Origin of the sequence: Agromyces fucosus, assembly GCF_004134865.1 — a bacterium.
Taxonomy (GTDB): Bacteria; Actinomycetota; Actinomycetes; order Actinomycetales; family Microbacteriaceae; genus Agromyces; species Agromyces fucosus.
On record NZ_SDPO01000003.1, the window covers coordinates 55,285 to 282,505 of the forward strand.

Genomic DNA, 227,221 nt, shown 5'->3' on the forward strand with positions numbered 1-227,221 from the left:
CATTGCGCGCAGGGGTGTCGGATGACCCCTCGGGAGGGCCCTTCGGGGTTGGAGCGGGTGCTGCCACTGAGCGCCGCCGGTGCGGGCACGTGGCCGGAGGGCGCCGGATTCGACCGCGAGTCCGGTGCGGGTCCGGATGGCGCCGGGCAGCCGCCTCCCTAACGTGAGGGTTATTCAGTTACGAGTGGAAGGAACCAGATCATGAACACCACGAAGACGGGAACCGTCGCCATCGGAGCCGTCGCCCTCCTCGTCGCACTCACCGCATGCGCCGGCGTGCGCGGCACCGAACTCGAGCCCGGGAGCCGGCCGCAGTCGCAGCACGAGCTCCAGCAGTCGGCTCGCCAGGAGTCCGACGCGATGCGTGCCGAGCTCCATTCCCACGACGCCGTGGCATCCGTGCAGTCGGTCGCGACCCTCGAGGGGATCCGCACCGCGAAGCAGTCGGAGGCTCGAGCCGATGTCGGCCCGTCGCCGGCAGGGGCCCAAGGGGATCGCCTCGCGAAGTACGCCGCCGCGATGAGCGCGAGCGACGCTCAGCGCCGGCACCTCGAGCTCGAGCACGGCGCATCATCGGAGCGCCTCCGTTGAGGCGCGCGAACCCATCGGGCCCCGGTCGGACGCCGGGGCCCGATGTGTGCGCCCTGCCGAGTCGCCGCCGAGCGCTGTCACGGCGCGTCGCATGTCGCAACACGGGCAGCGCACACCATTGACATGGGTTCGCTGTCGCTGTCAAGATGCGGTTCGGCAAATCGTCGATTTCTACAGCAAGGAAACCTCACTCATGACCACTCCCGCTCCCGCCCCCGTGCCTGCACCGTCGGCGCCCGCCGAGAAGTGGAACGTCCTGTCGATCGTGGGCTTCGTGCTCTCGATCCTCGGGTTCAACATCGTGGCGATCGTGCTCGGCTTCATCGCCCTGAGCCAGGTGAAGAAGTCCGGTGAGCGCGGTCGCGGCCTCGCGATCGCCGCGATCATCATCGGCTTCGTCTACATCGTCATCGGGATCATCCTGACGATCGTGTTCATCGGGCTCGTCGCCGCGAACCCGAGCATCTCGACGACCTACTGAGTCGTCTCCCAGAAGTCCCCGCCCGGCGATGCCGGGCGGGGACTTCGTCGTTCGATGGGCGGTTCAGTGCGCGAGTCGGGGCGCCGGCTCCTCGTCGAGGATCGGGGCGGTCGCGGCATCCGGCGAGATCGACGGCACCGCTCGCCCGGCGGGCAGCAGCAGGGCAACGAGCGCCGAGACGAGCAGCACCGCGGCTCCGACGATGACCGCCGGCTGCGCGCCGATGACGTAGTCGACCGGCGTCAGCGCGCCGCCTGCGCCCGTGAACACCGCCGTCGAGACGGCGATGCCGAGCGCCACGCCGACCTCCCGCAGCATCGAGTTGGTGCCGCTCGCCTTCGCGTGGTCGTTCGGCTTCATCGTCGCGAGCACGGCGGTCGCCGACGGGGCGAAGACGAGGCCCATGCCGACGCCCGCGAGGATGAACGGAGCGACGAAGGTCGAGAACTCGGTGGCCGCGTCGAGCAGCTGCGCCAGCCAGAAGAGCGCGCCCGACAGGGCCGCGAGGCCCGCGACGATGAGCGCCCGGGTGCCGATGCGGCCGGCGAACGCCCCCGCGAGCGGGGCGACGATCATCGGCGCGAGCGTCCACGGCGAGGTCTGCAGCGCCGCCTCGAGCGGCGTCGCCCCCTGCACGACCTGCAGGAACTGGATGAGGATGAAGATCGATCCGAACGCGCCGAAGCTGAACCCGAAGCCCACGACGTTCGCCACGCTGAAGCTGCGGTCGCGGAAGAGCCGCAGCGGCAGGAGCGGCGCGGAGGCCCGCGACTCCCAGGCGATGAACGCGAGGAGCAGCACGCCGCCCGCGACGAGGCTCGCGAGCACCTCGAGGCTCGACCAGCCCGCGTCGTTGCCGCGCACGATGCCGTAGACGAGGCCGAGCAGGCCGGCGCCCGAGAGGACGAGGCCGAGGAGGTCGGCGCGGAGCCGCGCGCCGAAGCTGTTCGGCAGGGCGAGCAGCGCGAGCGCGATCGAGGCGACACCGATGGGCACGTTCACCCAGAAGATCGCCTGCCAGGCCCAGCCCTCGATGATCGCGCCGCCGATGAGCGGGCCAACGGCGACGCCGAGACCCGAGACGCCGCCCCAGATCCCGATCGCGAGCGGACGGCGCGCGATCGGCACCGAGCCGGCGAGCAGGGTCAGTGAGAGCGGCATGATCGCCGCGGCCCCGAAGCCCTGCGCCGCCCGCGCCGCGATGAGCTGGCTCGGATCGGTGGCGAGGGCGGCGAGGGCCGAGCTCAGGGTGAAGACGACGATGCCGATGATGAAGACGGTGCGCCGCCCGAACCGGTCGCCGAGCGCGACGGCCATGAGGATCGTGCTCGCGAAGGCGAGCGTGTAGGCGTTCATGAACCACTGCAGCTCTTCGACGGATGCCCCGAACTCCGAGTGCAGCACGGGCAGCGCGTTGGTCATGACGAGGTTGTCGAGCGTCGCCATGAACATCGGCAGCGCTGTGGCGATGAGGACGAGCCAGATCGGGCTCGGCCGGCGGACGCCGGGCGTGCGCGTCGACGGGCGAGCTGCGGCATCGAGAGTGGTGGACACGACGGCACTCCTTGTTGTTATCGGATGATTACTTCGAACTGTAGTAATCGACTGATAACATGTCAACCATGACGGTCGAATCGGTTCCCACAGCCCCGCGCATGAAGGCGGCCGACCGCCGCGAGCTCATCCTCGAGGCCGCGACGGCCGTGTTCGGGGCGAAGACCTACGTCGGCACGACGACCGACGAGGTCGCCCGCGCCGCCGGCGTCAGCCAGCCCTACGTCGTGCGGCTGTTCGGCACGAAGGAGAAGCTCTTCATCGAGGTCATCGACCGGGCCTACGACCGCCTGATCGAGGAGTTCCGTGCGGTGCTGCCCGGTGACCCGGAGGATCTCGGCCGGCGCATGGGCACGGCGTACACCGACCTCCTGGTCGAGCGCGGCATGCTGCCGGTCGTCGCGAACTCGACCGCCCTCGGCGGCGAACCCGAGATCGGGCGCGTCGCCCGAGCCGGCTTCAGCCGCATCTGGCGCTTCATCCGCGACGAGGCGGGATTCTCGCCCGAGCAGGCGCGGGAGTTCATCGCGACGGGCATGCTCATCAACACGATCGTGGGCCTCCGGCTCACGGGCGACTACGGCGACGAGGTGTCGGCAACCGAGGTGCTCGACGCGTGCTTCCCCGACGCCGTCGAGAAGGTGCGCTCCCTGCTCCCCGCCGCGGGCGAGCCCTGGTGAGCCAGTGATCGAGCGGATGCCGCGGCATCCGCTCGATCGTCAGAGCATCTTCTGCATGTGGATCGCCGCCGTCTCGTAGCCGAGTCCCTCGTAGAGGCGGATCGCGGGCGTGTTGTAGCCGAAGACGTTCAGACGCAGGTTCGCCGCCCCGTGCTCGCGCGCGACCTCCTCGGCGAGTTGCATGGCGCGGGCGCCGAGACCACGCCGACGGTGCGACTCGTGGATCGCGACGTCCCAGATGTACCAACTGGCAGGGTCGCTCTGCGGGCCGATCCAGAGCCAGCCGGCGTCGTCGCCGTCGGCCTCGACGGTGAAGAGCAGGTGCCCATCGATGAGTCGGCCGTCGGGGAAGTACTGGTCCTGCGATGCACGCCGGGCGACGGCAGCCTGCTCGGCGGTGTCGCCGGCACGCTGCCGGGCCAGCTCGTACGCCGCCATCGCGACGGGCAGCCACGCCGCGGTCTCTGCGTGGGTCTTCGGGCGGAGTCGAACGTCGTCGGTCATCCGCCCATGCTGCCACGGCAGTCGCCGGTACTGGAAGGCGGGCGCATTGCGGGCGGGCACCGTTCGCGGCCCGGTCTCGGTGCCGTGTGGCAGGCTTCGCTCATGACCGCCTCGCTCCGACCACTCGACCGTTCCCGCCTCCCGGAGTGGATCGAACGCAGTGCCGCCGAGTACGCCCGCGACCTCGTCGCGACGGGTCGGTCGGAGGAGTCGGCCCATCGATACGCCCTCGAGGGCATGCATGAATCGTTCCCGGGCGGGCTGCCGACTCCCCGTCACGAGGTCTTCGACGTCGTCGACGAGGCCGGTGCCGCGGTCGGCTATCTCTGGATCGGACCCGACACGAGCGGCGACGACGGCTCGTGGTGGATCTGGGACGTGCTGATCGAGCCCGAGCAGCGGGGCCGGGGCCTCGGGCGCGAGGCGATGCGCCTCGCCGAGGAGCACGCGCGAGCGCAGGGCGCCCACTCGATCGGCCTCAACGTCTTCGCGTTCAACGCCGCCGCTCGCGGACTGTACGAGTCGCTCGGCTACGAGACGGCCTCCATGCGGATGCGCAAGCGGCTCGACTGACCGCGCCGCTCGAGCTGCGGGGCGTGCTCACGCCCAGCGGCGAATGGCCCAGCGCTCGATGAGCGCGACCACCGAGTCGGTGAGCTTGCCGAGGAGGGCCAGCAGGATGATGGCGAGGAAGATGCGGTCGATGCGGCCGTTCTGGCCCGAGTCGAGCAGGAGGAATCCGAGGCCCATCGACGAGGCGATGAGCTCGGCCGCGACGAGGAACAGCCACGCCTGAGCGAGGGCCAGCCGGAGCGCCGAGAGCACCGACGGCACGACCGCGGGCAGCTGCACCGTCGCGAACAGTGCGAGCCCGTGCAGTCCGAACGCGCGACCGGCCTCGATGAGCTGGCGATCGACGTGCCGAAGGGCCGCCGAGACGATCGTGTAGACCGGGAAGAACGCGCCGATCGCGATCAGGATGACCTTCGAGTCCTCGCCGATGCCGAACCACAGGATGAGCAGCGGTACCCACGCGAGCGACGGCACTGCGCGGATGCCGCCGAGCGTCGGCGCGAGCAGCACGTCGGCGAGGCGCGACAGCCCGACGATCGCGCCGAGCGCCAGACCTGCGGCCGCGCCGAAGGCGAAGCCGATGAACACCCGCTGCGTCGAGATCGCGACGTAGAGCCCGAGCACACCGCGCTGCGCGAGGTCGACCGCGGCGAGCCAGACCATCTCGGGCGAGGGCAGTTGCGAGAGCGGCACGAGCCCCGAGGTCGACACCCACTGCCAGAGCGCGAGCAGCGCCAGCGGGATGAGCGCGCCGCCGAGGATGCGGAACCAGCGCCGGTCGACGAGGCGTCGCCGCTCGCCCGACGGCTCGGGCGGTACGGATGCCTCGCGTCCGGCCGCGATCGACGTCGTGCCGCTGTTCACGGCGACCCGTACGGCAGCGCCGTCGTGGATCGCTGCGCCCGTCGAGAGCGCCGCGTGCGAGGCATCCGTCATCGTGATCGCCTACTCGAAGTGGCCGGCGTCGGCCTTCGTGACGAAGGTGTCGTTGATGAGCGTCTCGAGCGCCTCGTCGACCTGGGCCTGCGTCGCGACGTCGCCGAGCTCGACGAAGATCGGTCCGATCTTCTCGAGCACCTCGACCTGTGCGTCGCCGGGAACCGGGTCGACGTCGAGGTTCGACCGTTCGGTGATGACCTTCGTGGCGACGGCGAGGTCGAGGCCGGCGACGTCCGCGAGGATCTGTGCCGTCTCCTCGGGGTTCTCGGCGGCCCAGGCCCGCGCCTGCTCGTAGGCGTCCACGACGGCCTGCGCGACGTCGGGCTTCTCGGCGATGAACGACTCGGTGGCGTTCAGGAAGCCGTAGCTGTTGAAGTCGACGTTGCGGTAAAAGAGGGTCGCGCCCTGCTCCTCGGCGCCGGCCATGATCGGGTCGAGACCCGCCCAGGCGTCGACCGAACCGTTCTGCAGCGCCGCCCAGCCGTCGGCGTGCTGCAGGTTCTGCACGACGATGTCGTCGGCGGAGAGGCCCTCGGCCTCGAGCGACTGCAGCAGGAAGAAGTAGGGGTCGGTGCCCTTGGTCGCCGCGACCTGCTTGCCCTTCAGGTCGTCGACCGAGGTGATCGGCGAACCGTCAGGCGCCACGAGGGCGGCCCACTCGGGCTGCGAGTAGATGTCGATGACCTGGATCGGCGAGCCGTTCGAACGCGCGAGCAGTGCGGCAGAGCCGGCGGTCGAGCCGACGTCGATCGCTCCGGCCCGCAGTGCCTCGTTCGCCTTGTTCGAACCCGCCGACTGCACCCAGGTGACCGTCAGGCCCGCGTCTTCGAGCCAGCCCTGGTCCTTGATGATGAGGCTCAGCGGGTTGTAGGTCGCGAAGTCGATGTTGAGCGTCTGGCCCTCGAGCGAGACGGCTTCGCCGGCCTCGGTGGGCTCGGGCTCGGCGGCCTGGCCTTCGCCGGCGACGCAGCCGGAGAGCAGCAGCGCCGCGGCGGCGGCTCCCGCAACGAGCGCGGAACGGAGGAACGGGGTTCGGGTCACGGGGAGACTCCTTCAGTGGTGGGGGCGTTCGTGTCGCGGCGTGGTTGGGGTGAGCGCGCCGGTCAGTACGGGTAGTGCGGGATGGTCGTGGTGGCCTCGATGCCGCGGGCGGCGCCGTGGCGGTCGATGCCGAGGCCGTCGAGCAGGCGCCCGCGCAGCTCGGCGAGCTCGGCCGAACCGCGGTCGCGCGGCCGGGAACCGGGCACGACGACGATCTGCCGGATGTCGGCGCCCGGCGCCTCGCCGTCGCTGCCGAGCAGCACGACCCGGTCGGCGAGCTGCAGGGCCTCGTCGACGTCGTGCGTGACGAGCAGCACGGTCGTGGGCGCTGCGGCGTGCACGTCGAGCAGGAGGTCCTGCATCTTGAGGCGCGTGAGGGCGTCGAGCGCGCCGAACGGCTCGTCGAGCAGCAGCACGCCGGGGTTCCGGGCGAGGGCGCGGGCGAGCGAGGTGCGCTGGGCCATGCCGCCCGAGATCTCGCGCGGGCGATGACCGGCGAAGTCGGCGAGCCCGACGAGTTCGATGAGCCGGGCGACCTTGTCACGGCCGGCGGTCTTCGAGGTACCGCGCGGCAGCCCGAGCGCGACGTTGCCGGCGACCGTGCGCCACGGCAGCAGTCGCGGCTCTTGGAAGCCGACCGCCGAGCGCGGGTCGAACGGCACGACGGCGGTGCCGTCGACCGAGACGACTCCCGCGCTCGCATGGTCGAGTCCGCCCGCGATGCGGAGGAGGGTCGACTTGCCGCACCCGCTCGGGCCGAGGATCGCGACGATCTCGCCCGCCGCGACCTCGAGGTCGACGTCGCGCAGCACCTGACGCCGGCCGGCGTTCGTGTCGAACGCGCGCCCGACGGCGCGGAACGAGACGGATGCCGCGGTCATGGCGCCTCCTCGACGGCTTGGTGGATGGGTCGTTCGACGCTATCCATCGCAGGGAGGACTGTCAGGCGGGCTCGACCCGCGGCGTAATACGAGGATTCCGCGGTCGCTGCAGGAAAGCTCGAACTTCCTGCGATCTTGCAGCAGTCGTCAGACCGCGTCGAGGTGCGCCCGAGCCGGTTCGCTCTCGATGATCGCGAAGCCGCGCCCCCTGAGGCGCCGACGTTCGTCCGAGAGGAACGCCAGGGTGCGTTCGGCCGTGCCGCGGGTGTGCGCGACGACGAGCGCCGCGGCGGCGTCGGCATCCCGGCGCTGCAGGGCCGCGACGATCGCGAGGTGCTCCTCCCTCGCGTGAGCGCGGGACTCCGGCGTGCGGACCTCGAGCCAGCGAGTGCGCAGCAGCCGCGTCATCACGCCGCGGATGGAGTCGGCCATGAACGGGTTGCCGGAGAGCTGGGCGAGCAGTGCGTGGAAGTCGTTGCCGGCACGGATGCCGGCCTCCGAGATGGCGAGGTCCGTCGCGTGCGCACTCGTCGGATCGCCGGACCACGTGTCGGCGTTCCCGGTCTCGTTCAGCGAATCGGCGAGTGCCGCCAGGTCGGAGTCGGACGCGCGAGCCGCCGCCAGGCGCGCGCACGCCGCCTCGACGGCTTCGCGGTACTCGGAGAGCGCGCGGATCTCGGTCAGGTCGATCGGCGTGACGCTCCACCCCCGGCCCTCTCGACGCACGAGTCCGTCGGCTTCGAGGCGGAGGAGCGCGGTGCGGATGGGAGTTCGCGACGCGTCGAGGTCCGACTCGAGTCCGCGCTCGGTCAGCTTCTCGCCGGGAACGTAGTCGAGCGACAGGATCGCGGTGCGCAGCCGGTCGTACAGGGGGGTTCCGACGGTGGATGCCACGACGAGCTCCTCGGGTTTGGGATACCAAAGCGGTACGCACTAACGTATCCCAAAAGTCGTTCCACCGACACTTGCAGAGGCGGGCACGTGCACACCATGACACTCCAGCGATCGCCGGCGATCCCGGCGCGCGCCATGCGCATGCTCGCGCTCGGCGTCGCCGCGCAGGCCGCGAGCACCGTCTTCGTCAGCACCCCGGCGTTCCTCATCCCCCTGCTTCACACCGAACGCGGCATCCCGCTCGTGCAGGCGGGACTCTTGGCGTCGGCGCCGACCGTCGGCATGGTGCTCACGCTCGTCGCGTGGGGCGCACTCGCCGATCGCGTGGGCGAGCGCCGGGTGATCTCGGCCGGGCTCGCCCTCACGGCGGCCGCGGCGATCGGGGCGACCCTCGCCGGCGACATCCTCTCGCTCTGCATCTTCTTCTTCCTCGGCGGAGCCGTGTCGGCGAGCACCAACGCGGCGAGCGGCCGGATCGTGGTCGGCTGGTTCCCACGGGAACGGCGCGGATTCGCAATGGGCATCCGCCAGATGTCGCAGCCGCTCGGCGTCACCGTCGCGGCGCTCGCCGTGCCCGGCCTGGCCTCGACCGTCGGACTCGGCGCCGCCGTCGGCCTGTCGGTGGCATTGAACGCCGTGATGGCCCTGCTCTGCGCCCTGGGTCTGGCGAACCCCGTGCGCACGCCGTCGGCGACCGCGCCGGAGGCGGGCGCGACCCCGGAACCGGATGCGAACCCGTATCGCGCGAGCTCGTTCCTCTGGCGCATCCACCTCGTCTCGGCGCTGCTCGTCGTGCCGCAGTTCGCCCTCTCGATCTTCGGCATCGTCTGGCTCGTCACCGAGATGCACTGGAACGCCGCCGCTGCCGGCCTCCTGATCGGCGTCGCGCAGTTCATCGGCGCGGTGGGGCGTATCGGGGTCGGCACCCTGAGCGATCGGGTCGGCAGCCGGGTGCGGGTGCTCCGCTGGGTCGCGGTGAGCGGATGCCTCGCCATGCTCGTCGTGGCGGCGAGCGACCTCGCCGGGTGGGGAGCCTTCGCGGCACCGGCCTTCGTCGTCGCGACCCTCATCAGCGTGGCTGACAACGGGCTCGCCTTCACCTCGGTCGCCGAAGCGGCGGGTGCGACGTGGGCGGGCAAGGCGTTCGGCATCCAGAACACGGGACAGTATGTCGTGGCAGCAGCGGTGGGCCCTCTCGTGGGAGGCCTCGTCACGCTCGTCGGATACCCGCTCGCGTTCATCGCGATCGCGATCGCGCCCGCGGCGGCACTTCCGTTGATTCCGGCGCGCGACGTGACACGAGAGGTGTCGGAGACGACCGATGTGCTCAGGCGGCCGACGTCGCTGCGACCCGGCGACGCGAGCGCGAGGCGTCCGTCGCACCGAGGCGCTCGATCTGATCCAGCCAGGCCGCGCGCTTCTCGGGCGTCGAGAAACGGACCGGGGTGAGTCGCGAGATGCCGAGCGTGCGCACGCCGCAGTAGCCGAGCGTCGCGCGTGCGAGCGAGGTCTCGGCGGCGTTGCGGTAGACGAAGCGGTTCCAGGCGATGGGCGAGTCCATGGTCATGACGATGCGGGCGGTCTTGCCCGCGAGCAGCCGCGTCGAGACCTGCCCGCGCCCGTATCGGAACGCGGTGCCCGAGAGGATCGCCCGGTCGAGGAACGCCTTCAGGACGGCCGGGTACGTGCCCCACCACTGCGGGAAGAAGAACACGAGGTGGTCGGCCCACGCGACGTCGTCGATGAAGGCGCGGATGCGCGGTTCGAGGTGCGTCGTGTCGCCGTCGGGAGCGCGGAGGTCGGCGCGTGCCGCGGGCATCAGATCGAACTCGCGCTCGGCGAGGTCGATGGTCCGCACCTCGGCGCCGTCGACGGACGCCGCGCGCATGCCGGTCGCGTATCGCTCGGCGAGGGCGTGGTTGAAGCTGCCGGAGTTGGGGTGGCCGATGATCACGAGGGTGTTCGTCACGAGGTCAGTGCTCCTTGGAGTCGAGGTGTCGGATGACGGTCTTGAGGTCTTCGTGCAGCGCGCCGACATCGACGCCGGCGAGGTCGTCGAACGTCTCGGTGAATGACGCATCGAGCACCGGCAGGGCCTCGGCGAGGAAGTGCGCGGCCTTCGGGGTGATCGAGAGCAGCACGCGGCGAGCATTGGCGGGGTCGGTGTGCGTCTGCACCCAGCCGGCCTCGACGAACGCCGGCACGCGCTTGCTCACGGCGGCCTTGCTGACGCCGAGGCAGTTCGCGAGCGTCGTGATGTCGGGCGGCGGCGCGAGGTCGGCGAGCACGGCGATGAACATGAACTGGCTGTAGCTGATTCCGAAGCGCTGCTGCAGCAGCCGGTCGGCGAACCGATCCATGCGATCGACGAGGTAGTGCAGGGTGACCGTGACGCGGTCGCCCAGGGGTCCGCCGGATTCGGGGCGTGTACTCGGCTCAGCGGTCATGTCAATGAGTAAACAGGTTGACACGTCTTTTGTCAACTGGTTTACACGTACACCCTGAGGCCGGCATCGAAGCGGGCTCACACAACAGGTGCCGCCCTGCAGGAGAATGGACGGATGACGAGAACGGTTCGCGGTGCCAGTGTGCTGATCACCGGGGCCGCCGGCGGCATGGGCCGCATGTACGCCGAACGAGCCGTGGCCGAGCACGCGGCATCCGTGACCCTCTGGGACCGCGACGCGGCCGCCCTCGCCCGCGCCGTCGACGAACTCGGCACGATCTCGCGCGGTCGCACGCGCATCCAGTCGTTCGTCGTCGACGTCGGCGACCTCGGTGCGATCGCGAAGACCGCGCAGCGGGTGCGGCGAGAGGTCGGCAATCCCGACGTGCTCATCAACAACGCCGGCATCGTGCGCGGCAACCGCTACTTCTGGAACACCGACAACGGCGACGACACCCGCGCGACGATGCAGGTCAATGCGCTCGCGCCGATGTACATCGCACGGGAGTTCCTGCCCGGCATGATCTCGAACGCGTATCGCGCGGCCCGCATCGTGAACGTCGCGAGCGCGGCAGGCACGCTCGCCAACCCGCGCATGGCGGTCTACGCCGCGTCGAAGGCGGCGCTCATCGGCTGGAGCGACTCGCTGCGCCTCGAGCTCGAGCAGTCCGATCACGGCAATGTGAAGGTGACCACGGTCACGCCGAGCTACATCTCGACAGGCATGTTCGCCGGAGTCCGCGGGCCCGTGCTCGCACCGGTGCTCGACCCCGAATACGTCGTCGACCGGGTGTGGAAGGCGATGCTCGACGGCCGCCCGCTGCTCGAGCTGCCGAGGAGCGTGCGCCTCTCGCGGGCGCTGCGCGGACTGCTGCCCACGCGCGTGTTCGACCGCATCGTGGGCGACGGCTTCGGCGTCTACCGCTCGATGGAGCGGTTCACCGGGCGGCGCTGACGCCCGCTCGTCTCACAGCCCGTGCCGCTCCAGCCAGTCGAGCAGCACGCGGGTGAACTCCTCGGGACGCTCGACACTCGGCAGGTGCGCCGTGTCGGCGAAGCGCACACCCGTCGCGTCCGGCAGGTGCGCGAGCAGGTGGTCGTACGCCGCGAGCTCCACGCTGAGGTCGTACTCGCCCACGGCGACGAGGGCGGGAACGCGGAGGTCGCCGAGCCGCTCGTACGCCGGAGGATCGAGCGGGAGCACGGTGCCGTCATCGCTCGCATGCGCGGCGTTCGGAGCGTTCAGCTCGCGTGCGCGGCGCACGAAGCCCTGGTCGACGGCCGCCGCGTCGCGGAGCGGCCCGACCGCCCAGAGTTCCGCTTCGAGGCGCATCTGCAGCGCGGCGTCGATCGCCGGGTCGATCGCCTCGATCTCGTCGAATCGGCGCTGCTCCTCGTCGGTGAGCGGCAGGTCGGGGAATCCGCCCGGCTCCGAACCGACGGTCACCACGCCGCGCACGCGGTCGGGGTGGGCGAGCGCAGTGTCGAGCGTGATGCGCCCGCCGCGGCTCGCGCCGATCACGGTCGCCTCTGCCACGGCGAGGTGGTCGAGCACCGCGATCGCGTCGGCATGGTTCGAGAACGGCACCGACTCGTCATGCGTGGTGCCGCCGAACCCGCGAGGGTCGAAACGGGCGACGAAGTGGTGCTCGGCGAGGGCGTCGAGCTGCTCGTCCCACATCCGGAGCGTCGCGACGCCGGCGGGTACGAGGAGCAGGGCAGGGGCGGAAGCGCGGCCCGCCGACTCGTAGTGGAGCTCGGCGCCGGGAACGGTGAGGGTGGGCATTCCACGAGCCTACGCATCCGCCGTCAGGTCGCGCGGTCGGGTCGCGGTCGCCCGCTCGGTCGCCCGCGGCGACTCAGTCGTCGTCGCCCTTGTCGTTCTTCTTGTCGTTGTCCTTGTTGCCGTTGTTGTTGCCGGGGCCGCGGTTGTCGTCGCCGTCCTCCTCCGACGGATCCGGCTCGGGCGTCGGTGTCACGGAGTCGGCGACCCGGGCGGCCTCGAGGTCGGCCTGCACCAGGGCGATCGCCTCGCGGATGTCGGCGGCCTGCTCCTCGCCGATGGCGCCGGAGTCGACTGCTGCGTTCACATCGTTCTCGAGCAGGGCGAGCGCGGCGATCGCTCCGAGGTAGTCGCCGCCAGCGGCCCGCTTGGCGACCTGCACGACCGATGAATGGAGATCGGCGCTCACCGCTTCGGGCGACTGGCCGCAGGCGGTCAGCCCGAACACGAGCGACGCGGTGAGCAGGCCTGCGCCCACGGCGGTGCGGAGTCGAGTACGCATCATCGCGTCACCGCCTCCTCGAGCTGCTCGAGATGCACGCCGAGTTCGCCGGGAAGGGTGGGCAGCGTCTCGGTGGGTGCCGTCTGCGGCTGCGTGAGGCTCGCGATCGCCGGAGGCACGATCAGAGCGATGCCGACCGCGATGACCGCCAGCAGCACGACCGCGATCGTGGGGCGGAGCCAGCGGCGCGACGGCTTCGGCGCCGGCTGGAACGCGGCGGCCACGGCCCGTTCGGCGATCGCGTCGTCGCTCGCCCGGGGAGCGGGATCGGTCGGCAGGATGAGCGTCGGAGCCTCGGACGCATCGAGCAGCGCGGTCGGGGCGCCATCCGGCGCGGTCGAACCGGTCGTCGTGTCGAGGTGGCCCGCCGCCATCGCGACGTCGAGTGCCGAGGGCCTGGCGGATGCCTCGCGGGCGGTCATGCCTCGGAGCAGCTCCACCCAGTCGCTGCCGAGTGCACCGGGGATCTCGGGGTCGCTGACGAGCCTCGCCGCCGTGGCCTCGGACGCCGTGCCGGGAAACGCCGGCCGACCCGTGCGGGCCTCGAGGAGCACGAGCCCGAGCGCGTAGATGTCGGCCGCAGTGCCGGGCGCATGACCGCCGACCTGCTCGGGGCTGAGGTAGCCGGGAGTGCCGACATAGACACCCGTGCGGGTGAGGCGGGCGTCGTCGATCAGCCGGGCGATGCCGAAGTCGGCGAGCTTCGCGTTCCAGCGGCGGGTGGGCAGGTGCGCCGGTGCGAGCAGCACGTTCGCCGGCTTCACGTCGCGGTGCACGATGCCGCGCCCGTGGATCACGTGCAGCGCCTCGGCGAGATCGGCGGCCAGCCACGCGGCATCCGCTGGGCCGACCGGGCCCTGCTGCAGGGTCTTGCGCAGATCCCGTCCGTCGACGAGCTCCATGACGAGGTATTCGCGATCGATCCCCTCGTCGTGCGCGGCATCGTAGAGCCGCACGAGCGCGCGGTGCTCGACGCTCGCGAGCAGGGCCGTCTCGGAGCGACGGCGTGCAGCATCGTCGATGCCCTCGGCCGCCTCGGAGAAGACCTTCACGGCCACCGGACGCCCGAGGCTCAGGTCTTCGCCGCGATACACGCTCGCCATGCCGCCCCGGCCGATGAGGCCGCCGAGGCGGTATCGGCCGCCGAGCGTCACGCCCGCGAAGGGGCCGTCGCCGGGTCGTTCGGGGGAACTGGTCACCATTCGAGGGTATCGCCGGCGGCTGGGAGTGCAGCCTCCGCGCCCGCCTCGCTCAGCAGCAGTGGCCGGTCTCCGACTCGGTCCCCGCCTCGGCCTCGCGCTCGCCGGTGAGCACCGAGACCGGCACCGTGCAGGCATCGCCGCGCCAGGCTTCGATGCCCTCGCGCACGGCGAAGGCGGCGATGACCAGCGCTGCGATGGAGTCGGCCCACGCCCACCCCAGCAGACTGTTGAGGAGGAGGCCCGCCAGCAGCGCGGCAGAGAGGTAGGCGCAGATCAGCGTCTGCTTCGAGTCGGCGACGGCGGAGGCCGAGCCGAGTTCGCGCCCGGTGCGGCGTTCGAGCCACGACAGCAGTGGCATGACGGCGAGGCTCACGGCGGCGAGCGCGATGCCGACGGGGGAGTGCTCGGGCTCCGTGGCGCCGAGCAGTGTTCGTGCTGCGTCGATCGAGACGAACAGGGCGAGGCCGAAGAACGAGACGGCGATGAGGCGGAGGGCGATGCGCTCGCGGCGGTGCGGATCGGGGGCGGCGAACTGCCAGGCGACCGCGGCGGCCGAGAGCACCTCGACGATCGAGTCGAGGCCGAAGCCGATCAGGGCGGCCGACGAGGCGACGGAGCCTGCCGCGAGGGCGATGATCGCCTCGATCACGTTGTAGGCGATGGTCGCCGCGACGATGAGCCGGATGCGTCGGACGAGCACGGCGCGTCGCTCGGGGGCGAGCGGGGCGAGCGGCGTGCGCGGCACGGCGGTCATGCGCACGTGCAGTCGTCGCCGGAGCAGCAGGCCGGGTCGACGACGAGCACGAGCCGCAGCAGGTCGCCGAGCGCGGGTGCGAGGTGCTCGCTCGCGAGGCGGTACGAGGTTCGACGCCCGTCGGGCACTGCCTCGACGAGTCCGCAGCCGCGCAGGCAGGCGAGCTGGTTCGACATGACCTGCCGGGAGACGCCGAGCGACGCGGCGAGGTCCGACGGGTATGCGGGGGCCTCGCGGAGCGAGAGCAGGACTCGTGCGCGGGTCTCGTCGGAGAGCGCGTGCCCGAGGCGCGCGAGCGCCGCGGTGTGGGTCAGGGTCGCCGTCTCGGTCGCGAGGTCGTCGGTCACGTCGACGACGATACAGCAGATCGTGTATTCACGAAAGCCTGTATCAAAGGGTTGATCCTCAGAAGATCATCGGTCGATCGAGGTCGTCGTCGCCGATCGCGAGGTCGACGAGCACGGGCACGTGGTCGCTGGGGGCGTCGCCCTTGCGCTCGTTGCGGTGGATCGAGGCATCCGTCACGGCCTCGGCGAAGGCCGCCGACCCGAGGATGAAGTCGATGCGCAGCCCCTCGTTGCGCGGGAACTTCAGCTGCTTGTAGTCCCAGTAGGTGTAGCCCTCGGGAATGCGCGGGCGCACGACATCCGTCACCCCTGCGTTCTCGAGGGTGAAGAAGGCTTGGCGTTCGGCCGGCGAGACGTGGGTCGTCACGCCCTCGATGACGGCCGGGTCGCCATTGTCTTCATCGAGCGGTGCGATGTTGAAGTCGCCCATGAGCGCGAACGGCACTTCGGGCCGAGCGGATGTCTCGGCGCGCGTGTACTCCGTGAGGGCCGCGAGCCAGTCGAGCTTGTACGTGTAGTGCGGGTCGCCGAGGGAACGGCCGTTGGGCACGTAGAGGCTCCACACCCGCACCCCGTCGACGGTCGCGCCGATCGCGCGCGCCTCCTGCGGCTGGTCGGGGCCCTCGAGTCCCTTGAGGAAGCCCGGCATGCCGGGGAACGCCGTCTCGACCTCGCCGATCGGCTTGCGGCTCGCGATCGCGACGCCGTTCCACTGGTTCAGCCCGTGGATCGCGACGTCGTAGCCGGCCGCCTCGAACGCCTCGATCGGGAACTGCTCGGGCTTGCACTTGATCTCCTGCATCGCGAGCACGTCGACGTCTTCGCGCACCATCCAGTCGACGGTGCGGCCCACGCGGGCGCGGATCGAGTTGACGTTCCAGGTGGCGATGCGCATGCCGTCAAGCCTATTCGGGAGCGGTGACAGGATCCTGCCGCGCTGCGCTCAGGACCGCCTGCCGGCGAGCCTCGGCACGACGATCCAGAGCAGCGCCGCGGCGACGAGCGCGATGCCCAGGGCGATGAAGCCCGCGATGCGACCGAGGGCGATCTCGAAGATGAACCCCGCGACGCCGACCGCGAGCAGCGTCGCCACGAGCAGGTGCGCCCGCAGGAGCCGGTCGCCGCGGCGCACGATCTGCTCCTTCCGCTGCTGTCCGAACAGCTGGCGATGCAGGATCACCGGAGCGAAGCCGAGCAGCGTCGCGGTGCATGCGAGGGCGACGAGCACGAGGTAGAGCCCGAGCTCGTAGCCGTCGAGATCGAGGAAGCGGGGCTGGAACGCCGCGGCGAGCAGGAAGCCCGTCATGATCTGCGTGCCGGTCTGCGTCGCGCGCAGTTCCTGCAGGATGTCGCTCCAGTTTCGGTCGAGGCGTTCGATGCGGGTCTCGTCGCGCCCGTCGGAGCGATCGTCGAGGTTGTCGACCGGGGAGCCGGTGCCGTCGGTGGCCATGCCGGGAGGATATCGCAGCGTCGCGTGGTCGGCAGTGTTCTGGCGGGCGGAGGCCCGAAGCTGCGAAGATCGGGATACGCGAGATCCGGGGGTGGTCGTGAAGTTCAGCATCGAAGGCATCGAGGGTCTGCCCGAGATCGCGAAGGGGGCCGACCTCGCCGCGCTCATCGCCGATGCGACCGACCTCGGCGACGGCGACATCCTCGTCATCACCTCGAAGATCGTCTCGAAGGCCGAGGGGCGCATCGTCGCGGCCGCCGACCGCGAGCAGGCGATCACCGACGAGACGGTGCGCGTCGTCGCGAGCCGCGCCTACGACGGCGGCGTGACCAGGATCGTCGAGAACCGCCAGGGCATCATCGGCGCCGCCGCCGGCGTCGACGCGTCGAACACGCCAGATGGCACGGTGCTGCTGCTTCCGGTCGACCCGGATGCCTCGGCGCGCGCGCTCGCCACCGGTATCCGTGCGCTCACGGGCGCCCGGGTCGGCGTCATCCTCTCCGACACCCTCGGCCGGCCGTGGCGCGAGGGCCAGACCGATCTCGCGATCGGCGCCGCCGGCGTGCACGTCTTCGACGACCTTCGCGGGTCGACGGATGCCTCGGGCAAGCCCCTCGCCGTCACCATGCCGTGCGTGGCCGACGAGCTCGCGGGCGCCGCCGAGCTCGTGAAGGGCAAGTCGTCGGGCGTGCCCGTCGCCGTCGTGCGGGGACTCGGGCACCTCGTGGGCGACCTCGACCTGCCCGGTGCCCGGTCGATCCAGCGGCCCGCCGAACGGGACCTCTTCCGCGTGGGCGCCGATGAGGCGTACAACGAGGGGTATCGCGACGGTTTCGACGAGTCGCAGTCCGAGGGGATGCTCCGCCGCTCGCCGGTCGAGTAGTAGGAGTCTCGATACGCTCTTTCGTCGCGACTCGACCGGCCGTCGAGGGAGGATGGAGTCGTGTCAGCACACATCGGCTACGCCGCCATGCTCGAGCGGTTCCCGCCTGCAGAGGCCGTCGCGCTCAGCGCGCTCGCCGAGTCGCACGGCTTCACGGGGGTGATGGCGAGCGATCACTTCCAGCCGTGGATCCCCGCCCAGGGCGAGTCCTCCTTCGTGTGGAGCGTGCTCGGCGCGATCGGCGAACGGACCCGCGGTGACTTCGGCCCCGGCGTCACCACACCGGGGTTCCGGATGCATCCTGCCGTCGTCGCCCAGGCGAGCGCGACGCTCGCGGCGATGCATCCTGGCCGGCACTGGCTCGGCCTCGGCTCGGGCGAGGCGCTCAACGAGCACGTCGTCGGCCCCTACTGGCCCGAGGCGCCCGAACGCATCAACCGCATGTTCGAGGCGGTCGACGTGATCAAGAAGCTCTTCGCCGGTTCGCTCGCGGGCCGCGACGTGCGCCACTCGGGTCAGCACTTCAAGCTCGAGGCGACCCGCCTCTGGACGATGCCGGCGGTCGCGCCCGAGATCCTCGTCGCGGCGTCGGGTCCGGTAACCGCGAAGCGCGCCGGCCGCACGGTCGACGGCATGATCACGATCGGGGCGCCCACCGAGAAGCTCGCCGCCCTGCTCACCCGGTTCCGCGAGGGCGCGCGCGAGGTCGGCCGCGATGCCGCGCGCATGCCGAAGGTGCTGCAGTTGCACCTCTCGTGGGCGCCCACCGACGAGCAGGCGATGCGCGACGCGCTCAGCGAGTGGCCGAACGGCGGGTTGCGCATCCCGCGCAGCGACATCCGCTCGCCCTTCGAGTTCGAGCAGCTCGCCCGCACCGTGCGACCCGAGGACTTCGCCGGGCGTATGGTCGTGTCGGCCGATCCCGACGTGCACCGGGCCGACATCCAGCGTCACCTCGACCTCGGCTTCGACCGCATCTACCTGCACAACGCAGGCCGCGACCAGGCCGCGTTCCTCGAGGTCTTCGGTCGCGACGTGCTGCCGGGGCTCCGGGCATGACGGCAGCGGATGCCGCGGGGCCGGTCGGGCTCTGGACCGTCGTGATCCCCGTGAAGGCGCCGGCCGGCGCGAAGACGCGGCTCGCCGCCGCGGTTCCACCGGTCGAGCGGGAGGCACTCGCCAGGGCGTTCGCGCTCGACACGATCGCCGCCGCACTCGCCGCCGGATCGGTCGCCCGCGTCGTCGTGGTCGGCGGCGATCCGACGCTCGTCGGAGCAGCCGAGTTCCTGGCCGAGCCCGTCGACGGGCCGCGTGGGCTGACATCGGCGATCGCATACGGCATCGCCCAGGTGAGAGCGGCCGACGACGAGGCCGAGCTTCGTCCGGTCGCGGTGATGCTCGGCGACCTGCCGGCCCTCGCACCCGAGGAGCTCGATGCTGCCCTCGACGCCGCGTCGCGGCACCCGCTCGCCTTCGTGCGCGACGCCGACGGCACCGGCACCACCCTCGCGACCGCGTCGGCCGGCGTGCTGCTCGTCCCGCAGTTCGGCGTCGACTCGGCAGCGCGTCATGCCGCGGCGGGGTTCGTCGAGCTCGAGGCATCCGCCGGGCTCAGGCGCGACGTCGACACGATCGACGCGCTCGCCGAAGCCCTCGCCCTCGGGGTCGGACCGCGCACGCGCGCGGCGGCCGCGCGCATCGACGCTGCGTCCTCCCTTCTCTGATCGACGGCGCCGAGCCGCGCGGGTCGTGCGAGGATCGGAGTATGACGCTCACCCTCGGATACAAGGCCTCAGCCGAGCAGTTCGCCCCGCGCGAGCTCGTCGAGATCGCGGTGGCGGCCGAAGCCAACGGCTTCGAGTCGGTGTTCACGAGCGACCACTTCCAGCCGTGGCGGCACGACGGCGGGCACGCCCCGTTCTCGCTCACCTGGATGGCCGCCGTGGGCGAACGCACGTCGACGATCAAGATCGGCACGAGCGTCATGACGCCGACGTTCCGCTACAACCCGGCGGTGCTCGCGCAGGCGTTCGCGAGCCTCGGCTGCCTGTACCCGGGGCGCATCATCGCGGGCTTCGGCACCGGCGAGGCGCTGAACGAGATCGCGACGGGGTTCCGCGGCGCGGGCGAGCAGGAGTGGCCCGAGTTCCGTGAGCGTTTCGCGCGGCTTCGCGAGTCGGTGCGGCTCATGCGCGCGCTCTGGACCGACGACGAGCAGGTCAGCTTCGAGGGCGAGTACTACTCGACGCACGACGCGTCGATCTACGACCGTCCGGATGTCCCGGTGCCCGTTTACATCGCCGCCGGCGGCCCGACCGTGGCCAAGTACGCGGGGCGCGCGGGCGACGGCTTCATCTGCACCTCGGGCAAGGGCATGGAGCTCTACACCGAGCAGCTCATCCCGGCCGTGAAGGAGGGCGTCGCAGCCGGCGGTCGCTCCTATGACGCGCTCGACCGCATGATCGAGATCAAGCTCTCGTACGACACCGACCGCACGGCCGCGCTCGAGAACACGCGGTTCTGGTCGCCGCTCTCACTCACCCCCGAGCAGAAGCACTCCATCACCGACCCCGTCGAGATGGAGCGGGCCGCCGACGCGCTGCCGATCGAGCAGATCGCCAAGCGCTGGATCGTCGGCAGCGACCCCGACGAGGTCGTCGCCGGCATCAAGCAGTACGTCGACTGGGGCTTTAACCACCTCGTCTTCCACGCGCCGGGTCACGACCAGGCTCGATTCCAGGAGCTCTTCGCGCGCGACCTCGTGCCGCGACTGCGCGCGCTCTGAGCGGCGGCTCGGGATATCGCGACGACCACTCACGGAGCCCGGTCGACCACCAGCCCGGTGCCGCCGCCTCGACGCACGGGTTCGGCCACGGCGGTCATGAGCCCGTCGGCGTCGACCTCGATGGCCGCGACCGCACCGATCTCCGCCGGTGACCCGAAGGTGTGACCGTACGGCGTGAGCGCGGCGGCGTAGGCGTCGAGGAACGCCTGCTCTGCCGAGACGTTGACGGTGTTGCGCTGCGACGCCCGCGGGGCTGCGACCGCCTCGGGCATGGTCATGCCGAGGTCGATGCGGTTCATGAGCACCTGCGCCACGGTCGTGATGATCGTGGACCCGCCCGGCGAGCCGACCACGTAGCGCACGTCGCCGCCGTCGAGCACGATCGTCGGCGACATCGACGAGCGCGGGCGCTTGCCGGGTTCGACGGTGTTCGGATCCGCGGGGTTCGGCACGAAGTTGAAGTCGGTGAGCTCGTTGTTCAGGAGGAATCCGCGCCCCGGCACGGTCATGCCCGAGCCGCCCGTCTGCTCGATCGTGAGCGTGTAGGCGACGGCGTTGCCCCACTGGTCGACCACCGAGAGGTGCGTCGTCGAGATGTTCTCGGTGTCGAGGGGGTCGGCCACGGCGGCGAGCTCGCATCCCGCCGCGTCGAGCGGTGCCGGCGCCACGGGCTTGACCGACGCGGCATCCGGATCGATCACGCAGGCGCGTGCGTCTGCGAAGTCCTGGCTCAACAGGGTCTCGGTCGGCACCTCGACGAAGGCCGGGTCGCCGACGTAGGCGTTGCGGTCGGCGAAGGCGTGCGCCGTGGCCTCGAGATAGAGGTGCAGAGCCTGCGGCACCGACTCGCCCGCGAGGTCGAAGTTCTCGAGGATGTTCAGCGATTCGCCGACCGTCGTGCCGCCCGACGATGACGGCGCCATGCCGTAGACGTCGAGTCCGCGGTAGGCCACGTGCGTGGGATCCTGCTCGAGCACCTCGTACGCGGCGATGTCCTCGGCGGTGAGGTAGCCGGGGTACGCAGGCAGGGACGCCGCGGGATCGGTCTGCGGGTCCTGCGCGATGGCGGCGATCTCGTCGGCGAGGGGGCCCTCGTAGAAGACGTCGGTGCCGTGCACGGCGATCTCCCGGAGCGTCTTCGCCAGGTCGGGGTTCTTGAAGGTCGACCCGACCACCGGCGGCGCGCCGTTCGGCAGGAACAGCTCGGCGGTCGCGGGGAACGCCGCGAACCGGGCAGCGTTGGCGGCCGTCTGCTGGGCGAAGGTCTCGTCGACCCGGAATCCACGGTTGGCGAGCAGGATCGAGGGCTTCAGCATCTCGTGCAGCGACTCGGTGCCGAACCGGTCGAGCGCGGCCTCCCAGGTCGCGAGCGTGCCCGGCACGCCGACCGAGAGCCCCGACGACACGGCGGCGGCGAAGGGGTAGGGCTGGCCGGTCGCGGGGTCGATGAACGCGTCGGTCGGCATCGTCGCGGGTGCGGTCTCGCGTCCGGCGATCGTGGTGACCTCGCCGGACTCGGCGTCGAAGTACACGAGGTACCCGCCGCCGCCGATGCCGGCGCTGTAGGGCTCGGTGACGCCGAGGGCGGCGGCGGTGGCCACGGCCGCGTCGACGGCGTTCCCGCCCTTGCGCAGCACTTCCAGGCCCGCGGCGCTCGCCTCGGAGTCGACGGATGACACGGCGCCGCCGTACCCCGTCGAGGTCGACGGCGCCGGTGGTGCCGGGCGCCCGGCGGCGAGCAGGCCCGCGGGCGCGAGCGCCGACGACGGCGCCGCAGAGGCCGGAGCGGCTGTGGCGAGAGCTCCGACCGCGAGCGTGGCGGCGAGTGCTGCGCTCACGCGGCGAAGGGCGGAGCGGCGGACGACGTTGACCATTTGGGACCCCCCGAATCGGGTACAACCTGCTGGATGACCTCACCGTAGACCTCCCCACCGCGGGCGGCAACGGGTTGAGGTGATCCGGGTCGCGCCCCGCCGGTCAGCGCAGCCCGGGTCGGTTCACGCTCGGCGGCAGCGCGCAGTAGTCGTAGAAGAACCGGCTCGGTGCCGCGTCGTCCGTGACGTCGACGATGACGGATGCCCCGGAGTGCGGCAGTTCGTCGCCGGCCATGAGCCACACCGAGAAGTGCCAGATTCCGCGCACGGCATCGTCGAGCAGTCCCGGCCCGTCGGCGACGAGCACCGAGTCGTCGGAAGCCCCGGGCATGGTGCCTGCGCGAAACGGCTCGATGATCTCGGCGCGCAGGGAGGCTTCGTCGACCGGGCCGACGGATGCACGTACCACCGTCTGTCCGCGTGCGGCCAGCGCGGACGCGAGGTCGTCGGCGAAGCCGGCGGCATCGGCCGTCGCCGCGGCGTCGACCGCGATGAGCCGGCGCCCCCGCGATGCATGGTGCAGGAACTCCTCGGCGATGCCGTCGAGCAGCTGGTCGCGGGGCTGCGCCTCGTACGCGGTTCGCGTCATCCCTTCAGGCTACGCGCCCGCGGAGGGGCGCTGGCCCGATCGTCTTCACGTGCGATCGGTTGCGAGTCGAGCCTGCTGAATGGGTGTGCCGCGGGGGGTGGATCGGCTTTCACGCCCAGAGCTGCCGTCGATCCCATCCGGACTCGGTTCGCTCGTACCGCAACCTCAGGTGGTTTCGGCTGGGATCGCCTTGCCAGAATTCGACGCTCGCGGGCCTGACACACCACACGGTCCACTCCGTCGTCGTGAGGCCGGGTTCCGACTCGAGTCGTGCGAGGTTGCCCGCGACGATGCGGTCTCGTTCCTCGAGGTCGAGGAGGGGTGCGCTCTGGCGGCCTGCCAGTGCGATCGCCTTCGCCGCCGGGTTGCGGGCGATGAAATCCGAGGCGGACTCGGCCGGGGTCGCCCGCTCGGCGAGACCTCGTACGCGAATGGATCGGGCCAGGGGCGACCAGTAGAACGTGAGCGCGACGTGCGGGTTGGCGTCGAGTTGCTTGCCTTTCGCCGAATCGTCTCCGGTGGCGATCTCGAAGGACCCGTCTGCGGTCACGTCTTTGAGCACGAGGACGCGCGCATCCGGTCGTCCTTCGCGGTCGACGGTCGACAGCGTGAGTGCGTGCGGCTCGGGGACCTCGGCAGCGAGCGCGGCGTCCAGCCAGTCGACGAACAGTTCCTGCGGTTCATCGGGCGCGGTCAGCGGATCGAAGCGCGGTGGCTGGCCCACGATGGATGGCGTGCTTCGCAGGCGGTCGCGGAGTGTCGTCATGGTCCCAGCTTCGCACTGGCCTGCGAGATGGCGGTCCATGCAGCGGTTCGCGTCCTTCTCCCGGCCTCTGCACGCCAGGGATCCAGGCTCCGGCGCGAGCAGGTGTGGTGGAGAGCCCTGGCACTTCGTGAAATGCGCCGTCGGCTCCGAGCCGACGTCGCAGGCCGATCGCGCCCTATGCTCACCGCATAGACTTCTTGCTGTGGGGCATCGCGCTGTGCGTCTTCTTCGGCGGTATCAGCGTCATCGGAGCGCTGCGCCGGATCGCGGACGCGACCGAGGAGATCGCACGCAACACGCGCGAGCGTGCAGAGGCCGACGCGCCGCAGTAGGTCCGCCGGCGCCCGGCATCCGGCTCGCCCGACATCCGACTCGCCCGGCATCCGGCTCGCCCGGTGCGTCAGGTTCGCGGGTCGAGCGCGACCTCGGGCGTGCGCGCCGACGAGACGCCCGAGTAGGCGATGATCGGCCGCCCCGTCGAGGGGTGCGCGAGCACCTCGGCCTCGACGCCCCAGACGTCGCGGATGAGCCCGGGCTCGAGTACCTCGGCCGGGTTTCCGGCTGCCACGACCCGGCCGCCGTCGAGCACGATCACGTGGTCCGCGTACGCGGCCGCGAGCCCGAGGTCGTGCAGCGCAGCGAGCACCGTGCGCCCCGACCCGGCAAGGGTGCGGAGCAGCTCGAGGCTCGTGAGCTGGGCGCGCACGTCGAGGTGGTTGGTCGGTTCGTCGAGGAGCAGCAGTTCGGGCTCCTGCGCGAGCGCCCTCGCGAGGTTCACCCGCTGGCGTTCGCCGCCCGAGAGCGTCGCGTACTCGCGCGCGGCGAGCGGTTCAAGGCCGAGCACCGCGAGCGATTCGGCGACGACGGCATGATCGCGGTCGCCGAGGCCCGACCACGGCCCGAGGTGCGGGGTGCGGCCGAGTGCGACGACCTCGTGCACGCGCAGCTCGGGGGCCTCGTGCGTCTCCTGCTCGGCGAGCGCGATGCGGCGCGCCAGGTCGCGGCGGCGCAGCGCGGCGAGGTCGTGTCCGGCGAAGGCGAGCGCACCGGCATCCGCTCGCTCGATGCCCGCGATGAGGTGCAGCAGGGTGGACTTGCCGGCGCCGTTCGGGCCGAGCAACGCGCCGAGGGCGCCTGCGGGCACGGTGACGTCGACCTCGTCGACGACGAGCCGGCCGGTGCGCGAGAAGCGCACGCGCGAGAGATCGAGGCCGTCGGTCATGAGACCCTCCGTCGCATCAGGAGCAGGGCGAACACCGGCCCGCCGACGAGCGCCGTGATGATGCCGACGGGCAGCTCGCGGGGGTCGAAGAGCGTGCGCGCGGCGGTGTCGGCCCAGACCAGGAACAGTGCGCCGGCGAGTGCCGAGAGCGGCAGCAGTGCGCGATGGCGCGAACCCACGAGCAGGCGCACGCCGTGCGGCAGGATCAGGCCGACGAACCCGATCGATCCGCTCACGGCGACGAGCGCGCCGGTGAGCAGGGCGGTTCCGCCGAGCAGCAGCAGCCGGCTGCGCCCCACGTGCACCCCGAGAGCGGATGCCGCGGCATCGCCGAACGCGAACGCGTCGAGGGTGCGCGCGCTCGCGATGAGCGGGATGCCGATCGCGACGAGCGCGCCGCCCGCGATCGCGACCGAGACCCAGTCGGTGCCGGCGAGCGAGCCGAGCAGCCAGTTGAGGATCTCGCGGTAGCTGTCGCCCGTGGCGCTCCAGAAGATGACGAGGCTCGTGACGGCGCCGAACATCGACGAGACGGCCAGGCCGGCCAGCACGGTGCGCGTGGGGGAGAGGCCGCCGCCCGAGCCGCGACCCGAGCCACGCCCCGCGGCGCCCGCGAGGGCGAGCGTTGCAACGAGGGCGACGAGCGCCCCGGCGAACGCGGCGAACGGCAGGAGCAGGCCGACGCCGAGCACGATCACGATGACGGCGCCGACCGACGCGCCCGACGAGAGGCCGAGCAGGTAGGGGTCGGCGAGCGGGTTGCGGGTCAGCGCCTGCATCACGGCACCGCAGAGCGCGAGACCGGCGCCGACCGCGGCGGCGGTGAGCACCCGGGGCATCCGGAGCTCCCACACGATGCCGTCGCGGAGCGGGCTGAGGGTCGGCTCGCCGATGCCGAGGTGCGCCAGCACGCTCGCGACGACATCCGTCGGGGCGAGGCCGGCCGGCCCGATCGTGACGGCCGCGATGACGGAGGCCGCGAGCGCGGCACCGAGTGCGACCGCCCAGACCCAGAAGCTCCCGCGACCGCCCGTCGGTCGACCCGCCGGTCGAGTAGGGCGCTCTGCGCCCGTATCGAGACCCCGTGGCCCGATGCGCGGAGCTGTGGTCTCGATACGCTCGCTGGCGCTCGCTACTCGACCGACGGGGGTGCTGGACATCAGCCGAGGGCTCCGAGCTGGTCGACGAGCGACGCGACGGCGCCGACGTTGCGCACGCCCGCCTCGGTCGCGGGGAAGTCGACGACGAGGTACCGCTTCGCCTGCACGGCCGGCAGAGCCGCGGTCGCGGCGTTCGCCTCGAGGTGCGCGATCTTCTGCTCGGCGGTGTTCCACGCGGCGTCGACGAGCACGATGACGTCGGGGTTCGCGGCGACGATCGCTTCCCAGCCCATCGAGGTCCAGGTGTCCTCGACGTCGGCCGCGATGTTCTCGAGACCGGCGGCCTGCATGATCATCTGCGGTGCTCCGATGCCGGCGCCGACGAACGGCGTCTCGTCGCCCGAGCTATACCAGAGGGCCGTGAGGCCATCGGCGTTCGGCTCGATCGCGTCGAGCTCGGCGCGCTGGGTAGAGACGAGGTCGGCCGCGGCATCCGGAACGCCGAAGATGTCTCCCGCCTCCTCGAACTCGCGGAAGACCTCGTCGAAGGTGAGCGGGTTCGGCATGTAGCCCTCGCCCTTGCACGCGGCAGGTGCGACGTACGTCGCGACGCCGAGCTTCGCGAGCGTCTCGCGATCGCCGGCGCCCTCGGCGGAGAGGTTGGACTCCCACCCGGCGAAGACGAGGTCGGGCTCGGCCGCGAGCGTCGCCTCCTGCGACGGCACCTTCTCGGAGAGCGCCTCGACGCCCGACGCGGCGCCGGTGTAGGCGTCGGGAACGGGGCCGTCGCTGAACGCCGAGCCGACGACGCGGTCTTCGAGCCCGAGGGCGAGCAGCAGTTCGAGCGTCGACGACTTGATCGTCACGACGCGCTCGGGCGCCGCCTCGAAGGTCACCTCGGTGCCGCAGTTGTCGATCGTGAGCGGGTATCCGGATGCCGCGGCGTCAGCGGTGGCGTCGGGCGTCGCGGGACCGGCGACGCTGCCGGTGGCACATCCGCCGAGGAGGAGGATCGCGGCGAACGGCGCGGCGATGAAGAGGGAACGGGACGCGGGCATCAGGCCTCCGGATGGCGTGCGAGTAGGGCACCGACGTTGTCGGGGACTCGCAGCCCAATGCCGGGCCGCACACGCCGATCAGATCCAGATCAGCGGGTCGGCACCATCCTAGACCGCGAGGTCGAGGGCCGCACCGGCGAGATCGGCCGAGGTGTCGAGGTCGCGCATCCAGAGGGGCACGGATGCCGCGGTGAGCCCGATCCCCTCGAGCGACGCGAGCGCCGGGGCATCCGCTTCGTCGACGAGCCAGCCGTCGAGCAGGCCGCCGGCCGACCGCGAGCCGTAGTGCCGGCCGACCGCTTCGGCGCTCGTCTCGACGCCGATGACGGGCAGGCACGCGTCGGCCATGCCGCGCACGACCTTGCCGCCGATGATCGGCGAGACGCCGACGACCGGCGCCGAGGTCTCGGCGAGCGCCTCGCGGATGCCGGGCACGGCGAGGATCGTGCCGATCGAGACGACCGGGTTCGACGGGGCGATGAGCACGACGTCGGCGCCGAGGATCGCCTCGACGACGCCCGGAGCCGGGCGGGCCGACGCGATGTTCCGCTGCCGGAAGGCGACCGCGGGCAGCGTGGCGCGGTATCGGGTCCACCACTCCTGGAAGTGCATCTCGCGCTCGCCGTCGAGTTGGTCGGGGTCGGCGACGAGCACGTCGGTGTCGACCTCGGTGTCGGTCGCCGGCAGCAGGTGCACGCCGAGCGGCCAGCGCTGCTGCAGGCGGTGCGCCACCTCGGACGGCGTCGCGCCCTCGCGGAGCCACGCCGTGCGTGCCAGGTGCGTGCCGAGGTCGAGGTCGCCGAGGGTGAACCACGGCCAGCCGACGCCCCACTCGCGGAGCTCCGCGGCGACGCGTTCGCTCTCGCCCGCCCGGCCCCAGCCGCGCTCGGTGTCGTTGACGCCGGCGAGCGAGTAGAGGAGCGAGTCGAAGTCGGGCATGAGGCGCACGCCCGCGAGCCAGATGTCGTCGCCCGTGTTGACGACCACGCTGACGGATGCCTCGGTGCCCCCGTCGCCATCGGGCCAGCGCCGGGCGCACTCCTCGCGCACGCCGCGCACGAAGCGCGAGCCTCCGACTCCGCCTGCGAGCACCGTGATCTGCACCGTCCAACCCTATGGCCGCCGGTCGGATCGTTCGGGACCACTCGTGTCGCGCGGGACCGTGGATATCCGTGGTCCCGCGCGAAACGAGTGGTCCGACGATCGCCACGGAGTGGACGACGCCGGTCAGGCGACGCCCGCGGCCTCCAGCACCGGGATCTCGTCGATCGAGCGGTACACCGGGATGCCCCTGGCCTCGGCGATGCGCACGTCCTGGTCGGCGCCCTGCGAAGCGCCCTCGAGGCGCAGCACGGCGTCGCAGTGCTGCAGCAGACGGTGGGCGGTCGCGTACATGACGTCGCCCTCGGCGGGCGGCATGCCATCAGCGGATGCCTCGGGGCCCGAGGCATCCGCCGCCACGCGCAGGATCGGCAGCGCGACCCATTCGCCGATCATCGGCACGTGTCCTCGTTCGTAGATGGGCCAGGAGGCCTCCTCGAGGCGTTCGAGGTTGCGGGCGATGCGGGCGGGGTCGCCGTCGGTGCCCGAGCGATAGGGGCCGGCGATGAGGATGAGCAGTGGTTTCGACATGTCGGCCACCATAACGTGCAAGAATGTGAAGAAACAAGGAGGAACGTGCATGCTGACCGCGCAACGCCGTGAACTGCTGCTCGAACTGCTGCAGCGCGACGGCCGCATCGTCGCCGCCGACGTCGCGGCCGACCTGGGCATCTCCGAGGACACCATCCGCCGCGACCTCCGTGAGCTCGCCGCCGCCGGGCTCTGCCAGCGGGTCTACGGGGGAGCGCTGCCGGCATCGCCCGCCACCTCGCCGTACGAGGCGCGCACCCGCATCGAGCCCGAGAGCAAGCACCGCATCGCCGTCGCCGCGGCGCGCCTCATCGAACCCGGCTCGACCGTGCTGCTCGACGGCGGCACGAGCACGCTCGCGCTCGTCGGGGCACTGCCGCGCTCGCTGCGCGCGACCGTCATCACGCACAGCCCGACCATCGCCGTGGCGCTCGCCGAGCACGACCACGTCGAACTGCAGCTCATCGGCGGCCGGGTGTATCGGCACTCCATGGTCACGTGCGGCGCGATCGCCGTCGAGGCCCTGCGCGAGGTGAGCGCCGACCTGTTCTTCCTCGGCGTCACCGGTGTTCACGCGGAGGCCGGCCTCACGACCGGCGATGCGGAGGAGGCGGCGATGAAGCGCGCGCTCGCACGATCGGCCGCCGAGACCTACGTGCTCGCGAGCACCGAGAAGATCGGCGCCGCCTCGACGTACCGGGTGCTGCCCCTCGACGGGGTGGCGGGCGTCGTCACCGATGCCGACGGCGCCTCGCCGGCGATGCGCGAGCTCGACGACGCGGGGGTCCGGCTCATCCCGGCGCACTGAGCCGAGCCGGGGCGTGGCGTTCGGGACCACTCATGTCGCACGAGACCACGGATATCGGTGGTCCCGTGCGAGACGAGTGGTCCGAGCTGGATCGAGACACGCTCAGTCGCGGCGCGCCCGCCGAACCGGGCCGCCCGAGGACTGGCGCTCGCGGCCGACCGGGTACACGATGGGACGGACAGCACCGCACCGGCGCGGGAGGCGAACATGAATCCGGCATCGACACCGACCCACCGCACCATCGCGCTCGTGGGCGGGGCGGGTTCCGGCAAGACGACACTGCTCGAAGCGCTGCTGCTGCGGGCCGGCGCGATCCCGAGGGCGGGCAGCGTCGAGCAGGGCTCGACGACCGGCGACCACGAGCCCGAAGAGATCGCCAGGGGCATGACCCTCGGGCTCTCGCTCGCCCACGTGGGCTGGGCGACACCCGACGGCGTCGAGCACGCCATGACCCTCGCCGACGCGCCGGGGCATCCCGATTTCGTCGGCGGGCTCGACACGGCCCTCGCGATCGCGGATGCCGCGTTGCTGACCGTCAGCGCGGTCGACGGCGTGACGGCGGGCACGCGAAATGCCTGGGCTGCGGTGCGGGCGGCTGCCGTGCCGCTCATCGTCGTCATCACGCAGGAGGACAAGGCGCGAGCCGACTTCCGCCGCGTGCTGGCGGAGCTGCGCGAGGCGTTCGGCGAACGTCTCGTGGCGCTCGAGCTGCCGCTCGGCGAGGAGCACGACTTCACCGCGCTCGCCGACGTGCTGAGCGAGCACGCCCTCGTCTACGACGAGGCGGGCCGTCATCACGACGAGCCGCTGCCGGCCGGGGCCGAGGCGGAGGAGCACCGACTGCACGTCGAGGTGACGGAGGAGATCGTCTCGCACGACGACGAGCTGCTCGAGGCGTACCTCGACGGGCGCGAGCCCGCGGCATCCGACCTCGAACGCACGCTCGCCCGCGAGGTGGCGACCGGCGCGGCGATCCCGGTGGTCGTGTGTTCCGCGCTGACCGGCGCCGGCGTCGACCGGATCGCCGACCTCGTGTGCGCACTCGCGCCGGCGGCGACCGCGCACGACAGCCGCATCGTCATGGGCGGCACCGAGGTCGCCGTCGCCCCGAACCCCGACGGCGAGACGGTGCTGCACGTCTTCCGCACCGTCGCCGACCCGTTCGTCGGGCAGGTGTCGATGTTCAAGGTGCTCTCGGGGGTCGTGCACCCGAGCGACCGGCTCGTCAACGCCACGACGGGCGCCGAGGAGCGCCTGCACGGGCTCTTCCGCCTGCGCGGGGCCGAGCACCTGCCCGCCGACGCGCTCCGCGCGGGCGAGGTCGGCGCGGTCGCGAAGCTCACGGGATCGCCCTCGGGCACGCTGCTGTGGTCGCGTGCCGGCGTGCGCGCCGAGCCGGCGCCGCTGCCGCACCGGGAGCCCGTGTTCGCGATGAGCCTCACCCCCGTGTCGCAGTCCGACGACGAGAAGCTCATGACGTCGCTCGGCCGCATCGTGGCAGAGGATCCGACGCTCGTGATCGACCGAACGGGCGGCGCGGCGATCCTCCGTGGGCTCGGCGACACGCACATCGCCGTCGCCGTCGAGCGGCTCGCCCGTGTGTTCGGCGTGCACGTCACGACCTCGCCCGCGCCGATCGCCTACCGCGAGACGATCGCCGGCCGGACCGAGGTCGAGGGTCGGCTCAAGAAGCAGTCGGGCGGGCACGGCCAGTTCGCCGTGGTGCAGCTGCGGGTCTCGCCGCTGCCGCTCGGCGGCGGTTTCGAGTTCGTCGACTCCGTCGTCGGCGGCGCCGTACCGCGCTCGTACATCCCGGCCGTCGAGAAGGGCGCACGTGACGCCCTCGCGGCGGGCGGGCCGCAGGGACATCCGGTGGTCGACGTGCGGGTCGAACTCGTCGACGGCAAGTCGCACTCGGTCGACTCGTCGGACATGGCGTTCCGAACGGCGGCGTCGATCGGCGTGAAGGCCGCGCTCGCGGAGGCGGGAACGGTGCTGCTGGAGCCGGTCTCGCTCGTGACCGTCGCGGTGCCGAGCGAACTGCAGGGCACGGTGCTGACCGACCTGTCGGGCCGTCGCGGCCGGGTCGTCGCCACCGATGTCGTCGGCGACGGTCGGGCCCGCATCGTCGCGAACGTGCCCGAGGCCGAGCTCGATCGCTACGTGCTCGACCTCCGCTCGATCACGGCGGGGCAGGCGGAGCTCATGATGAGCCCCGATCACTACGCCCGGGTGCCGAAGGGGTCGAACGCGACGGCGTGAACGGCGGCCGACTCACCCGAGCGCGCTGAGGATCTCGCGTCGGGAGAAGCTCGAGGTCGGCAGGGCGCTCGCGCGCTGTGCCAGCACGCGGCCGGAGGCGTCGACGACGAAGGTGCCGCTGTGCTGCAGCGCGAGGAACCGGCCGAGCCCGACATCGCGATGGCGCTCACCCGACGCGAACACGCGCAGCGTCGTGCGGCGGGCGACGGCGGCGGCCTCGACGGCTCCGCCCGGGGTGATGACGATCGCGCTCGCGCCCCGCAGCAGGCCGGCATCCGACATCCGCTGCAGTTCGCGCACGTGTGCGCGGCAGACCGGACAGGTGCTCGTCCGCATGAAGAAGACGACGCCGCCGTGGTCGCCGATGCCGTCCATCACTCGTGACGTGCCACCCGCAGCGTCGACCAGCGGGATGTTCGGGAGGGTGTCGCCGAGCGCGGGGAGCGTGATGGTGCCTGACATCGATGACCTCGGATCTGGGAGGATGGCCGGTAGGAAACCCGGTTGCGTTAATAGTCAACCCGGTTGCCTATCTTGTCAAGGAGGTTGCCTGATGCACGGTGACGCGTTGCGCGAGTTCGAAGTGGCCAGCCGGCACGATCTCACCCACACCGTCGGCGCGGTCTCCCGAGCGCTGACGGCCGCGATCTTCCGTCGCCTCGCCGAACGCGGCTACGGCGACGTGCACCAGTCACAGGTGGCGGTCTTCTCCGCCCTCGATCCCGAGGGGACCCGTGTCTCGACGCTCGCAGCGCGAGCCGGCATCAGCCGCCAGGCGATGAGCGCGCTCGTGCGCACGCTCACCGCGGCCGGGTACGTCACCGCGGAGTCAGACCCGACCGACCAGCGGGCCACGATCGTGCGGCTCGACCGGCGCGGCGCCGAGTTCTGCCGAGCGGCCGTCGTGGCGTCGGGCGAGGCGAACGCCGAGATCGAACGTGCACTCGGCCCTGCTCGGACCGCACAGCTTCGGGAGATCCTCCGACTCCTCGGCGGATAGCGGGCCGTCGCGCACCCCGGCAGCGCCGCAGCCTGCGCTCGCTGGTCCGCGCTCAGTCCGCGGCGGCGCCCGGGGCGGCATCGGCCACCAGGACGCGGAGCTCCGCCGTCGTCCGCTCGGACTGGGCGAGCAGCTCGGCGAGCCGGTCGCCGAGCGAGGCGTCCGCTGGCACCTCGACCGGCGCCGTGGTCGCCGCCACGACCGGCGCCACCGTCGGCGTGTCGCTCGCGTCCTCCGGCGTCGAGGTGCCCGGCCCGAGGAAGAGGTTCGCGAGGTATCCGGTGAAGGTTCCGAAGATGCCGACGCCGACGATGATGATGAGCGCGCCGAGGATCCGACCGGTGTTCGTCACCGGGAACTGATCGCCGTAGCCGACCGTCGAGATCGTGACGATCGTGTACCAGAGGGCGTCGGACGCCGAGGTGATGTTCGCACCTTCGGCGTGCCCCTCCACCGCGAGGATCGAGATGCTGCCGAACTGGAACACGAGCACGCCGAGCAGCAGCAGCGTCATGAGCGTGCTGTTCGCGCGGTCGTGGACGAGGGTGTTCCAGATCGTGCGGGGGCCGACGTCGCGCATGAGACGGTAGACGCGCAGCAAGCGGAAGATCCGCAGGACCTTCAGTTGCGGGAACGGCAGGCTCGCGAGGAGGTCCGCCCAGCCGTAGCCCGCGAGGAAGTAGTGACCGGCCGACGGTGCCGTCGCCATGCGGTAGACGAAGTCGCCGAGGAAGATCACGCTGAAGAGGGCGTTCATGACCGAGAGGATCTGCTGCAGCGCGCCGTCGCCGTGCATCGCGTAGACGAGCACGAGATTGACGATCGACAGGATCGACAGCACGCCGATGAAGATCTCGTAGGCGGTGTTCTTCAGTTCGCTGCGGGGCTTCACGCGGGTCGTGCGCACGGTGGTCTCCTCGACGTCGGGCGGCGCCTGCCGCGGCCACCATTGTGGCGCACGGGAGGGCGTTCGTCCCGAAGGCTCAGTACCCGCCCGACACGACGTGCTGTGCGGCGGTCGCGAGCGCATCGGCGACCTCGTCGACCTCGTCCCGCACCACGCCGACCGTGACCCGGACGAACTCTCCGCCGGGTCGCGAGCGCCCGTTTCCCGCGCCGGCCCCGGAGTTCGACGCCGCGAGGAACGGCGTGCCCGCCGCCACCCGCATTCCCGACGCCGCGAGCTGCACGAGCGCCGAGCGCTCGCTGAGCACCGGCATCCACAGGTTCACGCCGTCGGCCGGGGCGACCGGCACGCCGCGCGCCCGCAGCGCATCGCCCAGTGCGCGCTGCCGCGTGAAGTACTGCCGCCGCGCCTCGGCGACGGCGTCGAGCGAGGTGCCGTCGGTGAGCAGATCGAGCAGGATCGTCTGCAGCATCCGAGAGGTCCAGCCGGGGCCGAGCATGCGGCGCGCGGCGATGCGGTCGACGAGGTCACGGGGTCCGCCGACGGCCGCGATGCGCAGGTCGGGACCGTGCGACTTCGAGAAGCTGCGCACGTGCACGACCTGCTCGGGCAGCCACGTGCCGAGCGTCACGTCGCCGGCGGTCGAGATCATGCCCGAGTGGTCGTCTTCGATGACGACGACGTCGCCTGCGCGTTCGGCCGAGCGGATGACCCGCGCCAGCGCCTCGGCGCGGCCGACCGTCATCGACGCCCCGGTGGGGTTCTGGGCCCGAGGCTGCAACAGCACCGCGACGGGCTGGCGGCGCAGCGCAGCGGCGAGCCCGTCGGGCGTCATGCCCGCCTCGTCGACGGCGACCGGCACGGCCTCGGCGCCGAGCAGGTCGAGGAGGTCGAGGAACGGCGGGAAGCCCGGGCTCTCGACGACGACGCGGTCGCCGTACCGGACGACCTCGTCGAGGGTGCGCGAGATCGCGTCGAGGGCGCCGTCGACGACCATGATCGTCTCGGCTGCGGAGGGCCAGGAGTCGGCGAGCACCGCCGCGAGCCCCGGGATCACGGGCTCCGCCTGGTAGCTGCCGGTCTCGGCGCGCGCCGAGACCCGGGAGAGCGCCGGTCCGAGCGCCGGGAGCAGGAGCGGGTCGGGGGTGCCGCGGGAGAGGTCGAGGCGCACGGGATCGTTCGGGGCCGCCATGCCGCGCATGCGCGGTGCCAGCCAGCCCTGCGAGAGCGGTCGCACGAAGCTGCCGGCACGCCCGCGCGACTCGATGAGCCCGGTGCGCGAGAGGGCCTGCCAGGCCTGGCTGACCGTGGCCGGACTGACGCCGAGCTCGCTCGCGAGTTCGCGCACGGTCGGCAGGCGCGTGCCCGCGGCGAGCTCGCCCGAGTTCACGAGTCGTGCGATGACGCCCGCGATGCCGCGGGGGGTCGTCTCGCCGAACTCCGCGAGCGCGATGAGCTCGGCGCCCTCGAGTCGAACCGCAGCCATTCGAGATCCATTCACATGAATACCTGACACGACCATTGCCTCCTCACGACGTGAGGGACAAGATAAGTAACCACAACGTCACAGTGTGAAACACAAGAGAAATGTTCACGCCGAACAATAACAGAACGGGTCGCGCACTCGTTCGGGAGCTCCGGACACCGCAGTCCGCAGCACAGCCTCGGCGTCACAGCACCACCCGGTGAGCACCTCTGTTCCACGCCCATCGAGTGCATCCGCATTGACGCCGACCGACTCAGGAGGCAACATGACGATCGTCCGAGCGGCCATCACGCAGACGACCTGGACCGGCGACAAGGAGTCCATGCTCGACAAGCACGAGCAGTTCGCCCGTGACGCGAAGGCGCAGGGCGCCCAGGTCATCTGCTTCCAGGAGCTCTTCTACGGCCCGTACTTCGGCATCACCGAAGACGTGAAGTACTACGACTACGCCGAGCCCGCCGACGGCCCGATCGTGCAGCGCTTCGCCGCGCTCGCGAAGGAGCTCGGCATGGTGATGGTGCTGCCGATCTACGAGGAGGAGCAGCCCGGGGTGTACTACAACACCGCCGTGGTGGTCGACGCCGACGGCACGATCCTCGGCTCGTACCGCAAGCACCACATCCCGAACCTCGACAAGTTCTGGGAGAAGTTCTACTTCCGACCCGGCAACCTCGGCTACCCGGTCTTCGACACGGCCGTCGGTCCGATCGGCGTCTACATCTGTTACGACCGGCACTTCCCGGAAGGCTGGCGCGAGCTCGGCCTGAACGGCGCGCAGATCGTCTTCAACCCGAACGCGACGAAGCCGGGCCTCTCGAACCGCCTCTGGGAGATCGAGCAGCCCGCCGCCGCGGCCGCGAACGGCTACTTCGTGGCAGCGGCCAACCGCGTGGGCCTGGAAGACAACGAATACGGCGATCTCGCCGTGAACTTCTACGGCAAGAGCCAGTTCTGCGACCCGCAGGGCAACATCGTCGGCGGCTACGGCTCCGAGACCGACGAGGAGGTCGTCGTGCGCGACCTCGACATGGACATGATCCGGAACGTCCGCAACGCCTGGCAGTTCTACCGCGACCGCCGGCCCGACTCCTACACCTCGATCCCCAAGCCTTAACCCGACGAGCCACGCGAAGGAGCGAACATGACCACCACCCTCATCACCGGTGGCACCGTCGTGAGTGCCACGGGTCGCGCCGCCGCCGACGTGCTCGTCGACGGCGAGACCATCCGCGCCGTGCTCGAGCCCGGTGCCGCATTGCTGGGTACGGATGTCGCGGCATCCGTCGACCGGGTGATCGACGCCACCGGCAAGTACGTCATCCCCGGCGGCATCGACGCCCACACGCACATGCAGTTGCCCTTCGGCGGCACCGAGGCATCCGACACCTTCGAGACCGGCACTCGCGCAGCCGCGTGGGGCGGCACGACCTCCATCATCGACTTCGCCGTGCAGACCTACGGGCAGCGCATCGAAGACGGGCTCGCGGCGTGGCACGAGAAGGCCGCGGGCAACTGCGCGATCGACTACGGATTCCACCAGATCGTCGGCGACGTCAACGAGGCGTCGCTCGCGACGCTGCGCCGCCTGCCCGACGAGGGCATCACGAGCTTCAAGATGTTCATGGCCTACCCGGGCGTCTTCTACTCCGACGACGCGCAGATCCTGAAGGCCATGCAGGTCTCGCGCGACACGGGCATGCTCACGATGATGCACGCGGAGAACGGCCCGGCGATCGACGTGCTCGCAACCCAGCTCGTGGAGCAGGGCCGGACCGACCCGTTCTACCACGGGGTCGCGCGCGCCTGGGAGATGGAGGAGGAGGCGACGCACCGAGCGATCATGCTCGCGAAGCTCACCGCCGCCCCGCTCTACATCGTGCACGTGTCGGCGAAGCAGGCCGTCGAGCAGCTCGCCTGGGCGCGCGACAAGGGCCAGAACGTCTACGGCGAGACCTGCCCGCAGTACCTCTACCTGAGCCTCGAGGACCAGCTCGGCGCCAAGGGAGAGCAGTGGGGCTCGTTCGAGGGCGCGAAGTGGGTCTGCTCGACGCCGTTGCGCTCACGAGAAGAGGGGCATCAGGACTCCATGTGGCAGGCCCTTCGCACGAACGACCTGCAGATGGTCTCGACCGATCACTGCCCGTTCTGCATGAAGGACCAGAAGGAGCTCGGCCTCGGGGACTTCCGCAAGATCCCCAACGGCATCGGCTCGATCGAGCACCGCATGGACCTCATGTACCAGGGCGTCGTGACGGGCGAGATCACCCTCGAGCGCTGGGTCGAGCTCACGAGCACGACGCCGGCCCGCATGTTCGGCCTGTACGGCACGAAGGGCGTCATCCAGCCGGGCGCCGACGCCGACATCGTCGTCTACGACCCGAACGGCCACACCTCGATCGGGCTGGAGAAGACGCACCACATGAACATGGACTACTCCGCGTGGGAGGGCTACGAGATCGACGGCCACGTCGACACGGTCCTGAGTCGCGGCAAGGTCATCGTCGACGGCGACCAGTACCTCGGCGCCAAGGGCGACGGCCGGTTCCTGAAGCGCGGCCTGAGTCAGTACCTGATTTGAACGATCCGCCGGTCGCGTGGCGCGAAGCGCGTCGAGACCAGCGGATGTCGCACCGACACGACGAAAGGGAGCACGGATGGAATTCGGAGCGGTCCTGCAGACCAACCCCCCGGCATCGCGCACCATCCAGCTCGCGAAGCTCGCCGAGAACCACGGGTTCACCCACGTGTGGACCTTCGACTCGCACCTGCTGTGGCAGGAGCCATACGTCATCTACAGCCAGATCCTCGCCGAGACCCGCAAGGTCAAGGTGGGGCCGTTCGTCACCAACCCGGCGACGCGCGACTGGACGGTGACGGCGTCGATCTTCGCGACCCTCAACGAGATGTACGGCAACCGCACGATCTGCGGCATCGGCCGCGGCGACTCCGCGGTGCGCGTCACGAACGGCAAGCCGACGACGATCGCCGAGCTTCGCGAGGCGATCCACGTGATCCGGGAGCTCGCGAACTCGCGGTCCGTCGAGTACCACGGCTCGCAGCTCCAGTTCCCGTGGAGCCACGGCTCGGAGCTCGAGGTGTGGGTGGCCGCGTACGGCCCGATGGCGCTGAAGCTCACGGGCGAGGTGGGCGACGGATTCATCCTGCAGCTCGCCGACGTCGACATCGCCGCGTGGATGATCAAGCACGTGCGCGATGCCGCGGAGGCCGCGGGCCGCGACCCGATGTCGATCAAGTTCTGCGTCGCCGCGCCCATGTACATCGGCGACGACTGGGAGCACATGCGCGAGCAGTGCCGCTGGTTCGGCGGCATGGTCGGCAACCACGTCGCCGACATCGTCGCGAAGTACGGCGCGCATGGTGCCGTGCCCGACGCGCTCACGGAGTACATCAAGGCCCGCGAAGGCTACGACTACAACGAGCACGGGCGCGCGGGCAACACGCACACGAGCTTCGTGCCCGACGAGATCGTCGACCGGTTCTGCGTGCTCGGCACGGCCGAGCAGCACATCGAGAAGCTCGAGCAACTGAAGGCGCTCGGCGTCGACCAGTTCGCCGGCTACCTCCAGCACGACAACAAGGAGGAGACGCTGCGGGTCTACGGCGAGACCGTGATCCCCGCGCTCTCCGAGCACCTCACGGCGAAGGCATGACGACGACCGCACCCGCCACCAGACGGGCACGGCGCTGGCGCGCGGTGCTCTGGGGCGTGCTCGGCCTGGTCGCGCTCGCCGCCGTCTGGGAGCTGTACAAGCTCGTCGGCCCCGCCGACGGCTGGTTGATCGGTGCACAGGAGGGGGTCACCGGCAGCGGCATCCGGCTCCTGCCCCGTACGAGCGACCAGGCGATGCCGCACACCTGGGAGATGCTCGCGCGGGCGGCCTCGCCGGTGACCCGTGCCCCGGGCGCGCTCCCGCTCGGCGTCGTCGTGCTCCTCGCGGCACTCGTGAGCCTCGGCGTCGCCGCGCTCGGCTGGCTGGTGGGCGTCACGGTCGGGTTCGCACTCGCCCTGCTCATGCTCGGGTTCCGGATCGCGGAGCGTGCCGTGCTGCCGTTCGTCATCCTCAGCCAGACCGTTCCGCTCATCGCGTTGGCGCCGCTCATCCGGAACTGGGGCTCCCGGCTGTCCTTCGGCGACTTCTCCTGGCAGAGCTGGATGTCGGTCGTGATCATCGCCAGCTACCTCGCGTTCTTCCCCGTGGCGGTCGGCGCGCTACGGGGTCTGCAGAGCCCCGAGGCCGCACACCTCGATCTCATGCGGAGCTATTCGGCAGGGTGGTGGACCACCCTGGTGCGGCTGCGGCTCCCCGCGAGCGTTCCCTTCCTCATCCCCGCCCTGCGTCTCGCCGCGGCGAACGCCGTGGTCGGCACGGTCGTCGCCGAGATCTCGGTCGGCTTCAGCGGCGGCATCGGGCGGCTCATCCTCGAAACCGCCGTCGCCGCCTCGAGCGATCCCGCGAAGCCGTGGTCGCCGATCCTCGGCGCCGTGCTCCTCGGTCTCGTCGCCGCAGGGTTCGTCGCCCTCCTCGCCGCATTCCTCAGCCCGTTCCGCCGACAGGAGACCCTCGCATGAGCACGCCAGCGCCGACGGCCGCACCCGAGCCGACCCCGACCGCCGACGCGGCCGCCGCCGTCGTCGTCCGTGGCGTGGAGCGGGTCTTCCACGGCGCGAAGGGAGCATCGGTCACGGCCCTCACCGGCATCGAGCTCACGGTTCACGACGGCGAGTTCGTGTCGCTCATCGGCCCCTCGGGCTGCGGCAAGTCCACGCTGCTCCGACTCATCGCCGATCTCGACGAACCGTCGGCCGGCGACATCCGCGTCTTCGGCAGGACCGCCCGCCAGGCCCGGATCGACCAGGCGTACGGCATCGCCTTCCAACAGGCCGGCCTGCTGCCGTGGCGCTCGGTCGCGGCGAACATCGAGCTCCCCTTGCAGCTGCACGGCATGGGCTCCGCCGAGCGTCGGGCGAGGGTGGCTGAGCTCCTCGACCTCGTCGGGCTCACCGACTTCGCCCGGAGCTACCCCGACCAGCTCTCCGGCGGCATGCAGCAGCGCGTGGCGATCGCTCGTTCGCTCGCCGAGCAGCCACGGCTGCTGCTGATGGACGAACCGTTCGGCGCGCTCGACGAGATGACCCGTGAGCGCATGCAGACCGAACTCCTCCGGATCCGGGCAGAGACCGGGGCGGCGGTCGTGTTCGTGACCCACTCGATCCCCGAAGCGGTGTACCTGTCGGACCGCGTCGTCGTCATGTCGCCGCGTCCCGGCCGCATCACCGACGAGATCGACGTGCGGCTCGGCCGTGCCGCCGAGCGCGGCGAGGACCTGCGCGAGGAATCGGCCTTCTTCGAAGGTGTCACCGCGGTGCGCGAGGCCCTCCACGGACCGCAGTCGTCGACGCCGGGCACCGCGCGGGGGGTGGACGTGCGATGACGGGACTGCCCGACGCGGCGATCGCGACGCAGCTCGCTCCGCCGAGCGCGCACCGCCGACGCGCGCGCGGCGACAACCCGTTCCGCTGGTTCGTCCGGGTCGTCGTACCGCCGGTCGCGCTCTTCATCGTGCTCGTGCTGCTCGTCGAGCTCGTCGTCGTCGCCGCCGGCATCCCGCCGTTCGTGCTGGCCAGCCCGTCGGCGATCTGGGCGCAACTCGTGCAGTACGCGCCGCAGGTGCTGGCCGCCACGATCGCGACCGGGCTCAACGCGCTCATCGGGCTCGTCATCGGTGCCGTCATCGGCGTGCTCCTCGCGATCGTCGCGTCGCTCACCCGGGTGATCGACGGCATGCTCGTGCCGATCGTCGCCGCCGTGGCGGTCGTGCCCATCGTGGCGCTCGCACCAGTGCTGTACACGATGTTCGGGTCCACGTCGGAGGTGGCGCGCATCATCATCGCCTCGATCGCCGCGTTCGTCCCGGTGTTCCTCAACACCCTTCGGGGCTTCCGCCAGGTGCGGCCCGTGCACCGCGACCTCATGCGCGCGTATGCCGCGACACCCCGTCAGCAGACCTGGGCCGTGACCGTGCCGTCGGCGCTGCCCCACTTCTTCACGGGGCTGCGCATCGCCTCGTCGCTCGCCGTGATCTCCGCCCTCGTCGCCGAGTACTTCGGCGGGCCGCGACAGGGTCTCGGCTCGGCCATCACGACCGCCGCGGCATCCAGCGCCTACGCCCGCGCCTGGGCGTTCGTGATCGGAGCCATCCTGCTCGGCCTCGTGTTCTTCGCCCTCACCAGCCTGATCGAGAGGGTCTCCTCGCGCCACCGATGAACCGAACCACGCCGGGCAACGCCGCCCGGCACGACGCTTCCGGCACCCGTGCCGGTCGGATCCGCACCACCGAGCACCACCAAGAGAGGAACGCAGAGATGAAGCGAAACAGGATCGCAGCGTTCGCGGCCGCAGCAACCGCGACCGCGCTCGTACTCGCCGGCTGCTCCAGCGGGGGCACCGACACCGATGCCACGGATGGCGGCGGCGACGACCTCACGCCGGTCACCCTCCAGCTGCAGTGGCTCACGCAGGCCCAGTTCGGCGGGTACTACCTCGCGAAGGCGAACGGCTACTGGGAGGACCTCGGCCTCGACGTCGAGATCATCCCCGGTGCGGTCGACATCGTGCCGCAGGACGTGCTCGCCTCGGGTGACGTCGACTTCGCCGTCGCGTGGGTGCCCAAGGCGCTCGCGTCGATCGAGGCCGGCGCGAACATCACGAACATCGCGCAGATCTTCGAGCGCAGCGGCACCCTCCAGGTCTCCTGGGCCGACAGCGGCATCACGTCGCCGGCCGACCTGTCGGACAAGCAGGTCGGCAGCTGGGGGTTCGGCAACGAGTGGGAGCTCTTCGCGGGCCTCACCGAGGCGAATGCGTCGGGCTACACGATCGTGCAGCAGAACTTCGACATGAACGCGCTGCTGAACCACGAGATCGATGCCGCGCAGGCGATGACGTACAACGAGTACGCGCAGCTGCTCGAGGCGACCAATCCCGAGACTGGTGAGCTCTACCAGCCCGAGGACTTCTCGGTCATCGACTGGAACGAGGTCGGCACCTCGATGCTGCAGGACGCGATCTGGGCGAACGCCGAGCGGCTCGCCTCCGACGAGGAGTACGCCGACACCGCGGTCAAGCTCATCCAGGGCGCGATCCTCGGCTGGATCGACCAGCGCGACGACCCGCAGGCCGCCGCCGACGCCGTGACCGCCGCCGGCTCCACCCTCGGCACGAGCCACCAGCTGTGGATGGCCAACGAGATCAACAAGCTGATCTGGCCCTCCACCGACGGCATCGGGCACATCAACGAGATCGCGTGGGATGCCACGGTCGAGATGGCGCTGGACACCAAGAACCAGGACGGAGCCCAGGTCATCACCACCGATCCGCCCGACACGGCGTACACGAACGAGTACGTCGACAAGGCCCTCGACAACCTCGAGTCCGACGGGGTCGACATCCTCGGCACGGAGTACGAGCCGATCGACGTCACCCTCCAGGAGGGCGGCAACTAGCGAGCGGATGCCGCGCGGCTGGTGCACCCCGGCCGGCCGCGCGGCATCCATCCCATCACCAGGGGACAGACAGGAAAGGCACCGAAGCCATGACCGACACGAACACCGGAGGCGGCCTCACCGACGGCCTCGACGAACTCGCCCGCGAACTCGACCGCGAGCACGTCTTCCACTCGTGGTCGGCGCAGGCCAACCCCTCGACCCTCGTGATCGCGAGCGGCCGGGGCAGCCGGGTCTGGGACCATGCCGGCCACGAGTACCTCGACTTCTCGAGCCAGCTCGTGAACGTCAACATCGGCCACCAGCACCCCTCGGTCGTGCAGGCGATCCGGGAGCAGGCCGAACTCTTGACGACGATCGCCCCGTCGACGGTGAACCTCGCGCGCGGCGAGGCCGCCAAGCGCATCGTCGGGCATGCGCCATCCGGGTTCCGCAAGGTGTTCTTCACGAACGGGGGCGCCGACGCGAACGAGAACGCCATCCGCATGGCGCGCCTGCACACCGGCCGCGACAAGGTGCTCTCGACCTATCGCTCGTACCACGGCAACACGGGTGCGGCCATCGTCTCGACGGGCGACTGGCGCCGCATCCCCAACGAGTTCGCCAGAGGCCACGTGCACTTCTTCGGGCCCTACCTGTACCGCTCGGAGTTCTGGGCGACGACGCCCGAGCAGGAGTCCGAGCGGGCGCTGCAGCACCTGCGCCGGGTGATCGAGGCCGAGGGGCCGTCGTCGATCGCGGCGGTCCTGCTCGAGACGATCCCGGGCACCGCCGGCATCCTGATGCCGCCGCCCGGCTACCTCGCGGGGGTGCGCGAGCTCTGCGACCGCCACGGCATCCTCCTCATTCTCGACGAGGTCATGGCCGGATTCGGCCGCACCGGCCGCTGGTTCGCGTTCGACGGCTCCGGCGTGCGCCCCGACCTCATCACCTTCGCCAAGGGGGTCAACTCGGGCTATGTGCCGGTCGGCGGCGTGATCATCTCCGACCCGATCGCCGCGACGTTCGACGACCGGGTCTTCCCCGGCGGCCTCACCTATTCGGGACATCCGCTCGCGATGGCCTCGATCGTCGCCGCGCTCGACGCGATGGAGTCGGAGGGCATCGTCGAGAACGCCCGCGAGATCGGGGCGACGGTCATCGGGCCGGCGCTCGCCGAGCTCGCCGAGCGGCACGCCGCCATCGGCGAGGTGCGCGGCGAGGGCGTGTTCTGGGCGATCGAGCTGGTCGCCGACCCCGCGACCCGGGAGCCGCTGCCCGCTGCGGCGATGGGCCGACTCAAGTCCGCGCTCGTCGCGCGCGGGCTCCTGCCGTTCGTGCAGGACAACCGCATCCACGTCGTGCCGCCGTGCGTCGTCACGGCCGACGAGGTCGCCGACGCGATGGCGATCTACGACGACGTACTCCGCACCGCACTCGAAGGAGAGGGCTGAACCATGAGCCAGGCAGACCGCAACACATCATCGCTCGCCGAGACCCAACCGCTGGGCGCCGAGTTCGTCACCGTCGACCACTGGATCGACGGGGCATCCGTCGCCGGTGACGGGGGCCGCAGCGGGCCCGTCTACAACCCGGCCCGCGGCGTCGAGCAGAAGCGGGTCCGCTTCGCCTCGACCGAAGACGTCGACGCCGCCGTCGAGGCCGCCGCCCGCGCGTTCCCCGCGTGGCGCGACACCTCGATCGCGAAGCGCCAGCAGGTGATGTTCGCCTTCCGCGAGCTGCTCAACGCCCGCAGCGGCGAGCTCGCCGCGATCCTCACGAGCGAGCACGGCAAGGTGCTCTCCGATGCGGCCGGCGAGATCGCCCGCGGCCTCGAGGTCGTCGAGCTCGCGTGCGCGATGCCGGGCTACACGAAGGGCGAGTACTCCGAGAACGTCTCCACCGGCATCGACGTGTACTCGACGAAGCAGCCCGTGGGCGTCGTCGGCATCATCAGCCCCTTCAACTTCCCGGCGATGGTGCCGCTGTGGTTCTTCCCGCTCGCGATCGCGGCGGGCAACACGGTGGTGCTGAAGCCCTCCGAGAAGGACCCGTCGGCCGCGATCTGGCTCGCCCGGCTCATGCAGGAGGCCGGGCTGCCCGACGGCGTGCTGAACGTCGTGCACGGCGACAAGGTCGCCGTCGACGCGCTGCTCGAGCACCCGGTCGTGCGTTCGATCTCGTTCGTCGGCTCCACGCCGATCGCGAAGTACATCTACGCGACCGCGACCGCGAACGGCAAGCGGGTGCAGGCGCTGGGCGGTGCCAAGAACCACATGCTCGTGCTGCCCGACGCCGACCTCGACCTCGCGGCCGACGCCGCCGTCAACGCCGGGTTCGGCTCGGCGGGGGAGCGCTGTATGGCCGTCTCCGTCGTGCTCGCGGTCGACTCGGTCGCCGACGAACTCGTCGCGAAGATCAGCGAGCGGATGTCGCGGCTCACCACCGGCGACGGCACCCGCGGCTGCGACATGGGGCCGCTCATCACCCGCGAGCACCGCGACAAGGTCGTCGGATACCTCGACGTCGCGGCGTCCGACGGGGCGACGGTCGTCGTCGACGGACGCGACACCCCGATCGACGGGGACGACGACGGGTTCTGGCTGGGCCCGACCCTCGTCGACAAGGTGCCGCTCGAGTCATCCGTCTACCGCGACGAGATCTTCGGACCGGTGCTCGGCATCGTGCGCGTCGACGGCTACCAGGAGGGGCTCGACGTCATCAACGCGTCACCCTACGGCAACGGCACTGCGATCTTCACGAACGACGGCGGTGCCGCGCGGCGATTCCAGCGCGAGGTGACGGTCGGCATGATCGGCATCAACGTGCCGATCCCGGTGCCCGTCGCCTACCACTCCTTCGGCGGCTGGAAGGACTCGCTCTTCGGCGACGCCAAGGCGTACGGCCCGCGCGGATTCGACTTCTTCACGCAGGAGAAGGCGGTAACCTCGCGCTGGCTCGACCCGAGCCACGGCGGGCTGAACCTGGGCTTCCCGCAGCACGACTAGTTGCGCCGAGGGAAGGGCCGAGCTTCAGTGACCGTAGTTGGAACTCGGTGACTCGATGCGATCGACGACGGCGTCATCGAGGTATCCGGTGACCAGGACTCCGATGTCGGGCGAGGGTCCCGTGCCCTCGCCCGGCGGCAGGGCCACGAGGTCGACGCGGACCATGCGCTGCGTGCGCCCGGTCTCGGGCGAGGTGTAGTCGAGGGGATCCGAGGCTCCTGACAGGTCGATCGTGTCGAAGGAGTCCCCTACCGAGATGCCGGCAGACGTCGTCACGGGCAGCCCTGCCGCTTCGGTGCCGGTGAGGTACACCCAGTGGTTGGACCAGTAGATGCCGGTCTCGACGATGTCGGTGTCGAACAGCTGGAGGCCGCCCCACTCGTGGAGCGTCGCCGACGGCGTCTCCGAGCCGTGCTCGACGCGGGAGTCGGCGGGCTCGCCGAGGTACTCGCTGAGACCCGCGACCACCTCACCGGTCGGTTGGTGATAGTCGAACGTGGCGAGTGCGGAACCTCCGTCACCGAGGACGGTGATCGACTCCGGCGACACGACGATGCTCGCGGCGGCTTCGACGTCGGGCGCGCCCATCGGGGTCGGAGCCGACGTGCTCGGCGCCGCTGACGGCTCCGAGGCGGCCGGAGGAGCGGTGCACGCGGTGAGCGCGGCAAGTGCCACGAGACTGATGCCGACGAGACCGGTGAGGCGAGGACGCATGAGCCGACCCTATTGGCAGCTCCTGCCGGTGGGGTATCAGTGCGAGCACTGAGGTGCTCACGCAGCGCGCGCGTTCGACGTCCGGGCATTCCGGAGATCGGCGAAGCGCGCACCCCGATTGCGCGTTGTGCGAGTCGCGAGCGAGCGAGCGGGAGCGACCGTGCGCGTGCACGGCGAGATTGCGCGCGACACCGCTGTTGACGGCGCGATCAGTGGGATTGATCATTCGCAGAATCGCCGCGCCGCGGCGCCCGCTGACGCGGAATCTGCCCCTTGACGACCCCTCGCCAATACGAGAGGCTCGGGCCAATCTGAACGCTTCTGCGTGCTTCGGCCGGTTTCGATCAGTTCGAATCAGTGTCGATCAGCAAGTCACCTCGGAAGGAACGGCATGTCCCCCTCGCTCGGATCACTCCGCCGGAAGATCGCGATGCTCGTCGCAGTCGGGCTCGCGGTGCCCCTGGCGCTCGTCGCCATGCCCGCTGCTGCGACGGCGGAGCCGACGACGGTGATCGTCGACGATGCCACCTCGAGCGGCACCAACCGATTCGAGTTCGGCGCCGGATGGAACGCCGGCACCGGCCTCGACCCGGCCAAGTGGAATGCCGGCACCGAGCACTGGGCCAGGGCGGCCGATCGATCCGCGTTCACCTTCTCGTTCACCGGGGAGCAGGCGCGGCTGTTCGGCATCAAGGACGTGCCGCACGGCAAGTACGCCATCTCCGTCGACGACGGGGCCGAGGTCGTCGTGGACGCCTACTCCCCGACGCGCACGTTCAAGCAGCTCCTCTTCGACACCGGCGCCCTGCCGGCCGGGAACCACACCGTGAAGCTCCGGCTCACCGGTGAGAAGAACGCGGCGGCCTCCCGCGCCGACGGCCAGATCGACTTCGCCGAGGTCATCGCCCAGCGCGTGCCCGTGACCGGCGTCGAGATGGACGAGACGCCGATCGAGCTCGTCGAATCCGCGACGCGTCAGCTCGAGGCATCCGTCGTCCCCGCCGGAGCGACCGACGCCTCGCTGCGCTGGTCGTCCTCCGCCGAGTCGGTGGCGACCGTCAGCGCGACCGGGTACGTCACCGCGGTCGCCGGCGGAACGGCGACGATCACCGCCACCTCGGTCGACGGCGGATTCACGGCGTCCCGTGAGGTCACGGTGACGGCGGCTCCGACCACGCTGAGCGGCGCGGTCGGCGAGACGAACTTCCACTACGCCACCACCAAGTATTTCGACGACTACCGCCGCAAGTACCTGAGCGACGTCATCGGCATGTCGGGCACCGATTGGAGCGACACGGCCTGGCGGAACGACCGCGTCAGCGGACAGTTCGTGCTCTGGACCGGTGCCGAGGCGAAGACCGGCGTGCGGGTCGAGAGCGCCACGCTCGTCGGGGCTTCCGGCGCGGCACTCGACGCGAACGGTCTCGACCTGAACTTCGTCGATTCGGTCATGGCCGGCCGCGGCCGCCCCTCGCTCGGGAAGCCGCAGGAGCCGATCCCCGACGTGCTGTCGACCGACGCGAGCGTCGACGTCGCCGCGCACACCGTGCAGCCACTCTGGCTGATCGTCGACGTGCCGGCGGATGCCGCAGCCGGCCAGTACTCGGGCGAGGTCGTCGTCGTCGACGATCAGGGCGAGCGCATCACGTTCGACCTGGGCATCGAGGTGCTCGATCTCGAACTCCCCGCCGCGGGTGACTGGGACCAGTTCATCGACCTCTGGCAGAACCCCTACGCCGTGGCCCGGGTCTCCGGCATCCCGGCGAACCAGCTCTGGACGCGGGCGCACTTCGACGCGATGCTGCCCCACTACCAGCGCCTTCGCGACGCCGGCCAGGACGTCATCACGGCGACGGTCGTCAACGACCCGTGGGCCTCGCAGACCTACGACCCGTACGGATCGATGGTGCAGTGGACCAAGAAGGCCGACGGCACGTGGGCGTTCGACTTCACCGTCTTCGACAAGTGGGTGTCGTTCATGATGGACGAGGTCGGCATCGACGGCCAGATCGACGCGTACTCGATGGTCAACTGGGCCAGCAAGGTGCAGTACCTCGACGCGGCGACCGGCCAGACGATCACGGCGAGCGTGCCGGTCGGCTCGGCGATCTGGACCGAGATGTGGAGCGCGTTCCTCGAGTCGTTCGGGCCGCACCTGCAGGAGAAGGGATGGTTCGACCGCACCTACATGGCGATGGACGAGCGCGCGCTCGGCGACCTCATGTACGCCGTCGACCTCATCGACGCGCACGCCCCTGGGCTCAAGGTCGGCGCCGCGATGAACTACAACAGCCTCACCGATCCGCGACTCGATCGCATCGACAAGATCTCCGTGTCGTCGGATCACGTGCTCGTCGGCGACGCCGTGTTCGAGGCGACGATGAAGCACCGGCGCGAACTCGGGCTGATCACGAGCATCTACTACTGCGTCGGCATCTACCCGAACACGTTCATCCGCTCGAACCTCGCCGAGGCCGCGTGGACCCAGTGGAAGACCGTCGCGACCGACTCCGACGGCTACCTGCGCTGGGCGTACGACAGCTTCGTCGCCGATCCGTTCGTGACGACCGACTTCAAGACCTGGGAATCGGGCGACACCGCGCAGGTCTACCCGGGCAACGTCTCGTCGGTGCGCTGGGAGCGCATGAACGAGGGCATCCGGGACGCCGAGAAGGTGCGCTGGCTGAGCGAGCAGTCGTCCGAGGCGGCGGCCGAGCTGAAGACCGCCCTTCGCGCGATGGGCAACCCCGGAGTGAAGAAGGACCCGTACGGCGGCGTCATCGATCCGGGCGACGTCGACATCCCGGCCGAGGTCGATCGACTCGAGGGCGAGCTCGAGCGCATCACGCGGGCGTTCCTCGAGGCACGCGACCCGCTCGACCTGACGGTGACGGCGCAGGCCCGTTGCATCGGCACGAAGACGGTGCTCGCGGTCACGGCGCGGAACGACGAAGCGGTGCCGGTGTCGATCTCGTTCACCTCGTCGTACGGCAGCAAGTCGTTCGCGACGGTCGCCGCCGGCAAGAACGCCACCCACGTCTTCACGACCCGACTGGCGAGCATCCCCGAGGGCACCGTCACGATCGAGGCGGTCGCGACGATCGACGGGGCGGAGACCTCGTCGACGCGCACCACGGCGTTCGCGGCGAAGTCCTGCTCGAACTGAGCGAATCCAGCCGAAGTCCCAGCGTCTCGCATCCCAGCATCTCGAAGGAGAGAACATGAGCATCAGAGGTCGTTCGAACACCCGGGGTCGCGCCGCGGCCGCCCTCCTCCTGGGGGCGGGCGTGATCGTCTCGACGTTCGTGCCGGTGGCGGCCCAGGCCGCCGAGAACCCGGCGCCCCGCATCATCCCCGAGCTGCAGACCTGGACCGGCGGCACCGGCTCGTTCACGCTCGACGGTTCGAGCCGCATCGTCGCCGATCCCGAACTCGAGGAGGTCGCGACGCAGTTCGCCGCGGACCTCGCGGCGACCACCGGCATCTCGGTCGACGTCGTCGGGGGCGCGCCGTCCGCGGGTGACCTCGTGCTCGACTACGACGAGGCGCTCACTCACGCGCCGGGTGGTGAGCTGTTCCGCACCGAGGGGTATCGCCTGACGGTCTCCGCCGACGGCGTCGAGATCGCCGCACCGAACACGGATGGCGCGTTCTACGGCACCCGCACGGTGCTGCAGGCGCTGCTGCAGTCGCCGGGTCGCGCCGAGCTGCCGATCGGCGAGAGCATCGACTGGCCGAACCACGAGGTGCGCGGGTTCATGCTCGACGTCGGGCGCCGCTTCTTCACCCCCGAGTTCGTTCGCGACTACATCACGATGATGAGCTGGTACAAGCTCAACGAGTTCCAGATCCACTTGAACGACAACGAGATCGCGAGGCCTGCGGGCGGTTGGGTCGACGCGTACGACGGCTTCCGCCTGAAGTCCGACAACCCGGCCTTCGCGGGACTCGCCTCGGAGGACGGCGCCTACGATCGGGCCGACTGGCAGAGCTTCGAGGATGCCGCCGCAGCCCACGCCGTGACGATCATCCCCGAGATCGACGCGCCCGCGCACTCGCGCTCCTTCATCCGCTGGAAGCCCGAGATCGGGTTCAACGGCGGCGACTCCGACCACCTCGACCTCTCGAAGCCCGAATCGACCGAGACCATCAAGGCCGTCTTCGACGAGTTCACGCCCTGGTTCGAGGGACCCGACGTGCACATGGGGACCGACGAGTACCCGCGTGAGGGCAGGGACGACTACCGCACCTTCTTCAACACCATGGCCGAGCACATCCGGGGGCTGGGAAAGCACCCGCGCGCGTGGGGCAGCATGACGGTGATGCACGGCTCGGCTGCCGGCTACGACCGCGACGTGACGATCAACGCGTGGAACAACGGCTGGTACGGCATGGCCTCGGCCCTCGCCGACGGCTACGACTTCATCAACACGAACGACGGCGACCTGTACGTCGTGCCCTTCGCGAACTACTACCACGGCAACGGGCTGAACAACTCGTCGCTGTACAACTCGTGGCTGCCGAACAAGCTGGGCAGCACCGAGGTGGTACCCGCCGGCACGCCGAAGGGCGCGATGTTCGCCGTCTGGAACGACCTCGTGCACCGCGAGTACACCGAGCTCGACGTGCACGGCCTCATGCGCGACTCGTTCCCGGTGATCGCGCAGAAGACATGGAAGTCGACCACGCCCGCGCTCGGCTACGGCGACTTCACGGCGCTGCAGCGGCGCATCGGAGTGGCGCCCGGACTCACGACGATCGAGCAGGGCAACGGCACGGCGGCTGCGGGCGAGCGTTCGCTCGGCGCCGCAGTGACGGCCTCGTCGAGCAACGAGGGCGCATCGCCCTCGGCCCTCACCGACGGTCGTTCCCTCACCCGTTGGGCGACGTCGGAGCAGACCGCCGAGGTGGTGCTCGATCTCGGCGTATCGGCGCCGACCGGTCGGGTCGAGATCGACTGGGCCGGGGTCCCGCCGGCCGGCTACGACGTTCAGGTCTCGACCGACGGCCGGTTCTGGCAGCACGTCGCCGACGACGTCGATGGCGAGACCGGTGCCGTGGACCTGGGCCGGCTTCCGGCACGATACGTCGCCCTCCGCGACATCCGTGCCGGTGACGGGGACATCGCCGCCTGGCGCGTCTCCGTCTTCAGTCCTGCGCCACTCACGAAGGGCGCGACGGCGACGGCCTCGGGCGTCGAGGCCGCCTCGTTCCCGGCGAGCCTCGCCATCGACGGCAACGACGCCACCCGCTGGTCGGCCGACTACAGCGCCCAGCCGTGGATCGCGGTCGATCTCGGGTCCGCGCAGCGCTTCGGCGAGCTCTCGCTGAAGTGGGAGGGCGCCTCCGCGAAGGACTACACGGTCGCGGTCTCGAGCGACGCGCAGACGTGGACCCCCGTGGCCACTCGTACGGCCATGGCGGCCGGCGCGCGAACCGACCTGGTCACCTTCACGCCGGTCACCGCGCGGCACCTGCGCGTGACGGTCACGGCGAAGAACCTCAGCCCGTACCTCAGCCTGTTCGAGCTGTCGATCCCGTCGTCGGCCGAGCCCGAGGCGGCGATCACGGCGGAGATCTCACCCGCGGAGCCCGACGGCCCCGACGGCTCCTACGCGACCCCGCCGACGGTGACAGTGCGGGCGAGCGGCACCGCCGGCCCGGTCTCGGACGTCGAGTACCGCGTGAACGACGACGAGTGGGCGGATGCCTCCGGCCCGATCCTCCTCGACGGCAACGGCGAGCTGCGGCTCGAGTACCGCGCCACGGTCGGCGACATCCCGGTCTCCGGGCACGGCGTCGTCACCGTCGCCGCGGCTCCCGAGCTCGATGTCGAGGCGTCGGTGACGAGCCGGTGCATCGGCGGGCGGGCCGTGCTCTCGGTACGGGCGCTGAACGGCGAGTCGCTGCCGCTCGACGTCACCCTCACGACCGACTATGGCACGAAGTCGTTCACGGCCGTGGCTCCGGGGAAGAACGCCGTCCACGCCTTCTCGACGCGACTGGCCACGCTGCCGGCCGGCGAGGTCGACGTCACGGCGACGGCGCAGGTCGGCGGGAGCCCCGTGTCGTCCACCACGGTCGTGCCCTACGAGGCGCGAACCTGCGGCTGAGCCCCGACCGACCTCGCGCTGACCCGTCCGACGGTCAGCGCGAGGTCGGTCGCGTTCCGAAGGCCGCGATGCGGGCGCTCGCCTCGGGCGTCGCGAAGGCGGCGCCGATCGTTCGCGCCTCGTCGTCGAGCGCCGTCTGGAAGTCGCGGGTCAGGCCCGAGCGCACGAGGCGCTTCGCCTGCCCGAAGGCCGCGGTCGCCCCGTCGATCCACGACTGCGCGATCTCGCGGGCCCGCGCCTCGAGGGCATCGGGTGCGACGACCTCGGCCACGAGCCCCCAGTCGAGCGCCTCGGCTGCGGTGAGGGTGCGCGAGGTCAGCGTGAGCTCGAGTGCGCGGCGGGTGCCGACGGCCTCGGGCAGCAGCGTGCTCACACCGCAGTCGGGCGTGAGCGCGACATCCGCGTACCGGCTCGCGAAGGTCGCGTGCTCGGACGCGACGACGAGGTCGGCGACGAGCATGAACCCGAGCCCGCCGCCGGCGACGGGCCCCTGCACGGCGGCCACGATCGGCTTCGAGCTCTCGCGCAGCGTGCGGTGACCGTCGTGGATCGCGTCGGCGAGGGCGGTGATCGTCGCGGCGGCCGACTCCTCGCCGTTCGAGACCGCGGTGGCTGCGAGCTCGGACATCGCCCGCACGTCGCCGCCCGCGCAGAACGCACGGCCGTTGGCGTCGAAGAGCACGGCGCCGATGTCGTCGCGCTCGGCGATCTCGTGGGCGAGCGCCTGCCAGCGGGCGATCGCGTCGGGGTCGACGGCGTTCAGCCGGTTCGGGCGATTGAGGGTGAGGCGGGCGAGCCCGTCTTCGACTTCGAACAGGATCGCGTCATCGCTCATGGACGTGGAGTCTACTTCGCCGCTCGGGACCACTCGTGTCGCACCGGACCCATGATGTCCGTGGTCCCGTGCGACACGAGGTGTCCCGAGCGACGTGCACGCCGCATGGCCAGGGTCAGGCCGCGGCGTGCGCCTGCTCGAGCCGCGAGGCGCGCGCCACGAGCACGTCGAGCACGGTGCGCACGGCGAGGCGCTCCGCGACATCCGGCCGCACCAGCGCCACGATCTGCCGAGCGGATGCCACGCCGCGCAGCGGCTTCAAGATGATCGAATCGGGCACGGCGCCGCTCGTGAACCGCGGCACGAAGGCGATGCCGAGGCCCGCCTCGATGAACGCTTCGATGATGCGCATGTCGCTGAACCGCTGGCTCACCTTCGCGCGCTGCCCGGCCTGCTGCTCGATCGCGTGCAGGATGCGTTCGAACGGGAAGCCCGGCGGCACCCCGAGCCACGTCTCGTCGACGAGGTCGGCGGGGGTCAGGTGCGCTCTCCCGGCGAGGCGGTGGTCGGCGGGCAGCCCGATGTCGAGCGGTTCGGTCAGCAGCGGAACGGCCTTCAGGCCCCGGCCGCCCCACGGGAGCACGCCCGGCATGGTGTGCGCGAGCACGATGTCGTAGTCGCTCGTGAGGTCGGCGAACTCGGCGAGCTCGGGGTCGAGATCGGTCGCACGCACCACGAGGCCCGCCACCTCGGCGAGGTCGGTGAGCACGGCGGGCAGAAGGGTCGCTCCGACTGTGGGGAAGGTGAGGAGGGAGACCTCGCCGCTCGGGTGGTTGCGGAACTCGTCCCACAGGGCGGTGGCGCGTTCGAGCGCGATGGCCACATCGGCGGCGCTTCGGGCGAGCGCATGGCCCGCGCTCGTGAGCACGACGCCTCGTCCGCTGCGCTCCGTGAGCGGCATGCCGGCCTCGCGCTCGAGCACCTTGAGCTGCTGCGACACCGCTGACGGCGTGCGGCCGGTGGCCTCGGCGACGGCGGTCACGCTGCCGCGTTCGGCGAGCTCTCGCAGAAGGTCCAATCGGCGCACATCCATGTAGCCAGCCTACATCGTCATTGTAGAATCGTGAGCTTGTGCTGAAGAGTTCGCGGCGCGAGAATTGAGGTGTCGAACACGTGCAATGGGGCATCGACTGCTCGATCACCCGCTCGTACTTCGAAAGGAATCACCATGGTCTTCGTACTCCTCGGCGCCGTTTCCGTCGCCGCCGTCATCGGCTCGATCGTCGTCACCGCTCGTGACGGCTACCGTCGTCAGCCGCGAGAGACGTTCGCGCGCACCGTCTAGGTCCGCGAATCCCGGGGGTCCGTTCCCCGGAACACCGGGCCGCGAGCACCGGGAGGGGCAATCCTCCCGTCGATGCGCGGCCCGAGGGTCGCGTCAGCGGCCCGATTGCAGGGCCGCCGCGCGGGGGAGGGACATCCCTTCTCCGGATGCGCGGCCCGATTGCAGGGCCGCCGCGCGGGGGAGGGACACCCCGCGGGGCGGCCCTTCTCCATGCGTATCGGGATGCGATGGGGGGATCCCGATGCGTGCCGTCGTGTCTCTCGACACCGCCGATGATCTGCCGCTAGCGTGTGCCCGAAGGTTCGACGTTTGGGGGAACGATGGCGCATGTGGTTGCGACCGGCGCAGGCAAGGCGATGATGGAGCGGCGGGCCGACCCGACGCACGAGTACATCCTGAAGCTCACCGGCAAGGAGCGTCCGCGCGTGCTCTTCGTCGGCACGGCGACCGGCGACGACGCCGCGTACATCGTGAGCTTCTACACGACGTACGACTCCGACCGCTGCGCACCGCACCACTTGCCGCTCTTCCACCGTGCCGTCGACGACCTCGCGGGCTTCGTGAAGGGCTTCGACGTGATCCACGTCGGCGGCGGCAACACGGCGAACATGCTCGACGTCTGGACGCGCCAGGGTCTCGACGAGATCATGCGCGAGATGTGGGAGGACCCGAACTCGAACACGGTCTTCACCGGCGGTTCGGCCGGCGGCATCTGCTGGTTCGAGGGCGGCACGACCGACAGCTACGGTCCCACGCTGCAGGTGCTCCCCGAGGGCCTCGGGTTCCTGCACGGCAGCTTCTGCCCCCACTACGACGCCGAAGACCAGCGGCAGCCCCTGTTCCACGCTTCCCTGCTGAGCGGTGAGCTCGCGACGGGCTACGCGGTCGGCAACCTGCAGTCGCTGCACTTCGAGGGTTCCGAGTTCGTCACGGCCATCAGTCCCGTCGAAGACGCGCTCGCACTGAAGGTCGAGGCGATCGACGGCGAGATCGTCGAGACACCGCTGCCGACCACCGTGCTCGCGAGCACGGGCCCGATCGTGAAGGGGCCCTCGTCGTGAACGACAACGTCTGGATCCTCGTCGCCGAGTTGATCGTCGTCATCCTCGCGATCTACATGGGCACCCGCACGAGCGGGATCGGCCTCGGCGTGTGGGGCCTCGTCGGTGTCGCGGTGCTCGTCTTCGTCTTCGGCGAGGCGCCGGGCAATGCCCCGGTCGACGCCGTGTTCATCGTCATCACCGTCATCACCGCGGCATCCGTCATGCAAGCTGCCGGCGGCATCGACTGGATGGTCTCGGTCGCGTCGAAGGTCATCAAGAAGCGGCCGAAGTCGGTCGTCTTCCTGGCGCCGGCGATGTCGTTCCTCTTCACCGTCGGCGCCGGCACGGGCAACATCTTCTATCCGCTGCTGCCCGTCATCTACGACGTGTCGTACCAGCAGAAGATCCGCCCCGAGCGCGCGCTGTCGGTCTCCGCCGTGGCCTCGCAGGTCGGCATCCTCTGCAGCCCGGTCTCCGCCGCCACCGCCTCGATGGTCGTGCTGCTCGCGCCGCAGGGCGTCGACCTCGGCAAGCTCCTGCTCATCATGTGGCCGGCCTCGATCGTGGGCCTCGGCATCGCCGCGCTCGTCATGGTCAAGCACGGCAAGGAGCTCGAGGACGACCCCGAGTTCCAGCGTCGCGTCGCCGAGCACCTCGTGAAGCCGGCCGTCGTGGTCGACGCCGACAAGAAGCTGCCGCGCAGCGCCGTGCTCTCTGCCTCGATCTTCCTCACCGGCGTCGGCGTCATCGTGCTCTTCGGCCTCTTCACGGGCCTGCGCCCGATCATCGGCACGGATGACGCGGGCGACCCGGTTCGCGTCAGCATCACCGTCATCATCGAGGTCATCATGGGCGTCATCGCCGCGCTCATCTTCGTCACCTGCAAGGTCAAGGCGGCGGATGTCCCGAAGCAGTCGACCTTCCCGGCCGGCATGGTCGGCGCGATCGCCCTGTTCGGCATCGCGTGGCTCGCGAACACCTTCGTCGCGGCGAACAACACGCTCATCGTCGACGGCCTCGGATCGCTCGTCTCCGGCTCGTCGGCGTTCCTCGGCGCGCTGCTCTTCGCACTCGCCCTCTTCCTCGTCGCGATGCTCACGACGAGCCAGTCGAGCGCGACCAATGCGATCGTCCCGATCGGCATCACCATCGGCCTGCCCGCACCGCTGCTCGTCGGCCTCTGGCCGGCGGCGATGGGCATCTACACGCTGCCCGCCAACGGCAGCCAGGTCGCCACGGTCGCGTTCGACCAGACCGGCACGACCAAGATGGGCAAGTTCGTCTTCGACCACTCGTTCCAGCTGCCGAACCTCGTCTACGTCGTCGTCGCGATCCTCGTGGGCGTCGCGCTCTCCTTCGTCATCGTCTGATGACGGAGGCGGCCGACCAAGCGCTCCTCCGCAGGTTCCTCCTCGGGCTCGCGGAGGGCATGAACGCGGCAGCGGACTCGACCGACAAGATCCGCGACACGCTCGTGAAGGTCTCGAGCGCGTACGGGCGCGACGACACGGATGTCGTCGTGCTGCCGACCGTGATCCTCATCGAGACGGCTGCGGGCGACGAGGGCAGGGTCGCGATCCGCTCCTCGGTGAACGCCTCGTTCCGGTTCGACCAGATCGCGGCGCTGTATCGCCTGATCGACGCCGCCGGTCGCGCGGAGCTCACGCCGCTCGAGGGCATCACGCGGTTGAACGAGATCGGCGCGATGAAGCCGTCGCACGGATGGATCGTGCGCACGTTCGGTCACGCGGTGCTGACCACTGGGCTCGCGCTGTTGCTCGCACCGACGTGGCAGGGCGCGCTCGTCGCCTTCGTGCTCGGTGCGTTCATCGGCGTCGCCAAGCTCGTGCGCTCGCCGACGCTGCAGATCGTCTTCCCCGTGTTCGCGGCCTTCGCCTGCGCCACCGCGGTCTTCCTCATCGCCCCGTACTTCGCGATCGGCGACCCGATCAGACTGCTCATCGCCCCGCTCGCGACCTTCCTGCCCGGCGGCGTGCTGACGACGGCCGTCGTCGAGCTGGCGGCGGGCCAGATGCTCGCGGGCGCTTCGCGCCTCGTGTTCGGGCTCGTGCAGCTCTCCCTGCTCGCCTTCGGCATCCTGGCGGCGGGCACGCTCGTCGGCGTCGGCAGTTCCTCGTACGTGGCGCTGGACTCTGGCGACGGCTTCCCGTGGTGGACGGCGCTCTTCGGCGTGCTGCTCTTCGCGATCGGCAACTACCTCCACTTCTCGGCCCCACCGCGGACGTTCGGATGGGTGCTCCTCGTGCTGCTCGTCGCCTACACCGGCCAGGTCGCGGGCGGGGCGCTCATCGGGGCATCCGTCAGCGGATTCATCGGCGCGCTCGCCATGACCCCCGTCGTGCTCTGGATCGCGACGCTGCGCCACGGCGCCCCGTCGCAGCTCACCTTCCTGCCCGCGTTCTGGTTGCTCGTGCCCGGGGCCGCCGGTCTCGTCGGACTGACCGAGGCCATCGGCACCACGCGCGGCTACGAGGACTTCGCCGAAGCCCTCATCTCGATCATGTCGATCGCGCTCGGCGTGCTCATCGGCACGGCGCTCTATCGCGTCGTTCACCAGGGGGCCGAGGAGATCGCGGACTTCCACATCGACGTGCCGGCGGCGCTCGCCGAGGAGACGGCCCCGCCCTTCTGGGCGCGCCTGCTCCCGGGCACCCCGCGGTCGTTCTGGGGCCGCCGGCGAAGGGCGGCGTCGAGTCCTCGACGAGCGGATGCCTCGATGCCGCCGCCGCTCGCTGAGAAATCCGCCCCTTCCTCTCAGGCGACCGGGTCGTAGAGTATTCGGGTGACCCTCCGAGAGCCTCAGCCCATCGACGCCGTGCGCGCCCAGTTGATCGACTTCATCGCGGCCGACGCCGTGTTCCACGGGGACTTCACCCTGACGAGCGGCAAGAAGGCCACCTATTACGTAGACCTCCGCAAGGTGAGCCTCGACCACCGGGTGGCTCCGCTCATCGGACAGGTCATGATCGACCTCATCAAAGACGTGCCCGACGTGGTCGCCGTCGGCGGCCTGACCATGGGAGCCGACCCGATCGCCTCGGCGATCCTGCACCAGGGTGCCGCCCAGGGCCTCGCGTACGACGCCTTCGTGGTGCGCAAGGAGCCGAAGGACCACGGCCGCGGCAAGCAGGTCGAGGGTCCCGACCTCGCCGGCAAGCGCGTCATCGTGCTCGAAGACACATCGACGACCGGCGGTTCTCCCATCAAGGCGATCGAGGCGCTCCGCAAGGTCGGCGCCGAGGTCGTGGCCGTCGCGGTGGTCGTCGACCGTGCGACCGGTGCCCGCGAGATCATCGAGGCCGAGGGCGTGCCGTACCTGTACGCCATCGGTTTGGAAGACCTGGGGCTGGCCTGATGACGAGCGACGGGCAGGGTCTGGGAGGCGACGGCGCAGATTGGCTGCTCGCCCAGTTGGCGGGCGGCGATGCGCCGCGCCGCGACATCCCGTCTCCGCCCGTCGCACCGCCGGCTCAGCCGGTCGCACCGCCGGCGCAGCAGGCCGCACCCGCGGCGCCGCGCACTCCGGCCCCGCGCCGCGAAGAGGTGCTCGACTGGTTCTCCGAGGCTCCGGCTCCCCGCGCGGACCCCGCGACGAGTGCGCTTCCCGTCGTCGGCTCTCCGGCTCCGCGGGCCGCTGAGCCGCCGCAGCAGGTCGCGCCGACTGCCGATGCGGGCTCGCCGGTGCCTCCGCAGTCGTGGACCCCGCCCTTCGCGGTCGGTCTGCCGCATGAGCCCCCCGCCGCCGCTCCCGTGTACCTGACCGCGGTCGAGCCCCCGGTCGGTACGCCGGCCGCGGCACCGGCCCAGCCGGTTACGCCCTCGGCTCCTGCTGGTGCGTGGCCGCCTGCCGCTCCCGCGGCACCCGCGGCACCCGCGGCACCCGTGGCACCCGCGGCACCCGTGGCACCCGCCGCCGCGTGGCCCCCGGCGGCTCCGACGACCCCGACGACGCCGATTGCGCCGACCGACTCGTGGACGCCCGCTCCCTCGACCCCGGCATGGTCGCCCGCAACCCCCGTGGCATCGACTCCGGCGGCCGTCCCTCCCGGGGTGCCGCCGACGCCTCCCGGGCCCGTGACGCCGACCGCCCCGTTCGCGCTCACCTGGGGTTCCGACGAACTCTCGTCCGAAGACGCGATCCGTGCCGCATTCCGGAGCCTCGCCGACCCGTCAGCGACGGCGAACGATGCCGATGGGCGACCGCAGGGCGCGACCGCACCTGCCGCGCCTGCAGCACCGACCACGCCCGCGGCACCGGTGCCGCCGGAGGCAGAATCCATCGCTCCCGCGGACTCGCCGTTCGCTGGGTTCGCGCCGCCGCCCGTGGCTCGGCAGTCGTTCACGCCGGTGCAGTCGGCCGAGCCGGTCGTGCCGGTCCACCCGACCGCGCCGTCGACCGCGCCGGCCGGATGGGATGCCCGTGCCGCGGCCGCCGCGCGACCCGCGTCGTACGACGATGAACTGTGGGCCGCCCTCCACGAGCCCGAGCAGCCCTCGGCGGCCCCGGTTCAGCCTGCGGCCCCCGTGCAGCCGGCAGCGCAGGTCTGGTCGACCGCAGCGGCCGAGCCTGCGGCCCCCGTGCAGCCGGTAGCGCAGGTCTGGCCGGCCGCAGCGGCCGAGCCCGCGGCCCCCGTGCAGCCGGTAGCGCAGGCCTGGTCGACCGCAGCGGCCGAGCCCGCGGCCCCCGTGCCGGTGGCCCAGACCTGGCCGACTGCGCCGGCCGAACCCGTGGCGCCGCTCGCAGCGGAGCCGCCGTTCCAGCAGGCACCGCGCCCCGAACGCGATCGGTTCGCGGCGTTCGCCGCGGACACCACCGATCCGTTCGCCGCACTGGCCGAGACGCGTGCCGTGCCGATCCAGTCCGCGGCCCCGGCTGCCCCCGCCCCGGCGGAGCCGATTCACGAGGCATCGCAGCCAGTCGTGCCGCAGTACGGACACGATGAGCGCGAGCCCGACGCCCGGAGCGGATTCCCGTTCCTCGAGGTGCGCGGCATGGCCGCAGCGCAGGAGAATGCCGCGGTCGGCGCGCCCGTCCGCGAGGCGAGCGCCTTCAACACCACGCCCTTCCCGGCCTTCGCCTCGGCGACCGGTGGCGGCGACGACGACCCGACGCGCGAGCCGCCCGCCCCCGTCGACGACCTCCTCGCCTCGCTCGGCGGCGGTGCGCCGCGCGCACGTGCTGCAGGGCCGACGCCGCCTTCGGGCGGTTCCGGCGCGAACCCGCCGACCGCCCCCGTGCCGGCCGGGCTCGACGCGCTCGGACTGGGATTCGATGACGATGACGACGACGCCGCAGACGCGGAGCCCGACGAGGCCGACGACCGGGCGGGGTCCGGCATCCGCGGTCGGTTCTTCGGTGGCGCCCGCGCCGACGACGAGCCCGAAGCGGGTCGAGGCGGCATGCCGTTCGACGACGACGAATCATCGATCGCGCGCGAGATGGCCGATACGGGTTACTTCTGGAACCTGACGCCGGATCCGAACGCGGAGGACCCGAAGGACGCTCCTTCATCCGTCGCGACCGCCTTCCTGGGCGAGGCAGGTTCGGCCGGCCAGAATCCGGACCCGTTCGCCGCAGACGCCGCCGAGCCGGCATGGGACGAACCCGCCCCCGAGGCCGCAGCCCCCGAGTGGGCGTTCCCCGGCGACGAGACTGCCGCCGACACGGCGCCGTACAGCGACGACGTGCGCCTCGGCGAACGGCCGGCCGCGACGAACCACGATCCGTTCGGCGCAACCGACGACGACGCGATGGGCGCCCTCTTCGGTGCAGCAGCCGCGACGAACGATCCGTTCGGCGCACCGAACGGGTCGCAACCGGCCGCGCCGAGCTACCCCCTGCCCCCGTCGCAGGGGCCGGTCGGCGGTGGCATCGGCCCGCAGCGCACCGGCAGCGGCAATGGCTCCTCGGGCTCCGGCGGCGGTGGAGATCGCGGAGGCGCCGGCGGAGGCGCCGGTGGTGGCACGGGCGGCTCGCCCGGTGCCCCGAAGGGCGCCAAACGCACCACGCGAACGCTCATCTGGGTCGCCGGCGGACTCGTCGTGCTGCTCGTGCTCGCCGGGCTCTACTACCTCGGCACCCAGCTGACCGGCGGGGGAGGCGAACAGGCGAGCGGCAGCCCGTCGGCGAGCTCATCCGAGACGCCCGTCGCCGCGCCGACGGCCGCGCAGCCGGCCGGCGTGCACGCCTGGGACACCCTCTTCGGCGGCGAGTGCATCGAGCCGTTCGAGTCGGTCTGGGCCGAGGAGTTCACGGTCGTCGACTGCGCCGCGCCGCACACTGCGCAGCTCGTCTACCGGGGCACGCTGCCCGGCGACGAAGCGGCGCCGTTCCCGGGCGAAGCCGCGCTCGCGGCCGAGATGCCGGCACTGTGCCGGGCCGCGGGCGTCTTCGAGCCCACGCTCGTCGCGGGCATCCCCGACCTGCAGGTGCAGGGCAGTTTCCCCGTGACCGAGGAGCAGTGGGCGGCCGGCCAGCGCAACTACTACTGCTTCGCGAACCGCGCGGGCGGCGAGCCGCTGACGGGGCCGATCAACGGCCCCGGTCCAGCGGCCTGATCGCATGACCACTGAACGCGACGGTGCCCGAACCGGCGCGGGCACCGTGCCGGGCCGGGTGGTCGTCATCGGCTCGCTGAACGTCGACTCGACGAGCTACGTCGACGCGTTCCCCGCCCCGGGCGAGACCATCCTCGCCCGCGACTTCCAGGTCGCCCTCGGTGGCAAGGGGGCGAACCAGGCCGTCGCGGCGCACGTCGCGGGGGCCCCCGTCGAATTCGTGGCGTGCATCGGCGACGACGCGAGCGGAGCGTACGCGCAGGGCGCCCTCGAGCGACTCGGTCTGCCGATCGCTCCGATCCGTCGCATTCCGGATGCCTCGACGGGCGTCGCCCAGATCACGGTCGCCGCCTCGGGCGAGAACACGATCATCGTCACGGGCGGTGCGAACCTCGCCCTCACGCCCGCGCTCGTCGACGCGGAGCGCGACCGCGTCGCCGCCGCGACCGTCGTGCTCACGCAGGGCGAGCTCGCCGTCGACACGATCGAGCACCTCGCTCGAGTCTCGAACGAGGTCGGGGTCCGGTTCGTGCTGAACCTCGCACCGCCCGCAGCGGTCTCCGCCGCGACCCTCGCCGTCGCGGACCCGCTCGTGCTGAACGAGCACGAAGCGCGGGCGGTCGGCGTCGGTACGGATGCCGCGGACGGCGCCACCCTCGACGGGTGGCGGGTGCTCGCGGCATCCGCTGCCGGCGGCATCGCCCGCTCGGTCGTCGTGACGCTCGGCGCGGCCGGTGCCGTGGCCGCCGACGCGACCGGCTCGTGGACGGCGGCTGCGCCGCGCGTGACCGCGGTCGACACCACGGGCGCCGGCGACGGGTTCACGGGAACGCTCGCGGCGTTCCTCGCCGAGGGGCGCCCACTGCCCGAGGCCCTCCGCATCGCCGTCGCCGCCGGCTCGCTCGCCGTGCAGTCGAGGGGCACGGTCGACTCGTACGCGCCCCGGGCCGAAGTGCTCGCCGCGGCGGGTGCCGCCGACTGAGCCGTCGCACCCATGCCTGCCGACCCGAGACGAGAGAACGAGCCCAGCATGACCATTCCCGTGATCATCGACTGCGACCCCGGCCACGACGACGTGTTCGCGCTCTGGCTGGCCGCGGGTCATCCGTCGCTCGACCTCCTCGCCGTCACGACCGTCGGCGGCAACGTGCCGCTCGAGCACACGACCCGGAACGCCCGCATCGCGCTGTCGGTCGCCGGCGTGACCGACGTGCCGGTCGCCGCCGGCGCTGCCGGCCCGCTCGTGCGGCCGCTGCAGACCGCCGAGTGGATCCACGGCGAGAACGGCCTCGGCGGGCCCGAACTGCCGGAGCCCACTGTGCCGCTCGACGCCCGAACCGCGACCGAGCTCATCGCCGACACGCTGATGGGGTCCGTCGAACCCGTCGCCGTCATCGCGACCGGGCCGATCACGAACGTCGCGATCCTATTGCGCGACCGGCCCGACCTCGCCGGGCGCATCCGGGAGATCGTCTGGATGGGCGGCTCGACCGACCGCGGCAATGCGACGCCGTACGCCGAGTTCAACGCCCTCGTCGACCCCGAGGCGCTCGACCTCGTGCTGCGCAGCGGCGTGCGGTTCACGATGGTCGGCCTGAACGTGACGCACCTCGCCCTCGTGACACCCGCCGTGCGCCGGCAGGTCGCCGCCGTCGGCAACGCGACCGCGGCGTTCGGCGACGAGCTCTTCGAGTTCTTCTGCCGCACGAACGACGAGGTGTTCGGCATGCCCGACGGGCCGCTGCACGATCCCGTCGCCGTCGCGGTGCTCGCCGACCCGGGGTGCGTCGGGCTGCGGCGCACGCGTCTCGATGTGGAGCTGCTCGGCGTCGAGACGGCGGGGGCGACGAGCGTCGACCTCGACGGCATGCTGGGGCGGGAACCGAACGCCTGGGTCGCGGTCGAACTCGACGTCGAGCGGTTCTGGGCGGGCGTCGCGGCATCCGTCGCCCGGCTCGCCTGAGCTCGCGCCCGAGGGCGCAACCCTCCGTCGGACCGGTCGTCCGCAGTCCCCGACGGTGACGCTCGATCCCGCCTAGGGTGACGGGTATCGAGTGAGGGAAGCCCATGGACTGGACCTTCTGGCTGGGCATCGTCGTCATCGCCGCGCTCTGGGGCGTGACGCAGTGGGCGTTCTCGCTCCGCCGGCATTCCGAGAAGTCCCGCGGCGAGGATCGCGAGGCCGCCGACGCGATGAACGACGTCGAGCGCGGCAAGGAGCGGGGCCGCTTCTGGTCGGGCTTCGGGAATTGACGGGCGGCCGCTGGTCGCGTTCTGGTCGCCGATCTCAGGCGAGCGAGCGGATGACTCCGGCGAGCCGGGCAACCGCTTCGTCGATGACCGCGTCCGAGAGGTTGCCGTAGCCGAGCACGAGCGCATCGACGTTCGGCATGGAAGCCGACGCACGATATCCGGTGAGGTCTGACACGGCGATCTCCTCGCCGGCCGCGGCACGCCGCACCGCGGCGGCCTCGACGCCCGGCGGCAGTTGCAGCACGGCGTGCATGCCCGCGGCGATGCCGGTGACCTCGAGCCCGGGGAGCTCGCGTTCGAGCGCCGTCAGGAGCGCCGCGCGGCGTCGACGGAACCGGCCGCGCGCCGCACGCAAGTGCCGCTCGAGGTCGCCGGTTGTGATGAACTCCGCGAGCGCGACCTGGTCGAGCGTCGACGGACGCGCTCGGTCGGCGAGTGGCACGCGCTCCCGAAGCCCGCGTGGCATGACCGCCCAGCCGAGCCCGAAGGCCTGCGCCATCGACTTCGACAGGGAGCCGACGAGCACCACGTGTTCGGGTGCGAGACCCTGCAGCGCGGCGATCGGCCGGCGGTCGTAGCGGAACTCGGCGTCGTAGTCGTCTTCGATCAGGAGCCCGTCGACGTCGCGGGCCCACCGCACGATCGCCTCCCGCCGGGCCGGCGACAGCGCCGCGCCGAGCGGGAACTGGTGAGCCGGCGTGATGAGCGCCGCACGTGCGCCGGTGCGCTCGGCGGCGTCGATGAGCGCGTCGACGTCGATCCCCGAGGCGTCGACCGGCACCGGCACCGGGGTGATTCCGGCTGCGGCCGCGATCTCGCGGAGCCGAGACCAGCTCGGGTCCTCGACGAGGAGTGCCGTGTGGCCCGCGGCCCGCAGCCCTGCGACGACGCCGGCCATGCCGTCGGTCGCCCCGTGCGTGATCACGACGTCGTCGGGGGCGACGATCGCGCGGCGCGATCGCGAGAGGTAGTCGGCCACGGCCGTGCGGGCGAGCGGATGCCCCAGCCGATCCACCACCGTGAATTCGGCGTCGGGGAGGCGATCGAGGGCGCGTCGCACCGCCCCGGCCCACCTCGCCCTGGGCACGTGGCGCAGGTCGGGCACGCCGGGGCCGAGGTCGAGGCGCGGTCGCCGGTACTCGGCACGGAGCGGCACGGTGCCCTGCTCGTCGTTCGCCGCGCGCACCTCGTGCACGCCCGACGGGGCGAGCGGATGCCTCCCTCCAGCCGGCACCCGCGTGCCCGAGCCGACCGTCGCCTCGAGGAACCCCTCCGCCACGAGCTGTCCGTACGTCTCCGTCACGACCCAGCGTGAGACGCCGAGCGTCTCGGCGAGCGCGCGGCTCGGCGGAAGGCCGGCACCCGGCGGAAGTCGACCGGCGTGCACGGCATCGCGGATCGCTCGTTCGAGCCGATCACGGAGTGGCGCAGGACCGGAGCCGGAGTCGGAGCCCGGGTCGAGGTCGAACAGCGTCTCCCAGGCGAGCGCGGGGCCCGATCGAGTCATCCGTCTCCTCGTCTCGGGCCGTGTGCCCGTTTGCCGTCGCGAATCGGTCTGGTGAATCATCCGCTGATTGGAGTGTAAGCCCGAGCCGAATGCTTCGTACGCTCGATCCCGTCACCCCACCACAGACGGAGGAACCATGCGATACCGCACGATCGGCAACGGCACCACGAGCTTCGACGTCTCGACGATCTGCCTCGGCACCATGCAGATGGGCACGAAGATCGACGAGGCCACCTCGTTCGCGATCCTCGACCGCTTCGTCGAGGCCGGCGGCACGTTCATCGACACCGCCAACAACTACAGCTTCTGGGACAACGGCCACGGCCGCGACAGCGAAGACGTGATCGGCCGCTGGCTCGTGAGCCGCGGCGGCCGTGACCGGCTGCGCATCGCCACGAAGCTCGGGGCCGCCAAGAAGGACCCTGCACTGCCCCTCTCGAACACCGAGCCCACGAACTTCCAGGGTCTCGGCGCCGAGGTCATCGGCTGGGAGGCGCGCGAGAGCGCGCAGCACCTCGGCGTCGATCACCTCGACGTCGTCTACGGCCACGTCGACGACCTCGAGACGCCGCTGGCCGAGACGGTCGGCGCGTTCGGTGCCCTGCAGGAGGACGGGCTCATCGGCATCGCGGGCATCTCGAACGTCGCGCTGTGGCGCGTCGTCGAGGCGCGCGAGGAGGCGCTGCGCCAGGGTGTCGCGCCGTACGGCGTCGTGCAGCAGCAGTACAGCTACGTCTACCCGCAGCCCAAGCTCGGCCGGCAGAACTTCGTGACGCCCGAGCTGCTCAGCTACGCGGCATCGACCGGGGTCGACGGACGCCCGCCGCTCGCGGTCACCGCGTACTCGCCGCTGCACCAGGGGGCGTTGACGCGAACCGACAAGACGCTCTGGGGCGGGGTGAACCACCCGACGACCGTCGCGCGGATCCAACTGCTGCACGAGGTCGCCCGCGACATCGGCGCGACCCCGAACCAGGTCGCGCTCGCCTGGCTGCTCGGCCGCGAGGTGCCGGTGATCCCGGTCGCCGGACCGTCGAGCGTGGCACAACTCGAAGAGGTGCTCGGCGCGGCCGACCTCGACCTCGATCCCGAGGTGCGCGAGCGCCTCGACGCCGAACCCGAGGAGCGGCCCGCGGCGAAGCGGCCCGCGGCGAAGCGACCTGAGGAGCGCGACGCGGCCTAGTCCGCGTCGGGCCGCGGCTCGGCGCTGAGGGAGTCGAGGAGGGCGTCGACGGAGTCGAACTCGACGGTCTCGACTTCGTCGTCGTCGTCTTCGTCTGCCTCCGCGACGCTCAGGTCGTCGATCGCGAGCTGTTCGTCGAGCTGGCAGTACACGACCATGCCGGGGTACTGGCTCGGCGCCTCGTAGACGAGCACTAGCGTGGCATCGGGGGAGACGATCACGCCCTGCAGCTCGAGTTCGTGTGCGAGGAGGTCGTAGTCGTCGGCCGTGACCTCGTGACCGGTGCCCTCGTACGCCGACTCGGTGAGCTCGCGCACGACCTCGCCGTCGATGCGCGCGAGGTCGTCGGCGGTCGGCCCGCTGAGCGCCCGCTCGGCGATTGCGCGCATCTCGGCGGGTTCGACGGGCTCGTCGTCGACCGCGAACAGCACGGCCACCTGACGGTCGCCCGGCAGCACGGTCGCGGCGACGAGTTCGCCCTCGTCGACCTCGATGTCGGTCAGCTCGATCATGATCGGTCCTCGTCTCTGAGTGGTTCTACAGCTCGGTCTCGGCCGGCGCCTTCGCGACGAGGTCGGCCACGCCGCCGAGGATCTCATCGGGCCGGAACGGGTACTTCTCGATCTCGGCCTGGTCGCTGATGCCGGTCATCACGAGGATCGTGTGGAGGCCGGCCTCGATGCCCGCGACGATGTCGGTGTCCATGCGGTCGCCGATCATGGCGGTGTTCTCGGAGTGCGCGCCGATCTTGTTGAGCGCCGAACGGAACATCATCGGGTTCGGCTTGCCGACCACGTAGGGCTCCTTGCCCGTGGCCTTCGTGATGAGGGCGGCGATCGCGCCCGTCGCGGGCAGCGGGCCGTCGGCCGAGGGGCCGGTGGCGTCGGGGTTCGTCACGATGAACCGGGCGCCGTTGCCGATCAGGCGGATCGCCTTGGTGATCGCCTCGAACGAGTAGTTCCGGGTCTCGCCGACGACGACGAAGTCGGGCGCGGTCTCGGTCATCACGAACCCGGCGTCGTGCAGCGCCGTGAGGATGCCGGCCTCGCCGATCACGAACGCGGTGCCGCCCGGCAGCTGCGACTTGAGGAAGTCGGCCGTCGCGAGCGCGCTCGTCCAGATGCGGTCTTCGGGCACGTTCAGGCCCGAGGAGCGCAGCCGTGCCGAGAGGTCACGGGCGGTGAAGATCGAGTTGTTCGTGAGCACGAGGTAGGGCGTGCCGGCGTCCTCCCATTGCTGCAGCAGCTCGGCCGCGCCCGGCAGTGCGTGGTTCTCGTGCACGAGCACGCCGTCCATGTCGGTGAGCCAGCACTCGACCTCTTCACGTCGTGACATGCTCCCAGCCTAGGCCGCGCAGGTCACGGCCCGATGTCGAGCGGATGTCGCGGTGTGACGCGATTCGCCCGCCCGTTCGCGAGCAATCCTTGACTCCGTCGCGAGCCGAACTCTAGATTCAATATCGTATAGTCGGCGCGGTGGCGTACTTCGGAGTACGAGGCAAAATCGGCGTCTGACACGGACTCGATGAGGAACCCGTGCCCCAAGCCGTCTTCCGCCGCCGCCTCCGCGCGGCGGCAATGTTCGCTGCCCTTTCCGCCGTCATCCCGGTGCTTGCGGCCGTCGCGCCGGCCGGCGCGGCAGAGCTCCCCGCCGCCGGGCCGGGGGACGCCACCAGTTGCGCGTCCAACGTGTCCGACACCGCCGAATTCGTCCCGGTGCTCGGGCTCGACCTGCCGGCCACGAGCGTCGGCATCGGCGGTGCGCTCGCGCCCGTCTTCGATCGCACCGCCGAGGTCGCGCAAGGCTTCGACCGGGTCGGGTACTGTCTCGAGCTCGACGGGCCGCAGGGTCCGCAGTGGGTGTGGACGGCGATGGAACCGTTCACGACCGATGCCACCCGACTCGACCCTCCGACGGTCGCCGGTGAGATCGTGCGCCAGCGCGTCGGCGACCTCGATGTCGCCTCGAGCGTCGCCGGCGTGGCCCCGGTCGACGGCGGCAACGGATTCCTCGAATTCTGGCCCAACACGTACACCCAGGCGCGACCGGGGCAGATCTTCGGTGCCTCGGCGACGACGTACGACGCCGAAGACACTCCGGCGACCGGAGCATTCGGCTCGTTCGGCATCCACTCGGTCGCTCCCGACGCGCTCGCGGGCGCAGCGCCGCAGACGGTGCTCTCGGTCACCGGGCTCACGCAGACCCCTGGCGCTGCGCTCGGCCTCGGCATCGGCACGAGCACCATGGCGAATCCCGACTGGACCTTCGCGGCGAACGGCGCCACGTACACGACCCGCCGCCTCACGGTGTTCGCCCGCCCCGCAGTCGTGGCGTTCGACCGGGCGCCCGAGGACCGCCAGCTCTTCCCGAGAGACGCCGACGACGAGGCATCCGTCGCGATCGCCGGCACCGTGCTCGATGCCGAGGTCGCCTCGGTGCGCGCTCGACTCTGGAAGGGCGATGCCTCCACCGACTTCACCGCCGCCGTCGGGGCCGACGGCGGCTTCGCCGTGACGCCGGTGCTCGAGGCGGGGCTGCACGAGTACCGCATCGAGTTCGACGCGATCTCGCCCGCGGGCGAGCGCCGGGTCGCGACGTGGGATCGGCTCGTCGCGGGTGATGTCTACGTGATCCAAGGTCAGTCGAACGCCGAGGCGAGGATGTTCTCCGGGTCGGCGAACGGCGAACGATCGCCGTGGATCCGAAGCTTCGGCAGCTCGTCCGACAACCCCGGGCTCTCCGCCTCGGACCGCACGTGGAACATCGCAGCGGGCGACAGCTACGCGGAAGCGGGCGCGATCGGGCAATGGGGACTGCGGATGGCGTCGCGCCTCGTTGCCGAGCACGGCGTGCCGGTCGCAGTGGTCAATGGAGCGCACAGCGGTCGCCCGATCGACTTCTTCCAGCGGAACGACGCCGACCCCGACCTCGTCACCACCAACTACGGCCGACTGCGGCAACGGCTGGCCGCGGCGGGTGTGCTCGACCGCGTGAAGGCGGTGCTCTGGTACCAGGGCGAGAACGAGAACGACAACGCCGCCGTCCATGTGGCCGGGTTCACGACGCTCCTCGACGACTGGCGGAGCGAGTTCGGCTCGGCCGCGAGCCCGACGGAGTACTACGTCTGGCAGGTGCGCACCTCGCCGTGCAGCAACTCGATCCCGGTCGCGCTTCGCGACGCGCAGCGACGCCTCGCCGACACCCATGACGTCACGGTGCTCTCGACCACCGGGCTGAACGGGCACGACGGATGCCACTACTCCTACGTCGACGGCTACCGCGACATGGGCGACCAGGCCGCGAACGTGATCGGGCGCGACCTGCTCGGCGGCACCGCGACGGGCGTCGCCGCACCGAATCCGATCACCGCGGCGTTCTCGGACTCCGCGCGCACGACGGTCACCGTGCAGGTCCGGCCGGGTGCCGAGGGCGCAGAGACGCTCACGGTCGAGGCGGGTGCCGCCGCCGACTTCCGCGTGACCGGTGCGACGGTCACCGCGGTGACGGCGCAGTCCGGTGCGCTGCGGCTCACGCTGTCGGGACCGGCCGCCAACTCGGCGACGGTGTCGTATCTCAGCCACATGCGTTCCGGGCCACGGGTGCTGAGCCCCGGCGGCGTCGGACTCCTCGCCTTCACGATGCCGATCGCCGACGTCTCGATCACCGCGACCGCCGACCCCGCCCGCCTCGTCGCGGGCGGCACGACGACCGTCACGGTGAACGTCGCGAACGGCACCGCCGACCCGGTCTCCGGCGTCTCCGTGGCGCCGTCGCTGCCGAGCGGCTGGACGTCCTCGCCGGCATCGGTTGCTCTGCCCGATCTCGCGGCCGGCGAAACGGCGACGGCGACGTTCGCGGTTACCGTGCCGTCGTCGGCGGTCGGAATGCTCTCCCTCCCGGTGACGACCCGATTCACCACCGCCGATGGTGAATCCACGCGCACCGCGAACGTGGCCGTCACGAGCTCGTGTTCGGCGGAGCCGCTGCGCCCGGCCGCCGTGACGAGCGTCAGCAGTGAGGAGACCGCCAGCGAGAACGGTCGCGCCGTGAATGCGATCGATGGCGACCCGGCGACGATCTGGCACTCGCGCTACTCGTCGAGTCAGGCGACGTACCCGCACGAGATCGTGCTCGATCTCGGATCGTCCTCGTCGGTGTGTGCGTTCAACTATCAGGGTCGAACCGTCGGCACCAACGGCAACATCGGCGGCTACGCGGTCTACACCTCGAACACGCCGGGCTCATGGGGTAGCCCTGCGGTGACGGGTACCTTCACGACCGGCTCGGCGCCGCAGTCGGTGTATTTCTCGCCGCGATCAGCGCGGTACGTGAGGCTGGTCGCGACGAGCCCGGCAATCGCCGGGCAGGCCTGGGCGACCGCGGCCGAGCTCTCGGTCGATGGGGTGCCCGCGGTCACGGCGGAGTCCCGCTGCATCGGCTCGAAGGCCTACGTCGCGGTGAAGGCGACGAACCTCGAGAGCGGACCGGTCTCGATCGTCATGTCGTCGGCATTCGGCTCGAAGTCGTTCGCGAGCGTCGCGGCGGGCAGGAGCGCGGTGCACTCGTTCGCCGTGCGGGCGGCGGATGTGGCCGCCGGGCAGGTCGAGGTGACCGCGACACCGCTCGAGGGCGGCGGCGCGCCGGTCTCGAGCACGGCGCTGTTCACCGGGATCGCCTGCGGATAGGACTCAGGCGGCGACCCGGAACGGAGTGCTCAGGCGGCGACCGGAGCTGAGACATCCATCATGGTGATCTCGGCTCCGGCCCCGGCTCCGATGCCGATGTCGCGGGGCGGCGCCGCGCTGCGCGGGACCGGTCAGACCTCCTCGGCGAGCCGCCGTGCCTCCGCTGCCTCGGCGAGACGTCCGAGCGCCTCGAAGGAGTCGGCGAGCGCGATGCGGCCGAGCGAGACGGCGTCGGCCTGCCCGTCGAAGTGTTCGACAGCCTGCCCGATGAGCACGAGGGCCTCGTCGTGGCGCCCCTCCGACTGCAGCACGCGACCGGCGAACAGCATCGACCCGCCGGCCGGCCGCGTTGCGCCGACCGCCTCGAACAACTCCGCCGCGGTCAGCGCGGTCGAGACGGCCTCCTCGGGGCGGGAGAGGGCGGCGAGGCCGCGTGCGCGCGAGTCGATGACATCGGCCAGCAACCACTCGGCGCCGTGTTCGCGGGCGAGCGCCGCGACCTCGTCGAGCCGCTCCAAGCCGCTCGGTTCGCCGTGCTCGAGGGTGACCTGTCCCAGCAGGTGCAGCGCGTCGGCGAGCGAGGCCACCGCGTCGGGGTCGCGGCGCGCGTCGGCGACGGCACGCTCGAGCACCTCGATCGCCTCGCCGGGGTACCCGAGGCCTGCGAAGAGCCGGCCGAGGTCGAGCAGCACGGCGACGGCTCTCGGCCACGCCTCGGCCTCCTCGAAGAGGTCGGCGGCTGCGTGCCAGGTGCCGGATGCCGCAGCGAACTCCTCCTCTCCGCGGAGCGCCGTGCCGAGCAGGTGCAGGGTCTCGGCCCTGGCGGCCGGCGGAGCACCAGCGGCATCCTCGGCCTCGAAGACCTCCTGCAGCACCTCCACGGCCTCGCCGAAGCGGCCGGCGCGGAGCAGTTGGCGGCCGAGGCCGTAGCGCACGCCGACAAGTCCCGACGACTCGGCGAGCTCGGCGTGCTGCACCGCGAGGCGGAGCCGCGCAACGGCGTCGTCGGGTCGCTCGAGATCGTCGAGGATCGCGGCGGAGAGCTGGCAGTCCTCGATGACGCGCACCCTGGCATCGACCGCGAGGTCGAGTTCGAGTGCCGCCTCCGCCGCCGCCAGGGCTGCCTCGAGGTCGCCGCTTCCGGCGAGCAGCCGCGCGCGGAGGCGCTGCGATTCGGCGCGGCGGACCCTCGTCGGCTCGGCATCGATCGCCCGGTCGAGCAGCGGGAGCGCTGCCGCGGGCTCGTCGCCCTGGGCCGCGACGTAGGCCGCCAGCTGGAATGCGGCGCCGACGAGCATCGCGTCGGGTGTGGGGTCACGGTCGAGCACGGCGATCGCGGTGTCGATCGCCGTGCCGGCCCCTTCGGTGTCGCCGGTCTCGGCACGCAGTGCCGAGATGCGCAGGGCGACTCGAGCGGCGAGGTCGTCGGCACCCGCCTGCAGGGCGGCGCCGAGCTCGTGTTCGAGTGCCGGCAGGTCTGCGGCGGTGGCGGCGCCGGCGAGCAGGAGTCCGTGGCGCGCGAGCGCGTCGGCGAGCGCTCCTTCGCCTGCGGCGCGCAGGGCGGCGATGCGGGCGGGCAGCTCCTGCTCGGCCTCGTCGAGCCGCTGCGCAGCCACGAGCCCCGCGAGGCGGATGCCGATGAGCTCGGCCCGTCGGACGTTCGTGACGGATGCCTCGGCCGCCTCCTGCTCGAGTGCGGCATCCGCGACCTCCGCCTCGAGTGCGGCGAGCCCCCGGCCTGCCGCGGCGAGTGCCCGGTCGATCTCGCCGAGCGCAGCGAGCTCACGGGCGCTGTCGAACCAACCGCCGGCGTCGACGGGTTCGGCGGCGGCGGGCACGGGAGCCGTGAACGACTCGCTGCTGATCGGCACGTCGTAGCGCTCGCTGCGGAGCGCGCGAGTGGCCTGCAGCCGGTCGGCGAGATGGCGGTTGCCGTTGCGGCGGTCGAACTCGTCGCCGATGGCGGCTGCGGCGGCCCACGCGACGGGGCTGAGCTCTGCGGCCGTCCACGGGCCATCGTGCGCGCCGAAGAACGGCTCGAGTTCGGCGGAGTCGGCACCGCGCACGACGGTGTCGCCGTGTCCGGCATCGACGACGGTGTCGAGCAGCAGGCCGGCTGCGGCGAGGGCGCTGAACTGTGCGCGCTGGTTCAGGCGGTCATGGGCGATCCACGCGATGTGGCGCTCGAGCATCGCGAGGCCGCGGGCCTCGTTGCCGGTGATCGCGCAGAAGACCAGGTGGTTCGCGATGATGCCGATGTTGTCGGCGTTGCCGCGTGCATCGCGGTAGCTGCGAAGGTGGAAGGACTTCGCCCGCTCGAGCCGGCCCGCCCTGAGGTACGGCAGCAGCGCGTCGGAGAGCGCGTGCTCGGGCTCCTCGCCGCAGCTGAACCCGCCCTCGACGATCTCCTCGTAGAGCGCGATGGCCTCGTCCTCGCGTCCGGTGGCGGCGAGGTAGGCCGCGCTCTCGCTGCGCACGCACGCGTCGCAGTGGCTGTAGTCGTCGCGCTCGGTGGTGGTCAGCACGCGGTAGGCCGAGGCGGCCTCGTCGAGCCATCCGTTCGCGAACGCCGCACCGAACCGGGCCATCGCGACCCCGCTCTGTCCGACGCCCGCGCGTTCGTACCGCGCCTGCATGTCGTCGAGCACGCCGCGGATGTCGGCGGCCGGGAAGGCGGGGCTCGCCGAGAGGGTGCCGGCCATCCACTTGTACTGCCAGAGCAGGTCGGTCGCGCTGTCGTCGGGCTTCGCGGGGAAGCGCGACGCGTCGGCGTCGTGCTTGCCGAGGCACCACGCGAAGGAGCTGAGCAGTGCGTCGGTGTCGCCGGTCATGTTGGCTGACGACGCGAGGCGCATGCGCGCGCGGTACTCCGAGAACTCGTCGCCCGACTCGACCGCGATCGCGATCGCCTCGTCGATCAGCGCGCGCTCCTCGGGTCCGAACGGCGTCTGGTCGACCTGCTCGAGCAGTTCGTCGATGCGGATGGTTTCGGACACGGGTCTCCCTTGGCGGTCGATGGTCGATGGTCGATGGTCGGAGGTCGGTAACGGGTCGTGTCGGGCCCGGAGCGTGCCGGCCGGTCAGCGGGCGAGGCTCAGTGTCACGAGGTCGGTGAGCGCATCGGTCAGCATCGCCCGCTCGCGGGCGCGGAGCGCTCGATGGCCCGCGAGCAGCGCCTGCACGTAGAGCAGGCGGATCGTGCGGTCGAACACGGCGCCGTCGACGTCGCCCGCGAGAGTGCGCACGAGGGGGTTGTCCCAGTTGAGGCAGAGCTTCGCCCGCGCGGCGCCGCCGCCGCCCGCGACGGTCGCCGGGCTCTCGTCGATCCTTCCGAGCACCCCGCTCCAGAGCGGACCGGTCATGTCGCGGGCGGCGCCGCGCGTGATCGACCGCAGCACCTCGGCGTCGGCGAGGTAGAGGCTCGCGAGATCGCTCGGCGCGAAACGGCGCACGCTCGGCTCGCAGCCGACCTCGGCGAGCACTGCGCCGGCGCGGGACTCGAGCGCGAGCGCCGCTGCGCGATCGGCGAGCGGCGGCACGTCGAGCGAGTCGAGCTCACCCGAGACCGTCACGCGCTCGACGGTGACGCCGTCGAACAGCAGCGGGAGCCGGCGCAGGATGTCGGCCTCGTGGACGTACCCGCCGTTCACCACGGCTCGCGAGGCCGGCACGATGCCCGCGATCTGGCGGAACTCGTCGACGGTCTCGGTGTAGCGCACGTGCGGGTGCCTCCGCACCAGTTCGTCGATCGTCATCACCCCGATCGAGGTCTCGACCGTGAGCCAGCGGGTGATGAACCCCGCGAGCTCGTCGTCGTGCAGCAGGAGCGACTTCAACCCGAGGTGGTGGATGCCGACGAACTCGGCGAGGCGGGCGGGGCGCTCGACGGCGAGCCGCATGACCCAGGCGCGGATCGCCGCGCCGAGCTCGCCCCGGGTCGCCTCGAGCGATTCGTCCTCGATGAGGTGCTCGCGCGACGCCGTGGGCCGCAGGCCCGTCGAGTCCACGACGGCGCGCGCGAAGAACGCCCAGTCGGGCAGCAGCTCGTCGGCGCGGGGGTCGACGAGCATGCCGCCGAGGTAGACGCGGTTCGCCTGGCGCGCGCCGGGCGTCGGCGGGAACGGCAGCACGAAGGCCGTGCCGTGCGTGTCGGTGGCGGTGGCGTGCAGTTCGATGACCTCGAACGGCGCCGCGCCGACGACCTCGCGTCCGAGCCCGCCGATGTCGTCTCGGGCGTCGGCACGGGCCTCGCCCGTGAGGGCGAACACGGCCGGTCGGCCGATGCGGTCGAAGCTGCCGTCGCCGGAGCCCAGGAGGATCGGGATCGGCAGGTACTCCGCGTAGCGGCGGGCGAGCTCGCGCAGGCTCGCCGGCGAGCAGAGCTCGGCCTCGTCGGCGCGCGGCACGAGCGAGACGGTCGTGCCCACGGCGATTCCGGATGCCTCGGCGCCCTCGAGCACTCGCACCGTGAACGTGCCGTCGGTGCTGCCGACCCACTCGACGGGATCGCCGCCGCGAGCCGACCGCGACCGCACGACGATGCGGTCGGCGATCATGAAGCAGCTGAGCAGGCCGATGCCGAACTGACCGAGGAACCCGGCGCGGGGCAGATCGAACAGATCGCGCTTCGAGCTGCGACCGACGGTGGCGAGCAGTTCGCCGACCTCGTCGGCCGTGAGCCCGACGCCGTCGTCCTCGAAGCGGAGCGCCGGCTCGACGCTCGTCGGCGGGTGGATGCGGACACCCCATGCGGCATCGCGGCGACCCTCGTGCTCGGCGCGCGCCGTGATGGCGTCGCGCCCGTTCTGGATGAGCTCGCGGAGGAAGACGTGGGGGCCCGAGTAGATGTGACGGCTCAGGAGGTCGACCACGCCTCGGAGGTCGACGAGGAACGGGCGCACGTCAGGCGCCTGCTCGGCCGTCACGCGGTCAGCCAGATCGCGCTGGCCGCGCCGCTCGGCAGCTCGTGCGTCGCTCCGGCGATGCGCACGCGCGCACTCGCGTCGTCGTCGACCGACTCGATCTCGAGTTCTACGCCGGGGTGGACGCCGGCGGTCTCGAGCTCTCGCAGCAGGCCGGGGTCGCGATCGCTGATGCGGATCACGCGTCCGAGATGCCCGCGGGCGGCCTGGTCGGCCCGCACGAACGGCTCCGCGGCGATCGAGCCATCGGCGGCGGGGATGGGGTCGCCGTGCGGGTCGCGCAGGGGGCGCCCGAGCCGAACGTCGATCGCCTCGAGCAGGCGGTCGGAGATGGCGTGCTCGAGGATCTCGGCCTCGTCGTGCACCTCGTCCCAGCCGTAGCCCATCTCCTGCACGAGCCACGTCTCGATGAGCCGGTGGCGACGCACGACCGCGAGGGCCAGCACGGTGCCCGCGTCGGTGAGTCGCACGGCGCCGTAGGGCACGTGCGAGACGAGGCCCTGGGCGGCCATCTTCTTGACCATCTCGGTGACCGACGACGGGGCGACGCCGAGCTTGCCGGCGAGCACCGAGGGCGTGATGGGGTCGGGTTGCCACTCGGTGTGCGAGTACACCGTCTTCAGGTAGTCCTCGATGGCGGGATTCTTGCTGCTGGGCATCGGCCCCAGACTATCGGGAGCCCCGCCCTTCGAGTCGGCCGCCCACAGCCGCTCACGCCCCCGTGAACACGAGCCAGAGCAGCACCCCGTTGAGCGTGATCAGGAACACGGATGCCGCGATGCCGGCCGTCGTCGTCGCCCAGTGGTTCCTCCACTGGCCGAGCACGCCCGACTTCGCCGTGAGCGCGACGAGCGGCACGAGGGCGAAGGGGATGCCGAACGAGAGCACGACCTGGCTGAGCACGAGCGAGAGGGTGGGGTCGAAGCCGAGCCAGAGGATCGTGAGTGCCGGGATCAGGGTGACGAGCCGGCGGAGGATGAGCGGCACCCGCACGTGCAGCAGTCCGTGCATGATCTCGGCGCCGGCGTAGGCGCCCACGGACGTCGACGCGAGCCCCGACGCGAGCAGACCGACCGCGAAGAGGGTCGCGATGACGGGTCCGAGCGCCACGCCGAGGGCCGCATAGGCGCCCTCGAGACTGTCGGTGCCCTCGACGCCCGCGAGATTGACGGCGGCGAGCAGCAGGATGCAGAGGTTCACGGTGCCCGCGATCGCCATCGCGATCGAGACGTCCCAGCGGGTGGCGCGCAGCAGCAGCCCCGTCGGCACATCCGTCGCCGTGCCGGGAAGCAGCTCGGGAGCCTCCGAGCGGCGGCTGATGCCGAATCCGTGCCACGCGGACTTGGGCGTCGCTGCCGATGGGGAGGTCGACAGCGACGCGGCACGGCGCGTGACGAAACGGTCACGGCTGAGCGCGGAGTGGGCGTAGATCGCGTGCGGCATGATCGTCGCGCCGAGGATGGACGCGGCGAGCAGCACGGAGTTCGCGTCGGCGAAGCGGGGCACGAGGCCGCCGAGGAGGCCCGCCGGGTCGGGCGGTGCCACGAAGACGCCGACGGTGAAGCCGATCGCGATGATGATCAGCAGTCCCATGATGACGAACTCGAAGGTGCGCGGCCCGCGCCGCGACTGCAGCACGAGCAGCCCGATCGAGACGGCCCCCGTGATGAGTCCGCCCCACACGAGCGGCACGCCGAACAGCAGGTTGAGCGCGACGGCGCCGCCGATCACCTCGGCGAGATCGGTCGCCATCGCCACGAGCTCGGCCTGCAGCCAGTAGGCGCGACGGCCCCAGCGATTGCGGATGCGCCCGCCGAGCACCTCGGGAAGGCTCCGGCCGGTCACGATGCCGAGCTTCGCCGAGAGGTACTGGATGAGCCACGCCATCACGTTGCCGAGCACGACGACCCACACGAGCAGGTAGCCGTACTGCGCCCCCGCGGTCATGTTGCTCGCGACGTTGCCGGGGTCGAGGTAGGCCACGCCTGCCACGAGTGCCGGGCCGATCAGCCAGGCCACTCGGGGCACGGATGTCGCGCGCCCGCGCTGCCCGGCGGGCTCGCCCTCGGGCCCTGGATCGTTCGTGGTCGTCTCGTCGTCGAGCGTTTTCGGCATACCGAAAACGTACCAAGATTTCGGCGCACCGAAAAGCTTTCGTCACGGCAGTTCCATGCGCGCTGCGCCAGCGCCGGGTTCAGCCGACGAAGGGGATCGCGGCGCGCCGCCGCGCCGCGAGCTGCGCAGCACTGCGGATCGCGTCGGCGAAGGCGAGCGGAGCCTCCTGCGGCAGGTTGTGGCCGGCGTGCGGCACCTGCCGATGCTCATGCGGGCCGACGAAGCGGGCGCCGGCGACGGCGGCATCCCGGGCGGGGAAGTTGCCGTCGGCGAGCCCGTCGAGCGTGATCGCCGGCACGGTGATCGGGGGAAGCTGCGCCAACTGCGCTTCGAGGCGGGAGTACTCGGGTGCGCCGGGCACCTGGAACAGCCGGTGCCGGTAGGAGTGGATCACGACATCGACGTAGTCGGGGTTGTCGAATGCCGCCGCTGCACGGTCGAGTTCGGCCGCTCCGAATTCCCAGTCGGGGGAGTTGCGCCGCCAGATCACCTCCGCGATGCCGCGACGGTTCTCGGTCAGGCCGGCACGACCGCGCTCGGTGAGGAAGTAGAAGAAGTACCAGAATCCCGCTTCGAGGTCCGGACGGATCGGCTGCATCGAGGCGCTGATGTCCTGGATGAGGTATCCGTTGACGGAGACGAGTGCGGTGACGCGCTCGGGCTGGAGCGCAGCGACGACGCACGCGGCACGACCGCCCCAGTCGTACCCCGCGAGGATCGCCTGCGGGATCCGGAGCGCGTCCATCAGTTCGATGACGTCCTGTCCCAGCGCGGCCTGTTGGCCGCTGCGCGGCACGGAGCCGTCGAGGAAGCGGGTGCCACCGTGCCCGCGGAGGTAGGGCACGATGACGCGGAAGCCGGCCTCCGCCAGGTTCGGCGCCACGTCGACGTAGCTGTGGATGTCGTAGGGGAACCCGTGCAGCAGCAGCACCGGCGGGCCGTCTTCGGGTCCGGCTTCGAAGTACGCGACGTCGAGGTGCTCCGTCTCGACGTGTCGCAGCGGTTCGAGTCGAGGTGTCGCGCTCATGGTGTGCTCCTTCTCATTGCCCGGATCAGGTTCAGACGGAACCCGTCACGAGCTTCGACCGGCATCCGCCCACGGTTGTGACGTCCGTCACAGCTCGACGTGCCGCCCGGTCGTAGTGGGCAGGGGCATCCGCCGGGTGCGCCGTTCGCAGGACCGACTCGATCAGGAAGGCACGATCATGACCACGCACGTTCTCGACCCCGAGGCGCAGGCGATCGCCGACGCGACCTCGACACCCCCGTTCCTCTACCAGCTCGGCGCCGACGGCGCCCGCAAGGTCCTCGACGACCTGCAGGCCGCCCCGATCGACAAGCCAGACGTCGACGAGGAGTGGATCACCGTTCCCGCCGCCGTCGGCGACGTGCGGGTGCGGATCGTCAAGCCGGTCGGTTCCACCGGCCTGCTGCCGACGATCCTGTACATCCACGGCGGCGGCTGGGTCATCGGCAACTCCGCGACCCACGACCGGCTCGTGCGCGAGATCGCCGTCGGGGTCGACGCCGCGGTGGTCTTCGTCGAGTACGACCGCTCGCCGGAGGCGAAGCATCCGGTCGCCATCGAACAGGCGTACGCGACCGCCCAGTGGATCACGCGTTCCGGTGCCGACAAGGGGCTCGATGCCTCGCGCCTGGCCGTGGCCGGGGACTCGGTCGGCGGCAACATGACCGCGGTCGTCGCGATCCTCGCGAAGCAGCGCGGCGACGTGTCGTTCGTGCACCAGTCGCTCTACTACCCCGTGACGGATGCCGCGCAGGACACCGACAGCTACCGCGAGTTCGCCGACGGCCCGTACCTGGCGGCCGCCGCCATGGCGTGGTTCTGGGACAGCTACCTGCCGGATGTCGCGAAGCGGGCCGACATCACGGCGTCACCGCTTCGGGCGACGACCGAGCAGCTGGCCGGGCTTCCCGAGACCTTCCTGATCACCGACGAGAACGACGTGCTCCGCGATGAGGGCGAGGCGTACGCGCGGCGGCTCGTGGAGGCGGGCGTGCGCACCACGAGCGTGCGCTACAACGACACGGTGCACGACTTCATGATGCTGAACCCGCTCCGCCCGTCGGCCGCCGTCACGGCCGCCGTCGAGCAGGCGGTGCACATCCTGCGGAAGGCCCTGGGCCGGGGTTGAGCGAATGACGGCCACGTGGATGACCGCGCCTCAGCGCACCGTGCTGGTGGTGGCGATCCTCGCCTCGTTCGCCGCGTTCCTCGATGGGAGCGCGGTGAACGTGGCCCTGCCCGCGATCAGCGCCGAGCTCGGCGGGGGGCTCTCCTCGCAGCAGTGGGTGGTGGACGCGTACCTGCTGAGCCTCGGCGCGTTCATCCTGCTCGCCGGCTCCCTCTCCGATGCGTTCGGTCGAAAGCGCGTGCTCTTGACCGGACTCATCGGATTCGGGCTCACCTCGGTGGCCTGCGCGATCGCGCCGACGGTCGAGACGCTGATCCTCATGCGGGGCCTGAAGGGCGTCTTCGGCGCCCTCCTCGTTCCGAGCTCGCTCGCCCTCATCCTCGACGCCTTCAGCACCGAGAAGCAGGGCCGTGCGATCGGGATCTGGACGGCGTTCACGAGCATCGCCTCGATCGCCGGGCCGGCGCTCGGCGGAGTGCTCGTCGATGCGCTGTCGTGGCGATGGGTGTTCGGCATCAACGTGCTTCCCATCGCCCTCGGCGTCGTGCTCGCGCACTGGCTCGAGCAGGATCCGCCCCGCTCCTCCGCGGCTCACGTGGACGTCGTCGGCGCGCTGCTCGGCGTCGCCGGGCTCGGGCTGCCCGTGTTCGTGCTCATCGAGCAACCCCGATTCGGGTGGGAGTCGCCGATCATCATCGGTGCGCTCGTCGTCGGAGTCATCAGCCTGATCGGGTTCATCGCGTGGGAGCTCCGCACGTCGCAGCCGATGCTGCCCATGGGGATCTTCCGCGCGCGGAACTTCTCCGTCGGCAACGTCGCGACGTTCTTCGTCTACGCCGGGCTCTCGCTCGGCACGTTCGCGCTCGCGGTGTTCCTGCAGCAGAGCGCCGGGTACTCGGCGACGATGACCGGTCTCGCGATGATCCCGTCGAGCCTGGTGCTGATCGGCCTGTCCGCGTACATCGGGCGGCTGAGCGGCCGCGTCGGAACCCGGCTCCTGATGGGCGCGGGGCCGGTCATCGCGGGCGGCGGCTTCGCGCTGATGCTCGCCATCACCGACGAGGCCGACTACCTCACGCAGGTGCTTCCGGCCGTGATCGTCTTCGGCCTCGGCATGGCCGTGACGGTCGCCCCGCTCACGGCGACGATCCTCGGCGCGGTCGAACCGGCGCACGCGGGCATCGCCTCCGCGACGAACAACGCGGTCTCCCGGATCGCGGGCCTGATCGCCGTCGCACTCGCCGCATCCTTGGGCGGATCGGTGAGCATCGACCTCGACAGCTTCCACCGGCTCGTGGCCTCGTCGGCGATCGCCATGCTCATCGGCGGCGCGATCTCCGGCGTCGGCATCCGGGACACCGCGCGCCGCGCCGTGCGGCCACGCGTCCGCGCCGCTGCGGTCAGGACTGCTCCGGAGCAAGCAGATCCGCGTACTGCGGATTCTCGGCGATGAAGGCCGCGACGACGGGGCACCGCACCGTGATGCGCTGCCCCCGGTCGCGGAGGTCGTCGAGCGCGTCCGCGATGAGGTCGGCCGCGATGCCGCGCCCGCGGAACTCGGGCGCGACCGTCGTGGTGAGCACGATGATGCGGCCGTCCAGGACGTCGTAGCGGAAGCTCGCGATCTGCCGGCCGTCGATGATCGCGGCGTACACGTGCTCCTCGGAGCGATGGACCAGCCGGATCTCCGACGCGGTATCGGCCGAGGGGCGGTCGACATCCTGGACGGAGCGGGTCGTCTCCTCGTCGACGAGGGCCACGGTGCCCTCGTCGAGGAAGCCCGCCCCGTCGGGATATCCGGCCGAATCGGGGTACTCGATCCGCTGATCACGATCGGTTGCGCTCATCATGTCCTCCAACGTTCGATCACGAATGGCGACAGCCACGGCGGCGGGTGGGACCAGTCGTGGTCTGCTTGGCGCAACCTCTGACGAAGCCGCCTGAAACCCGGTACTCCCGCTCTTACCTCACGACTCGGCCGAGCCTGTCATGAGCAATGACCGAGCGGATGGCGGAGTTGTGACCGACCGGTCGAACGACGCGTGCTGCTCCGGCCCCGGTCACAACGCGCCGTCGTGTCCGGTCTGAGCTGATACCGCCCCGCAGACGGCGGGAACGGTTCGAGAAGGGGAACAGCCATGTCAGATCAGAAGCCGACCGTCGTGTTCGTGCACGGCGCATTCGCCGAGTCCGCCAGCTGGAACGGCGTCATCGCGGCGCTCTACGCCGAGGGCGTCACCTCGGTCGCGGTCGCCAACCCGCTGCGCAGCCTCGCCGGCGACGCCGCGTACGTTCGCGACGTGATCGCCTCGATCGATGGGCCGGTCGTGCTCGTCGGCCACTCGTACGGCGGGCTCGTCATCAGCGAGGCATCCGCAGGCAACGACCAGGTCGTCGCCCTGGTCTACGCCGCGGCGTTCGTGCCCGAACCCGGCGACAGCGCCTTCTCGCTCTCGGCGAGCGAGCCCGGCTCGACGCTGGGCGACGCCCTCGACGTGCGCCCCGTCTCGTCGGGGGGCAACGAGTTCGTGATCCGCCGCCCCGTGTTCCGCGACCAGTTCGCCGCCGACGTGCCCGTGCAGGTCGCCGGCCTCATGGGCGCGACCCAGCGCCCGGTGACCGAGGCGGCGCTCACGGACCCCGTGCAGGCGACGATCCCCGGCTGGAAGGACCGCCCGTCATGGCACGTCTTCGGCAGCGAGGACCGCAACATCCCGGTCGCCGTGCACCGGGCCGGCGCCCAGCGGGCGGGCTCGCGTGGCACGACCGAGCTCACCGGTGCCTCCCACGCCGTCAGCGTCTCGCAGCCCGAGGCGGTGGCCGCCACGATCCTCGAAGCCGTGCGCGGAGTGAGCGGCAACCGGGCGGCCGCGTAGGCGGCGTTCGCCGATCGCTGCCGGGTGCGCGCGACCCGTCTTCCGGTCCCGCGCACCCGCAGCAGCGGGTGGTGCTCGCATCTCCCGAACTGATTTCCAGAATGCTGTCACAACCGCGCGTGCTCTCCGGTCTCAGTTGGAAAGGACTGCCGTCGTCCTCCACCGACTGACAGGATCAGATCATGGAAGCGAACCTCGACGAGGCGCTCGCCGCCTTCCAGGCCGTGCGCGGGCGGCTCTTCGGCATCGCGTACCGCATGCTCGGCAGCGCGAGCGAGGCCGAGGACATCGTGCAGGAGGCGTGGCTGCGATGGCAGGGCACCGACCGCACGGTCGTGCAGGACCCGCCCGCATTCCTCGCGACGGCCACGACCCGCCTCGCGATCAATGCCCTGCAGTCGGCGCGGAGCCAGCGTGAGACCTACATCGGCCCGTGGTTGCCCGAACCGGTCGACACCAGCGCCGACCCGACGCTCGGCGCCGAGCGTGCCGAGGCGCTCGGTTTCGCCGTGCTCGTCATGCTCGAGCGCCTCACCCCGACGGAGCGGGCCGCTTACGTGCTGCGCGAGGCGTTCGCCTACCCGTACGAGCAGATCTGCGAGATCGTGCAGGTCTCCGAGGCTGCCGCCCGGCAGCTCGTCTCGCGCGCTCGGAAGCATCTCACCGGTGAGCGCCGTCGGGAGGTCCCGCAGTCCGAACAGCGACGACTGCTCGGGGCGTTCCTGGCGGCGGCGAAGACCGGCGACCTCATCCAGCTGGAGCAGCTGCTCTCCGAAGACGTCGTCTCGTACACCGACGGCGGCGGGGTCGTGCGCGCCTCCAAGTTCCCGGTGATCGGGCGCGAGCGCGTCGCGAAGTTCGTGCGCGCCTTCCACACGCATTTCTGGAACGGCGTGGACATCACCGAGGCCGAGACGAACGGCCAGGCGTCGGTGATGCTCTCGAAGGACGGCGCCACCTTCGCCGTGATCACCCTCGTCATCGGTGCGCGGGGCATCGACCAGATCCTGTGGATGATGAACCCCGGAAAACTCGGGGCTGTGACCGCTCGTGCGGCAGTATGACCTCGCCGCCCGCCTGCGCGCCGCGCTCGATCATGGAGACGAGCTCGCATTGGCGGGTGCTCTGAACCGCGACGTGTGCATGGTCGTCGATTCGGGCGACGAGGCGGGAGGAGAGCTGCGTGATCGCGGACGCGTCGTCCGTGGGCTGCGCGATCAGCAGGCGAGGCATCCGGATGCCTCGTGGGTCACCGTGCACGTCAACGGGCAGGCGGGTCTGGCGCTCCGACGGCCGAACGGCGAGGTCGTCGGTGTGCTCAGCATCGACGGCACGGCCGCGATCGCACGGCTGTGGCTCTGCACCTCACCCCGGAAGCTCGCCGGCTGGAATCGCCGCAGACCCGAGATCGACTGAGCGGATTCCGAGAATCCCGTCACAGATCCGATGGGCGCCCGGTCTGAGCTTCATGACGGCAGCGGATCCGCCGCGGCCCCGACGGAAGGCACCCAGTCATGAAGATCGTCGTCATCGGAGGCACCGGCCTCATCGGATCCAAGGTCGTCGAGCACCTCGTCGAGCACGGCCACGAGGCGATCGCCGCATCGCCGAACTCGGGCGTGAACACCATCACCGGTGAGGGACTCCCCGAGGTGCTCGTGGGTGCGAACGTCGTCGTCGACGTGTCGAACTCGCCGTCGTTCGCCGACGACGACGTGCTCGCGTTCTTCACGACGTCGACCTTGAACCTGCTCGCGGCCGAGCGCGCAGCCGGCGTGACCCACCACGTGGCCCTCTCGATCGTGGGCGCCGAACTCCTGCCGAGCAGCGGCTACCTGCGCGCCAAGGTCGCACAGGAGCAACTCATCGAGGAGTCGGGGCTTCCGTTCTCGATCGTGCGCGCGACCCAGTTCTTCGAGTTCGCCGGACGCATCGCCGACGAGGCGACCGTCGACGGCGTGGCGCGGCTGAGCACGGGCCTCATGCAGCCGATCGCGGCAGCGGATGTCTCGGCCGCCGTCGCCCGGGTCGCCGCCGGCGACCCGATCAACGGCACCCTCGAGATCGGCGGGCCCGAGCGCTTCGGCCAGGACGAGTTCGTTCGCGTCGGCCTGACGGCGAAGGGCGACCCCCGCACCGTGATCGGCGACCCCGAGGCGCCCTACTTCGGCACGAAGCTGACCGGTACCGAACTCGTGCCGACGAGCCCCGACGCGCAGCTGTCGACGACGACCTTCGCCGAATGGCTCGCCGCCCAGTCGGCCCCGGTGAAGTAGCCCGCCATGCGCATCTCGGTCATCGGCGGCACCGGCCTCATCGGCACGCGACTCGTGGCGCAGCTCATCGCCGACGGCCATGACGTCGTCGTGGCGTCACGCGCGACCGGCGTCAACTCCTACACCGGCGAGGGTCTGGCAGAGGCCCTCGCCGGTGCGCAGGCGCTCATCGACGTCTCGAACTCCGACTACCTCGACGAGGCGGCCGCGAACGAGTTCTTCTACGGCTCGACACTGAACCTGCTCACGTACGGCGCCGCGGCGGGCGTGGCGCATCACGTGGCGCTCTCGGTCGTCGGCACCGACCGGCTCGCGCGCACCGAGGGCGGTTACTTCGCCGCGAAGGCGACGCAGGAGCGGCTCATCCGCCAGTCGGGACGGCCCTATTCGATCGTGCACGCGACCCAGTTCTTCGAGTTCATCGCGAACATCGCCGACGCCGGCACCGACCGGAACGTTGTGCGGCTCTCGCGGGCGCTCTTCCAGCCGATGGCCGCTGACGACGTCGCCGCCGCCGTGGCGACGGTCGCCGTCGGCAAGCCGGTGAACCGCGTCGTCGAGTTCGCCGGTCCGGAGCAGTTCCGCCTCGAGGAGCTCGTGCGACGCCGGCTCCGCGACCGCAACGACCTCCGCGAAGTGCGGGTCGATCCGCTCGCCCGGTACTTCGGCACCGACCTCGACGAGCGCGAGCTGCTGCCCGGCCCCGACGCGACGATCGCGACGACTCGATACGAGGAGTGGATCGACGCCGGCGGTCGGCCGAACGTGGCACTCGAGGGCACGCCGGCGTAACGCGATCGCCGGCAGAACACACCGCTGAAAGGACCCGCAGTGAACTCCGAAGCATCCCGTGATGTGCAACGCCCGCTCGAGGGAAAGGTCGTGCTCGTCACCGGGGCATCGTCCGGCATCGGCCGCGACACGGCGCTGGCACTGTCGGCGGCCGGTGCGCAGGTCGCCATCGGCGCTCGCCGCATCGATCGCCTCGCCTCCCTGGTCGAGGCGGCAGCCGGCGAGGTCGTGCCGCTGCAGCTCGACGTCACCGACCCGGTGTCGGTGCAGCGCGCCGTCAGCGAGACGGTCGGCCACTTCGGCCGCCTCGACGCGCTCGTGAACAACGCAGGGCTCATGCAGAGCGGCCTGATCCTCGGTGCCGACGTGAGTGAATGGCGGCGAATGGTCGACACCAACCTCCTCGGCTCGATGTACGCGGTGCACGCCGCCCTGCCGTTCCTCCTCGAGTCGAAGGGCGCCGTCGTGCAGGTGTCGTCGACCGCCGCACGCTCGGCCTCGCTCGGCAGCGGCGTGTACGCCGCCACGAAGTTCGGCATCAGCGCCTTCTCCGAGTCGCTGCGCCAGGAGGTCACCCGTCGAGGCGTCCGGGTGATCGTGGTCCAACCGGGATTCGTCGACACCGAGCTCACGAGCCACATCACCGATCCGACCATGCAGGCTGCAGCAGCAGAGATCGCGGCGTCGATGCGCACCCTCCGTCCCGACGACATCGCGGCGGCGATCATCTACGCGCTCGGCCAGCCCGAGCACGTCTCGGTCAACGAGATCCTCGTCCGCCCGACCGATCAGGTGCAGTAGCGACGCCGGAAGGCGGATAGCGTGGCAGGGTGAACGCAGAGCCCAGCGAATCGAGCGGCGAGCCGCCGCTGACCCACGGCGTCGGGCCGTGGCCCGGCGGCGAGGCGGAGTGGCCGGAGGATCCGCACTTCGATCCCGAGCTGCTCGAGCACGGCGACACGCGCAATGTCATCGACCGCTACCGCTACTGGCGCATGGACGCGATCGTCGCCGATCTCGACGAGCACCGGCACCCGTTCCACGTCGCCATCGAGAACTGGCAGCACGACATGAACATCGGCTCGATCGTGCGCAGCGCCAACGCCTTCGCCGCCGACACCGTGCACATCATCGGCCGCCGACGCTGGAACAAGCGGGGCGCGATGGTCACCGACCGCTACCAGCACGTCGTCTACCACCCGGATGTCGCGGCCTTCGCCGAATGGGCGCACGAGGCATCCGTGCCGGTGATCGCCGTCGACAACGTCGAGGGCTCCGTGCCGATCGAGGCGTTCGCGTGGCCCGAGCGCTGCGTGCTGCTCTTCGGGCAGGAGGGGCCGGGCCTCTCGGCCGAGGCCACCGACGCGGCCGATGCGATCGTCGAGATCACGCAGTACGGTTCCACCCGCTCGCTGAACGCGAGCGCCGCGGCCGCGATCGCCATGCACTCGTGGGTGCTGACGCACGCGGTGCCGGAGGCCTGGCGTGGGCGCTGACCCACGCCGTGCCGGAGGCCTGACAGACTTGGCCCGATGACGGTCATCGACAACGCGATCTACCGCGACGGCACGCGCGTCGCGACTCCGACGAGCCTCGACGAGACGTTCGAGCGGCGCGCCGAGCACGGCGGCTTCGCCTGGATCGGGCTCTACCGTCCCACCGATGCCGAGCTCGACGCGCTCGCCGCGGAGTTCGGCCTGCACCAGCTCGCCGTGGAGGACACGCGGAAGGGCCATCAGCGGGCCAAGCTCGAACGCTACGGCGACACGCTCTTCGTGGTGCTGCGCCCCGCGCGCTACCTCGACGCCGAGGAGGAAGTCGAGTTCGGCGAGCTGCACGTGTTCATCGGCCCCGACTTCGCGATCACGATCCGCCATGCGGAGTCGCCGAACCTCGCACGCGTGCGCCATCGGCTCGAGGCCGCGCCGGAGCTGCTCGCCAAGGGCCCCGAGGCGGTGCTCTACGCCGTGCTCGACGAGGTCGTCGACGAGTACGCGCCGGTCGACTCGGGTCTCGAGAACGACATCGACGAGATCGAGGAGCAGCTCTTCTCGGGCGACCCCGTCGTCACCAGGCGCATCTACGACCTCGCGAGCGAGGTCATGGAGTTCCAGCGCGCGACGAGGCCGCTCGTGGGCATGTTCGACGCGCTGGAGCGCGGCTTCGAGAAGTACGCGATCGACCTCGAGCTGCAGCGGTACCTGCGCGACGTGAAAGACCACGTGATCCGCATCGTCGAGCGCGGCGACACGTTCCGGCAGCTGCTGCAGAACGCGCTGCAGGTGCACTCCACGCTCGTCGCGCAGCGGCAGAACGAGGAGACGAAGGTGCTCTCCGAAGCCGCCGTCGCCCAGAGCGAGCAGGCCAAGAAGGTCTCCAGCTGGGCGGCGATCATCTTCGCGCCGACGCTCGTGGCCGGCATCTACGGCATGAACTTCTCGCACATGCCCGAACTCGACAAGCCCTGGGGCTATCCGTTCGCGGTCGCGCTCATGCTCGCCTTCGCGGGCGTGCTGTACGGGCTCTTCAAGCGCAAGGGATGGCTCTGACCGCCGACTTGCAGCGGTCCTTTCGCGCAGCCTCTTCCCGCGGCATCCGTTCGCGGTTACCGTTGGGGCATGACCGAGATCACCGATGATCTGCCCGCTCGACTCATGCACGAGGAACACGCCGGATGGCGGGCGATCGTCGAGGGCCGAGGCGGTGAGCACTACCAACGCGCGATGACCCGTGACGCCCTCATGATCGTCGACGGGGCCGCGTTCGGGCGCGACGAGATCCTGTCGGCGATGCGGAGCGCCCCGCCCTGGGACGAGTACCACCTGCACGAGCCGGCGGTGATCCGGCTCGGCGATCGAGCCGGCATCCTCGTCTACCGGGCCGAGGCCCGCAGGGGAGACGACACCGTGAACCTCCGGATGTCGACGACCTACCTCATCGAGGGCGGTTCCTGGAGGGTCGCGGCGCACCAGCAGACCGCCGCCTGACGGAAAAATCCCCGGTCGGCGTTCGACCGCGCGGCTGCGTGACGTCCCCCGGTTCTGCTCGGTGACGTCCCCCGGTTTGGGGTACGACGCCCGCTTCGCATCGGCCTACCCTTCAGGTGTGCGCGATACCGGCCACCTCGGCATCCGCACCGGGTGGGGCGCTCCCGCAGGGAGCGGCACCCCCAGATCCGAGTCGAGGGGAGACTCACCGATGTCCAACATCTCACGCCGTCTGACGGCAGGGCTCGCGGCCGTTCCGTTCGTCGCGCTCAGCGTGCTCGGCGCCGGTGTCGCGGCCAACGCGACGTCGCCGGTCGACGGCGACCACAAGGTGCCGTACTGCCACGCGACCCACAGCGCCAAGAACCCGTTCGTCTACATCGAGACCGACAAGATCGCCGTCGTCAAGGCGCATGCGAAGCACCAGGACGACGAAGACGTGTACCCGGGCTTCTGGTACGACGACCACGGCACCCCGACGTGGTTCGAGGGGCGCGGCGACCCCGACTTCGCCGAGAACGGCTGCACAGGGGAACGTCCTCCGAGCTGAGCTGGTGCTCGACTCGGTGGTCGATCAGCAGGGGGAAGCGATCGACAGCTCGGGTGGGCCGGCCGGGGGGGACGGCTCGCCCGAGTGATCTCGCGGCGCGTGCGCGCCGACTCGGTCGGTGCCGAGCGACTCAGTCGGTGCCGAGGTCGAACGCCGAGGCCTCGTTCGCGGCATCCGTCGCCGCTTCGAGCTCGGACTCCGCGGGACCCGCGAGGATCTGCGCGGCATCGCCGACCGTGAGGTCGCCGACGAGCGCCGCGGTCGCGCCGCCCACGAGGTTCAGCCTCGCGTACTGCTCGAGCCGGGCGCGCGAGTCGGCGATGTCGAGGTTGCGCATCGTGAGTTGCCCGATGCGGTCCTCGGGACCGAACGCCTGGTCGCCGACGCGCTCCATGGAGAGCTTCTCGGCCTGGTAGCTGAGCGCGGGACCCGTCGTGTTCATGATCGTGTAGTCGTCGCCGCGGCGGAGGCGGAGCGTCACCTCGCCCGTGACGGCGGAGGCGACCCAGCGCACGATCGACTCGCGGAGCATGAGGGACTGCGGGTCGAGCCAGCGGCCCTCGTACATGAGGCGCCCGAGACGGCGGCCCTCGTTGTGGTAGTTCGCGATCGTGTCTTCGTTGTGGATCGCGTTGAGGAGGCGCTCGTAGGCGATGTGCAGCAGGGCCATGCCCGGTGCCTCGTAGATGCCGCGAGACTTCGCCTCGATGATGCGGTTCTCGATCTGGTCGCTCATGCCGAGGCCGTGGCGACCGCCGATGGCGTTGGCCTCGAGCACGAGCGCGACGGCGTCGTCGAACACGACGCCGTTGAGCGCGACCGGGCGGCCCTGCTCGAAGCGCACCGTGATGTCCTCCGTCTCGATCTCGACGGCTTCGTCCCAGAACTTCACGCCCATGATCGGCTCGACCGTCGTGATGCCCTCGGAGAGCTCCTCGAGCACCTTGGCCTCGTGCGTCGCGCCCCAGATGTTCGCGTCGGTGGAGTACGCCTTCTCGGCGGAGGCGCGGTAGGGGAGGTCGCGCTGCTGCAGCCACTCGCTCATCTCGGCGCGGCCGCCGAGCTCGGTGACGAAGTCGGCGTCGAGCCACGGCTTGTAGATGCGCAGCCGCGGATTGGCCATGAGGCCGTAGCGGTAGAACCGCTCGATGTCGTTGCCCTTGTACGTCGAGCCGTCGCCCCAGATGTCGACGCCGTCGTCGAGCATCGCGCGCACGAGCAGCGTGCCGGTGACCGCGCGGCCGAGGGGCGTCGTGTTGAAGTACGCCTTGCCGCCCGAGCGGATGTGGAAGGCGCCGCACTGCAGCGCCACGAGGCCCTCTTCGACGAGCGCGGCCCGGCAGTCGACGAGGCGCGAGATCTCGGCGCCGTACTCGATCGCGCGGCCGGGAACGGCCTCGACGTCGGGCTCGTCGGGCTGGCCGAGGTCGGCCGTGTAGGTGCAGGGCACCGCACCCTTCTCGCGCATCCACGCGACCGCGACCGAGGTGTCGAGGCCGCCGGAGAAGGCGATGCCGACGCGTTCGCCGACGGGCAGGCTGGAGAGGACTTTCGACATGCCCTCCAGCCTACTTGGCGGTCGTGCCCTCTGACGGCGGCGCTTCGTGGGCCGGCCCTAGCCATCCCCCGTGCGCGGCAATAGACTCGCGCCACCCGGCCGTGCTGCATCACCGTTGCCGCCGCTCGTCGCACCTCTGGACGGGCCGGGCCGTCGGCCGACCCGGCCCGCGGAACTCCAGTCGCATCGAACGGAGACAGGGATGTACAAATCCAGAGTGATCGGGGTGGCCTCAGCCGCCGCCCTGACCATCGGCCTCATCGGCGCAGCAGCGGCTCCAGCCGTCGCCGCCACCGGGCCGGAGACCAGCTACCTCGTGCTCGCGCCGCAGGGCAAGAGCGTCGCGAAGGCCGAGGCCCGCGTCGCCGCCGCGGGAGGCACGGTCGTGGCCTCCTACGGCCAGATCGGCGTCCTCGTGGTGCGATCCACGAACACGGCGTTCGCCACCGCCGTCGCCGGAGCGGGGGTCCAGTCGGTCGCGTCGACCGACGGGCTCGGCACGACGCTCGTCGACGACGAGGAGAGCGTCGCCCTCGACGCATCCGCGGTCGAAGCCGCCGGTGACCCGACCGGCGAGCAGTACTGGAACCTGCAGTGGGACATGCAGCAGATCGACGTCGACCAGGCGCACGAGATCACGACGGGCGATCCGTCGGTCGTGGTCGGCGTGCTCGACTCCGGCATCGACGCGACCCACCCCGACCTCGCGACGCAGGTCGCGAAGGACCAGAGCGCCTCGTGCATCGGCGGCGTCGTCGACACGGCGGAGTCCGCGTGGAGCCCCTCGACCTCAGACCACGGCACGCACGTCGCCGGCACGATCGCCGCCGCCATCAACGGTGTCGGCATCGTTGGCGTCGCGCCCGGCGTGAAGGTCGCCTCGGTCAAGGTCGTCAACGACGACGGCTTCATCTTCCCCGAGGCGGCGATCTGCGGCTACCTGTGGGCGGCCGACCACGACATGCCGGTCACGAACAACAGCTACTTCATCGACCCGTGGGAGTTCAACTGCGTGAACGACCCGCGCCAGCGGCCGGTCTGGCAGGCCGTGCAGCGCGCGCTCGCGTACTCCACGGCGCAGGGCACCCTCACGGTGGCCTCGGCCGGCAACAGCAACGTCGACCTGCAGCACAAGTTCGTCGACTCGGCGAGCCCGAACGACGGCAGCTACCCGGTGGAGGACCGCACCATCACGGGCGCGTGCCGCGACCTGCCGGCGGAAGCGCCCGGCGTCGTGACCGTCTCCGCGGTCGGCCCGACCGAGTTGAAGAGCTACTACTCGTCGTACGGCCTCGGCGTCGTCGACGTGACGGCTCCCGGCGGCGACACCCGCTTCCGCACCGGTGGAGCCACCTCGACCCCGAGCGACGGCGTGCTCTCGACCACCTACCCGGGTGGCAAATGGGGCTACAAGCAGGGCACCTCGATGGCCGGTCCGCACGTGGCCGGCGTCGCGGCGCTCGCCGTGTCGGCGCACCCGGGCATGAAGCCCGGCGCGCTCGCCTCGCTGCTCGAGCGCACCGCCGAGGCGCTGCCGTGCCCCGTCGGGGTCTACGAGCCGCGCCCGGGTTACCCGGCGGTCTGCACCGGCGGCGAGCGCAACGGCTTCTACGGAGCCGGCAACATCAATGCGCTGAACGTCGTGCAGTAGGCGAACCGAGCGGATGTCGCTGCGAGGGGTCGGGCCGATCGGTCCGGCCCCTCGTTCGTGCGCCTCTCGGGCGCGAGAAGGCCCTCGCGATAAGGTGGAGTGTGACTCCAGACCAATCAGCACCGGAGCCCGAGGCCTCGCTCGCCGACGAACCCGAGGTGCGCCAGGCGCTCGCCGAGGGCGATCGCTCGTCGGTCGCATCGGTCGTCGCGGAGCATCCGTCGTCGCCACTCGCCTGGACCGAACTCGCCGACCTCGCCGATTCCGAGGGGCGCGCGATCGAGTCCTTCGCCTTCGCCTCGGTCGCGGCCGACCTCGCCCGCGCGCAGCTCGTCGCCGGCGGATGGACGTCGGGCGACCCCGTCTCGTGGTCCGACGAGCCCAACCGCGCCTACCTGCGCGCCCTCGACACCCAGCGCCGTGCCGCCGAGAGCCTCGGCCTCGACGAGCGTGCGAGCGACCTGGCCGGAGAGCTCGCCACCGCCGACCCCGAGGCCCCGGCCCGCATCGCGTCGGAGTTCACCCCGACCCAGCTGATCTCGATCGTCAGCGCTCACGACATCGCCGTCGACGCAGCCAACAACCACGCGGCATCCGTCGCACAGACCGGCGACGTCGTCGCCGAACCCGCCGCGTCCGACGCGGCAGGAGAGGACTGACATGCCCGCGGCCGTACTCATCGGTGCACAGTGGGGCGACGAGGGCAAGGGCAAGGCGACCGACCTGCTCGGCTCGCGCCTCGACTACGTCGTCAAGTTCAACGGCGGCAACAACGCCGGACACACCGTCGTCATCGGCGACGAGAAGTACGCCCTGCACCTGCTGCCGTCCGGCATCCTGACGCCCGGCGTCACGCCGGTCATCGGCAACGGCGTCGTGGTCGACGTCGAGGTGCTCTTCGAAGAGCTCGAGGGCCTCGAGGCCCGGGGCGTCGACGTCTCGAAGCTGCGCGTCTCGGCGAACGCCCACCTCATCACGCAGTACCACCGCACCCTCGACAAGGTGACCGAGCGGTTCCTGGGCAAGCGCCAGATCGGCACCACCGGCCGCGGCATCGGCCCCGCCTACGCCGACAAGATCAATCGCGTCGGCATCCGCATGCAAGACCTCTTCGACGAGAACATCCTGCGGCAGAAGGTCGAGGGCGCGCTCGACCAGAAGAACCACCTGCTCGTGAAGATCTACAACCGTCGCGCGATCGCCGTCGACGAGATCGTCGACGAGCTGCTCGCGTACGTCGACCGACTGCGCCCGATGGTCACCGACACCGCGCTGCTCCTGCACCAGGCGCTCGAGCGCGACGAGACGGTGCTCTTCGAGGGCGGTCAGGCGACCATGCTCGACGTCGACCACGGCACCTACCCATTCGTGACCTCGTCGAACGCGACGAGCGGCGGGGCGATCACCGGTTCCGGCATCGCGCCCAACAAGATCGACCGCGTCATCGCGGTGGTCAAGGCCTACACGACCCGCGTCGGCGCCGGCCCCTTCCCGACCGAGCTCTTCGACGAGTGGGGCGACTTCCTCACCGAGCAGGGGCACGAGTTCGGCACGACCACCGGGCGCAAGCGCCGCACGGGCTGGTACGACGCCCCCATCGCCCGGTACGCGTCGCGCATCAACGGCGTCACCGACTTCGTGCTGACCAAGCTCGACGTCCTCACGGGCATCGACCGCATCCCCGTCGCCGTCGCCTACGACGTCGACGGCGAGCGCTTCGACGAGGTGCCGGTCTCGCAGTCCGACTTCCACCACGCGAAGCCGATCTACGAGGAGTTCCCCGGCTGGACCGAAGACATCTCGGGCGCGCGCGAGTTCGCCGATCTCCCCGCGAACGCGCAGTCGTACGTGCGCGAGCTCGAGGCGATGAGCGGCTCGCGCATCTCGGCCATCGGCGTCGGCCCCGGGCGCGACGAGATCGTCACGCTGCACGACCTGCTCGGCTGACCCCGACGGGCTGTCGGCCCGACTCGGCTGACCCCGACGGGCCGTCGGCGAGCCCCTTCCCTCCCCCCAAGGCCCTCGATAGGGTCGGATCGGGTGCGCGATTCTTCGCCACCCGAAGCCCAGGGGCGGCCGCATGGCCGGGGGCGAGGGGGAGTAGATGTCGATCATCCGTCGAACGCTCGCAGGCGTCGTGGCAGCAGTCTTCGCGATCGGGCTCACGGCCCCGGCGGTGCTGCCGGCCGCCGCAGCACCGGATGACGCCGTCTTCCTCCTCGCGAAGACGGTCAACCCGAACACCTCCCCGTACGAGCCGGGCGAGCAGTTCAGCTACACGATCGAGCTGACGTGCAACAGCAACCTCGTCGACACCTGCGTCGACGCGGCGCTGACCGACACGCTCCCGGCTCCCTTGATCTTCGACCCCTCGGTCACGCCACCCGTCGCCGTGAGCGGAGGCGGCACGAGTGCGGTCGCGTACGGCACCTCGGACTTCACCGTGGACTTCACCACACAGGGCGGAGCCGGTGTCGGCCAGCCGGCGGGAACCAAGGCCTCCATCACGGTCTTCGTCCAGGTGCCGGAAGACATCAGCGCCGACTACAACGGCGCCAGCATCACGAACACGGCCTCAGCGACGGGCACCAACGCGCTGCCGAAGGATGCCTCGGCGACGATCTCGCTCGAGGTGCCCGAGGTGCTCGATTCGACCGTGCAGAAGTCGGTCGACGACCATCAGCCCGACGGCGCGCCCGGCATCCCCGCGCTGCCCGACCAGCCCGTCGACTACGCGATCGGCGGCGGCAACGCCTCGAACCGCTCGGTCGACGAGATCGTCGTGCAGGACCCGGCCGACGGCGTCGCGAGCCCGTTCGACTCGTACTTCGACTTCACCGGCATCACCTCGATCACGCCGCCGGCCGGCGCCGACCAGGTCGAGATCGAATGGCTCGACGAGAACGGCGACTGGCAGGTCGCCTACGCGACCGGACCGATCCCGGCCGACTTCACGGGCATCCCCGATGTGGACCCGCTCAGCGACGTGAAGGGACTGCGCTTCACCTTCTCGTCGTCGACCGGCCAGCTGCCGCCGACCCCCGCCGGGGAGGAGGCATCCATCGGCATCGGCGCCGAGACGAACGCGACCGTCGAGGCCATCCCGAGGGACGATTCGGTGACGGTGCCGAACACTGCGTCGTCCAACATCGTCGTGCACGGCGACTCGAGCACCCCGAAGACCGCACCCGGCGACGCCGTCGTCTCGAACACGGGGCCGTTCGTCGAGACGACGAAGACGTTCGCGAACCCGAACCTCCTCGCCGGGCAGCAGACGACCGCCACGATCACGTCGACCAACGGCTTCCGCCCGGTCACGTCCATGGTGATCGAGGAGCCGACGCCCGGTTCACCCGACCTCGGCGAGCAGGGCCTCGACTTCGAGGGCTTCACCGACGGCGTCGTCTGGCCGGCGAACGCCACCGCCGCCTCGGTGACCTACGTCTACGACGACGGCACCGAGGAGACCCTCGACGCGGATGCCCCGAACACGCTGCCCGACCCGACGAAGGACGGCGTCGTCGGCTTCACCGTGACCTTCACGGGTCCGATCATCCAGAACGCCGCCGCGACGTTGCCGTTCACGGTGACGGCGCAGCCCGTCGACACCGAAGACGTCGTGAGCACGAACGACACCACTTCGACCGTCACCGACCAACTCGGGTTGTCGGGCACCGACGAGGACTCGGCCGACATCACGCGTCAGCCCGGCCGTGTCTCGACGACGATCGAGAAGAACATCGCGCGCGACGAGATCTGGGCGGTACCCGGCACGACGACCGACGTGAGCTTCCTCGCGACCGTGAACGACCAGCAGCCGAACCCCTCGACGATCGGGTCCGAGGTGCTGATCGTGAGCGACCCGGCCGACCCGCAGCCCGGCGACCCCGTGACGCCCTTCTGGAACACGTTCGACGCGAGCCAGATCGTCGCCGGCGTTCCGGCCGATGCCGATCTCCAGGTGCAGTACTGGGATGGACAGGAATGGGTCGACCTGCCGAACGGTCAGCTCGACGGCGAGGGCGACCTCGTCGTGGCGATCCCCGCCGACCTGCAGGACGACATCGAGGGCATCCGCTTCGTCTACACCCCGAAGGCGGGGGAGCTGCTCCCGCCGGGCTTCCAGGTCGCCCCGACGATGACGGTCGAGACGCGCGACGACTTCCGCGACGGATCGGGATCGGTCGCGGATGCGGCCGACGCGGCCGACCCGCTGACCGTCGCCAACACGGCCGGCTCCGCGGTCGAGAACCCGAATGACGCCAGCCCCGAGGACAACACGGCGACCGACGGCGACGAGATCGACCTGAAGCCGATCGACGGCGACGGCCCCGGCCCCGACCTGTTCGAGAAGCACTGGATCGTCGACCCCGCCGACCCGCTCTTCGCCTTCAGCGGCGACCGGCGCACGGCGCGCGTCTCGTGGTCGACCGAGGGGCTGCCGTTCGACTCGGTGGCGATCACCGACGACCCTTCCGCCAGTCCCGACTTCAGCGATGCGGCGATCGCGCAGTCGACGTTCGATGCCTGGAACCTCGTCGAGATCGCCGCGATCGACGCCTCGCTCGACCCGATGATGCAGTACGACCGCATCGCCGCCGTCGAACTCTTCAACGGCGACACCGGCACCTGGGACGACGTCACGACGGCCGCGTGCGGCGACGGCACGGCATGCGACGGTGCGTTCCCGGGCTACACGCTCTCGGCCGACGAGGTCGCCACCACCCGCGCGGTGCGCCTCACCTACGAAGAGGGATCGCATCGCGGCGGCGGCACCGGGCCCGTCGCGGGCTCCGGCGTGGCTCCGTCGTACGGGCACGACCGCGACCTCGACCTCGTGTTCGAGCTCCGCGACTTCACGCGCAGCGACGGGGGACCGGTGACGGGCACCCTGCACCCCGACGAGACCTACAACTCGGGCCAGCCGGGCGTCGTGAGGAACACCGCTCAGATCGACGGCAGGGGGGTGCAGCCGATCACCGAGACGGATGCCGACGACATCACGATCCTCGATGCCGCGGTCAACGTCGAGGTGTCGAAGGCGTTCGACCCCGCCGACTTGCCGGTTCCGGCAGCGGACACGCCGCAGGCGGACTTCCCATTGACCACCGCGACGATCACGGCGACCAACCAGACGGAGGCCGCGGTCGAGACGCTCGAGGTCAGCGACCCGGCTCCGGGTTCGGCGACGACGACGTACGACTACCTCAACCTGCACTCGATCGACTCGATCACGGTTCCGGCCGCGGCGACGTCGTCGACGGTGATCCTCACGCGCGAGGGCGGTGCCGACGATGCACCGATCTCGATCGATGCGGCGCTCGCGCTGACGTCGGCCGATCTCCTCGACGTGATCGGCATCACGGTTCGCCACACCGACCCGGGCGGCATCTCGATCGCCTCGACGGCGTCGAGCACCGTCGTGCTCACCTTCCAGATGCGCCGGTTCCATCGCAGCGATCCGTCGACCCCGATCGCCGTCGGCGACCTGGCGACGAACGTCGCGGGTGCCGGTGTCACGCGCCCGGGCGGGCTGCCGCTCGACGAGGCATCCGGCACCTCGACGGCGACGCTGCCGTTCGTCACGGCGACCTACGGAGTGGCGGCGACGAAGGAGATCACGCCGGCGACGCGGTACGAGGATGAACCGCGCGACGGCTACACCATCGCGCTGTCGGGACAGCCCACCGGTAACGTGCGCACGACCGTGCTCACGATCACCGACGCCGAACCGACGTTCTGGAACGCCTTCGAGTTCGCCTCGTTCCCGACCGAGACGCTCCCGCCGAACCTGCACCAGTTGCAGGTCTGGGCGCTCGTCGGCGTCGACTGGGCGATCGAGCCGGTGACGAACCGGCTCGTGTACACGTGCGGCGGTTCGACCGACCTGACTGCCTGCTGGGTGCCCGGCGACTGGCAGGACGCCGCCGCCGACGGCACCGTGGTTCCGGTGCTGCCCGACACGGTCGACGCCGGCGAGGTCCGTGGCCTGCGGTTCGACGTCCGCGTCGACGACGAGTCGTCGAACTGGGAGAACCCGGTCACCCCCATCGTGCCGATCTCGTTCACGGCCGATCGCCTCGAGTTCCTGCACTACGGACCGGCGGGCGAGCTCGACTCGGTGCCGGTGCCGTCGACACAGCCGGGTCAGCCGACGGCGCCGGGCGAACCGGCACCGGGCACGATGACGGACGTCGTCGACGTGCACGGCCTCGGCGCCTGGGACCAGAACGACGGCACGACGTGGGAGGCCGACGCCGAAGCGAGCGACACCACGCAGTTGCTGCACCTGCAGAACGCGATCAAGGTCGAGAAGACCCCGGGCAACGGGTCGGATGGCTCGGCCTCGCAGCAGTTCCCGCCGACGGGCGGCATCCCGTACCGCATGACCGTCACCAACACCGGCGACTGGCCGATGACCGGCCTCGAGCTCACCGACCAGGTGGCGACCGATGCCGGCGGCTCGCTGCTCGTGCCGGTGCCGGGCGCCGACCCCGTGTTCGGGTTCACCCTCACGGCGGCCGACGGCACCGAACTCGACGCGAGCGGGTTCTCGGGCGAGCTCGACCCGGTCACCGGTGTCGTGACGATCACGGTGCCCGACGGATTCGTCTTCGAACCGGACGACGTGCTCGTCATCTCGGCCGCGTTGCAGTTCCGGCTCGGGCTCGCGCCGGGAACCCCCGTCGGGAACACGATCTCGGCGACGAGCGATCGCACCTTCGACACGTGCGAGTCGACCGCGTTCGCGCAGCCGGTGCCCGCGACGCAGGTCGTCGACGCCTGCGCGGCGAACACGACGGTGAACCCGACGGCGGCGGCACCGATCTCGATGCAGAAGGGCGTGCGCGGCGTCGCGGCGGGAGTCCCCGGGGCGGCTCCGGGCGACCCGAATTACGACGACCTCGGCGTGCTGAACACCGCGGACCCGACCTCGGCAGATGCGTGCGCCGAGCCGAATGCCGTGATCCCCGGGTACTACCTCAGCAATTGCGTGCCGATCACTCGCCCCGGCGGCATCGAGCGGTGGGCGATCGCGTTCACGAACCTCGGCAACGTCGCGGTCGAGTCCATCGGCGGCATCGACGTGCTGCCGGCGATCGGCGACACCGGCGTGACGATCGGCACGAACCGCGGATCCGAGTGGTCGCCGATCTTCCTCGGCAACGTCACCGTCCTCGACCCGACGGTCGTCGTGAAGACCTACTACACGACCACGGTTCCGGCCGTCGGTTGCAACGCGGCGGACATCGAGTACAGCACGCGCACGACGCCGATGCCGACCGACGACCCCTGTTACGGCGACGTGAGCACGCGTGTCTGGACCGAGTTCACGGACGCGACCCCGACCGCAGAACTCGCGCAGGCGAAGGCGATCAAGATCATCGTGATCTGGCCCGACGGCGGCGGCCTGCAGCCGGGTGCGTCGGGCGGCCTCACGTTCGACACGCAGACTCCGTACTCGAACCCCGCCGCGGTGGACGGCGGCCTGCCGATCGCCTGGAACGCCGTCGCGGCTGGCTCGCGCGCCGACTTCGACGCGCAGGAGATCTACCAGGGCCCGGTCGAGCCGGTCCGCTCCGGCGTGGCCGTGCCGAACGGGGACATCGCGCTCGAGAAGGCGGTCGTCGTTCCCGACGACTGGCCCGCCGGGTGGCCGCTGCCAGCCTCGTACGACTTCGACGTGCAGTGCACCTCGGGCGGTGAGCCGGTGGCGATCGTCGACGCGGACGGCGGCCCCGTCTCGCCGGTGACGGTGCCCGCCGACGGCACCCAGGTCGTCTTCGGTGAGGGAACGAACCTGCCGATGTACTCCGAGTGCACCGTGCAGGAGATTACGGCGCAGGGCTCGACGGTCACGTACGATCCTGCCGGGGCCGACGGTCGCTCGGGTGAGGTGACGGCGCGCCGCGACCTCACGGGCCGGCCGGATATCCACCACCCGGCATCCGACGGCACGGACCTCGAGCAGGTGACCGGCACGAATACCTACGAGCTCGGTGGGTTCGAGGTGAGCAAGGCCGTCGACAACGGCGGTGCGCAGAACCAGGACGGCGAGAGCATCGTGTACGACACCGTTTATCGCTTCAGCGCGAGCTGCGTGTTCGACGGCGCCACGGTGCTCGACGAGGACTTCGAGCTGAGGGCCGGCGAATCGCTGCCGTTCGACCCGTTGCCGGTCGGTGCGGTCTGCACGGTCGAGGAGACCGAGCAGGCGGGCGCCGACACCTCGATCATCGTCACTCGAGACGGCGTCGAGGATGACCTCGGCGAGGTCGCGAGCGCCGAGTTCACGGTGCTGCCCGACGATGATGAGGGGCAGTCGGTCACCGTCGTGGCCGTGACGAACAGCTACGCCGTCGGGTCGGTCGAGATCGTCAAGTCGGTCACCGGCACGGGAGCCGAGGCATGGGGCGGCACGCTGGGCGACTTCGAGGTGCGGCTCGTCTGCACCCTCCCCGCCGCGGACCCCGACACGGTCTACGACGGCACGCACCTGCTGACGAAGGATGCCCCGGGGGACGTGTGGCTCGTCGAGAACCTGCCCACGGGGGCCGAGTGCGACGTGACCGAGATCGACGACGGCGGTGCCACCGAGTCGTCGGTGACGCCCGAGATGCCGATCGTCATCGGCGACGACGCGACCGGTGAACCCGTGCAGGTCGACATCGTCAACGAGTTCCGCACCGGAGCGCTCAACGTGCTGAAGGAGGTCAGCGGACCCGGCGTGCCCGAGTTCTCGACCGGGCCGTTCGTCTTCCAGGTGATCTGCACCTACGAGGGCAGCACCGTGACGTCGGTCGACCTCGTCGTGCAGGGCGAGGAGGACTCGCGCGGCCCGTACGTCAGCGAGACGGTGGCGGGCATTCCCGTCGGCGCGGAATGCGTCGTCACCGAGGTCGACAACGGGGGCGCCGACGCAACGCCCGAGCCGGTGACCGTCATCATCCCCGACCAGGAGACCGACGGGGTCGAGACGGTCGTGACCGCCGGGTTCCTCAACCGATTCTCCCTGGGACTCCTCGGCGTCGCGAAGGAGGTCGACGGAGCTGCCGCCGACGCGCCGTGGGTGCAGGACGCGGTGTTCACGCTCCAGGTGACCTGCGAGGTCGACGTGGACGGCATCCGCACGACCGTGTACTCCAGTGCGATCGAGCTCACCGCCGGCGACATCGAGCCGCTGCGCGGCGCTGACGGCCGAGTCGTGCGACTGCCGGTCGGCACGCACTGCTACGGCTCGGAGACCGATCCGGCGGGCGCGACGTCGTGGAGCGTCGACCACGACTCGTACGACGATGCGATCATCGTCGAAGCGGAGCGGCTGCCGCAGATCCTGCTCGTGACGGCGACGAACACCTACGACTACGGGAGCATCGAGCTCGAGAAGACCGTGAGCGGTGCGGTCGCCGAGGCTGCGGGCAAGACCTTCACCGTCGAGGTGACGTGCGTCCTCGATCGCGGCGAGAACAACGAGCCGTACATCGCGCTCGACCATGAGCCCGTGCAGATCAGTGGCGGCGAGACGGTCGTGCTCGACGGGCTGCCGGTCGGCGCCGAGTGCTGGGCCGAGGAGACCGACACGGGCGGCGCCGTCGAGGTGACTGTGAGTGCCACCGAGGCGGATCCCGCGGTCGTCGGCCAAGGCGCGGCGGTCACCCTGACGGTCGACAACCGCTTCGCCCCGCCGCTGCCCGCGACCGGCATCGACGGCGACGAGCTCGCCGCTCGCTTGACCTGGGCGCTGCTGCTCACCGGTGGTGGGCTCGCACTCGTCGCGTTCGTGCTCGTGCGCCGGCGGCGGAGTCGGGCCGAAGCGATCCGCAGCATCCGCTGACGCGGAGAACGAGCAACGCCCGGCCAGATGTCCCGGCCGGGCGTTCCTCGTCGTGTCGTCGCGTGCTACGGCGTGACGATGGCGAACGCCTCGTCGCCCGGGTCGATGACCCCGAGCAGGCGCTCGAGCACCGAGCCGTCGCCCTCGATCGCGACGCCCGATGACGTGGAGTCGCCGCCCAGGAGGGCGAGGAGGCGCAGCTTCGAGAGGCTGAGGGTCAGCTCGACGTCACCGGCACCGTCCTCGAGGTAGATCAGCACGCCGTTGCGGAGCGTGATCCGGAACCGCCGATCGAGGTCGGTGAGGACGATCGCGAACGACAGGTCGAGGTCCCAGGCCTTCGGTCCGTCGATCTTGATCGCGATCGCGTCGAGCAGCTGCTCGGGGCTGAGCTGGGCCACCATCGAGGGCGCGCTCGTCTTCGTCGGCGTGCCGAAGTTGCCGACGCGCAGCTCCGTCGCCCCGGAGAGGAAGAAGTTGCGCCAGGTGCCGTTCTCGGAGCCGTAGGCCAACTGCTCGAGCGTGTCGGCGTACAGCGCCCGGGCGGCCTCGTGGTGCTCGTCGACGAAGACGGCGTGGTCGAGCAGGGTCGCCGCCCAACGGAAGTCGCCGGCGTCGTACGCCGCCTGAGCGAGCTCGACCACCCGGTCGATCCCGCCGATCGCGTCGACGTAGCGCGTCGCGATCGCGGCCGGCGGGTGCGGCCAGAGGCGCGCCGGGTTGCCGTCGAACCAGCCGAGGTAGCGTTGCACGATCGCCTTGACGTTGTGGCTCACCGAGCCGTAGTAACCGCGCGTGCTCCACGCCTGATCGAGCGCCGGCGGCATCTCGAACATCTCCGCAGCCTCGGCGGCGGTGTAGCCGCTGTTGACAAGGCGCAGGGTCTGGTCGTGCAGGTAGGCGTAGAGGTCGCGCTGCACCGAGAGGAACTCGACGATGTTCTCGCGGCCCCACGTCGGCCAGTGGTGCGAGGCGAAGACGGCGTCGGTGCGATCGGCGTATCGCGTGATCGCCTCGGTGAGGTACTGCGACCACACGTGGGGGTCGCGCACGACGGCACCGCGGAGCGTCAGCAGGTTGTGCAGGTTGTGGGTCGCGTTCTCGGCCATGCAGAGTGCCCGGTAGCGCGGGAAGTAGAAGTGCATCTCGGATGGCGCTTCGGTGCCGGGTGCCATCTGGAACTCGATCTCGACGCCGTCGACGGTGTGCGTCTCGCCCGTCGTAGTGATCTCGAGCGTCGGCACGATCATGCCGACGGCGCCGGTCGACGTGGTCTGGCCGAGGCCGGCGCCCACGGCGCCCTGCGGTCCGCGCTCGAGGGCCGCGCCGTACATGTAGCCGGCGCGCCTGGCCATCGCCGTTCCGGCGTAGACGTTCTCGGCGACGGCGTGCTCGACGAAGCCCTCGGGGGCGATGATCTGCACGGTGCCCGCGTCGACCTCGGCTTGCGACGTCACGCCGAAGACGCCGCCGAAGTGGTCGACGTGCGAGTGGGTGTGGATGACGGCGACGACCTTGCGGTCGCCGCGGTTCGCTCGGTACAGCGCGATGGCGGCCGCGGCGGTCTCGGTCGAGATCAACGGGTCGATCACGATGATGCCCGTGTCGCCCTCGACGATCGTCATGTTCGAGAGGTCGATGCCGCGCAGTTGGTAGATGCCCTCGACGACCTCGTACAGTCCCTGCCGGGCGACGAGTTGCGACTGGCGCCAGAGGCTCGGATGCACCGTGGCGGGCGCTTCTCCGTCGAGGAAGGCGTAGCTGTCGTTGTCCCACACGACCTCGCCCGCATCGTTGCGCACGACCCCGGGCTCGAGCGCGGCGATGAATCCACGATCCGCATCGTCGAAGTCCCGTGTGTCGTCGAACGGCAGCTGCGCGAGCGCCGCCGCCTGCTGTGCCCGGATGGTGTCGGTGGCCGGCTTGTGATCCATGGAATGAAGTTCCCCCTTCGCGGGCGTGATGGCCCTCTGCCATCGTGTCAACCCGCACCCGCCGGCCGCAAGGGAACGCGCCAGCCCGGGCGGGTTCGGGTCTTCGGAGACGACGAAGGGGGCGGATGCCCGTGGCATCCGCCCCCTGCTGCGACTGTGCGTCGCGCTACTTCTCGGTGCCGACGGCCCCGTCGATGTTGTCGCGAACGCCGTCGATCTTGTCGTGGTGCTCTTCGGGCAGCACCTTCTTGGCGGCCTCGGTGACGCCGTCGAGCAGCTTGTCGCTGATGTCCTCCGCCTGCTCGCTGTCGAGCGCGTCGGCGATCTTGTCCTTGTTGTCCTCGATGAAGTCTTGCGCCTTCTTCGTGATGTCGTCCAGAGAACCCATGGCCCCCCACCTTCCGTTCGTCGTGGTCGTGCTTCCGTCATCGTAGGGGCGGCCCGGGTCGAAGGGAAGGGCTGCGGCGTCGGGCGAGGGAGTCGTCGCCGACCGGCCACCTGCCCGTCACCGGCACGTGGCACACTCGAACGGTGACCGCAACGCGCCCAGCCGACGACGACCTGGTCGGCCGATTCATCCGCCTCAGCCCGTTCGACGTCGCCGACATCCCCGAGCTGTACCGGGCCCTCTGCCGGCCCGAGGTCTACGCGGGCGGGTACGGCGGCGGGCCGGCCGGCCAGCCCGCCGACTTCGCGGGGTACGAGGCGTTCGCGCGCGGGTACTACTCGGCCGGCGAGGCGGCGATGCCGTGGACGGTGCGCCTGCGCGGCGGCCCCCACGACGGCCGAGTGGTCGGGGCCACGAAGCTCGCCGACTTCGACCTGCCGAACGAGTCGGCGCACATCGGCTGGACCGCCTACGACCCCGGCGTCTGGGGCACTGCGGTCAACCCCGAGGCCAAGCTGCTGCTGCTCGAGCTCGCGTTCCGCAACGGATTCGGCCGGGTGAAGATCCAGGCCGATGCCAACAACGCACGTTCCCGTGCGGCGATCGAGAAGCTCGGGGCGCAGCTCGACGGCGTCATGCGGCGGCACAAGCGCCGGGCCGATGGCAGCTGGCGCGACAGCGCGGTGTACTCGGTCATCATCGACGAGTGGCCCGAGGTGCGGGACCGTCTCACGGCGCGACTCTCGGCGTTCGGCGAGGAGCCCGTCGAGGTACGCGACGTGCAGTAGTGATCGGATGCCGCGGCTCGCGGATCGAGCACTGGACGACCGGTTGCGTGGTCACGGGACAGGTGACCATTAGCGTGGGACCATGATCCGCCATTTCGGCCGCCGAGAAAGCGACACCTGTCGTGATTTCGTGGACCCGATGCTCGAGGCTGCTGGATGGCGGGCAGAGCAGATCACCCGAGAGTTCGTGGTCAAGGCCGACCGCATCACCTCTTCGGGTGGAGTTGCTCGGGTGCTGCCAGACGGCAGGGTCGACTATGTGCTCGAAGCACTCGGCGGCGTGCCGTGTGGAGTGATCGAGGCGAAGCGCGAGTATAAGAACGCCGCCGATGGTCTGCAGCAGGCGGTGCGCTACGCGCAGCAACTCGATGCACCGCTCGCGTATGCCACCAACGGCCGAACGATCATCGAGCGTGACATGCGCACGGGTCACGAGCGTGAGGTCGAATCCGTCGGCACGCCTGCCGAGTTGTGGAGTGCGTGGCTCGATCAGCAGAACGTGGATGCCGAGAGCGGGGAGCTGATCGCTCAGAGTTTCAACCGCAATCGCACAAGCGTGCGGGGCGACGTGATCGAGCCGAGGTGGTATCAGCGCGTCGCCGTGCATCGTGTGCTGAAGGCGATCGGCCAGGGGCGGCAGCGAGTCCTCTTGCTCATGGCGACGGGCACGGGCAAGACGTTCACAGCCATGCAGGTCGTCGCAAAGCTGCGGAGCTATCAACGTGCCGTGCATCCTGACCGAAACTTCCGTGTGCTGTATCTCGCGGATCTCGATCTGCTGCTCACGCAGCCGATGAACAAGGACTTCAAGCCGGCGTTCGGCACCGAGCCGGTGCACCGCGTCAAGGGCGGTGCGAACATGAGCCGCGAGATCTACTTCGCGAGCTATCAGGCGATGACTGGCGCCGGCGACACCGAAGAGTTGTTCCACGACTATCCGCCCGACTTCTTCGACCTCGTCATCGTCGATGAGTGCCATCGGGGAAGTGCCGACGAGAATTCGTCATGGCGACGAGTGCTCGATCACTTCTCGTCGGCGGTACAGCTCGGGCTCACCGCGACACCGAAACGCGATGCACAGATCGATACCGCCGCCTACTTCGGCGCTCCGGTCTTCGAATACTCGTTGCGGCGAGGCATCGAAGACGGTTTCCTGGCGCCGTATCGGGTGCGTCGTGTCGTGCTGAGTCCCGACGCAGACGGGTGGGAGCCGTCGCCAGGCGAGCTCGACCGGTTCGGGCGAGAGATTCCCGAGGGCGTCTACTCGACGAAGGACTTCGAGCGCATCGTCTCGCTCGTCACACGCACCGAGCTCGCCGCCCGCCACCTCTCACGGCTTCTTCGGATCGACCCGACCGCTCGCGCGATGGTGTTCTGTGTCGACCAGCAACATGCTGAAGACATGCGTCGGGCGCTTGCCGCGCAGAATGCCGACCTGATGGCGGCCGATCCCACCTGGGCTGTGCGCATCGTCGGCCTCGAGCCCGATCGCGTGCGGCTGCTGTCAGAGTTCACGAACCCCGAGGGGGACACGCCGATCGTGGCAACCACGTCGCGGTTGCTCTCGACCGGTGTCGACGTCGAAGACCTCAAGTTCGTCGTGCTGTTCCGGCCCATCGGTTCGATGGTGGAGTTCAAGCAGATCATCGGACGTGGCACGCGGCTGTATCCCGAGAAGGGCAAGACCTCGTTCGAGATCATCGACTACGTCGGTGCCACTGTGAAGTTCGAGGACCCAGAATTCGACGGTCCGCCGCAGCGTGCCGTGGTCGACACGGTCGACGGTGACGGCACGACGCTCGGCACGGAGCCGGTGGAGGTCGAACCGACCGGGACCTGGCCGACGACTGGCGACGATGGGCAGCCAGGCGTCGCTGAGCCGTCACCGGCCTTCATTGTTCACGATCCGATTGGCATCGATCATGGCGACGACTGGTACCGACAGCCGGGCAAGCTGTTCGTCGATCAGGGTGATTTCGTGGTCACGGCGGAGTCGATCCACGTTCCTGATTCGTCCACAGGGCGGTTGCGTTTGACCGAGTACGCCGAGTTCGTGGGCGGCGCCGTTCGGTCGATCGCATCATCGGCGGACGATCTTGCCGCGCGGTGGACCCACGCCCCCTCGCGCGAAGCGGTATTGGCTGAGTTGGCCGAACACGATGTGGCCCTGAGCGATCTCGTGGGCTCCGACGTGGTCGACGTGTGCGATCCACTCGATGTTTTGGCCGGTCTCGCGTGGAACACGCCGTTGCGCACCCGCGCCGAACGGGCCCGCCGCGCGCGCGAACGGCACGCTGCCGAGATCGCAGTGCTGTCTGCGCGGGCGCAAGAGGTATTGCGCGCGCTCATCGAGAAGTACGCGCTCTATGGCGTCGACGAGATCACCAACCCGAATGTGCTCGACGTCGAACCGATCCGGTCGATCGGATCGAAGGTCGAGATCGCGCGTGAGTTCGTGGCAGCCGGAGGGTGGCCCGCACAACTCGACCGCGTGCAGGAGTGGCTGTACTCAGCGTAATTTGTAGTTTCATCGCCACGTACTGAATAGAACTCAAGTATCCGTTGAGGATAACCGCGAGTATGCTGAGTGCATGCCCGGCGCCCGACAAGACATGCGAATCGCCCTGCAGCGACTCGCGTTCAGCCAGGCCGGGTATTTCAGCGCCGCGCAGGCGCTCGAGCTGGGGTACTCCTACCAGGCGCAGAAGTACCACGTCGACCACGGCAATTGGCTCAAGGTCGACCGCGCGCTGTTTCGGCTGCCGGGCTGGCCTGCGGATTCGTCTGACAGCTACGTGCGGTGGTCGCTGTGGGCCGCGGGCCGCGCGGTCGTTTCTCATGAGACAGCGCTCGCGGTGCACGAACTCTCTGATGAGAGCCCATCCCGCGTGCACCTCACCGTTCCGCGCGATTTCTACGCGCGCGATGACGCAGTCGTGCTGCATGCCGATGAGTTGTCGCCTGCCGACATAGAGTCGCGCGGCGCATGGTCGGTCACATCGCCGATGCGCACGCTGTTGGATGTCGCAGGCGCGCGCGCGTCGCAAGAGGTCGTCGATCGGGCGGTGGCCGATGCGCTCGAACTGAGGTTGCTCTCGCGGCGTCAGATCCTGCGCGCGGCCGACGGCGCCGTCGATCGAGCCGCTCTCCGGCTCGAGCGGGCCCTCGCCGAGGCCGCCTCGTGACACCGAGCGATCGCGCAAGGAGCCTTACCGACCGCGTGCGTTTCGTCGCCAACGAACGCGCGGTCGACGTTGCGCGGCTTCGCCGCCAGCTCGTCTTCCAGTGCGTGCTTGCACGACTGGCCGTCGATGACGTCTGGGTGCTGAAGGGCGGCTATTGCCTCGAGGTGCGACTCGGTGGGGTTGCCAGGGCGACGAAAGACCTCGACCTCGCATTTCGAGGCGATGCTTCGCTCATCGACGCGCACCAGATGAGCGAACTGCTCGAGACGGCACTCGATCGCGAACTCGACGACGGATTCACGTTCTCCATCGATGAACCCAAAGCCCTCGCCGCAGCAGAGGCCGGTCAGCCGGGATGGCGGGTCTCGGTGCGCGCATTCATCGGTGGAGCCGCGTTCGAGACCGTGAAGCTCGATGTCGTCGTGCGTGCCGCCGAGATCCGCGGGGGAACAGGGCCGCTGGCCGTTGAGCCGGTGCTGCAATCGCCTGAGTTCACCTCGATCGTGATCGCCGCCGTCGACATTCCGCAGCATGCGGCGGAGAAGACGCACGCCTACGCCCGCATCTACGCCCACGATCGCCCGTCGAGCCGGGTGAAAGACCTCGTCGACCTCGTGCTTCTCATCGAAGCCGGCCTGCTCGAACCTCGATCATGGGCTGTGCGGCTGGTGCATGTGTTCACGGTTCGCGACCGCACGCCGCCTCCTGCAGAGTTGCCCGAGCCGCCCGAGAGCTGGCGGGTACCGTACGGCGCGATGGGTGAGGAGCTGCAGCTGGCGGCATCCGACCTCGATGCCGGCTGGCGACTCGTCGCCGAAATGTACGCGATCGCCGTGACGGCGTTCGATGAGCACCACTTGGATATGGAGTAACCGATGGCCGCCAAACCCACGACGCAGACAACGCAGGCCCGCCTGTCATCGATCATCAAGGAGTCGCGCAACACCATGCGCAAAGACGCCGGCCTGAACGGCGAACTGGACCGACTTCCGCAGATGGCGTGGTTGCTGTTCCTGAAGGCCTTCGACGATCTCGAAGAGGAGCGGGAGCTGACCGAGGGCGACTACCGGCCTGCGCTCGAGCTCGAGTACCGGTGGCGCGCCTGGGCGGGTGACAGCACACTGACCGGGGAGCCGTTGCTGGCGTTCGTGAACGGCAAGTTGCTGCCACGACTGCGCAAGCTGCAGGGCACGGGCAAGGCCGGCGACCCTCGCGACACATTGCGCCGAGTCTTTCAAGACACGCAGAACCGCATGCTCTCGGGGTTCTTATTCCGCGAGCTCGTCGATCAGCTCGACAAGGTCGAGTTCACGAATCGCGACGACATTCACACGATGGCTCACCTCTACGAGTCGATGCTGCGTGAGATGAGGGATGCCGCGGGCGACTCGGGTGAGTTCTACACGCCGCGCCCGCTCGTGCGCTTCATCGTCGATCGGGTCGATCCCAAGCCGGGGGAGACGGTGCTCGACCCGGCTGCGGGCACCGGGGGGTTTCTCGTCGAAGCATTCGCGCACATGACTGAGGGCGATGTCACAGCTGAGGAGCGGGGCCACGCGAAGGCCGGCATCCGAGGTGTCGAGAAGAAGCCGATGCCATTCCTCCTCTGCCAGATGAACCTGCTGCTGCATGGCATCGACCAGCCGGACGTCGTCGAGCAGAACTCGCTCGGGTTCTCGCTCGCCGAGATGCGCCGTGACGGCGTCGATGTCGTGATCACCAACCCGCCGTTCGGAGGTGAGGAGGAGAAGTCGGTTCAGGCGAATTTCCCCCCGCACCTACAGACGGCCGAGACCGCATGGCTGTTCCTGCAGGCGGTCATGGCGCGTATTGAGCGCAGCAAAGTCGGCCGCGCTGCGGTCGTGGTGCCGAACAGCACGCTGTTCGACCGAGGAGTCGGCGGCCGAATCAAGGCGGAGCTCATGTCCAAGTTCAACCTGCACACGGTACTGCGCCTGCCGAACGGCGTTTTCGCGCCGTACACGCTCATTCCGAGCAACGTGCTGTTCTTCGAGCGCGGAAAGCAGCAGCCGCACGTCTGGTTCTACGAGCAGCCGATGCCCGAGGGGCGCAAGCAATACACGAAGACGAAGCCGATGCGGTTCGAGGAGTTCGGGGAGTGTGCGGAGTGGTGGGGAGGCGATACTCGCAACGGGCGAATCGCGACAGCCCACGCGTGGCGGGTGGCCGCCGATGACATCAAGGCTGACGGCTACAACCTCGATCTTCGCAACCCCGACCGCGGCGACGACCTCGTGCATCGCTCGCCGGTCGAACTCGTCGATGAGCTCGTGAGCGCTGAACGAGAGCTGCTCGGGCTGCTCGAAGAGCTCCAGCGCGAGGTCAAGGGGTTCGCGCAGTGACGGTGCCGCGGGTGCGGTTGGGCGAGGTGCTTCAGGTTCAGCGCTCCCCGCTGGAGATATCCGCCGAGGCCGAGTACCGCCGCATCGGGATCTATTCCTGGGGCAAAGGGATGCTCCATCGCGACCCCGTTCGTGGGTCCGAGATGGGCAGTATGCGCTACTTCAAGTTCCCGGCGGATGCGCTCGTTGTGAGCAATATTCAGGCGTGGGAGGGTGCGGTCGCTCTCTCGACCGAGCAAGAATCAGCGGACTACGTCAGCTCAAGCCGCTTCCTTCCGTATGTCGCCAAGGATCCCGAATCAGTCGACGTCCGTTTCGTCTTGCAGTACCTCCGGAGCGACCGCGGGCTCGATGATCTGCGCGCCGCAAGCCCAGGCACACAGGTGAGGAATCGAACCCTCAGTAGGGCGCTCTTCGAGGTGACCGAGATCCCCCTCCCACCGCTCGCCGAACAACGCCGTATCGCCGACCACCTACACGCCGTCGAGCGGTTAACCCGGAACGTCGACCAGCGCGTCGTCGAGCATGAGCGAGGCTGGAGAGCGCTCATCGACCAGCTTGCCGGGGTCAACTCCGACGCAGGACGTGTTGCCCTCGGCGAGCTTCTCAGCGTCAAGTCTGGGGTGCCCGTTGAGCCTGAAGTCACCTATCCGATTGCGGGCGTTTACAGTTTTGGGCGAGGACTCCTTCGCAGACAAGATCTGCTGGGGCAGGACACGAAGTACAAGACCTTTGCGCGGCTCGCCGCAGGCGATGTTGTCTACAGCAAGCTCGGTGCATTCGAGGGGGCTGTCGCTCTTGTCGACCCTTCGAACGCAGGGCGATACGTTTCGCCTGAGTTTCCGGTATTCACGGTACAGGGGCCGGTCGACAGATCGTTTCTGCGGTACTGCTTCATCGCCGATTCGTTCGTCAATCAACTTGCTACTGCGACCGCTGGCGTTGGCGCTCGGCAGAAACGAGTCAGTCCCTCTGCGTTCTTGGCACTCGAAGTCCCGTACCCAACCGCAGAACGCCAACGCTCCGTGGCCGCCCTATTGGACAGGATGACCGAGGTCGTATCTCGCTCGACGCGAGCTCAGACGCTCGCCAATGCTATCCTCCCAGCCGCCCGCAACGAGATCTTCAACGCGATGCGGTGACGCTGCGCCACCGGCGCCCCGACACCACCACGTGATCGAGCAACCGCAGACCGACTTCGGCCGCGGCATCCGCTATTCGTGTTGTCACGAATCGGTCGCCGTCGCTCGGCTCGATGCGACCGCTTGGATGGTTATGCGCAAGGGCGAACGCCGCCCCATCGTGCCGCAACACGTGAGAGAGCACCTCGCGCACCGGCACGCTGCATCCGCTTTGGGTACCCTGGGCGACGACGATCGATGCGCGCACTCGATTTGCACCATCGACGACGATGAGCAGCACTCGCTCCTCGCGCTCGCGACCGATGCTCGCGATGGCGAGTGCGGCGATATCGCCGGATCCCGTGATGACGGCGCCGAGTTCAGGTCGCTCTGCGCGATCAGCGAGCGCGAACGCCGCGACCAACCGGGACGCCTTCGCGGGACCCACTCCGGCGACGCGGACGAGCTCGTCGATGCGAGCGCGGGCCAACCCCGCGACTCCGCCGAATGTGGTGAGCAGGTGCTCGGCGAGCCCGCGCACGCTCTCACCTGAACTCCCAGTGCCGAGTTGGATCGCGACGAGCTCGGCGTCAGTGAGTGCCGCGCTACCGAGTCGCAACAACCGTTCGCGTGGGAGGTCGTGCTTCAGGCGCGGCATCCATGGATGCTAGACCTTCGGGCTGCCAGAGGCCGACCGGTTTCCACAGACGCGCTAGCCCCAGAGCTCCAGCGCGCCGTCGACCATCGCGGCGACGCCGCCCGCGTACGCGATCACGATCACGGCGATGCGCGCGGCGTGGTGTGGGATGCGCTTGTGCAGGAGCTCGCCGAGGCCGAGGCCGACGAGCAGCGCTCCGATGACGATCGGCCAGGCGCCGGGTTCGAGCTCGGGCAGCGCCCAGCCGGTCGCGCCGAGCTTGCCGACGAGTGAGGCTACTCCGATGACCACGAAGTAGGGCTGCGCCGTGGCGGCGAAGCCCGCCTGCGGCCAGCGCGTCGCCACGGCGTAGACGCTGAGCGCCGGCCCGCCGACGCCGGCCGAGGCGTTCATGAAGCCGGATGCCGCACCGGCGATGATCGCCGGAGAGCGACCCGTCGCGACGTGGTCGGTGCGGGTCACGAGGAGCGAGACCGTGAGCGCCACGACGACGAGCACGCCCACGCCAAGCTGGAGCACCGGCCCCGGCAGGCGCGCCGCGACGAGCGCGCCGACGACGGTGCCGACGAGTGCCGGAACGACGAGCCATCCGAACCTCGTCCAGTCGACGAGCTTCCACACCCTCGGCAGGATGAGGAGCGAGGAGAGCACGGCGCAGAGGTTCACGAGCACGACGCCGTCGAACGGGCCGAGCAGGATCACGAGGGCGGGCGCGGCGATGAGTGCGAAGCCCATGCCCGTGATGCGCTGCGCCAGTGCGCCGACGAGCACGGAGACGGCGACGGGCAGGAGCACCGGGCGAGTCTACCCGGGCTGCGGCTCGGCGCTCAGCGGGTCGAACGGCGGCGCAGGCGGGCCGTGGAGAGCGCCGTGACCCCGACGACGAGAGCGCCGAGCGCCATCCACGCGGCGGTGCCGAAGGCGGGATCCACGCCGGTGGCCGGCAGTGCACCGGCCGTTGCTCCGCCGGCGGGCGGCGTCGGCGGCGGCGTGGGCGTCGGCACGTCGGCGAGGATCACGAAGTCCTGGTCGCTGAACACCTCGCCCGCCTCGGTGATCGTGACGGTGAGCGTCGAAGGCCCGACGGCGGTGTACCCGGCCGGCACGGTCAGCGTCATCGTGTACTCGCCGGGCGGCAGCGCGGCGACCGCGTAGCTCCCGTCGGGGTCGCTCGTGAGCGGCGTCGGCCCATCCGGCCCCGTGACCGTGACGGTCGCGCCGGGGAACGGCGTGCCGTCGTCGGTGAAGACGGTGCCTTCGATGCTTCCGAGCTTCGCGATGGCGAAGTCGACGCCGGTCACGTCGCTCGTCGCCACCGACTCGTCGCGGGTCACGGGGCCGACGGCGACGGTGCCCTCGGGCGTCGTCATCGTCACCGTGTAGTCGCCGGGGGGAAGCAGCGGGAAGTGGTAGCCGCCGTCGGCACCGGTGACGGTCGAGAGCGTGCCGCCGGGTCCGGTCGCGGTGATCGTGACGCCGGGCACCCCGGCGCCCGCCGCGGTGACGGTGCCCGAGAGCGACGGGTTCGCGGCGACGACGAAGTCCACCCCGGTGATCGGCGTCTCGACCCCGTCTGGAACGGTGAACTGCGGCGGGCTCGACGTGATGGTGTAGCCGTCGGGCGTCGTGATCGTCGCCGTGTAGTCGCCGACCGGCACCTGGTCGAAGAGGTAGTTGCCGTCGCTGTCGGTCGTCGTCGTGACGCCGCCGATCGTCACCGAGACGCCGCCCATCGGGTTGCCCTCGGAATCCGAGACGTTGCCCGAGACTGCGACCGGCACGATGTCGCGCATCGTGAAGTCGACGACCGCATCGGTGGTCGACAGGTCGGCCGGCTTCCGGGAGGCGTCGACGGCGATCTTCCCCGAGGGCAGCACCGCCTCGACGGTGTACCCGTCGGTGGCGAAGAAGCCGGGGAAGCCGTAGAGCCCGCCTCCCGCGGTGGTCGTGGTGGCGACGATGTCGCCAGCGGCATCGATCAGGTTGAGCGCGACCCCGTCGGCCGGGCCCGAGCCGGAGTCGGTGACGGTGCCCGTGATGTCGCGCGCGAGGGAGGCGAACCAGGTCTGGTAGACCGGCAGCCCCGCGCGGCGGGTGAAGATGAACGAGAGGGAGCTGATCGGCACCGAGGGCTCGAACCAGGCCGCCGCGCCGCTCGTGTCGCTCGCCGCGTCATTGCCGGTGAGCGTCATGGTCGCCGGGTTCCACTTCGCCACGTCGAGGGCGTTGCCGTCGCACGAGGGCTTGCCGACCACGCCGGGCGCGCAGTAGTTGAAGCCCTCCTTGAAGCCGAGCTCTGCGGCCGTGAGTGCCGCGCCGTCGGCGCCGACCGCGGAGATGCGCACCTGGTCGGCATCGATGTCGCCGAGCACGAAGGTCCAGTTCGACGACGGCGTCGGGGTCGGGAACGAGTACGTCGTCGTCGACGCGCCCGCGGGCGTGTCCGCCTTCGGCCGGAGGTTCAGGTAGGGCTGGTTCCGGCTCGACCCGTATTTCGCGCCGACCGGCGTGCCCTCCGAGAGCCATGTCGACGCCCCCGAGATCACACCGACCTGCCCGGCCCGCGAATCGCTCGTGACCGAGGCGGCGAGCGCCGGCTGCCCGGCGAGCGTCATCGTGGTCTGATACGCGCCGCCGGTACCGGTGAGCGGCGCCCAGCCGGCCCAGCTCGCGGTCGTCACCGCCGAGGCCGGCGTGATGGCGACCGTCGACAGCACGGCTGCGGTGATGAGGCCGGTGAGACCGGCGACGAGCATGCGATTCCCCCGAAGCATGGCGACCAGCATATTGGGGTGAGCCGGTCGGCGCATCCGTTGCGTCAGCGCACCTGCCGCTCGGGCACGTGCAGCCGAGTGAGGAAGGCGTCGGCGCCGCGCGGGATGCCGCGGTGGTCGCCCCGCGAGACGAGCACCGTCACGAGCACGGCGAGCGGCACGGTCCATGCCGCGGGCTGCTCGAGGAACGGGCGGAGTGCCGGCGCCGCAGCCGAGAGCAGCGGGCCGCCGAGGATGGCGCCGCCCGAGAGCAGTGCGCCGGTGAGCATGCCGGCGATCGCACCGCGTGCGGTGAGCCCGCGCCACCAGATGCCGAGGATCAGCATGGGGCAGAGCGTCGACGCGGTGAACGCGAAGACGAGCCCGACGCTGCCGGCGAGACCGGTCGACTCCGTCGAGAGCGCCACGAGGAGTGGGATGAGCGACGAGGCCACGGCCGCGATGCGGAATCCCCGCACGCTGCCGCCGAGCAGGTCCTGGCTGATCACGCCGGCGAGCGAGACGACGAGCCCCGAGGAGGTCGAGAGGAACGCGCCGAACGCGCCCGCGATGACGAGGGCCGTGAGCAGCTCGCCCCAGATGCCCGGCACGAGGCGGCCCGGCAGCAGGAGGATGAGCGCGTCGGCCTCTCCCGACGCGGCGAGATCGGGGGCGAACGCCCGGCCGAGCAGGCCGAACACCGTCGGAAAGAGATAGAACACCGAGAGCAGGGCGAGCACGATGACGGTCGTGCGCCGGGCAGCGACCCCGTCGGGATTCGTGTAGAACCGCACGAGCACGTGCGGCAGGCCGAGGGTGCCGAGGAGCAGCGCGACCATGAGCGAGACGGTGCGGTAGACATCGAGGTCGGCAGGGCCGGCGGCGGGCGGGAAGGCCTCGGCCGGCGTGAGCTGCGCGGGCGGCTCGCCGCCGCCGAGGATGAGCAGCAGCGCCACGACGGGCACGGCGAGCGCGGTGAGCTTCAGCCAGAACTGGAAGGCCTGCACGAAGGTGATCGAGCGCATGCCGCCCGCCGCGACGATGACCGCGACGAGCACGGCGACCGCGACCGACCCGACCCACGACGGCAGCCCCGTCGTGATGCGCACCGTCAGCGCCGCCCCCTGCAGCTGCGGCACGATGTAGAACCAGCCGACGACGATCACGAGCGTCGAGGTCACGCGCCGCGCCCACGTCGACTCGAGCCGCGCCTCGGTGAAATCGGGGATCGTGTACGCGCCCGAACGCCGAAGCGGCGCCGCGACGAAGAGCAGCAGCATGAGGTATCCGGCCGTGTAGCCGATCGGGAACCAGAGGCCGCCCGACCCCTGCAGCAGGATGAGTCCGGCGATGCCGAGGAACGACGCCGCCGAGAGGTACTCGCCGCCGATCGCCGAGGCGTTCCACCACGGCCGCACGGTGCGCGAGGCGACGTAGAAGTCGCTCGTCGTTCGCGAGACGCGGAGCCCGTAGAAGCCGATGAGCGCCGAGGCGAGCGCGACGGCCGCGATGGCCGAGTAGCCGATGACGGGGTTCACTCCGCCTCCGTGAGAGATCGGTAGCGGGCCTCGTTGCGAGCGGCCGCGCGCACGTAGAGCCCCGCGACCGTGAGCGCGAGCGGGTACACCCCGACGCCGAGCAGCAGCCACGAGGCGGGCACGCCGAACACGAAGCTCGAGTCGAGGGCCGGCACGAGCGCGATGGCGAGTACGAAGAGCGTCGTGGCCGCCGCGAAGCCGACGGCGAAGACGATCGCGAGCCGAAGCTGCGAGCGGATGAGCGAGCGCACGTAGACGCCCGCGATGTCGCTCGTCGGGCCGCCCCGAGCCGACGGCGGCAGCGGGCGAGCGGATGTCCCGGCCGCGCCCGGTCTGGGAGCGGTGACGCGGACCCGGGGCGGCGGCCCCGCGGCATCCGCTCGATCGCGGGGCGGCTCGGTCACGCTACGTCCTCGGGCGGATGATCGTCTGGTCGAGCCGCTCGCGGAGGGCGGGCAGCAGGCGCCGGCTCACGGGCAGCTCCGCCTGGCCGACGGTGACGCTCGGGTGGTCGGAGCCGAGTCGGATGCGGCTGAGATGGGCGAGCGAGACGAGGTAGGACCGATGCACGCGCACGAAGCCGGCGTCGGCCCACTGGCGTTCGAGGTCGCTCATCGGCACGCGCACGAGATAGCTCGCCTCCTCGGTGTGGAGCCGCGCGTAGTCGCCCTGCGCCTGCACGTAGCGCACGTCGTCGCGCCGGATCATGCGGGTCGTGCCGCCGAGCGTGACGGCGACCATCTCGGGTTCGATCGGCGCCCCGGTCGTCGACTGGCTCGCCGCGCCCGCCTTCAGCGCCTCGACGATGCGGCCGACCGAGCGGTGCAGTCGTTCGGTGCGCACGGGCTTCAGCAGGTAGTCGACGGCGGCGAGATCGAATGCCTCGAGCGCGCCCTCCTCATCGGCGGTGACGAAGACGAGCACCGGGCTGTGCTCGAACCGGGCGAGCGCCCGTGCGAGGTCGAAGCCCGTGAGCCCCGGCATGTGGATGTCGAGGAAGGCGGCGTCCACCGGTTCGCGAGTGAGCAGGCGGATCGCCTCGGCCCCCGAGGACGCCTGGTGGATCACGCCGATGCGCGGGTCCTGCCCGAGCAGGAACGCGAGCTCGTCGATCGCGGGCTGCTCGTCATCGGCGATGAGCACGGAGATCATGGCTCAAGTCTCCCATCGGGGGCCGTCGCGGCCGAGGGGCGTCGTGGCCCCGACTTCGGCACCCGCATGCGCACGAGCGTGCCGGAGCCGACGTTGGTCTCGACCACGAGGCCGAGCTCGTCGCCGTAGACCTGTCGGAGTCGGGCGTCGACGTTGCGCAGCCCGACGTGCTCGCCGCCGGACGTGCCCCCCGCGAGCACCCCGGTGAGCACCTCGGGATCGATGCCGACGCCGTCGTCCTCGACGGTGATCTCGGCGAAGGCCCCGGCATCCGCCGCCGTGATCGTGATGCGCCCGCCGCCCTCCTTCGACTCGAGGCCGTGCCGCACGGCGTTCTCGACGAGCGGCTGGATCGAGAGGAACGGCACGACCGTCGAGAGCACCTCGGGCGCGATCTGCAGCGTGACCTTGAGGCGCTCGCCGAAGCGGGCCCGCTCGAGGCGCAGGTAGCTGTCGATCGACCGCAGCTCCTCGGCGACGGTCGTGAAGTCGCCGTGCCTGCGGAAGGAGTACCGGGTGAAATCAGCGAACTCGAGCACGAGCTCCCGCGCCTGCGCGGGATCCGTGTTGATGAACGACGCGATGGCGTTCAGCGAGTTGTAGATGAAGTGCGGGCTGATCTGCGCGCGGAGTGCGCGCACCTCGGCCTCGGCGAGCGCCGCGCGCGACGCGTCGAGCTCGCCGAGCTCGACCTGGGCGGCGACCCAGTCGGCCACCTCGCCCGTCGCGCGCACGAGACCGGCCCGCACGGGGGAGGCGAAGGCGACGATCGCACCGAGCGGTCCGGTGCTGCCGATGATGGGGGCCACGACCGCATCCGTCTCCCACGCTCCGATCGGGATGCGGCGCTGGACCTGTTGCCGGCCGCTCGCGATCGCCGCGGCCGCGAGTCGCTCGGCGACCGGGCGCACCGCCTCGTCGCCGTCGATCGCGATGGTGCCCGAGCGATCGACGATCGCGAGGCTGTCGCAGCCGAGGAGAGCCCGCAGATGCTTGCCGGCGCGCGCGGCGCCCGGTTCGTCGATGCCGCCGCGGAGGTGCTTCGCGGCTCGCGACGCGAGGTGCAGGGTCTGGTAGGTCGCCTGCTCGGCGTCGGTGCCGAGCTCCTTGGAGCTCAGCACGATGCGCCGCAGGAACACGACGAGCCCGACCGCGAGCGCTCCGCCGGCCACGCCGAGGGCGGCGGCGAGCAGCATCGACTCGGACATGCACGACAGCGTAACCGCTCGCATCCACCACGCCATCCGCCGTGCGCTCGTCGTCGCGCGAGCACCGTTCGTCGCACCGTGAACGCCGTTCGGCGACGACGAGCGGTACCCGCCCCATGCCGAGGCGCGAGCGCGCCAGAGTGGCCCCACTGCAACTGCAGCCGGCCGGGCCCCCTGCCCGCCACGACCCCGAAGGAGACTCGCCATGGGCAACGAAGCCCTGAGCGCGGAGACCGAGACGGCCCCACCCGTCGACTACCGCGCGGTGCAACAATCCGAAGAGTTCCAGCGACTGCGCTCGAAGCACCGGAGGTTCGTCTTCCCCGTGCTGGCCGCGTGCCTCGTCTGGTACCTCGCCTACGTGCTGCTCGCCGGCTACGCGCACAACTTCATGTCGACGCCCGTGTTCGGCAGCATCAACGTCGCCATCCTGCTCGGCCTCGCGCAGGTCGTGACGACCTTCGCCGTGACCACCTGGTACGTGCGCTACGCCAACAAGGAGCTCGACCCCATCGCCGAGGAGATCCGCGATGAGATCGAGACCGGCGCGACGTTCACCGCTGAGGAGGCGACCCGATGATGCTGCACTTCGAAGCCGCGAGCGCCTCGCCCGGCGAGCCCTGGCTGAACATCGCCATCTTCGGCGCCTTCGTCGCGATCACGATGATCATCGTGTTCCGCGCGAGCCGCAACAACAAGACCGCCGCCGACTACTACGCTGCCGGCCGTTCCTTCACGGGCGGCCAGAACGGCTCTGCGATCGCTGGCGACTACCTCTCGGCGGCGTCGTTCCTCGGCATCGTCGGCGCGATCGCGATCACGGGCTACGACGGGTTCCTCTACTCGATCGGCTTCCTCGTGGCGTGGCTCGTGGCCCTGCTGCTCGTGGCCGAGCTGCTCCGCAACACGGGCAAGTTCACGATGGCCGACGTGCTCTCGTTCCGCCTGAAGCAGAAGCCCGTGCGCATCGCCGCGGCCACCACGACCCTCGTGGTCTGCTTCTTCTACCTGCTCGCGCAGATGGCCGGTGCCGGCGGGCTCGTCTCGCTGCTCCTCGGCGTCGGCGACCAGCTCGGCCAGGCGCTCGTGATCACGGTCGTCGGCGCGCTCATGATCCTCTACGTGCTCATCGGCGGCATGAAGGGCACGACGTGGGTGCAGATCATCAAGGCGATCCTGCTCATCGCGGGCGCCGGTGTGATGACGGTCTGGGTGCTCGCGCTCAACGGGTTCAACTTCTCGACCCTGCTCGACAACGCGGTCGCCGCGACGGGCAACCCCGAGATCCTGAACCCCGGCATGAAGTACGGCGTCTCCGAGATCGCGAAGGTCGACTTCCTCTCGCTCGGCCTCGCGCTCGTGCTCGGCACCGCGGCCCTGCCGCACGTGCTCATGCGCTTCTACACGGTGCCCACCGCGAAGGAGGCCCGCAAGTCGGTCGTGTGGGCGATCTGGCTCATCGGCATCTTCTACGTGTTCACCCTCGTGCTCGGCTACGGCGCGGCGGCCCTCGTGGGCGCCGACGTCATCGCCGCGGCACCCGGCGGCCCGAACTCGGCGGCCCCGCTGCTCGCGTTCGAGCTCGGCGGACCGCTCCTCCTCGGCCTCATCTCGGCGATCGCGTTCGCGACGATCCTCGCGGTCGTCGCCGGGCTCACGATCACGGCGGCGGCCTCCTTCGCCCACGACATCTACGCGAGCGTCGTGAAGAAGGGCAAGCCGGCGGCCGGCGCCGAGGTGAAGGTCGCGCGTCGCACGGTCGTCATCATCGGCATCGTCGCGATCATCGGCGGCATCGGGGCCAACGGCCAGAACGTGGCGTTCCTCGTGGCCCTCGCGTTCGCGGTCGCGGCGTCGGCGAACCTGCCGACGATCGTCTACTCGCTGTTCTGGAAGCGCTTCACCACCCAGGGCGCCCTCTGGAGCATGTACGGCGGACTCGCGTCGGCGATCATCCTCATCATCTTCTCGCCGGTCGTCTCGGGCTCCGAGACGTCGATGCTGAAGACCGAGTCGATCGACTTCGCGATCTTCCCGCTCTCGAACCCCGGCATCGTCTCGATCCCGCTCGCCTTCTTCCTGGGCTGGTTGGGCACGGTGCTCGACAAGAAGAAGGAGGACCCCGCGAAGCAATCCGAGATGGAGGTGCGCTCGCTCACCGGCGTGGGAGCCGAGAAGGCGACGCAGCACTGAGAAGCCCCGGTGGCGGGTGGGGGCCCGCCACCGGCACACCTCCCGGCGGCGAGAAGTCCCACTCGTCGTCGGGAACCAACTTCTTGCGGCGGGAATGCCTGCCCGTGCCGCAAGTCGAGTGAAGAGGCGGATGCCGCAGCAGCACGCTGCGGCATCCGCCCTCGTCGTTTCCGGCCGGGCCGGGGGTGCTGCGCGGTGGCGCGCGGCCGTCTGCGCGGGCGCGCGCGGCGGGCTCTCGAGGGCTCAGCGCACCTCGACCTGGCTGCCCGACTGCACGTCGAGGTTCACCGAGACGTACGACGGCAACTTGCCGGAGAGGTCGTCGCGGTACTCCTCGAGCGGCGGCAGCTCGCCGCCGGGGCTCTCGACGCCGACCGTGGCCTGCAGTCCGTTCCAGCTGACGCCCGTGATCGATGCGCCCTTCGTGCCGTCGAGCCAGTCGTTCGTGACGGAGTGCAGGGTCACGGTCCACGAGGCGACGAACGCGATGATGAGCGAGTTCACGACGAGCGGGATCGCGACGACCGCGGTGAGCACGCCGACGATCGTGTAGGCGCGTCGCCGGTTCGCGCCCTCGACGGCCTCGGGGTCGCGCGGGTAGCCGGCGAGGGTGAAGACGAGCGATCCCGCGATGATGAGGGCCACGACGTTCGAGAGGAACAGCATCGAGGCGCCGAAGGCCGCATCGAACTGACCCTGGCCGAGGCTCACGCCGACCACGCCGAGCGGCGGTACGAGGGAGATCGAGATCGCGACGCCGGGCAGGATGTTGCTGAGGTCGCGCCGGCACATCGCGAACGCCCCGGCGAGTCCCGTCGCGAACGCGGCGAGCAGGTCCATGAGGGTCGGCGCCGTGCGGCTCGTCACCTGCGGGTTCGTCGTCAGCTGCTGGGGGTCGGGCAGCGTGTACGAGAGCAGCGCGCCGAGGATCACGACGGCGACCATGCCGCCGACGAGCCAGAGCACCGAGCGGCCGACGAGCGAGGCCCGGCCCGTCACGATGCCCGCGGCGATGCCGAGGATCGGCGTCGAGAGCGGCGCGATGATCATGGCCCCGATGACCGTGGCCGTGGAGTCGCCGATGATGCCCGCGATCGCGATGACCGCCGAGAGGAGCAGCATGATCGCGAAGCCCGTGCGCTTGGCGCGCACGTCGCCGTGATCGAGGTCGAGCTGGTCGAGGAGCTCGACCGCAGGGTTGCGCCGGTTCTCCGGAATGAGCAGGCCCGCCACTGACGACATGCGCTGATGATCTCAGTCGAACCGAGCGGATGCCGCGGCGCAACGCCGGAGCGCCCGCGCCGCGGCATCCGATCACATGTTGATCATGTGCCCCGCGAGGCCGTGGAACGTCTCCTGCAGCGCCTCCGACAGGGTCGGGTGGGTGTGCACGTTGCGGGCGAGCTCGAGCGCGCCGAGGTCCCACTTCTGGGCGAGCGTGAGCTCGGGCAGCAGCTCCGAGACATCCGGTCCGACCATGTGGCCGCCGAGCAGCTCGAGGTGCTTCGCGTCGGCGACGAGCTTCACGAAGCCGATCGGCTCACCGAGGCCGTTGGCCTTGCCGTTGGCGCTGAACGGGAACTTCGAGACGACCACGTCGTAGCCCTCGTCGCGGGCCTGCTGCTCGGTGAGCCCGAAGCTCGCGACCTGCGGCGAGCAGAACGTGGCGCGGGGCATCATGCGGTAGTCGCCGAGTTCCATGGTCTCGGCGTCGCCGATCGTCTCGGCGGCCACGACCCCCTGCGCCTCGGCCACGTGGGCGAGCATGAGCTTCGCGGTGACGTCGCCGATGGCGTAGATGTGCGGCACGTTCGTGCGCATGCGTTCGTCGATCGCGATGGCCCCGCGCTCGGCGAGGGCCACGCCGGCGGCCTCGAGCCCGAAGCCCTCGACGTTCGGCGCGAAGCCCACGGCCATGAGCACCTTGTCGACCTCGAGCGAGCCCGGCTGGCCGTCGGACGCCGTGTACGAGACGGTGACGGACGACCCGTTGTCGACGACCGACCCGACCTTCGTCGAGGTGAGGATCGGCACGCCGAGGTTTCGGTACTGGCGGGTGATCTCCTTGGAGACCTCGACGTCTTCGTTCGGCAGCGCGCGGTCGAGGAACTCGATGACCGTGACGTCGACGCCGTAGTTCTTCAGCACGTAGGCGAACTCCATGCCGATGGCCCCGGCGCCGACGATCGCGATCGAGCGCGGCAGGTCGCGGGTGAGGATCTGCGACTCGTACGTCACGACGTTCTGCGAGAGCTGCACGCCGGGCAGCAGGCGCACGCGCGAGCCGGTCGCGATGATCGCGTTCGCGAACGTGACCTGCTCGGTCGTGCCGTCGGACTTCGCGATGTCGATGGCGTTCGGCCCGGTGAACGAGCCCCGCCCGTCGAACTCGGTGATGCCGTTCTTCTTCATGAGGAAATGCACGCCCTTGACGTGCTTCTCCGACACCTGGCGGCTGCGGTCGAACGCGACGCCGAAGTCGAAGTGCGCGTCGCCCGAGATGCCGAACGTCGCCGCCTGGTCGTGGAAGATGTGGGCGAGCTCGGCGTTGCGCAGCAGCGCCTTCGACGGGATGCACCCGACGTTCAGGCACACACCGCCCCAGTACCGCTCCTCGATCACGGCGACGCTGAGACCGAGTTGGGCGGCGCGCACCGCGGCGACGTAGCCGCCGGGACCGGCGCCGAGGACGACGACATCGAAATGGCTGGTCATGCGTCCAGCCTATGCTCGCAGCACCCGGGAACGGGAGGGCCCGGATGCCGCGACTGCCGAGCTTCGGCGGATTCCGGACATGCACCTCTGCATCCGTGTCCGACGGTCGGTGGCCGGGCGTACGCTCGACCGGTGAGCACCAGCACCACCCCGAGCGCCCCGGCCGGCACGGCCGCCGCGGCATCCGCACCGTCGCAGTCGAACCGGCTGTCGACGTGGCTGCAGTTCCTCGGCATGGGCGTGGTCTGGGGTGCCAGCTTCCTGTTCATGAAGGTCGCCCTCGAGGGGGTCGGCTTCACGCAGGTGGCGTGGTCGCGGCTCGTGCTCGGCGGACTGACGCTCGGGGTCATCGTGCTCGTCATGCGACCGCGCGTCGCGTCGCCGACGGGGGAGCGCGGGCCGGTGCTGCCGCGGCAGCCCATCGTCTGGCTGCACTTCGCGGTCATCGCGATCAGCGGATGCGTCGTGCCCCACATGCTCTTCGCGTGGGCCGAACTGCACGTCTCGTCGAGCCTCGCCTCGATCTACAACGCCGTCACCCCCATCACGACGGCGCTCATGGCGACGCTCGCGTTCCGCGTCGAGAAGCTCGTCGCCGCCCAATGGGCCGGGGTGCTCGTCGGCATCGCCGGTGTCGTCGTGATCATCGGGCCGTGGCAGTACGCTGCGCTCACCGGGAGCCTCCTCGGCCAGCTCGCGTGCCTCGGCGCAGCCGTCTGCTACGGCTTCACGTTCGGCTACACCCGCAAGTTCCTGAGCACCCGGCCGATCGCTCCGGCGACGTTCGCCTTCCTGAACATCGGCATCGCGGGCGCGATCATGCTCGTGCTGACCCCGGTGATCGCGTGGCAGCCGGTCGAACTCGACCTCGCGATCGTCGGCTCCCTCCTCGCCCTCGGCGTGCTCGGCACGGGGCTCGCCTACATCTGGAACATCAACGTGCTGCGCGCCTGGGGTCCGACGAACGCGTCGACCGTCACGTACGTCACGCCCGTGGTCGGCGTCGCACTCGGGGTTCTGCTGCTCGGCGAGCGCTTCTCGTGGCACGAGCCGATCGGCGCGGTGCTCGTGCTCCTCGGCATCCTGCTCGCGCAGGGGCGCCTGCGCCTGCCGCGTCGCGCCCCAATCGCGGGCTGACCGCCGGCTCGCCCTGCCCCGCCCGCCCCGCCTCGACCCTCGGCCCGCACGCGCGCCTCGCCGCGCCCTAACTGCATGCCACCCGCGCCTCCGCTGCCCTGGGCCGCCCCATCCGCTGCCGACTGCGCCGCACCTACTCTGCGCCTGCGCAGTTCAGGACCACTCGTGTCGCACGGGACACGAGATGTCGGGTGTCCCGTGCGACACGAGTGGTCCCGACCGCGACCGAACTCGGGGTTGACAGCCGCACACGTACATGGTTGGTTAGTTACACAAGTAATGAACCAACCAAGGTTCTTGCGCAGAACACGGCACACAGTTGGGCGGACATGGACGAATCGCGTCCGATCTTCATCCAGATCGCAGAGCAGATCGAGAACGACATCATCGACGGCACGCTGCCCGAGGGCGGCCAGATCCCGTCGACGAACGAGTTCGCGTCGTTCCTCCGCGTCAATCCGGCCACAGCACTGAAAGGGGTGACCCGCCTTGTCGACGACGGCATCGTGGAGAAGCGAAGGGGCATCGGCATGTTCGTGACGACCGGTGCCCGCGAACGGCTCGTCGAACGCCGGCGGGCGGGCTTCGCCGCCGAATTCCTCAGACCACTCATCATCGAGGCCGAGAAGCTCGGCATCGGCATCGACGAACTCGCGGGCATGCTCCGCGCGGAAAGGATCGAATCATGACCGGCACAGTGGTGCGCGCCACGGGCCTCACGAAGCGCTACGGCTCCTTCACGGCCGTCGACGCGGTCGACTTCACACTCGAGGAGAACCGCATCTACGGACTCCTCGGCCGGAACGGCGCGGGCAAGACGACGATCATGCAGCTGCTCACCGGCCAGCTCTTCGCGAACGCCGGTTCGCTCGAGGTGTTCGGCCGCGAGCCGGCCGAGCACGCCGACGTACTGCGACGCATGTGCTTCATCGCCGAGTCGCAGCGCTACCCCGAGGACTTCACGCCGGCGCACGTCTTCAAGTCCGCACCGTGGTTCTTCGAGAACTGGGATGCCACGTTCGCCGAGCAGCTCGTCGCCGACTTCCGCCTGCCGGTGAAGCGACGCATCAAGAAGCTCTCACGCGGTCAGCTCTCGGCCGTCGGCGTGATCGTGGGTCTCGCGAGCCGCGCACCGCTGACGTTCTTCGACGAGCCCTACCTCGGCCTCGACGCGGTCGCACGGCACATCTTCTACGATCGCCTGCTCGAGGACTACGCCGAGCACCCGCGCACGATCGTGCTCTCGACCCACCTCATCGACGAGGTCGCGAACCTGCTCGAACACGTGATCCTCATCGACCAGGGGCGGATCCTCCTCGACAGCGACGCCGACGAGGTGCGCGGCTCGGCCACCACCATCGCCGGACCCCGCGCCGTGGTCGAGTCCTTCGTCGCCGACCGGCCCGTGATCGGGCGGGAAGGCCTCGGCGGACTGGCTTCCGTCACCATCGACGGTCGTCTCGAACAGCGCGACCGCATCCAGGCAGCCGAGCTCGGCCTCGAGCTCGCGCCCGTCTCGCTCCAGCAGCTCATCGTGCACCTGACCGGCACCGACCTCGCCGGTTCGACCGAACAGGAGGCAGCAGCATGACCGCCGTCGCGACCGCACCCGTCGTGCGCACCGAGACCCGCTCGCGGGCCCATGAGATCTGGCGCATCCTGCGCCTGCACGCCGTCAATCCGTGGATCTTCTTCGGCATCCCGTGGATCATCCTCGGCGCCGCCTGGGCGATCTCCATCATCATCACGCTCATCATCCGGGCGGGTTCCGGCGGGGACGTGACCACCGAAGACCTCGAGAACATGCGTTACAGCTGGGCCGTGCTCTCGCCGCAGTGGTACCTCGTGGTGGTCGGCGTGCAGGCGATCGGCCTCACCTTCTCGTTCGCCCTCGGGTTCGGCGCGACGCGCCGCGATTTCTGGGTCGGTACGAGTGCCATGTTCGTGCTCGTCTCGGTGATGTACGCGGTGGCGATCGCGACGCTCGTGCAGCTCGAGATCGCGACGGGCGGCTGGTGGCTCGGCACGCACATGTTCGATGCGCTCTGGTACGGCCAGAGCTGGATCGTCGACTTCTACACGAGCTTCGCGCTGCAGCTCCTCGTGCTCTTCATCGGCGCGAGCGTCACGACCGTGTACATGCGGTGGCGCATCCCGGGCATGCTGATCCTGTTGTTCAGCGTGATCGCCCTGCTGCTCGTCGCGATCGCGGCGGTCACGCTCAGCGGCTCGTGGCCCGCGGTGTTCGCGTGGTTCGGGAGCATCGGCATCGTCGGGGTCTTCACCGTGATCCTGGCGCTCGCAGCCGTCTCCGCCGTCGTCGGGTTCTTCGTGATCCGGTGGGCGACACCCCGCTGATCGAGCGGGTCATGGGCCGCGGCGCGGCATCCGGTGGGGGTCGGATGCCGCGCCGCATCCGTCTGCGAACCGCACTGTCATCCGGGAGGATGACGAGGGCGGCGCACGAATACGGCGCGCGACCGACGCGCCGCCCCGGCCCGCCCCGGCAGGCTCGAGGGTATGAGTTCCTTCGTGATCGAGGCATCCGGCCTCAGCAAGTCGTTCGGCCAGACGCATGCCCTCTCGGGCGTCGACCTCCAGGTGCGCACCGGGGAGGCGATCGCCATCATGGGCGCCTCCGGCTCGGGCAAGACGACCCTCCTGCACTGCCTCGCGGGCATCACCCGCCCCGACGCCGGCACGGTCGCCTTCCAATCGGGAGCGGGCCGGGTCGACGTCACGGCGCTCGGCGAGCGCGAGCGTTCACGGCTGCGGCGGGAGGCGTACGGCTTCGTCTTCCAGCAGGGGCTGCTCATTCCCGAGCTCACGGCGGTCGAGAACGTCGCGCTGGCCCTCATGCTGAACGGGATGCCGCGCGCCCGCGCCGAGGAGTACGGGCGCGGTTGGCTCGGGGCGCTCGGCCTCGCCGGCATGGAGGACCGCCGGATCGGCCAGCTCTCGGGCGGCCAGGCGCAGCGCGTCGCGATCGCGCGGGCGCAGGTGACCGGGGCATCCGTCGTCTTCGCCGACGAGCCGACGGGCGCGCTCGACTCGGCCACCTCGGCCGAGGTGATGCAGGCGCTCCTCGACTCGACGACCGGTCAGGGCCGCACCCTCGTCGTCGTCACGCATGACGCGGATGTCGCGGGGCGGTGCACCCGCATCGTCGACATGCGCGACGGGCGCATCGTTGGCGAGCGCGTGCCCGGAGTCGCGGCATGATCGCCCGCGTCGCGTGGCTGCTCGCCCGGCCCGGCACGGCCGGTGCCGCCGCGAGCCTCCTGCCCGTCACGGCCTTCGCGATCGTGACCTCGCTGCTCCTCGTCGTGCTCGGCGGCGCGCAGTCGTTCTGGACGTGGCCCGACGAGATCGGCGTGACCTACCAGGCGCTCGCGGTCATCGCCCTCGTGCTGCTCGTGGTGCCGCTCGCCTCGCTCGGCGGCGCGGCCGCGCGTCTCTCGGCACGGCGCCGCGACGACCGGCTCGCGACCCTCCGGCTGCTCGGGGCGACGCCGGCGACGGTCTCGGAGCTCGCCGTGCTCGAGTCGGTCGTGCTCGCCGCGGCCGGCGCCGTCGCGGGCGTCGTGCTGTACTTCCTGCTCGTCCCGCTCGTCGCGCTGATCCCGTTCCGCGGCGAGGCCCTCGGCGTCGACGGCGTGCTGCTCGGCGTGCCCGCGCTCGCCGCCGTGTTCGGCGGCGTCGTGCTGCTCGCCGCGGCGAGCGCCGTGCTGGGCCTCCGCCAGGTCGTGATCTCGCCGCTCGGCGTGCGCACGAAGCAGGACGCCCCGAAGCTGCACTGGCTCCGCATCGTGCTCGGCATCGCGGTCATCGCGCTCGCGTTCCTCATGATGTCCGTGCTGCAGGTGGCGGGCTCGGTGATGATCATCCTCGGGATGCTCGGCGCGGCCTTCGGCGGCACCATCGCGGTGCTGAACCTCATCGGTCCGTGGGTCATCCGGCTCGTCGCGCAGTCGCAGGCGAGGCGCGCGAAGACCCCCGCGCGGCTGCTCGCAGCCCGGTCGGTGCTCGAGTCGCCGAAGGCGGCCTGGCGGCAGGTCTCTGGCGTCGCGATGACGAGCTTCATGGCCGTCTTCGCGGGTACCGGCATCGCGCTGCTCGACTCGTTCGGCGAGGCGGGCGACGTGGAGTCGCAGCAGCTCTTCGCCGACATCCGCACGGGCATCCTCATCACGGTGATCGGCTCGTTCCTCATGGTCGCGAGCTCGGTCGGCGTGAACCAGGCCGCGGGCATCCTCGACCGCGGCGAGCTGTACCGCTCGCTCGACATGCTCGGCATGCCGACGCCGACCATGGACGCCGCGCGGCGCCGCGCGGTCATGTCGCCGCTGCGCATCACGGCGCTCGGGTCGGCGGTGACCGCCGCCGTCGTGATGCTGCCGCTCACGGGCGCCGCGATCATCGTCGCGCCGCTGTCGCTCGCGGTCATCGCCGGCGTGCTCGCCGCGGGCATCGGGGTCGTGTGGCTCGGCCTCCTCGCGACGAAGCCCATGCTCGAGCGGGCGGCGGCGGGCGCCTGAGCCGCCGCCGCCACTGAGCAACGCCACGATCAGACGCGTGTCATCGTCGACGGGTAACCGCCGTCGCCCGGGTAGACCCAGGCCCCGTCGACGACCCGGTCGTCCGCGCTGAAGGTGCCCCGGAAGTAGGCGGGACTTCCCTTCGCGCCGCCCCAGATCGTGAGCACGTCGCCGACGAGCTCGTAGACGTAGTCGAGCGTGTTGCCCGCCGAGTCGTAGAAGCGCGAGACGACGTCGGCGCCCGCGGGTTCGCCGAACGGGTGCAGGTGGCCGATCACCTCCAGGCCGGTGATCGGCTGCCCGAACTGGCTGAGCTCGACGTGCTGCAGCAGGAAATGGCCGCCCTGCATCCACTCGTAGCGAACAGTGCCCTCTGCGCCGCCGGTCACCGTCCAGGTGCCGACGAGTCGGTCGAGCGCTCGCACCTCGAGCGAGGGCACCTGCGGTTCGCCGAGTCCGAAGGCGTCGATGTCGCCCGTGGTCGGGTCGGTGGTCGCGGTGTCGTCGTTCATGGTCGTTCCTCTCGTTCGCGGCGCACCGGTCTGCGCCGTCACGGATACCTCGGAGCCGGCGTCCCGGCCTTGACATCCGGGCCGGAGATCTCCCCGACGAATCTCGGCGGCGATGTCAAGACGGTGTCGGCGACTCCGAGGTAGCGGTACAGGAACGATTCCGAACCCACCGGGAGGACACCATGACCGCACACCTCGACCACCGGGCACGCGCCGAGTCGCCGACCGGCGCTCGACGCGAGTCCACTCGCCGCCTCGCAGCGGCCGCCGCGCTCGCCGGCCCGCTCTTCTACGCCTCGGCGATCATCCAGATGCTCACGCGGCCCGGCTTCGACCTGCGCGTGCACCCCATCAGCCAGCTCTCCACCGGGACGCTCGGGTGGATCCAGATCGCGACGTTCGTGCTCACTGGCCTCGGCGTGATCGCCCTCGCGATCGTGCACCGCCGGGTCGTCGTCGAAGGGTTGGGCAGACGTGCCGCGCCGCTCTTCATCGGCATCTTCGGCGCCGGGTTCGTCGCGGCCGGGTGCTTCACGATGGATCCGCAGCTCGGCTTCCCGCTCGGAGCGCCGCAGGGAGTCGTGCCGATGTCGTGGCACTCGGTCGTGCACTCGGCGGCCGCCGCGATCGCGTTCACCGCGCTCGCGGTCGCCTGCATCGTGCTGCTCGTCCGCGACATCCGTCGCCGCGCGGTCTGGCCTGCCATCGGCAACGGTGTGACCGCCCTGGTGCTGCTGCTGCCCGTCACCCCGGAGAGTGCGAGCGTGCAGGTCGCGCTCACCGGCGTCATCGCCTTCACGTGGACGACGCTGGTCGCGCTGAGACTCCGACGGGCCGCGTGACCCCTCGATCCCCATCATCGATTCGAATAGCGTGGCGTCGACGGCGCCTTCTGGAAGGACATCGCTCATGAAGTTCCTCGTGCTCAGCTACACCCCGGCCGCCGACTGGGACGCGGCGACCGCCGACACCCCGTCGGAGGAGGCGCTCGCCGCCTTCGCCGCCTACCAGGAATTCGAGGCGGAGCTGCGCGAAACCGGCGAGTTCGTGACGAGCGAGGGCCTCGGTCACCCCGCCGTGACCACCACGGTGCGCAGGACCGAGTCCGGCGTGGTCGCCACCGACGGTCCGTTCGCCGAATTGAAAGAGGTGCTCGCGAGCTTCGCCGTGATCGACGTCGCGAGCCTCGAACGGGCCCGCGACATCGTCAGTCGAATGGTCGTCGTACTCGGCGAGCCGATGGAGATCCGTCCGATCATGGGCGACGACTTCGCCTGATGCCCGGTGACCGGGTGATCGAGCACCTGCTGCGCTCCGAGGCGCCGCAGGTGCTCGGCGCGATCGTGCGTCGATTCGGCCGCTTCGACGTGGCCGAGGACGCCGTGCAGGAGGCGCTCATCGCGGCGAGTCGGCAATGGCCGGCCCAGGGTGTTCCCGAGGAACCCCGCAGCTGGCTCATCCGCGTCGCCTACCGCAGGATGATCGATCTGCTCCGCTCCGAGCAGGCCGCGCACCGCCGGGAGGAGGAGGCCGCGGCATCCGACCCCTCGCTCTTCGACCCGAACACGCCGGGGCCGGCGGTCGTCGATCACGACGACAGCCTGCACCTGCTCGTGCTGTGCTGTCACCCGGCGCTCAGCGCGGGCTCGCAGATCGCGCTGACGCTGCGAGCCGTCGGGGGACTCACGACGGCGGAGATCGCGCACGCCTACGGCGTCTCCGAACCGACCATGGCCGTGCGCATCAGCCGTGCCAAGCAACAGCTGCGGAAGGCGGGTGCCCGGTTCGAGCTTCCGCCCGACGGCGACCGGCGCGCCCGCATCGACGCCGTCATGCGGGTGCTGTACCTGATCTTCAACGAGGGCTACACCGTCAGCTCCGGCGATGAGCTCGGCCGTCGCGACCTCACGGACGAGGCGATCAGGCTGGCCAGGATGCTGCAGCGCATGCTGCCGGCCGAGCCCGAACCCGAGGGGCTCACGGCGTTGATGCTGCTCACCGAGGCTCGACGCGCGGCGCGAACGGATGCCTCAGGCCAACTCGTGCCGATGGCCGACCAGGACCGCGGGCGATGGGACACGGAGATGATCGAGGAGGGCAAGGCGCTCATCGAGCGAGCGTGGGGTCGCCGGAGCGTCGGCACGTATCAGCTGCAGGCCGCGATCGCCGCCATGCACGTCGAGGCCGCCTCCGTCGACGCGACCGACTGGCCGCAGATCGCCGCGCTCTACCTCGGGCTCGAACAGCTCGAACCCACCGCTCCGGTGCGCCTCTCCCGGGTCGTCGCCGTCGCCCACGCCTACGGCGCGACGCGCGGCCTCGCCCTCCTCGACGACCTCGACCGTGCCCACGGCCTCTCGGAGGATCCGCTCGTGAGTGGACGGGTGCGCGCGGTCCGCGCACATCTCCTGGGCCGCGCCGGCGACCACGAGCTCGCCGGCGAGGAGTTCAGGGCGGCCGCGGCGATGACCGGGAACCTCATCGAGCAGCACTACCTGGAAGACCGGGCCGAGCGGATGGAAGTACGCTCGAAGCATGAGTGACGGGTCCTTCGACGAACGAGATGCCGCGATGAGCGAGCTGCTCGGCATCCGGTCCAGCATCGACAACATCGACGCGGCGCTCATCCACCTGCTCGCCGAGCGCTTCAAGTTCACCCAGCAGGTCGGCCGGCTCAAGGCGACGCACGGCTTGCCGCCGAGCGATCCCGACCGCGAGCGGCGTCAGATCGCCCGGCTCCGGAACCTCGCGATCGACGCGCACCTCGACCCGGCCTTCGCCGAGAAGTGGTTCAACTTCGTCGTCGCCGAGGTGATCCAGCACCACGAAGAGCTCGCCAACGGCGCGGCGGCACCCGGCGCCGCCGACGAGCTGTGAGCCCCGAACTGTGAGCCACGAACGATGAGCTCCGAGCTGTGAGCTGGTACCCGACGGCGATGCCGTCGCAAGCGGGCAAGCGGTATCTCGTCACCGGTGCGAACGCGGGCATCGGCTTCTTCACGGCGGCACGGCTCGCGGGCGCGGGCGCGCACGTCGTGCTCGCCGGCCGCAGCCCGGAGCGGCTCGAGGCGGCGATGGCGGCGATCCGCGGCGCGCGCCCCGAGGCATCCGTCGAACCGCTCGTCATCGACACGGCCTCGCTCGACTCGGTGCGGGCGGGTGCGTCCCGACTGCTGCACCGCCCGCCGTTCGACGGTGTCGTGGCCAACGCGGGCATGGTGCACACGCCCGACCAGCGCCTCGAGTCGCCCGACGGCAACGAGCTCGTGCTCGCGACGAACGTGCTCGGCCACTTCGCCCTGCTCGCGCAGCTGCTGCCGAACCTCGCGCCGGGCGGGCGCATCGTCATGCTCGGGTCGCTGTCGAGCCGGCTCTCGACGTTCCGCATCGACGACCTGCAGCTCGAGCGGGGCTACGACCCCTGGCGGGCCTACGCGCAGTCGAAGATCGCCACGCAGGTGTTCGCCTTCGAGCTCGATCGGCGGCTTCGAGCCGAGGATGCACCGCTCTCGAGCCTCGTCGCCCACCCGGGCTACTCGGTCGGCGGCAGGACCCCGCGAGTGCCAGGCGTCAACGAGCCGTCGACCGGCAAGCGATTCCGCGACGCGTTGCAGGGGGCGTGGGCGCAGGGCAAGCACCGCGGCGCCGAAGTGCCGCTGCATGCGCTCACCGCGCCGGGCGTCGAGGGAGGCCAGTTCTGGGGGCCGCGGTGGTCGACGAAGGGCGCGCCCGCACTGCAGACGCCGACGCGCACCTCGACGGATGCCGCGATCGGCGCCCGATTCTGGGCGTTCGCCGAGCAGGCCACCGGCACGACGTTCACCGTCGGCGCATGAGCGAGCCCGCCGAGAAGCCGCGGTTCTTCGCACGGCCGAAAGTGCGCCGCATCCTCTCGCGCACCGTGGTCGCCGTCGGCATCGTGCTCGCCGTGATCGGCGTCGTCTCGGGCCGCTACGGGTGGCTCTTCGCGGGCATCATCGTCGTCGGCCTCGGCGCCGCGATGGGGCCGGGGCGCATCCGCCGCTGAGCCCAGGGCCGGTACGCCGGCTCAGCTGAGCACCACGGTCGTCGGCACGGGGTTCTGGAAGAGATCGAGCACCGGGCAGTGCGCGTCGACGGTCTCGCGGAGCGTCTCGTAGCGGTCGGCGCTCTCGGGGCCACGGAGGTTCACGACGAGTCGCACCTGGCTGAAGCCGGCCCGCACCGACTCGTCGATGCCGAACAGCTTGCGTGCGTCGAGGTCGCCCTCGGCCGTGATCTCGATGTCGTCGACCTGGATACCGAGAGCGCCGGCGTACAGGCGGTAGACCACGATCTGGCAGGAGATGAGCGCGGCGAGGGCATACTCAACGGGGCTCGCGGCCACGTCGTCGCCGGCGAGGGCGGCGGGCTCGTCGACCTCGAAGCGGTGGCGGCCGGCGGTGATCGCGGTCGCGACGGCACCGGTGCCGCGGCCGGTCACGGTGTAGGTGAGGTGGGCGGCGTCGGGAGTGCGCTCGATGCGGTCGGCCCATGCGGCGCCGGCTGCGGCGAGCCGCTCTGCACGCTCCGCAGGCGGGAAGACGGTCGTGGCGGTGTCGTCGAGGAGTATCATGCCCGAACGATATGGGGCGAGCGAGGCGGACTGCTCGCGGCGTGTCACCCGGCGCAACGGATCGTCACACGGCGACGACGAGTCGACGCGGCCGCGGCCGCCGCAGCTACGCGGTCAGCGTCGCGAGCACGCGCGGCCAGGCGCCGTCGAGGTCGGCGAGCACGAGGTCGGCACGAAGGCCGGGCCCGATCGCGCCCCGGTCGCCGAGCCCGACCGCCGCGGCGGGACCGCTCGTCACGAGGCCGACGGCCGCGGGCAATGAGCACGAGCCGTCGGCGGCGAGTCGCACGACCGCGCCGAGCTGGGCGTCGGGCAGGTAGTCCGAGGCGAGCGCGTCGACGAGGCCGGCCGCGATCAGCTCACCGGCTGAGACGTTGCCGGCGTGCGAGCCGCCTCGCATCGCGTTCGGGGCGCCGGCGACGACCAGGAGGCCGCGGCGCCGTGCGTGCGCGGCCGCCTCGAGCGTCGTCGGGAACTCCGCCACGGCGCCGCCGCGGTCGACGAGTTCGTCGACGTCCTGGCGGGTCGCGGGGTCGTGGCCGAACAGCCGGATGCGCCCGGCCCGCGCGAGCTCGCCGAGCCACGCGAGTGTTCGGTGCCCGACCTCGGTGCGGTCGTCCCTCGATGAGCGCCACCATTCCACATGCGTCGCCGCCTCCTCTGGCGACATCCCCTCGCCCTCGACCATCCACCGGTGCATGGTGGCGGGGTCGGCGTACTGGCCCTGCCCGGGCGTGTGGTCTTCGTGCGAGACGACGAGTACACGATCGCCAGCCGCGGCGATCCGCGAGTCGAGGGCGGCAGCGCCGACCGCGCAGCGCACGTCGACGCGATGCAGGATCTGCATCGCAGAAGACCCCACGGCGTCGATCGCATCGGCGACGTGCTCGGCCGGCGGCGAGCCGATCGGCAGGCCGACCGCGCTCCGCTCCTGGAACGCGACGCCCTGGAACGCCGTCGTGATGCCGGCCGCACGAACGCGACCCTCCGCGGCGGCGAGCGCGAAGCCCACCGGAACCGACGCACCGGGCCTCGGTCGCAGCTCGCGGCCCACGGCGTCGCCGTGCACGTCGACGAGACCCGGCAGGCACATGGCGCCGCGGCCGTCGACATCGGCGCCCCCGCCCGGTGGGTGCGGCTCGATGGCCTCGATGATCCCCGAGCGCACCACGATGCGGGCATCGTCGACGATCCGGTCGGGCAGCACCGCCCGCACGTGGCCGAGCACGTAGTCGGCAGGCGGACGGCCGAGCGGCCACCCCGAGGCATCCGTGCGCTTCGCCGTCGCAGCGACGCTCGCTGCCGTCCCGGCCGCCACCGCGGTCGTCACGCCGACGCCCCTTCCGGCGGGACGTGCCCGCCGAGCTCGAACACGACGCGCATGGCATCGGCGCGGATCCACCGGCGGGTGAAGCACAGGAGCCGGCCGGTGACCCCGTCGCGGTTGACGCTCTCGACGAGCCAGACCGGGTCGCCGGTCGCGCACTCGAGGCCGTCGGCGACATCGTCCCCGGCGACCTCGATGCTTGCGCGCGACGATGCGCGCTCCGGCGAGGCAGCGGCCATCTGCCGCAGGATCTCGTGCAGCGACGTCTCGTGGCGGATCGCCGTCGGCAGCTGCGGGAGCACGTCGAACGGCACCCACTCGTCGCCCCACGATGCCGGCAGGTCGTCGGTGAACGAGCGGCGCCGGAGCCGGTAGGCCGACTCGCCGGCGGGCCGGCCGAGGTGGCTCGCGACATCGATCGGCATCTTCAGCGGCTCGCAGGACAGCACGATGCTGCGCGGCACCGCCCCCGCCTCTCGCACGGTGCGGCTCCACGACGGAGCCCGATCCGCCGAGATGATGTAGTCGATCCGCTTCGCGGTGTAGGTGCCGCCGCCCTTGATCCGGCGCACGAGCATCCGTCGCTGGAGTTCCTGCATCGCGGCGCGCGCAGCGGCGCGGCCGACGCCGAACCGCTCGGCGATCTCGTGCTCCCCGGCTACCTTGGTGCCCGGCGGCAGCTCGGCGAACTCCGCCGCCAGCAGCTCGGCGATCTGACGGAACCTCGTCTCTGGCATGCGGTGAAGTCTCGCCCGCCCGGGTGAACTGCAGGTGAAGTCGACGCAGCGACTCCGCCGAATCGCCGAATCGCCGTGCCGCCGCATCGCCGGACCGCGACGGCGCGACGACCCGTCGTGGACCCACGGCGGAACCTGCTCGAACAGCGGGCACGGAGCCGCCGCCTGTGGTTCACCTTCCGGTAACCATGCAGCCGTCGCTCGTTGGCGGCGGCTGCCTACGTTGGGGCAACGGAACACACACAGCATGCGCCTGCACCGGGCGCAGCGGTCATGAAAGGTTTCCGATGAAGCTCAACACCAAGGCTTGGCCCGCGATCGCCGCAGCGGCCCTGCTCACCGTCGGCCTCGCTGCATGTTCGTCGCCCTCCACGGCTGACGACACGGCCGCGGATGCCTCGGCCGGCACCTTCGCCGTCGACGAGAACACGCTCGTCTTCGGCGTCGTTCCCGACTCGGTCGACACCGAGACGAACTACCAGCCCCTCATGGACTACATCGCGGAGGAGACCGGCAAGACGGTCGAGTACCACGAGTCCACCGACTACGCCGCGCTCATCGAGGCCGCCGTCGCCGGCAAGATCGACGTCGCCTCGTTCTCGGGCTTCACCTACGTGACCGCCACCAACAACGGCGCCGCCCTCACCCCGATCTCCTCGATCATCACCGAGGAGGGCCAGGAGCCCGGCTACTTCTCGCAGGCGATCGTGCCCAAGGGCAGCGACATCACCGACCTCGCCGGCTTCAAGGGCAAGAAGGTCTGCTTCGTCGACCCGTCGTCGACCTCGGGCTACCTGTTCCCGAGCTACAACCTGCTGAACGAGGGCATCGACCCCGAGACCGACGTCACGCCGGTGTTCGCGGGCAAGCACGACGTCTCGGTCACCAAGACCGGTGAGGGCGTCGAGTGCGAGGCCGGCTTCGCCGAGGACAGCGAAGTCGAGAAGAGCGACAAGGTCGAGGTCATCTCGGAGACCATGGTCCCCGGCGCCCCGATCGTCATGTCGAACACGCTGCCCGAAGAGCTGCAGACGCAGCTCACCGACATCCTCAGCGAGGTCACGATCGACGAGATCATCGCCGCCGGCATCGACAGCGCCGACAGCGACGGCTTCCGCAGCGTGTTCTTCGCAACGTCGCCGGTCGACGACGAGTACTACGACACCATCCGCGACATCTGCGAGAAGACGAACGCGGAGCAGTGCCAGGGCTGACGCCTCGGCACTGACCACGGTCGAAGAAGCACGGAACAGGGAACACGGAGCACCGCATGAGCACCCAAGTCGGCAACGAGGATTCAGTCGTCATCGACGTCTCCGGACTCACGAAGGAGTTCGGCCGCACCGTGGCGCTGCAGGGGGCGTCGCTCACGGTCGCGCGGGGGGAGATCGTGGTGCTCCTCGGGCTCTCGGGCTCGGGCAAGTCGACGCTGCTGCGGCACCTCGACGGGCTCGAGACCCCGACCTCCGGTTCCGTGCGCGTGCTCGGCCAGGAGGTGCCGCGCCTCACGGGGCGGCGCCTCCGGGCCCTGCGCAGCCGCATGGGCTTCGTCTTCCAGCAGTTCGACCTCGTGCCCTCGCTGACGGTGCTCGAGAACGTGCTGACCGGCGCGCTCTCCGAGCTGCGCGGACCGCGCATCGGACTCTGGAGCTACCCCAAGCGGCTGAAGCTCACGGCCCTCGGCCACCTCGACCGGGTCGGCCTCCTCGACCGGGCCTACCAGCGCGCCGACACCCTCTCGGGCGGCCAGCAGCAGCGCGTCGCCATCGCACGCGCCCTCATGCAGGACCCCGAAATCCTCCTCGCCGACGAGCCCGTCGCCTCGCTCGACCCGGAGTCGAGCGAGCAGGTCATGTCGCTCATCCGCGAGATCGCGATGGACGAGGGCCTCACCGTCGTCTGCAGCCTGCACCAGGTCGACCTCGCGCTCTCGTGGGGCGACCGCATCGTCGGCCTCCGCCATGGCGAGGTCGTGCTCGACACCCCCGCCGAGGGGCTCTCCAAGGCCGAGGTCATGGAGATCTACGGCCGGGTCGCGACGTCGACCACCGAACTCGAGGCGATCGAGGTCGAGCTGTCGGATGCCGCGGCAGACGCCGCCGCCGAGACCCACCTCGCCGACGGCGCGCTGCGCTCATGAGCCTCATCACCGCGACGCCGCCGGCTCCGTCGGCCCCGCCGCCCGCACCCTCGCCGTCGATCGCCGATCGCGCGCCCCGCCGCCGCGTCTCGCCGGAGCGCATTGCCGCGATCCTCGCGCTCGGTGCGATCGTCGTGGCATCCGTCATCGCCCTCGCCGACTCGGGCATCTCGATCCCGAGCATGATCGAGAGCTGGGGCAACGCCGAGCGGTTCTTCGCCCGCGTCGGCACCATCACCTTCCCCGAGCCGGGCGAGCTCGTCTACCTGACCGCCCTCACGATCGGCCTCGTGCTCTGCGGCACGCTCCTCGCCGCGGTGATCTCCGTGCCGATCGCCTACCTCGCCGCGTCGAACACGACGCCGGGCCGGGGCTGGCAGGCGTTCGGTCGCTTCGTCACGGTGCTGACCCGTGCGATCCCCGACGTCGTGCTCGCGATGGTCTTCGTGCTCATGTTCTCGCTCGGGTCGCTGCCCGGCATCCTCGCGATCGGCATCCACTCGATCGGCATGATCGCGAAGCTCTTCGCCGACGCCATCGAGCAGATCGACGAGGGCCCGCGCCGCGCCATCCGCGCCGCCGGCGGCTCGAAGCTGCAGGAATTCACGAGCGGCATCCTGCCGCAGGTGCTGCCGTCGTGGGTCGCGACCGTGCTGCACCGCAACGACATCAACCTGCGCGGATCCGTCGTGCTCGGCTACGTCGGCGTCGTCGGCCTCGGCATGGAGATGTCGTTCGCCTTCAAGTCGCTGAACTACTCGGAGGGCCTCGGCATCGCGCTCGTGATGTTCGCGCTCTGCGTCGTCATGGAGATCGTCTCGAGCGTCGTGCGCCAGGCCATGCTCGGCGGCGCGCCGACCGGGCGCGGCCTGGGTGACCGGGTCGTGCGCCTCGCCGGTCGAGCCGGCGCGAAGCGCGGTGTCGAGACCACGCCGGTCGCTCGACCGGCGGTGTCGCACGACCTCGACGCGGCGCTCCGCCGCCCGTGGGACGCCGTGCGCATCCGCAACACCGTCTGGGGCTGGCTCGCGTTCGCGGTCGTCGTCGGCAGCGTGCTCGTCTGCAACATCCAGTGGGGCGACCTCATCACCTTCTGGGCCAAGGTGCCCGAGATCGCCGTGCAGTTCTGGCCGCCGAGCTTCGGCAACTACGACGCTGCGACGATGTTCGGCGCGATGGCGCAGACGATCGGCATCGCCCTCGCCGCCACCCTCCTCGCGTTCGTCGTCTCGGTGTTCGTCGGCTCGCTCGCCGCTCGCAACGTCGCCCCGAACGGCACCGTGCGTACATCGATGCGACTGCTGCTCGTCGTGATCCGCGGCATCCCCGAGGTGATCCTCGCGATCGTGCTCATCGTGATCACGGGCCTCGGCAGCCAGGCGGGCACGCTGGCCCTCGCGTTCGGCGGCATCGGCCTGCTCGGCAAGCTCATCGCCGACTCCTTCGAGGAGGTGAAGCCCGGGCCCGAGCGTGCACTGCGCGCCACCGGTGCGAGCCGCGGTCAGGTCTACGCCTCGGCGACGCTGCCCCAGGGCACGCGGGCGCTCATCGGCCACAGCTTCTACCTGCTCGACACGAACATCCGCGCGGCGACGATCCTCGGCATCGTCGGCGGCGGCGGCATCGGCTACTACCTGCTGAACGCCGGGCAGGGCTCGAACTACGCGGTCGTGACCGCGATCGTGCTGATGATCCTCGTCACGGTGCTGATCGTCGAGGGCATCGCGATGTGGATGCGGCGGGTGTTCAAGTGAGCGCGGCATTCGACGTCGCCGTCGTCGGCTCGGGCATCGTCGGACTCGGTGCCGCGCTCGCCGCACATCGCCGGGGGCTCCGGGTCGTCGTGATCGAACGGGGCAGCGAGCCCGCCGGGGCATCCGTTCGCAATTTCGGGCACCTGTGCTTCACCCCGCAGGCCGGACTCGCCCGCGAGTTCGCACTCACCTCCCGCGAACTCTGGCTCGGGCTCGCCCCGGATGCCGGCGTGTGGCTGCGCGAATCGGGCACCCTCGTGGCCGCCCGCCGCGGCGACGAGCTCGCGGTGCTCCGCGACCTCGCCGAGACGCGCGGTGGCGAGGTCGAACTGCTCACGGCGGCCGAGGCCGAAGAGCGGATGCCGCTCGCCCGGGGCACGGCCGTCGGCGGCGCGTTCCTCCCGCGCGACCTGCAGGCGAATCCCCGTCAGGCCGTCGCCGCGATCGCTGCGCACCTCGAGCGCGAGGGCGTCGAGTTCCGCCGCCGCACGGCGGTCGGCGCCGTGCGTCCGGGCCGCGTCGAGACCAGCCGCGGCCCGATCGACGCCGACCGCGTGATCGTCGCGGTGAACCACGACATCGACCTGCTCTACCCCGAGGTCGCCGAGCGGCACGGCATCGTGCGCTGCGCGCTCGACATGCTGCGCGTCACGGCAGAGCTGCGGATGCCGCTGGCCGCACCGCTCCTCACCGGCTGGTCGCTCGTGCGCTACGGCGCCTTCGCGGCCACCCCGGCCGCCGCGACCCTGCGCGAGCGGCTGCACGCCGAGCGGCCCGACCTCGCCGCGCTCGACCTGAACCAGATGTACACGCGGCTGCCGGACGGCACGCTCGTCGTCGGCGACACGCATGCCCGTGGCATCACCGTGCCGCCGTTCCAGCCCGAGTTCGCCTTCGAGGCGATGCTCGAGGAGACGCGTTCGCTCTTCGGCATCGAGGCGCTGCGCGTCGTCGAGCGGTGGCAGGGCGTCTACGCGAGCGGGCCCGACGACTTCCTCATCGAGGAGGTCGAACCCGGCGTGCACCTCGTCGCCGCCACGACCGGCATCGGCATGACGACGGGCCTCGGGCTCGCCGAGCACGTCGTCGCCGGCTTCTCCGACGAGCCCGCCGGCGGCCAGCCCGCCGCCGGCGACGCTGCCGCCGACCTGTCGGGCTTCGGCTCGGCGCCCACGACCACCCTGCAGAAAGGCGCATCATGACCGCGAACCCCTCCACCCTCCTCTCCGACGACGAACTCGCCGAGCGCGACGAGCTGGCCGAACTCTCCGAGACGGGTGCTCCCGGAGCTCGTGCGCTTGCTGCGGAGCAGCTCGACGAGCAGCTCGAGGAGCTCGACGACGACGACCTCGACGACGACGACGAGTCGGGCGACATCGAGCTGATCGTGCTCGACATGGCCGGCACGACCGTCGCCGACGACGGCGTCGTCGAGCGGGCGTTCGCACTCGCCGCGGAGCGCAGCGGCATCGCGACCGGCGAGGCCTTCGAGGCCGCCCTCCAGTACGTGCGCGACACGATGGGCCAGTCGAAGATCGACGTCTTCCGCGTGCTCGCCGACGGCGACGAAGACGCCGCCCAGCGTGGCAACTCGGCGTTCGAGGGCGCGTACGCGGAGCTCGTCGCGAGCGAGGGCGTCGCCGAGATCGCGGGCGCGGCGGACGTGATCAGGGAGCTGCGCGCCGCCGGGGCATCCGTCGTGCTCACGACCGGTTTCTCGCCCGTGACCCGCGACGCGATCATCGACGCGCTCGGCTGGCACGATCTCGCCGACGCCGTGCTGTCGCCGGCCGATGCCGGCCGCGGCCGTCCGCATCCCGACATGCCGCTCACTGCGCTGCTGCGCACGGGCGCGAGCGCGGTCGACGCGATGGTCGTCGTGGGCGACACCGCGAGCGATGTCTTGTCTGGTGTCAACGCCGGTGCCGGTTTCGTCGTCGGCGTGCTGAGCGGGGCCCACGACCGGGAGGCGCTCGAGGCCGCCGGCGCCGACGCCGTCATCGACAGCATCACCGAGCTGCCCGCGCTGCTCGGCCTCCGCGGCGAGTAGCGGCGTGACCATGCACACCGTCGAGCGGGTCGGAGAGCTCGACATCATCGTCAAGCCCTCGCCCATCGCCATGGTCTGGTACGAACCGGGTCGGCCGCACGAGGCGCTCGCGGCGCCCGGAGTCCGGCTCGCGCCGGGGGAGGCGCTCGTCGAGGTCGAGCTCGCCACGATCTGCGGCTCCGACGTGCACACCGTGAGCGGTCACCGCTCGGCGCCTGCACCGCTCGTGCTCGGGCACGAGCAGGTCGGCCGCGTCGTCGCCCTGGGCGACGGCGCCGTGCGGGCCGACGGCACGCCGCTCGAACTCGGCGATCGCGTCGTCTGGTCGGTCACGGTCAGTTGCGGCGACTGCGACCGGTGCCGCAGGGGGCTCGCCCAGAAGTGTCGCACGCTCGCCAAGTACGGACATGAGCGAGTGCACCGCGGCTGGGAGCTGTCGGGCGGATTCGCCACCCACGTGCAGTTGCGCGCCGGTACCGCGACGGTGCGTGTGAGCGAGACGCTGCCTGCAGCCATCGCCGCGCCCGCCTCGTGCGCGACGGCCACCGCGGTCGCCGCCCTCGACGCCGCTGCGGCGCGGGTCGAACTCGACGGAGCCCTCCTGCTCGTGACGGGGGCGGGCATGATCGGGCTGTCGGTCGCGGCAATGGCCGTCGAGGCGGGCGCCGAGGTCATCGTCGCGGACCCGGATGCCTCGCGGCGCGCGTTCGCCCGGCGGCTCGGCGCCGTCACGGTCGACCCGCTCGCCCGCGGCGCCGCGCCCGAACGACTCGACGCCGTGCTCGCCCGCTTCGCGGAGCGCGGGCTCACCGAGGTGCTGGTGGCGATCGAAGCCTCGGGCACGGCGGCAGCGGTGCGCACCGTGCTCGACGTCATCGGGGTCGGCGGCGTCGCCGTGCTCGTCGGCAGCGTGTCGCCCGGGTCGGAGGTGAGCCTCGACCCCGAGACGATCGTGCGGCGCCTCGCCACCGTGACCGGTGTGCACAACTACACGGCGGTGCAGCTCGAGCGCGCGGTCGCGTTCCTCGAGCGGGCATGGCAGCAGCTGCCCTTCGAGGAGCTCGTGGGGGCGACGCATCCGCTCGCCGAACTCGACCTCGCGCTCGAGGAGGCCGCGACGGGACTGCACGTGCGCGTCGGCGTGGCGCCCGGTCGCCGTCTGATCTGATCCGAGATTCTGGGGCCGACGGGAGCCGGGGGACGTAGGCTGATCGAACCATGCGCGTGATCAGCTACAACCTCCGCAAGCACCGGGCGAGTGGCGAGCTCGTCGGCCTCGTCGAGCGCTACTCGCCCGACATCCTCTGCCTGCAGGAGTGCGACACGCAAGACCTGCCGCAGCAGATCCACGATCTGCAGCTCGCCGATGCGACCCAGCGCAACCGGCTCGGCCTCGCGCTGTACTACGACGCCGAGCGGTTCCGGGCGGTGCGCATCCAGGCCTTCGCACTGAAGAAGTCGTTGCACGACCGGCTGCTGCGGCCCGCGCACGAGCGCCTCATCGGTGTGCGGCTCTTCGACAACGAGGCGCAGCGCGAGCTGATCGTCGCCTCGTTCCACGCGGCACCGTTGACCGCGCTGAACTCGCTGCGACGCCACCAGATCAAGTCGGCCCTCGGTGAGCTCCAGTTCCTCGGCCCCGGCCTGCCCACCCTCATGGTCGGCGACTACAACTACCCGATCTTCAAGGAGAACCTCGGCGAGAAGGTGCGCGACTCGGGCTACGACCTGACGCTCAGCGACAAGCGCACGTATACGCGGTACAAGTTCTTCCGCGGTCACTTCGATCTCGCGACCTCGGTCGGTCTCGACATCGCCGGCGTCGAGACGCTCGCGCGGGGGTCATCCGATCACATGCCGATCCTCGTCGACGCCGACTACAGCGTCGCGGTGCCGGCGAGCGCCCCGTGATCGGTCGCGAGCTCGCCCTCGCGCTGCGGGACGCCGGACTCGTGTGGACCCCCGAGTCGGGCGACCGCTTCGCACTCGACCTGCCCGACACCGTCGAATCCGAAGTCGAGGCCGAGGTGTTCACCGTCAGCGAGATGACGATCGAGCCGCAGGCGTTCTCGACCGACACGGTGCTCGGCTTCAACGGCACGACCGAGTGGGCGCTCGACTCGGTGTCGGTCGGAGACGCCGTCTGGCTGCCGCGCGAAGACCAGCTGCGGGAGTTGCTGCGGGCGACCTTCCGGGCGCTCCGACGCCTCGACGACGCGTTCGAGGTCGAGATCGAGCTCGGCGGCGAGACCCGCCGGTTCGAGCACCCCGATGTGGCCGAGGCGTACGGCCTCGCGCTGCTGGAGCTCATCGGGCGTTCGCGATGACGGATGCCTCGGAGCCGCCGTCGGCTCGGTCGACCGGGTCTTCGGCCGTGCTGCAGACACTTGACGCCGCGGGCGCCACAGCCGCGGCCGAACTCGGGCGTCACGATGCTCGCGACGAGGCGCTCGCCGAGTACGTGCCCGAGCGACGCACCCTCGGCGTTCCGCGTGCGGCCCGGATGACGCCGCTCGGCCGGGTCTGGCGCCTCGGCGTGCTGCTCGTCGACCCCGACGGACGGCTCTTCGCGACCGGCCGGGTCGTTCGTGCCGAACGCCCCGTGCGGCGGAGCGCTCCCGCCGCGTCGATCGCCGAGCAGCGTGCCTTCGCCGCGGCCGCCGTGAAGGGCGGCTTCGCCGAGGGCGAGACGGTGAACTTCGGTGCCGTACCCGTCGACCCCGACGAGCTCGTGCACGCCGCGGCATCCGGACCGCTCGTGGTGGTCGGCGACGCGCTGTTCGTGCGCTGGAACCCGGCGCAGCCCGATGCTCTGACGCCGCTCGATCGCTACCTCGCCGACCGTGTGGAGCTGCTCGTGAATCCGCCGTCGGGCGCCTGAGCTGTTGACGTCGCGTTCCCGTTTGCTAGGGTCGACGATCGTGTCCTGCAAATTCTCCGCACTGATCATTCGGCCCCGCACCGCCTGAGGCGGAGCGACCGAACCATCACACGCGTCCCTCCGCCTCGGCCATGACGACCCTGGCCGCGGTGCCCGTTCGGCGCGCCCGGCTGACGATCCTCGCCAGCGGAGTTCTCATTGCGTACGCACAACCCTTCTTCTCTTCCCTTCTCGTCTTCTGCCTCCCGTTCCGGTCGGTCCGCCCGTTCGCAACGGGCACCGATCCCGTCGTCGGCGCTTGCACGACCGGCGTTCGGCGGCCGCCAGGAGCTCGGCCAGAACTTCCTCGTCGATCGCCGCGTCGTCGACGGGTTCGTCGCCCTGACGGCCGCCACTCGCGGCCCGATCGTCGAACTCGGCGCCGGCAGCGGCGCGATCACCCGCGAACTCGCGGCGCTCGGCCGGCCGCTCACCGCGATCGAGATCGACGGGCGCCGGGCCGGTTCGCTCCGTCGTGAGTTCGAGCACGACGCCGACGTGACGATCCTCGAGGCCGATGCGCTCGCGTGGCGGTTTCCCGCGGCACCCCACGTCGTCGTCGGCAACGTGCCGTTCCATCTCACGACGGCCATCATGCGATCGCTCCTCGCCCGCGGGCACTGGACCGACGCGATCCTGCTCACCCAGTGGGAGGTCGCGCGGCGCCGGTGCGGGGTGGGCGGTTCGAGCCTGCTCACGGCTCAGTGGGACCCGTGGTTCACGTTCCGCCTGCACGAGCGCGTGCCGGCTCGGGCGTTCAGGCCGGCGCCGTCGGTCGACGGCGGTGTCTTCACGATCGAGCGGCGCCATGAGTCGCTCGTGCCGACGGCAGACCGTTCCGCGTACCAGGCGTTCGTCGCCGAGGTCTACCGCGGGAAGGGGCGCGGGCTCGCGCAGATCCTCCGCCGCACCTCGCGGCCGGTGCCCGCTGAGCGGGTTCGCGGGCTACTGAGCTCGGCGGGTGTCGCTGCCGACGTGTTGCCGAGCCGGCTCACCGGCGCGCAATGGGCCGCACTCTGGGCCGGGTTGCGCCCGACTACCGGAGGTCGCGGCTGATGCGGATGCCGAACGGGTGCGGGCCGGCGGCGAACCACACGATGGAGCCGACGAGCGGGAAGCAGATCACCGCGATCGCCCAGATCCAGCGCTCGAGTTCGTTCAGCTCATCGCTGCGGATGATCAGCGACACGACCCAGACGATGGCGGCGAGGTACGCGATGCCGACGATGATCGCGAGGAGGTTCCACACGAAGAATCCGTCCATCGTCTCGCTCTCATACGCCTGCCGGTCGGCCGTTGCGCCGACACCATGGCCGACAGGCTACCGCGAGAGCCGCGGCATCCGCTCGCGCCGGCGGCTCATGGAACTCGCCGACCGGGCTTCCCATCGTCGTCCCCGGTACCGCGTTCGGAGCCCTGCGTCTCCTGCTCCTGGATCGACTCGATGATCGAGTCCTGCAGTCCCCGCTGCCCGGTATGGAGCTCCTGGTACTTCTCGCCGGCGCTCATGAGCGGCCCGAGTGCATGCCGGAGGCGCGAGCGGGTGCCACGCGGTGCGCGGAACCAGCGCACGACGATGCCGACCACGATCGCGAGGGCGAACAGCGCGACCGGCACCCATATCAGGGCGAGCGGCCACGAATCGGGGGCCATGCTCAGAATCCGTACGGCGTGATCGGGGAGAGGGCGCCGTCGCGCAGCGCCTCGAGAATCGCGAGCTCGTGCGGCACCACGGGATCGGGCAGGGCGTCGAGCGGGAACCAGCGGAGCTCGACGGCCTTGTCCTCCATGAGACTCGGCTCACCGCGCCATGCCGTCGCGCTGAAGAACACGTCGATGCGCTCCTCGATCGCGCGGTGCGGGTCGCCTCCCGTGCGGTGCATGACGGTCAGCACGGTGAGCGCCGACTCGTCGAGCTCGACGCCGAGTTCCTCGCGAGTCTCGCGCGCGGCGGCAGCCAGCAGCGACTCGCCCTGCTCGACGTGGCCGGCGGCACCGCACGCCCAGTGCTCGTCGAAGTAGCCCGTGCCGCGGCGCAGCTGCAGCAGCACCTCGTCGCCGCGCCGGAGCACGACGTAAGCGGCCGGGATGACCGCGAAGCGACCATGGGACGCCGCGTAGGCCTCGGTGTACGACTCGGACTCGGTCACGGGGTCTCGATACGCTTCGCTACTCGACCAGCGGCTGAGCCGGTCGGGTCAGTAGCCGACGATGGGGCCGAACGCGTCGGCGAGCGGCGCGCGGTTGATGCCGCGCAGCTCGTCGATCGAGACGGTGAAGAGTCCCTGCACCTCGAGGGCTCCGGATGTCGCGTCGGTCACGCCGATGCGGCGCACCGGGTAGTCGCGCCCATCGCAGAGGCCGCGGAACTTCACGTCGTCTTCGCGCGGTACCGTCACGATGACGCGGCCCGTCGACTCGGAGAAGAGCGCGGTGGCGAGGTCGATGTCGGCGTCGCCGGCGACCTCGTCGAGCACGACGCGGGCACCGAGGCCGAAGCGGCCGACCGCCTCGGCAAGGGCGATCGCGAGGCCGCCGTCGGAGAGGTCGTGCGCCGAGTCGATGAGGCCCTCGATCGCCGCCGCGTTCAGCAGCTCGGCGAGGCGCTTCTCACCGGCGAGGTCGACGGCCGGCGGGCGACCGCCGAGGTGGCCGTGCACGACGCCGGCCCACGCGGAGCCGTCGAGCTCGAGCGTGGTGTCGCCGAGGAGGTAGATGTTGTGTCCGTCGTCCTGCCATCCCGACGGGATGCGGCGGGCGACGTCGTCGATCACGCCGAGCACGGCGATCACGGGCGTCGGGTGGATCGGCACGTCACCGGTCTGGTTGTAGAACGAGACGTTGCCGCCCGTCACGGGGATGCCGAGCTCGAGGCATCCGTCGCTGAGGCCTTCGACCGTCTCGGAGAACTGCCACATGACCTCGGGGTTCTCGGGGGAGCCGAAGTTCAGGCAGTCGGAGACGGCGGCGGGCACCGCGCCCGAGACGGCGACATTGCGGTACGCCTCGGCGAGTGCGAGCTTCGCACCCTGACGCGGGTCGAGCTGCGAGTAGCGGCCGTTGGCGTCGGTCGCGACCGAGACGCCGAGGCCGGACTCCTCGTCGACGCGCACCATGCCAGCGTCGTCGGGGTAGCTGAGGGCCGTGTTGCCGAGCACGTACTTGTCGTACTGGTTCGTGACCCACGCGGCATCCGCCTGGTTCGCCGAGCCGACGAGCTGCAGGAACTGCGCGCGGATCCCCTCGGGCGTCACCGGGCGGTCGAGCTTCGCGGCCGTGTCGGCCTGCAGGGCGTCGATCCAGGTGGGGTAGGCGACGGGACGCTCGTAGACCGGGCCGTCGACGGCGACGGTGCGCGGGTCGACGTTCACGATCTCCTGGCCGTGCCACATGATGCTCAGGCGACCCGTGTCGGTGACCTCGCCGAGCACGCTCGTCTCGACGTCCCACTTCTTGACGACCTCGAGGAAGCCGTCGAGCTTCTCGGGGCGCACGATCGCCATCATGCGCTCCTGGCTCTCGCTCATCAGGATCTCTTCGGGCGTGAGCGTCGGGTCGCGCAGCAGCACGTCGTCGAGCACGATCGCCATGCCGCCGTCGCCGTTCGACGCGAGCTCGGAGGTCGCGCACGAGATGCCGGCCGCGCCGAGGTCTTGGATGCCCTCGACGAGGTCGCCCGCGAAGAGCTCGAGGCAGCACTCGATGAGCACCTTCTCGGCGAAGGGGTCGCCGACCTGCACCGCGGGGCGCTTGGTCGGGCCACCCTCGTCGAAGCTGTCGGACGCGAGGATCGACGCGCCGCCGATGCCGTCGCCGCCCGTGCGGGCGCCGAAGAGCACGACCTTGTTGCCGGCGCCCTTGGCGTTGGCGAGGTGCAGGTCTTCGTGGCGCATGACGCCGACCGCGAGGGCGTTCACGAGCGGGTTCGCCTGGTACACCGGGTCGAACCAGGTCTCGCCGCCGATGTTCGGCAGGCCGAGGCAATTGCCGTAGAAGCTGATGCCCGAGACCACGCCGTGCACGACGCGCGCGGTGTCGGGGTGGTCGATGGCGCCGAAGCGCAGCGCGTCCATGACGGCGACCGGGCGTGCACCCATCGAGATGATGTCGCGCACGATGCCGCCGACGCCGGTCGCGGCGCCCTGGAACGGCTCGATGTAGCTCGGGTGGTTGTGGCTCTCGATCTTGAAGGTGACCGCCCAGCCCTCGCCGACGTCGATGACGCCCGCGTTCTCGCCCATGCCCACCATGAGGTTCTTCTTCATCTCGGGCGTGACCTTCTTGCCGAACTGGCGAAGGTAGATCTTCGACGACTTGTAGGAGCAGTGCTCGCTCCACATGACGGAGTACATCGCGAGCTCGGCGCTCGTGGGGCGCCGGCCCAGGATGTTGCGGATGCGCTCGTACTCGTCGGGCTTCAGGCCCAGTGCGGCGTACGGCTGCTCCTTCTCAGGAGTGGTGGCCGCGACCTCGACGGTGTCGAGCACCGGAGTCGTGGCGTTCCCCGAGCCGGTCGAGGGGGCAGCGGGGGAGGCTGTTGCTTCAGTGGTCACGAGTGGCGAGCTCCAGAGAACGGCGGCGGGCGGATGCCGCGGGGCGAATGCCTGACCCGACGAGTCTACCGGCCCGCTCACGTGAGCACGCCCGCGGTCCGCGTGGTGCTCAGCGCCCTCGCGCGCCCCGACCGGTAGAATGCTGAGTGGTCGTCGCATTCCCGGCGGCCCTGGGCGCGCACAAAGCGCGCAGTCGACCCGCCGTTGCGCTCGCGGAGCCCCGCCCCGCGCCCGCGGGAACGCCCTTCGTTCAGGTTTCCTCATGACGCCGTCAACTCCGTACTACTCCACCTCCTCCACCCCGGCCGTGATGCCGCCCTTCCCGTGGCTGGGCCTCATCGTGCTCGCCGCCGCGGTCTTCCTCTCGGTCACGATCGAGATGATCCCGACCGGCCTGCTGCCCGACATGAGCCGTGAGCTCGAGGTCGGCGAGCCGCTCATCGGCCTGCTCGTGACCGTCTTCGCGGCGACCGTCGTCGTGCTCACCGTGCCGCTCGCGAGCCTCACGAAGAAGGTGCCGCGCCGCACGCTCATCGTCATCAGCCTCGCCGTGCTCGCGGTCAGCTGCGTGCTCACCGCGCTCGCGCCCAACTACGGCACGGTGCTCGCCACCCGCATCCTCGGCGGTGCCGCCCACGGCCTGTTCTGGTCGGTCGTCGGCGCATACGCCGGACACCTCGTACCGAAGGAGCAGCTGGCGCGCGCCGTGTCGATCAGCGTCGCGGGCGGTTCGCTCGCCTTCGTGCTCGGTGTGCCGCTCGGCACCGCGCTCGGCCAGGCCTTCGGCTGGCGCCTCGCGTTCGCCGGCATCGGCGCCCTGACTCTGCTCGGCGCGCTGCTCGTGTGGCGCTTCCTGCCTCCCGTGCGTCACCACGCCGGTGAAGCGGATGCCGCCCCCATCCGCTTGCGCAGCGACGCCACGTTCGTGCCGGTGCTCGTCGTCTGCCTCATCACGGCCGTCACGATGGTCGGCGCCTACACGTTCTACACGTACGTCGCGCCGTTCATCACCGACGTCATGGGCATGGCGCCGAGCGCGATCAGCCCGATGCTGCTCGCCTACGGCATCGCGGGCGCGGTCGGCCTGCTGCTCGCCGGCACGGTGCTCGGACGTCGCCCGACGGTCGGCCTCGCGGTCGCGCTCGTCGCGACGGCGCTCGGCGTCACGGGACTCGCGCTCTTCCCGCAGGTGCCGGGCGTGGGCATCGCCTGCTTCCTGCTGTGGGGCACGGCGTTCGGCGCCCTCCCGCCGATGCTCAACACGCGCCTGCTGCACTCGGCGTCCTCGCGCATCCGCGACGCCGCGGCATCCTTCTACACGACCGCGTTCAACTCCGGCATCGGCGGCGGCGCGCTTCTCGGCGCCATCCTCTTCGGCGTGATCGGCCTCGGCGGCCTGCCGTGGGTGTTCGTCGGACTGCTCATCTGCTCGACGACCGCCCTCGTCTGGACGGCGCTCGTCAACCGCGTGCATCACTGACGAGCGGCTACTCCACCCGTGAGAACGCGGCGGCGCGAGCGATCTGTTCGCGCGTGAGCTTCACGCCCGTGTAGCGCTCGAACTGCGCGGCAGCCTGCATCGCGTGCACCTCGGCGCCGCTGATCACGAGCTTGCCCGCCGCACGGCCGGCCGAGACGAGCGGCGTCTCGGCGGGGAAGGCGACGACGTCGAACACGACGGATGCCGCGGCGACGTGCTCCTCCGAGAACGAGAGCGCCGAGGCATCCGCCCCCTGCATGCCGAGCGGGGTGACGTTCACGAGGACGTCGGCGCCGGGCTCGGGGTCGGCGGCCGTCCAGGCGTAGCCGTACTGCTCGGCGAGCGCCGGGCCGAGCGACGCGTTGCGCGCGAGCACCGTGACGTCGTCGAAGCCGGCACCGCGGAACGCCGCGACGACGGCCTTCGCCATGCCGCCCGATCCGCGCACGAGCACCGACTGCGCCGGGTCGAGCCCGTTCTCGGCGATGAGCTCGGCGATCGCCTCGTAGTCGGTGTTCGACGCGGTGAGCACACCGCCGTCGTTCACGATCGTGTTGACGGACTCGATCGCCGCGGCCGAGGGCTCGACGACGTCGACGAGCGGGATGACGGCCTCCTTGAACGGCATCGAGACGGAGCATCCGCGGATGCCGAGCGCCCTGATGCCGCGGACGGCGCCCTCGAGGTCGTCGGTCGTGAACGCCTTGTAGACGAAGTTCAGCCCGAGCTCGTCGTAGAGGAAGTTGTGGAAGCGGGTGCCGAGGTTCGACGGCCGGCCCGCGAGCGAGATGCAGACCGACATGTCCTTGTTGAGGATGGGCATGTCACCAGTCTGCGCTCTCCGGAACGGATCAGGCCTCGCGGCCTCCGGGCGGACCGATCACGAGGAGGCCGGCGAAGACGACGACGATGCCGACGACCGCGAGCGAGACGAGCAGCACGGGGCGCGCGAGGAACCAGCGGAGCAGCCCGTTGACCCAGTTCCCGTCGGCCGGGTGGTCGGTCTTCTCGCGGCGCCAGTCACCCTCGAGGTGCCCCTTGCGCACGAGCCACAGGTCGAAGGGGATGGTCGCGTAGGGCACGATCGCGGTGAGCACGGCGAAGGCGATGCGGCCGAGGTTCCAGCGCTGGTTCACGCCGACGATGACCGCCGTCAGGGCGTAGGAGAGGAACACGAATCCGTGGATCGAACCGCCGACCAGCACCGCCCACTCCACGCCCGCGGCGTACTTCAGGATCATCGCGACGATCAGGATCGTCCACGTGACGGCCTCGGCGAAGGCGAGGGCGCGGTAGAGGCGTTTCGGTGACACGGCGATCTCCAGAGTTCGGGGGATGATGCCATCCTCCCAGCCGCGTCTGGGCGGGCGCATCGAACGAAAGATTGATCCGTCGGATCGCCCAGCCGGCCGCGATAACCTTGGCCGGTGACCGAGCAGTCTGCACGCGAGCTCGTCTCGAGCCTCATCGCGTCGATCCCCGATTTCCCCCAACCCGGCGTGACCTTCCGCGACCTGACCCCGGTCTTCGCGAGCGGTCCGGCGCTGCACGCGCTCGGCACTTCGCTCACCGAGCCGTTCGCCGGCCGGTTCGACGTGATCGGCGGCGTCGAGGCGCGCGGCTTCCTCATCGCGGGTGCGGCCTCGGCGATCTGCGGTGCCGGCGTCCTCACCGTGCGCAAGGCCGGCAAGCTTCCGCGCGCCGTGCTGCGCGAGGACTACGCGCTCGAGTACGGCACCGCCGCACTCGAAGTGCACGAGGGCGAGCTCCCGCCCGGCACCCGGGTGCTCATCGTCGACGACGTGCTCGCCACGGGCGGCACCGTCGGAGCCGCCGCGCGCCTCGTCGAGCGCGCCGGCTGGGAGGTCGCCGGCATCTCGGTCGCGCTCGAACTCGAGGGCCTCGGCGGCCGCGAGGCGCTCGGCGATCGCTACGAGATCTTCTCGCTCCTGCAGTACTGAGCGGCGGTCGAGCGAGCGGATGCCGCGGCGTCCGTCACGGCGGAACCGCCATGGTCGTCATGGACATTCCTTGGTAGCGTGTGCCACCGAACGAGGAGGTCCGATGCGGGACAACATGCCGAAGCGAACGCTGTGGTGGGGCATCGGGCTGTCGGTCGGCGGTGCGTTGATGATCCTGCTCGTACCGCAGCTCATGTACGGGACCGTCTCGCCGCAGACCCAGCCCGAGGTGGGGCAGACGATCCTGTCGATCGTGCAGCTGGTGCTGAACGTCGTCCGCCAGCTCGTGCTGCCGCTCGGCACCGCGCTCATCGCGGCATCCCTCGTGATGTTCTACCTCGGCGGGCGCTCGAAGCCGACCGACGACGATCGCCCGAAGCGCTGGGTGCTGCCCGAGCCGGAACGCCGCACCGAGCGCTGAACCGCGAGCGCCGTCGGATGCGCTCCGCTCGGCGCCCGATCAACCGGCGGTCTGCCGCCGCACGATCTCGTTGATCCAGATCGGCGCGAACGGCGACGTGCAGTTCGGCGGGGTCGGGTAGTCCTTCAGCACCTCGAGCCGCTCGCCGATCTCGAGCGCGCGAGCGCGGTACTCGGGGTGGTGGATGCCGATGTTCGCGAGGGTCTCGTTCATCGCCCACTGCAGGCGATCGGGCGCCCGTTTCATGTGCGCCTCGATGAGGTCGAGCAGGCCGGGCAGGTCGAGGCCCTCGGGTGACTTCGCGACCCGAGCGGTGGTCAGCGCCCATCCGGCGCTCGCGACGACCGGGTCGGCGTCGTCGAACCAGGCGACGCGCAGCTCCTCGACGTGCGGGTTCTTCTTGACGATGTAGTTGACGAGCCAGTCGTGCACCTTGGGCACGCGCGCCTCGCGGAGCATGGCGTCGAGCTCGGCGGCGTCGTACTGCTTCGGGCGGCTGATCAGGAGCGCCACGAGACGCGCCGGGGTGTCGCCCGTCGCCCAGAGCTCGCGGGCGAGCTCTGGCTGCGTGCCGACCCGCTTGGCCACGGCGCGGAGCTTCGACAGGTTCACGCCGTGGTCGTCGCCGTGGCGTTCGTTGACCGCCCGCACCTTCGGGTCTTCGAGGGCGGCGAGGTCGGCCATCACCTCGCCGACGGTGGCTTCCGGCGCTGCTGTCTTCGTCGTCACGACTTCTCCTCCGCTCGCGGTGCGTGCCCGCATCCAACCCTACGTCGGCCGGTTGCGCGGGCGCCGGTCACGCCCCGGCGCGACTCTCGTCGAGCCCGAGCAGGTAGCCGGCGTTGCCGCGCAGCGCCGCCTCGTAGCGCAACACGTCGGGCGTGCGCACCGTGTCGGCCGCGAAGGCGAGCAGCTCGCCGACGGCCGCGTCGCTGCGTCCGGCGGCGTGCATGCCGAGGGCGTGGAACAGGCGCACCGATTCCGAGTCCGGGTACTCCGCGAGGGCTCGGTCGAGCGCGGCGAGCGAGTCGTCCATCCGCCCGAGGATGCGCAGGGTGCTGCCGTACTGCAGGAGGCACCGGCGCAGCGGGTCTCCCGCCAGGCCCGCGGCCATCGCCTGCTCGTAGTAGCCGAGCGCCGTCTCCTCCTCGCCCGCGGTGTCGTACGAGCCGCCGACCTCGTAGAGCACGTAGGGGTCGCCGGGGTGCGCCGCGAGCACGGCGAGGAACTCATCGATCGTCGGCTGCATGTTCGCGCGGTCGCGGCGGTCGAAGATCTCGCCCAGTGTCGCTTCGAGCTCGGGGGAGAGGCGTGCGGTCATCGTTCCATCATCGCGGTCGCCCACCGCTCAGGCGGTCGCCGCCTGCTCGCGCGCCCGCAGGTCCTTGCGCAGGATCTTGCCGGCGCTCGACTTCGGGATCACCTCGATGAACTCGACGACGCGCACCTTCTCGTGCGGGGCGACGTGGGCTGCGACGTGCGCCATGACCGCATCGGCGTCGAGCTCGGCGCCGGGCTGCAGCACGACGAACGCCTTCGGCACCTCCTGGCCGTCGGCGTCGAGCACGCCGATGACCGCGGCGTCGGCGATCGACGGGTGGCCGAGCAGCACGGCCTCGAGCACGGCCGGCGCGACCTGGTAGCCCTTGTACTTGATGAGCTCCTTCAGGCGGTCGACGATGCGGTAGACGCCGTCGGCGGTCACCGTGGCGATGTCGCCCGTGTGCAGCCAGCCCTCGTCGTCGAGCATCGCGGCGGTCGCCTCGGCGTTGCCGAGGTAGCCCTGCATCACCTGCGGACCGCGGATCAGCAGTTCGCCGGGCTCGCTCGCCGTACCGTCGCCCGGCACCTCGACGTCGACGCCCGTCTCGACATCGACGAGGCGGGCCTCGGTGTTCGGCACGAGGAACCCGATGGAGGAGCGGTCGAGGTCGTCGCGGTCGGTGGGGATCACGTGCGTGACCGGACTCGTCTCGGTCATGCCGTAGCCCTGCGCGACGGTGCAGCCGATGCGGGAGGCGACGAGTTCGGCGAGCGCGCCGTCGAGCGGCGCCGCTCCGGAGAAGACGACCCGCACGCTCGAGAGGTCGTACTGGTCGACGAGCGGATGCTTCGCGAGCGCCACCGCGATCGGCGGCGCGATGAACACCCAGCTCGCCCGGTGCTCGCTGATGATGCGGAGGAACTCGACGAGGTCGAACCTCGGCATCGTCACGAGTGCGGCCCTGAGCTTCAGGGCGTAGTTCAAGAGCGCCGTCATGCCGTAGATGTGGAAGAACGGCAGCACGGCGAGCACACGGTCGTCGGGCACGAGGCCGATGGAGCCGCGCGCCTGCTCGACGTTCGCGACGAGGTTCGCGTGCGTGAGCATGACGCCCTTCGGCCGTCCGGTGGTGCCCGAGGAGTAGGGGAGCACGGCGAGGTGCGTCGCCGGGTCGAACGCGACCTCGGGCGCGGCGTGACCCTCACCGAGCAGGTCGCGGAGCGACGGGTGCCCCTCGGCCCCGTCGAGCACGACGAGGTGGTCGTCCGCGATGCCGAGGCGTGCCGCCGCGGCCTTCGCCCCCGGGAGGAGCGGCGACACCGTGAAGAACCAGGTGGCACCGGCATCCGTCAACTGATTGCCGATCTCGTCGGGCGTGTAGAGCGAGTTGACTGTCGTCGCCGTCGCGCCCGAGCGCAGGATGCCGTGGAACACGGTGGCGAACGCGGGCACGTTCGGGCAGAGCAGCGCGACCACGTCGCCGACGCCGACGCCACGGGCGGCGAGCGCCCCGGCGAGGAGCCCGATCTGGCCGACGAGCTGCCGGTAGCTGGTCTCGGCGCCGTTCGTGCCGTCGACGAGCGCCACCCGATCGAGCTCGGCCTCGGTGAGATCCCCGAAGAGGTATTCGTAGATCGACGTGTCGGGAACCGTGAGGTCTGGGTACGTGCTCCTGGCCATGCTGCGATCTCCTTCGATCTGCGGGTGGAAGCCATCATGCACGTATCCGTGTGGTCGGGGAAGAGCTGATGACTGCTCGGTTGTTTTGACAAAATCAAGACAACTGCTACGTTCGAGACATGAGCCCGAACGCCACCGACGAACGCGAGCAGGCCGCCGCCCTGCTTCGCGGCGCCGGGCTCAAGGTCACCGAGTCACGTCTCGCGGTCTTCGACGTGTTCGGGCCGGGCGAGCACCTCGATGCCGACGACGTGTTCACGCGCGTCGCCGCGACCCTGCCGACGACGTCGCGGCAGGCGGTCTACGGCGTGCTCGGCGCGCTCGCCGACGCCGGGCTGCTGCGCAAGATCGAGCCGGCCGGGTCGCCGGCGCTGTACGAGACCCGCGTCGGCGACAACCACCATCACCTCGTCTGCACGGGGTGCAGCACGGTCTTCGACGTCGGCTGCGTCGTCGGCGAGGCCGCCTGCCTCACCCCGAGCGAGTCGCACGGCTTCCGCATCGCCACCGCAGAGGTCACCTTCTGGGGGCTCTGCCCCGACTGCGCCGCGAGCGGCGAGCCGAGCTGAGGCGACGTCGGCACCGCCGGCGCTCCGCACCCGCATCCACCATCCATCCCGCGCCGGGTCGATCCGGCGCGCCCCGAGACTCGGGCGCTTCCCTACCTGCGCCCCGTCGACCCCGGTCGGCGACCCCAGAGAAACACACGAAGAAACAGAGAGAAGGACGCATGTCGGAACGCACGACCACGCCCACCACGACGCAGACCGGAACCCCGGTCGCCAGCGACACCCACTCCCTCACGATCGGCGCCGACGGCGCGACGGTGCTGCACGACCGCTACCTGGTCGAGAAGCTCGCCCAGTTCAACCGCGAGCGCATCCCGGAGCGCATCGTGCACGCGAAGGGCGGCGGCGCGTTCGGCCGCTTCGAGGTGACCGCGGATGTCTCGGCGTACACGCGCGCCGCAGCGTTCCAGCCCGGATCGACCGTCGAGACGCTGCTGCGTTTCTCGAGCGTCGCCGGCGAGCAGGGTTCGCCCGACACCTGGCGTGACGTGCGCGGCTTCTCGGTGAAGTTCTACACGACCGAGGGCAACTACGACATCGTCGGCAACAACACGCCCGTGTTCTTCATCCGCGACGCGATCAAGTTCCCCGACTTCATCCACTCGCAGAAGCGCCTGCCCGGATCGGGCCTTCGCGACGCCGACATGCAGTGGGACTTCTGGACCCTCTCGCCCGAGTCGGCCCACCAGGTCACCTACCTCATGGGCGACCGCGGCCTGCCGAAGTCGTGGCGCGAGATGCACGGCTTCGGTTCGCACACCTACCAGTGGATCAACGCCGAGGGCGAGAAGTTCTGGGTGAAGTACCACTTCCGCTCGCAGCAGGGCGACCTGCACCTCGACGCCGAGAGCGCCGAGGCGATCGCCGGCGCCGACGCCGACTACTACCGCCGCGACCTCCACGAGGCCATCGAGGCGGGCAACCACCCCAAGTGGGACCTGCACGTGCAGGTCATGTCGTACGACGACGCGAAGACGTACCGTTTCAACCCGTTCGACCTCACGAAGGTGTGGCCGCACGCGGACTATCCGCTGATCCCGGTGGGCACGCTCACGCTCGACCGCAACCCGCAGAACTTCTTCGCCGAGATCGAGCAGGCGGCGTTCTCGCCCGCGAACACGGTGCCCGGCATCGCGATCAGCCCCGACAAGATGCTCATGGCCCGCGTGTTCAGCTACCCCGACGCGCAGCGCTACCGCGTCGGCACGAACTACAACCAGATCCCGGTGAACGCGCCGCACGCGGCATCCGTCGCCAACTACTCGCAGGACGGCGCCCAGCGTCACGGATTCAACGCGCCGAGCACGCCGGTCTACGCGCCGAACTCGTTCGGCGGCCCCGTGGCGTCGCCCGAGGCTGCGGCCGAGGGCGGCTGGGAGAGCGACGGCGAGCTCGTGCGCGCCGCCTACACGCTGCGCACCGACGACAGCGACTTCGGCCAGGCGGGCACGCTCTACCGCGACGTCTATTCGGCCGAGGCGAAGCTGCGACTGCAGGCGACGCTCGCCGGCCAGGCCGCGTCGATCACGATCGACGAGATCCGCGAGCGCTTCTTCCAGTACTGGACGAACGTCGACGCCGACCTCGGAGCGGTGCTCCGCGAGACGCACGCGACGGCCGCCGCCGCCGCGGACGGTGCTGCCGCGTAGTCGAGCGTTCCTGACGGGCCCGGATGCCGCGCGGCATCCGGGCCCGTTCGCGTGCGCGCCGGCTCATCCTCGTGCCGCCGCACCACCAGCGCCCCCCACCAGCACCCCGCGAGCACCGCCCACCAGCACCACCAGCACCCCCCCAGCACATCCATCAGCATCGAGATGACACGTGTTGTCGGTATGCGGTGATGAGAAGCGACGAGAAGCGTCATCTCGATTGCTGCGCGAGTGCCTCGTCGACGATCTCGGCGACCGCGGCGTGCGCCAGCTGGCGGTCGGCCGCGACGAGTCCGATGCGGGTGCGCCGATCGAGCACGTCGTCGGCGTCGAGCGCGCCCTCAGCGAGTACTGCGAACTCGATCTCGGCTCGCGTGACGTCGAGGCCCGGCGCGATGAGCTCGGCCGGGTCGGCGCAACGGGCGACGTCGAGCACAGCGGATGCCTCGGCGCCGAAGCGTGCCGCGAGCGAGACGGGCAGCTCGGTGCGGGCGACCGCGGCGGGGCGTGAACCATCGACCGGCACCGCCGAGCCGAGCGCTCCCACCAGGCCGAGCGATGCCGTGCGGCAACCGGGGTCCGCGAGCCCCGCATGCCGGCATGCGAGGTCGACGGCGTCGCGGGCCATCGCCCGATACGTCGTGAGCTTGCCGCCGAGCACGTTGAGGAGCCCGGCATCGGAGACGGCGACGTGATGCCGTCGCGAGATGTCGGCGGTCGAGCCGTCGCCGCCCGTGTCGATGAGCGGGCGGAGCCCGGCGAAGGCGCCGAGCACGTCGTCACGGCCGAGCGAGCGCTCGAGGGCCGTCGAGACGGTGCGCAGCAGGAAGTCGATCTCGGAGTCCTGGGGAACCGGCACGTCGGGCACCGGCCCAGGGGCGTCCTCGTCGGTGAGGCCGACGACCACGCGGCCGAGCTGCTGCGGCAGCGCGAAGACGAAGCGGCTGATCGACCCCGGGTGCGGCACCGTGAGGGCGGCCGTCGGGTGCCCGAGCGCCGCGGCGTCGAGCACGAGGTGGGTGCCTCGACTCGGGCGCATGCGGATGCCGGGGTCGAGTTCGCCCGCCCACACGCCCGCGGCGTTCACGACGACCCGGGCGTGCACGCGCACCGAGCCGCCGCCGGTCGCGTCGTCGAGGGTCGCGCCGTCGGCATCCGCGTTCGAGACGCGCATCCGGGTGAGCACGGTCGCCCCGTACGCGGCGGCCGTGCGCGCGAGGGCGACGACGAGCCGGGCGTCGTCGACGAGTTGGCCGTCGTGCGAGAGCACCCCGCCCTTGAGGCCGTCGCGGCGGAGGGCCGGCGCGAGCCGCAGCGCCTCGTCGCGACCGATGCGGCGCGGATGCGCGAGCACATCGCCCGGGGTGCGGGCGAGCATGCGCAGCCCGTCGCCCATGCCCATGCCGAGGCTGCCGAACACGCGCTGCTTCGCCGAGACGGCGGGCACGAACGGCAGCAGCTGGGGGAGGCTCCGCACGAGGTGCGGTGCCACCCGGGTCATGAGCAGGTGCCGCTCCACGGCGCTCTCGCGCGCGACCGCGATGTCGCCGGTGGCGAGATAGCGCAGTCCGCCGTGCACGAGCTTCGAGCTCCAGCGGCTGGTGCCGAAGGCGAGGTCGTGCGCCTCGGCGAGGACGACCGAGAGCCCGCGGCTCGCGGCGTCGAGCGCGACGCCCGCGCCGGTGACGCCGCCGCCGATGACGAGCAGGTCGACCGGCTCGGTGCGGGCGGCGAGCGCGTCGAGCTCACGCGAGCGGCGGCCGGCGTTCAGCGCAGGGGAGTGCGCAGCGACGCCCGAGCCGGTGCCGGCGGGGATCAGGGACGGAGGTGTCCGTCGAGTGCGTGCCAAAGTTCGCTGCTCCAATGCGGCTCGTCGATGAGGGCGGAGACGGTGTTGTGCGAGAGGATCGCCGACTGGGCGATGAGCAGGAGCATGACCGCGAGGTCGCTCGGCGTGCCGGCTCGCACCGAACCGCCCCGCTGGGCGAGTTCGATCGCCGTGGCGAGCCACTGCAGGATGACGCGCTGGCTCTGGCCGATGCGCTGCAGCGTGTACCGGGTGAAGACCTCGGGTTCCCGGTCGAGCAGGCGGCCGTAGAGCGGATCGGTGCGGAACAGCTCCGAGAAGCGCATCACGTCGCGCACGAGGTCGGCCCGCGACTGCGCGGGTTCGGGGAACTGCTCGATGAGCGAGACGGTGGCGCGCAGCAGGGCCGCGCGCACGATCTCGTCGGCGCTCGCCCAGCGGCGATACACGGTGGGGCGGCTGACCCCGGCGTTGCGGGCGACCTCGGCGACGGTGACCCCGCCTGACCCGCGCACGGCGATGAGCTCGACGGCGGCGTCGAGCATGCGCATCTCGGCCTCGTCCCAGACGGGCCGGTCGAGCTGGAGAGCTTGACGATCTTCCATGATGTGTCACACTGTAACGCATGGTCGACGGAGACGCCTCACATACTGCCGCAAGCGCCGGCGACGAGACATCCACCCCGATGCGGTGGAATGAACGCCGTGTCGACACTGGGGGACCCGGCGAGGTCGCCACCCCGATGCGGTGGAATGGCTGGGGCGACCCGGCGAAGGCGAAGGAGCTGCCGCTCGCGGTGCGGGCGCTGCTGCCGGTGATGCTCGGACGCGTTGCGAAGCCCGACGCCGCCGTGGCGCTCGACGAGGTCGAGCTCGCACCTTCGGCACTCGCCGACGCCGACCGGGCCGCGCTCGCCGCCATCGTCGGCGACGCGCACGTCGCGAGCGACGACGACGCACGCATCCGTCACTCCGGCGGGCGCTCGACGCCGGATCTCCTCCGTCGTCGCGCGCATCGACAGGCCGCTCCCGACGCGGTCGTCTCTCCGGCCGACCACGCCGAGGTCGTCGAGGTGCTGCGCCTCGCCGGTGCCCGCGGCATCGCGGTCGTGCCGTTCGGCGGCGGCACGAGCGTCGTCGGCGGGCTCGACCCCGAGCGCGGTGCGCACCACGCCGTGATCGCGCTCGAGTTGCGCCGGCTCACGGGCCTCGCCTCCCTCGACGAGACGAGCGGCGAGGCCGTGCTGCAGGCCGGCACCACCGGCCCGGAGGCCGAACGACTGCTCGGCGCGCACGGCTTCGAACTCGGGCACTTCCCCCAGAGCTTCCGCTACGCGACGATCGGCGGGTTCGCCGCCGCGCGCTCCTCGGGGCAGAACTCCGCGGGAAACGGCCGTTTCGATGCGATGGTCACGGGCCTCCGCGTCGCGACCCCGACCGGCGAGCTCGACCTCGGTCGGGCGCCCGGATCGGCCGCCGGGCCCGATCTGCTGCGCCTCTTCCTCGGCTCGGAGGGGGCGTTCGGCGTCATCACCGAGGTGCGGGTGCGCGTGCACCCCGTGCCCGAGACGCGGCTGGCCGAAGCCTGGACCTTCCCCGACTTCGCGGCGGGCGCCGGCGCGCTGCGCCGAGTCGCCCAGCTCGGCACGGGCCCCACCGTCATCCGCCTCTCCGACGAGGCGGAGACCGGCGTCTCGCTCGCGCAGGTCGGGCGCATCGGCAAGGCGCTCGCGAAGGGTGCCAGTGCGATCACGATCTTCGAGGGCGACGCCGAGCTCGCGGCTGAGCGGCAGGCCCGCACGGCGCAGGTGCTGCGCGAGGCGGGCGGCGTCTCGGCCGGGCCGGCGGCGGCCGAGGAGTGGGTGCACGGCCGATTCAACGCGCCGTACCTGCGCGACGCCCTGCTCGACCACGGCGTCTTCTGCGAAACCCTCGAGACCGCGACCACGTGGTCGAACCTCGAACGGCTGAAGCGCGACGTGACCGCCGCGATCACCGTCGGCTTCGCGGAGCAGCGTGCCAAGTCGCTCGTGCTCTGCCACGTGTCGCACGTCTACCCGACCGGCGCCGCGCTCTACTTCACGATCCTCGCGGGGGTGAAGGGCGACCAACTCGAGGCGTGGGAGCCGGTGAAGGCCGCGGTCAACGACGCGATCATGGCCGGCGGCGGCACCATCAGCCATCACCACGGCGTCGGCCGCGACCACGCCCCATGGCTCGAGCGCGAGATCGGGCCCGTCGGGTTGAGGATTCTCCGCGCCGTGAAGGACGAACTCGACCCCGCCTGCGTCATGAACCCCGGCGCGCTGCTCGAGCACGGGAGCAACTGACGTGACCGGGCACATCGCCGTGCTCGTGAACCCCAGTTCCGGCCGCGGTCGGGGTGCCGCCGCCGCCGTGCGCGCCGTCGAACGCCTCGAGGCCTTCGACGCCGAGGTGCGCGTGTTCGCGGGCGACTCGGTCGACGACACCCGACGGCTCGCGCGCGAAGCAGTCGCCAGCCGACCCCGCGCCCTCGTGGTCGTCGGCGGCGACGGCACGCTCTCCTCGGTGCTCGACGCCGTGGTCGGGTCGGGCGTGCCCATCGCGCTCGTTCCCGCGGGCACGGGCAACGATCTCGCACGCGCACTCGGCCTGCCGTTCGGGGCATCCGATGCCGCTTCGGCCGCAGCCGAGCTCGCCCTGCACGGCACGCCCCGCGCGATCGACGTCGGCGAGGTGGAGTCGGCGGCGGGCGTCGCGCGCTTCCTGACCGTCGCCGCGCTCGGCTTCGACGCGCACGTCAGCGAGCGCACCAATCGCCTGAAGTGGCCGCGGGGACGCGTCCGCTACTACCTGGCGATCCTCATCGAGGTCGCACGCCTGCGCCCGATGCCGTTCTCCGTCGCGTTCGACGGCGGCGCGATGCATCCGATGCCCGGCACCCTCATCGCCGTGGGCTCCACCCGCAGCTACGGCGGCGGCATGCCCGTGTGCCCCGATGCCGCCCCCGACGACGGCCTGCTCGACGTCACCCACGTGGCGCCGCTCTCGCGGGCGAAGCTCGTGCGCCTCTTCCCGCTCCTCCTCCGCGGTGCGCATGTCGACCGGCCCGAGGTGACGACCGTGCGCGCGGCGGTCGTCGAGATCGATGCACCGGGGCTCGTGGTCTACGCCGACGGCGAGCGCGTCGGTTCCGGGCGCGCTCGCATCCGAGCGGTGCCCGGTGCACTCACGGTGCTCGTGCCGTCGGCGGCCGGAGCGGCAGGCGGGCCGGGCGCACCGGGCCCGGCGCATGCGCCCCGGCCCACGCCCGCGCCTTCGCCTTCGCCTTCGCCTTCGCCCGATCCTGGCGGGGAGCTCGCGGCATGACCGGCTTCGACCACGACGTCGTGATCGTCGGCTCGGGATTCGGCGCCTCCGTCGCGGCGCTCCGCCTCGCGTCGAAGGGCTACGGCGTGCACGTCTTCGAGGCGGGCCGCCGCTTCGAGGACGCCGACTTCGCGAAGACCTCGTGGAACCTGCGGCGCTACCTCTGGGCGCCCGCGATCGGATGCTTCGGGGTGCAGCGCATCCACAAGCTGCCGCACGTCATGGTGCTGGCCGGCGCCGGCGTCGGCGGCGGCTCGCTGAACTACGCGAACACGCTCTACGAGCCCGGCCCAGCGTTCTTCGAGGATCGGCAGTGGCGCGGCCTCGCCGACTGGGAGGCCGAGCTCGCGCCGCACTACGCGACGGCGAAGCGCATGCTCGGCGTCGTCGCCGAATACCCGCACTCGGGTCCGGTCGAGCAGATCATGGCGGATGCCGCCGACGACCTCGGTGTCGGCGACACGTTCCGGCGCGCACCCGTCGGCGTCTGGTTCGGACGCCCGGGCGAGACGGTTCCCGACCCGTTCTTCGGCGGCGACGGCCCCGACCGCACCGGATGCACGCTCTGCGGCAACTGCATGGTCGGCTGCCGGGTCGGTGCCAAGAACACGCTCGCGAAGAACTACCTCGCGCTCGCCGAACGGCTCGGCACGACGATCGAGCCGCTCCGCACCGTCGTCGAGGTGCGCGAGCGCCCCGGTGGCGGCTTCGACGTGACGACCGTGCGGAGCGGCGCGTGGTTCGGCCGCGCCCGCCGCACCGTGAGCGCCGAGCAGGTCGTGCTCGGCGCCGGTACGTGGGGCACCCAGCAGCTCCTGCACCGCATGAAGGACTCGGGCGCATTGCCCCGGCTGTCCGACGCGCTCGGGCGGCTCACGCGCACGAACTCCGAGGCGCTCGACGGCGCGGTCGCGGTGTCGGTGCCCGACGGGCTCGGTCTCGCGAGCGGCGTCGCGATCACCACCTCGTTCCACGTCGACGAGCGAACGCACGTCGAGAACGTGCGCTACGGGCCAGGGTCGAACCTCATGGGCATGCTCGCGACGGGCCTCGTGCCCGGCGGCCGCCCCCTCCTCGGGCGACTCGGGGCGCTGGTCGGCGGTGCGCTGCGGCATCCGATCACGACCCTGCGCCTGAGTTCGCTGCATCGCTGGAGCGAGCGCGGCATCATCGCGCTCGTCATGCAGACGGCCGACAACTCGCTCACCCTCTCGCTCCGTCGCAGGTTCGGGCGCCCGGTGCTCACGAGCGCCCAGGGCGAGGGGGAGCCGAACCCGAGCCACCTGCCCGGCGCGCACCTCGCGGCCCAGGCGATCGCCGCGCGCATGCAGGCGGCCGGCGGCGTGCCCGCGGCGGCGCGCGGCTCGTGGCCGGAGGTGTTCGGCATCCCGCTCACCGCGCACTTCCTCGGTGGTGCGGTGGTCGCGGGCGATCCCGAACACGGTGTCGTCGACCCGTTCCACCGCGTCTGGGGCCACCCGGGTCTGCACGTCGTCGACGGTGCCGCCGTGCCCGCGAACCCGGGCGTCAACCCGTCGCTCACGATCACGGCGATGGCCGAGCGCGCGCTGTCGTACTGGCCGCGACGGAGCGCGGCCGACGCACGACCCACGCAGGAGGAGTTGCTAGCGGAGCGAAGCTGAGACGCGCCCGCTGCGGCGGGGCGACTCGCCCGGCAGGCCGTTCAGGCACTGTCGGGCGGCTCCGCCCGCGAGTACCATCGGCGCCATGTCCGAGTTCCCGGATTTCTCAGACCTCCGCGCCCTCTACGTCAACTGCACGCTGAAGCGAAGTCCCGAACCCAGCAACACCCAGGGCCTCATGGACGCGAGCATCGCCCTCATGCGCGAGCGTGACGTGCACGTGGACACGCTGCGGTTCGTCGACCTCGACGTCGCGACCGGCGTCTACCCCGACATGCGCGAGCACGGCTGGCCGGTCGACGCTTGGCCGGGCGAGGTGTGGCCGCTCGTCGAAGCGGCCGACATCCTCGTCGTCGGCGGGCCGATCTGGCTCGGCGACAACGCCTCGGTCACGAAGCGGCTCGTCGAACGGCTCTACTCGATGAGCGGCGAGTTCAACGATCGCGGCCAGTACGTCTACTACGGCAAGGTCGGCGGCGCGATCATCACGGGCAACGAAGACGGCATCAAGCACTGCGCGATGAACCTGCTCTACAGCCTGCAGCACATCGGCTACGCCATTCCGCCGGGTGCCGACGCGGGATGGATCGGCGAGGCGGGCCCCGGCCCGAGCTACCTCGATCCCGGTTCGGGCGGGCCCGAGAACGACTTCACCAATCGCAACACGACGTTCATGACGTACAACCTCCTGCACCTCGCGCGGCTGCTGAAGGATGCCGGCGGCTTTCCGGCCGGCGGCAACCTGCGCGCCGAATGGGACGCCGGCGACCACTCCGGCTTCGAGGCCAATCCCGAGTACCGCTGACGCTCGGTCGCTCGCCGCTGCCCCGGCCGCCGTGGCCATGGCCGGGCCGCGCCGGAACCGACGAAGGGCGGCCCGATCGGGCCGCCCTTCGCGGTGTTCGCGTTGTGACGTTACGCCTCGACGAGGGCGCGCTTGACGATGCTCGTGAAGAAGCCGAGGCCGTCGACGCCGGAGCGCATCGCGGCGGCGGTGTCGGGGCCGAAGCCGGGCTCGACCGCGTGCTCGGGGTGCGGCATGAGGCCGACCACGTTGCCGCGGGCGTTCGAGATGCCCGCGATGTCGCGGAGCGAGCCGTTGGGGTTCACGTCGACGTAACGGAAGACCACGCGGCCCTCGCCCTCGAGCCGGTCGAGCGTCTCATCGGAGGCGATGAAGCCGCCCTCGCCGTTCTTCAGCGGGATCGTGATCTGCTGGCCGGCCTCGAAGTCGCCGGTCCAGTCGGTCGACGCGTTCTCGACCGTGAGCACCTGGTCGCGGCAGATGAAGGAGCCGTGGTCGTTGCGGATGAGCCCACCCTCGAGGAGGCCGGCCTCGGTGAGCATCTGGAAGCCGTTGCAGATGCCGAGCACGGGCATGCCGGCGTTCGCCGCGGCGACGAGCTCGGTCATGATCGGGCTGAGCGACGCGATGGCGCCGCAGCGCAGGTAGTCGCCGTAGCTGAAGCCGCCGGGCAGGATCAGCGCGTCGACGCCCTCGAGGTCGTGTGAGCCGTGCCAGAGGGCGACAGGCTCGGCGCCGGCGAGGCGCACCGCGCGCTGCGCGTCGCGGTCGTCGAGCGAGCCGGGGAAGGTGATGACACCGATGCGCATGGCGACCCCGCTCAGTGCGTTTCGCCGGCGGGTGCGCCGAAGCCGTCGTCGGTGACGGATGCCGCGTCGGACGCCTCTTCGGCGAGCTCGGCGTTCGTCACCTCGTAGTGGATGCCGACGACGTCTTCGATCACGCCGTTGGAGAGGATCTCCTCGGCGATCTCCTTGACGCTGGCCTTGAGCGCGTCGTCGACGGGGCCGTCGACGGTCAGTTCGAAACGCTTGCCGATGCGCACGCCGCTGAACCCGGTGCGCCCGGTGCGGGCGAGGGCGCCGGCGACGGCCTTCCCCTGGGGGTCGAGCAGTTCGGCTTTGGGCATCACGTCGACGACGATGGTGGGCACCGCGGTTCTCCGTCCGGTGTCGAAAGTGTGGATGCGTCGATTCTACCGGGGCGCGGAGGCATCGAAGCATCCGCGTCGTCACCGCCCCGTGCGCACATGGGCGGCCAGTCCGGTCGCGTGGATCGCGACCGGACCGGCCGAGCGTGATGCGGCTCGCTGCGAGCGGCCCGTCAGTGCCGATTCACGGCCTTGACGAGGAGCCCGAGGGCGACGATCGCCGCAGCGCCCACGGCGATCACGAGCCCCGGGTTCTCCCGGTATCGCGCCTTCACGTAGGCGACTCCCTCGTCGGCGACCTCGCGCGCGTTCGCCACGGCGGCGCTCGCCTGCGCGGCGACGGTCTCGGCGGCCTCGCCGACCGAGTCGCGTACGTCGTTCAGCCCGTCGCTGACGGCTGCGGCCGTCTGCCCGGCCGCGCGGCTCGTGGTGTCGCCGAGTCGATCGGCGCCCGTCTTCACCGCTCGCGAGGCATCCGCGGCTCCACTGCTCGTGGCGTCGGCGGCGCGCTCCACGCGCTCCTGCGCCGTCTGGGTCACGCGGTTCGTCGCGTTCTTCACGCCGGTCGTGACGTCGTTCGTCGTGCGGTCCGTGTCAGTCATCAGTGGCTCCCTTCGCCGGGTGATCAGGGCATCTCATCGGATGATCGAGTCATCGTACGCTCGCGAACCGTGAACGGCCCGGATCGGCCCTTGGGCTTGCCACGGCACCGCTGGACTGGTAGTGCTCGCCCGTGGTTCGGTGTTGCGCTTCCCGAGTTCCACGCGTATTATTCCGAGCGGAATAATGGAACGAGAAAGGCGGTACGGATGTCGCAGCTCAACCCGCTCGCCTTCTCGGCGCTCGGCATGCTGATCGACGCACCCATGCACCCGTACGAGATGTACCAGCTCATGCTGGCGCGCCGGGAGGACCGCGTCGTGAAGGTGAGTGCTGGATCGCTCTACCGTGCGGTCGAGCGGCTCGCACGCGATGGGCTGATCGTCGAGAGCGGCACCGAGCGCATGGGCAATCGGCCCGAACGCACCGTCTACAGCGTGACGGATGCCGGGCGCGCAGCGTTCGACGAGAGTCTCGAGGAGATGCTCGGCCGCAACGTCAACGAGTTCCCCGAGTTCCCGCTCGCCATCGGCGAGGCGCACAACCTGCCGGCCGAGCGGGTCGTCGAGCTGCTCGGAGACCGGCTCGACTCCATTCGCGACGACATCGCCTGGTACGACGCCGCAGCCGTGCGCATCGCCGAGAAGGGCAAGCCCAAGCACGTCGTGCTGAACGTCTACTACAGCAGGGCGATGCTCGCCGCCGAAGCCGAATGGCTCGCGGCGACCATCGACGAACTCCGCTCGGGCGAACTCGGGTGGCCGTCCGGCGCCCCGGGCGTCACGGGCACCTCACCCCAGACCTGATCCGTTCCGGAGGAACAACATGCAGACCGAACGCAAGCCATGGCCGGCCCTCTGGGCCCTCGTCATCGGCTTCTTCATGATCCTGGTCGACTCGACCATCGTCTCGATCGCCAACCCCGCCATCATGCGCGACCTCGGCACCGACCTCACCGCGGTGCTGTGGGTGACCTCCGCCTACCTGCTGGCGTACGCCGTGCCGCTGCTCATCACCGGTCGCCTCGGCGATCGCTTCGGCCCGAAGAACGTCTATCTCGTCGGCCTCGCCGTGTTCACCCTGTCGTCGCTCTGGTGCGGCCTCTCCGATGACATCACCATGCTGATCGTCGCGCGGGTCGTGCAGGGGCTCGGCGCGGCACTGATGACCCCGCAGACCATGGCGGTCATCACGCGCATCTTCCCGCCGCAGCAGCGCGGTGCCGCGATGGGCCTCTGGGGAGCCGTCGCCGGTGTCGCGACGCTCGTCGGCCCGATCCTCGGCGGTCTCCTCGTCGACTCGCTCGGCTGGGAGTGGATCTTCATCGTCAACGTGCCCGTGGGCGTCGTCGCGTTCATCCTCGCGCTGCGGCTCGTGCCCAAGCTCGAGACGCACCAGCACTCCTTCGACTGGCTCGGCGTGGTGCTGAGTGCCGTCGGCATGTTCCTCGTGATCTTCGGCATCCAGGAGGGCGCGACCTACGACTGGGGCACCATCACCGGACCGATCACCGTGTGGGGCCTGATCATCACGGGTCTCGTGGTGCTCGTCGCCTTCGTCGTCTGGCAGCACTTCAATCGCAGGGAGCCCCTGCTGCCCTTGGACCTGTTCACGGACCGCAACTTCGCGCTCTCGAACGCCGCGATCACCTTCGTCGGGTTCGCCATCGTCGCCATGCCGCTGCCGCTCGCGTTCTACTACCAGGTCGCTCGCGGCCTCGAGCCCACGCAGGCCGCGCTCATGCTCGTGCCGATGGCGGTCGTCTCGGGCGTGATGGCGCCCTTCATCGGGCGGCTGACCGACCGCGTCGACCCGAAGTGGATCGCGTTCGCGGGGTTCACGATCACCGCCGGCGCGCTCGCGGCGATGTCGCTGCTCATCACGCCCGAGGTCGACCTCTGGGTGCTGCTCATCCCGGCCGCGTTCCTCGGCCTCGGCCTGTCGGGCATCTGGGCGCCGCTCGCCTCGACCGCGACGCGCAACCTGCCCCCGCAGCAGGCCGGCGCCGGCTCGGGCGTCTACAACATGACCCGGCAGTTCGGCTCGGTCTTCGGTGCGGCGGCGATCACGGCGCTCATGAACGGCCGCCTCGAGGCGAACCTCCCCGGGTTCGCCGAGGCCGGCGGTGAGCAGTCGAGCACGGCGGGCCAGGCCTTGCCGCCGCAGATCGCGGGTGGATTCACCGACGCGATGTCGCAGTCGCTGTGGTTGCCCGTCATCGGGTTCGCGATCGGCGCCGTGCTGGTGCTGTTCTTCGCCAAGCCCAAGGTGACGGTCGACTGGGCGCAGCAGGGGCCCGCCGCGTCGACGGATGCCGCGGAGCAGGCGACCGTCGGTGCGGCTCCCGGGGCCGCCCCCGATCTGGGGACAAAACCCGAGTAGTACTCATCTATCCACGGCGTGGGTGGCGGAGGAGGATTCGAGGAGACGGTGCGCGTCGATGCCCACCGTGCCGGAGGTCATCATGCGTCTCGCCTCGATTCCTCTCCGTACCGCCGCCGCGGCCATCGGGCTCGCCGGGCTGACCGGCGCCCTGCTGGCGCTCACCGCGCCCCCGAGTCCGGCGCGGGCCGATTCGGTCATCGTGGTCGACTCGGTCTCGCAGTCGCTCGGTGACGGCGGCTGCACCCTGCCCGAGGCGATCCTTGCGGCCAACCACGACTCGACGGTCGTGCCGGATCCCGACGGACGCGGCGCCGTCGTCGACACGGGATGCGCGGCCGGCAGCGGCATCGACGTGATCGAACTCGCGCCCGGCGCGACGTACGCGTTCGGGGCGGTGATCGACGACGCGCTGAACCACGTCGGCCCGAGCGCCACGCCGATCATCACCTCCCACCTCGTCATCGAGGGCCGCGGAGCCGTCCTCCTGCACACCGGTACGACGCCGGTGCGGGCATTCGCCGTGCAGGCCGGGGGATACCTCGATCTCCGCGAGGTGCACGTGAGGGACTTCTCCGTTCGAGGAGGCAATGGCGGCAACCGCGGGGGCGGCGGAGGGCTCGGTGCGGGCGGAGCCATCGCCGTGCACGAGGGCGCTCTCCTCGTGCAGTGGAGCACCTTCGAGTCGAACATCGCGACGGGCGGTGACGGCGGCGGTCGAAGCGACATCGGTGGATCAGGCGGCGGTGGCGGTGGCGGTCTCGGGGGCTGGGGCGGCTCCGACGGCGGTGGGGGCGGCGGCTCTCGGGGTCGTGGTTCCGAAGGCATCATCATCGGCTCCGACGGCGGTGGCGGTGGCGGAACGGTCTCCGACGGTGGGGGCGACTCGATCTTCGACACGGCGCCCGGCGGGTACCGCTGCGGCGGAGAGGGTGCCTTGCTGAGCGTCCTCGATCAGTTCCTCGCGCACGCGGACGGCGACGACGCCGGGTGCGCGGGCGGTGGCGGAGGCGGTGGCGGCGACGGCGCATTCAGCAGCGGTGACGGTGGCGACGGTGCGTACGGCGGCGGTGGCGGAGGCGGTGCCTACGACGACGGCGACGGCGGGCACGGCGGCTTCGGCGGTGGCGGCGGCGGGGCCACGGCCGAGCCCGATGTCTTCAGTTGCGGCGCCTACTGCGGCGGTAGCGGCGGCGACGGCGGCTTCGGCGGCGGTGGCGGCGGGGCGCCGGGCGGCGTCGTCTTCGGCGGCCCGGGCCTCGGCGGCACGTTCGCCGGCGACGGCAGCGAACTCTACGGCGGCGGTGGCGCCGGCCTCGGCGGTGCGATCTTCGGCTACAGCGCGAGCATCGAGGTGAGCAACAGCACCTTCACGGGCAATGCCGCGGTGCGCGGCGTCGCAGGCTCCGGCGGTTTCACCGACGGCGGGGCGCAGAACGGGGCGGATGCCGGTGGTGCGATCTTCACCGTCGGCGGCAGGTTGACCATCACGAACTCCACGATCGCCGGCAATGAGTCCACGGGCGACGGCGCCGGCGTCGTGGTCTACAAGCCGACCACCGGGGATCCGACTTCGCTCGAGCTCCGCAACACGATCGTCGCCGGCAATACCGGGCGCGACGAGTGCTTCGTGCTCGGCGGCGTCGCAACGTCCGGCGCGGGCAACCTCGTCACGCCGCATGCCACCGATGCGCGCACCTCATGCCCGGCGATCACGCAGTCGGCGGATCCCGAGCTCGCGCCGCTCGCACTCAATGCGCCGGGGCGCACTCCAACGATGGCCGTCGGCGGGCTGAGCCCGGCGGTGAACACAGGGGACCTCGCATCGGCCCCGCTCGACGACCAGCGGGGCATCTCCCGGCCGCAGTTCGGCTCGGTCGACATCGGCGCGTACGAGTTCGAGGGCGGCGCGGACGCCACGGCCCCGCGCGCCGCGCCGGCGGTCACGTCGGGGAGTGGGCTCGACGGCTGGAGCACGACGGACGTCGCCGTCGACTGGGGTTGGAGCGACGGGGTGGGCGGCACGGGGATCGACCCGTCGCGCTGCACGCTCGGGTCGACCTCGGCCGGAGAGGGGAGCGCCATCCTGATGTCGGCGAGCTGCACCGACCTCGCGGGCAACACCAGCACGTCGGAGTACACGGTCAAGGTCGACAAGACGGCCCCGGTCGTCACCTGCGATGCGGCTCCGCGATTCGTGGTCGGCGGTGCGCCGACCATCGGGCTCTCGGCGACCGTGACCGACGCGCTGTCGGGCCCGGGGTCGTCTCCCGTCACCGCCCAGTTGACCGCGACGGACCTGGCCGCGACCGGGGTCTTCTCGAGGCCGCTCACGGGTGCCGACGTGGCCGGCAGCACCACGACGGTCGACTGCGAGTTCGTCGTGGCGTACGGATTCTCGGGCTTCCTCCAGCCGGTGCCGCAGACCTCGTACAAGCGGGGGTCGAACCTCCCGGTGCGGTTCCAGTTGACCGCCGCGAGCGGGCAGTCGATCAGCGACGCAGTAGCGGCGGCACTCCTCTCACCGAGATGCCTCGTGTCGGTGACGTTCGACGGTCTGGCGAGGGGATGCGCGACGTACAACGCGGTCTCCAACACCTTCCAGTTCGACGTGAAGACGACGAAGGCGATCGCGGCCGGAACCCACACGATCGGGATCCTCGTGAAGAGCGGTGCCGGCGACATTCTGAATGCGAACACGGCACCGGTGCAGTTGCGGTGACCACGCGGTCACGAGCGGATTAAGCGGGCGGGCATCGCCACCCCTGACCGCTCGAGCGCATCAGGCGAGCCCCGCGCGCTCCTGCAGCACCGTCTTCAGGGTGGTGCGCGTGGCGTCGAGCCCGCGGTGCAGCTCTTCGAAACTCGTCGAGAGCGGGGAGAGCCCGATGCGGAGGCCGCCTGGGTCGCGGTAGTCGGGGATCACGTCCTGCTGCCAGAGGCGGGCGGTCACCTCGCGCATCGCTGGGTGCTGCAGCGTGACGTGGCCGCCGCGCTCCTCGGGGTCGGCGGGGGAGGCGAGGGTCACGCCGAGGGGTGCGAGCCAGTCGTCGGCGAGGGTGATCGCGAACTCGGTGAGCGCGACCGACTTCTCGCGGAGCGCCGGCATACCCGCCTCCTCGATCATCGCGAGCGTCTCCTCCATCGCGAGCATGCCGACGATCGGCGCGGTGCCCGAGAGGAAGCGGCGGATGTCGGGCACGGGCTCGTAGTCGGGCCCCATCGCGAACATGTCGGTCGTGCCCCACCAGCCTTGGATCGGCTGGGCGATCGCGGCCTGCAGGTCGTCGCGCACGTAGGCGAACGCGGGTGAGCCCGGGCCGCCGTTCAGGTACTTGTAGGTGCAGCCGACGGCGAGGTCGAACCCCCAGAGGTCGGCCTTCACCGGCACCGAGCCCGCGGAGTGGCAGAGGTCCCAGAGGATCAGGGCGCCCGCGTCGTGCGCGATGCGCGTGAGTTCGGGGGCATCCGCCAGGTACGCCGACCGGTAGGCGACGTGCGAGACGACGACGAGCGCGGTCTCGGGGCCGACGGCCTCGGCGAGCTGCTCCGGCGAGACACCGGCCGAGGTGTCGACCTCGATCCAGCGCAGGCGCAGGCCGCGCTCGCGCGCGATGCCGTCGAGCACGTAGCGGTCGGTCGGGAAGTTGTCGGTGTCGACGACGATCTCGCGACGCGCCGGATCGCGGGCGATCTGGGCGTCGACGGCCGCGCGGGCGAGCTTGTAGAGCAGCACGGTGGTCGAGTCGCCGATGATCGTCTGCCCGGCCTTCGCCTCGATCACGGCGCGGCCGATGCGGTCGCCGATCTCGGTGGGCAGCTGCAGCCAGGCCTCGTCCCACCCGCGGATGAGCCGGCCGCCCCAGTCCTCCCGGAGGAACCGCTCGACGCGCTCGATCGCCGACACCGGCGGGCGGCCGAGCGAGTTGCCGTCGAAGTAGACGAGATCGGTCTCTGCGCCCGCGAAGCGCTTGCGGTAGTGCGCGAGCCCGTCGGCGCGGTCCATGCGGCGGGCGAAGGCGAGATGCGGGTCGTGGGTCACCGGTGCTCCAAATCAACGTACGGCTGCAGGTCTTCGGCGGGCGAGAGGTCGGCGGTCGCCAGCCAGCCGGGAAGCTCGTCGAGCCTCGCGGGCGGCTCGCCCGGAACGAAGGTCGCGAGGGCGCCGTCGACCGCGACCGGCCACGGGTCGGTGAGTGCGGCGATCACGGGGGATGCCCCGAGGCCGGCGCGCACGAGCAGCGCGAGCTCCGCTGGGTTCAGGCCGAGCGGCTGATCGCCGTTGCCGAGGTCGGTGCCGTACAGCACGCGCCCCCCGGCCGCGTGGAAGCGGCCGAGGTTGTCGAGCGCGATCTCCGCCTCGGGCGTCGCCTCGCCGTAGCCCGCGACGAAGAGCGTCGAGATCCAGCACTGCCCGGCCGACACCGCCCGGCCGATGAGCGCGTCGTCGAGTCGCTCGGTGAAGGGCGTGTGCGCGAAGGCGTCGACGCCGGCCTCGATCGCGAGCCGCGACATCCCCTCGCCCTCGACATGGGCGACCACGGGCACGCCGGCGGCGTGCGCGCTCGCGACCACCGCCGCGAGCGTCACCGGGTCGAGCACCGGCCCGGCGGCGAGGTTCAGCGCGACCTTGATGACGGATGCCCCGAACGCCAGCTGCTCGCCGACCGCCGTCTCGGCGGCCGTCGGCAGGGCGGCGCGCTCGTCACCCGCCGCGACGACGATCTCGCGCGCGCTGCCTGGCGCGGCCCACGGTCGGTCGGACGGGTATCCGCCCGGCGCGGTGAGGAAGCTGCCGGCGAAGGCGACGCGCGGCACGCCGTCACGACGGGCGTACGCCGCGATCGTGTCGAGCGGGCCGCCGAGGTCGACGACGCCCGCGAGTGCGGTGTCGCGCAGGGCGTCGGGCCCGATCAGCATGAGGTGCACGTGATGGTCGATGAGCGGCGGCAGCATCGTGCCCGTCTCGCCCGGGTGCTCCGCGCTCATCGAGCGGCGCACGCGCCGCGCGCCGGGCCCGAGGTCGAGCGGTGCGGGATCGAGGCGGCCGGGCATGCTCAGCCCGGGATCTCGGTGCGCACAGCGTAGAGCTCGGGGAAGAACGTGAGATCGAGTGCCCGCCGCAGGAAGCTCGCGCCGCTTGATCCGCCGGTGCCCGTCTTGCTGCCGATGATGCGCTCGACGGTCTTCAGGTGCCGGAAGCGCCAGAGCTGGAAGTTGTCCTCCAGGTCGACGAGCTCCTCGCACGTCTCGTAAGCGGCCCAGTGCTCCGAGGTGTCGGCGTAGATCGAGGCGAACACCGGCACGAGCTCGGGGGAGAAGGTCCACGCCTGGGTGACGTCGCGCTCGAGGATCTCGGCCGGAATCGGGTACCCGGCGCGATCGAGGAGCCGGAGGAACTCGTCGTACAGGCTCGGCGATTCGAGGGCGTGCCGGAGGATCGCGCTCGCCGCGGCATCCGACTCGAAGACCTGCATCATCTTCGCGTTCTTGTTGCCGAGCACGAACTCGACGGCGCGGTACTGGTACGACTGGAACCCGCTCGCGTTGCCGAGCACGCCGCGGAACTGCGCGTACTCGGTCGGCGTCAGCGTCGCGAGCACCGACCACTGCTCGGTCAGCGTCTTCTGGATGTGCTTGACGCGCGCGATGCACTTCAGCGCCGGGGCGAGCTCGTCGGCACGCAGCAGGTCGCGCGCGGTCTCGAGCTCGTGCAGCACGAGCTTCAGCCAGAGCTCGGTGGTCTGGTGCTGGATGATGAACAGCAGCTCGTCGTGGTGCTCGGGCCGCGAGATCGGCCGCTGCGCCGAGAGCAGCGTCGGCAGGTCGAGGTAGCCGCCGTAGCTCATGCGATCGCTGAAATCGGTGACGACGGATGCCTCGATCGTGCGGGTGTTGGCTTCGACGCCGTCGATGGCGCTGTCGATGGCGCCGTCGCCGGGTGCGGTTGGCTCAGTGGTCACGGCACCAGCCTAACCACGCGGGGTGGAGGCCGACACGGCGGGCATCCCCTTGCCGGCAGCACCGGCATGTGCCCGCCGCGTCGCGACCCTTCCCCCCAGAAGGGTCATCGCCATCGTTCATTCGGGTAAACGGAGGTGACCCTCCGAATCATACGGCACCGACGCGCGTACAGTGAAAGCGTGAGTTCATCCCTGTCGCCTCGCCGTGATGCGAGACGCAACCATGAGCGCCTGCTCGCCGAGGCGAAGCAGCTCTTCGCCGAGCGCGGCATCGACGCGCCGCTCGACGAGCTCGCCGTGCGTGCCGGCGTCGGTGCCGGCACCGTCTACCGGCACTTCCCGAACCGCGATGCGCTCGTGCGCGAGCTCTACGACGCCGCGGTCACCGACCTGCGCGAGTTCGCACCGCAGTTCCTCGCCGCGGAGACCGGGTGGAAGGCGATCGAGCTCTGGCTCGACCTGGTCAGCGGATGGCTCGTCGCGTCGCCGCACCTGCCGGCGGTGATGCGTCGCGTCGCCGAACTCGACCCGACCCACCGCCCCGGCACCGAGTTCGCACCGATGATGGATGCCGTGGTGTCCCGGGCGAAGGCCGAGGCCACCCTGCGTCAGGACGTGACCGCGGTCGACCTCAGCATCATGGTCGACATGCTCGGCTCGCTGGGGCAATACGGCGGGGCCTACCTGCCGTACTGGCGTCGCCAGCTCGCGGTCATGCTCGACGGGCTGCGCGCCCGACCCGATCTCACGCCGCTGCCCGGCGAGGGCCAGGCGTTCGACGAATTCCACGACATGTCGCACGCGAAGGGCTCGTCGCCCGCGCCGCGCTGACCGCCGCCGCGCAACCAACTGCGCACGTCGAGATGACGCGAATCGACCTCGAGCGGGTCACTCGAGGTCGATTCGCGTCACTTCGGCGGGAGGTGCGAACGTCGCGGTTCAGCCGGCGGCGCGCACCACTACGAGGTTGGCCCACGGGTCGTCGAACGCGAGGGTGAGGCCGTCGTCGCGGGTCGCGACACGGTAGTGGCCCATGCGCTCGCCGAGGTCGCCGAGGTCGTCGGCGCTCGGCACGACGATCTCGACCTTGCCGAGCCCGAGCGCGAGCGCGCGACGGCCGGCGCCGCGGCTGTTCCACGTGTTCATGGCCATGTGGTGGTGGTACCCGCCCGCCGAGACGAAGAGCGCCTGGTCGCCCATCTCGGCCGTGGTCTCGAAGCCGAGCCGATCGACGTAGAACTCGCGGGCACTCGCGACGTCGCCGACCGAGAGGTGCACGTGGCCGACGACGGCTTCGCCCAGGCCGGTGCCGGCTGCCGCGGCATCCGCCCCGCCCTCGGTGAGGTGCTCGCGCAGGTACTCGTTGGGGTCGAGGTACAGCGTCGCCATCTCGATCGTTCCGTGCGTCCAGCTCCACTTGGAGCGGTCGCGGTCGAAGTAGAGCTCGATGCCGTTGCCCTCGGGGTCGGTGAAGTAGAAGGCCTCGCTCACGAGGTGGTCGGCGCTGCCGGTGAAGGTGCCCGGATGCTTCGAGGCCACCGAGTAGATCGCGGTCGCGAGCGCTTCACGGGTGTCGAAGAGGATCGCGGTGTGGAAGAGTCCGGCATCGCGCGGCGAGGCATGACGCAGCTCGGGCGCGTGCTCGAGGATCACGATCGGCGTCGAGCCGCGGCCGAGCACCGCGACCGGGCCGTCGTGGCTCAGCAGTTCGAGCGTGACGGCGTCGCGGTAGTAGCGGATCATCGCGTCGAGGTCGCCGACGCGCAGCGTCACGGCGCCCATGCCGGTGTCGGCGGCGAGCAGCCCGGCGCCCTCCGGCGCTCCATTGGTTGTAATCACAACTAATGATAACCGGGGGATCGCGCCGCGCATTCCCGATCGAGATCGTCGGAAACGGGACTGCCGCTCGAGCGCCGCCATCCCTACGATGGAGGCACACCGGCTCCCGGGGACCGACGGGGAGCCTTCTGGAGGGGACGAAGACATGGGCATGGACAACCTGGTGCTGTACGTGGCGACCTACGACGACGGTGCGACCGCCACCGACGAGTACCGCTCGCTCAAAGACGCCGAGGCGTCATCCGAGCTCGAGGTCGTGTCCTCGGTCGTGATGCGTCGCGGTGACGACGGCAGGGTCGCCGTCGACGAGCACGGCACCGGCCAGGTCGCCGCCGGCACGTGGATCGGCGGTGCTGCCGGCCTCGTCGTCGGCCTCTTCGCACCCCCGCTGCTCGCCGCGACGGCCATCGGAGCGGGCGTCGGCGCCATCTCGGGCGCGATCGCGAAGAAGCACGATGAGAAGAAGGTGGGCCTCGAGCTCGAGGAGTACCTGCCGAAGGGGTCGTCGGCCATCGTGGCCGTGCTCGACGACAAGTACCTCGACCGCATCGACGCGGTGCTGACGAAGTACGCCAAGAAGGTCGACAAGGCGATCGATCGAGACGACTACGAGGCCCTCGAGAAGGCGATCAGCGAGGGCGGCGACAAGATCGCAAAGGCGATCGGCTCATAGGCGAGACATCGTCGGTCGAGTAGCGAGCGAAGCGAGGTATCGAGACCTACCGTGCCGCATGGTCTCGATACGGCCCTGGCGGGCCTACTCGACCGACGTGCCGAGACTCAGGCGCCGGCCGTCAACCGGTCGAGCAGTTCGCGGTACTTGGCGGCGGTCTGCTCGACGATCTCGTGGGGGAGGGTCGGCGGCTCCTCTGAGACCTCCTGATCCCAGTTCGCCGAGAGCCAGTCGCGCACGATCTGCTTGTCGAAGCTCGCCATGCGCAGCTCGGGCGTCGCGGCGGTGGCGTACGCCTCGGCGTCCCAGTAGCGGCTCGAGTCGCTCGTGAGCACCTCGTCGGCGAGCGTGACGATGCCGGTCGACCGGTCGGCGCCGAACTCGAACTTCGTGTCGGCGAGGATGACGCCGCGCGCTTCGGCGATCTCCGATGCGCGGGCGAAGATCTCGAGCGACAGCGAACGCAGCTGCTCGGCGACGACCTCGCCGACGAGCTCCACAGTGCGCTCGTACGACACGTTGACGTCGTGCTCGCCGAGGGGAGCCTTCCAGGCCGGTGTGTAGATCGGCTCGGGCAGGCGGTCGCCGTTCGAGAGCCCCTCGGGCAGGGCGTAACCGCCGATGGCGCCCGTCTCCTGATATTCCTTCCATCCGCCGCCCGTGATGAAGCCGCGCACGACGCACTCCACGGGGAACATGTCGAGCGTGCGGCAGAGTGTGCCGCGCTCGGCGAGCTCGGCGGGCACCTCCGGCAGCTCGAGTGCCTCGAGGCGGTCGTCGAGCGGGTGCGCGAGGTGGTTCGGCACCTCGGGGAGCTGGTCGAACCACCAGCGGGTGAGGCTCGTGAGCATCGCGCCCTTGCCGGGGATCGCGGGCGAGAGCACCTGGTCGTAGGCGCTCACGCGGTCGGTCGCGACCACGAGCACGACGGGCGAGAGGCTCAGCGGATCACCCGTCCAGCTGTCGTCGTCGACGAGCAGCTCGGTCGGCACGTAGAGGTCGCGCACCTTGCCCGAGTAGACGTGGGTCCAGTCGGCGTGCTCCTGCGAATCGCTCATGGCTTCCTTCATTCGGTGACGAGAGGCCTATTCGGCGACGCGCGCGGCGATGTCGGTGCGGTACTGGCCGCCGTCGAGCCGCAGGTGCCCGAGCGCCTCGTACGCGCGCCGGCGGGCTTCGGCGAAGCCGTCGCCGACGGCGACGACATTGAGCACGCGGCCGCCGGTCGCGATGAGCGGCAGCTCTTCGGCGCCGTCGCCGGTTGCGGCGCCGATCGCGGTCGCGGCGTGGGCGAGGTGCACTCCGGGCACGGATGCCGCGGCCTCGATGCCCTCGATGGCGCGGCCCGTCTGGGGCGACTCGGGGTAGCCCTCGCTCGCGAGCACGACCGTGACCGCGGCATCCGCTCTGAAGACCGGTCGCGGCAGCGAACCGAGCCCGCCGGTCGAGGCTGCCAGAAGCAGGCCGGAGAGCGGGGTCTCGAGGCGGGGGAGCACGACCTGCGTCTCGGGGTCGCCGAAGCGGGCGTTGAACTCGATCACGCGGATGCCGCGCGAGGTGAGGATGAGGCCCGCGTAGAGCAGGCCGATGAACGGGGTCTGCTCTTCGGCGAGCTTGTGCACGGTCGGCAGGGCGATCGTCTCGATGACCTCGTCGACGAACGCCGCCTCGCTGCCGAAGCGGCCGCCTCGGCCGTCGGAGGCGTCGGCGAGCCAGGGGAGTGGCGAATAGGCGCCCATGCCCCCGGTGTTCGGACCGGCATCGCCGTCGTGCAGTCGCTTGTAGTCCTGTGCGGGCGAGAGCGGCAGCACGTTCGTGCCGTCGGAGAGCAGGAACAGCGAGACCTCCTGGCCGTCGAGGAACTCCTCGATGAGCACGGGGCCCTGCTGCAGGTAGTGCGCGGCGTGCGCCACGGCGGCGTCGCGGTCTTCGGTGACGAGCACGCCCTTGCCGGCGGCGAGGCCGTCGGCCTTCACGACGTAGGGGGAGCCGAACTCGTCGAGCGTGGTCTCGACCTCGTCGAGCGTGTCGGCGAGGTTGGCACGGCCGGTCGGCACGTCGGCGTCCTGCATGATGCGCTTCGCGAATGTCTTCGATCCCTCGAGCGCGGCGGCGGCCTTGCCCGGCCCGAACACGGCGATGCCGCGGGTGCGCAGCGCGTCGGCGACGCCCGCGACGAGCGGCGCCTCGGGGCCGATGATGACGAACTCGATGTCGTTGTCGAGCGTGTAGTCGCTGACGAGCACCGGGTCGGTCGGGTCGAGCGCGATGGTCGTGACGCTGCCGCGCGCAGAAGACGTGGGGGATGCCGCGATGCCCGCGTTGCCCGGCGCCGCGATGATCTCGTGGCCGGCCTCCTCATCGAGGAGCGCGAGGATGATGGCGTGCTCGCGCGCGCCCGAGCCGAGGACGAGGATTCTCACCGGTTCAGGCTACCTCCTTGGGCTGCGCCCGCTTCGCCCCGTGACACCGCGATCGATGCCTCACGCCCGCCCACCGCTCGATCTGCTGAGAGGATGGAGGCGTGAACGCGACGCCCGACGATCAGCCCGTAGACGTTCCGAGCCCGCGCGGCCACCGTCTCTTCTGGTGGGTGCTCGCCATCGCCGCGTTCATCGTCGTGATCGACCAGGCGAGCAAGTGGTGGGCCGAGGCCCAGCTCGGCGACGGCAGCACCATCCCGGTGATCGGCGACCTCATCCGCTTCGTCCTCGTCTACAACCCGGGCGCCGCATTCTCGATCGGCACCGAGTACACGTGGATCTTCGCGATCCTCGCCGGCGTCGGCGCGATCGCGATCGCGTGGTTCGCCTGGCGGGTCGGCTCGGTGGGCTGGACGATCGCCCTCGGGCTCATCCTCGGCGGCGCCATCACGCACCTCGGCGATCGCCTCTTCCGCGAGCCCGGTTTCGGCCGCGGCCATGTCGTGGACTTCATCGGGTACGGCGACTGGTTCATCGGCAACGTCGCCGACATCGCGATCTTCGCGGGCGCCGTGATGATCCTCGTGCTGACGTTCATGGGCATCGCACCCAAGGGCGGGCGCGTGCGGGACGACGCCTGACGGTCGGCGTCGGCGAGCGGCCCTGACGAGCGGCCCTGACGGCTGCGGGCCGCCGGTGGCAGAATGGCCGACATGGCACGCGTGAGGATCGGCGACGACATCGGGCGGGCGGCAGTGTCGGTCGTGCAGGCGGCGACGGCCGAGGGTGCGGATGCCGCGACATCCGTCGATCGTTCGACGCTCGCGCTCGCGGTGCGCTACTCGCTGCAGCTGCTCGCCGAAGAGGCGCCCGGCGGCACGGTCGAGGTGCGCGTGCCGCCGTTCGGCGCCGTGCAGTGCATCGAGGGTCCGAAGCACACGCGCGGCACGCCCCCGAACGTGGTCGAGACGGATGTCACGACGTGGCTCGCCCTCGCGACGGGCGCCCTTTCATGGGCCGACGCGCGTGGGGCCGGCCGGGTGCACGCCTCGGGCCAGCGGGCCGATCTCGGCGACGTGCTGCCGATCATCCGCTGACCCGGCACGGCACAGGTCTCAGCGCACGGGCAGCACGAGCGGAACCCCAGTGCGGGGATGCGGCACGACCTCGACCGGCTGGCCGTAGACCGCTTCGATGCGCTCCGCCGTCAGCACGTCGGCGGGAGCACCCGTCGCGACGACCCGGCCGTGCCGCAGCAGCGTGATGTCGTCGGCGTAGGCGGCGGCGAGGTTCAGATCGTGCAGCACGACGACGACCGTGGCGCCGGCAGCGGCGTGGTCGCGGGCGAGGCGCAGCACGTCCTCCTGGTGCTTGAGGTCGAGCGCGGCCGTCGGCTCGTCGAGGAGCAGCACGGGCGTGCGCTGCGCGATGACGCGGGCGAGGGCGACGCGTGCGCGCTCGCCTCCCGAGAGCGACGGCACGGTGCGGGCGGCGAGATGCGAGACATCCGTGGCCGCCATCGCCGCGTCGATCTCGCGATCGTCGTGCTCGGCCGCAGCGCTGCCGGCCCACGGATGCCGCCCCATCGCGACGATCTCCCGCACGGGGAAGGGGAACGAGACCGTGTGCTCCTGCGTCAGCACGGCGCGGAGTCGTGCAAGCGCCTTCGGCGACTGTCGGGCCACGGGCGTTCCGCCGAGGTGCACGGTGCCCGATGCCGCCGCGCGGTCGCCCGCGAGTGCCGCGAGCAGGGTCGACTTGCCCGCTCCGTTCGGGCCGATGAGCGCGTGCACGCGCGCCGGGGTGGCCGAGAAGTCGACCGCGTCGAGCAGGCGCACACCGTCGATCTCGACGGCGAGGCCGGCTGCGGTGAGGGCCATGGCGTCTGGTGCAGGCCTCATCCCCAGCCTCCCGAACGGCGGCGCGTTCGGCGCAGCAGCCAGAAGAAGAACGGGCCGCCGATGATCGACGTCAGCATGCCGATCGGCAGGTCGGCCATCGGCACCATCGTGCGGGCGGCGAGATCGGCGAAGAGCAGCAGCACGGCGCCGCCGAGGGCGCTCGCGACGAGCAGCGGCCGGTGCGCCGGGCCGATCACCATGCGCATGAGGTGGGGCACGATGAGGCCGACGAAGGCGATGATGCCCGCGAACGCGACGGCCGAGCAGACGAGCACGGCGACGACGACGATCGACACGATGCGCACCGCCTCGACGCGCACGCCGAGGTGACGCGCCCCGCGCTCGCCGAGCGAGAAGAGGTCGAGCGTGCGGCCGAGGAGGAGCGCCGCGGTGCCCGCGACGATCACGAGCGGGAGCATGACGGCGACCTCGGGCCAGCGAGCGCCGTTCAGGGATCCGAGCTGCCAGAACACGATCTCCTCGCGGGAGCCCGTGTCGCCGATGAAGGTGAGGAACGCGAGGGCCCCGCCCGCGAACGCGTTGATCGCGATGCCCGTCAAGACCAGCGTGACCACCTCGGTGCGTCCGCCGGCGCGGCTCGCGAGGTAGACCACGAGGGTTGCTCCGAGCCCGGCCGCGAACGCCGCGACGGCCGTCACCCAGTCGCCGAACGCCGTCCAGCCGAGCACGATCGCGGCGGCGGCGCCGAGCGCGGCGCCCGACGAGACGCCGACCACGCCCGGCTCCGCGAGCGGGTTCGCGAAGATCGCCTGCATGACGGTGCCGGCCATCGCGAGCGCTGCGCCGATGAGCAGGGCCATCGCGATGCGCGGGAAGCGGATGTTCCAGAGGGCCGAGTCCGTGTTGGGCAGGGCCTCGGGAGCGTCGCTCAGGCCGAGGCCGCGCAGGAGCGAGTTCCAGACCTCGTGGGGTGGCACGGGCAGCTGCCCGGCGCCCGCGGAGATGACGATGCCCGCGACGAGCGCGACCGCGAGGCCGGCGAAGAGCAGCGCGCTGCGCGTGCGCGGGGTGACGCCGCGTTTCGCGTTCGACGCGAGGCTCGGGAGCACGGCGTCGGCCGCGACAGCGGGTGCGGCCGCCATCGGCGCCTCAGACGCTTCAGGTGTCCCAGGCGCTTCAGGCGCTTCAGGTGCTTCCGGTGCTTCCGGCGCACTCGCGCGCGTGTCAGTCATCGAGGTACCCCGACTGCTCGGGCGCCCACACCGCCCGCGCGAGGGCCTCGACGACCTGTGGCGCGCGCGGCCCGAAGCTCAGGATCTCGCTGTCGGCCATGTCGACGAACCTGCGGTGCAGGCCGGCCGGCGTCGACGCGAGCGCCGGTACGCGCTCGAGCAGACCGTCGATGCCGCCGGCCGACTCGAGGCCGCCGCTCATGAGCAGCACGACGTCGGGCTGGGCGGCGACGAGCGCCTCCGCCGTGACGGGTCGCATGCCCTCCCAGCCGATCTCGCTCGCGATGTCGATGCCGCCGATCGATTCGATGAGCGAGTCCGCGCCCGACTCGGCGCCGAAGAGGTAGTAGACGTTCGCCGAGCCCCGCACGTAGAGGAACGCGATGCGCGGTCGCACCGCAGCGTCCGACGGGATCGCCGCGGCGATGTCCGCCGTGACGCGGACGAGGTCGGCGTCGACCTGCGCCGCGAGCAGTCCGCCGCGTTCGGGTACGCCGAGGGCTGTCGCGACCTGGTCGATGAGCTCGTCGATCGTGTCGAGGCTGCGCTCCGACGTCGTGATCACGACGGGGATGCCGCTGTCGCGCAACTGGTCGAGCACGTCGAGCGGTCCGAGCGTCGTGTCGGTGATCACGACGGTCGGGTCGAGCGCGAGGATCGCCTCGGCGGTCAGGTTGTGACCGCCCTGCGTGACGACGGGCAGAGCGGATGCCTCGGCGAACCCGGTCGAGCTGTCACGCCCCACGACGCGGTCGCCGAGGCCGAGGCCGAACACGGTGGCGGCGAGCGAGCCCGAGACGTCGATCGGCAGGATGCGCGAGGCATCCGTCACCGTGACCTTCGTGCCCTCGTCGTCGGTGACCGTCGCGGGAAGCTGCGGGGTCTCATCGGAGTCGATCATCGGCAGTGCGGCGTCGGCGAGGCACGCCGTCGACGGGCCCTCGATCGTGCGCGGCGACTCGTCGATCGCGAGTTCGGCGAAGGGGGTCGCGCTCGCCACGCACTGCGGCTCGGTGGTCGAGCCGGTCGCGGTGGCGACGCATCCCGTGGTGAGCATCGCCGTCACGGCGAGCACTGCGACGGACACGGTACGGGTCGCACGGGCCGAGATCGGGCGCGACGTGACATGGGAAGCCATGAAGTGAGGTAAGCCTTACCTTAAAGTTGACAGGGCGGCAGGCTTCACTCTAGCGTCATTCTTAGCTGAGGCTTACCTAACTCAGCACACCCACTCCCACCCCTCGCTTGCGTCCGCCGCACTGTGCGCGCCGTCGCTTCGCCATGCCTGGAGGACCGCGTCGTGAAGACACCGTCACCGATATCCACCCACTCGAGGCGCTGGCTCGCCGGCTCCCTCGCGGCGCTGCTCGCCCTCGGCGGCTCGATCCTGACAGCGGCGCCCGCGCTCGCCGAGGAGATCGCTCCGGCAGCGGTCGCCTCGCCGTCGCTCACCGTGACGCCCGCCGATGAGGTGGACCCCGCCGTCGAGAACACGTTCACGGTCTCGGGCACCGGCTACGTGGGCGCAGGGGCGGCGAACGGCGCGTACGTGCTGCTCGGGGACGCTTCGATCTGGAGCGGCGGCGGTCCGCTGGTGGCCTCTGGCTGGCTCGGTCTCGCGTGGGTACCGGCCGGCTCGATCGTCGACGGTGCGTTCACGACGACGCTGAAGGTGCCGGCCGGGTCGTTCGACCCGGCGAAGTCCTACGTCGCGGCGACCTCGGCTGCGCACGGGCTGTCGGTCACCGACCGTTCGCTCGACGCGTTCTCGCCGATCACGATCGCACAGCCGACTCCGCCGGAACCCGTGGCAGATCCGGTGCTGACCGTGTCGCCCTCGACCGAAGTCGACCCCGCGGCCGAGAACACGTTCACGGTCTCGGGCACCGGCTACGTGGGCGCAGGCGCGGCGAACGGCGCGTACGTGCTGCTCGGGGACGCTTCGATCTGGAGCGGCGGCGGTCCGCTGGTGGCCTCTGGCTGGCTCGGTCTCGCGTGGGTGCCCGCCGGCTCGATCGTCGATGGTGCGTTCACGACGACCGTGAAGGTGGCGGCCGGTTCGTTCGATCCGGCGAGGTCGTACGTCGCGGCGACGTCCGCAGCACACGGCCTCTCGGTCACCGACCGTTCCCTCGACGCGTTCTCGCCGATCACGATCGCCCAGCCGGAACCCGAGCCGGTGGTGCCGACGGTGTCGGTGTCGAAGACGAGCGGGTTGGATGCCGCGGGCGAGAAGGTCGTCGTGAAGGGCACCGGATTCGTTCCGAACGCCCCCGCGACGAATGGGGTGCGTCCGCCGCTGGCGGGCAAGTTCGCCGGCGCGTACGTGGTGTTCGGTTCGTTCGCCGAGAACTGGAAGCCGAGCGCCGGTGCCGCATCGTCGGCTCGGGTCGTGGACTCGCAGAAGTGGGTCGTCGATGCAGCGGATGTCGCGGCGATCGGCGGCGCCGCCGCGGGTGCGGTCGCGATCGGTGCCGACGGTTCCTTCGAGGTCGAGTTGACCGCGCGCGAGTTCGAGAAGGCCCTCGCGGGTGGCAACTACGGCGTCTACACCTATGCCGGCAGCGGTGCGAAGGTGCCCGCGTTCGAGACGTACACCCCCGTCAGCTTCGCGACAGTCGAGCCTCCGAAGCCCGATCCGGGGCCGGGCACTGGGCCCGTTGCGCCGATCGCGAGCGGATCGCTCTCCTGGGGCGTCTCCGGTGCATTCCGCGACTACGTCGTCGGCAGCATCGCGAAGGGCTCGATCTCAGTCGGCTCCGGCGCGACCCAGTCGGGCGGCCTCTTCCAGTTCGGCCAGACCGGCGGCACCTACAGCCAGGTGACCGGCACCGGCACCGCCGCCTACGCGGGCTCCGTGCGGTTCACCGGTCACGGCGGCCTGCTCGACCTGACCTTCGCGAACCCGACCTTGCGCGTCACCACTCCCACGAGCGGCGTGCTCGAGGTCTCGGCCAACGGCTCACGGGTCGACCTCGCCGTCGTCGACCTCGCGCGCGGCTCGAAGTCGCTCGTGAACGGTGCGACCCGCATCGCGAACGCGCCGGTCACGCTGACCGCCGCGGGAGCCGCCGCATTCGAGGGGTACTACTCCGCCGGTGGTGCGCTCGACCCGCTGACGGTCGTCATCGGGACGCCGGGAGCCGCGCCAGCGGGGAACTCGGGCACGGTCGCCACCTCGTCCGCTGCGAAGGCCTCGGCGAGGGTGGTGCCGGCGACCCCGCCCTCGACGACGGGCATCACGCTCGACCCCGCCACGCTCGCCGCACTCGCGGCCGGCAAGCAGGTCACCGTGACGGTCGACGGTTTCCAGCCGAACGAGGCCGACATCATGGTCGTCGTCTACTCGACGCCGACCGTGCTCGCACGAGATCTCGTCGCCGACGCGAACGGTGTCGTCACCTGGACGGGGAGCCTTCCCGCCGGCCTCGAGCCCGGCGATCACACGCTGACCTTCCAGGGGTCGACGGCGAAGGGCATCCGCTTCACGGTGAGTGCGCCGGCCGGACTCTGCGTCGTGACCGACGCGACGCTCGACTGGGGCTTCAAGACGTCGTTCCTGCAGTACCTCGAGAGCGGCATCGCGAACGGCCAGTGGGCCGTGACGGGCGCGAGCGAGCAGGACGGAGTGTTCGGCTTCGCCGGCGGCACCGGTTCGATCGAGGCCGAGAGCGTGCGCGGCGTCGTCGCCTTCCCGGGTTCGATCGAGTTCACCGGCCACGACGGAGCGCTCGACACGACCATCGCGAACCCGTCGATCGAGTTCGTCGGGAACGACGAGGCCTACCTCCGACTCGACGTCACTGGCACGACCCAGCAGGGCCAGCCGGTCACCGCGACGGCCGTGCGCTTCGCCGCGCTCGACGTCGAGGGGGCGCTCGAGCGCGCCGGTGACGCGCTCGTCGGCACGGTGGTTCCGGCCGAGTTCACCGAGGAGGGCGCCGCCGCGTTCGGCACCTACGCGGGCGGCGAGGAACTCGACCCGGTCTCCTTCGCGATCACGCTCCCGGCCGACTGCGGCATCGAGGCGGATGCTTCGAAGCCCGAGGTGCAGCCGGCGGTGGCCGACGACTCGACGGCCGCGACGACGGCTGCCGAAGGTCCGGCCGCCTGGCTCATCTGGCTGCTCGTCGCCGTCGTCGCGCTCGCGATCGCCGCACTCGTGGCGTTCCTGATCCTCCGGAGTCGTCGCTCGGCCAGCTGACCGGTTCGGTACGAGAGAGGCCCGCCCCGGAAGGGGCGGGCCTCTGCCGTGCTCCCACCGCGGTCGCAGCGAAATGCGGGACAATGGAGGGGTGACCGACCCCCTGAACACGCCCGAACCCGAGCGCACCCCGAACGGCGTCCCCGGCGCCGAGGCATCCGTGCCGCTCGAGCACGAGGTCGAGCGCGACCTCGTCACCGTGCGTCGCGCCCCGCGCTACTCGCGGTTCATGACCCTGGGGGCACTCGTGGGCGCGGTCGTGGCGCTGATCCTCACCGTGAGCTTCCCGGCCAACGACGACTTCGACATGGGCCAGGTGTTCGGGTTCCTGCTGCTCGCCTGCGCGGCGATCGGCCTCGCGCTCGGTGCACTCGTCGCCCTGCTGATCGATCGTGCCACCGCGCGCCGGGCGAAGTCGGTCACCGTCGAGCACGAGACGATCCACCCCGTCGACGAGTAGCGTTCGCGGGCCGGCGCAACGCGCCTAGCTGAGCTGCGTGCGCTCCACCCAGCCGAGGTACTCCTCGGTGACGGTGCCGGTGACGTAGTCGCCAGTGAAGCACGACAGGTCGAGCTGCTCGATCGAGGTACCCTCGGTGATCGCGGCCTGGAGGTCGGCGACCTCCTGGTAGATCATGTGGTCGGCGCTCAGCTCCGACGCGATCTCGGGGATCTTGCGGTTGTAGGCGATGAGCTCCTGGCGGCTCGGCATGTTGATGCCGTACACGTGCGGGAATCGCACCGGCGGGGCCGCCGAGGTGAACGTCACCTTGTTGGCACCGGCCGCGCGGGCCATCTCGACGATCTCCTTCGAGGTCGTGCCGCGCACGATCGAGTCGTCGACGATGAGGATGTTCTTGCCCTTGAACTCCGTGCCCATGGCGTTGAGCTTCTGACGCACCGAGCGCTTGCGCTCCGCCTGGCCGGGCATGATGAAGGTGCGGCCGACGTAGCGGTTCTTGTAGAAGCCCTCGCGGTACTCGATGCCGAGCTTCTGCGCGACCTGCATCGCGGCGGGGCGCGAGGAGTCGGGGATCGGCATGACGACGTCGATGTCGCCCTTGTCCATGTGCGTCTCGATCGTCGTCGCGAGCCGGTCGCCCATGCGAAGGCGCGCCTCGTAGACCGAGATGCCGTTCATGATCGAGTCGGGGCGGGCGAGGTAGACGTACTCGAACGAGCACGGCACGAGCATCGGGTTCTTCGCGCACTGGCGCGAGATCATCTGGCCGTCGAGGCCGATGAAGATGGCCTCACCCGGGTGCACGTCGCGCACGATCTCGTAGCCGCCCGATTCGAGCACGAGCGACTCGGATGCCACGATCCACTCGTCGCGACCGTTCCCGGCGGTGCGGCGGCCGAGGATGAGGGGCCGGATGCCGAACGGGTCGCGGAACGCGAGGAGGCCGTAGCCGGCGATCAGCGCGATGACGGCGTAGGAGCCCTCGACTCGCTCGTGCACCTGCTCGACGGCGGTGAAGACCTGGTCGGGGTCGAGGTCGAGCCCCGTGATCTGGCCCTGCAGCTCGGTGGCGAGGACGTTCAGCAGCATCTCGGTGTCGCTCGTGGAGTTCACGTGACGGCGGTCGATGCGGAAGAGGTCCTCCGACAGTTCACGCGTGTTCGTGAGGTTGCCGTTGTGCACGAGGGTGATGCCGTACGGCGCGTTCACGTAGAACGGCTGGGCCTCCTCTTCGCGCTCGGCGGCGCCCTTCGTCGCGTACCGCACGTGACCGAGACCCATGTTGCCGATAAGCGAGCGCATGTCGCGCGTGCGGAAGGCCTCGCGCACCTGCCCGCGCGCCTTCGTCATGTGGAAGATGGGGCCGTCGGCCGTCGCGATGCCGGTGGAGTCCTGGCCGCGGTGCTGCAGCAGCAGCAGGCTGTCGTAGATCTGCTGGTTGGCCGGTTCAGTGGAGACGATTCCGACGATGCCGCACATGCGAGCGATGGCTCCTCGAAGGTGGGGGAAGTGTCCGAGCAGGACTCCTCAATCCTCGCACACGCGCGCGTGTGAGCCGGCTGAGCGAACGCTGCTGCTCAGCTGAGCAGATGCGAGCGCGGAATCAGTATTCCGACGGCTTCGCGAGCACGGCCATCGTGCAGCGCGAGACGCAGACGAGCTTGCCCGCGGCATCCGTGATCCTGATGTCCCAGACCTGTGTCGTGCGGCCGCGCGTGAGGGGCATGGCCTCGCCGTAGACCCAGCCCTCGGCGACGGGGCGCACATGGTTCGCGTTGATCTCCATGCCGACGCAGTAGAACTTCGAGGGGTCCACCGTGAGCGTCGCGCCCCAGCTCGCGAGCGTCTCGGCGAGGGCGACGGATGCTCCGCCGTGCAGCACCCCGCCGGGCTGGCGGGTGCGGTGGTCGACCGGCATCCGGCCTTTGAGTGAACCGTCGGTCGTCTCGGTCAGCTCGATGCCGAGGGTGCGGATCAGGGTGTCGTCGCGCGCGTTCGCCCACTCCAGTGAGGGCTCGCCGAACCAGATGCTCATGCCGTCGAGTCTGGCACGCGGGCAGCGCCGAGCCGGTCTATGCGAGCTCGGCGATGATCGGGTGCATGGCGTCGTCGAACGCCGAGGCATCCGATCGGAGCGAATCGGTCACCGCGACGGTCATGTCGCCGATCCACCAGACGCCCGACTCGGCGAGCGGCACGACCTCGACGTTGAGTTCGAAGGAGTGGGCGCGGCGCCCGACCTCGCGTTCGTGCTCGGCGATGGTGCCGGCGTAGGCGCGATACGAGTCGCCGCGGCGGGATGCCGATGCGTTGCGGTAGCCGTCGTGCGCCCAGTCGGCCCAGGCCCGCGCCGCCTCCGCGTGGGGCAGGATAGCCGCGGCGAGCACCTCGGCGCCCGACGTCGGCAGCGCGACCTCGGTCTCGTAGGCGTCGACGAGCTCGAGCGGCACGGCCGACGGATGCGTCTCGGGTTCCACGGTCATCGCCCACCAGGTGCGCCACTGCTGCTCGAGACGGTCGTGCTGATCGATCTCGAGGCGGTCGCCGACGGGCCCGACGTCGCGCAGGCGCGGCAGTTCGAGAGGAGAGGCGATACCGAGCACCTCGCGCAGATAGAGCGCGAGGAGGACCGGGCGACTCGCGTTCTCACGGATCACCCACGACGGTGTGCCCCCCGGCTGCATGGCTGTATTTTAGTCCGCCGTTCGCGCAGCGGCACGGTTCGGCACGCGGAGAGCCGGCATGGCGCGGGTACGCTTGACGGGTGACCTCGAACTCGTCCTATGCCGCTGCCGGAGTCGACACGCACGCGGGTGATCTCGCCGTCGAACTGATGAAGGCGTCGGTCTCCGCCACGCACGGGCCGAACGTGCTCGGCGGGGTCGGCGGATTCGCCGGGCTCTTCGACCTCTCGTTCGCCAAGGACTACACGCGTCCGCTGCTCGCGACCTCCACCGACGGCGTCGGCACGAAGATCGCGATCGCGCAGGCGCTCGACAAGCACGACACGATCGGCCAGGACCTGGTCGGCATGGTCGTCGACGACATCGTCGTGGTCGGTGCGAAGCCGCTCTTCATGACCGACTACATCGCGTGCGGCAAGGTCGTGCCCGAGCGCATCGCCTCGATTGTCACGGGCATCGCCCGTGCCTGCGCCGAGACCGGCACCGCCCTCGTCGGCGGCGAGACCGCAGAGCACCCGGGCCTGATGGGCGCCGACGACTACGACGTCGCGGGCGCCGCGACCGGCATCGTCGAGGCCGACCGACTGCTCGGTGCCGAGAAGGTCGAGTCGGGCGACGCCGTCATCGCGATCGCGTCGAGCGGCCTGCACTCCAACGGCTTCTCGCTCGTGCGGCACATCCTCACGAGCGCCGGCATCGGGTACACCGACGCCTCGGCCGAGCTCGGCACGACCTGGGGCGAGGCCCTGCTCGAGCCCACTCGCCTCTACACCGGTCAGCTCGTCGAGCTGCTCGCCGGCCCGCACGGCGACGCCGTGCACTCGCTCTCCCACGTCACGGGCGGCGGCATCGCCGCGAACCTCGCCCGTGTGCTGCCGCTCGGCTCCTGGGTCGAGCTCGACCGCACGAGCTGGTCGCCGGCCCCCGTCTTCCGCGTGCTGAACGACCTCGCGGGCACCTCGCTCGAGTCGACCGAGGGCACCTGGAACCTCGGCATCGGCTTCTTCGCCGTCGTGCGAGCGGATGCCGCGGCATCCGTCATCTCGGCGCTCGGCGCCCTCGGCCTCCCGTCGTGGCAGGCCGGCACGGTGACGATCGGCGCCCGGGATCTCGGGGGCTTCGAGCAGGGCGCCAAGGGCGTCGACGGCGGCGCCGTGCGACTCGTCGGCTCCTACGCGAGCTGATCGGCCGCCCGTGCACACGCCCGTCTCGATCGGACTGATCGGCACGACCGATGCGTCGATCGTGGCGGCGCTCGCGCCGCGCATCGAGCGGCTCGGATTCCACGCGCTGTGGCTCAACGACGTGCCGGGCGGCGACTCGCTCGCCGGACTCCGCGTCGCCGCGGCGGCGACCGAGCGGCTCGGGCTCGCGACCGGCGTGATCCCGCTCGACCGGCGACCGGTCGACACGCTCGACCTCGCGGGCCTCCCCGAGGCGCGCACGAGCATCGGCATCGGCTCCGGTCGCATCGCGCACCCGCTGGCGTTCGTCGAGCAGGGCGTCGCGAGGCTGCGCGAACGCTGCGACGCCGAGATCATCCTCGGCGCCCTCGGCCCGCGCATGCGCCGGCTCGCCGCCGAACGCGCCGACGGAGTACTGCTCAACTGGCTGACGCCCCAGGCGGCGTCCGCCACGACCGCCGAACTGCGGGCGAGCGCAGGCGAGCGACGCGCGCGGTCGGTCCTCTACACGCGCACCGTCGTCGACGACGACGCCCGTGCGGAGCTCGAGGCCGAGTCCGAACGCTACGAGCAGGTGCCGGCCTACGCCGCGAACTTCGCCCGCCTCGGCATCCGCGCGATCGACGCGACGATCGACGGCGCGGGCGGGGTCGCAGCCTACGAGTCAACGGTCGACGAAATCGTCTTGCGCGCGATCACCCCGAGCGGGTCGCTCGCCGAGCTCGAACGATTCGTCGAGACGACCGCCGCATGGGTCGAACGCGCCGCGGAGGTCCGCCCGGTGTAGCTCCGTCCGGTGCGGGACGCCTCGCAGCATCGAGCAGCGGATGCCGCGGCATCCGCCGTTCGGTCACCGCTGCGCCGGGCCTCGAAGGCCGGAAGTCTCGCGGTGGTGCGAGGTCGTTGCGAGCTGCGAGGAGAACGCGCGGCTATGCGCGCTGTTCGTCCTCCGCGACATAGGTGTCGTCATCGTCAGCGGAATACTCCGCCCACTTCGACGCCTCTTCGCTGTACTCGTCATGCGGCGAGCTCGTGGTGAGCTCGCGCTCAAGCGCGTTGTAGTCGGTGTTCGGGCTGAAGTACTTCAGCTCCCGAGCGACTTTGGTGTGCTTGGCTTTCTGACGGCCGCGCCCCATGCGTGACCCCCTTACGGCATCTGGCCGGGTGGGATTTGGTCTTCACCCGGCGCTCATCTGATAAATGAATTCGTCCAACCGCCAGTTTAGCACCGCCGCAGACCCGCTTCGGCGTACTGCACAGGCATGCCGGAGGACGTATGGTGGCTTTCGGCTCGCGTGCTGCGAGCACACAGCAAGCCGTGCTGAGATTGTCAGGTGATGACGAGCCCCGAACGCGTGAAGGTCGTGGTGATCGGCGCCGGACAGGCCGGCTTGTCGGTCGCCTTCTACCTGCGACGGTTCGAGCTCGTGGCCGATGACGATTTCGTCATGCTCGACCGTGCCCCCGGTCCTGGCGGCGCCTGGCAGCACCGCTGGTCGTCGCTCCGGCTCGGTACTGCGCACCGGGTGAACGACCTGCCGGGCATGTCCGAGCTCGGGTTGAGCTTCGACACCGCCGACCGCAATCTCCCCGCGAAAGACGTCGTCGCCGACTACTACGACCGGTTCGAGCAGCACTTCGACCTGCGGGTGCGACGGCCCATGAACGTGCGCCGGGTCGTGAACGACGGCGTCGACCTGCAGGTGCGCTACGAAGACCTCGCCCCGCAGCCCCTCGAAGAGCAGAAGGCCGCGCGCGGGCTCTTCGGCCGTCGCCGCAAGACGTTCGAGGAGCCGGCGGAGCCGTCGGCGCCGCAGCACGAGATCAACACGCAGTTCCTCGTGAACGCGACGGGCACCTGGGGTTCGCCGTTCGTGCCGTACTACCCGGGCATGACCGAGTTCGCCGGCCGCCACGTGCACACCTCCGACTTCACCGACGCAGAGGACTTCCGCGACAAGCACGTCGTCGTGGTCGGCGGCGGCACCTCGGCGATCGGCTTCATGCTCGAGCTCGAAGAGGTCGCCGCCGGGCTCACCTGGGTCTCGCGCCGGCCGATCGACTGGCTCGACCGACAGGAGCTCGACCTCGAAGGGGCATCCGCAGCCGTCGCCATGCAAGACGAGGCCGCGCGCTCGGGTCGGGCACTGCCGTCGATCGTGAGCGGCACCGGCGTGCCGAAGAGCCGTCGCATCGCCGCGGGCATCGAGCGGGGGCTGCTCGTCGCGCGGCCCATGTTCGACCGCATCGAGGCCGACCGGGTGGTCTGGGACGGCGACGAGTCGGGCATGGCCCGGGCCGACGTCATCATCTGGGCCACCGGCTTCCGCCCCGACCTGCGCCACCTCTCGCCGCTGAAGCTGCGCGAGAAGGCCGGCGGCATCACGGTGGGCCAGGGCGCCGCGTGGAGCGACCCGCGGATCTTCCTCGCAGGCTACGGTCCGCAGGCCTCGACGATCGGCGCGAGCCGTGCGGGCCGCATGATCGCGCGCCAGATCATGGCGATGCTCTAGCCCCGAGCGGTGCGGTCCGGCTGGCTCAACCGGCGGAGGGGGCGCTGTCGCGAGCGCGCTGACCGAAGGTACCCGAGGTGACCGTGCGGTACGAGGCACGCACCATCGACGCGAGCACGTCGAGGTCGACGTCGTCGAGGTTCTTGAGGTAGAGGCATCCGACGCCCGTCGTGTGCGCGCCGAGCTTCGCGAGTGCCTCAGCGTGCGCGCCGACGCCCTCGGGGAAGTAGATCGTCGTCGCGGCCTTGCGGGGCGAGAACCCCGCGGCTCCTGCACTACCCTCGCGGCCGCTCTCGTACGTGTAGTGGTACTCGCCGTACCCGATGATCGACGGCCCCCACATGCGCGGCGGCTCACCCGTCACACGGGAGAAGAGCTCGAGCAGCGTCTCGGCGTCGCGACGGCGCACGGGGTGCGCGACCCGGTCGACGAACTCGTGCACCGAGGCATCCGTGTAGTCCGTGGCCATGGCGCCAGCCTAACGCCGGCGCTTCTCGTTCGACTCGACGACCGGACGGCGGGGCACGGGGCGCACGGGCTCGCCGCGTCGGTCCTGACCCGGCAGCGGGCGCGAGCGGCGTCCGTAGAGCAGGTCGGAGGAGTCGAGCAGCCACGGCACGAGCGACACCGTCACGCCGTGCACGAGCAGCAGCTTCTGGCGGATGCGCCGGGCCTTGTGGTTGTGCAGGATGTTCTCCCACCAGTGGCCCACGACGTACTGCGGCATGTACACGGTCACGACCTCGGAGCCGTGCTCCTCGCGCCGGGACTTGATGTAGGTGATGAGCGGGTAGCTCAGGTCGCGGTAGGGCGAGTTCAGGATCCGCAGCTTCACGTGGATGTTCTGCTTGACCCAGTCCTTCTTGAGGCGCTTCGTCTCCTCGTCGTCGAGGGACACGTGGATGGCCTCGAGCGAGTCGTGCCGGGCGGCGATCGCGTAGTCGAGCGCCTTGAGCGTCGGCTTCTGCATGCGGCCGACGAGCACGATCGCGTGGTCGCCCGTCGCGCCGAAGGTCGTGGTCGGGTCGACCTCGATCTCCTTCTCGACGTCGCGGTAGTAGCGGTTCACGCCCATCATCAGGAAGAACAGGATCGGCATCAGGAGGAACACGATCCACGCGCCGTGCGTGAACTTCGTGACCGTGACCACGATGAGCACGACCGCGGTCATCGCGGCGCCGATCGCGTTGATCACGAGCGCGCGCAGGATCGCACCGCGAGTGAGCGGGGGAGCGTCGTCGGGGTCGGCGCGCGGGGCTCGCTTCGGCGCCCCCTTGGCCGGATGCCGCAGCCGCGAGAGCTCGCGCAGCCAGTGCCGCACCATGCCCGTCTGGCCGAGCGTGAACGAGACGAAGACGCCGATGATGTAGAGCTGGATCAGCACGGTCAGGTTCGCCTGGAAGATCAGCAGGATCAGGGATGCCGCGAGCGCGAGGATCACGACGCCGTTCGAGTAGATCAGGCGGTCGCCGCGAGTCGACAGCGACTTCGGCGCATAGCCGTCACGGGCGAGCACCGAGCCGAGCAGCGGGAAGCCGTTGAACGCGGTGTTGGCCGCGAGCAGCAGCACGAGCGCCGTGGTGGCCTGGATCAGGTAGAAGGCGATGGTCGCGTCGCCGAACGTCGCGGCGGCGACCTGTGCGATGAGGCTGCGCTGCGGCTCGGTCGCGCACCCGCTCCAGCCGATCAGGTGGCATGGATCCTCGGCGTAGTGCACCTGGGAGATGAGCGCGACCGCCGTGAGGCCCGCGAAGAGCACGATCGCGATGCCGCCCATGAGCACGAGCGTGCGCTGCGCGTTCTTCACCTTCGGGCGGCGGAACGCCGGCACGCCGTTCGAGATCGCCTCGACGCCGGTGAGGGCGGAGCATCCGCTCGCGAAGGAGCGCAGCAGCAGCAGGATGATGCCCGCCTGCGTCAGGGACTCGGCCTCGACGCCGAAGGTCGCGGACTCGGCGACCGGCGGATCACCCATGAACGTGCGGGTCAGGCCGACGACGATCATCACGAAGACGCTGCCGATGAAGAGATACGTCGGCACCGCGAAGGCCTTCGACGACTCCGAGACGCCGCGCAGGTTGATGGCCGCGAGGATGATGACGAACACGATCGCGAGCTCGACGCGGAACGGGTTCAGCTCGGGGATCGCCGAGATGATGTTGTCGACGCCCGACGCGACCGACACGACGACGGTCATGACGTAGTCGACGAGCAGTGCCGACGCGACCACGAGGCCCGCCTTCTCGCCGAGGTTGCGGTGCGCGACCTCGTAGTCGCCGCCGCCGGAGGGGTAGGCGCGGATGAGCTGGCGATAGCTCGCGACGACCGTCACGAGCAGCACGACGACCGCGAGTGCGACCCACGGCGCGAAGCTCAGGAAGGCGAGTCCGCCGACCATGAGGATCATCACGAGCTCCTGCGGCGCGTACGCCACCGACGAGAGCGGGTCGCTCGCGAAGATCGGGAGCGCGAAGCGCTTCGGGAGGAGCTGGCCCTCGAGTTTCTCTGTTGGCAGCGGGTCGCCGATGATCCAGTGCTTCGGCGACTTCAACTCAGCCGGCGGTGTATCCGCCTCATTCGTCACGGCGGTCGAGACTACACCCGCCGCGACCGGTGTCAAGTCTGCCGCTCAGGGGCGCCGAGTAGAGTTGTGGCGATTCTTCGAACACTCGACTTCCGGGGGCAAGCGTGAACCGTGCGGCGCAGCTCGCGCGTGGCTCGGCCACGGCGGTCGTCGCCCTGTTCCTCGCGGCCTTCTCGCACGGCGTCGCCGCGGGCGAGGCACCCGGCGGGCTCGGGCTCCTGCTCGCGGGCATCGTCGCGCTCGCGGCATCCGTCGCGTTCGTCGGCCGTCGCTCGACTCCGCTGCGCACGACGCTCGCGGTCATCGTGAGTCAGGGGGCGTTCCACCTGCTGTTCGGCGTCGGAGCCGGCGCATCGACCGGGTCGTTGGTCGTCAGGGGCGGCGGTCACCACGAGGCCGTCGTGTTCGTCGACGGCGGTGCCGTTGCCGGTGCGGCGGAGGGTGCCGGCGCGCCCGCCGGTCACCTGCATGCCGACACTGCCATGCTCATCGGCCACGCGGTCGCCGCGGTCGCGACCATCGTCTTCCTGCTCGCGTTCGAGCGGGCGGCCTGGCGGGCCGTCACCTCGGCCGCACGCCGATTCGCGCTGCGCCTCACCGCGCCCGTGCCGCAGCTCGCGCTGCTTCCTCTCGTCGTTCGTCGGGTCGCCTCGACGAACGCCCCGCGGCTCCGGTCGCGTCTCCGCTTCACCGCGCTGGGCTCCCGTGGCCCGCCGTTCGCCCGCGCCTCCGCGTAATCCCGCCGACCGGCGGACCCAGAGATTTCCGGATGCCTCCGCGGCCGCGCCTCATCGCGCGCGCCGGCCCGGGCCCGGACCGAGGAGAGAGACTCCCAAGCAATGAACAACCCGAACTCCGTGACCACCGCGACCGCACTCGACGCGCGCGAGAGCGCCACGCGCCTCCGCACCCTCGTGCTCGCCGCCTCCGCGCTCACCGTCGCCGTCGGCATCACCCTCGCGGGCGCCTCGCCCGCCTTCGCACACGACGAGCTGCTGGCCTCGAGCCCCGAGCCCGGCGAGGTCTTCGACACGGCACCCGCAGAGGTCGCCCTCGACTTCTCGAACGACATCATCGAGGTCGGTACCGCGATCGTCGTCGTCGACCACCACGGCGGCGACGTCGAAGTGGGTGACCCCGTGGTCGCCGGCGCACACGTCACGGCTGCGCTCCCGACCGACCTCGAGGGCGACTACCAGGTGCGCTGGCGCGCCGTCTCGAGCGACGGGCACCCGATCGAGGGCACGATCGACTTCGGAGTCGGCGCCGACGCGACCGGCGTCTGGACCGAGGAGGCACCCCACGACGACTCGGCGACTGAAGAAGAGCCCGCCGAAGGCGACCATGCCGAGGGTGACCACGCCGAGGGCGACGACGCCGCGCAGAGCGGACCTGACGGATGGGCCGTCGCCGGCTTCGTCGTCGGCGGGCTCGGGATCCTCGCGCTCCTCGCCGCCGTCATCCTGAACGCGAAGCGCAAGAGCGCAGGCCCCGGTTCGGGTTCGGGCGACGGTGCTGGCAACGCCTCCGGTGACGGCACCGGGAACGGTGGCGGCGCACCCGGTACCGGCACCGGTTCCGGCACGTCCGGCGACGACGCCTGAGCCCGGGGGAGCAGCACACATGCGTTCCACTGCGATGACCCCTGCCCTCGGCACCGCGCTCGCGGCCGTGCTCGCCCTCGCGGGCTGCGCCGGCGGCCAGCCCGCCGAGACCCCCGCCGCGTCGGCGCACGCCGAGGCCGCGGCATCCGTGACCGTTTCCGATGCCTGGGTGAAAGCGGGCGATGACGGCATGACCGCGCTCTTCGGCATGCTCGACAACGGCGGCGCGACCTCGATCACGCTCTCGGGCGCCGAGACCGACGCCGCCGACATGGCCGAACTGCACGAGACGGTCGAGTCCGACGGCGCGATGACCATGCGCGAGAAGGAGGGCGGCTTCGAGATCGCCGCCGGCGGTCACCTCATGCTCGAACCCGGCGCGAACCACGTCATGCTCATGGGCCTGACCGGCCCGCTGCGCGCCGGGGACGAGGTCACCGTGACGCTCTCGTTCTCCGACGGTTCCACGCTCGACGTGGTCGCGCCCGTCAAGGACTACCAGGGCGCGAACGAGGAGTACGACGAAGGCCACGAGGCGCACTGATGACCGGTGAACCCGGCGGCTCCGGGTTCTCGCGGCGGCACCTCCTGTTCGGAGGTGCCGCCGCGGCGGGAGCCGGTGCCGCGGCGGCGCTCGGCGCCTCGGCCGCGATTCGGGCTGGTGACGAGGCGGCGGGCACCCCGGATGCCGCGGTCGGTGCTGCCGTCGCGACGGCGAACGCCGTCGGCGAGGCGATCGTGCCCTTCCACGGCGTGCACCAGGCGGGCATCGAGACGCCGCCGCAGGCGCACGCGCTCTTCATCGCGCTCGATCTCCTGCCCGAGGTCGATGCGGACGCGCTCCGCCGCATGCTGCGGGTGCTGAGCGACGACGCCGCTCGCGTGACGCAGGGGCGCGCGCCGCTCGCCGACACGGAACCCGAGCTCGCCGAGGTACCTGCACGTCTGACCGTCACGTTCGGCTTCGGCCCTGGTCTCGTCGCGCGCGCCCGGTCCGAGGCGCCCGCGTGGCTGCGGCCGTTGCCGCCGTTCGGCATCGACCGCCTCGAGCCGAGATGGAACGACGGCGACCTGTTGCTGCAGCTCGGTTCCGACGACGCGATCACGGTCTCGCACGCCGCGCGCATGCTGCTGAAGGACGCGCGCAGCTTCGCCACCGTGCGCTGGTCGCAACGCGGGTTCCGCCGCGCCGCGGGTGCCGAACCCGAGGGTCGCACGATGCGGAACCTCTTCGGACAGCTCGACGGCACCGTGAACCCGAAGCCGGGCACCACGGAATTCGACGAGCTCGTCTGGTCGGCCGGGCAGCCCGAGTGGATGGCGGGCGGCACCTCGATGGTGCTTCGGCGCATCGCGATGGATCTCGACGGGTGGGATCGGGTCGATCGACCCGGTCGCGAGGCATCCGTCGGTCGCAGGCTCGCCTCGGGAGCCCCGCTCACGGGGGAGAGCGAACACGACGAGCCCGACTTCGCGGCCCTCGGCCCCGTGGGCTTCCCGGTGATCCCCGACTTCTCGCACCTGCGGCGATCGCGGAGCGAGGAGCCGGGGGAGCGCATCTACCGGCGCGGGTACAACTACGACGAGGCGCCGGCCGGGGCATCCGTCTCGGATGCCGGGCTGCTGTTCGCCTCGTACCAGGCGGACGTCGATCGCCAGTTCGTGCCGATCCAGCGGCGGCTCGAGGAGCTCGACCTGCTCAACGAGTGGACGACGCCGATCGGGTCGGCGGTGTTCGCGATTCCGCCGGGATGCGCCGAGGGAGGCTACATCGGGGACACCCTCGTCTGAGCCCGATCGTTCGCGCGTTCGCGGGTTCGCGGTTGCGTGGGTCGCTACGAGCGGGGCGGCGACGCGAGGTCGACGACCCAGTCGTTGGTCTGCAGCACGAGGCCCGGCTTCACCTCGAACGCCTCCTCGCCGAGCAGGCGGAAGCCGGCCTTCCGGCAGACGGCGTTCGACGCCGGATTGTCGACCCGCGGGTACGCGTGCACCGGCAGCACCTCGCCGGCAGTGCGCGCGGCGTCGAGCATCACGATCACCGCGGCCGGGGCGATGCCCTGGCCGCGGTACTCCGCTTCGACCGACCAGCCGGACTCGAGGGCGTGTTCGCCGTGCCAGTCGTGCTGCCAGTAGCCGACCATGCCCACACCCTCGGGATGCCCGGGGATCACGATGCGGAACTGGTGCGCGGTGCCCTCGCGCTGCATGCGGAGGTAGCGCTCGTGCCGCGCGAGCACCTGCGCGTCGTTCTCGGGGCCGCCCAGCTGGTCCATGAGCTCGTGCGTGTTCGCGCGGTGGAGGAGGTCGAGGTCGTCGTCGGCCCAAGGATGCAGCTCGATATCGGGCATGTCGCCATCACACCACCGCCCGCCGACACTGCGGTGCGCCGACGTGCCGCCCGCCGAGCGGCGTCGAGATGACGCGTGTTGTCGGTTCCCCTCGCCGGTACCGACAACACGCGTCATCTCGGCGGTGGAGGGGGGCATGACGCAGGAGGGCGGCGCCCCGGGGGAGGCGCCGCCCCTTCATGGGGCTCGGGCTAGTGGTCGCCGAGCGTCGCGAGCACGTCGGTCCGCACCTGCGCGAGACGCGCACGCAGCAGCGTGACCGTCTCGGGGCTGACGCGCCCGCGGCTCGCCCGCGTGCGCAGGTCGGTGCGCAGCTGCTGCCGGAACTCGCTCAGCACGAGGTCGGCCTCGTGCACGGCGCGGCTCGTCTCCGCACGGGCGTCGCCGCCCCACGAGGTCGAGGCGCCGGCGCCCCCCGCCGACGCGGAGGTCTTCGTCGACGCGCGCTTGGCCTCTCGGGCCGCGCTCGCGAGTTCGGCTCGGAGGGAGCGCATGGCGTCGTTGACCTCTGCGCGCACACCGTCGGCGAGGCGTCGCACCGAGTCGGTGACCTCGTTCTCGATGCCGTCGAGCTCGTCGCGGCGCGACTCGAGTTCGGCGCGGCCGGCATCCGTGATCTCGTAGACGGTCTTGCGACCGTCGGTCGACTTGGAGACGAGGCCCTCCTCCTCGAGCTTCGAGAGGCGCGGATAGATCGTGCCGGCGCTCGGACTGTAGGTGCCGCCGAAGCGGTCGGAGAGCGCCTGGATCAGCTCGTATCCGTGTCGCGGCTGCTCGTCGAGCAGGGCGAGCAGGTAGAGGCGCAGACTGCCGTGGGCGAAGACCGGCGGAGTCATGCGGATGCCTCGTCGCCGCTCTGTGCCGAACCGCTCGGTGCCGAACCGCTCTGTGCCGAACCGCTCTGCCCGGAACTGCTCGCCGCGTCGCCGTGGCTCGCGCCCGAGGCATCCGACGGCGTGCCGACCTTCTCGCGGCGCATGACCGAGATCGAACCCGAGACGCTGTTGGCGCCGAGGTCGAGCCACGTGCCCGAGAGTTCGCCCGTGACGCGCTCGAAGCCCTTGCCGAGCATGCCCTTGATGGTCGTGTCGTCGATGAGCACGGTGCCGCCGACCGTGTTGATGCGGTAGCGGGCGCCCGATGCGGCGGCGAACCGAACCGTGAGGTCGCCCGCGACGGTGTTGGTGTCGACCCGGTCGGGGGTGCCGAACGCGTCGAGGATCATGTTGCCCGAGACCGTGTCGGCGTTGAACGAGCGCACGTCGCCCGTGGCGACGACGTCGCCCGAGACCGAGTGCGCGGTGATGCGGCCGGTGTGGTTGCCGGCCGACACCTCGCCCGAGACGGTCGAGAGCTCGACGTCGCCCTCGTGGTTGTCGAGCACGAGGTCGCCCGACACGGTCGAGAGCTTGGCATCGGTCGTGAAGCCTGAGACGAGCGCGTCGCCCGAGACCATGCCGAGCTTCATGGCCACGTGCCGCGGCGCGAGGATCGACACCTCGGCCTTCGCGTTGCCGGCCCAGCCCTTGAAGACGTCGATGAAGTTGTCCCACCGGAGCTGCGGGTGGTCGATCTCGAGGGAGTCGCCGTCGATCTCGATCTTCAGGTCTTTGCCGGTGACGTTCGAGACCTCGATGCGGGCGCCGGGCTCGTCGTGGGCGATCACGTCGACCTTGCCGCCGATGAGGCTCACCTTGAGCTTGCGAACCAGTTCGAGGTCGATGACCCGGGTCTCTCCGGGGTTGATGACCCACTTCTCGATGGACATGTGGTGCTCCTTCTGTCGCGGTTGCGTTCGGGTGCGAGGCGCGGATGCCGCGGCATCCGCTGCGCTCGAAGTCTGTGACGCGATATATCGCGTGTCTGATGTAGGTCACGATATATCGCGTTTGCTCCCAATGCAAGTCCGGACTCCGCCGAGGCTTTCGCTGAGTCGCAGGGGGGGTTCGCCCGACACGCCGGGCTGGACTCGGCGCGGCGCGCGGATCGTCCTGCGACTCGGCGACGGCGCGAATCCTCCTGAGGTGAGCGGATGCCTCGCGCGCTTGACATTGACGCAGCGTCAACCTCTACCGTGGCAGATGTGGGGCAGAACGCCCCCGATCACGAGAGACACGAGAGAGGAGCACGCCGTGGACTGGTCGATCCAGGAGATCGCGAAGCTCGCCGGCACGACGAGCCGCACGCTGCGTCACTACGACGACATCGGGCTGCTCACGCCGACCCGCATCGGCTCGAACGGCTATCGCCACTACGACGACGCCGCACTCGTGCGCCTGCAGCGCATCCTGCTGCTGCGGGACCTCGGCCTCGGACTCCCCGCGATCGGCGAGGTGCTCGACCGTGAGGCGAGCGCCCCGCACGCGCTGCGCAGCCACCTCGAGTGGCTTCGCGGCGAGCAAGGACGACTGGCGCGGCAGATCGCGTCGGTCGAGAACACCATCGGAGCACTGGAAGGAGGTGGACAACTGATGGCAGAGAACATGTTCGACGGCTTCGACCACACCCAGTACAAGGAGGAGGTCGAAGAGCGTTGGGGCACGGACGCGTACGCGAAGAGCGACGCGTGGTGGCGCTCGATGAGCGCCGACGACAAGGCGGCCTGGCAGCAGCGGATGTCGCAGCTGGGCCGTGACTGGATCTCGGCGTTCGAGCGGGGCGTCGACCCGGCGGGCGACGAGGCGCAGGCACTCGCGCAGCGCCAGTTCGACTGGTTGCGCGGCATTCCTGGCACGCCGGGCGGCGGCGGCGCAGGTCCGAGCAAGGAGTACTTCCTCGGCCTCGCCGAGATGTACGTGGCCGACGAGCGCTTCGGTGCGAACTACGGCGGCCAGGCGGGTGCCGAGTTCGTGCGCGACGCGATGACCGCGTACGCGGAGCGCGAGCTGTAACGAGCGCCCCGTCTCGGCACGTCGGAGGTCGCGGGTTCAGTCGGAGGCGACGGTTCCGTCGCCTCCGACGCGCTTCGTCGCCTCCGACCTGGAAGTGCAGTCGCCCCCGAGGTGTCCCGACCTCGGGGGCGACTGCCGTCTGGGGGCGGTCAGGCCGCGGGTTCGGTGGACGGCACCGGGGTGACGGATGGCGCGGGCGCCGCGGCATCCGCTCGCTCGACGCTCGGCTCGGTCGGCGTCGCGCTCGCCGGACGCTTGATCGCGAACATGGGGATCGTGTACCCGCAGAGCGGCCCGATGAGCAGGGCGAAGGCGACCGTGCCGATGCCGACGTCGCCCCCGAGCGCCCAGCCGATGGCGAGCACGATGAGCTCGATGCCGGTGCGCACGATCCAGATCTTCCAGCCGGTGACGCGGTGGAGACCCGTCATGAGGCCGTCGCGCGGGCCGGGTCCGAAGTGCGCGCCGATGTAGAGGCCGGTGGCGATGGCGAGCACGACGATGCCGGCGGGCAGCAGGAGCACCCGCACCCAGAGATCGAGGCCCGACGGGATGAGCCACAGGCCGATGTCGGCCGAAGGGCCGACGAGCAGTGCATTCATGACCGTGCCGAAGCCGAGTCGCTGCCGGATCGGGATCCAGAGCAGCAGCACGACGCCGCTCAGGATCACGGTGATGAGTCCGAAGCCGAGGCCCGTCTGCTTCGCGATGCCCTGGGTCAGCACGTCCCATGGGGCGACGCCGAGCTCCCCGCGCACGATGAGCGCGATGCCGATGCCGTAGAGGAACAGGCCGACGAAGAGCTGCACGAAGCGGCGCACGAGCACGGGCGTCGAATCGGCAGTGGTGAAACGGATGGGGCGGGGCATTCTGCAACCCAATTACACGATTGGCCTGTTCGCAAAGAGCCAATTCGTCTAAAGTGGCTCGAATGGCGGAGTCCACCCTGAGCGCACGTGCGCTCGACAACCTGCTCGGCGACTGGCGCAGCGGCGCCGGCAGCGCGTACCACGCGCTCGCGGAGCGCATCCGGCTGCTCGTGCTCGACGGTCGCATCCCGGTCGACACCCGGCTGCCGGCCGAACGCGACCTGGCCGAGCGACTCGGCCTGAGTCGCACGACCGTGACCGCCGCCTACCGGCACCTGCGCGAACAGGGACTCGTGCTGAGCGTGCGGGGTTCGGGCAGCGTGGCCCGGCTGCCCGGTGCGCCGACCATGCTGCCCCCGGCTCCGGCCGCCGACTACATCGACTTCTCGAAGGCGGCCCCGACGGCTCTGCCGTGGCTGCCCGACCTCGCGCGACAGGCGGTCGAAGACCTGCCCGAACACCTCGGCGACGCCGGTTTCGACCCGATCGGCACCCCGGCGCTGCGTGCGGCGATCGCCGATCGCTACACCGCACGCGGGCTCCCGACGACGCCCGAGCAGATCATGGTCACGATCGGCGCGCAACACGCGATCGCCCTGCTCTCGCGGGCGCTCATCGGTCGTGGCGACCGGGCCATCATCGAGGCGCCGACCTACCCGCACGCCTACGAGGCGCTCCGGGCGGCGGGAGCCCGGCTCGTGCCCGTCGGCGTCGCGCCGCGCGACGACGTCGACCCCGACGGCCGGGCCGAGGCCGAGGCGCTCGTGCGCGCGATCGGGCACTCGAACCCCGTCGCCGCCTACCTCATGCCCGACTTCCAGAACCCGACCGGCCGTTCGATGAGCGCCGAGACCCGCGAGCGCGTGCTCGACGCGGCCGCCCGGCAGGGCACCGTCATCGTCGCCGACGAGACGACGGGCGAACTCGACATCGATCGCCCCGAGTCCCTGCTGCCGATGGCCGCCTACGGCCCGGCGATCATGGTGGGCTCGGTCGGCAAGACCGTCTGGGGCGGCGTGCGCGTCGGCTGGATCCGCGCCGACCGGCCGCTCATCCGTCGGCTGCTCGCGGTGCGGTCGCCCGGCGACCTCGGCACGCCGATCATCGAGCAACTGCTCGTCACTCGCGCCCTGCCGCACATGGACGACATCCTCGACCTCCGCCGCGAACAGCTCCGCGCGGGGCGCGACCGGCTCGAGGGACTGCTCGCACAGGCCTTCCCCGAATGGCAGGTGCCGCACGTCGACGGCGGCATCGTCACCTGGGTCGGCCTCGGCGCGGCGGTGAGCTCGCAGCTCGCGCTCGCCGCGCGCTCGCAGGGGCTCATCATCGCCGCGGGGCCCCGGTTCGGCATCGACGGTGCCTTCGAACGGTTCCTGCGGTTGCCCATCTGCTATCCGGCCGAGACGACGGATGCCGCGGTGCAGGCGCTCGCCCGCGCGTGGCGCTCGCTCTCGGGGGCGGCGCCGGTGCCCGACCAGAGCCTCCTCGCCTCGGTGATCTGAGCCGCCGAGTCTCGCGCGTCGGCGCGCGGCGTCGCGGAGCGAAGTGCGGAGCGGGCGGACGACTGCGCTCGTCCGCCCGCCCCGACCGGCTGCGGTTCGGGCACACCGCGGCCTGCCGTGCCGCACGGGTCGGCGGCACGGAGTCTGTGGGGCAGTGATCTGCCAGGGGTGCGAGCCCGGCGCCGGAAGGGCGGCGCCGGGCCCATCCCGTTGCTAGCGCTTCAGCGCGAACCGCCGGAACCCGACGAGCACGAGGCCCGCGAGCATCGCGAGTGCCGCGAGCCCGAGGCCCGAGGCGTCCACGCCGGTCGACGCGAGCGTCGCTGCATCCGTGTCGCCAGATCCGCCGGATCCGCTGCCGGACGCGACCGTCGAGCCGCCGTCACCCGGAGAGGTGGGCGTCGTCGGATCGGTCGGGTCCACCGGGTCCACCGGGTCCACCGGGTCGACCGGGTCGACGGGGTCGACGGGGTCGGTCGGATCCGTCGGGTCGACGATGGTGGTCGCCCCGTCGGTCTCGCTGTCGCCGATCACCGAGATGGCGTTGCCGCCGATCGTCACGGGCAGGGACAGGTTCGGCAGCAGCTGTGTTCCCCCGAGCAGCCCGCCGTTCCCATCCGTCGTCGCCGAACCGCCCCCGGTTCCTGGCGTCACGACCGTCTCGGCACCGGTCGACGCGCTGTCGCCCACTCCCGAGATCGCGTTGCCTCCGACCGTCACCGGCAGGCCGATCGACGGCAGCACCTGCGTGCCGCCGAGGATCGAGTCCTCGCCGCTGGTCTCGGCCGAGCCGCCGCCGTTGCCGGCGCCGGACGTGACGGCGGTCGTCGCGTCGGTGCTCTCGCTGTCGCCGATGACCGAGATGGCGTTGCCGCCGACCGTCACCGGCACAGAGCCGCCCACGATGGCCTGGGTGCCGCCGAGGATCGAGTCCTCGCCGCCGGTCTCGGCCGAGGAGCCCTCGCCCGAGGCGGTGCCCGCCGCGACACCGGTTGCGGCACCGCTGCTGGTGCTGTCGCCGATGACCGAGACGGCGTTGCCGCCGAGCGTGATCGGAATGTCGATCCCGCCGAGCAACTGCGTGCCGCCGAGGATCGAATCGTCACCCGAGGTCGACGCGCTGCCTGCGTCGTTCGAGCCGCCCGAGCCGCCGGAGGCGACGGCGGTGCCGGCGCCCTCGGTCGACGAGTCGCCGATGAGCGAGATGGCGTTGCCGCCGAGGGTGATGGGAATCGACACGTCGACGAGTCCCTGCGTGCCGCCGAGCAGCGAGTCGTCTCCGCTGGTCCCGGTCGCTGCCGGGGCCGCCGCAGCGGGTGCCGGTGCCACCTCGGTGGCCGCGCCCTCGGTCGACGAGTCGCCGATGAGCGAGATGGCGTTGCCGCCGAGCGTCACCGGCACCGAGACGTCGATGATCGCCTGGCTGCCCGAGCCGATGCCGTCGTCACCTGAAGTGACGGCCGCCGGCTCGGCGGCGTCGCCGCTCGAGGCCTCCGTGCTGGCGTCCTGCGACGACGAGTCCCCGATGAGGGAGATCGCGTTGCCGCCGAGCGTGATCGGCAGGTCGATCGAGATGCCCGCTTGGGTTCCCGACAGGATGCCGTCGTCGCCCGTCGTCTCCGACGCGTGTGCGACTCCGGCGCCGAGGAGCGAGAGGCCCCCGGCGAAGAGGGTCGCGTACAGCGCCCTCAAGAGCAGTTTCTTCATGATCCAGTCCTCCTGAACTGATGGGGTGAATACGCTCCGGGTACGGAGCGATGACCGTCTTCCGCCTCACGAGCAGGCGGAACGGCCCCCGTCAGTCAGGGGTGGAGTCGGTGTCGTAGACCGGCGACGACGGCAGCTCGTCGTCGACCGAGTGGAGTGCGAGCGACGCGAGCGCGTCGAGTTCGAGGGCGGCGTAGGCCGCGTCGGAAGTGCCGGATGCCGCGCCGCCGCCGCTGCCCGCAGCGCCGGTGCCGGAGCCGGCCACGCCGAGTGCGGGCGCGCCGAGTGCCGGTGAGCCGTCGCCAGCCGGCGATCCGCCGTCGGACGGCGAGATCGTGCCGATCGCGGAGTCGACGGTCGCCTGGAGATTCGTGGCGCCCGTGCGGTCGAAGCCGCTCGAGGCATCGGCATTCCGCCCATCGGCGGCACCGGGCGGTGCCCCGGCGTGGCCGGGCGGCGGTGTTTCGCCGGGTGTCTGGTCTCCCGGGCCGCCGGGTGCTTCCGGGCCGGTGCCGTCGGTGCCGCCGGGAATCAGCGGGATCGACGGGAGCTGGGGGAGCACGCCGCTGCCGTCGGTGGGCAGTGCGGGCAACGTGCCGACGACGGTGCCGAGCGTGTCGTCGACGAGGCCCGCCACGGGGCCGAGCACCGCGCCGACCGTGCCGCTCGGGAGCAGCGTTCCGACGATCGGCAGTTCGTCGACGATGCCGTCGACGAGTCCGGCGACGGGGGTCGTGATGCCGCTGACGGTGCCGCCTCCGGCGATGCCCGACACGGTGCCAGTGACGCCGTTGACGATGGTTCCGACCGCGGCGTTGCCGCCGCCGATCACGGTGTTGGCGGTCTCGGTGACCGTGTCGACCGCATCGGGCACGACCACGGCGACCGGCTCGGCGACGGGTTCGGGCAGCACCTCGACGACGGGTTCGACGACCTGGTTGACCGGGGTGACGACCGTCTCGACGACGCCGCCCACGAGACCGCCGACGGCGCCCGTGACCTCGGTCACGCCGCCGAGCAGCGAGCCGACGGTGCCGAGGAGTCCGCTGCCCGAGTCGCGTTCGTCGGCCGAGGCGCTCGGTGCGCTCGAGGCGAGCGAGATGACGAGCCACACCGCGGTCAGCGATGCCGCGAGGAGGGCGTAGCGGAGCCACGGCACCTGCCGTGCAGCATCCGCGGAGCTCATCGCCACTCCTTTTCGTTCCCCTGTTGGCAACCCTAACCGGGGCCATTCTCGTATCGATACCCCCCGGACGGGGGTCAGATGGGACCGATCCGCCGACATGCCGAACCCCGATGTCGCGTGAATTTCACCGCGATGTGATATCCGCTGCGGCAGCGCCTGCGAGAATCGAGCAATGCACCTGCTCGCCGCGCTCAGCATGAAGAACCGTGCCCTCATCGCGCTCATCACCGTCGTCGTCGCGATCTTCGGCGGCATCTCGCTGACGAGCCTCAAGCAGGAGCTGGCGCCGTCGATCGAGTTCCCGCAGCTGTCGATCGTGACGAGCTACCCCGGTGCGTCGCCCGACATCGTCAACACCGACGTGTCCACCCCGATCGAGACCGCGATCCAGGGCATCACGGGCCTCGAGTCGACGTCGACGACGAGCTCGACCGGGCTCTCGCGCGTCACGGCGAGCTTCACCTACGGCACCGATCTCGCCTTCGCCGAGCAGAAGATGCTCTCGGCGGTGAACCGCATCGCGGGCCAGTTGCCCGACGACGTCGACCCGCAGGTGATCGCGCTCAGCCTCGACGATTTCCCGGTGCTGCAGATCGCCGTGACCGGCGCCGACGACATCAGCGCACTCTCCGACGAGATCGAGCGCACGACGCTGCCCGAGATCACCGACGTAGACGGCGTGCGCGAGGCGAGCCTCGTCGGCGAGGTCGGCCAGCGCGTCACCATCACGCCCGACCCCGCGCAGCTCGCGGCCTACGGCATCACCCAGCAGGCCATCCGCGACGCGTTGCAGCAGAACGGACTCCTGGTGCCCGCGGGCACGATCACCGAGGGCGACTCGACGTTCGCGGTGCAGACGGGCACGCGCGTCCAGAGCGTCGACGAGATCACGGCGCTCCCGGTGCTCGGTGCCACCGAGCAGGTTCCGGATCCAACGGAGGAGACGCCGACCGACGGCACCGGCGAGACCGACGGCACGACGCTCCCCGACGGTGCCGAGCTGCCCGCCGGTGCCGAGCTGCCCGCAGGTCTCGGCGCCGCGACGAGCGTGCCGGCCGCGATCACGATCGCCGACGTGGCATCCGTCGAACTGACCGACAACCCCGTCTCGAGCATCTCGCGCGTGAACGGCGAACCGGCGCTGACCATCTCGGTCACGAAGCTGCCGGCGGCGAACACCGTCGAGGTCTCGAACGCGGTGACGGCGCTGCTGCCCGACCTCGAGTCCTCGCTCGACACGACCAACCCCGGCGCGACCTTCACCGTCGTCTTCGACCAGGCGCCCTACATCGAGCAGTCGATCGAGTCGCTCGCGACCGAGGGCATGCTCGGGCTCCTGTTCGCGGTGATCGTCATCCTGATCTTCCTGCTGTCGGTGCGCGCGACCCTCGTCACCGCGATCTCGATCCCGACGTCGGTGCTCATCACGTTCATCGGGCTGCAGGCCGCCGACTACACCCTGAACATCCTGACGCTCGGCGCGCTCACGATCGCGATCGGACGAGTCGTCGACGACTCCATCGTCGTCATCGAGAACATCAAGCGGCACCTCATCGTGGGCGTCGACAAGGCGACGACGATCGTGCACACGGTGCGCGAGGTCGCCGGGGCGATCACCGCCTCGACCATCACGACGGTCGCGGTCTTCCTGCCGCTCGCGCTCGTCGAGGGCGTGACTGGCGAGCTGTTCCGGCCGTTCGCGCTGACCGTGACGATCGCCCTCGTCGCCTCGCTCCTCGTCTCGCTGACGATCGTGCCGGTGCTCGCGTACTGGTTCCTGAAGCCCGCGAAGCTCGCCAAGCACGAAGACGAAGCCGAGATCGCGGCCGCCGCGTTCGTCGACGACGTCTGGCTCGCGCCCGAGCTCCGCGACGAGACCGGCGCGACCGGGCTGCCCACGTCGTCGGGCGCCGTGGGCGCCGCCGGTTCCCCGGGTGCCGCCGGTTCCCCGGGTGCCGCCGCCCGCACCGCGACGGCCGTGAAGCCGAAGCCCGTCGCCCCCGCCGACGAGCTCGAACACCCCTCGCGTCTCCAGCGCGGTTACCTGCCCATCATCGGGTGGACCCTGAAGCACGGCGTCGTGACGCTCATCGTCGCCGGTCTCGTGCTCGGCGGCACCGTCGCGCTGATCCCGCTCATGAAGACGAACTTCCTCGGCTCCTCGGGGCAGAACACCTTCCGCGTGACGCAGGAGCTGCCGATCGGCACGAGCCTCGACGCCATGGACGAGGCCTCGCAGCCCGTCGAGCAGGCGATCCGCGACACCGAGGGCGTCGAGACCGTGCAGACCTCCATCGGCTCCGGGAGCGGCCTCACCGCGGCGTTCGGCGGCGGTGGCGCGACGATCACGTACTCGGTCACGACCGATGAGGACGCCGACCAGGATGCACTGCAGGCGAGCGTGCGCGACGACCTCGACGGGCTCGACGACGTCGGCGAGGTCACCCTCGCCGCGTCGAGCGGCTTCGGCGCCTCGAGCGACATCGAGGTCGACATCACCGCCTCGAACGCCGAGGACCTGCAGGCGGCCACCGACGCCGTCGTCACCGAGCTCGACGGCATCGACTCGCTCGCGCAGGTCAGCTCGAACCTGTCGGAGTCCCAGCCGTACGTCGCCGTCGAGGTGAACCGAGCGGATGCCGCGGCAGCGGGCTACTCCGAGGTGGCCCTCGGCGGGTTCGTCTCCGCCGCGATGCAGCCGCAGCGTGCGGGGACCGTCGTGATCGACGAGAAGACCCTCACGATCTACCTCGCGACCGACAACCCGCCCGCGACCGTCGAGGAGCTCTCGGCGCTCGAGGTGCCGACGCCCGCCGGCCTCGTGCGGCTCGATTCGCTCGCGACCGTCGAGAACGTCGACGGGCCGGCATCCGTCACCACCGTGCAGGGTCTCCGCAGCGCGACCGTCTCGGCGACGCCCGCGGGCGACGACCTCGGCACGGCGAGTGGTGCCGTGGCCGCCGCGGTCGACTCCGTCGACCTGCCGGCCGGCACGACCGCATCGATCGGCGGGGTCAGCGCCGACCAGCAGGAGTCGTTCTCGCAGCTGGGCCTCGCGCTCCTCGCGGCGATCCTGATCGTCTACATCGTGATGGTCGCGACGTTCCGTTCGCTGTTGCAGCCGCTGCTGCTGCTCGTCTCGGTGCCGTTCGCGGCGACCGGCGCGATCGCGCTGCAGGTCATCACGGGCGTGCCGCTCGGCGTCGCCTCGCTCGTGGGCGTGCTGATGCTCGTCGGCATCGTGGTGACGAACGCGATCGTGCTCGTCGACCTTGTGAACCAATATCGGGATCGCGGCATGAACGTGCGGGACGCCCTCGTGCACGGCTCATCCCGACGTCTCCGGCCGATCCTCATGACGGCGCTCGCGACGATCTTCGCGCTGCTGCCGATGGCGATCGGGCTCACGGGGCACGGCGGCTTCATCTCGCAGCCGCTCGCGCTCGTCGTGATCGGCGGACTCGTGTCGTCGACCGCGCTCACGCTCGTCGTGCTGCCCGTGCTCTACGACCTCGTCGAGGGCGGCCGCGAGCGGCGCCGCGAGAAGCGAGCTGCGAGGGCAGCGGGCCGACCGGATGCCTCGGCGCCGGCGCACGCCGTCGCGGGTGCGGGTGCTGCCGTTGCGACGGTACCCGCAGCGGCGCCCGCTGCACGCGAGCCGGAGCCGACACCCGCCGAGCCGGCACCTGCCGAGCCGGCGCCCGCCGAGCCCGAGCCCGCCGAGCCGGCGCCCGGCGAGCCCGAGCCCGCCGAATCTCCCGCCGAGCCGACGCCGGCCGAGCCCGCGGAGTCCGATGCCGACGCATCCGATGACGACGGCGATGGGTCCGACGACGGCGACGAGGGCGGCACCCCGCCGCCCCCATGGGCCTGATGCCGACTATTCGGCAGGGGGCACGGCCGGCGGTGCGAGCGCGGCGATCTTCGCGAGCAGTGAAGCCCGCTCCTGCTCGTTGCCGGTGAGCCGCGCGGCGGCCTCGAGCTCGCTGCGCGCCTCGCTCGTGCGTCCGAGCCGGCGCAGCAGTTCGCCGCGCACCGCGGGCAGGGGCGCGTAGCCCGCGAGCCGTCCGTTCGCGACGAGCTCGTCGACGATGCGCAGCGCGCTCGCGGGTCCGGTCGACATCGCGACCGCGACGGCGCGGTTCAGGTCGACGACGGGCGACGGTGCGAGGCGCCCGAGCGCTTCGTAGAGCAGCACGATGCGGCCCCAGTCGGTGTCGTCGACGGATGCCGCGACCGCATGGCACTCGGCGATCGCCGCCTGCAGGCCGTACGCGCCGCGTCCGCGGCCGATGGCGTCGGCCCGCGCGAGTGCTGCCTGGCCGCGGCCGATCTGCGCGCGGTCCCAGCGGGATCGGTCCTGCTCGTCGAGCGGGATCGGGGTGCCGTCGCGCGCGGTGCGCGCCGCGAAGCGCGACGCGGTGAACTCCATGAGGGCGACGAGCGACTGCGCCTCGGGCTCGCGGGGCATGAGCCCCGCCACCATGCGGGTGAGCCTGAGGGCCTCGGCCGAGACATCCGGCCGTACCCATTCGTCGCCCGCCGCGGGCAGGTAGCCCTCGTTGAAGATCAGGTAGAGCACCTGCAGCACCGAGGCGAGCCGGGCGGCGTACTCGTTCGGCTCGGGCACCTCGAACGGCACCTTCGCCGCGGCGAGCGTCTTCTTCGCCCGCACGATGCGCTGCTGCACGGTCGCGGTCGGCACGAGGAAGGCGCGGGCGATCTCCTCCGACCCGAGGCCGCCGACGATGCGCAGCGTCAGCGCGATCTGCGCTTCGCGAGAGAGCACGGGGTGGCACGACACGAAGATCAGCCGCAGGATGTCGTCGTCGATCGTGTCGGGATCCCAGAACGTGTCGGATGCCGCGGCTCCATCGCGCTCGAGATCATGGGCCATTGCGGCGTACCGCTCGTCGAGCCGCTCGCGACGACGCCAGCCGTCGATCGCCCGGCGCTTGGCGACCGCGGTCAGCCACGCGCCCGGGTTGTTCGGAACGCCCTCGGCCGGCCACTGCCGGAGCGCCTCGACGAGCGCCTCCTGCGCGAGGTCCTCCGCCTGCCCCACGTCGCCGACGAAGCGCGTGAGCGTCGCGACGATGCGGGCCGACTCGATGCGCCAGACCGCGGCGACGGCGCGCCGGGCCCGGTCGGCGGCGGCGTCGCCTGCAGCGGCGTCCGCCGGCTCGACCGTGCCCGGGGCATCCGTCTCGGTCATGATGTCGACCTAGTTCGCGGTGCCGAGGCGACCCTCGGCCTCTGCGCGCCAGCCGGCCTCCTTCTGGATCCACTCGTTGTCCTGCGGGAAGTCCTCGAGCTCGGTGACGCGGCGCACCTCGAGCTTCGAGCCCGGTCCGAGGGGGCAGCGCTTGGCCCACTCGGCCGCCTCTTCGGGGCTCGCGGCCTGGATGATCCAGAAGCCGTTGAAGAGCTCCTTCGTCTCGCCGTAGGGGCCGTCGGTGACGACCGGGGGAGTCGAGTCGAAGTCGACGACGAAGCCCTCCTTCGCGTCGGTCAGCCCCTCGCCGCCGAGCAGCACGCCCGCCTTGATGAGCGACTCGTTGTAGGCGCCCATGGCGGCGATGACCTCGGTGAAGTCGAGGTTCTCGTAGTCCTCGACGGCCTGGTCGTTCGAGCGCATGATCAGCATGTACTTCATGGTCGTTCTCTCCTTCGTGGGAGGGGGCCGAAGTGCCCGCCTCACTCTGGCGTCGAACGGGCGATGGCCGGATCGACATCCGCCCGAGAATTTCTTTCCTCATGCTGCCATGGGCACGCGACTTGCGTCAGAGATACCCTAGGGGGGTATAGTGGTGGTGGCGACCGACGAAAGGACCGAACCATGACGCTCGCACCAGAAGGCCGAACCGAGATCGACATCGACGGAGGCGGGTGCTCCTGCTGCGCGATCGACACGACGACGGATGCCTCGGCGCTCGCCGAGACAGCCGTCGACGCCTCCCTCGTCGAGGCGACCTTCGGCGTCGCCGGCATGACCTGCGGCAGCTGCGTGGCCCATGTGACCCAAGAGCTCTCGGCCATCGACGGCGTCGACGGCGTCGAGGTCGAGCTCGTCAACGGCGGCGTCTCCGGCGTGACCGTGCGGAGCAGTGCTCCCGTCTCCGACGCCGCGATCGCCGCGGCCGTCGAAGAGGCCGGGTACCGGGTGGCGGAGCGATGAGCGCGGGGTCGGGCGCCCCGTTCCGCGCCTCGGCGCGCCACCGCGGCCTCGCCAGGACCCTGCCCGCCGTCGCGCTCGGCATCGCCGGGCTGCTCGCGCTCACCGGCTGCGCCGCGAACGGCGGCGACACCTCGGGCGGTGGCCACGACGGCCATTCGATGACCGGAACCGAGACCGAGGCGCCCGCGGCTGCCGGCACCGCCGCCGACGTGATGTTCGCGCAGATGATGATCCCGCACCACGAGCAGGCGCTCGAGATGAGCGGCATCGTGCTCGCGAAAGACGGGCTCGACCCCGAGGTCGCTGCGCTCGCCGAGGAGATCCAGTCGGCGCAGGGTCCCGAGATCGCTCAGCTCGAGGCCTGGCTCGACGAATGGGACGCTCCGCGCGAGATGCCCGGCGGCGGCCACGGGATGAGCGGCATGCTGAGCGACGACGAGCTCGCCGCGCTCGAGTCCGCCGACGCGGCCACCGCGTCGCGGCTGTTCCTCGAGCAGATGATCGAGCACCACGAGGGCGCGGTCGAGATGGCTGAAGACGAGATCGCGAGCGGCTCGCACGAGGGTGCGATCGAGATGGCCGAGGCCATCGTCGCGACCCAGACGGCGGAGATCGAGCGGATGCAGGCTCTGCTCGAAGGGTGACCCGAAGGGCTACGGTCGAGGTGGGGGACGGCGAGGCGGCGCGTCGCTGCCGCCCCCACCCGTGACCGACCGTGCTCGGAGGCCCCATGGAACGCAGTGACACCGACGGCGACAAGCTGCCCGCGGTCGACCGGATGATCGTCGGCGAGCTCGCCCCGGAGGCACCGTGACCGGGGGTCGGGCGCCGCAGATGCAGGGCGCGGTCGCCCGTTCGCCGTTTCCGCCGATCGCCTCCTTCGCGTTCCTCTCCGACTGCCACACCGGCGCACTGGTCGCCCCCGATGGCGCGATCGGATGGCTCTGCCCGCCGCGGTTCGACGCCCCGAGCGTGTTCGCGACGATCCTCGACCGGCAGGCCGGCTACTTCCGTTTCGGACCGTTCGATGTCAATGCCCCCTCGGCGCGCGCCTACGAACCGGGCACCAACGTGCTCGTGACGACGTGGAAGACCCCGACCGGCTGGGCCGAGGTGCGCGACGCGCTCACGATCGTGCGGCGCTCGGCTCCCGACACGACCACCCCGCACACCCGCGCGCCCGCCGATGACGACGCCGCGCACTGCCTCGTGCGCACCGTCACCTGCCTCGACGGGCACGTCGAGATGGAGATGCTCTGCGAGCCGGTCTTCGACTACGGCCGCGTCGCCGCCGACTGGGAGGCGAACGACGAGCACGAGGCGACCGCGAGCGGCGGCGGGATGTCGCTGCGCCTGCGCTCCGACCTTTCGCTCGGCGTGCAGGGCGGTCACGTCCGCGCGCGCCACACGCTGCACGCCGGAGATCAGGCGTTCTGCTCCCTCTCGTGGGCCGACGACCTCGCCGGACCGTCGACGTTCGAGGAGGCCGCCGCGGAGCTCGACTCGACGACGCGCTACTGGCGCGACTGGCTCGGCGACGCGACGATCCCCGACCACCCGTGGCGGGAGGCCCTCGAACGCTCGGCGCTGACTATCAAGGGGCTCACCTACATGCCGACCGGGGCGACGGTCGCTGCGCTCACGACCTCGCTCCCCGAGACGCCGGGCGGCGAGCGCAACTGGGACTACCGCTACAACTGGATCCGCGACTCCTCGTTCACCGTGCAGGCGCTGCACTACCTCGACCTCGACTGGGAGGCCGATGAGTTCGTCGAGTTCCTCTCGGGGCTCGAAGCCAACGATGACGGCTCCCTGCAGATCATGTACGGCATCGACGGACGGCGCGACCTCACCGAGACGACGCTCGACCACCTCACGGGCTACCAGGGTGCCCGGCCGGTGCGCACGGGCAACGGCGCGTTCGCACAGCGCCAGAACGACCTGTACGGCGCCGTGCTCGATGCGATCCTCATGCACGCCCAGCACAGCCAGCGGGTGCCGCGTTCGCTGTGGCCGCTCGTCCGCTCGCAGGCGGACTGCGCGACGGCCGCCTGGCGCGAGCCCGACCAGGGCATCTGGGAGGCCCGGGGAGCACCCCAGCACTACGTGTCGTCGAAGATCATGTGCTGGGTCGCCCTCGACCGTGCGTCGAAACTCGGCATCGTCGTCGGCGACGCCGAATCGGCGGCGCGGTGGCGCGGGGTGGCCGACGAGATCGCGGCCGACATCCTCGCCGAAGGCGTGAGCGAGCGGGGCGTGTTGCGCCAGCACTACGGCACCGATGCGCTCGATGCATCCGCTCTGCTCGCGGCCATCTACGGGTTCCTCGAGCCCGACGACGAGCGGCTGCGGGCGACCGTGCTCGCGATCGCCGACGAGCTCTCCGAAGACGGGTTCGCGCTGCGGTACCGCACCGAGGAGACCGACGACGGGCTGTCGGGGCGGGAGGGGACCTTCCTCATCTGCTCGTTCTGGCTCGTCTCGGCGCTCACCATCATCGGCGAGGGCGCCCGCGCCCGTGCGCTCATGGAGAAGCTGCTGCGCGTCGTCTCGCCGCTCGGCCTCCTCGCCGAGGAGCTCGACACAACGACCGGGCAGCACCTCGGCAACTTCCCGCAGGCGTTCTCGCACCTCGCCCTCATCGAGGCGGCGCGGCGCATCATCATGATCGAGAAGCTGCTCGAGTTCGTCTGAGCTCAGTGGTCGGGCGTTCGAGACGTGGGTCCTGGCTCCTGCTGCAGCGCATAATGCAGGATCTCCGTCGGCTTGGCCCCGCCTGCGCGCCCATCACCCAGGATCTCCTGAATTGCGCGTCGTACCGAGCTGCCCGAATCTGGTGCCTCGCTGTACTGCCTGCTAGGTTCGCCGCGGAGGTGGCCATGCACGGAGCACGCGGTTCGAGGCCGACGGCGACGAGGGTGGCTGAGGTGGTGCTGACGCTGGCGGTTCTGGCGGCACTGACCGGATGCTCTGGGGCGAGCGTGGCCGCCGACGAGGCGACAGCGACGCCCGAGGCGACGGATGCAGCGGGGGCAGGCTGATGACCGAGCCCCGCGGGACCGGCACGACTCGACCATGCGAGCCACCACGGCGCGGCGCGGCATCGGGCGTGGACGACCTTCCGGACGAACCCCGTCGCTGGGGCATCGAGTCCGACGGCCCGCCGCAGGAGGCCTACAGCCGAGTCGGCGACGCCGAGCGCTACCGCCCGCTCCACGCCTTCGCCCTTGCGCTCGTCGACGAGCTCGAAGCGGAGTTCGACGTCGAGCGCGACGACGAGCCGTCGCTCGATGCCTGGCTCACCGACGGCGTCGACGTCGTCCGCGCGGTCCGGCTGCGCCCGCGAGCGGATGTCGCGGCGCCGATCACGATCGGCCTCACCTCGTTCCCCGGCCTCGTGGTCGGATGCGGCGAGTTCACGCGGCTGCCGTCGCCGTTCTGCGGATGCGACGCGTGCGACGAGCATCTCGCCGACTCGGTCGCGTCGGTGCGCGAGCATGTCGACGCCGTCGTGTCGGGCGGCTTCGCCGAGGCATCCGGTGGCTGGGCGTCGTTCCGTACCGAACGTGGCTCGAGCGAGGGCGGCGGCCCCGGCCCGTACGGCCCACGTCGCGCATGGGCGGCGTGGCCGCGCTGCCCACGAGTCACTGGCCACGTCGGCTGATTCACGCCGACCGGGTGTTCCTCGAGTTTCGCGCCGGCGATTGCGAGGAGATCGGCGATTGCGAGGAGTCTCCGCGCGAAAACCGTCCTCTGAATCGCCGATCTCCTCGCATTTGCGGCTCGGGTGCGGGCAGGGTGGGCCCTGCTGCTCGGGTGATGGCAGGGTGGGAGACGGCGCGGCGAGCGGATGCCTCAGCTCGCGCGCTCGAGCACTGCACGGGTCGAGGCCTCCGGCCGCAGATCGAGGCGGCGCAGCAACTGCGCGTTCGCCGCGACGATGACGGTCGAGAGGCTCATCAGGATCGCGCCGACCGACATCGGCAGCACGAACCCGATGGGCGCGAGGATGCCCGCCGCGAGCGGCACCGACACGAGGTTGTACCCGGCCGCCCACCACAGGTTCTGCGACATCTTGCGGTAGCTCGCCCGCGACAGCTCGATGACCGAGATCACCGAACGCGGGTCCGACGACGCGAGGATCACGCCGGCGGAGGCGATCGCGACATCTGTTCCCGCGCCGATGGCGATGCCGACGTTCGCCTGCGCGAGCGCCGGGGCGTCGTTGACGCCGTCGCCGACCATCGCGACCGAGAGGCCCTCGTGCTGCAGTTCCTGCACCTTCGCGGACTTGTCCTCGGGGCGCACGCCCGCGTAGACCCGATCGATGCCGAGCTGCGCCGCGACGGTGCGCGCCACCGGCTCGGCGTCGCCCGTGATCATGACGACCTGCACGCCGAGGGCGTGGAGTGCGTCGACCGCCTCCTTCGACTCGGGGCAGATCTCGTCGGCCAGCGCGATGGCGCCGGCCACCTGGCCGTCGACGAGCACGTGCAGCACCGTCGAGCCGGCTTCGGCCCAGGCGACGGATGCCGCGAGCGGTTCGAGGTTCTCGCGCTCGAGCATGCCGGGGCCGCCGACCTGCACGGCCCGTCCGTCGACCGTTGCACGGACGCCGATCGCGGCGGAGGCCTCGAAGCCCTGAGCAGCGCGCGTCGCGAGTCCACGGTGCGCGGCCTCCGCGACGATCGCCTTCGCGAGGGGGTGCTCGGAGTCGCCCTCGGCGGATGCCGCGAGCACGAGCACCTCATCGAGGTCGTGACCGGGTGCGGCCGCGGCATCCGTCACCGCCGGCTCGCCCTTCGTCAGCGTGCCGGTCTTGTCGAAGAGCACAGCGCCGACCGTGCGCATCGTCTCGAGCGCGAGGCGGTCGGTGACGAGCACGCCGCCCTTCGCCGCTCGTTCGGTCGCGATCGACACGACGAGCGGGATGGCGAGGCCGAGGGCGTGGGGGCAGGCGATCACGAGCACGGTGATCGTGCGTATCACGGCGTCGTCGGGGTCGCCGAGTAGGGTCCACGCGATCGCGGTGATCACCGCGGCGCCGAGCGCGAACCAGAAGAGCCAACCGGCCGCGCGGTCGGCGAGGCGCTGCGCGCGGGAGGTCGACGCCTGCGCCTGCGCGACGAGGCGCTGGATTCCGGCGAGCGCGGTGTCGTCGCCGACCGCGCCGACCCGGACGCGGATCGCGGTGTCGGTCGCGACCGTGCCGGCGACGACGTGCGCGCCGGGGCCGCGAGCGACCGTCGACGACTCGCCAGTGATCATCGACTCGTCCATCGCGGCGGTGCCGTCGACGACCTCGCCGTCTGCGGGCACGCGGCCGCCGGGGCGCACGATGACGAGGTCGCCGACCGTGAGCTCGGACGGGGAGACGGTCTCGGTCGATGGCGCGCCGCTCGCCCCCTCGTGGGTCGAGCCGTTCGAGACCACTCGCTCGGCCTCGTCGGGGAGCAGCGCCGCGAGCGCGTCGAGTGCGCTCGAGGCCTGCATGATCGAGCGCATCTCGATCCAGTGACCGAGCAGCATGATCACGATGAGGAGCGCGAGCTCCCACCAGAAGTCGAGGTGGTGACTGAGGATGCCGAGGCTCGCGCCCAGCGACGCGAAGTACGCGACCGTGATGGCGAGGCCGATGAGGAGCATCATGCCGGGCTTGCGCGCCTTCAGCTCCGACCATGCGCCCGTGAGGAACGGCTTGCCGCCCCAGAAGTACATGACGGTGCCGAGCACCGGCGAGATCCACGGGATCACCGGGTTGTCGGGCAGCGAGTAGCCGAGGATCGAGGCGAACATCGGGCTGAACGCGATCGTCGGCACGGCGATCACGAGCATGATCCAGAAGAGGCGGCGGAACTGGCCGACGTGGTCGCCGTGCCCCGCGTGTCCGCCATGGCCGCCGTGCGCGCCGATGTCGTGGCCGCCGTGCCCGCTCATGTCGTGACCGGCGTGCCCGCTCATGTCGTGCCCGGCATGCGGGTCGTGATGCGCCTGCGTGCTCATGTCGTGACCCGCGTGCGGATCGTGACCGGCGTGCTGGTCGACCGCGGAGGCCGCCTGATGTCCCGCGTGGGGGTCGTGGTGGTCGTGGCCGGCGTGACCGTCGTGGTCGGGCCGTTCACCGTGCGTCGTGCTCATCGATCTTCCTCCGTCGTGCCGCTCGGTTCAGTCGAGCTTATACCCCTAGGGGGTATCTGTCACCAGGTGGAACGCCTGTCAGTCGGGACTATTCCCGAGTCATGACGAACGCCTCCGACGGTAGCAGCGGATGCCGCGGGGTTCGCGGATCGAGAACAGGGGCGCGCGCGGCATCCGCATCGTGTTGTGATGTCGGCATGGACATCCTGATTCTCGGTGGCACGCAGTGGCTCGGCCGCGAACTCGCCAAGGAGGCGCTGCGGCGCGGGCACGCCGTCACCTCGCTCGCGAGAGGCGAGGCGGGGGCGGTGGCCGAGGGGTCGACATTCGTGGCGGCCGATCGCTCGAAGCCCGACGCCTACGACGCCGTCACGGATCGCGAGTGGGACGCCGTCATCGACGTGACCCGGCAGCCGGGCTTCGCGCGCCGAGCGGCCGAGGACCTGGCGCCGCACGCGGCCCATTGGACCTTCATCTCCTCCTGCAACGTCTATGCAGCGCAGAACGAGCCCGGCGCCGACGAGTCGGCCGAGCTCATGGCGCCGCTCGCGGCCGACGAGTCGACGGCGGAGACCTATGGCGAGGCGAAGTCCGCCATCGAGTCGGCATATCGTGACGCGCTCGGCGACCGGCTGCTCGTGATCCGCCCGGGTCTCATCGTCGGCCCCGGCGACGCCTCGGGTCGCGGCGGCTACTGGGTTGCGCGTGCTGCCCGGAGTGACGAGCCCATGCTCGTCCCCGACATCCTCGACGACGCCGTGCAGGCGATCCACGTCGACGACCTCGTGACGTTCACGATCGATGCCGTCGAGCGCCGGCTCACCGGGGCGTTCAACGCGGTCGGCGAGCCCACGACGTTCGGCGACTGGCTCGAGCGCTCGCGCGCCCTCGCCGGACACGAGGGCGAGGTCGTCGCCGTCTCGCCCGCGTGGCTCGCCGAACAGGGGGTCGCCGAATGGTCGGGCCCCGAGTCGCTCCCGCTCTGGATCATCGACCCCGAATGGAGGGCCTTCCTCGACCGGTCGAACGCCGCGGCGCTCGCGGCGGGCCTGCGCCTGCGTCCGCTCGACCAGCTGCTGCAGGAGATCCTCGACTGGGAGCGCAGCGAGGGACTCGAGCGCGAGCGCGGCGCCGGGCTCAGCGCTGAACGCGAGCGCGAGCTGCTCGCGGCGCTCCGCGGCCCGTCGATCGAGTAGCGACACCGTCCGGTATCGCAGACACGAGTGGTGACGGATGCCTCGGCTCGCGGCATCCGTCGTTGCTACCGTCTGACCATGGGAACCGCTGCGCTTCCGAACGATCCGCTCTGGCCTCGGGCCGGCGACTGGCCGCCGCTCGACGCGCTCGACCCGGGGGAGCGCGCCGATCTCGCCCTCGTCGGCGTGCCGGCGTTCAGCACCTCGCTCTCGCCGACCGGCGCGCACGCGACGCCCGCGGCGATCCGCGCGGCGCTGCGCCGCTACAGCCCGACGCTCATGGCCGACCGCGGTCGCCGGAGCGATGCGCGTTCACTCGACGACCTCGTGGTCGTCGACGCCGGCGACGTCGCCGAGCCCGACGGTCCCGAGGGCGAGGCGCGGGTGCGTGCCGCGGTCGCCGCAGCAGCGTCCCGTGCCGGCGCCGTCGTCGCGCTCGGCGGCGACAACTCCCTGACCTCGCCCGTGGCGCTCGGCGTCTGGGGCGATCGGCTCGCCACGGCCGGGCTCATCACGCTCGACGCGCACTACGACCTGCGCGACGGCGTGAGCAACGGCTCGCCCGTGCGCCGGCTGCTCGAAGCCGGCCTCGACGGCCGCCGCGTCGTGCAGATCGGCATCGCGGACTTCGTGAACTCCCGCGAGTACGCCGATCGCGCCCGCGACGCCGGCATCACGGTCGTGCATCGCGACGAGCTGCACCGCCGCCCGATGGACGAAGTGTTCGCCGAGGCGCTCGAGATCGCGGGTGCCGGCGGCGGGCCGATCCACGTCGACCTCGACGTCGACGTGTGCGACCGCGCGGTGGCGCCGGGGTGCCCCGCTTCGGTGCCCGGCGGCCTCTCGGCGTGGGAGCTGCGGCAGGCCGCGCGGGCGGCGGGAGCCGATCCGCGGGTGGAATCGATCGACCTCGCCGAGGTGGACGCCACGGCCGACGCCGCCGACGGCCGCACCGTTCGGCTCGCCGCGCTCTGCGTGCTGGAGGTCGCTGCGGGAATCGCCCTACGCTGACAGCGTGCCTCGATCGAGTCGCACACCCTGAACACGGGAACGGAACCATGAAGACTCTCCTGCTGGTGCGGCATGCCAAATCGAGCTGGGGCGACCAGGCTCTCCCCGACCACGAACGTCCGCTGAACCATCGGGGCCGGCGTGATGCGCCGAGGGTGGGCGAGCGACTGCGGGAGCGGGGCGTCGTTCCCGACGTGATCGTGACGAGCACTGCGGTGCGCGCCCGCTCGACGGCGGAGATCCTCGCCCGGGCGCTCGACGTCGACTCCGGCCGGATCGTGGAGGACGGCCGTCTCTACGGTGCCACTCCCGATGGCCTGCTCGAGGTCATCCGGGCCCACGACGACGAGGTGGACAGCCTCATGCTGGTCGGCCACAACCCCGAGATCGGCGATCTCGCATCGCGGCTCTCGGACGAGGTTCCCGAGATGCCGACCTGCGCCGTCGCCGAGTTCCGTTTCGACGTCGCCGACTGGGCGGAGGTCGGCGCCGCGACGCCGGTCGAGGTGCGGTTCGAGGCT

The 227,221-nt window shown here is 70.9% G+C and carries 207 protein-coding genes and 1 pseudogene (1 of these 208 cut by a window edge); 116 read left to right on the plus strand and 92 right to left on the minus strand.

The window, feature by feature from the left end:
- Positions 1 to 201 precede the first annotated feature (201 nt).
- Together ESP57_RS11815 and ESP57_RS11820 are read left to right on the plus strand one after the other, a co-directional pair.
- Positions 202 to 591 (plus strand): hypothetical protein, encoded by a 390-nt coding sequence (locus ESP57_RS11815; RefSeq protein WP_129231737.1) that lies wholly within the window; start codon positions 202 to 204, stop codon positions 589 to 591.
- Positions 592 to 784: 193 nt separating this feature from the next.
- Entirely contained in the window at positions 785 to 1,072 is a 288-nt protein-coding gene (locus ESP57_RS11820) for a DUF4190 domain-containing protein (RefSeq protein WP_115960044.1), read from the plus strand.
- Between the two features lie 63 nt (positions 1,073 to 1,135).
- Here ESP57_RS11820 and ESP57_RS11825 read toward each other — a convergent pair whose 3' ends face one another.
- The gene (locus tag ESP57_RS11825) at positions 1,136 to 2,626 is read right to left on the minus strand and encodes a DHA2 family efflux MFS transporter permease subunit (protein WP_243648510.1); all 1,491 of its coding nucleotides are present in this window, start codon (positions 2,624 to 2,626) and stop codon (positions 1,136 to 1,138) included.
- A 68-nt stretch (positions 2,627 to 2,694) separates the two neighbouring features.
- On the opposite strand from ESP57_RS11825, the gene ESP57_RS11830 reads away from it, so the two are divergent.
- Positions 2,695 to 3,306, plus strand: coding sequence for a TetR/AcrR family transcriptional regulator (locus ESP57_RS11830; RefSeq protein ID WP_056012427.1), 612 nt, complete (start codon positions 2,695 to 2,697; stop codon positions 3,304 to 3,306).
- Between the two features lie 39 nt (positions 3,307 to 3,345).
- Here ESP57_RS11830 and ESP57_RS11835 read toward each other — a convergent pair whose 3' ends face one another.
- On the minus strand, positions 3,346 to 3,810 hold the full coding sequence (locus tag ESP57_RS11835) for a GNAT family N-acetyltransferase (protein ID WP_056012424.1): 465 nt from the start codon (positions 3,808 to 3,810) through the stop codon (positions 3,346 to 3,348).
- Between the two features lie 102 nt (positions 3,811 to 3,912).
- Between ESP57_RS11835 and ESP57_RS11840 the strand changes: the two genes are divergently transcribed.
- Positions 3,913 to 4,383 (plus strand): GNAT family N-acetyltransferase, encoded by a 471-nt coding sequence (locus ESP57_RS11840; protein ID WP_056013421.1) that lies wholly within the window; start codon positions 3,913 to 3,915, stop codon positions 4,381 to 4,383.
- Between the two features lie 27 nt (positions 4,384 to 4,410).
- On the opposite strand, the gene ESP57_RS11845 is transcribed toward ESP57_RS11840, so the two are convergent.
- From ESP57_RS11845 to ESP57_RS11860, 4 genes are all read right to left on the minus strand, one after another.
- Positions 4,411 to 5,319, minus strand: a complete 909-nt coding sequence (locus tag ESP57_RS11845) for an ABC transporter permease (protein ID WP_082571491.1) — start codon at positions 5,317 to 5,319, stop codon at positions 4,411 to 4,413.
- 9 nt (positions 5,320 to 5,328) lie between these two features.
- Positions 5,329 to 6,363: an aliphatic sulfonate ABC transporter substrate-binding protein gene (locus tag ESP57_RS11850; RefSeq protein ID WP_115960050.1), complete on the minus strand. Its 1,035-nt coding sequence runs from the start codon at positions 6,361 to 6,363 to the stop codon at positions 5,329 to 5,331.
- 62 nt (positions 6,364 to 6,425) lie between these two features.
- Positions 6,426 to 7,244, minus strand: coding sequence for an ABC transporter ATP-binding protein (locus ESP57_RS11855; protein ID WP_056012419.1), 819 nt, complete (start codon positions 7,242 to 7,244; stop codon positions 6,426 to 6,428).
- Positions 7,245 to 7,391: 147 nt separating this feature from the next.
- The gene (locus tag ESP57_RS11860; protein ID WP_056012416.1) at positions 7,392 to 8,138 is read right to left on the minus strand and encodes a GntR family transcriptional regulator; all 747 of its coding nucleotides are present in this window, start codon (positions 8,136 to 8,138) and stop codon (positions 7,392 to 7,394) included.
- A 96-nt stretch (positions 8,139 to 8,234) separates the two neighbouring features.
- Here ESP57_RS11860 and ESP57_RS11865 point away from each other — a divergent pair, with 96 nt between their 5' ends.
- On the plus strand, positions 8,235 to 9,587 hold the full coding sequence (locus ESP57_RS11865; RefSeq protein WP_200941722.1) for an MFS transporter: 1,353 nt from the start codon (positions 8,235 to 8,237) through the stop codon (positions 9,585 to 9,587).
- Positions 9,588 to 9,597: 10 nt separating this feature from the next.
- On the opposite strand, the pseudogene ESP57_RS18735 reads toward ESP57_RS11865, so the two are convergent.
- Positions 9,598 to 10,218, minus strand: a pseudogene (locus tag ESP57_RS18735) (NAD(P)H-dependent oxidoreductase); the annotation flags it as partial.
- Entirely contained in the window at positions 10,112 to 10,585 is a 474-nt protein-coding gene (locus tag ESP57_RS11875; protein ID WP_056012411.1) for a MarR family winged helix-turn-helix transcriptional regulator, read from the minus strand. The gene ESP57_RS11875 and the pseudogene ESP57_RS18735, both read right to left, overlap by 107 nt.
- Positions 10,586 to 10,699: 114 nt before the next feature.
- Here ESP57_RS11875 and ESP57_RS11880 point away from each other — a divergent pair, with 114 nt between their 5' ends.
- Positions 10,700 to 11,539, plus strand: coding sequence for an SDR family NAD(P)-dependent oxidoreductase (locus ESP57_RS11880; protein ID WP_056012408.1), 840 nt, complete (start codon positions 10,700 to 10,702; stop codon positions 11,537 to 11,539).
- 12 nt (positions 11,540 to 11,551) lie between these two features.
- Here the strand turns inward: ESP57_RS11880 and ESP57_RS11885 are convergent, their stop codons facing one another.
- The 7 genes from ESP57_RS11885 to ESP57_RS11915 form a co-directional block, all read right to left on the minus strand.
- Complete coding sequence (locus ESP57_RS11885) at positions 11,552 to 12,370, minus strand: alpha/beta fold hydrolase (protein WP_129231740.1); 819 nt, start codon at positions 12,368 to 12,370, stop codon at positions 11,552 to 11,554.
- A gap of 73 nt (positions 12,371 to 12,443) precedes the next feature.
- Positions 12,444 to 12,872: a hypothetical protein gene (locus ESP57_RS11890; RefSeq protein WP_129231741.1), complete on the minus strand. Its 429-nt coding sequence runs from the start codon at positions 12,870 to 12,872 to the stop codon at positions 12,444 to 12,446.
- Positions 12,869 to 14,068, minus strand: a complete 1,200-nt coding sequence (locus ESP57_RS11895) for a serine/threonine-protein kinase (protein WP_165877459.1) — start codon at positions 14,066 to 14,068, stop codon at positions 12,869 to 12,871. The genes ESP57_RS11890 and ESP57_RS11895 overlap by 4 nt, the downstream gene beginning before the upstream one ends.
- A 52-nt stretch (positions 14,069 to 14,120) precedes the next feature.
- Positions 14,121 to 14,825: a cation efflux transmembrane domain-containing protein gene (locus ESP57_RS11900; protein WP_129231743.1), complete on the minus strand. Its 705-nt coding sequence runs from the start codon at positions 14,823 to 14,825 to the stop codon at positions 14,121 to 14,123.
- On the minus strand, positions 14,822 to 15,172 hold the full coding sequence (locus ESP57_RS11905; protein WP_056012393.1) for an ArsR/SmtB family transcription factor: 351 nt from the start codon (positions 15,170 to 15,172) through the stop codon (positions 14,822 to 14,824). Before ESP57_RS11905 ends, ESP57_RS11900 begins: the two co-directional genes overlap by 4 nt.
- Before the next feature lie 58 nt (positions 15,173 to 15,230).
- Positions 15,231 to 16,067, minus strand: coding sequence for an exodeoxyribonuclease III (locus ESP57_RS11910; RefSeq protein ID WP_056012390.1), 837 nt, complete (start codon positions 16,065 to 16,067; stop codon positions 15,231 to 15,233).
- Positions 16,068 to 16,115: 48 nt separating this feature from the next.
- Positions 16,116 to 16,622 carry a DUF6328 family protein gene (locus ESP57_RS11915; RefSeq protein ID WP_056012387.1) on the minus strand — a complete coding sequence of 169 codons (507 nt, stop codon included), beginning with the start codon at positions 16,620 to 16,622 and terminating at the stop codon, positions 16,116 to 16,118.
- Positions 16,623 to 16,719: 97 nt separating this feature from the next.
- Here ESP57_RS11915 and cofE point away from each other — a divergent pair, with 97 nt between their 5' ends.
- From cofE to fgd, 4 genes are read left to right on the plus strand one after another with little or no spacing between them, the layout of a single operon-like run.
- Entirely contained in the window at positions 16,720 to 17,505 is a 786-nt protein-coding gene (gene cofE, locus ESP57_RS11920) for a coenzyme F420-0:L-glutamate ligase (protein ID WP_243648511.1), read from the plus strand.
- Positions 17,506 to 17,565: 60 nt separating this feature from the next.
- The gene (locus tag ESP57_RS11925) at positions 17,566 to 18,564 is read left to right on the plus strand and encodes a TIGR03557 family F420-dependent LLM class oxidoreductase (protein ID WP_279387794.1); all 999 of its coding nucleotides are present in this window, start codon (positions 17,566 to 17,568) and stop codon (positions 18,562 to 18,564) included.
- On the plus strand, positions 18,561 to 19,229 hold the full coding sequence (gene cofC / locus ESP57_RS11930; protein ID WP_129231745.1) for a 2-phospho-L-lactate guanylyltransferase: 669 nt from the start codon (positions 18,561 to 18,563) through the stop codon (positions 19,227 to 19,229). The genes ESP57_RS11925 and cofC overlap by 4 nt, the downstream gene beginning before the upstream one ends.
- Before the next feature lie 41 nt (positions 19,230 to 19,270).
- Positions 19,271 to 20,290 carry a glucose-6-phosphate dehydrogenase (coenzyme-F420) gene (gene fgd, locus ESP57_RS11935; RefSeq protein ID WP_129231746.1) on the plus strand — a complete coding sequence of 340 codons (1,020 nt, stop codon included), beginning with the start codon at positions 19,271 to 19,273 and terminating at the stop codon, positions 20,288 to 20,290.
- A 29-nt stretch (positions 20,291 to 20,319) separates the two neighbouring features.
- Here fgd and ggt read toward each other — a convergent pair whose 3' ends face one another.
- The 3 genes from ggt to ESP57_RS11950 form a co-directional block, all read right to left on the minus strand.
- A complete protein-coding gene (gene ggt / locus ESP57_RS11940) occupies positions 20,320 to 22,164 on the minus strand; it encodes a gamma-glutamyltransferase (RefSeq protein WP_129231747.1) in 1,845 nt (614 codons plus the stop codon).
- Between the two features lie 103 nt (positions 22,165 to 22,267).
- Positions 22,268 to 22,753 (minus strand): hypothetical protein, encoded by a 486-nt coding sequence (locus ESP57_RS11945; protein WP_129231748.1) that lies wholly within the window; start codon positions 22,751 to 22,753, stop codon positions 22,268 to 22,270.
- A gap of 109 nt (positions 22,754 to 22,862) precedes the next feature.
- A complete protein-coding gene (locus tag ESP57_RS11950) occupies positions 22,863 to 23,519 on the minus strand; it encodes a pyridoxine/pyridoxamine 5'-phosphate oxidase (protein WP_129231749.1) in 657 nt (218 codons plus the stop codon).
- A 197-nt stretch (positions 23,520 to 23,716) separates the two neighbouring features.
- Here ESP57_RS11950 and ESP57_RS18850 point away from each other — a divergent pair, with 197 nt between their 5' ends.
- Positions 23,717 to 23,851: a hypothetical protein gene (locus ESP57_RS18850; RefSeq protein ID WP_279387795.1), complete on the plus strand. Its 135-nt coding sequence runs from the start codon at positions 23,717 to 23,719 to the stop codon at positions 23,849 to 23,851.
- A 68-nt stretch (positions 23,852 to 23,919) separates the two neighbouring features.
- On the opposite strand, the gene ESP57_RS11955 is transcribed toward ESP57_RS18850, so the two are convergent.
- From ESP57_RS11955 to ESP57_RS11975, 5 genes are all read right to left on the minus strand, one after another.
- Positions 23,920 to 24,741, minus strand: coding sequence for an ATP-binding cassette domain-containing protein (locus tag ESP57_RS11955; protein ID WP_129231750.1), 822 nt, complete (start codon positions 24,739 to 24,741; stop codon positions 23,920 to 23,922).
- Positions 24,738 to 25,901: a putative F420-0 ABC transporter permease subunit gene (locus ESP57_RS11960; protein ID WP_129231751.1), complete on the minus strand. Its 1,164-nt coding sequence runs from the start codon at positions 25,899 to 25,901 to the stop codon at positions 24,738 to 24,740. Before ESP57_RS11960 ends, ESP57_RS11955 begins: the two co-directional genes overlap by 4 nt.
- Positions 25,901 to 26,899: a putative F420-0 ABC transporter substrate-binding protein gene (locus ESP57_RS11965; RefSeq protein WP_129231752.1), complete on the minus strand. Its 999-nt coding sequence runs from the start codon at positions 26,897 to 26,899 to the stop codon at positions 25,901 to 25,903. The genes ESP57_RS11960 and ESP57_RS11965 overlap by 1 nt, the downstream gene beginning before the upstream one ends.
- Before the next feature lie 108 nt (positions 26,900 to 27,007).
- On the minus strand, positions 27,008 to 28,003 hold the full coding sequence (gene cofD / locus ESP57_RS11970; protein WP_129231753.1) for a 2-phospho-L-lactate transferase: 996 nt from the start codon (positions 28,001 to 28,003) through the stop codon (positions 27,008 to 27,010).
- A gap of 123 nt (positions 28,004 to 28,126) precedes the next feature.
- Positions 28,127 to 28,531, minus strand: a complete 405-nt coding sequence (locus ESP57_RS11975; RefSeq protein WP_129231754.1) for a DUF4406 domain-containing protein — start codon at positions 28,529 to 28,531, stop codon at positions 28,127 to 28,129.
- A gap of 49 nt (positions 28,532 to 28,580) precedes the next feature.
- Between ESP57_RS11975 and ESP57_RS11980 the strand changes: the two genes are divergently transcribed.
- Positions 28,581 to 29,339, plus strand: coding sequence for a DeoR/GlpR family DNA-binding transcription regulator (locus tag ESP57_RS11980; protein ID WP_129231755.1), 759 nt, complete (start codon positions 28,581 to 28,583; stop codon positions 29,337 to 29,339).
- Between the two features lie 207 nt (positions 29,340 to 29,546).
- A complete protein-coding gene (locus ESP57_RS11985; RefSeq protein WP_129231756.1) occupies positions 29,547 to 31,601 on the plus strand; it encodes an elongation factor G in 2,055 nt (684 codons plus the stop codon).
- A 12-nt stretch (positions 31,602 to 31,613) separates the two neighbouring features.
- Here the strand turns inward: ESP57_RS11985 and ESP57_RS11990 are convergent, their stop codons facing one another.
- Positions 31,614 to 32,063 carry a redoxin domain-containing protein gene (locus tag ESP57_RS11990; protein ID WP_129231757.1) on the minus strand — a complete coding sequence of 150 codons (450 nt, stop codon included), beginning with the start codon at positions 32,061 to 32,063 and terminating at the stop codon, positions 31,614 to 31,616.
- A gap of 91 nt (positions 32,064 to 32,154) precedes the next feature.
- Here ESP57_RS11990 and ESP57_RS11995 point away from each other — a divergent pair, with 91 nt between their 5' ends.
- Complete coding sequence (locus tag ESP57_RS11995; protein WP_158556740.1) at positions 32,155 to 32,601, plus strand: MarR family winged helix-turn-helix transcriptional regulator; 447 nt, start codon at positions 32,155 to 32,157, stop codon at positions 32,599 to 32,601.
- Between the two features lie 52 nt (positions 32,602 to 32,653).
- Here ESP57_RS11995 and ESP57_RS12000 read toward each other — a convergent pair whose 3' ends face one another.
- Positions 32,654 to 33,508, minus strand: a complete 855-nt coding sequence (locus ESP57_RS12000; protein ID WP_243648512.1) for an ion transporter — start codon at positions 33,506 to 33,508, stop codon at positions 32,654 to 32,656.
- 76 nt (positions 33,509 to 33,584) lie between these two features.
- Positions 33,585 to 34,994, minus strand: a complete 1,410-nt coding sequence (locus tag ESP57_RS12005; protein ID WP_115960139.1) for an aminotransferase class I/II-fold pyridoxal phosphate-dependent enzyme — start codon at positions 34,992 to 34,994, stop codon at positions 33,585 to 33,587.
- A 265-nt stretch (positions 34,995 to 35,259) separates the two neighbouring features.
- On the opposite strand from ESP57_RS12005, the gene ESP57_RS12010 reads away from it, so the two are divergent.
- The 9 genes from ESP57_RS12010 (at position 35,260) to ESP57_RS12050 (ending at position 45,506) form a co-directional block, all read left to right on the plus strand.
- Complete coding sequence (locus tag ESP57_RS12010) at positions 35,260 to 36,108, plus strand: nitrilase-related carbon-nitrogen hydrolase (RefSeq protein ID WP_115961497.1); 849 nt, start codon at positions 35,260 to 35,262, stop codon at positions 36,106 to 36,108.
- 27 nt (positions 36,109 to 36,135) lie between these two features.
- Positions 36,136 to 37,572 (plus strand): dihydropyrimidinase, encoded by a 1,437-nt coding sequence (gene hydA, locus ESP57_RS12015; protein WP_115960142.1) that lies wholly within the window; start codon positions 36,136 to 36,138, stop codon positions 37,570 to 37,572.
- A gap of 76 nt (positions 37,573 to 37,648) precedes the next feature.
- Positions 37,649 to 38,665: a TIGR03842 family LLM class F420-dependent oxidoreductase gene (locus ESP57_RS12020; RefSeq protein ID WP_115960145.1), complete on the plus strand. Its 1,017-nt coding sequence runs from the start codon at positions 37,649 to 37,651 to the stop codon at positions 38,663 to 38,665.
- Positions 38,662 to 39,585 carry an ABC transporter permease gene (locus ESP57_RS12025; protein ID WP_129231760.1) on the plus strand — a complete coding sequence of 308 codons (924 nt, stop codon included), beginning with the start codon at positions 38,662 to 38,664 and terminating at the stop codon, positions 39,583 to 39,585. Before ESP57_RS12020 ends, ESP57_RS12025 begins: the two co-directional genes overlap by 4 nt.
- Complete coding sequence (locus ESP57_RS12030) at positions 39,582 to 40,448, plus strand: ABC transporter ATP-binding protein (protein ID WP_129231761.1); 867 nt, start codon at positions 39,582 to 39,584, stop codon at positions 40,446 to 40,448. The genes ESP57_RS12025 and ESP57_RS12030 overlap by 4 nt, the downstream gene beginning before the upstream one ends.
- Positions 40,445 to 41,281, plus strand: a complete 837-nt coding sequence (locus tag ESP57_RS12035) for an ABC transporter permease (RefSeq protein WP_082571485.1) — start codon at positions 40,445 to 40,447, stop codon at positions 41,279 to 41,281. The genes ESP57_RS12030 and ESP57_RS12035 overlap by 4 nt, the downstream gene beginning before the upstream one ends.
- Positions 41,282 to 41,379: 98 nt before the next feature.
- Positions 41,380 to 42,519: an ABC transporter substrate-binding protein gene (locus ESP57_RS12040; protein ID WP_056013387.1), complete on the plus strand. Its 1,140-nt coding sequence runs from the start codon at positions 41,380 to 41,382 to the stop codon at positions 42,517 to 42,519.
- An 89-nt stretch (positions 42,520 to 42,608) separates the two neighbouring features.
- Positions 42,609 to 43,952 carry an aspartate aminotransferase family protein gene (locus tag ESP57_RS12045; RefSeq protein ID WP_129231762.1) on the plus strand — a complete coding sequence of 448 codons (1,344 nt, stop codon included), beginning with the start codon at positions 42,609 to 42,611 and terminating at the stop codon, positions 43,950 to 43,952.
- Positions 43,953 to 43,955: 3 nt separating this feature from the next.
- Positions 43,956 to 45,506: a CoA-acylating methylmalonate-semialdehyde dehydrogenase gene (locus tag ESP57_RS12050; RefSeq protein ID WP_129231763.1), complete on the plus strand. Its 1,551-nt coding sequence runs from the start codon at positions 43,956 to 43,958 to the stop codon at positions 45,504 to 45,506.
- A 24-nt stretch (positions 45,507 to 45,530) separates the two neighbouring features.
- Here ESP57_RS12050 and ESP57_RS12055 read toward each other — a convergent pair whose 3' ends face one another.
- Positions 45,531 to 46,220, minus strand: a complete 690-nt coding sequence (locus tag ESP57_RS12055) for a hypothetical protein (RefSeq protein ID WP_129231764.1) — start codon at positions 46,218 to 46,220, stop codon at positions 45,531 to 45,533.
- Positions 46,221 to 46,611: 391 nt separating this feature from the next.
- Here ESP57_RS12055 and ESP57_RS12060 point away from each other — a divergent pair, with 391 nt between their 5' ends.
- Together ESP57_RS12060 and ESP57_RS12065 are read left to right on the plus strand one after the other, a co-directional pair.
- Complete coding sequence (locus ESP57_RS12060) at positions 46,612 to 49,386, plus strand: glycoside hydrolase domain-containing protein (protein WP_129231765.1); 2,775 nt, start codon at positions 46,612 to 46,614, stop codon at positions 49,384 to 49,386.
- Between the two features lie 55 nt (positions 49,387 to 49,441).
- Positions 49,442 to 52,333, plus strand: a complete 2,892-nt coding sequence (locus ESP57_RS12065; protein WP_129231766.1) for a discoidin domain-containing protein — start codon at positions 49,442 to 49,444, stop codon at positions 52,331 to 52,333.
- A gap of 34 nt (positions 52,334 to 52,367) precedes the next feature.
- On the opposite strand, the gene ESP57_RS12070 is transcribed toward ESP57_RS12065, so the two are convergent.
- Positions 52,368 to 53,168 carry an enoyl-CoA hydratase/isomerase family protein gene (locus tag ESP57_RS12070; RefSeq protein WP_129231767.1) on the minus strand — a complete coding sequence of 267 codons (801 nt, stop codon included), beginning with the start codon at positions 53,166 to 53,168 and terminating at the stop codon, positions 52,368 to 52,370.
- A 115-nt stretch (positions 53,169 to 53,283) separates the two neighbouring features.
- On the minus strand, positions 53,284 to 54,201 hold the full coding sequence (locus ESP57_RS12075; protein WP_056012262.1) for a LysR family transcriptional regulator: 918 nt from the start codon (positions 54,199 to 54,201) through the stop codon (positions 53,284 to 53,286).
- Between the two features lie 572 nt (positions 54,202 to 54,773).
- Here ESP57_RS12075 and ESP57_RS12080 point away from each other — a divergent pair.
- From ESP57_RS12080 to ESP57_RS12115, 8 genes are all read left to right on the plus strand, one after another.
- A complete protein-coding gene (locus ESP57_RS12080; RefSeq protein WP_129231768.1) occupies positions 54,774 to 55,514 on the plus strand; it encodes a Type 1 glutamine amidotransferase-like domain-containing protein in 741 nt (246 codons plus the stop codon).
- Positions 55,511 to 56,866, plus strand: coding sequence for an anaerobic C4-dicarboxylate transporter family protein (locus tag ESP57_RS12085; protein WP_115960178.1), 1,356 nt, complete (start codon positions 55,511 to 55,513; stop codon positions 56,864 to 56,866). Before ESP57_RS12080 ends, ESP57_RS12085 begins: the two co-directional genes overlap by 4 nt.
- On the plus strand, positions 56,866 to 58,290 hold the full coding sequence (locus tag ESP57_RS12090; protein ID WP_129231769.1) for a threonine/serine exporter family protein: 1,425 nt from the start codon (positions 56,866 to 56,868) through the stop codon (positions 58,288 to 58,290). The genes ESP57_RS12085 and ESP57_RS12090 overlap by 1 nt, the downstream gene beginning before the upstream one ends.
- Positions 58,291 to 58,299: 9 nt before the next feature.
- Positions 58,300 to 58,872 carry an orotate phosphoribosyltransferase gene (gene pyrE, locus ESP57_RS12095; RefSeq protein WP_235507761.1) on the plus strand — a complete coding sequence of 191 codons (573 nt, stop codon included), beginning with the start codon at positions 58,300 to 58,302 and terminating at the stop codon, positions 58,870 to 58,872.
- Entirely contained in the window at positions 58,872 to 62,075 is a 3,204-nt protein-coding gene (locus tag ESP57_RS12100; RefSeq protein WP_129231770.1) for a hypothetical protein, read from the plus strand. Before pyrE ends, ESP57_RS12100 begins: the two co-directional genes overlap by 1 nt.
- Positions 62,076 to 62,079: 4 nt before the next feature.
- Positions 62,080 to 63,057 (plus strand): ribokinase, encoded by a 978-nt coding sequence (locus ESP57_RS12105; RefSeq protein WP_129231771.1) that lies wholly within the window; start codon positions 62,080 to 62,082, stop codon positions 63,055 to 63,057.
- A 48-nt stretch (positions 63,058 to 63,105) separates the two neighbouring features.
- The gene (locus ESP57_RS12110) at positions 63,106 to 64,038 is read left to right on the plus strand and encodes a nucleoside hydrolase (RefSeq protein ID WP_129231772.1); all 933 of its coding nucleotides are present in this window, start codon (positions 63,106 to 63,108) and stop codon (positions 64,036 to 64,038) included.
- Between the two features lie 104 nt (positions 64,039 to 64,142).
- Positions 64,143 to 64,328 carry a hypothetical protein gene (locus ESP57_RS12115; RefSeq protein ID WP_129231773.1) on the plus strand — a complete coding sequence of 62 codons (186 nt, stop codon included), beginning with the start codon at positions 64,143 to 64,145 and terminating at the stop codon, positions 64,326 to 64,328.
- A 34-nt stretch (positions 64,329 to 64,362) separates the two neighbouring features.
- On the opposite strand, the gene pdxR is transcribed toward ESP57_RS12115, so the two are convergent.
- Positions 64,363 to 65,835: a MocR-like pyridoxine biosynthesis transcription factor PdxR gene (pdxR, locus tag ESP57_RS12120; protein WP_129231774.1), complete on the minus strand. Its 1,473-nt coding sequence runs from the start codon at positions 65,833 to 65,835 to the stop codon at positions 64,363 to 64,365.
- Positions 65,836 to 65,971: 136 nt separating this feature from the next.
- Here pdxR and ESP57_RS12125 point away from each other — a divergent pair, with 136 nt between their 5' ends.
- On the plus strand, positions 65,972 to 67,018 hold the full coding sequence (locus ESP57_RS12125; RefSeq protein WP_129231775.1) for an aldo/keto reductase: 1,047 nt from the start codon (positions 65,972 to 65,974) through the stop codon (positions 67,016 to 67,018).
- On the opposite strand, the gene ESP57_RS12130 is transcribed toward ESP57_RS12125, so the two are convergent.
- Entirely contained in the window at positions 67,015 to 67,530 is a 516-nt protein-coding gene (locus tag ESP57_RS12130) for a hypothetical protein (RefSeq protein ID WP_129231776.1), read from the minus strand. The two genes, ESP57_RS12125 and ESP57_RS12130, sit on opposite strands and share 4 nt — an antisense overlap.
- A 25-nt stretch (positions 67,531 to 67,555) precedes the next feature.
- Entirely contained in the window at positions 67,556 to 68,353 is a 798-nt protein-coding gene (locus ESP57_RS12135) for an HAD-IIA family hydrolase (protein ID WP_056012232.1), read from the minus strand.
- A 200-nt stretch (positions 68,354 to 68,553) separates the two neighbouring features.
- On the opposite strand from ESP57_RS12135, the gene ESP57_RS12140 reads away from it, so the two are divergent.
- Positions 68,554 to 71,703: a discoidin domain-containing protein gene (locus ESP57_RS12140; RefSeq protein ID WP_129231777.1), complete on the plus strand. Its 3,150-nt coding sequence runs from the start codon at positions 68,554 to 68,556 to the stop codon at positions 71,701 to 71,703.
- A gap of 131 nt (positions 71,704 to 71,834) precedes the next feature.
- Here ESP57_RS12140 and ESP57_RS12145 read toward each other — a convergent pair whose 3' ends face one another.
- The 5 genes from ESP57_RS12145 to ESP57_RS12165 all read right to left on the minus strand — a co-directional run bounded on the left by ESP57_RS12145 (position 71,835) and on the right by ESP57_RS12165 (position 79,767).
- Complete coding sequence (locus ESP57_RS12145; protein WP_129231778.1) at positions 71,835 to 74,699, minus strand: hypothetical protein; 2,865 nt, start codon at positions 74,697 to 74,699, stop codon at positions 71,835 to 71,837.
- Positions 74,700 to 74,783: 84 nt separating this feature from the next.
- Positions 74,784 to 76,628: an HSP90 family protein gene (locus ESP57_RS12150; protein ID WP_129231779.1), complete on the minus strand. Its 1,845-nt coding sequence runs from the start codon at positions 76,626 to 76,628 to the stop codon at positions 74,784 to 74,786.
- Entirely contained in the window at positions 76,625 to 77,284 is a 660-nt protein-coding gene (locus ESP57_RS12155) for a metal-dependent transcriptional regulator (protein WP_129231780.1), read from the minus strand. Before ESP57_RS12155 ends, ESP57_RS12150 begins: the two co-directional genes overlap by 4 nt.
- A gap of 52 nt (positions 77,285 to 77,336) precedes the next feature.
- The gene (locus tag ESP57_RS12160; protein WP_129231781.1) at positions 77,337 to 78,740 is read right to left on the minus strand and encodes an Nramp family divalent metal transporter; all 1,404 of its coding nucleotides are present in this window, start codon (positions 78,738 to 78,740) and stop codon (positions 77,337 to 77,339) included.
- Positions 78,741 to 78,819: 79 nt separating this feature from the next.
- The gene (locus ESP57_RS12165; RefSeq protein ID WP_129231782.1) at positions 78,820 to 79,767 is read right to left on the minus strand and encodes an alpha/beta fold hydrolase; all 948 of its coding nucleotides are present in this window, start codon (positions 79,765 to 79,767) and stop codon (positions 78,820 to 78,822) included.
- Between the two features lie 178 nt (positions 79,768 to 79,945).
- On the opposite strand from ESP57_RS12165, the gene ESP57_RS12170 reads away from it, so the two are divergent.
- Both ESP57_RS12170 and ESP57_RS12175 read left to right on the plus strand, forming a co-directional pair.
- Positions 79,946 to 80,896: an alpha/beta hydrolase gene (locus ESP57_RS12170; RefSeq protein ID WP_129231783.1), complete on the plus strand. Its 951-nt coding sequence runs from the start codon at positions 79,946 to 79,948 to the stop codon at positions 80,894 to 80,896.
- 4 nt (positions 80,897 to 80,900) lie between these two features.
- Positions 80,901 to 82,349 (plus strand): DHA2 family efflux MFS transporter permease subunit, encoded by a 1,449-nt coding sequence (locus ESP57_RS12175; RefSeq protein WP_243648513.1) that lies wholly within the window; start codon positions 80,901 to 80,903, stop codon positions 82,347 to 82,349.
- On the opposite strand, the gene ESP57_RS12180 is transcribed toward ESP57_RS12175, so the two are convergent.
- On the minus strand, positions 82,297 to 82,743 hold the full coding sequence (locus ESP57_RS12180; protein ID WP_165877460.1) for a GNAT family N-acetyltransferase: 447 nt from the start codon (positions 82,741 to 82,743) through the stop codon (positions 82,297 to 82,299). The two genes, ESP57_RS12175 and ESP57_RS12180, sit on opposite strands and share 53 nt — an antisense overlap.
- Before the next feature lie 291 nt (positions 82,744 to 83,034).
- Here ESP57_RS12180 and ESP57_RS12185 point away from each other — a divergent pair, with 291 nt between their 5' ends.
- From ESP57_RS12185 to ESP57_RS12230, 10 genes are all read left to right on the plus strand, one after another.
- Positions 83,035 to 83,772 carry an alpha/beta fold hydrolase gene (locus ESP57_RS12185; RefSeq protein ID WP_129231785.1) on the plus strand — a complete coding sequence of 246 codons (738 nt, stop codon included), beginning with the start codon at positions 83,035 to 83,037 and terminating at the stop codon, positions 83,770 to 83,772.
- A gap of 182 nt (positions 83,773 to 83,954) precedes the next feature.
- Positions 83,955 to 84,836, plus strand: coding sequence for an RNA polymerase sigma-70 factor (locus tag ESP57_RS12190; RefSeq protein ID WP_129231786.1), 882 nt, complete (start codon positions 83,955 to 83,957; stop codon positions 84,834 to 84,836).
- The gene (locus ESP57_RS12195) at positions 84,823 to 85,188 is read left to right on the plus strand and encodes a sigma-70 family RNA polymerase sigma factor family protein (protein ID WP_129231787.1); all 366 of its coding nucleotides are present in this window, start codon (positions 84,823 to 84,825) and stop codon (positions 85,186 to 85,188) included. The genes ESP57_RS12190 and ESP57_RS12195 overlap by 14 nt, the downstream gene beginning before the upstream one ends.
- A gap of 98 nt (positions 85,189 to 85,286) precedes the next feature.
- Positions 85,287 to 86,048: an SDR family oxidoreductase gene (locus ESP57_RS12200; RefSeq protein ID WP_129231788.1), complete on the plus strand. Its 762-nt coding sequence runs from the start codon at positions 85,287 to 85,289 to the stop codon at positions 86,046 to 86,048.
- Between the two features lie 6 nt (positions 86,049 to 86,054).
- Positions 86,055 to 86,840 (plus strand): SDR family oxidoreductase, encoded by a 786-nt coding sequence (locus ESP57_RS12205; RefSeq protein ID WP_129231789.1) that lies wholly within the window; start codon positions 86,055 to 86,057, stop codon positions 86,838 to 86,840.
- A 39-nt stretch (positions 86,841 to 86,879) separates the two neighbouring features.
- Complete coding sequence (locus ESP57_RS12210) at positions 86,880 to 87,641, plus strand: SDR family NAD(P)-dependent oxidoreductase (protein WP_243648514.1); 762 nt, start codon at positions 86,880 to 86,882, stop codon at positions 87,639 to 87,641.
- A gap of 29 nt (positions 87,642 to 87,670) precedes the next feature.
- Entirely contained in the window at positions 87,671 to 88,336 is a 666-nt protein-coding gene (locus ESP57_RS12215; RefSeq protein WP_056012185.1) for a TrmH family RNA methyltransferase, read from the plus strand.
- A 36-nt stretch (positions 88,337 to 88,372) separates the two neighbouring features.
- Positions 88,373 to 89,389 (plus strand): magnesium and cobalt transport protein CorA, encoded by a 1,017-nt coding sequence (locus tag ESP57_RS12220; RefSeq protein WP_129231790.1) that lies wholly within the window; start codon positions 88,373 to 88,375, stop codon positions 89,387 to 89,389.
- A 69-nt stretch (positions 89,390 to 89,458) separates the two neighbouring features.
- Positions 89,459 to 89,827, plus strand: coding sequence for a nuclear transport factor 2 family protein (locus ESP57_RS12225; protein ID WP_115960248.1), 369 nt, complete (start codon positions 89,459 to 89,461; stop codon positions 89,825 to 89,827).
- Between the two features lie 211 nt (positions 89,828 to 90,038).
- The gene (locus ESP57_RS12230; RefSeq protein WP_129231791.1) at positions 90,039 to 90,377 is read left to right on the plus strand and encodes a hypothetical protein; all 339 of its coding nucleotides are present in this window, start codon (positions 90,039 to 90,041) and stop codon (positions 90,375 to 90,377) included.
- A gap of 130 nt (positions 90,378 to 90,507) precedes the next feature.
- On the opposite strand, the gene argG is transcribed toward ESP57_RS12230, so the two are convergent.
- Positions 90,508 to 91,935: an argininosuccinate synthase gene (gene argG / locus ESP57_RS12235; protein ID WP_056012173.1), complete on the minus strand. Its 1,428-nt coding sequence runs from the start codon at positions 91,933 to 91,935 to the stop codon at positions 90,508 to 90,510.
- A gap of 202 nt (positions 91,936 to 92,137) precedes the next feature.
- Here argG and ESP57_RS12240 point away from each other — a divergent pair, with 202 nt between their 5' ends.
- From ESP57_RS12240 to ESP57_RS12255, 4 genes are all read left to right on the plus strand, one after another.
- The gene (locus tag ESP57_RS12240) at positions 92,138 to 93,586 is read left to right on the plus strand and encodes a S8 family peptidase (protein WP_129231792.1); all 1,449 of its coding nucleotides are present in this window, start codon (positions 92,138 to 92,140) and stop codon (positions 93,584 to 93,586) included.
- A gap of 101 nt (positions 93,587 to 93,687) precedes the next feature.
- The gene (locus ESP57_RS12245) at positions 93,688 to 94,245 is read left to right on the plus strand and encodes a DUF3151 family protein (protein WP_165877461.1); all 558 of its coding nucleotides are present in this window, start codon (positions 93,688 to 93,690) and stop codon (positions 94,243 to 94,245) included.
- A 1-nt stretch (position 94,246) separates the two neighbouring features.
- Positions 94,247 to 95,533 carry an adenylosuccinate synthase gene (locus ESP57_RS12250; RefSeq protein WP_056012164.1) on the plus strand — a complete coding sequence of 429 codons (1,287 nt, stop codon included), beginning with the start codon at positions 94,247 to 94,249 and terminating at the stop codon, positions 95,531 to 95,533.
- Between the two features lie 157 nt (positions 95,534 to 95,690).
- Positions 95,691 to 103,421 (plus strand): DUF5979 domain-containing protein, encoded by a 7,731-nt coding sequence (locus ESP57_RS12255; RefSeq protein WP_129231794.1) that lies wholly within the window; start codon positions 95,691 to 95,693, stop codon positions 103,419 to 103,421.
- Positions 103,422 to 103,486: 65 nt separating this feature from the next.
- Here the strand turns inward: ESP57_RS12255 and ESP57_RS12260 are convergent, their stop codons facing one another.
- A complete protein-coding gene (locus ESP57_RS12260) occupies positions 103,487 to 105,355 on the minus strand; it encodes an alkyl/aryl-sulfatase (RefSeq protein ID WP_129231795.1) in 1,869 nt (622 codons plus the stop codon).
- Between the two features lie 166 nt (positions 105,356 to 105,521).
- A complete protein-coding gene (locus ESP57_RS12265; protein ID WP_115960267.1) occupies positions 105,522 to 105,743 on the minus strand; it encodes an Rv0909 family putative TA system antitoxin in 222 nt (73 codons plus the stop codon).
- Between the two features lie 143 nt (positions 105,744 to 105,886).
- Between ESP57_RS12265 and ESP57_RS12270 the strand changes: the two genes are divergently transcribed.
- The 6 genes from ESP57_RS12270 to ESP57_RS12295 all read left to right on the plus strand — a co-directional run bounded on the left by ESP57_RS12270 (position 105,887) and on the right by ESP57_RS12295 (position 113,221).
- Positions 105,887 to 106,531 (plus strand): GNAT family N-acetyltransferase, encoded by a 645-nt coding sequence (locus tag ESP57_RS12270; protein ID WP_129231796.1) that lies wholly within the window; start codon positions 105,887 to 105,889, stop codon positions 106,529 to 106,531.
- Between the two features lie 82 nt (positions 106,532 to 106,613).
- Complete coding sequence (hsdR, locus tag ESP57_RS12275) at positions 106,614 to 109,049, plus strand: EcoAI/FtnUII family type I restriction enzme subunit R (RefSeq protein WP_129231797.1); 2,436 nt, start codon at positions 106,614 to 106,616, stop codon at positions 109,047 to 109,049.
- Positions 109,050 to 109,122: 73 nt separating this feature from the next.
- On the plus strand, positions 109,123 to 109,716 hold the full coding sequence (locus ESP57_RS12280; protein WP_129231798.1) for a type IV toxin-antitoxin system AbiEi family antitoxin domain-containing protein: 594 nt from the start codon (positions 109,123 to 109,125) through the stop codon (positions 109,714 to 109,716).
- 35 nt (positions 109,717 to 109,751) lie between these two features.
- Positions 109,752 to 110,588 carry a nucleotidyl transferase AbiEii/AbiGii toxin family protein gene (locus tag ESP57_RS12285; RefSeq protein WP_165877462.1) on the plus strand — a complete coding sequence of 279 codons (837 nt, stop codon included), beginning with the start codon at positions 109,752 to 109,754 and terminating at the stop codon, positions 110,586 to 110,588.
- A gap of 3 nt (positions 110,589 to 110,591) precedes the next feature.
- On the plus strand, positions 110,592 to 112,079 hold the full coding sequence (locus tag ESP57_RS12290) for a class I SAM-dependent DNA methyltransferase (RefSeq protein WP_129231800.1): 1,488 nt from the start codon (positions 110,592 to 110,594) through the stop codon (positions 112,077 to 112,079).
- Complete coding sequence (locus ESP57_RS12295; RefSeq protein WP_129231801.1) at positions 112,076 to 113,221, plus strand: restriction endonuclease subunit S; 1,146 nt, start codon at positions 112,076 to 112,078, stop codon at positions 113,219 to 113,221. Before ESP57_RS12290 ends, ESP57_RS12295 begins: the two co-directional genes overlap by 4 nt.
- Here the strand turns inward: ESP57_RS12295 and ESP57_RS12300 are convergent.
- Genes ESP57_RS12300 through ESP57_RS12330 form a run of 7 tightly spaced genes read right to left on the minus strand, consistent with a single transcriptional unit; the run spans position 113,205 to position 120,509 of the window.
- Entirely contained in the window at positions 113,205 to 113,858 is a 654-nt protein-coding gene (locus ESP57_RS12300; RefSeq protein WP_129231802.1) for a JAB domain-containing protein, read from the minus strand. The two genes, ESP57_RS12295 and ESP57_RS12300, sit on opposite strands and share 17 nt — an antisense overlap.
- A 54-nt stretch (positions 113,859 to 113,912) precedes the next feature.
- A complete protein-coding gene (locus ESP57_RS12305) occupies positions 113,913 to 114,653 on the minus strand; it encodes a sulfite exporter TauE/SafE family protein (RefSeq protein WP_115960273.1) in 741 nt (246 codons plus the stop codon).
- Between the two features lie 32 nt (positions 114,654 to 114,685).
- Positions 114,686 to 116,632 (minus strand): MSCRAMM family protein, encoded by a 1,947-nt coding sequence (locus tag ESP57_RS12310; protein ID WP_243648515.1) that lies wholly within the window; start codon positions 116,630 to 116,632, stop codon positions 114,686 to 114,688.
- Between the two features lie 44 nt (positions 116,633 to 116,676).
- Positions 116,677 to 118,149, minus strand: a complete 1,473-nt coding sequence (locus ESP57_RS12315; RefSeq protein WP_129231804.1) for a sodium/solute symporter — start codon at positions 118,147 to 118,149, stop codon at positions 116,677 to 116,679.
- On the minus strand, positions 118,146 to 118,553 hold the full coding sequence (locus ESP57_RS12320; RefSeq protein WP_129231805.1) for a DUF485 domain-containing protein: 408 nt from the start codon (positions 118,551 to 118,553) through the stop codon (positions 118,146 to 118,148). The genes ESP57_RS12315 and ESP57_RS12320 overlap by 4 nt, the downstream gene beginning before the upstream one ends.
- A gap of 1 nt (position 118,554) precedes the next feature.
- A complete protein-coding gene (locus ESP57_RS12325; RefSeq protein ID WP_056012146.1) occupies positions 118,555 to 119,301 on the minus strand; it encodes a LytR/AlgR family response regulator transcription factor in 747 nt (248 codons plus the stop codon).
- Positions 119,298 to 120,509: a sensor histidine kinase gene (locus tag ESP57_RS12330; protein ID WP_129231806.1), complete on the minus strand. Its 1,212-nt coding sequence runs from the start codon at positions 120,507 to 120,509 to the stop codon at positions 119,298 to 119,300. The genes ESP57_RS12325 and ESP57_RS12330 overlap by 4 nt, the downstream gene beginning before the upstream one ends.
- A gap of 205 nt (positions 120,510 to 120,714) precedes the next feature.
- Between ESP57_RS12330 and ESP57_RS12335 the strand changes: the two genes are divergently transcribed.
- On the plus strand, positions 120,715 to 121,089 hold the full coding sequence (locus ESP57_RS12335) for a DUF485 domain-containing protein (RefSeq protein ID WP_129231807.1): 375 nt from the start codon (positions 120,715 to 120,717) through the stop codon (positions 121,087 to 121,089).
- The gene (locus ESP57_RS12340) at positions 121,086 to 122,702 is read left to right on the plus strand and encodes a solute symporter family protein (protein ID WP_129231808.1); all 1,617 of its coding nucleotides are present in this window, start codon (positions 121,086 to 121,088) and stop codon (positions 122,700 to 122,702) included. The genes ESP57_RS12335 and ESP57_RS12340 overlap by 4 nt, the downstream gene beginning before the upstream one ends.
- Positions 122,703 to 122,945: 243 nt before the next feature.
- Here ESP57_RS12340 and ESP57_RS12345 read toward each other — a convergent pair whose 3' ends face one another.
- Together ESP57_RS12345 and lpdA are read right to left on the minus strand one after the other, a co-directional pair.
- On the minus strand, positions 122,946 to 123,944 hold the full coding sequence (locus ESP57_RS12345; RefSeq protein ID WP_129231809.1) for a TIGR00341 family protein: 999 nt from the start codon (positions 123,942 to 123,944) through the stop codon (positions 122,946 to 122,948).
- Positions 123,945 to 124,016: 72 nt separating this feature from the next.
- Positions 124,017 to 125,417 carry a dihydrolipoyl dehydrogenase gene (lpdA, locus tag ESP57_RS12350; RefSeq protein WP_129231810.1) on the minus strand — a complete coding sequence of 467 codons (1,401 nt, stop codon included), beginning with the start codon at positions 125,415 to 125,417 and terminating at the stop codon, positions 124,017 to 124,019.
- Between the two features lie 234 nt (positions 125,418 to 125,651).
- On the opposite strand from lpdA, the gene ESP57_RS12355 reads away from it, so the two are divergent.
- The 6 genes from ESP57_RS12355 (at position 125,652) to ESP57_RS12380 (ending at position 131,092) form a co-directional block, all read left to right on the plus strand.
- Positions 125,652 to 126,554, plus strand: a complete 903-nt coding sequence (locus tag ESP57_RS12355) for a DMT family transporter (RefSeq protein WP_243648550.1) — start codon at positions 125,652 to 125,654, stop codon at positions 126,552 to 126,554.
- A gap of 329 nt (positions 126,555 to 126,883) precedes the next feature.
- Positions 126,884 to 127,243 carry a GntR family transcriptional regulator gene (locus ESP57_RS12360; RefSeq protein WP_129231812.1) on the plus strand — a complete coding sequence of 120 codons (360 nt, stop codon included), beginning with the start codon at positions 126,884 to 126,886 and terminating at the stop codon, positions 127,241 to 127,243.
- Positions 127,240 to 128,145, plus strand: a complete 906-nt coding sequence (locus ESP57_RS12365; RefSeq protein ID WP_129231813.1) for an ABC transporter ATP-binding protein — start codon at positions 127,240 to 127,242, stop codon at positions 128,143 to 128,145. Before ESP57_RS12360 ends, ESP57_RS12365 begins: the two co-directional genes overlap by 4 nt.
- Positions 128,142 to 128,912, plus strand: coding sequence for a hypothetical protein (locus ESP57_RS12370; RefSeq protein WP_115960306.1), 771 nt, complete (start codon positions 128,142 to 128,144; stop codon positions 128,910 to 128,912). The genes ESP57_RS12365 and ESP57_RS12370 overlap by 4 nt, the downstream gene beginning before the upstream one ends.
- Before the next feature lie 162 nt (positions 128,913 to 129,074).
- A complete protein-coding gene (locus ESP57_RS12375; RefSeq protein ID WP_056012119.1) occupies positions 129,075 to 129,776 on the plus strand; it encodes an ABC transporter ATP-binding protein in 702 nt (233 codons plus the stop codon).
- Complete coding sequence (locus tag ESP57_RS12380; protein WP_129231814.1) at positions 129,773 to 131,092, plus strand: FtsX-like permease family protein; 1,320 nt, start codon at positions 129,773 to 129,775, stop codon at positions 131,090 to 131,092. The genes ESP57_RS12375 and ESP57_RS12380 overlap by 4 nt, the downstream gene beginning before the upstream one ends.
- 29 nt (positions 131,093 to 131,121) lie before the next feature.
- On the opposite strand, the gene ESP57_RS12385 is transcribed toward ESP57_RS12380, so the two are convergent.
- The gene (locus ESP57_RS12385) at positions 131,122 to 131,604 is read right to left on the minus strand and encodes a hypothetical protein (protein ID WP_056012114.1); all 483 of its coding nucleotides are present in this window, start codon (positions 131,602 to 131,604) and stop codon (positions 131,122 to 131,124) included.
- A gap of 182 nt (positions 131,605 to 131,786) precedes the next feature.
- Here ESP57_RS12385 and ESP57_RS12390 point away from each other — a divergent pair, with 182 nt between their 5' ends.
- The 6 genes from ESP57_RS12390 (at position 131,787) to ESP57_RS12415 (ending at position 135,631) form a co-directional block, all read left to right on the plus strand.
- Positions 131,787 to 132,446, plus strand: coding sequence for a DUF998 domain-containing protein (locus ESP57_RS12390; RefSeq protein WP_056012111.1), 660 nt, complete (start codon positions 131,787 to 131,789; stop codon positions 132,444 to 132,446).
- Positions 132,447 to 132,513: 67 nt separating this feature from the next.
- On the plus strand, positions 132,514 to 132,882 hold the full coding sequence (locus tag ESP57_RS12395; protein WP_056012108.1) for a YciI family protein: 369 nt from the start codon (positions 132,514 to 132,516) through the stop codon (positions 132,880 to 132,882).
- Positions 132,882 to 134,147, plus strand: coding sequence for an RNA polymerase sigma factor (locus ESP57_RS12400; RefSeq protein ID WP_129231815.1), 1,266 nt, complete (start codon positions 132,882 to 132,884; stop codon positions 134,145 to 134,147). The genes ESP57_RS12395 and ESP57_RS12400 overlap by 1 nt, the downstream gene beginning before the upstream one ends.
- Entirely contained in the window at positions 134,140 to 134,481 is a 342-nt protein-coding gene (locus ESP57_RS12405; protein ID WP_056012100.1) for a chorismate mutase, read from the plus strand. The genes ESP57_RS12400 and ESP57_RS12405 overlap by 8 nt, the downstream gene beginning before the upstream one ends.
- Before the next feature lie 38 nt (positions 134,482 to 134,519).
- Entirely contained in the window at positions 134,520 to 135,440 is a 921-nt protein-coding gene (locus tag ESP57_RS12410; RefSeq protein WP_082571480.1) for an SDR family NAD(P)-dependent oxidoreductase, read from the plus strand.
- Positions 135,437 to 135,631, plus strand: coding sequence for a hypothetical protein (locus tag ESP57_RS12415; RefSeq protein ID WP_056012099.1), 195 nt, complete (start codon positions 135,437 to 135,439; stop codon positions 135,629 to 135,631). Before ESP57_RS12410 ends, ESP57_RS12415 begins: the two co-directional genes overlap by 4 nt.
- A 21-nt stretch (positions 135,632 to 135,652) precedes the next feature.
- Here ESP57_RS12415 and ESP57_RS12420 read toward each other — a convergent pair whose 3' ends face one another.
- From ESP57_RS12420 to ESP57_RS12430, 3 genes are all read right to left on the minus strand, one after another.
- On the minus strand, positions 135,653 to 136,198 hold the full coding sequence (locus ESP57_RS12420) for an OsmC family protein (protein WP_129231816.1): 546 nt from the start codon (positions 136,196 to 136,198) through the stop codon (positions 135,653 to 135,655).
- Between the two features lie 106 nt (positions 136,199 to 136,304).
- Positions 136,305 to 137,528, minus strand: coding sequence for an alpha-D-ribose 1-methylphosphonate 5-triphosphate diphosphatase (locus tag ESP57_RS12425; protein WP_235507755.1), 1,224 nt, complete (start codon positions 137,526 to 137,528; stop codon positions 136,305 to 136,307).
- The gene (locus tag ESP57_RS12430; protein WP_056012096.1) at positions 137,525 to 138,262 is read right to left on the minus strand and encodes a GntR family transcriptional regulator; all 738 of its coding nucleotides are present in this window, start codon (positions 138,260 to 138,262) and stop codon (positions 137,525 to 137,527) included. The genes ESP57_RS12425 and ESP57_RS12430 overlap by 4 nt, the downstream gene beginning before the upstream one ends.
- Positions 138,263 to 138,549: 287 nt before the next feature.
- On the opposite strand from ESP57_RS12430, the gene ESP57_RS12435 reads away from it, so the two are divergent.
- The 10 genes from ESP57_RS12435 to erm all read left to right on the plus strand — a co-directional run bounded on the left by ESP57_RS12435 (position 138,550) and on the right by erm (position 148,182).
- Entirely contained in the window at positions 138,550 to 139,476 is a 927-nt protein-coding gene (locus ESP57_RS12435; protein WP_056012093.1) for a phosphate/phosphite/phosphonate ABC transporter substrate-binding protein, read from the plus strand.
- A gap of 56 nt (positions 139,477 to 139,532) precedes the next feature.
- Entirely contained in the window at positions 139,533 to 140,402 is an 870-nt protein-coding gene (gene phnC / locus ESP57_RS12440) for a phosphonate ABC transporter ATP-binding protein (protein ID WP_056012091.1), read from the plus strand.
- A complete protein-coding gene (gene phnE / locus ESP57_RS12445) occupies positions 140,399 to 142,156 on the plus strand; it encodes a phosphonate ABC transporter, permease protein PhnE (RefSeq protein ID WP_129231817.1) in 1,758 nt (585 codons plus the stop codon). The genes phnC and phnE overlap by 4 nt, the downstream gene beginning before the upstream one ends.
- Complete coding sequence (locus ESP57_RS12450; protein WP_129231818.1) at positions 142,153 to 143,358, plus strand: TIGR03364 family FAD-dependent oxidoreductase; 1,206 nt, start codon at positions 142,153 to 142,155, stop codon at positions 143,356 to 143,358. Before phnE ends, ESP57_RS12450 begins: the two co-directional genes overlap by 4 nt.
- Positions 143,355 to 144,206, plus strand: coding sequence for a phosphonatase-like hydrolase (locus ESP57_RS12455; RefSeq protein ID WP_129231819.1), 852 nt, complete (start codon positions 143,355 to 143,357; stop codon positions 144,204 to 144,206). The genes ESP57_RS12450 and ESP57_RS12455 overlap by 4 nt, the downstream gene beginning before the upstream one ends.
- Before the next feature lie 10 nt (positions 144,207 to 144,216).
- Positions 144,217 to 145,374: an alcohol dehydrogenase catalytic domain-containing protein gene (locus ESP57_RS12460; RefSeq protein ID WP_129232156.1), complete on the plus strand. Its 1,158-nt coding sequence runs from the start codon at positions 144,217 to 144,219 to the stop codon at positions 145,372 to 145,374.
- A gap of 50 nt (positions 145,375 to 145,424) precedes the next feature.
- Positions 145,425 to 146,117 carry an endonuclease/exonuclease/phosphatase family protein gene (locus tag ESP57_RS12465; RefSeq protein WP_056012083.1) on the plus strand — a complete coding sequence of 231 codons (693 nt, stop codon included), beginning with the start codon at positions 145,425 to 145,427 and terminating at the stop codon, positions 146,115 to 146,117.
- On the plus strand, positions 146,114 to 146,533 hold the full coding sequence (locus ESP57_RS12470) for a hypothetical protein (protein ID WP_056012080.1): 420 nt from the start codon (positions 146,114 to 146,116) through the stop codon (positions 146,531 to 146,533). The genes ESP57_RS12465 and ESP57_RS12470 overlap by 4 nt, the downstream gene beginning before the upstream one ends.
- A 47-nt stretch (positions 146,534 to 146,580) precedes the next feature.
- A complete protein-coding gene (locus tag ESP57_RS12475; RefSeq protein WP_129231820.1) occupies positions 146,581 to 147,087 on the plus strand; it encodes a hypothetical protein in 507 nt (168 codons plus the stop codon).
- A 282-nt stretch (positions 147,088 to 147,369) separates the two neighbouring features.
- Positions 147,370 to 148,182, plus strand: coding sequence for a 23S ribosomal RNA methyltransferase Erm (gene erm / locus ESP57_RS12480; protein ID WP_129232157.1), 813 nt, complete (start codon positions 147,370 to 147,372; stop codon positions 148,180 to 148,182).
- On the opposite strand, the gene ESP57_RS12485 is transcribed toward erm, so the two are convergent.
- The 4 genes from ESP57_RS12485 to purL all read right to left on the minus strand — a co-directional run bounded on the left by ESP57_RS12485 (position 148,163) and on the right by purL (position 151,613).
- Positions 148,163 to 148,390: a PLDc N-terminal domain-containing protein gene (locus ESP57_RS12485; protein ID WP_129231821.1), complete on the minus strand. Its 228-nt coding sequence runs from the start codon at positions 148,388 to 148,390 to the stop codon at positions 148,163 to 148,165. The genes erm and ESP57_RS12485 overlap by 20 nt on opposite strands.
- A gap of 95 nt (positions 148,391 to 148,485) precedes the next feature.
- Positions 148,486 to 148,779, minus strand: a complete 294-nt coding sequence (locus ESP57_RS12490; protein WP_129231822.1) for a hypothetical protein — start codon at positions 148,777 to 148,779, stop codon at positions 148,486 to 148,488.
- Positions 148,780 to 148,781: 2 nt separating this feature from the next.
- Entirely contained in the window at positions 148,782 to 149,276 is a 495-nt protein-coding gene (locus tag ESP57_RS12495) for an NUDIX hydrolase (RefSeq protein ID WP_129231823.1), read from the minus strand.
- A 48-nt stretch (positions 149,277 to 149,324) separates the two neighbouring features.
- Complete coding sequence (purL, locus tag ESP57_RS12500) at positions 149,325 to 151,613, minus strand: phosphoribosylformylglycinamidine synthase subunit PurL (RefSeq protein WP_243648551.1); 2,289 nt, start codon at positions 151,611 to 151,613, stop codon at positions 149,325 to 149,327.
- Positions 151,614 to 151,941: 328 nt separating this feature from the next.
- Here purL and ESP57_RS12505 point away from each other — a divergent pair, with 328 nt between their 5' ends.
- Entirely contained in the window at positions 151,942 to 153,159 is a 1,218-nt protein-coding gene (locus tag ESP57_RS12505) for an MFS transporter (RefSeq protein WP_129231825.1), read from the plus strand.
- A 7-nt stretch (positions 153,160 to 153,166) separates the two neighbouring features.
- Here ESP57_RS12505 and ESP57_RS12510 read toward each other — a convergent pair whose 3' ends face one another.
- Positions 153,167 to 153,982, minus strand: coding sequence for a shikimate 5-dehydrogenase (locus ESP57_RS12510; protein ID WP_129231826.1), 816 nt, complete (start codon positions 153,980 to 153,982; stop codon positions 153,167 to 153,169).
- A 28-nt stretch (positions 153,983 to 154,010) separates the two neighbouring features.
- A complete protein-coding gene (locus ESP57_RS12515) occupies positions 154,011 to 154,472 on the minus strand; it encodes a DUF3817 domain-containing protein (protein ID WP_235507752.1) in 462 nt (153 codons plus the stop codon).
- A 114-nt stretch (positions 154,473 to 154,586) separates the two neighbouring features.
- Here ESP57_RS12515 and ESP57_RS12520 point away from each other — a divergent pair, with 114 nt between their 5' ends.
- Positions 154,587 to 155,120: an adenine phosphoribosyltransferase gene (locus ESP57_RS12520; protein ID WP_056012057.1), complete on the plus strand. Its 534-nt coding sequence runs from the start codon at positions 154,587 to 154,589 to the stop codon at positions 155,118 to 155,120.
- A gap of 103 nt (positions 155,121 to 155,223) precedes the next feature.
- Positions 155,224 to 155,541, plus strand: a complete 318-nt coding sequence (locus tag ESP57_RS12525) for a hypothetical protein (RefSeq protein ID WP_129231827.1) — start codon at positions 155,224 to 155,226, stop codon at positions 155,539 to 155,541.
- 39 nt (positions 155,542 to 155,580) lie between these two features.
- On the opposite strand, the gene ESP57_RS12530 is transcribed toward ESP57_RS12525, so the two are convergent.
- The 3 genes from ESP57_RS12530 to ESP57_RS12540 form a co-directional block, all read right to left on the minus strand.
- Positions 155,581 to 156,225, minus strand: coding sequence for a DNA alkylation repair protein (locus tag ESP57_RS12530; protein ID WP_243648552.1), 645 nt, complete (start codon positions 156,223 to 156,225; stop codon positions 155,581 to 155,583).
- A gap of 112 nt (positions 156,226 to 156,337) precedes the next feature.
- Positions 156,338 to 156,862 (minus strand): tetratricopeptide repeat protein, encoded by a 525-nt coding sequence (locus tag ESP57_RS12535; RefSeq protein WP_056012054.1) that lies wholly within the window; start codon positions 156,860 to 156,862, stop codon positions 156,338 to 156,340.
- 27 nt (positions 156,863 to 156,889) lie between these two features.
- The gene (locus tag ESP57_RS12540) at positions 156,890 to 158,485 is read right to left on the minus strand and encodes an AMP-binding protein (RefSeq protein WP_129231829.1); all 1,596 of its coding nucleotides are present in this window, start codon (positions 158,483 to 158,485) and stop codon (positions 156,890 to 156,892) included.
- Positions 158,486 to 158,604: 119 nt separating this feature from the next.
- Between ESP57_RS12540 and ESP57_RS12545 the strand changes: the two genes are divergently transcribed.
- Positions 158,605 to 159,054 (plus strand): Fur family transcriptional regulator, encoded by a 450-nt coding sequence (locus tag ESP57_RS12545; RefSeq protein ID WP_115960375.1) that lies wholly within the window; start codon positions 158,605 to 158,607, stop codon positions 159,052 to 159,054.
- 161 nt (positions 159,055 to 159,215) lie between these two features.
- Complete coding sequence (locus ESP57_RS12550; protein ID WP_129231830.1) at positions 159,216 to 160,703, plus strand: catalase; 1,488 nt, start codon at positions 159,216 to 159,218, stop codon at positions 160,701 to 160,703.
- Between the two features lie 211 nt (positions 160,704 to 160,914).
- Here ESP57_RS12550 and ESP57_RS12555 read toward each other — a convergent pair whose 3' ends face one another.
- Complete coding sequence (locus ESP57_RS12555) at positions 160,915 to 162,552, minus strand: glycerol-3-phosphate dehydrogenase/oxidase (RefSeq protein ID WP_243648517.1); 1,638 nt, start codon at positions 162,550 to 162,552, stop codon at positions 160,915 to 160,917.
- The gene (locus tag ESP57_RS18595) at positions 162,519 to 163,115 is read right to left on the minus strand and encodes a TetR/AcrR family transcriptional regulator (protein ID WP_129231831.1); all 597 of its coding nucleotides are present in this window, start codon (positions 163,113 to 163,115) and stop codon (positions 162,519 to 162,521) included. Before ESP57_RS18595 ends, ESP57_RS12555 begins: the two co-directional genes overlap by 34 nt.
- A gap of 20 nt (positions 163,116 to 163,135) precedes the next feature.
- On the opposite strand from ESP57_RS18595, the gene ESP57_RS12565 reads away from it, so the two are divergent.
- The 4 genes from ESP57_RS12565 (at position 163,136) to ESP57_RS12580 (ending at position 168,308) form a co-directional block, all read left to right on the plus strand.
- Positions 163,136 to 164,839: an FAD-binding oxidoreductase gene (locus ESP57_RS12565; protein WP_243648518.1), complete on the plus strand. Its 1,704-nt coding sequence runs from the start codon at positions 163,136 to 163,138 to the stop codon at positions 164,837 to 164,839.
- Position 164,840: 1 nt separating this feature from the next.
- Entirely contained in the window at positions 164,841 to 165,860 is a 1,020-nt protein-coding gene (locus ESP57_RS12570) for a diacylglycerol kinase (RefSeq protein WP_129231832.1), read from the plus strand.
- On the plus strand, positions 165,857 to 167,503 hold the full coding sequence (locus tag ESP57_RS12575; RefSeq protein ID WP_129231833.1) for a GMC oxidoreductase: 1,647 nt from the start codon (positions 165,857 to 165,859) through the stop codon (positions 167,501 to 167,503). Before ESP57_RS12570 ends, ESP57_RS12575 begins: the two co-directional genes overlap by 4 nt.
- Before the next feature lie 85 nt (positions 167,504 to 167,588).
- Positions 167,589 to 168,308, plus strand: a complete 720-nt coding sequence (locus ESP57_RS12580) for a flavodoxin family protein (protein ID WP_129231834.1) — start codon at positions 167,589 to 167,591, stop codon at positions 168,306 to 168,308.
- Positions 168,309 to 168,418: 110 nt separating this feature from the next.
- Here the strand turns inward: ESP57_RS12580 and purQ are convergent, their stop codons facing one another.
- The 3 genes from purQ to ESP57_RS12595 all read right to left on the minus strand — a co-directional run bounded on the left by purQ (position 168,419) and on the right by ESP57_RS12595 (position 170,060).
- Positions 168,419 to 169,117, minus strand: coding sequence for a phosphoribosylformylglycinamidine synthase subunit PurQ (gene purQ / locus ESP57_RS12585; RefSeq protein WP_056012028.1), 699 nt, complete (start codon positions 169,115 to 169,117; stop codon positions 168,419 to 168,421).
- 11 nt (positions 169,118 to 169,128) lie between these two features.
- Positions 169,129 to 169,461, minus strand: coding sequence for a phosphoribosylformylglycinamidine synthase subunit PurS (gene purS / locus ESP57_RS12590; protein ID WP_056012025.1), 333 nt, complete (start codon positions 169,459 to 169,461; stop codon positions 169,129 to 169,131).
- Positions 169,462 to 169,631: 170 nt separating this feature from the next.
- Positions 169,632 to 170,060 carry a hypothetical protein gene (locus tag ESP57_RS12595; RefSeq protein ID WP_129231835.1) on the minus strand — a complete coding sequence of 143 codons (429 nt, stop codon included), beginning with the start codon at positions 170,058 to 170,060 and terminating at the stop codon, positions 169,632 to 169,634.
- 207 nt (positions 170,061 to 170,267) lie between these two features.
- Between ESP57_RS12595 and ESP57_RS12600 the strand changes: the two genes are divergently transcribed.
- The 3 genes from ESP57_RS12600 to ESP57_RS18450 are packed head-to-tail and all read left to right on the plus strand — an operon-like array spanning position 170,268 to position 175,162.
- Positions 170,268 to 170,864, plus strand: coding sequence for a PadR family transcriptional regulator (locus tag ESP57_RS12600; protein WP_129231836.1), 597 nt, complete (start codon positions 170,268 to 170,270; stop codon positions 170,862 to 170,864).
- Between the two features lie 19 nt (positions 170,865 to 170,883).
- Positions 170,884 to 172,440 (plus strand): DHA2 family efflux MFS transporter permease subunit, encoded by a 1,557-nt coding sequence (locus tag ESP57_RS12605; protein ID WP_129231837.1) that lies wholly within the window; start codon positions 170,884 to 170,886, stop codon positions 172,438 to 172,440.
- Positions 172,441 to 172,498: 58 nt separating this feature from the next.
- Positions 172,499 to 175,162: a choice-of-anchor Q domain-containing protein gene (locus ESP57_RS18450; protein WP_165877455.1), complete on the plus strand. Its 2,664-nt coding sequence runs from the start codon at positions 172,499 to 172,501 to the stop codon at positions 175,160 to 175,162.
- 60 nt (positions 175,163 to 175,222) lie between these two features.
- Here the strand turns inward: ESP57_RS18450 and ESP57_RS12625 are convergent, their stop codons facing one another.
- From ESP57_RS12625 to kynA, 3 genes are read right to left on the minus strand one after another with little or no spacing between them, the layout of a single operon-like run.
- Positions 175,223 to 176,446, minus strand: coding sequence for a kynureninase (locus ESP57_RS12625; protein WP_129232161.1), 1,224 nt, complete (start codon positions 176,444 to 176,446; stop codon positions 175,223 to 175,225).
- A 32-nt stretch (positions 176,447 to 176,478) separates the two neighbouring features.
- Positions 176,479 to 177,495: an amidohydrolase family protein gene (locus tag ESP57_RS12630; RefSeq protein WP_129231839.1), complete on the minus strand. Its 1,017-nt coding sequence runs from the start codon at positions 177,493 to 177,495 to the stop codon at positions 176,479 to 176,481.
- Between the two features lie 2 nt (positions 177,496 to 177,497).
- On the minus strand, positions 177,498 to 178,355 hold the full coding sequence (gene kynA, locus ESP57_RS12635; RefSeq protein ID WP_056013327.1) for a tryptophan 2,3-dioxygenase: 858 nt from the start codon (positions 178,353 to 178,355) through the stop codon (positions 177,498 to 177,500).
- Positions 178,356 to 178,583: 228 nt separating this feature from the next.
- Between kynA and ESP57_RS12640 the strand changes: the two genes are divergently transcribed.
- Positions 178,584 to 179,234 carry a TetR/AcrR family transcriptional regulator gene (locus ESP57_RS12640; RefSeq protein WP_165877464.1) on the plus strand — a complete coding sequence of 217 codons (651 nt, stop codon included), beginning with the start codon at positions 178,584 to 178,586 and terminating at the stop codon, positions 179,232 to 179,234.
- A gap of 108 nt (positions 179,235 to 179,342) precedes the next feature.
- On the opposite strand, the gene ESP57_RS12645 is transcribed toward ESP57_RS12640, so the two are convergent.
- The gene (locus ESP57_RS12645) at positions 179,343 to 180,185 is read right to left on the minus strand and encodes a VOC family protein (protein ID WP_056012004.1); all 843 of its coding nucleotides are present in this window, start codon (positions 180,183 to 180,185) and stop codon (positions 179,343 to 179,345) included.
- A gap of 202 nt (positions 180,186 to 180,387) precedes the next feature.
- Here ESP57_RS12645 and ESP57_RS12650 point away from each other — a divergent pair, with 202 nt between their 5' ends.
- Positions 180,388 to 180,915: a DUF1269 domain-containing protein gene (locus tag ESP57_RS12650; protein WP_082571474.1), complete on the plus strand. Its 528-nt coding sequence runs from the start codon at positions 180,388 to 180,390 to the stop codon at positions 180,913 to 180,915.
- Between the two features lie 107 nt (positions 180,916 to 181,022).
- On the opposite strand, the gene ESP57_RS12655 is transcribed toward ESP57_RS12650, so the two are convergent.
- Positions 181,023 to 181,973 carry a phosphoribosylaminoimidazolesuccinocarboxamide synthase gene (locus ESP57_RS12655; protein WP_129231842.1) on the minus strand — a complete coding sequence of 317 codons (951 nt, stop codon included), beginning with the start codon at positions 181,971 to 181,973 and terminating at the stop codon, positions 181,023 to 181,025.
- A gap of 27 nt (positions 181,974 to 182,000) precedes the next feature.
- Positions 182,001 to 183,338: a phosphoribosylamine--glycine ligase gene (gene purD / locus ESP57_RS12660; protein WP_056011996.1), complete on the minus strand. Its 1,338-nt coding sequence runs from the start codon at positions 183,336 to 183,338 to the stop codon at positions 182,001 to 182,003.
- Positions 183,339 to 183,439: 101 nt separating this feature from the next.
- Here purD and lspA point away from each other — a divergent pair, with 101 nt between their 5' ends.
- The gene (gene lspA / locus ESP57_RS12665; protein ID WP_115960417.1) at positions 183,440 to 183,979 is read left to right on the plus strand and encodes a signal peptidase II; all 540 of its coding nucleotides are present in this window, start codon (positions 183,440 to 183,442) and stop codon (positions 183,977 to 183,979) included.
- Between the two features lie 72 nt (positions 183,980 to 184,051).
- The gene (locus ESP57_RS12670) at positions 184,052 to 184,435 is read left to right on the plus strand and encodes a sterol carrier family protein (RefSeq protein ID WP_129231843.1); all 384 of its coding nucleotides are present in this window, start codon (positions 184,052 to 184,054) and stop codon (positions 184,433 to 184,435) included.
- 18 nt (positions 184,436 to 184,453) lie between these two features.
- On the opposite strand, the gene ESP57_RS12675 is transcribed toward ESP57_RS12670, so the two are convergent.
- The 3 genes from ESP57_RS12675 to ESP57_RS12685 form a co-directional block, all read right to left on the minus strand.
- On the minus strand, positions 184,454 to 185,239 hold the full coding sequence (locus tag ESP57_RS12675) for a heme ABC transporter ATP-binding protein (protein ID WP_129231844.1): 786 nt from the start codon (positions 185,237 to 185,239) through the stop codon (positions 184,454 to 184,456).
- Entirely contained in the window at positions 185,236 to 186,342 is a 1,107-nt protein-coding gene (locus ESP57_RS12680; RefSeq protein ID WP_129231845.1) for a FecCD family ABC transporter permease, read from the minus strand. The genes ESP57_RS12675 and ESP57_RS12680 overlap by 4 nt, the downstream gene beginning before the upstream one ends.
- 82 nt (positions 186,343 to 186,424) lie before the next feature.
- Positions 186,425 to 187,570, minus strand: a complete 1,146-nt coding sequence (locus ESP57_RS12685) for a heme/hemin ABC transporter substrate-binding protein (protein WP_129231846.1) — start codon at positions 187,568 to 187,570, stop codon at positions 186,425 to 186,427.
- A gap of 162 nt (positions 187,571 to 187,732) precedes the next feature.
- Here ESP57_RS12685 and ESP57_RS12690 point away from each other — a divergent pair, with 162 nt between their 5' ends.
- Positions 187,733 to 190,636: an HtaA domain-containing protein gene (locus ESP57_RS12690; protein WP_165877465.1), complete on the plus strand. Its 2,904-nt coding sequence runs from the start codon at positions 187,733 to 187,735 to the stop codon at positions 190,634 to 190,636.
- Positions 190,637 to 190,727: 91 nt separating this feature from the next.
- Entirely contained in the window at positions 190,728 to 191,096 is a 369-nt protein-coding gene (locus ESP57_RS12695; RefSeq protein ID WP_243648519.1) for a potassium transporter Trk, read from the plus strand.
- Between the two features lie 24 nt (positions 191,097 to 191,120).
- On the opposite strand, the gene purF is transcribed toward ESP57_RS12695, so the two are convergent.
- The 3 genes from purF to ESP57_RS12710 all read right to left on the minus strand — a co-directional run bounded on the left by purF (position 191,121) and on the right by ESP57_RS12710 (position 193,783).
- Positions 191,121 to 192,578: an amidophosphoribosyltransferase gene (gene purF, locus ESP57_RS12700; protein ID WP_115960435.1), complete on the minus strand. Its 1,458-nt coding sequence runs from the start codon at positions 192,576 to 192,578 to the stop codon at positions 191,121 to 191,123.
- 124 nt (positions 192,579 to 192,702) lie between these two features.
- Positions 192,703 to 193,134 (minus strand): hotdog fold thioesterase, encoded by a 432-nt coding sequence (locus ESP57_RS12705; RefSeq protein WP_056011966.1) that lies wholly within the window; start codon positions 193,132 to 193,134, stop codon positions 192,703 to 192,705.
- 37 nt (positions 193,135 to 193,171) lie between these two features.
- Positions 193,172 to 193,783 (minus strand): hypothetical protein, encoded by a 612-nt coding sequence (locus tag ESP57_RS12710; protein WP_056011963.1) that lies wholly within the window; start codon positions 193,781 to 193,783, stop codon positions 193,172 to 193,174.
- Between the two features lie 80 nt (positions 193,784 to 193,863).
- On the opposite strand from ESP57_RS12710, the gene purM reads away from it, so the two are divergent.
- Both purM and ESP57_RS12720 read left to right on the plus strand, forming a co-directional pair.
- Positions 193,864 to 194,967, plus strand: a complete 1,104-nt coding sequence (gene purM, locus ESP57_RS12715; protein ID WP_115960443.1) for a phosphoribosylformylglycinamidine cyclo-ligase — start codon at positions 193,864 to 193,866, stop codon at positions 194,965 to 194,967.
- Between the two features lie 10 nt (positions 194,968 to 194,977).
- Positions 194,978 to 195,754 (plus strand): LLM class flavin-dependent oxidoreductase, encoded by a 777-nt coding sequence (locus tag ESP57_RS12720; RefSeq protein WP_129231849.1) that lies wholly within the window; start codon positions 194,978 to 194,980, stop codon positions 195,752 to 195,754.
- 142 nt (positions 195,755 to 195,896) lie between these two features.
- Here ESP57_RS12720 and ESP57_RS12725 read toward each other — a convergent pair whose 3' ends face one another.
- Positions 195,897 to 196,103 (minus strand): DUF3073 domain-containing protein, encoded by a 207-nt coding sequence (locus tag ESP57_RS12725; RefSeq protein WP_056011954.1) that lies wholly within the window; start codon positions 196,101 to 196,103, stop codon positions 195,897 to 195,899.
- A gap of 201 nt (positions 196,104 to 196,304) precedes the next feature.
- Between ESP57_RS12725 and ESP57_RS12730 the strand changes: the two genes are divergently transcribed.
- Positions 196,305 to 197,480: an NAD(P)-binding domain-containing protein gene (locus ESP57_RS12730; RefSeq protein ID WP_115960449.1), complete on the plus strand. Its 1,176-nt coding sequence runs from the start codon at positions 196,305 to 196,307 to the stop codon at positions 197,478 to 197,480.
- Positions 197,481 to 197,505: 25 nt separating this feature from the next.
- Here the strand turns inward: ESP57_RS12730 and ESP57_RS12735 are convergent, their stop codons facing one another.
- Positions 197,506 to 197,949 carry a DUF1801 domain-containing protein gene (locus tag ESP57_RS12735; RefSeq protein WP_129231850.1) on the minus strand — a complete coding sequence of 148 codons (444 nt, stop codon included), beginning with the start codon at positions 197,947 to 197,949 and terminating at the stop codon, positions 197,506 to 197,508.
- 9 nt (positions 197,950 to 197,958) lie between these two features.
- A complete protein-coding gene (locus tag ESP57_RS12740; RefSeq protein WP_243648520.1) occupies positions 197,959 to 200,064 on the minus strand; it encodes an APC family permease in 2,106 nt (701 codons plus the stop codon).
- A gap of 104 nt (positions 200,065 to 200,168) precedes the next feature.
- Here ESP57_RS12740 and ESP57_RS12745 point away from each other — a divergent pair, with 104 nt between their 5' ends.
- The 4 genes from ESP57_RS12745 (at position 200,169) to ESP57_RS12760 (ending at position 203,459) form a co-directional block, all read left to right on the plus strand.
- Entirely contained in the window at positions 200,169 to 200,801 is a 633-nt protein-coding gene (locus tag ESP57_RS12745; RefSeq protein WP_129231851.1) for a hypothetical protein, read from the plus strand.
- A 102-nt stretch (positions 200,802 to 200,903) separates the two neighbouring features.
- Entirely contained in the window at positions 200,904 to 201,668 is a 765-nt protein-coding gene (locus tag ESP57_RS12750) for a copper resistance CopC family protein (protein ID WP_129231852.1), read from the plus strand.
- 19 nt (positions 201,669 to 201,687) lie between these two features.
- Positions 201,688 to 202,212, plus strand: a complete 525-nt coding sequence (locus ESP57_RS12755) for a copper chaperone PCu(A)C (protein ID WP_129231853.1) — start codon at positions 201,688 to 201,690, stop codon at positions 202,210 to 202,212.
- Positions 202,212 to 203,459, plus strand: a complete 1,248-nt coding sequence (locus ESP57_RS12760; protein WP_129231854.1) for a Dyp-type peroxidase — start codon at positions 202,212 to 202,214, stop codon at positions 203,457 to 203,459. The genes ESP57_RS12755 and ESP57_RS12760 overlap by 1 nt, the downstream gene beginning before the upstream one ends.
- Before the next feature lie 44 nt (positions 203,460 to 203,503).
- Here the strand turns inward: ESP57_RS12760 and ESP57_RS12765 are convergent, their stop codons facing one another.
- From ESP57_RS12765 to ESP57_RS12775, 3 genes are all read right to left on the minus strand, one after another.
- Positions 203,504 to 204,019 carry a GNAT family N-acetyltransferase gene (locus ESP57_RS12765; RefSeq protein WP_129231855.1) on the minus strand — a complete coding sequence of 172 codons (516 nt, stop codon included), beginning with the start codon at positions 204,017 to 204,019 and terminating at the stop codon, positions 203,504 to 203,506.
- A gap of 191 nt (positions 204,020 to 204,210) precedes the next feature.
- A complete protein-coding gene (locus ESP57_RS12770; RefSeq protein ID WP_129231856.1) occupies positions 204,211 to 204,855 on the minus strand; it encodes a PadR family transcriptional regulator in 645 nt (214 codons plus the stop codon).
- Entirely contained in the window at positions 204,852 to 205,787 is a 936-nt protein-coding gene (locus ESP57_RS12775; RefSeq protein WP_243648521.1) for a DUF4097 family beta strand repeat-containing protein, read from the minus strand. The genes ESP57_RS12770 and ESP57_RS12775 overlap by 4 nt, the downstream gene beginning before the upstream one ends.
- 364 nt (positions 205,788 to 206,151) lie before the next feature.
- Between ESP57_RS12775 and ESP57_RS12780 the strand changes: the two genes are divergently transcribed.
- A complete protein-coding gene (locus ESP57_RS12780) occupies positions 206,152 to 206,910 on the plus strand; it encodes a MerR family transcriptional regulator (RefSeq protein WP_115960465.1) in 759 nt (252 codons plus the stop codon).
- 149 nt (positions 206,911 to 207,059) lie between these two features.
- Here ESP57_RS12780 and yczE read toward each other — a convergent pair whose 3' ends face one another.
- Complete coding sequence (gene yczE, locus ESP57_RS12785; protein ID WP_207904543.1) at positions 207,060 to 207,779, minus strand: membrane protein YczE; 720 nt, start codon at positions 207,777 to 207,779, stop codon at positions 207,060 to 207,062.
- Positions 207,780 to 207,841: 62 nt separating this feature from the next.
- Between yczE and yczR the strand changes: the two genes are divergently transcribed.
- Entirely contained in the window at positions 207,842 to 209,284 is a 1,443-nt protein-coding gene (gene yczR, locus ESP57_RS12790) for a MocR-like transcription factor YczR (RefSeq protein ID WP_115960467.1), read from the plus strand.
- Positions 209,285 to 209,497: 213 nt separating this feature from the next.
- Here yczR and ESP57_RS18600 read toward each other — a convergent pair whose 3' ends face one another.
- Together ESP57_RS18600 and ESP57_RS12800 are read right to left on the minus strand one after the other, a co-directional pair.
- Positions 209,498 to 210,991, minus strand: coding sequence for a hypothetical protein (locus tag ESP57_RS18600; protein ID WP_207904544.1), 1,494 nt, complete (start codon positions 210,989 to 210,991; stop codon positions 209,498 to 209,500).
- A gap of 91 nt (positions 210,992 to 211,082) precedes the next feature.
- Complete coding sequence (locus tag ESP57_RS12800; RefSeq protein WP_056011914.1) at positions 211,083 to 212,177, minus strand: hypothetical protein; 1,095 nt, start codon at positions 212,175 to 212,177, stop codon at positions 211,083 to 211,085.
- A gap of 172 nt (positions 212,178 to 212,349) precedes the next feature.
- Here ESP57_RS12800 and ESP57_RS12805 point away from each other — a divergent pair, with 172 nt between their 5' ends.
- Complete coding sequence (locus tag ESP57_RS12805; RefSeq protein ID WP_129231857.1) at positions 212,350 to 216,051, plus strand: efflux RND transporter permease subunit; 3,702 nt, start codon at positions 212,350 to 212,352, stop codon at positions 216,049 to 216,051.
- Positions 216,052 to 216,057: 6 nt separating this feature from the next.
- Here the strand turns inward: ESP57_RS12805 and ESP57_RS12810 are convergent, their stop codons facing one another.
- Positions 216,058 to 217,392 (minus strand): RNA polymerase sigma factor, encoded by a 1,335-nt coding sequence (locus ESP57_RS12810; protein ID WP_129231858.1) that lies wholly within the window; start codon positions 217,390 to 217,392, stop codon positions 216,058 to 216,060.
- A gap of 9 nt (positions 217,393 to 217,401) precedes the next feature.
- Positions 217,402 to 217,833 (minus strand): YciI family protein, encoded by a 432-nt coding sequence (locus ESP57_RS12815; RefSeq protein ID WP_056011908.1) that lies wholly within the window; start codon positions 217,831 to 217,833, stop codon positions 217,402 to 217,404.
- Positions 217,834 to 218,016: 183 nt separating this feature from the next.
- Here ESP57_RS12815 and ESP57_RS12820 point away from each other — a divergent pair, with 183 nt between their 5' ends.
- The 4 genes from ESP57_RS12820 (at position 218,017) to ESP57_RS12835 (ending at position 222,019) form a co-directional block, all read left to right on the plus strand.
- Entirely contained in the window at positions 218,017 to 218,355 is a 339-nt protein-coding gene (locus ESP57_RS12820) for a heavy-metal-associated domain-containing protein (RefSeq protein ID WP_115960478.1), read from the plus strand.
- The gene (locus ESP57_RS12825) at positions 218,352 to 218,999 is read left to right on the plus strand and encodes a DUF305 domain-containing protein (protein ID WP_129231859.1); all 648 of its coding nucleotides are present in this window, start codon (positions 218,352 to 218,354) and stop codon (positions 218,997 to 218,999) included. The genes ESP57_RS12820 and ESP57_RS12825 overlap by 4 nt, the downstream gene beginning before the upstream one ends.
- A 166-nt stretch (positions 219,000 to 219,165) precedes the next feature.
- The gene (locus ESP57_RS12830; protein ID WP_207904545.1) at positions 219,166 to 221,049 is read left to right on the plus strand and encodes a glycoside hydrolase family 15 protein; all 1,884 of its coding nucleotides are present in this window, start codon (positions 219,166 to 219,168) and stop codon (positions 221,047 to 221,049) included.
- 415 nt (positions 221,050 to 221,464) lie between these two features.
- Entirely contained in the window at positions 221,465 to 222,019 is a 555-nt protein-coding gene (locus ESP57_RS12835) for a DUF6226 family protein (protein WP_129231860.1), read from the plus strand.
- A 191-nt stretch (positions 222,020 to 222,210) separates the two neighbouring features.
- Here the strand turns inward: ESP57_RS12835 and ESP57_RS12840 are convergent, their stop codons facing one another.
- Positions 222,211 to 224,493 carry a heavy metal translocating P-type ATPase gene (locus ESP57_RS12840; protein WP_129231861.1) on the minus strand — a complete coding sequence of 761 codons (2,283 nt, stop codon included), beginning with the start codon at positions 224,491 to 224,493 and terminating at the stop codon, positions 222,211 to 222,213.
- Between the two features lie 197 nt (positions 224,494 to 224,690).
- Between ESP57_RS12840 and ESP57_RS12845 the strand changes: the two genes are divergently transcribed.
- From ESP57_RS12845 to ESP57_RS12855, 3 genes are all read left to right on the plus strand, one after another.
- Positions 224,691 to 225,689 (plus strand): NAD-dependent epimerase/dehydratase family protein, encoded by a 999-nt coding sequence (locus ESP57_RS12845; protein ID WP_129231862.1) that lies wholly within the window; start codon positions 224,691 to 224,693, stop codon positions 225,687 to 225,689.
- Between the two features lie 78 nt (positions 225,690 to 225,767).
- Positions 225,768 to 226,700: an arginase family protein gene (locus ESP57_RS12850; RefSeq protein ID WP_129231863.1), complete on the plus strand. Its 933-nt coding sequence runs from the start codon at positions 225,768 to 225,770 to the stop codon at positions 226,698 to 226,700.
- A 47-nt stretch (positions 226,701 to 226,747) separates the two neighbouring features.
- Positions 226,748 to 227,221, plus strand: partial view of a SixA phosphatase family protein gene (locus ESP57_RS12855; RefSeq protein ID WP_056011883.1) — the 5' portion only. 18 nt of this gene lie beyond the right edge of the window; the window shows 474 of its 492 coding nt (coding positions 1-474); the start codon lies at positions 226,748 to 226,750; its stop codon lies beyond the right edge, outside the window.

Bases quoted from the DNA above. Each gene is read 5' to 3' on its own strand.
- ESP57_RS11815 (WP_129231737.1), top strand. From the start codon at position 202: ATGAACACCACGAAGACGGGAACCGTCGCCATCGGAGCCGTCGCCCTC.
- ESP57_RS11820 (WP_115960044.1), top strand. From the start codon at position 785: ATGACCACTCCCGCTCCCGCCCCCGTGCCTGCACCGTCGGCGCCCGCC.
- ESP57_RS11830 (WP_056012427.1), top strand. From the start codon at position 2,695: ATGACGGTCGAATCGGTTCCCACAGCCCCGCGCATGAAGGCGGCCGAC.
- ESP57_RS11835 (WP_056012424.1), bottom strand. From the start codon at position 3,810: ATGACCGACGACGTTCGACTCCGCCCGAAGACCCACGCAGAGACCGCG.
- ESP57_RS11840 (WP_056013421.1), top strand. From the start codon at position 3,913: ATGACCGCCTCGCTCCGACCACTCGACCGTTCCCGCCTCCCGGAGTGG.
- ESP57_RS11845 (WP_082571491.1), bottom strand. From the start codon at position 5,319: ATGACGGATGCCTCGCACGCGGCGCTCTCGACGGGCGCAGCGATCCAC.
- ESP57_RS11855 (WP_056012419.1), bottom strand. From the start codon at position 7,244: ATGACCGCGGCATCCGTCTCGTTCCGCGCCGTCGGGCGCGCGTTCGAC.
- ESP57_RS11865 (WP_200941722.1), top strand. From the start codon at position 8,235: ATGACACTCCAGCGATCGCCGGCGATCCCGGCGCGCGCCATGCGCATG.
- ESP57_RS11875 (WP_056012411.1), bottom strand. From the start codon at position 10,585: ATGACCGCTGAGCCGAGTACACGCCCCGAATCCGGCGGACCCCTGGGC.
- ESP57_RS11880 (WP_056012408.1), top strand. From the start codon at position 10,700: ATGACGAGAACGGTTCGCGGTGCCAGTGTGCTGATCACCGGGGCCGCC.
- ESP57_RS11885 (WP_129231740.1), bottom strand. From the start codon at position 12,370: ATGCCCACCCTCACCGTTCCCGGCGCCGAGCTCCACTACGAGTCGGCG.
- ESP57_RS11890 (WP_129231741.1), bottom strand. From the start codon at position 12,872: ATGATGCGTACTCGACTCCGCACCGCCGTGGGCGCAGGCCTGCTCACC.
- ESP57_RS11900 (WP_129231743.1), bottom strand. From the start codon at position 14,825: ATGACCGCCGTGCCGCGCACGCCGCTCGCCCCGCTCGCCCCCGAGCGA.
- ESP57_RS11910 (WP_056012390.1), bottom strand. From the start codon at position 16,067: ATGCGCATCGCCACCTGGAACGTCAACTCGATCCGCGCCCGCGTGGGC.
- ESP57_RS11915 (WP_056012387.1), bottom strand. From the start codon at position 16,622: ATGGCCACCGACGGCACCGGCTCCCCGGTCGACAACCTCGACGATCGC.
- cofC (WP_129231745.1), top strand. From the start codon at position 18,561: ATGACGGCAGCGGATGCCGCGGGGCCGGTCGGGCTCTGGACCGTCGTG.
- fgd (WP_129231746.1), top strand. From the start codon at position 19,271: ATGACGCTCACCCTCGGATACAAGGCCTCAGCCGAGCAGTTCGCCCCG.
- ggt (WP_129231747.1), bottom strand. From the start codon at position 22,164: ATGGTCAACGTCGTCCGCCGCTCCGCCCTTCGCCGCGTGAGCGCAGCA.
- ESP57_RS11945 (WP_129231748.1), bottom strand. From the start codon at position 22,753: ATGACGCGAACCGCGTACGAGGCGCAGCCCCGCGACCAGCTGCTCGAC.
- ESP57_RS11950 (WP_129231749.1), bottom strand. From the start codon at position 23,519: ATGACGACACTCCGCGACCGCCTGCGAAGCACGCCATCCATCGTGGGC.
- ESP57_RS11955 (WP_129231750.1), bottom strand. From the start codon at position 24,741: ATGACCGACGGCCTCGATCTCTCGCGCGTGCGCTTCTCGCGCACCGGC.
- ESP57_RS11960 (WP_129231751.1), bottom strand. From the start codon at position 25,901: ATGTCCAGCACCCCCGTCGGTCGAGTAGCGAGCGCCAGCGAGCGTATC.
- ESP57_RS11965 (WP_129231752.1), bottom strand. From the start codon at position 26,899: ATGCCCGCGTCCCGTTCCCTCTTCATCGCCGCGCCGTTCGCCGCGATC.
- ESP57_RS11975 (WP_129231754.1), bottom strand. From the start codon at position 28,531: ATGTCGAAACCACTGCTCATCCTCATCGCCGGCCCCTATCGCTCGGGC.
- ESP57_RS11980 (WP_129231755.1), top strand. From the start codon at position 28,581: ATGCTGACCGCGCAACGCCGTGAACTGCTGCTCGAACTGCTGCAGCGC.
- ESP57_RS11985 (WP_129231756.1), top strand. From the start codon at position 29,547: ATGAATCCGGCATCGACACCGACCCACCGCACCATCGCGCTCGTGGGC.
- ESP57_RS11990 (WP_129231757.1), bottom strand. From the start codon at position 32,063: ATGTCAGGCACCATCACGCTCCCCGCGCTCGGCGACACCCTCCCGAAC.
- ESP57_RS11995 (WP_158556740.1), top strand. From the start codon at position 32,155: ATGCACGGTGACGCGTTGCGCGAGTTCGAAGTGGCCAGCCGGCACGAT.
- ESP57_RS12005 (WP_115960139.1), bottom strand. From the start codon at position 34,994: ATGGCTGCGGTTCGACTCGAGGGCGCCGAGCTCATCGCGCTCGCGGAG.
- ESP57_RS12010 (WP_115961497.1), top strand. From the start codon at position 35,260: ATGACGATCGTCCGAGCGGCCATCACGCAGACGACCTGGACCGGCGAC.
- hydA (WP_115960142.1), top strand. From the start codon at position 36,136: ATGACCACCACCCTCATCACCGGTGGCACCGTCGTGAGTGCCACGGGT.
- ESP57_RS12020 (WP_115960145.1), top strand. From the start codon at position 37,649: ATGGAATTCGGAGCGGTCCTGCAGACCAACCCCCCGGCATCGCGCACC.
- ESP57_RS12025 (WP_129231760.1), top strand. From the start codon at position 38,662: ATGACGACGACCGCACCCGCCACCAGACGGGCACGGCGCTGGCGCGCG.
- ESP57_RS12030 (WP_129231761.1), top strand. From the start codon at position 39,582: ATGAGCACGCCAGCGCCGACGGCCGCACCCGAGCCGACCCCGACCGCC.
- ESP57_RS12035 (WP_082571485.1), top strand. From the start codon at position 40,445: ATGACGGGACTGCCCGACGCGGCGATCGCGACGCAGCTCGCTCCGCCG.
- ESP57_RS12040 (WP_056013387.1), top strand. From the start codon at position 41,380: ATGAAGCGAAACAGGATCGCAGCGTTCGCGGCCGCAGCAACCGCGACC.
- ESP57_RS12045 (WP_129231762.1), top strand. From the start codon at position 42,609: ATGACCGACACGAACACCGGAGGCGGCCTCACCGACGGCCTCGACGAA.
- ESP57_RS12050 (WP_129231763.1), top strand. From the start codon at position 43,956: ATGAGCCAGGCAGACCGCAACACATCATCGCTCGCCGAGACCCAACCG.
- ESP57_RS12055 (WP_129231764.1), bottom strand. From the start codon at position 46,220: ATGCGTCCTCGCCTCACCGGTCTCGTCGGCATCAGTCTCGTGGCACTT.
- ESP57_RS12060 (WP_129231765.1), top strand. From the start codon at position 46,612: ATGTCCCCCTCGCTCGGATCACTCCGCCGGAAGATCGCGATGCTCGTC.
- ESP57_RS12065 (WP_129231766.1), top strand. From the start codon at position 49,442: ATGAGCATCAGAGGTCGTTCGAACACCCGGGGTCGCGCCGCGGCCGCC.
- ESP57_RS12070 (WP_129231767.1), bottom strand. From the start codon at position 53,168: ATGAGCGATGACGCGATCCTGTTCGAAGTCGAAGACGGGCTCGCCCGC.
- ESP57_RS12075 (WP_056012262.1), bottom strand. From the start codon at position 54,201: ATGGATGTGCGCCGATTGGACCTTCTGCGAGAGCTCGCCGAACGCGGC.
- ESP57_RS12080 (WP_129231768.1), top strand. From the start codon at position 54,774: ATGGCGCATGTGGTTGCGACCGGCGCAGGCAAGGCGATGATGGAGCGG.
- ESP57_RS12090 (WP_129231769.1), top strand. From the start codon at position 56,866: ATGACGGAGGCGGCCGACCAAGCGCTCCTCCGCAGGTTCCTCCTCGGG.
- ESP57_RS12100 (WP_129231770.1), top strand. From the start codon at position 58,872: ATGACGAGCGACGGGCAGGGTCTGGGAGGCGACGGCGCAGATTGGCTG.
- ESP57_RS12105 (WP_129231771.1), top strand. From the start codon at position 62,080: ATGACCACTGAACGCGACGGTGCCCGAACCGGCGCGGGCACCGTGCCG.
- ESP57_RS12110 (WP_129231772.1), top strand. From the start codon at position 63,106: ATGACCATTCCCGTGATCATCGACTGCGACCCCGGCCACGACGACGTG.
- ESP57_RS12115 (WP_129231773.1), top strand. From the start codon at position 64,143: ATGGACTGGACCTTCTGGCTGGGCATCGTCGTCATCGCCGCGCTCTGG.
- pdxR (WP_129231774.1), bottom strand. From the start codon at position 65,835: ATGACTCGATCGGGCCCCGCGCTCGCCTGGGAGACGCTGTTCGACCTC.
- ESP57_RS12125 (WP_129231775.1), top strand. From the start codon at position 65,972: ATGCGATACCGCACGATCGGCAACGGCACCACGAGCTTCGACGTCTCG.
- ESP57_RS12130 (WP_129231776.1), bottom strand. From the start codon at position 67,530: ATGATCGAGCTGACCGACATCGAGGTCGACGAGGGCGAACTCGTCGCC.
- ESP57_RS12135 (WP_056012232.1), bottom strand. From the start codon at position 68,353: ATGTCACGACGTGAAGAGGTCGAGTGCTGGCTCACCGACATGGACGGC.
- ESP57_RS12155 (WP_129231780.1), bottom strand. From the start codon at position 77,284: ATGCCCAGCAGCAAGAATCCCGCCATCGAGGACTACCTGAAGACGGTG.
- ESP57_RS12160 (WP_129231781.1), bottom strand. From the start codon at position 78,740: ATGCCGAAAACGCTCGACGACGAGACGACCACGAACGATCCAGGGCCC.
- ESP57_RS12165 (WP_129231782.1), bottom strand. From the start codon at position 79,767: ATGAGCGCGACACCTCGACTCGAACCGCTGCGACACGTCGAGACGGAG.
- ESP57_RS12170 (WP_129231783.1), top strand. From the start codon at position 79,946: ATGACCACGCACGTTCTCGACCCCGAGGCGCAGGCGATCGCCGACGCG.
- ESP57_RS12175 (WP_243648513.1), top strand. From the start codon at position 80,901: ATGACGGCCACGTGGATGACCGCGCCTCAGCGCACCGTGCTGGTGGTG.
- ESP57_RS12180 (WP_165877460.1), bottom strand. From the start codon at position 82,743: ATGAGCGCAACCGATCGTGATCAGCGGATCGAGTACCCCGATTCGGCC.
- ESP57_RS12185 (WP_129231785.1), top strand. From the start codon at position 83,035: ATGTCAGATCAGAAGCCGACCGTCGTGTTCGTGCACGGCGCATTCGCC.
- ESP57_RS12190 (WP_129231786.1), top strand. From the start codon at position 83,955: ATGGAAGCGAACCTCGACGAGGCGCTCGCCGCCTTCCAGGCCGTGCGC.
- ESP57_RS12200 (WP_129231788.1), top strand. From the start codon at position 85,287: ATGAAGATCGTCGTCATCGGAGGCACCGGCCTCATCGGATCCAAGGTC.
- ESP57_RS12205 (WP_129231789.1), top strand. From the start codon at position 86,055: ATGCGCATCTCGGTCATCGGCGGCACCGGCCTCATCGGCACGCGACTC.
- ESP57_RS12220 (WP_129231790.1), top strand. From the start codon at position 88,373: ATGACGGTCATCGACAACGCGATCTACCGCGACGGCACGCGCGTCGCG.
- ESP57_RS12225 (WP_115960248.1), top strand. From the start codon at position 89,459: ATGACCGAGATCACCGATGATCTGCCCGCTCGACTCATGCACGAGGAA.
- ESP57_RS12230 (WP_129231791.1), top strand. From the start codon at position 90,039: ATGTCCAACATCTCACGCCGTCTGACGGCAGGGCTCGCGGCCGTTCCG.
- argG (WP_056012173.1), bottom strand. From the start codon at position 91,935: ATGTCGAAAGTCCTCTCCAGCCTGCCCGTCGGCGAACGCGTCGGCATC.
- ESP57_RS12240 (WP_129231792.1), top strand. From the start codon at position 92,138: ATGTACAAATCCAGAGTGATCGGGGTGGCCTCAGCCGCCGCCCTGACC.
- ESP57_RS12250 (WP_056012164.1), top strand. From the start codon at position 94,247: ATGCCCGCGGCCGTACTCATCGGTGCACAGTGGGGCGACGAGGGCAAG.
- ESP57_RS12255 (WP_129231794.1), top strand. From the start codon at position 95,691: ATGTCGATCATCCGTCGAACGCTCGCAGGCGTCGTGGCAGCAGTCTTC.
- ESP57_RS12260 (WP_129231795.1), bottom strand. From the start codon at position 105,355: ATGGATCACAAGCCGGCCACCGACACCATCCGGGCACAGCAGGCGGCG.
- ESP57_RS12265 (WP_115960267.1), bottom strand. From the start codon at position 105,743: ATGGGTTCTCTGGACGACATCACGAAGAAGGCGCAAGACTTCATCGAG.
- hsdR (WP_129231797.1), top strand. From the start codon at position 106,614: ATGATCCGCCATTTCGGCCGCCGAGAAAGCGACACCTGTCGTGATTTC.
- ESP57_RS12280 (WP_129231798.1), top strand. From the start codon at position 109,123: ATGCCCGGCGCCCGACAAGACATGCGAATCGCCCTGCAGCGACTCGCG.
- ESP57_RS12290 (WP_129231800.1), top strand. From the start codon at position 110,592: ATGGCCGCCAAACCCACGACGCAGACAACGCAGGCCCGCCTGTCATCG.
- ESP57_RS12300 (WP_129231802.1), bottom strand. From the start codon at position 113,858: ATGCCGCGCCTGAAGCACGACCTCCCACGCGAACGGTTGTTGCGACTC.
- ESP57_RS12310 (WP_243648515.1), bottom strand. From the start codon at position 116,632: ATGCTTCGGGGGAATCGCATGCTCGTCGCCGGTCTCACCGGCCTCATC.
- ESP57_RS12325 (WP_056012146.1), bottom strand. From the start codon at position 119,301: ATGATCTCCGTGCTCATCGCCGATGACGAGCAGCCCGCGATCGACGAG.
- ESP57_RS12330 (WP_129231806.1), bottom strand. From the start codon at position 120,509: ATGTCCGAGTCGATGCTGCTCGCCGCCGCCCTCGGCGTGGCCGGCGGA.
- ESP57_RS12335 (WP_129231807.1), top strand. From the start codon at position 120,715: ATGGGCAACGAAGCCCTGAGCGCGGAGACCGAGACGGCCCCACCCGTC.
- ESP57_RS12340 (WP_129231808.1), top strand. From the start codon at position 121,086: ATGATGCTGCACTTCGAAGCCGCGAGCGCCTCGCCCGGCGAGCCCTGG.
- ESP57_RS12345 (WP_129231809.1), bottom strand. From the start codon at position 123,944: ATGTCGTCAGTGGCGGGCCTGCTCATTCCGGAGAACCGGCGCAACCCT.
- lpdA (WP_129231810.1), bottom strand. From the start codon at position 125,417: ATGACCAGCCATTTCGATGTCGTCGTCCTCGGCGCCGGTCCCGGCGGC.
- ESP57_RS12355 (WP_243648550.1), top strand. From the start codon at position 125,652: ATGGGCGTGGTCTGGGGTGCCAGCTTCCTGTTCATGAAGGTCGCCCTC.
- ESP57_RS12360 (WP_129231812.1), top strand. From the start codon at position 126,884: ATGGACGAATCGCGTCCGATCTTCATCCAGATCGCAGAGCAGATCGAG.
- ESP57_RS12365 (WP_129231813.1), top strand. From the start codon at position 127,240: ATGACCGGCACAGTGGTGCGCGCCACGGGCCTCACGAAGCGCTACGGC.
- ESP57_RS12370 (WP_115960306.1), top strand. From the start codon at position 128,142: ATGACCGCCGTCGCGACCGCACCCGTCGTGCGCACCGAGACCCGCTCG.
- ESP57_RS12375 (WP_056012119.1), top strand. From the start codon at position 129,075: ATGAGTTCCTTCGTGATCGAGGCATCCGGCCTCAGCAAGTCGTTCGGC.
- ESP57_RS12380 (WP_129231814.1), top strand. From the start codon at position 129,773: ATGATCGCCCGCGTCGCGTGGCTGCTCGCCCGGCCCGGCACGGCCGGT.
- ESP57_RS12385 (WP_056012114.1), bottom strand. From the start codon at position 131,604: ATGAACGACGACACCGCGACCACCGACCCGACCACGGGCGACATCGAC.
- ESP57_RS12390 (WP_056012111.1), top strand. From the start codon at position 131,787: ATGACCGCACACCTCGACCACCGGGCACGCGCCGAGTCGCCGACCGGC.
- ESP57_RS12395 (WP_056012108.1), top strand. From the start codon at position 132,514: ATGAAGTTCCTCGTGCTCAGCTACACCCCGGCCGCCGACTGGGACGCG.
- ESP57_RS12400 (WP_129231815.1), top strand. From the start codon at position 132,882: ATGCCCGGTGACCGGGTGATCGAGCACCTGCTGCGCTCCGAGGCGCCG.
- ESP57_RS12405 (WP_056012100.1), top strand. From the start codon at position 134,140: ATGAGTGACGGGTCCTTCGACGAACGAGATGCCGCGATGAGCGAGCTG.
- ESP57_RS12415 (WP_056012099.1), top strand. From the start codon at position 135,437: ATGAGCGAGCCCGCCGAGAAGCCGCGGTTCTTCGCACGGCCGAAAGTG.
- ESP57_RS12420 (WP_129231816.1), bottom strand. From the start codon at position 136,198: ATGATACTCCTCGACGACACCGCCACGACCGTCTTCCCGCCTGCGGAG.
- ESP57_RS12430 (WP_056012096.1), bottom strand. From the start codon at position 138,262: ATGCCAGAGACGAGGTTCCGTCAGATCGCCGAGCTGCTGGCGGCGGAG.
- ESP57_RS12435 (WP_056012093.1), top strand. From the start codon at position 138,550: ATGAAGCTCAACACCAAGGCTTGGCCCGCGATCGCCGCAGCGGCCCTG.
- phnC (WP_056012091.1), top strand. From the start codon at position 139,533: ATGAGCACCCAAGTCGGCAACGAGGATTCAGTCGTCATCGACGTCTCC.
- phnE (WP_129231817.1), top strand. From the start codon at position 140,399: ATGAGCCTCATCACCGCGACGCCGCCGGCTCCGTCGGCCCCGCCGCCC.
- ESP57_RS12455 (WP_129231819.1), top strand. From the start codon at position 143,355: ATGACCGCGAACCCCTCCACCCTCCTCTCCGACGACGAACTCGCCGAG.
- ESP57_RS12460 (WP_129232156.1), top strand. From the start codon at position 144,217: ATGCACACCGTCGAGCGGGTCGGAGAGCTCGACATCATCGTCAAGCCC.
- ESP57_RS12465 (WP_056012083.1), top strand. From the start codon at position 145,425: ATGCGCGTGATCAGCTACAACCTCCGCAAGCACCGGGCGAGTGGCGAG.
- ESP57_RS12485 (WP_129231821.1), bottom strand. From the start codon at position 148,390: ATGGACGGATTCTTCGTGTGGAACCTCCTCGCGATCATCGTCGGCATC.
- ESP57_RS12490 (WP_129231822.1), bottom strand. From the start codon at position 148,779: ATGGCCCCCGATTCGTGGCCGCTCGCCCTGATATGGGTGCCGGTCGCG.
- ESP57_RS12505 (WP_129231825.1), top strand. From the start codon at position 151,942: ATGACGCCGTCAACTCCGTACTACTCCACCTCCTCCACCCCGGCCGTG.
- ESP57_RS12510 (WP_129231826.1), bottom strand. From the start codon at position 153,982: ATGCCCATCCTCAACAAGGACATGTCGGTCTGCATCTCGCTCGCGGGC.
- ESP57_RS12525 (WP_129231827.1), top strand. From the start codon at position 155,224: ATGCGGGACAACATGCCGAAGCGAACGCTGTGGTGGGGCATCGGGCTG.
- ESP57_RS12530 (WP_243648552.1), bottom strand. From the start codon at position 156,225: ATGGCCGACCTCGCCGCCCTCGAAGACCCGAAGGTGCGGGCGGTCAAC.
- ESP57_RS12535 (WP_056012054.1), bottom strand. From the start codon at position 156,862: ATGACCGCACGCCTCTCCCCCGAGCTCGAAGCGACACTGGGCGAGATC.
- ESP57_RS12540 (WP_129231829.1), bottom strand. From the start codon at position 158,485: ATGGCCAGGAGCACGTACCCAGACCTCACGGTTCCCGACACGTCGATC.
- ESP57_RS12545 (WP_115960375.1), top strand. From the start codon at position 158,605: ATGAGCCCGAACGCCACCGACGAACGCGAGCAGGCCGCCGCCCTGCTT.
- ESP57_RS12550 (WP_129231830.1), top strand. From the start codon at position 159,216: ATGTCGGAACGCACGACCACGCCCACCACGACGCAGACCGGAACCCCG.
- ESP57_RS18595 (WP_129231831.1), bottom strand. From the start codon at position 163,115: ATGGAAGATCGTCAAGCTCTCCAGCTCGACCGGCCCGTCTGGGACGAG.
- ESP57_RS12565 (WP_243648518.1), top strand. From the start codon at position 163,136: ATGGTCGACGGAGACGCCTCACATACTGCCGCAAGCGCCGGCGACGAG.
- ESP57_RS12575 (WP_129231833.1), top strand. From the start codon at position 165,857: ATGACCGGCTTCGACCACGACGTCGTGATCGTCGGCTCGGGATTCGGC.
- ESP57_RS12580 (WP_129231834.1), top strand. From the start codon at position 167,589: ATGTCCGAGTTCCCGGATTTCTCAGACCTCCGCGCCCTCTACGTCAAC.
- purQ (WP_056012028.1), bottom strand. From the start codon at position 169,117: ATGCGCATCGGTGTCATCACCTTCCCCGGCTCGCTCGACGACCGCGAC.
- ESP57_RS12595 (WP_129231835.1), bottom strand. From the start codon at position 170,060: ATGACTGACACGGACCGCACGACGAACGACGTCACGACCGGCGTGAAG.
- ESP57_RS12600 (WP_129231836.1), top strand. From the start codon at position 170,268: ATGTCGCAGCTCAACCCGCTCGCCTTCTCGGCGCTCGGCATGCTGATC.
- ESP57_RS12605 (WP_129231837.1), top strand. From the start codon at position 170,884: ATGCAGACCGAACGCAAGCCATGGCCGGCCCTCTGGGCCCTCGTCATC.
- ESP57_RS18450 (WP_165877455.1), top strand. From the start codon at position 172,499: ATGCCCACCGTGCCGGAGGTCATCATGCGTCTCGCCTCGATTCCTCTC.
- ESP57_RS12625 (WP_129232161.1), bottom strand. From the start codon at position 176,446: ATGGACCGCGCCGACGGGCTCGCGCACTACCGCAAGCGCTTCGCGGGC.
- ESP57_RS12630 (WP_129231839.1), bottom strand. From the start codon at position 177,495: ATGCCCGGCCGCCTCGATCCCGCACCGCTCGACCTCGGGCCCGGCGCG.
- ESP57_RS12645 (WP_056012004.1), bottom strand. From the start codon at position 180,185: ATGGGCGCCGTGACGCTGCGCGTCGGCGACCTCGACGCGATGATCCGC.
- ESP57_RS12650 (WP_082571474.1), top strand. From the start codon at position 180,388: ATGGGCATGGACAACCTGGTGCTGTACGTGGCGACCTACGACGACGGT.
- ESP57_RS12655 (WP_129231842.1), bottom strand. From the start codon at position 181,973: ATGAGCGATTCGCAGGAGCACGCCGACTGGACCCACGTCTACTCGGGC.
- ESP57_RS12670 (WP_129231843.1), top strand. From the start codon at position 184,052: ATGGCACGCGTGAGGATCGGCGACGACATCGGGCGGGCGGCAGTGTCG.
- ESP57_RS12675 (WP_129231844.1), bottom strand. From the start codon at position 185,239: ATGAGGCCTGCACCAGACGCCATGGCCCTCACCGCAGCCGGCCTCGCC.
- ESP57_RS12680 (WP_129231845.1), bottom strand. From the start codon at position 186,342: ATGGCGGCCGCACCCGCTGTCGCGGCCGACGCCGTGCTCCCGAGCCTC.
- ESP57_RS12685 (WP_129231846.1), bottom strand. From the start codon at position 187,570: ATGGCTTCCCATGTCACGTCGCGCCCGATCTCGGCCCGTGCGACCCGT.
- purF (WP_115960435.1), bottom strand. From the start codon at position 192,578: ATGTGCGGCATCGTCGGAATCGTCTCCACTGAACCGGCCAACCAGCAG.
- ESP57_RS12705 (WP_056011966.1), bottom strand. From the start codon at position 193,134: ATGAGCATCTGGTTCGGCGAGCCCTCACTGGAGTGGGCGAACGCGCGC.
- ESP57_RS12710 (WP_056011963.1), bottom strand. From the start codon at position 193,783: ATGCAGCCGGGGGGCACACCGTCGTGGGTGATCCGTGAGAACGCGAGT.
- ESP57_RS12725 (WP_056011954.1), bottom strand. From the start codon at position 196,103: ATGGGGCGCGGCCGTCAGAAAGCCAAGCACACCAAAGTCGCTCGGGAG.
- ESP57_RS12730 (WP_115960449.1), top strand. From the start codon at position 196,305: ATGACGAGCCCCGAACGCGTGAAGGTCGTGGTGATCGGCGCCGGACAG.
- ESP57_RS12735 (WP_129231850.1), bottom strand. From the start codon at position 197,949: ATGGCCACGGACTACACGGATGCCTCGGTGCACGAGTTCGTCGACCGG.
- ESP57_RS12750 (WP_129231852.1), top strand. From the start codon at position 200,904: ATGAACAACCCGAACTCCGTGACCACCGCGACCGCACTCGACGCGCGC.
- ESP57_RS12755 (WP_129231853.1), top strand. From the start codon at position 201,688: ATGCGTTCCACTGCGATGACCCCTGCCCTCGGCACCGCGCTCGCGGCC.
- ESP57_RS12760 (WP_129231854.1), top strand. From the start codon at position 202,212: ATGACCGGTGAACCCGGCGGCTCCGGGTTCTCGCGGCGGCACCTCCTG.
- ESP57_RS12765 (WP_129231855.1), bottom strand. From the start codon at position 204,019: ATGCCCGATATCGAGCTGCATCCTTGGGCCGACGACGACCTCGACCTC.
- ESP57_RS12770 (WP_129231856.1), bottom strand. From the start codon at position 204,855: ATGACTCCGCCGGTCTTCGCCCACGGCAGTCTGCGCCTCTACCTGCTC.
- ESP57_RS12775 (WP_243648521.1), bottom strand. From the start codon at position 205,787: ATGTCCATCGAGAAGTGGGTCATCAACCCCGGAGAGACCCGGGTCATC.
- yczE (WP_207904543.1), bottom strand. From the start codon at position 207,779: ATGCCCCGCCCCATCCGTTTCACCACTGCCGATTCGACGCCCGTGCTC.
- yczR (WP_115960467.1), top strand. From the start codon at position 207,842: ATGGCGGAGTCCACCCTGAGCGCACGTGCGCTCGACAACCTGCTCGGC.
- ESP57_RS18600 (WP_207904544.1), bottom strand. From the start codon at position 210,991: ATGAAGAAACTGCTCTTGAGGGCGCTGTACGCGACCCTCTTCGCCGGG.
- ESP57_RS12800 (WP_056011914.1), bottom strand. From the start codon at position 212,177: ATGAGCTCCGCGGATGCTGCACGGCAGGTGCCGTGGCTCCGCTACGCC.
- ESP57_RS12805 (WP_129231857.1), top strand. From the start codon at position 212,350: ATGCACCTGCTCGCCGCGCTCAGCATGAAGAACCGTGCCCTCATCGCG.
- ESP57_RS12810 (WP_129231858.1), bottom strand. From the start codon at position 217,392: ATGACCGAGACGGATGCCCCGGGCACGGTCGAGCCGGCGGACGCCGCT.
- ESP57_RS12815 (WP_056011908.1), bottom strand. From the start codon at position 217,833: ATGAAGTACATGCTGATCATGCGCTCGAACGACCAGGCCGTCGAGGAC.
- ESP57_RS12820 (WP_115960478.1), top strand. From the start codon at position 218,017: ATGACGCTCGCACCAGAAGGCCGAACCGAGATCGACATCGACGGAGGC.
- ESP57_RS12825 (WP_129231859.1), top strand. From the start codon at position 218,352: ATGAGCGCGGGGTCGGGCGCCCCGTTCCGCGCCTCGGCGCGCCACCGC.
- ESP57_RS12840 (WP_129231861.1), bottom strand. From the start codon at position 224,493: ATGAGCACGACGCACGGTGAACGGCCCGACCACGACGGTCACGCCGGC.
- ESP57_RS12845 (WP_129231862.1), top strand. From the start codon at position 224,691: ATGGACATCCTGATTCTCGGTGGCACGCAGTGGCTCGGCCGCGAACTC.
- ESP57_RS12850 (WP_129231863.1), top strand. From the start codon at position 225,768: ATGGGAACCGCTGCGCTTCCGAACGATCCGCTCTGGCCTCGGGCCGGC.